This is a genomic window from Achromobacter pestifer, assembly GCF_902859625.1.
GTDB classification, from domain to species: domain Bacteria; phylum Pseudomonadota; class Gammaproteobacteria; order Burkholderiales; family Burkholderiaceae_B; genus Achromobacter; species Achromobacter pestifer.
In genome coordinates this window covers 115,343-346,028 of the sequence record NZ_CADIJX010000005.1, presented here as the reverse complement: position 1 = coordinate 346,028, position 230,686 = coordinate 115,343, and the positions used below count along the sequence as shown (strand labels likewise).

The 230,686-nt window shown below is 63.7% G+C and carries 206 protein-coding genes (2 of these 206 cut by a window edge); 109 read left to right on the top strand and 97 right to left on the bottom strand.

What is annotated here, in order from left to right:
- The 3 genes in view from smc to ligA are tightly spaced (at most 46 nt apart) and all read left to right on the top strand, a layout consistent with a single transcriptional unit that may run on beyond the window.
- Positions 1-3,178: the 3' portion of a chromosome segregation protein SMC gene (smc, locus tag HV753_RS20760; protein ID WP_175176479.1), read on the top strand. The gene continues 356 nt to the left of window position 1, outside the view; 3,178 of the gene's 3,534 nt are visible here — the last part of the coding sequence; its start codon lies beyond the left edge, outside the window; the stop codon is at positions 3,176-3,178.
- A gap of 46 nt (positions 3,179-3,224) precedes the next feature.
- On the top strand, positions 3,225-4,304 hold the full coding sequence (locus HV753_RS20755) for a cell division protein ZipA C-terminal FtsZ-binding domain-containing protein (protein WP_175176478.1): 1,080 nt from the start codon (positions 3,225-3,227) through the stop codon (positions 4,302-4,304).
- On the top strand, positions 4,304-6,406 hold the full coding sequence (gene ligA / locus HV753_RS20750) for an NAD-dependent DNA ligase LigA (protein ID WP_175176477.1): 2,103 nt from the start codon (positions 4,304-4,306) through the stop codon (positions 6,404-6,406). The genes HV753_RS20755 and ligA overlap by 1 nt, the downstream gene beginning before the upstream one ends.
- Before the next feature lie 59 nt (positions 6,407-6,465).
- Here ligA and HV753_RS20745 read toward each other — a convergent pair whose 3' ends face one another.
- From HV753_RS20745 to msrB, 7 genes are all read right to left on the bottom strand, one after another.
- Positions 6,466-8,904, bottom strand: coding sequence for a TonB-dependent siderophore receptor (locus HV753_RS20745; protein ID WP_175176476.1), 2,439 nt, complete (start codon positions 8,902-8,904; stop codon positions 6,466-6,468).
- Positions 8,905-8,990: 86 nt separating this feature from the next.
- A complete protein-coding gene (locus tag HV753_RS20740; protein WP_175176475.1) occupies positions 8,991-9,989 on the bottom strand; it encodes a FecR family protein in 999 nt (332 codons plus the stop codon).
- Positions 9,986-10,525: a sigma-70 family RNA polymerase sigma factor gene (locus HV753_RS20735; RefSeq protein ID WP_175176474.1), complete on the bottom strand. Its 540-nt coding sequence runs from the start codon at positions 10,523-10,525 to the stop codon at positions 9,986-9,988. Before HV753_RS20735 ends, HV753_RS20740 begins: the two co-directional genes overlap by 4 nt.
- Positions 10,526-10,660: 135 nt before the next feature.
- On the bottom strand, positions 10,661-11,437 hold the full coding sequence (locus HV753_RS20730) for a peptidylprolyl isomerase (protein WP_175176473.1): 777 nt from the start codon (positions 11,435-11,437) through the stop codon (positions 10,661-10,663).
- 17 nt (positions 11,438-11,454) lie between these two features.
- Positions 11,455-11,724, bottom strand: coding sequence for a BolA family protein (locus HV753_RS20725; RefSeq protein ID WP_054424111.1), 270 nt, complete (start codon positions 11,722-11,724; stop codon positions 11,455-11,457).
- Positions 11,725-11,795: 71 nt separating this feature from the next.
- A complete protein-coding gene (locus HV753_RS20720) occupies positions 11,796-12,371 on the bottom strand; it encodes a septation protein A (protein ID WP_175176472.1) in 576 nt (191 codons plus the stop codon).
- Positions 12,371-12,769, bottom strand: a complete 399-nt coding sequence (msrB, locus tag HV753_RS20715) for a peptide-methionine (R)-S-oxide reductase MsrB (RefSeq protein WP_175176471.1) — start codon at positions 12,767-12,769, stop codon at positions 12,371-12,373. The genes HV753_RS20720 and msrB overlap by 1 nt, the downstream gene beginning before the upstream one ends.
- A 52-nt stretch (positions 12,770-12,821) precedes the next feature.
- Between msrB and HV753_RS20710 the strand changes: the two genes are divergently transcribed.
- The 7 genes from HV753_RS20710 to HV753_RS20680 all read left to right on the top strand — a co-directional run bounded on the left by HV753_RS20710 (position 12,822) and on the right by HV753_RS20680 (position 19,890).
- Positions 12,822-13,499 carry an energy-coupling factor ABC transporter ATP-binding protein gene (locus HV753_RS20710; protein ID WP_175176470.1) on the top strand — a complete coding sequence of 226 codons (678 nt, stop codon included), beginning with the start codon at positions 12,822-12,824 and terminating at the stop codon, positions 13,497-13,499.
- Positions 13,496-14,092: an energy-coupling factor transporter transmembrane component T family protein gene (locus tag HV753_RS20705; RefSeq protein ID WP_175176469.1), complete on the top strand. Its 597-nt coding sequence runs from the start codon at positions 13,496-13,498 to the stop codon at positions 14,090-14,092. The genes HV753_RS20710 and HV753_RS20705 overlap by 4 nt, the downstream gene beginning before the upstream one ends.
- 39 nt (positions 14,093-14,131) lie before the next feature.
- Positions 14,132-14,689 (top strand): biotin transporter BioY, encoded by a 558-nt coding sequence (locus HV753_RS20700; protein WP_175176468.1) that lies wholly within the window; start codon positions 14,132-14,134, stop codon positions 14,687-14,689.
- Positions 14,690-14,941: 252 nt separating this feature from the next.
- Positions 14,942-16,105 carry an ABC transporter substrate-binding protein gene (locus HV753_RS20695; protein ID WP_175176467.1) on the top strand — a complete coding sequence of 388 codons (1,164 nt, stop codon included), beginning with the start codon at positions 14,942-14,944 and terminating at the stop codon, positions 16,103-16,105.
- 145 nt (positions 16,106-16,250) lie between these two features.
- Positions 16,251-17,288 carry a branched-chain amino acid ABC transporter permease gene (locus tag HV753_RS20690; RefSeq protein WP_175176466.1) on the top strand — a complete coding sequence of 346 codons (1,038 nt, stop codon included), beginning with the start codon at positions 16,251-16,253 and terminating at the stop codon, positions 17,286-17,288.
- Positions 17,289-17,293: 5 nt separating this feature from the next.
- Positions 17,294-19,132, top strand: a complete 1,839-nt coding sequence (locus tag HV753_RS20685) for a branched-chain amino acid ABC transporter ATP-binding protein/permease (protein ID WP_175176465.1) — start codon at positions 17,294-17,296, stop codon at positions 19,130-19,132.
- The gene (locus HV753_RS20680; RefSeq protein WP_175176464.1) at positions 19,129-19,890 is read left to right on the top strand and encodes an ABC transporter ATP-binding protein; all 762 of its coding nucleotides are present in this window, start codon (positions 19,129-19,131) and stop codon (positions 19,888-19,890) included. Before HV753_RS20685 ends, HV753_RS20680 begins: the two co-directional genes overlap by 4 nt.
- Positions 19,891-19,968: 78 nt before the next feature.
- On the opposite strand, the gene HV753_RS20675 is transcribed toward HV753_RS20680, so the two are convergent.
- The 16 genes from HV753_RS20675 to fdxA all read right to left on the bottom strand — a co-directional run bounded on the left by HV753_RS20675 (position 19,969) and on the right by fdxA (position 35,153).
- Positions 19,969-20,556 (bottom strand): TetR/AcrR family transcriptional regulator, encoded by a 588-nt coding sequence (locus HV753_RS20675; RefSeq protein ID WP_175176463.1) that lies wholly within the window; start codon positions 20,554-20,556, stop codon positions 19,969-19,971.
- A gap of 30 nt (positions 20,557-20,586) precedes the next feature.
- Positions 20,587-21,057, bottom strand: a complete 471-nt coding sequence (locus HV753_RS20670) for a Rid family hydrolase (RefSeq protein WP_175176462.1) — start codon at positions 21,055-21,057, stop codon at positions 20,587-20,589.
- A 78-nt stretch (positions 21,058-21,135) separates the two neighbouring features.
- Positions 21,136-21,531: an ASCH domain-containing protein gene (locus HV753_RS20665; protein WP_246288335.1), complete on the bottom strand. Its 396-nt coding sequence runs from the start codon at positions 21,529-21,531 to the stop codon at positions 21,136-21,138.
- Positions 21,528-23,681, bottom strand: coding sequence for a phosphocholine-specific phospholipase C (locus tag HV753_RS20660; protein ID WP_175176460.1), 2,154 nt, complete (start codon positions 23,679-23,681; stop codon positions 21,528-21,530). Before HV753_RS20660 ends, HV753_RS20665 begins: the two co-directional genes overlap by 4 nt.
- Before the next feature lie 77 nt (positions 23,682-23,758).
- The gene (locus HV753_RS20655; protein WP_175176459.1) at positions 23,759-24,604 is read right to left on the bottom strand and encodes a branched-chain amino acid aminotransferase; all 846 of its coding nucleotides are present in this window, start codon (positions 24,602-24,604) and stop codon (positions 23,759-23,761) included.
- 85 nt (positions 24,605-24,689) lie between these two features.
- Positions 24,690-25,715: an ABC transporter substrate-binding protein gene (locus HV753_RS20650; RefSeq protein ID WP_175176458.1), complete on the bottom strand. Its 1,026-nt coding sequence runs from the start codon at positions 25,713-25,715 to the stop codon at positions 24,690-24,692.
- A 112-nt stretch (positions 25,716-25,827) separates the two neighbouring features.
- Entirely contained in the window at positions 25,828-26,811 is a 984-nt protein-coding gene (locus HV753_RS20645; RefSeq protein ID WP_175176457.1) for a branched-chain amino acid ABC transporter permease, read from the bottom strand.
- A complete protein-coding gene (locus HV753_RS20640) occupies positions 26,808-27,695 on the bottom strand; it encodes a branched-chain amino acid ABC transporter permease (RefSeq protein WP_175176456.1) in 888 nt (295 codons plus the stop codon). The genes HV753_RS20645 and HV753_RS20640 overlap by 4 nt, the downstream gene beginning before the upstream one ends.
- Positions 27,696-27,794: 99 nt before the next feature.
- A complete protein-coding gene (locus HV753_RS20635; RefSeq protein ID WP_175176455.1) occupies positions 27,795-29,009 on the bottom strand; it encodes an ABC transporter substrate-binding protein in 1,215 nt (404 codons plus the stop codon).
- Between the two features lie 61 nt (positions 29,010-29,070).
- Positions 29,071-29,781, bottom strand: coding sequence for an ABC transporter ATP-binding protein (locus HV753_RS20630; RefSeq protein ID WP_169273737.1), 711 nt, complete (start codon positions 29,779-29,781; stop codon positions 29,071-29,073).
- On the bottom strand, positions 29,778-30,551 hold the full coding sequence (locus HV753_RS20625) for an ABC transporter ATP-binding protein (protein WP_175176454.1): 774 nt from the start codon (positions 30,549-30,551) through the stop codon (positions 29,778-29,780). The genes HV753_RS20630 and HV753_RS20625 overlap by 4 nt, the downstream gene beginning before the upstream one ends.
- A gap of 518 nt (positions 30,552-31,069) precedes the next feature.
- Positions 31,070-31,705 carry an endonuclease III gene (gene nth, locus HV753_RS20620; RefSeq protein WP_175176453.1) on the bottom strand — a complete coding sequence of 212 codons (636 nt, stop codon included), beginning with the start codon at positions 31,703-31,705 and terminating at the stop codon, positions 31,070-31,072.
- A complete protein-coding gene (gene rsxB, locus HV753_RS20615) occupies positions 31,702-32,409 on the bottom strand; it encodes an electron transport complex subunit RsxB (protein WP_281370982.1) in 708 nt (235 codons plus the stop codon). The genes nth and rsxB overlap by 4 nt, the downstream gene beginning before the upstream one ends.
- Before the next feature lie 131 nt (positions 32,410-32,540).
- Positions 32,541-33,767: a polyhydroxyalkanoate depolymerase gene (locus tag HV753_RS20610; RefSeq protein ID WP_175176451.1), complete on the bottom strand. Its 1,227-nt coding sequence runs from the start codon at positions 33,765-33,767 to the stop codon at positions 32,541-32,543.
- A gap of 212 nt (positions 33,768-33,979) precedes the next feature.
- Complete coding sequence (locus tag HV753_RS20605; RefSeq protein WP_175176450.1) at positions 33,980-34,780, bottom strand: ferredoxin--NADP reductase; 801 nt, start codon at positions 34,778-34,780, stop codon at positions 33,980-33,982.
- Positions 34,781-34,829: 49 nt separating this feature from the next.
- Entirely contained in the window at positions 34,830-35,153 is a 324-nt protein-coding gene (fdxA, locus tag HV753_RS20600; RefSeq protein ID WP_043543338.1) for a ferredoxin FdxA, read from the bottom strand.
- A 156-nt stretch (positions 35,154-35,309) separates the two neighbouring features.
- Here fdxA and pncB point away from each other — a divergent pair, with 156 nt between their 5' ends.
- Together pncB and HV753_RS20590 are read left to right on the top strand one after the other, a co-directional pair.
- The gene (gene pncB, locus HV753_RS20595; protein ID WP_175176449.1) at positions 35,310-36,485 is read left to right on the top strand and encodes a nicotinate phosphoribosyltransferase; all 1,176 of its coding nucleotides are present in this window, start codon (positions 35,310-35,312) and stop codon (positions 36,483-36,485) included.
- A gap of 71 nt (positions 36,486-36,556) precedes the next feature.
- Positions 36,557-36,907: a RidA family protein gene (locus HV753_RS20590; protein ID WP_175176448.1), complete on the top strand. Its 351-nt coding sequence runs from the start codon at positions 36,557-36,559 to the stop codon at positions 36,905-36,907.
- A gap of 392 nt (positions 36,908-37,299) precedes the next feature.
- On the opposite strand, the gene HV753_RS20585 is transcribed toward HV753_RS20590, so the two are convergent.
- Positions 37,300-37,809, bottom strand: a complete 510-nt coding sequence (locus HV753_RS20585) for a flavodoxin family protein (RefSeq protein ID WP_175176447.1) — start codon at positions 37,807-37,809, stop codon at positions 37,300-37,302.
- Entirely contained in the window at positions 37,806-38,639 is an 834-nt protein-coding gene (locus HV753_RS20580) for a M90 family metallopeptidase (protein WP_175176446.1), read from the bottom strand. Before HV753_RS20580 ends, HV753_RS20585 begins: the two co-directional genes overlap by 4 nt.
- A gap of 105 nt (positions 38,640-38,744) precedes the next feature.
- Here HV753_RS20580 and HV753_RS20575 point away from each other — a divergent pair, with 105 nt between their 5' ends.
- The gene (locus HV753_RS20575) at positions 38,745-41,039 is read left to right on the top strand and encodes a RelA/SpoT family protein (RefSeq protein ID WP_175176445.1); all 2,295 of its coding nucleotides are present in this window, start codon (positions 38,745-38,747) and stop codon (positions 41,037-41,039) included.
- A 45-nt stretch (positions 41,040-41,084) separates the two neighbouring features.
- Here HV753_RS20575 and HV753_RS20570 read toward each other — a convergent pair whose 3' ends face one another.
- The gene (locus HV753_RS20570; protein ID WP_175176444.1) at positions 41,085-42,395 is read right to left on the bottom strand and encodes an MFS transporter; all 1,311 of its coding nucleotides are present in this window, start codon (positions 42,393-42,395) and stop codon (positions 41,085-41,087) included.
- Between the two features lie 134 nt (positions 42,396-42,529).
- Here HV753_RS20570 and argE point away from each other — a divergent pair, with 134 nt between their 5' ends.
- The 5 genes from argE (at position 42,530) to HV753_RS20545 (ending at position 47,609) form a co-directional block, all read left to right on the top strand.
- On the top strand, positions 42,530-43,681 hold the full coding sequence (gene argE, locus HV753_RS20565; RefSeq protein WP_175176443.1) for an acetylornithine deacetylase: 1,152 nt from the start codon (positions 42,530-42,532) through the stop codon (positions 43,679-43,681).
- A gap of 129 nt (positions 43,682-43,810) precedes the next feature.
- Positions 43,811-45,010, top strand: a complete 1,200-nt coding sequence (trpB, locus tag HV753_RS20560; protein WP_175176442.1) for a tryptophan synthase subunit beta — start codon at positions 43,811-43,813, stop codon at positions 45,008-45,010.
- Positions 45,011-45,013: 3 nt separating this feature from the next.
- The gene (trpA, locus tag HV753_RS20555) at positions 45,014-45,877 is read left to right on the top strand and encodes a tryptophan synthase subunit alpha (protein ID WP_175176441.1); all 864 of its coding nucleotides are present in this window, start codon (positions 45,014-45,016) and stop codon (positions 45,875-45,877) included.
- Positions 45,878-45,912: 35 nt separating this feature from the next.
- Positions 45,913-46,788: an acetyl-CoA carboxylase, carboxyltransferase subunit beta gene (accD, locus tag HV753_RS20550; protein ID WP_175176440.1), complete on the top strand. Its 876-nt coding sequence runs from the start codon at positions 45,913-45,915 to the stop codon at positions 46,786-46,788.
- Between the two features lie 272 nt (positions 46,789-47,060).
- Complete coding sequence (locus HV753_RS20545) at positions 47,061-47,609, top strand: acyloxyacyl hydrolase (RefSeq protein WP_175176439.1); 549 nt, start codon at positions 47,061-47,063, stop codon at positions 47,607-47,609.
- Between the two features lie 143 nt (positions 47,610-47,752).
- On the opposite strand, the gene HV753_RS20540 is transcribed toward HV753_RS20545, so the two are convergent.
- The gene (locus HV753_RS20540) at positions 47,753-50,875 is read right to left on the bottom strand and encodes an Rne/Rng family ribonuclease (protein ID WP_175176438.1); all 3,123 of its coding nucleotides are present in this window, start codon (positions 50,873-50,875) and stop codon (positions 47,753-47,755) included.
- A 524-nt stretch (positions 50,876-51,399) separates the two neighbouring features.
- On the opposite strand from HV753_RS20540, the gene HV753_RS20535 reads away from it, so the two are divergent.
- From HV753_RS20535 to msrQ, 4 genes are all read left to right on the top strand, one after another.
- Positions 51,400-52,362: an RluA family pseudouridine synthase gene (locus tag HV753_RS20535; protein ID WP_175176437.1), complete on the top strand. Its 963-nt coding sequence runs from the start codon at positions 51,400-51,402 to the stop codon at positions 52,360-52,362.
- A 2-nt stretch (positions 52,363-52,364) separates the two neighbouring features.
- Positions 52,365-53,030 (top strand): HAD family hydrolase, encoded by a 666-nt coding sequence (locus tag HV753_RS20530; protein WP_175176682.1) that lies wholly within the window; start codon positions 52,365-52,367, stop codon positions 53,028-53,030.
- 177 nt (positions 53,031-53,207) lie between these two features.
- The gene (gene msrP / locus HV753_RS20525) at positions 53,208-54,170 is read left to right on the top strand and encodes a protein-methionine-sulfoxide reductase catalytic subunit MsrP (protein WP_175176436.1); all 963 of its coding nucleotides are present in this window, start codon (positions 53,208-53,210) and stop codon (positions 54,168-54,170) included.
- A 7-nt stretch (positions 54,171-54,177) separates the two neighbouring features.
- Entirely contained in the window at positions 54,178-54,828 is a 651-nt protein-coding gene (msrQ, locus tag HV753_RS20520) for a protein-methionine-sulfoxide reductase heme-binding subunit MsrQ (RefSeq protein ID WP_175176435.1), read from the top strand.
- A 28-nt stretch (positions 54,829-54,856) separates the two neighbouring features.
- On the opposite strand, the gene HV753_RS20515 is transcribed toward msrQ, so the two are convergent.
- Genes HV753_RS20515 through HV753_RS20505 form a run of 3 tightly spaced genes read right to left on the bottom strand, consistent with a single transcriptional unit; the run spans position 54,857 to position 56,955 of the window.
- A complete protein-coding gene (locus HV753_RS20515; RefSeq protein ID WP_175176434.1) occupies positions 54,857-55,642 on the bottom strand; it encodes an N-acetylmuramoyl-L-alanine amidase in 786 nt (261 codons plus the stop codon).
- Between the two features lie 3 nt (positions 55,643-55,645).
- Entirely contained in the window at positions 55,646-56,356 is a 711-nt protein-coding gene (locus tag HV753_RS20510) for an SAM-dependent methyltransferase (RefSeq protein ID WP_175176433.1), read from the bottom strand.
- Positions 56,353-56,955, bottom strand: a complete 603-nt coding sequence (locus tag HV753_RS20505) for a Maf-like protein (protein WP_175176432.1) — start codon at positions 56,953-56,955, stop codon at positions 56,353-56,355. Before HV753_RS20505 ends, HV753_RS20510 begins: the two co-directional genes overlap by 4 nt.
- Positions 56,956-57,218: 263 nt before the next feature.
- Here HV753_RS20505 and HV753_RS20500 point away from each other — a divergent pair, with 263 nt between their 5' ends.
- The 18 genes from HV753_RS20500 to HV753_RS20415 all read left to right on the top strand — a co-directional run bounded on the left by HV753_RS20500 (position 57,219) and on the right by HV753_RS20415 (position 74,074).
- On the top strand, positions 57,219-57,776 hold the full coding sequence (locus HV753_RS20500) for a YceD family protein (RefSeq protein ID WP_175176431.1): 558 nt from the start codon (positions 57,219-57,221) through the stop codon (positions 57,774-57,776).
- 52 nt (positions 57,777-57,828) lie between these two features.
- On the top strand, positions 57,829-58,011 hold the full coding sequence (rpmF, locus tag HV753_RS20495; RefSeq protein ID WP_006218037.1) for a 50S ribosomal protein L32: 183 nt from the start codon (positions 57,829-57,831) through the stop codon (positions 58,009-58,011).
- A gap of 59 nt (positions 58,012-58,070) precedes the next feature.
- Positions 58,071-59,138 (top strand): phosphate acyltransferase PlsX, encoded by a 1,068-nt coding sequence (plsX, locus tag HV753_RS20490; protein WP_175176430.1) that lies wholly within the window; start codon positions 58,071-58,073, stop codon positions 59,136-59,138.
- On the top strand, positions 59,138-60,124 hold the full coding sequence (locus HV753_RS20485) for a beta-ketoacyl-ACP synthase III (RefSeq protein WP_175176429.1): 987 nt from the start codon (positions 59,138-59,140) through the stop codon (positions 60,122-60,124). The genes plsX and HV753_RS20485 overlap by 1 nt, the downstream gene beginning before the upstream one ends.
- 92 nt (positions 60,125-60,216) lie before the next feature.
- The gene (gene fabD / locus HV753_RS20480; protein ID WP_175176428.1) at positions 60,217-61,152 is read left to right on the top strand and encodes an ACP S-malonyltransferase; all 936 of its coding nucleotides are present in this window, start codon (positions 60,217-60,219) and stop codon (positions 61,150-61,152) included.
- 4 nt (positions 61,153-61,156) lie between these two features.
- Positions 61,157-61,906, top strand: a complete 750-nt coding sequence (fabG, locus tag HV753_RS20475; protein ID WP_006223826.1) for a 3-oxoacyl-ACP reductase FabG — start codon at positions 61,157-61,159, stop codon at positions 61,904-61,906.
- 214 nt (positions 61,907-62,120) lie between these two features.
- Positions 62,121-62,360, top strand: coding sequence for an acyl carrier protein (acpP, locus tag HV753_RS20470; RefSeq protein ID WP_003813816.1), 240 nt, complete (start codon positions 62,121-62,123; stop codon positions 62,358-62,360).
- A 185-nt stretch (positions 62,361-62,545) separates the two neighbouring features.
- Positions 62,546-63,775, top strand: a complete 1,230-nt coding sequence (gene fabF / locus HV753_RS20465; RefSeq protein ID WP_175176427.1) for a beta-ketoacyl-ACP synthase II — start codon at positions 62,546-62,548, stop codon at positions 63,773-63,775.
- A gap of 492 nt (positions 63,776-64,267) precedes the next feature.
- Positions 64,268-64,867, top strand: a complete 600-nt coding sequence (gene rpoE, locus HV753_RS20460) for an RNA polymerase sigma factor RpoE (protein WP_006218045.1) — start codon at positions 64,268-64,270, stop codon at positions 64,865-64,867.
- Positions 64,868-64,879: 12 nt separating this feature from the next.
- A complete protein-coding gene (locus HV753_RS20455) occupies positions 64,880-65,386 on the top strand; it encodes a sigma-E factor negative regulatory protein (protein WP_175176426.1) in 507 nt (168 codons plus the stop codon).
- On the top strand, positions 65,386-66,465 hold the full coding sequence (locus tag HV753_RS20450) for a MucB/RseB C-terminal domain-containing protein (RefSeq protein ID WP_175176425.1): 1,080 nt from the start codon (positions 65,386-65,388) through the stop codon (positions 66,463-66,465). The genes HV753_RS20455 and HV753_RS20450 overlap by 1 nt, the downstream gene beginning before the upstream one ends.
- A gap of 107 nt (positions 66,466-66,572) precedes the next feature.
- Positions 66,573-67,994, top strand: a complete 1,422-nt coding sequence (locus HV753_RS20445; RefSeq protein ID WP_425485917.1) for a DegQ family serine endoprotease — start codon at positions 66,573-66,575, stop codon at positions 67,992-67,994.
- A 222-nt stretch (positions 67,995-68,216) separates the two neighbouring features.
- A complete protein-coding gene (lepA, locus tag HV753_RS20440) occupies positions 68,217-70,010 on the top strand; it encodes a translation elongation factor 4 (protein WP_175176423.1) in 1,794 nt (597 codons plus the stop codon).
- A 23-nt stretch (positions 70,011-70,033) separates the two neighbouring features.
- A complete protein-coding gene (gene lepB / locus HV753_RS20435; protein WP_175176422.1) occupies positions 70,034-70,918 on the top strand; it encodes a signal peptidase I in 885 nt (294 codons plus the stop codon).
- Between the two features lie 2 nt (positions 70,919-70,920).
- The gene (gene rnc, locus HV753_RS20430; protein WP_175176421.1) at positions 70,921-71,682 is read left to right on the top strand and encodes a ribonuclease III; all 762 of its coding nucleotides are present in this window, start codon (positions 70,921-70,923) and stop codon (positions 71,680-71,682) included.
- A complete protein-coding gene (gene era / locus HV753_RS20425) occupies positions 71,679-72,569 on the top strand; it encodes a GTPase Era (protein ID WP_175176420.1) in 891 nt (296 codons plus the stop codon). The genes rnc and era overlap by 4 nt, the downstream gene beginning before the upstream one ends.
- On the top strand, positions 72,562-73,149 hold the full coding sequence (gene recO / locus HV753_RS20420) for a DNA repair protein RecO (protein ID WP_175176419.1): 588 nt from the start codon (positions 72,562-72,564) through the stop codon (positions 73,147-73,149). The genes era and recO overlap by 8 nt, the downstream gene beginning before the upstream one ends.
- Before the next feature lie 16 nt (positions 73,150-73,165).
- Complete coding sequence (locus HV753_RS20415) at positions 73,166-74,074, top strand: LysR family transcriptional regulator (protein WP_175176418.1); 909 nt, start codon at positions 73,166-73,168, stop codon at positions 74,072-74,074.
- 48 nt (positions 74,075-74,122) lie between these two features.
- Here the strand turns inward: HV753_RS20415 and HV753_RS20410 are convergent, their stop codons facing one another.
- From HV753_RS20410 to HV753_RS20370, 9 genes are all read right to left on the bottom strand, one after another.
- Positions 74,123-75,223, bottom strand: a complete 1,101-nt coding sequence (locus HV753_RS20410) for a pyridoxal-phosphate dependent enzyme (RefSeq protein WP_175176417.1) — start codon at positions 75,221-75,223, stop codon at positions 74,123-74,125.
- Positions 75,224-75,226: 3 nt separating this feature from the next.
- Positions 75,227-76,207, bottom strand: a complete 981-nt coding sequence (locus HV753_RS20405; protein WP_175176416.1) for a M14 family metallopeptidase — start codon at positions 76,205-76,207, stop codon at positions 75,227-75,229.
- A 31-nt stretch (positions 76,208-76,238) separates the two neighbouring features.
- On the bottom strand, positions 76,239-77,195 hold the full coding sequence (locus HV753_RS20400) for a Bug family tripartite tricarboxylate transporter substrate binding protein (RefSeq protein WP_175176415.1): 957 nt from the start codon (positions 77,193-77,195) through the stop codon (positions 76,239-76,241).
- 90 nt (positions 77,196-77,285) lie between these two features.
- Positions 77,286-78,575, bottom strand: a complete 1,290-nt coding sequence (locus HV753_RS20395; RefSeq protein WP_175176414.1) for an NTP/NDP exchange transporter — start codon at positions 78,573-78,575, stop codon at positions 77,286-77,288.
- 6 nt (positions 78,576-78,581) lie between these two features.
- Positions 78,582-79,499: an aldo/keto reductase gene (locus HV753_RS20390; RefSeq protein WP_175176413.1), complete on the bottom strand. Its 918-nt coding sequence runs from the start codon at positions 79,497-79,499 to the stop codon at positions 78,582-78,584.
- 74 nt (positions 79,500-79,573) lie between these two features.
- Complete coding sequence (locus HV753_RS20385) at positions 79,574-80,284, bottom strand: Bax inhibitor-1/YccA family protein (protein ID WP_175176412.1); 711 nt, start codon at positions 80,282-80,284, stop codon at positions 79,574-79,576.
- A gap of 132 nt (positions 80,285-80,416) precedes the next feature.
- Positions 80,417-80,803 (bottom strand): hypothetical protein, encoded by a 387-nt coding sequence (locus HV753_RS20380; protein ID WP_175176411.1) that lies wholly within the window; start codon positions 80,801-80,803, stop codon positions 80,417-80,419.
- Between the two features lie 60 nt (positions 80,804-80,863).
- Positions 80,864-81,334: a DNA polymerase III subunit chi gene (locus HV753_RS20375; protein WP_175176410.1), complete on the bottom strand. Its 471-nt coding sequence runs from the start codon at positions 81,332-81,334 to the stop codon at positions 80,864-80,866.
- A gap of 22 nt (positions 81,335-81,356) precedes the next feature.
- A complete protein-coding gene (locus HV753_RS20370) occupies positions 81,357-82,868 on the bottom strand; it encodes a leucyl aminopeptidase (protein ID WP_175176409.1) in 1,512 nt (503 codons plus the stop codon).
- Between the two features lie 57 nt (positions 82,869-82,925).
- Between HV753_RS20370 and lptF the strand changes: the two genes are divergently transcribed.
- Complete coding sequence (gene lptF, locus HV753_RS20365) at positions 82,926-84,041, top strand: LPS export ABC transporter permease LptF (protein WP_175176408.1); 1,116 nt, start codon at positions 82,926-82,928, stop codon at positions 84,039-84,041.
- 45 nt (positions 84,042-84,086) lie between these two features.
- On the opposite strand, the gene HV753_RS20360 is transcribed toward lptF, so the two are convergent.
- Entirely contained in the window at positions 84,087-85,007 is a 921-nt protein-coding gene (locus tag HV753_RS20360; protein WP_175176407.1) for a LysR family transcriptional regulator, read from the bottom strand.
- Positions 85,008-85,211: 204 nt separating this feature from the next.
- Between HV753_RS20360 and HV753_RS20355 the strand changes: the two genes are divergently transcribed.
- The 4 genes from HV753_RS20355 (at position 85,212) to HV753_RS20340 (ending at position 89,641) form a co-directional block, all read left to right on the top strand.
- The gene (locus HV753_RS20355) at positions 85,212-86,429 is read left to right on the top strand and encodes an ABC transporter substrate-binding protein (protein WP_175176406.1); all 1,218 of its coding nucleotides are present in this window, start codon (positions 85,212-85,214) and stop codon (positions 86,427-86,429) included.
- Positions 86,430-86,525: 96 nt separating this feature from the next.
- On the top strand, positions 86,526-88,019 hold the full coding sequence (locus HV753_RS20350) for a CoA-acylating methylmalonate-semialdehyde dehydrogenase (protein ID WP_175176405.1): 1,494 nt from the start codon (positions 86,526-86,528) through the stop codon (positions 88,017-88,019).
- 95 nt (positions 88,020-88,114) lie between these two features.
- Entirely contained in the window at positions 88,115-89,059 is a 945-nt protein-coding gene (locus HV753_RS20345; RefSeq protein WP_175176404.1) for a CysB family HTH-type transcriptional regulator, read from the top strand.
- A gap of 258 nt (positions 89,060-89,317) precedes the next feature.
- Complete coding sequence (locus HV753_RS20340) at positions 89,318-89,641, top strand: DUF2325 domain-containing protein (RefSeq protein WP_035212827.1); 324 nt, start codon at positions 89,318-89,320, stop codon at positions 89,639-89,641.
- Positions 89,642-89,809: 168 nt separating this feature from the next.
- On the opposite strand, the gene HV753_RS20335 is transcribed toward HV753_RS20340, so the two are convergent.
- The gene (locus tag HV753_RS20335) at positions 89,810-90,469 is read right to left on the bottom strand and encodes a C40 family peptidase (RefSeq protein WP_175176403.1); all 660 of its coding nucleotides are present in this window, start codon (positions 90,467-90,469) and stop codon (positions 89,810-89,812) included.
- Positions 90,470-90,756: 287 nt separating this feature from the next.
- Here HV753_RS20335 and HV753_RS20330 point away from each other — a divergent pair, with 287 nt between their 5' ends.
- From HV753_RS20330 to ltaE, 6 genes are all read left to right on the top strand, one after another.
- Positions 90,757-92,646, top strand: a complete 1,890-nt coding sequence (locus HV753_RS20330) for a propionate--CoA ligase (protein ID WP_175176402.1) — start codon at positions 90,757-90,759, stop codon at positions 92,644-92,646.
- Positions 92,643-93,050, top strand: a complete 408-nt coding sequence (locus HV753_RS20325; protein ID WP_006218075.1) for a heme-binding protein — start codon at positions 92,643-92,645, stop codon at positions 93,048-93,050. Before HV753_RS20330 ends, HV753_RS20325 begins: the two co-directional genes overlap by 4 nt.
- Entirely contained in the window at positions 93,047-94,390 is a 1,344-nt protein-coding gene (locus HV753_RS20320; RefSeq protein WP_425485909.1) for an MFS transporter, read from the top strand. Before HV753_RS20325 ends, HV753_RS20320 begins: the two co-directional genes overlap by 4 nt.
- Positions 94,391-94,721: 331 nt before the next feature.
- On the top strand, positions 94,722-96,701 hold the full coding sequence (acs, locus tag HV753_RS20315; protein WP_175176400.1) for an acetate--CoA ligase: 1,980 nt from the start codon (positions 94,722-94,724) through the stop codon (positions 96,699-96,701).
- A 127-nt stretch (positions 96,702-96,828) separates the two neighbouring features.
- Positions 96,829-97,716 (top strand): DMT family transporter, encoded by an 888-nt coding sequence (locus tag HV753_RS20310; protein WP_175176399.1) that lies wholly within the window; start codon positions 96,829-96,831, stop codon positions 97,714-97,716.
- Positions 97,717-97,755: 39 nt separating this feature from the next.
- A complete protein-coding gene (gene ltaE, locus HV753_RS20305) occupies positions 97,756-98,766 on the top strand; it encodes a low-specificity L-threonine aldolase (protein ID WP_175176398.1) in 1,011 nt (336 codons plus the stop codon).
- A gap of 15 nt (positions 98,767-98,781) precedes the next feature.
- Here ltaE and aptA read toward each other — a convergent pair whose 3' ends face one another.
- The 6 genes from aptA to HV753_RS20275 all read right to left on the bottom strand — a co-directional run bounded on the left by aptA (position 98,782) and on the right by HV753_RS20275 (position 105,290).
- Positions 98,782-100,107, bottom strand: a complete 1,326-nt coding sequence (aptA, locus tag HV753_RS20300) for an omega-aminotransferase AptA (protein ID WP_175176397.1) — start codon at positions 100,105-100,107, stop codon at positions 98,782-98,784.
- Positions 100,108-100,212: 105 nt separating this feature from the next.
- Positions 100,213-101,091 carry a GntR family transcriptional regulator gene (locus tag HV753_RS20295; protein ID WP_175176396.1) on the bottom strand — a complete coding sequence of 293 codons (879 nt, stop codon included), beginning with the start codon at positions 101,089-101,091 and terminating at the stop codon, positions 100,213-100,215.
- 109 nt (positions 101,092-101,200) lie between these two features.
- Positions 101,201-101,545, bottom strand: a complete 345-nt coding sequence (locus HV753_RS20290; RefSeq protein WP_175176395.1) for an antibiotic biosynthesis monooxygenase family protein — start codon at positions 101,543-101,545, stop codon at positions 101,201-101,203.
- Positions 101,542-102,645: a cytochrome P450 gene (locus HV753_RS20285; protein ID WP_175176394.1), complete on the bottom strand. Its 1,104-nt coding sequence runs from the start codon at positions 102,643-102,645 to the stop codon at positions 101,542-101,544. Before HV753_RS20285 ends, HV753_RS20290 begins: the two co-directional genes overlap by 4 nt.
- Before the next feature lie 82 nt (positions 102,646-102,727).
- Positions 102,728-103,579, bottom strand: a complete 852-nt coding sequence (locus tag HV753_RS20280; protein ID WP_175176393.1) for an NAD-dependent epimerase/dehydratase family protein — start codon at positions 103,577-103,579, stop codon at positions 102,728-102,730.
- A 64-nt stretch (positions 103,580-103,643) separates the two neighbouring features.
- The gene (locus tag HV753_RS20275) at positions 103,644-105,290 is read right to left on the bottom strand and encodes an electron transfer flavoprotein-ubiquinone oxidoreductase (protein ID WP_175176392.1); all 1,647 of its coding nucleotides are present in this window, start codon (positions 105,288-105,290) and stop codon (positions 103,644-103,646) included.
- Between the two features lie 113 nt (positions 105,291-105,403).
- Here HV753_RS20275 and HV753_RS20270 point away from each other — a divergent pair, with 113 nt between their 5' ends.
- The 3 genes from HV753_RS20270 (at position 105,404) to HV753_RS20260 (ending at position 107,502) form a co-directional block, all read left to right on the top strand.
- Positions 105,404-105,853, top strand: coding sequence for an acyl-CoA thioesterase (locus HV753_RS20270; protein ID WP_175176391.1), 450 nt, complete (start codon positions 105,404-105,406; stop codon positions 105,851-105,853).
- A gap of 287 nt (positions 105,854-106,140) precedes the next feature.
- On the top strand, positions 106,141-106,839 hold the full coding sequence (locus tag HV753_RS20265; protein WP_054423951.1) for a CoA transferase subunit A: 699 nt from the start codon (positions 106,141-106,143) through the stop codon (positions 106,837-106,839).
- A 12-nt stretch (positions 106,840-106,851) separates the two neighbouring features.
- Positions 106,852-107,502 carry a CoA transferase subunit B gene (locus HV753_RS20260; RefSeq protein WP_175176390.1) on the top strand — a complete coding sequence of 217 codons (651 nt, stop codon included), beginning with the start codon at positions 106,852-106,854 and terminating at the stop codon, positions 107,500-107,502.
- Between the two features lie 171 nt (positions 107,503-107,673).
- On the opposite strand, the gene HV753_RS20255 is transcribed toward HV753_RS20260, so the two are convergent.
- Positions 107,674-108,132, bottom strand: coding sequence for a GNAT family N-acetyltransferase (locus HV753_RS20255; RefSeq protein ID WP_175176389.1), 459 nt, complete (start codon positions 108,130-108,132; stop codon positions 107,674-107,676).
- A 187-nt stretch (positions 108,133-108,319) separates the two neighbouring features.
- Between HV753_RS20255 and HV753_RS20250 the strand changes: the two genes are divergently transcribed.
- The 9 genes from HV753_RS20250 to HV753_RS20210 all read left to right on the top strand — a co-directional run bounded on the left by HV753_RS20250 (position 108,320) and on the right by HV753_RS20210 (position 119,543).
- Positions 108,320-109,195, top strand: coding sequence for a MurR/RpiR family transcriptional regulator (locus tag HV753_RS20250; protein ID WP_175176388.1), 876 nt, complete (start codon positions 108,320-108,322; stop codon positions 109,193-109,195).
- The gene (locus HV753_RS20245; protein WP_175176387.1) at positions 109,192-110,172 is read left to right on the top strand and encodes an isoaspartyl peptidase/L-asparaginase family protein; all 981 of its coding nucleotides are present in this window, start codon (positions 109,192-109,194) and stop codon (positions 110,170-110,172) included. The genes HV753_RS20250 and HV753_RS20245 overlap by 4 nt, the downstream gene beginning before the upstream one ends.
- Positions 110,173-110,212: 40 nt before the next feature.
- Positions 110,213-112,099 carry a dipeptide ABC transporter ATP-binding protein gene (locus HV753_RS20240; RefSeq protein WP_175176386.1) on the top strand — a complete coding sequence of 629 codons (1,887 nt, stop codon included), beginning with the start codon at positions 110,213-110,215 and terminating at the stop codon, positions 112,097-112,099.
- Positions 112,100-112,166: 67 nt separating this feature from the next.
- Entirely contained in the window at positions 112,167-113,720 is a 1,554-nt protein-coding gene (gene gsiB / locus HV753_RS20235) for a glutathione ABC transporter substrate-binding protein GsiB (protein WP_175176385.1), read from the top strand.
- A gap of 89 nt (positions 113,721-113,809) precedes the next feature.
- Positions 113,810-114,730, top strand: coding sequence for a glutathione ABC transporter permease GsiC (gene gsiC, locus HV753_RS20230; protein ID WP_175176384.1), 921 nt, complete (start codon positions 113,810-113,812; stop codon positions 114,728-114,730).
- Positions 114,731-114,737: 7 nt separating this feature from the next.
- Entirely contained in the window at positions 114,738-115,637 is a 900-nt protein-coding gene (gene gsiD, locus HV753_RS20225) for a glutathione ABC transporter permease GsiD (protein ID WP_175176383.1), read from the top strand.
- 135 nt (positions 115,638-115,772) lie between these two features.
- Entirely contained in the window at positions 115,773-116,864 is a 1,092-nt protein-coding gene (locus tag HV753_RS20220; protein WP_175176382.1) for a DmpA family aminopeptidase, read from the top strand.
- A 19-nt stretch (positions 116,865-116,883) separates the two neighbouring features.
- A complete protein-coding gene (locus HV753_RS20215) occupies positions 116,884-117,738 on the top strand; it encodes a M55 family metallopeptidase (RefSeq protein ID WP_175176381.1) in 855 nt (284 codons plus the stop codon).
- A 14-nt stretch (positions 117,739-117,752) separates the two neighbouring features.
- Positions 117,753-119,543 carry an aminopeptidase P family protein gene (locus HV753_RS20210; protein WP_175176380.1) on the top strand — a complete coding sequence of 597 codons (1,791 nt, stop codon included), beginning with the start codon at positions 117,753-117,755 and terminating at the stop codon, positions 119,541-119,543.
- 71 nt (positions 119,544-119,614) lie between these two features.
- Here HV753_RS20210 and HV753_RS20205 read toward each other — a convergent pair whose 3' ends face one another.
- Positions 119,615-120,616: a hypothetical protein gene (locus tag HV753_RS20205; RefSeq protein ID WP_175176379.1), complete on the bottom strand. Its 1,002-nt coding sequence runs from the start codon at positions 120,614-120,616 to the stop codon at positions 119,615-119,617.
- 222 nt (positions 120,617-120,838) lie between these two features.
- Between HV753_RS20205 and pyrG the strand changes: the two genes are divergently transcribed.
- From pyrG to ftsB, 4 genes are all read left to right on the top strand, one after another.
- Complete coding sequence (pyrG, locus tag HV753_RS20200; protein ID WP_175176378.1) at positions 120,839-122,491, top strand: CTP synthase; 1,653 nt, start codon at positions 120,839-120,841, stop codon at positions 122,489-122,491.
- Between the two features lie 219 nt (positions 122,492-122,710).
- Positions 122,711-122,995, top strand: coding sequence for a DUF1330 domain-containing protein (locus HV753_RS20195; RefSeq protein ID WP_175176377.1), 285 nt, complete (start codon positions 122,711-122,713; stop codon positions 122,993-122,995).
- 4 nt (positions 122,996-122,999) lie between these two features.
- Complete coding sequence (gene eno / locus HV753_RS20190) at positions 123,000-124,286, top strand: phosphopyruvate hydratase (protein WP_175176376.1); 1,287 nt, start codon at positions 123,000-123,002, stop codon at positions 124,284-124,286.
- A 71-nt stretch (positions 124,287-124,357) separates the two neighbouring features.
- Positions 124,358-124,789 (top strand): cell division protein FtsB, encoded by a 432-nt coding sequence (ftsB, locus tag HV753_RS20185; RefSeq protein WP_175176375.1) that lies wholly within the window; start codon positions 124,358-124,360, stop codon positions 124,787-124,789.
- A 7-nt stretch (positions 124,790-124,796) separates the two neighbouring features.
- Here ftsB and HV753_RS20180 read toward each other — a convergent pair whose 3' ends face one another.
- The 14 genes from HV753_RS20180 to HV753_RS20115 form a co-directional block, all read right to left on the bottom strand.
- A complete protein-coding gene (locus tag HV753_RS20180) occupies positions 124,797-125,528 on the bottom strand; it encodes a TadE/TadG family type IV pilus assembly protein (protein WP_175176374.1) in 732 nt (243 codons plus the stop codon).
- An 89-nt stretch (positions 125,529-125,617) separates the two neighbouring features.
- Positions 125,618-126,547: an Hsp33 family molecular chaperone HslO gene (hslO, locus tag HV753_RS20175; protein WP_175176373.1), complete on the bottom strand. Its 930-nt coding sequence runs from the start codon at positions 126,545-126,547 to the stop codon at positions 125,618-125,620.
- Between the two features lie 73 nt (positions 126,548-126,620).
- Positions 126,621-127,142, bottom strand: coding sequence for a gamma carbonic anhydrase family protein (locus HV753_RS20170; RefSeq protein WP_175176372.1), 522 nt, complete (start codon positions 127,140-127,142; stop codon positions 126,621-126,623).
- Between the two features lie 4 nt (positions 127,143-127,146).
- Positions 127,147-128,886, bottom strand: a complete 1,740-nt coding sequence (locus tag HV753_RS20165; protein ID WP_175176371.1) for an acetate--CoA ligase — start codon at positions 128,884-128,886, stop codon at positions 127,147-127,149.
- A 129-nt stretch (positions 128,887-129,015) separates the two neighbouring features.
- Positions 129,016-129,888, bottom strand: a complete 873-nt coding sequence (locus HV753_RS20160; protein WP_175176370.1) for a UDP-2,3-diacylglucosamine diphosphatase — start codon at positions 129,886-129,888, stop codon at positions 129,016-129,018.
- Positions 129,889-129,992: 104 nt separating this feature from the next.
- Entirely contained in the window at positions 129,993-130,901 is a 909-nt protein-coding gene (locus tag HV753_RS20155; RefSeq protein ID WP_175176369.1) for a DUF2167 domain-containing protein, read from the bottom strand.
- A 129-nt stretch (positions 130,902-131,030) separates the two neighbouring features.
- Positions 131,031-131,546, bottom strand: a complete 516-nt coding sequence (locus HV753_RS20150) for an RDD family protein (protein WP_175176368.1) — start codon at positions 131,544-131,546, stop codon at positions 131,031-131,033.
- A 198-nt stretch (positions 131,547-131,744) separates the two neighbouring features.
- Positions 131,745-131,933 carry a hypothetical protein gene (locus HV753_RS20145; protein WP_035212795.1) on the bottom strand — a complete coding sequence of 63 codons (189 nt, stop codon included), beginning with the start codon at positions 131,931-131,933 and terminating at the stop codon, positions 131,745-131,747.
- A gap of 258 nt (positions 131,934-132,191) precedes the next feature.
- Entirely contained in the window at positions 132,192-133,883 is a 1,692-nt protein-coding gene (locus HV753_RS20140; protein WP_425485916.1) for a THUMP domain-containing class I SAM-dependent RNA methyltransferase, read from the bottom strand.
- Positions 133,884-134,064: 181 nt separating this feature from the next.
- Positions 134,065-134,493, bottom strand: a complete 429-nt coding sequence (locus tag HV753_RS20135) for a CopD family protein (protein WP_175176366.1) — start codon at positions 134,491-134,493, stop codon at positions 134,065-134,067.
- Positions 134,494-134,898: 405 nt separating this feature from the next.
- Positions 134,899-136,350, bottom strand: a complete 1,452-nt coding sequence (locus tag HV753_RS20130) for a bifunctional 2-methylcitrate dehydratase/aconitate hydratase (protein WP_175176365.1) — start codon at positions 136,348-136,350, stop codon at positions 134,899-134,901.
- A gap of 72 nt (positions 136,351-136,422) precedes the next feature.
- Positions 136,423-137,616 (bottom strand): bifunctional 2-methylcitrate synthase/citrate synthase, encoded by a 1,194-nt coding sequence (prpC, locus tag HV753_RS20125; RefSeq protein ID WP_175176364.1) that lies wholly within the window; start codon positions 137,614-137,616, stop codon positions 136,423-136,425.
- 94 nt (positions 137,617-137,710) lie between these two features.
- The gene (gene prpB, locus HV753_RS20120; protein WP_054423906.1) at positions 137,711-138,601 is read right to left on the bottom strand and encodes a methylisocitrate lyase; all 891 of its coding nucleotides are present in this window, start codon (positions 138,599-138,601) and stop codon (positions 137,711-137,713) included.
- A gap of 169 nt (positions 138,602-138,770) precedes the next feature.
- Positions 138,771-139,760, bottom strand: a complete 990-nt coding sequence (locus HV753_RS20115) for a malate dehydrogenase (protein ID WP_175176363.1) — start codon at positions 139,758-139,760, stop codon at positions 138,771-138,773.
- Between the two features lie 381 nt (positions 139,761-140,141).
- On the opposite strand from HV753_RS20115, the gene HV753_RS20110 reads away from it, so the two are divergent.
- The 9 genes from HV753_RS20110 to HV753_RS20070 all read left to right on the top strand — a co-directional run bounded on the left by HV753_RS20110 (position 140,142) and on the right by HV753_RS20070 (position 148,212).
- The gene (locus tag HV753_RS20110) at positions 140,142-140,921 is read left to right on the top strand and encodes a GntR family transcriptional regulator (protein ID WP_050449837.1); all 780 of its coding nucleotides are present in this window, start codon (positions 140,142-140,144) and stop codon (positions 140,919-140,921) included.
- 121 nt (positions 140,922-141,042) lie between these two features.
- A complete protein-coding gene (sdhC, locus tag HV753_RS20105) occupies positions 141,043-141,456 on the top strand; it encodes a succinate dehydrogenase, cytochrome b556 subunit (protein ID WP_175176362.1) in 414 nt (137 codons plus the stop codon).
- The gene (gene sdhD / locus HV753_RS20100) at positions 141,457-141,840 is read left to right on the top strand and encodes a succinate dehydrogenase, hydrophobic membrane anchor protein (RefSeq protein WP_175176361.1); all 384 of its coding nucleotides are present in this window, start codon (positions 141,457-141,459) and stop codon (positions 141,838-141,840) included. It begins immediately after the preceding gene.
- 3 nt (positions 141,841-141,843) lie between these two features.
- Positions 141,844-143,622, top strand: a complete 1,779-nt coding sequence (gene sdhA / locus HV753_RS20095) for a succinate dehydrogenase flavoprotein subunit (RefSeq protein ID WP_175176360.1) — start codon at positions 141,844-141,846, stop codon at positions 143,620-143,622.
- Positions 143,623-143,640: 18 nt separating this feature from the next.
- Positions 143,641-144,357 (top strand): succinate dehydrogenase iron-sulfur subunit, encoded by a 717-nt coding sequence (locus HV753_RS20090; protein WP_175176359.1) that lies wholly within the window; start codon positions 143,641-143,643, stop codon positions 144,355-144,357.
- A 37-nt stretch (positions 144,358-144,394) separates the two neighbouring features.
- Positions 144,395-144,655: a succinate dehydrogenase assembly factor 2 gene (locus HV753_RS20085; protein ID WP_046802661.1), complete on the top strand. Its 261-nt coding sequence runs from the start codon at positions 144,395-144,397 to the stop codon at positions 144,653-144,655.
- 20 nt (positions 144,656-144,675) lie between these two features.
- Positions 144,676-145,986: a citrate synthase gene (locus HV753_RS20080; protein ID WP_175176358.1), complete on the top strand. Its 1,311-nt coding sequence runs from the start codon at positions 144,676-144,678 to the stop codon at positions 145,984-145,986.
- 72 nt (positions 145,987-146,058) lie between these two features.
- The gene (locus HV753_RS20075) at positions 146,059-147,171 is read left to right on the top strand and encodes a hypothetical protein (RefSeq protein WP_175176357.1); all 1,113 of its coding nucleotides are present in this window, start codon (positions 146,059-146,061) and stop codon (positions 147,169-147,171) included.
- Between the two features lie 117 nt (positions 147,172-147,288).
- Complete coding sequence (locus tag HV753_RS20070; protein WP_246288334.1) at positions 147,289-148,212, top strand: LysR family transcriptional regulator; 924 nt, start codon at positions 147,289-147,291, stop codon at positions 148,210-148,212.
- Here the strand turns inward: HV753_RS20070 and HV753_RS20065 are convergent.
- The 4 genes from HV753_RS20065 to mdeB all read right to left on the bottom strand — a co-directional run bounded on the left by HV753_RS20065 (position 148,202) and on the right by mdeB (position 154,354).
- Positions 148,202-148,654, bottom strand: coding sequence for a DUF2214 family protein (locus tag HV753_RS20065; RefSeq protein WP_175176356.1), 453 nt, complete (start codon positions 148,652-148,654; stop codon positions 148,202-148,204). The two genes, HV753_RS20070 and HV753_RS20065, sit on opposite strands and share 11 nt — an antisense overlap.
- Positions 148,655-148,830: 176 nt before the next feature.
- Positions 148,831-151,128, bottom strand: a complete 2,298-nt coding sequence (locus HV753_RS20060) for an NADP-dependent malic enzyme (RefSeq protein ID WP_175176355.1) — start codon at positions 151,126-151,128, stop codon at positions 148,831-148,833.
- A gap of 21 nt (positions 151,129-151,149) precedes the next feature.
- Positions 151,150-151,368, bottom strand: a complete 219-nt coding sequence (locus tag HV753_RS20055) for a hypothetical protein (protein WP_175176354.1) — start codon at positions 151,366-151,368, stop codon at positions 151,150-151,152.
- Positions 151,369-151,666: 298 nt separating this feature from the next.
- Positions 151,667-154,354 carry an alpha-ketoglutarate dehydrogenase gene (gene mdeB, locus HV753_RS20050; RefSeq protein WP_175176353.1) on the bottom strand — a complete coding sequence of 896 codons (2,688 nt, stop codon included), beginning with the start codon at positions 154,352-154,354 and terminating at the stop codon, positions 151,667-151,669.
- A gap of 220 nt (positions 154,355-154,574) precedes the next feature.
- On the opposite strand from mdeB, the gene HV753_RS20045 reads away from it, so the two are divergent.
- Complete coding sequence (locus HV753_RS20045; RefSeq protein ID WP_175176352.1) at positions 154,575-156,650, top strand: OPT family oligopeptide transporter; 2,076 nt, start codon at positions 154,575-154,577, stop codon at positions 156,648-156,650.
- 53 nt (positions 156,651-156,703) lie between these two features.
- Here the strand turns inward: HV753_RS20045 and HV753_RS20040 are convergent, their stop codons facing one another.
- The 4 genes from HV753_RS20040 to puuE form a co-directional block, all read right to left on the bottom strand.
- Positions 156,704-158,209 carry a nucleobase:cation symporter-2 family protein gene (locus HV753_RS20040; protein ID WP_175176351.1) on the bottom strand — a complete coding sequence of 502 codons (1,506 nt, stop codon included), beginning with the start codon at positions 158,207-158,209 and terminating at the stop codon, positions 156,704-156,706.
- Positions 158,210-158,406: 197 nt separating this feature from the next.
- Complete coding sequence (locus tag HV753_RS20035; protein WP_175176680.1) at positions 158,407-159,636, bottom strand: M20 family metallopeptidase; 1,230 nt, start codon at positions 159,634-159,636, stop codon at positions 158,407-158,409.
- Between the two features lie 4 nt (positions 159,637-159,640).
- The gene (gene uraD / locus HV753_RS20030) at positions 159,641-161,419 is read right to left on the bottom strand and encodes a 2-oxo-4-hydroxy-4-carboxy-5-ureidoimidazoline decarboxylase (protein WP_175176350.1); all 1,779 of its coding nucleotides are present in this window, start codon (positions 161,417-161,419) and stop codon (positions 159,641-159,643) included.
- 11 nt (positions 161,420-161,430) lie between these two features.
- Entirely contained in the window at positions 161,431-162,375 is a 945-nt protein-coding gene (puuE, locus tag HV753_RS20025; RefSeq protein WP_175176349.1) for an allantoinase PuuE, read from the bottom strand.
- Between the two features lie 165 nt (positions 162,376-162,540).
- Here puuE and uraH point away from each other — a divergent pair, with 165 nt between their 5' ends.
- Together uraH and HV753_RS20015 are read left to right on the top strand one after the other, a co-directional pair.
- A complete protein-coding gene (gene uraH, locus HV753_RS20020; RefSeq protein ID WP_175176348.1) occupies positions 162,541-162,891 on the top strand; it encodes a hydroxyisourate hydrolase in 351 nt (116 codons plus the stop codon).
- A 220-nt stretch (positions 162,892-163,111) separates the two neighbouring features.
- Positions 163,112-164,317, top strand: a complete 1,206-nt coding sequence (locus HV753_RS20015) for a urate hydroxylase PuuD (protein ID WP_175176347.1) — start codon at positions 163,112-163,114, stop codon at positions 164,315-164,317.
- A gap of 76 nt (positions 164,318-164,393) precedes the next feature.
- On the opposite strand, the gene HV753_RS20010 is transcribed toward HV753_RS20015, so the two are convergent.
- Positions 164,394-165,410 (bottom strand): 1-aminocyclopropane-1-carboxylate deaminase, encoded by a 1,017-nt coding sequence (locus HV753_RS20010; protein WP_175176346.1) that lies wholly within the window; start codon positions 165,408-165,410, stop codon positions 164,394-164,396.
- 194 nt (positions 165,411-165,604) lie between these two features.
- On the opposite strand from HV753_RS20010, the gene HV753_RS20005 reads away from it, so the two are divergent.
- The 8 genes from HV753_RS20005 to HV753_RS19970 all read left to right on the top strand — a co-directional run bounded on the left by HV753_RS20005 (position 165,605) and on the right by HV753_RS19970 (position 177,535).
- Positions 165,605-166,075, top strand: coding sequence for an Lrp/AsnC family transcriptional regulator (locus HV753_RS20005; RefSeq protein ID WP_175176345.1), 471 nt, complete (start codon positions 165,605-165,607; stop codon positions 166,073-166,075).
- A gap of 326 nt (positions 166,076-166,401) precedes the next feature.
- Entirely contained in the window at positions 166,402-169,269 is a 2,868-nt protein-coding gene (locus tag HV753_RS20000; RefSeq protein WP_175176344.1) for a 2-oxoglutarate dehydrogenase E1 component, read from the top strand.
- A 103-nt stretch (positions 169,270-169,372) separates the two neighbouring features.
- Entirely contained in the window at positions 169,373-170,605 is a 1,233-nt protein-coding gene (odhB, locus tag HV753_RS19995) for a 2-oxoglutarate dehydrogenase complex dihydrolipoyllysine-residue succinyltransferase (RefSeq protein WP_175176343.1), read from the top strand.
- A gap of 132 nt (positions 170,606-170,737) precedes the next feature.
- A complete protein-coding gene (gene lpdA / locus HV753_RS19990; protein ID WP_175176342.1) occupies positions 170,738-172,165 on the top strand; it encodes a dihydrolipoyl dehydrogenase in 1,428 nt (475 codons plus the stop codon).
- 78 nt (positions 172,166-172,243) lie between these two features.
- Positions 172,244-173,335, top strand: a complete 1,092-nt coding sequence (zapE, locus tag HV753_RS19985; protein WP_175176341.1) for a cell division protein ZapE — start codon at positions 172,244-172,246, stop codon at positions 173,333-173,335.
- A gap of 110 nt (positions 173,336-173,445) precedes the next feature.
- Positions 173,446-173,979: a sigma-70 family RNA polymerase sigma factor gene (locus HV753_RS19980; protein WP_175176340.1), complete on the top strand. Its 534-nt coding sequence runs from the start codon at positions 173,446-173,448 to the stop codon at positions 173,977-173,979.
- Positions 173,972-174,931, top strand: a complete 960-nt coding sequence (locus HV753_RS19975) for a FecR domain-containing protein (RefSeq protein ID WP_175176339.1) — start codon at positions 173,972-173,974, stop codon at positions 174,929-174,931. Before HV753_RS19980 ends, HV753_RS19975 begins: the two co-directional genes overlap by 8 nt.
- A 147-nt stretch (positions 174,932-175,078) precedes the next feature.
- A complete protein-coding gene (locus HV753_RS19970) occupies positions 175,079-177,535 on the top strand; it encodes a TonB-dependent siderophore receptor (protein WP_425485915.1) in 2,457 nt (818 codons plus the stop codon).
- 64 nt (positions 177,536-177,599) lie between these two features.
- Here HV753_RS19970 and HV753_RS19965 read toward each other — a convergent pair whose 3' ends face one another.
- The 8 genes from HV753_RS19965 to HV753_RS19930 form a co-directional block, all read right to left on the bottom strand.
- Positions 177,600-178,619 carry an extracellular solute-binding protein gene (locus HV753_RS19965; RefSeq protein WP_175176337.1) on the bottom strand — a complete coding sequence of 340 codons (1,020 nt, stop codon included), beginning with the start codon at positions 178,617-178,619 and terminating at the stop codon, positions 177,600-177,602.
- Between the two features lie 36 nt (positions 178,620-178,655).
- Entirely contained in the window at positions 178,656-180,308 is a 1,653-nt protein-coding gene (locus HV753_RS19960; RefSeq protein WP_175176336.1) for an ABC transporter permease, read from the bottom strand.
- Positions 180,305-181,354 (bottom strand): ABC transporter ATP-binding protein, encoded by a 1,050-nt coding sequence (locus HV753_RS19955; protein ID WP_175176335.1) that lies wholly within the window; start codon positions 181,352-181,354, stop codon positions 180,305-180,307. The genes HV753_RS19960 and HV753_RS19955 overlap by 4 nt, the downstream gene beginning before the upstream one ends.
- 76 nt (positions 181,355-181,430) lie before the next feature.
- Positions 181,431-182,219: an inositol monophosphatase family protein gene (locus HV753_RS19950; protein ID WP_175176334.1), complete on the bottom strand. Its 789-nt coding sequence runs from the start codon at positions 182,217-182,219 to the stop codon at positions 181,431-181,433.
- Between the two features lie 9 nt (positions 182,220-182,228).
- Entirely contained in the window at positions 182,229-183,833 is a 1,605-nt protein-coding gene (locus HV753_RS19945) for an FAD-dependent oxidoreductase (RefSeq protein ID WP_175176333.1), read from the bottom strand.
- Positions 183,830-184,954, bottom strand: coding sequence for an NAD(P)/FAD-dependent oxidoreductase (locus HV753_RS19940; RefSeq protein WP_175176332.1), 1,125 nt, complete (start codon positions 184,952-184,954; stop codon positions 183,830-183,832). Before HV753_RS19940 ends, HV753_RS19945 begins: the two co-directional genes overlap by 4 nt.
- A 20-nt stretch (positions 184,955-184,974) precedes the next feature.
- A complete protein-coding gene (locus tag HV753_RS19935) occupies positions 184,975-185,907 on the bottom strand; it encodes a 4-hydroxyproline epimerase (protein ID WP_175176331.1) in 933 nt (310 codons plus the stop codon).
- A 191-nt stretch (positions 185,908-186,098) separates the two neighbouring features.
- A complete protein-coding gene (locus HV753_RS19930; RefSeq protein WP_175176330.1) occupies positions 186,099-187,013 on the bottom strand; it encodes a dihydrodipicolinate synthase family protein in 915 nt (304 codons plus the stop codon).
- 221 nt (positions 187,014-187,234) lie between these two features.
- Here HV753_RS19930 and HV753_RS19925 point away from each other — a divergent pair, with 221 nt between their 5' ends.
- The 5 genes from HV753_RS19925 (at position 187,235) to HV753_RS19905 (ending at position 191,663) form a co-directional block, all read left to right on the top strand.
- Complete coding sequence (locus HV753_RS19925; protein WP_175176329.1) at positions 187,235-187,867, top strand: DUF4198 domain-containing protein; 633 nt, start codon at positions 187,235-187,237, stop codon at positions 187,865-187,867.
- 23 nt (positions 187,868-187,890) lie between these two features.
- Complete coding sequence (locus tag HV753_RS19920; RefSeq protein ID WP_175176328.1) at positions 187,891-188,172, top strand: DUF3649 domain-containing protein; 282 nt, start codon at positions 187,891-187,893, stop codon at positions 188,170-188,172.
- The gene (locus HV753_RS19915; protein WP_175176327.1) at positions 188,169-189,860 is read left to right on the top strand and encodes a PepSY-associated TM helix domain-containing protein; all 1,692 of its coding nucleotides are present in this window, start codon (positions 188,169-188,171) and stop codon (positions 189,858-189,860) included. Before HV753_RS19920 ends, HV753_RS19915 begins: the two co-directional genes overlap by 4 nt.
- A complete protein-coding gene (locus HV753_RS19910) occupies positions 189,857-190,180 on the top strand; it encodes a DUF3325 domain-containing protein (protein ID WP_175176326.1) in 324 nt (107 codons plus the stop codon). The genes HV753_RS19915 and HV753_RS19910 overlap by 4 nt, the downstream gene beginning before the upstream one ends.
- A 130-nt stretch (positions 190,181-190,310) precedes the next feature.
- Entirely contained in the window at positions 190,311-191,663 is a 1,353-nt protein-coding gene (locus HV753_RS19905) for a tryptophan--tRNA ligase (protein WP_175176325.1), read from the top strand.
- An 87-nt stretch (positions 191,664-191,750) separates the two neighbouring features.
- Here the strand turns inward: HV753_RS19905 and HV753_RS19900 are convergent, their stop codons facing one another.
- Together HV753_RS19900 and tex are read right to left on the bottom strand one after the other, a co-directional pair.
- Positions 191,751-192,257, bottom strand: coding sequence for a hypothetical protein (locus tag HV753_RS19900; protein ID WP_175176324.1), 507 nt, complete (start codon positions 192,255-192,257; stop codon positions 191,751-191,753).
- A 305-nt stretch (positions 192,258-192,562) separates the two neighbouring features.
- Positions 192,563-194,938: an RNA-binding transcriptional accessory protein Tex gene (gene tex / locus HV753_RS19895; protein WP_175176323.1), complete on the bottom strand. Its 2,376-nt coding sequence runs from the start codon at positions 194,936-194,938 to the stop codon at positions 192,563-192,565.
- A gap of 214 nt (positions 194,939-195,152) precedes the next feature.
- Between tex and yoaA the strand changes: the two genes are divergently transcribed.
- A complete protein-coding gene (gene yoaA / locus HV753_RS19890; protein ID WP_175176322.1) occupies positions 195,153-197,261 on the top strand; it encodes a DNA repair helicase YoaA in 2,109 nt (702 codons plus the stop codon).
- Between the two features lie 106 nt (positions 197,262-197,367).
- Here the strand turns inward: yoaA and HV753_RS19885 are convergent, their stop codons facing one another.
- Positions 197,368-198,156: an outer membrane protein assembly factor BamD gene (locus HV753_RS19885; RefSeq protein ID WP_175176679.1), complete on the bottom strand. Its 789-nt coding sequence runs from the start codon at positions 198,154-198,156 to the stop codon at positions 197,368-197,370.
- Between the two features lie 107 nt (positions 198,157-198,263).
- Here HV753_RS19885 and HV753_RS19880 point away from each other — a divergent pair, with 107 nt between their 5' ends.
- The 10 genes from HV753_RS19880 to HV753_RS19835 all read left to right on the top strand — a co-directional run bounded on the left by HV753_RS19880 (position 198,264) and on the right by HV753_RS19835 (position 207,683).
- The gene (locus HV753_RS19880) at positions 198,264-199,283 is read left to right on the top strand and encodes an RluA family pseudouridine synthase (protein ID WP_175176321.1); all 1,020 of its coding nucleotides are present in this window, start codon (positions 198,264-198,266) and stop codon (positions 199,281-199,283) included.
- Positions 199,271-200,035 carry a peptidoglycan editing factor PgeF gene (gene pgeF, locus HV753_RS19875; protein ID WP_175176320.1) on the top strand — a complete coding sequence of 255 codons (765 nt, stop codon included), beginning with the start codon at positions 199,271-199,273 and terminating at the stop codon, positions 200,033-200,035. The genes HV753_RS19880 and pgeF overlap by 13 nt, the downstream gene beginning before the upstream one ends.
- A 123-nt stretch (positions 200,036-200,158) precedes the next feature.
- Positions 200,159-201,796, top strand: a complete 1,638-nt coding sequence (phaC, locus tag HV753_RS19870) for a class I poly(R)-hydroxyalkanoic acid synthase (RefSeq protein ID WP_175176319.1) — start codon at positions 200,159-200,161, stop codon at positions 201,794-201,796.
- A gap of 75 nt (positions 201,797-201,871) precedes the next feature.
- Entirely contained in the window at positions 201,872-202,609 is a 738-nt protein-coding gene (gene phbB, locus HV753_RS19865; protein ID WP_175176318.1) for an acetoacetyl-CoA reductase, read from the top strand.
- Between the two features lie 121 nt (positions 202,610-202,730).
- Positions 202,731-203,300, top strand: a complete 570-nt coding sequence (gene phaR / locus HV753_RS19860; RefSeq protein WP_175176317.1) for a polyhydroxyalkanoate synthesis repressor PhaR — start codon at positions 202,731-202,733, stop codon at positions 203,298-203,300.
- 228 nt (positions 203,301-203,528) lie between these two features.
- On the top strand, positions 203,529-204,065 hold the full coding sequence (locus tag HV753_RS19855) for an iron transporter (RefSeq protein ID WP_175176316.1): 537 nt from the start codon (positions 203,529-203,531) through the stop codon (positions 204,063-204,065).
- 2 nt (positions 204,066-204,067) lie between these two features.
- Complete coding sequence (locus HV753_RS19850) at positions 204,068-204,421, top strand: cupredoxin domain-containing protein (protein ID WP_175176315.1); 354 nt, start codon at positions 204,068-204,070, stop codon at positions 204,419-204,421.
- A 13-nt stretch (positions 204,422-204,434) separates the two neighbouring features.
- Entirely contained in the window at positions 204,435-205,286 is an 852-nt protein-coding gene (locus HV753_RS19845) for an FTR1 family iron permease (protein ID WP_175176314.1), read from the top strand.
- A gap of 39 nt (positions 205,287-205,325) precedes the next feature.
- A complete protein-coding gene (locus tag HV753_RS19840) occupies positions 205,326-206,723 on the top strand; it encodes a 4Fe-4S binding protein (protein ID WP_175176313.1) in 1,398 nt (465 codons plus the stop codon).
- An 87-nt stretch (positions 206,724-206,810) separates the two neighbouring features.
- Complete coding sequence (locus HV753_RS19835; protein WP_175176312.1) at positions 206,811-207,683, top strand: PhzF family phenazine biosynthesis protein; 873 nt, start codon at positions 206,811-206,813, stop codon at positions 207,681-207,683.
- 97 nt (positions 207,684-207,780) lie between these two features.
- Here the strand turns inward: HV753_RS19835 and HV753_RS19830 are convergent, their stop codons facing one another.
- From HV753_RS19830 to cphA (HV753_RS19810), 5 genes are all read right to left on the bottom strand, one after another.
- Complete coding sequence (locus HV753_RS19830) at positions 207,781-208,119, bottom strand: BON domain-containing protein (RefSeq protein ID WP_175176311.1); 339 nt, start codon at positions 208,117-208,119, stop codon at positions 207,781-207,783.
- An 88-nt stretch (positions 208,120-208,207) separates the two neighbouring features.
- On the bottom strand, positions 208,208-208,372 hold the full coding sequence (locus HV753_RS19825; RefSeq protein ID WP_006218179.1) for a DUF1328 domain-containing protein: 165 nt from the start codon (positions 208,370-208,372) through the stop codon (positions 208,208-208,210).
- A 45-nt stretch (positions 208,373-208,417) separates the two neighbouring features.
- Positions 208,418-208,618 (bottom strand): CsbD family protein, encoded by a 201-nt coding sequence (locus tag HV753_RS19820; RefSeq protein WP_175176310.1) that lies wholly within the window; start codon positions 208,616-208,618, stop codon positions 208,418-208,420.
- 588 nt (positions 208,619-209,206) lie between these two features.
- Entirely contained in the window at positions 209,207-211,777 is a 2,571-nt protein-coding gene (cphA, locus tag HV753_RS19815) for a cyanophycin synthetase (protein WP_175176309.1), read from the bottom strand.
- A 14-nt stretch (positions 211,778-211,791) separates the two neighbouring features.
- Positions 211,792-214,407: a cyanophycin synthetase gene (cphA, locus tag HV753_RS19810; protein WP_175176308.1), complete on the bottom strand. Its 2,616-nt coding sequence runs from the start codon at positions 214,405-214,407 to the stop codon at positions 211,792-211,794.
- Between the two features lie 271 nt (positions 214,408-214,678).
- On the opposite strand from cphA (HV753_RS19810), the gene HV753_RS19805 reads away from it, so the two are divergent.
- Positions 214,679-216,964, top strand: coding sequence for a cyanophycin metabolism-associated ABC transporter (locus HV753_RS19805; RefSeq protein WP_175176307.1), 2,286 nt, complete (start codon positions 214,679-214,681; stop codon positions 216,962-216,964).
- A 21-nt stretch (positions 216,965-216,985) separates the two neighbouring features.
- On the top strand, positions 216,986-217,456 hold the full coding sequence (locus HV753_RS19800) for a cyanophycin metabolism-associated DUF1854 family protein (protein WP_175176306.1): 471 nt from the start codon (positions 216,986-216,988) through the stop codon (positions 217,454-217,456).
- An 11-nt stretch (positions 217,457-217,467) separates the two neighbouring features.
- Here the strand turns inward: HV753_RS19800 and HV753_RS19795 are convergent, their stop codons facing one another.
- A complete protein-coding gene (locus HV753_RS19795) occupies positions 217,468-218,598 on the bottom strand; it encodes a GNAT family N-acetyltransferase (RefSeq protein ID WP_175176305.1) in 1,131 nt (376 codons plus the stop codon).
- Positions 218,599-218,694: 96 nt separating this feature from the next.
- Here HV753_RS19795 and HV753_RS19790 point away from each other — a divergent pair, with 96 nt between their 5' ends.
- The 4 genes from HV753_RS19790 to HV753_RS19775 all read left to right on the top strand — a co-directional run bounded on the left by HV753_RS19790 (position 218,695) and on the right by HV753_RS19775 (position 222,333).
- Positions 218,695-219,519, top strand: coding sequence for a ferritin-like domain-containing protein (locus HV753_RS19790; RefSeq protein WP_175176304.1), 825 nt, complete (start codon positions 218,695-218,697; stop codon positions 219,517-219,519).
- A 34-nt stretch (positions 219,520-219,553) separates the two neighbouring features.
- Positions 219,554-220,798 carry a lytic murein transglycosylase gene (locus tag HV753_RS19785; protein WP_425485913.1) on the top strand — a complete coding sequence of 415 codons (1,245 nt, stop codon included), beginning with the start codon at positions 219,554-219,556 and terminating at the stop codon, positions 220,796-220,798.
- A gap of 111 nt (positions 220,799-220,909) precedes the next feature.
- Positions 220,910-221,323 carry a YidB family protein gene (locus HV753_RS19780; RefSeq protein WP_175176302.1) on the top strand — a complete coding sequence of 138 codons (414 nt, stop codon included), beginning with the start codon at positions 220,910-220,912 and terminating at the stop codon, positions 221,321-221,323.
- Between the two features lie 95 nt (positions 221,324-221,418).
- On the top strand, positions 221,419-222,333 hold the full coding sequence (locus tag HV753_RS19775) for a DUF4434 domain-containing protein (RefSeq protein WP_246288333.1): 915 nt from the start codon (positions 221,419-221,421) through the stop codon (positions 222,331-222,333).
- A gap of 13 nt (positions 222,334-222,346) precedes the next feature.
- On the opposite strand, the gene HV753_RS19770 is transcribed toward HV753_RS19775, so the two are convergent.
- The 8 genes in view from HV753_RS19770 to HV753_RS19735 are tightly spaced (at most 39 nt apart) and all read right to left on the bottom strand, a layout consistent with a single transcriptional unit that may run on beyond the window.
- Positions 222,347-223,477: an acyl-CoA dehydrogenase family protein gene (locus tag HV753_RS19770; RefSeq protein WP_175176301.1), complete on the bottom strand. Its 1,131-nt coding sequence runs from the start codon at positions 223,475-223,477 to the stop codon at positions 222,347-222,349.
- An 8-nt stretch (positions 223,478-223,485) separates the two neighbouring features.
- Complete coding sequence (locus HV753_RS19765; RefSeq protein WP_175176300.1) at positions 223,486-224,160, bottom strand: alginate O-acetyltransferase AlgF; 675 nt, start codon at positions 224,158-224,160, stop codon at positions 223,486-223,488.
- 3 nt (positions 224,161-224,163) lie between these two features.
- Positions 224,164-225,633, bottom strand: a complete 1,470-nt coding sequence (locus tag HV753_RS19760; RefSeq protein WP_175176299.1) for an AMP-binding protein — start codon at positions 225,631-225,633, stop codon at positions 224,164-224,166.
- 33 nt (positions 225,634-225,666) lie between these two features.
- Positions 225,667-225,906, bottom strand: coding sequence for an acyl carrier protein (locus HV753_RS19755; protein ID WP_175176298.1), 240 nt, complete (start codon positions 225,904-225,906; stop codon positions 225,667-225,669).
- Positions 225,907-225,931: 25 nt separating this feature from the next.
- The gene (locus HV753_RS19750) at positions 225,932-227,512 is read right to left on the bottom strand and encodes an MBOAT family O-acyltransferase (protein WP_175176297.1); all 1,581 of its coding nucleotides are present in this window, start codon (positions 227,510-227,512) and stop codon (positions 225,932-225,934) included.
- A 10-nt stretch (positions 227,513-227,522) separates the two neighbouring features.
- Positions 227,523-228,632, bottom strand: a complete 1,110-nt coding sequence (locus HV753_RS19745; RefSeq protein ID WP_246288332.1) for an alginate O-acetyltransferase AlgX-related protein — start codon at positions 228,630-228,632, stop codon at positions 227,523-227,525.
- Positions 228,622-229,611, bottom strand: a complete 990-nt coding sequence (locus tag HV753_RS19740; RefSeq protein WP_175176296.1) for an alginate O-acetyltransferase AlgX-related protein — start codon at positions 229,609-229,611, stop codon at positions 228,622-228,624. The genes HV753_RS19745 and HV753_RS19740 overlap by 11 nt, the downstream gene beginning before the upstream one ends.
- Before the next feature lie 39 nt (positions 229,612-229,650).
- A protein-coding gene (locus tag HV753_RS19735) for an NfrA family protein (RefSeq protein WP_175176295.1) crosses the window boundary here: on the bottom strand, positions 229,651-230,686 show its end. Its footprint extends 1,700 nt past the window's final position; 1,036 of the gene's 2,736 nt are visible here — the last part of the coding sequence; its start codon lies beyond the right edge, outside the window; the stop codon is at positions 229,651-229,653.

Below are 230,686 nucleotides of genomic sequence, written 5' to 3'. Positions count from 1 at the left end.
CCAGCAAGTCCGCCGCCGCGACATCCACGACATCTTCCTGGGCACCGGCCTGGGCGCGCGTGGTTACGCCATCATCGGGCAGGGCATGATCAACCGCCTGATCGAGGCGCGTCCCGAAGAACTGCGGGTATTCCTGGAAGAAGCGGCCGGCGTGTCGCGCTACAAGGAACGCCGCCGCGAAACCGAAAACCGCTTGTCCGACACGCGCGAGAACCTGACCCGCGTCGAAGACATCCTGCGGGAATTGAACAGCCAGCTGGAAAAGCTGGAAGCGCAGGCCGAAGTGGCCACGCGCTACCGCGAACTTCAGGCTGACGGCGAAAAGAAGCAGCATGCGCTGTGGTTCCTGAAGGAAACCGGGGCGCGCGAAGAGCGCGCCAAGAAAGTCCAGGAAATGGCGCAGGCCCAGAATGAACTGGAAGCCGCCATTGCCGGGCTGCGAGCGGGCGAAGCCGCGCTGGAATCCCGGCGCCAGGCCCACTACGCCGCCAGCGATGCCGTCCACACCTCCCAGGGCGCGCTGTACGAAGCCAACGCCCAGGTCAGCCGCCTGGAAGCCGAAATCCGCCACGTGGTGGATTCCCGCAACCGCTTGCAGTCGCGCCGCGACCAGTTGCAGCAGCAGATCGCGGAATGGACGAGCCAGCGCGAACACTGCACCGAACAGATCGCCCAGGCCGAGGATGACCTGGCCACCGCTGCCGCCCGCACCGAAGAGGCGCGTGCCACCGCCGAGGATGCCCAGGCGGGCCTGCCCTCGGTTGAGCAACGTGTGCGCGAAGCCGCTTCGGGCCGCGACGAAATGCGCGCCGCCCTGGCTCGTGTTGAACAGAACCTGGCGCTGGTTGCCCAAACCCAGCGCGACGCCGATCGCCAGATGCAGGTCCTGGAGCAGCGCCGCGAGCGTTTGCAGCAGGAACTGCGCGAATTGCACGCGCCGGACCCGGTGCGCCTGGAGCAACTGGCCGGCGACCGTCTGGCGGGCGAAGACCAGCTGGAAGAAGCCCAGGAAGAACTGGCCACGCTGGAAGGCCGCGTGCCGGAAGCGGACGCCGAGCGCAGCCGCGCCCAGGCCGCCGCCCAGACCGATGCGCAGAACCTGGCACGCCTGGAAGCCCGCCTGTCGGCGCTCGTGAAGTTGCAGGAAGACGTGCAGAAGCAGGGCGCGCTTGAGCCCTGGCTGGCCAAGCATGAACTGGCCGGCCTGTCGCGCCTGTGGCAGAAGCTGCATGTGGAGCCGGGCTGGGAAACCGCCCTGGAATCCGCGCTGCGCGAGCGCATGGCGTCGATGGAAGTGCGCAACCTGGACTGGGCCCGCGCCTTCGCCGAAGATGCGCCGCCTGCCCGCCTGGCGTTCTACCAATTGCCGGTCGCGGCCCCGGTGCCTCCCGCGCCTGCCGGGCTGACGCCGCTGGCCAGCCTGCTGCGCATCACCGATCCCGACCTGCGCACGCTCTTGAACGAATGGCTGGCGGGCATCTATACCGCCACCGACGTGACGCAGGCCCTGGCCATGCGCGCCACCTTGCCCGCGGGCAGCGCCTGCGTGGTCAAGGCCGGCCATCTGATCGACGCGCACAGCGTGCGGTTTTACGCGCCGGACTCCGAGCAGGCTGGCCTGTTGGCCCGCCAGCAAGAAATTGAAAACCTGCAACGCGAGATCAAGGCGCAGCAACTGATCGCCGATCAGGCGCGCGCTGGCGTCGCCCGCGCCGAAGCTGCATGGCAGCAGGTGTCCCAGGCCATCGCCCCGGCGCGCACGCGCGTGGCCGAGGTCACGCGCCGGGTGCACGACATCCAGCTGGAACACTCGCGCTTGCAGCAGCAGGCGGAGCAATCCGGCGAACGCGCATCGCGCTTGCGCCAGGACCTGGAAGAAATCAAGGTCCAGGAAGAAGACCTGCGAGCCACCCGCGAAGAGGCTGAAGCCCGCTTCGAGACCCTGGACGAGGAACTGGCCGAGCATCAATCCCGCTTCGCCGACGCCGAGATCGATGGTGAAACGCTGGCCGCCCAGGCCGAGGCGGCCCGAACCCGCCTGCGCGAGCTGGAGCGCGCCGCCCAGGAAGCCGAGTTCGCTGAACGCGGCATCCAGGTCCGCATCACCGATTTGCAGCGCAACCAGCAACTGGCCGCCGACCAGAGCCAGCGCGGCTCGGTCGAGCTTGAGCAACTGATGGTGGACCTGGCCGAACTGGACGCCTCCGCCTCCCAGGCCGGCTTGCAGGACGCACTGGAATCGCGCGCCGAGCGTGAAGAAGCGCTGTCGCGCGCACGCCAGGAAATGGAAAATCTGGCCGCCTTGCTGCGCGGTGCCGACGAAGACCGGCAGCAGCAAGAGCAAACGCTGGAACCGCGCCGCGCGCGCATCATGGAACTACAGTTGCAGGAACAGGCTGCCCGCCTGGCCGAAGAACAATTCACCGAGCAATTGAATGCCCGGGAAGTCGACCGCGAGGCGCTGGCCCAGGATCTGGCCAACCAGCCGGACGAATGGCGCCGCGCCAGTTGGTTGCAGCAGGAAGTGGGTCGTATCTCGCGCCAGATCGAGTCTCTGGGCTCGGTCAACCTGGCCGCGCTGGACGAACTGAACACCTCGCGCGAACGCAAGGGGTTCCTGGATTCCCAGAACCAGGACTTGATGACCGCCATCGAAACCCTGGAAGACGCCATCCGCAAGATCGACCGCGAAACCCGCGAACTGCTGCAAGAGACGTTCAACATCGTGAACGGTCACTTTGGCGAACTCTTCCCCAAGCTTTTCGGTGGGGGCGAGGCCAAGCTCAGCATGACCGGCGAGGAAATCCTGGACGCTGGCGTGCAGGTGATGGCGCAGCCCCCGGGCAAGCGCAACAGCACGATTCACCTGCTGTCGGGGGGCGAAAAGGCACTGACCGCGACCGCGCTGGTGTTTGCGCTGTTCAAACTGAATCCGGCGCCGTTCTGCCTGCTGGACGAAGTGGACGCGCCGCTGGACGACGCCAACACGGAACGCTATGCGAACCTGGTCGCCAACATGAGCGAACAAACCCAATTCCTGTTCATCTCGCACAACAAGATCGCCATGCAGATGGCAAAGCAACTGATCGGGGTAACCATGCAAGAGCAAGGGGTTTCGCGTATCGTTGCGGTAGATATAGATTCGGCCGTGCAAATGATGGCCTCCGAAGCGGCATAAACCCAATATTTAGAAAGGCGCCGCCCTGTTGGCGCGGGATTTACACATGAGTGATTTGCAGATCGGGCTGATAGCCCTGGGCGTCTTGCTGATACTGCTGGTGCTGGGATTCAACTGGTGGCAGGATCGGCGCGTCCGGCGCAAGATGCAGAGCCATTTCCCCACGTCCGAGCAGGATCCCCTGCTGGGCGGCGCCGCCGCGGCCAGCGGCACGGCGGCAGCGACCGGCGCGGCGGCTTCCCGCCGCGAGCCCGGCATGGGTGGCGATGCGCCTCGCGCGCAGGGCCAGCCGGCGCCGGTGGATGCTGGCAGCGATGCCGACGATACCGAGGAACCGGATCCCGCTTGCGAAGTGGTCATCGAGATCAATTTCGCCGAGCCGGTACGCGGTGCCGACCTGCTGCCTTACATGCAAAGCCTGCGCCACGTGGGCCGCAAGCCCATGCGCGTGTTCGCCGAAACCGACCAGCGCCGCCATCGCGCTCGGGTGCATGCCGGCGAGTCCTATGCATCCATGCAATTGGCGGTGTTGCTGGCCAACCGCAGTGGCCCGCTGACCGCCATTGAATGGTCCCAGGCCTGGGCCCGGGCCCAGGACATGGCCGAACGCTTTGACGCCACGATCGAGGGCCCGGACCAGCAAGCCGTGCTGGAGCAGGGCGCCCGCCTGGATGACACCTGCGCCGCCCTGGATACCCAGGTTGGCCTGACCTTGATGCTGGGCGCCGCCCAGCCTGCCGCTGAAGTTCTGTCCGTGGCCCGTGATACGGGTTTCGTGGCGGACGGCAACCGGTTGGCCTGGCCTGCCGAGAACGGCGTGACCCGCTTCACCTTGTCGCGCGCTGACGGCGCGGCCTTCGATGCCGGCATGGGGGGCGTTGAACGCCTGTACCTGCTGCTGGACGTGCCATGCGCGCCGGCGGATGGCCGCGCCTTTGGCCGCATGGTCGATGTGGGCCGTGACTTGGCCGCCCGCCTGCGCGCCGAACTGGTCGATGACCAAGGCAAGCCGCTTGCCGATGGTTCGGAAACCGTCATCGACGAACGGCTGCAATTGCTGTTCGCTCAGCTCGAACAAGCGGGCTTGCCCGCCGGAAGCGAGCGCGCTCAACGGGTGTTTGCTTAATGAGCAGCGCGCCCGGAGGGGAATCCGCGGCCGAGGCCGCGGCGCGCTTGCGCGCAGAGCTTGAACAGCACAACGTCCGCTATTACGTCTACGACGAACCGTCGGTCTCGGATGCCGAGTACGACGGCTTGATGCGCCAGCTTGAAGCGCTTGAGGCCGAGCACCCCGAATTGGTCACGCCCGAGTCGCCCACGCAACGTGTGGGCGCTGCGCCGGTCTCGGCGTTTGGCAGCGTGCGCCATGCGGTGCCCATGCTGTCGCTGAACAATGCGTTCGACGAAGAAGAGGTTGCGGCGTTCGACCGCCGCGTGACGGACACGTTGCGGGGTGCCGGCCTGTTGGGCCCGGCGCAGCAGGCCGATTATTTCTGTGAACTGAAGCTGGACGGGCTGGCGATCAGCCTGCGCTACGAAGACGGTAGGCTGGTGCAGGCCGCCACGCGCGGCGATGGCCAGACGGGCGAGGACGTCACGTCCAACATCCGCACGATCAAGGCGATTCCCCTGCAACTCAAGGGCGCCGCCCCGAAGGTGCTGGAAGTGCGCGGTGAAGTGCTGATGAACCGCGCCGACTTTGAAAAACTGAACGTGGCTCAGGCCAAGCGCGACGAGAAAGTGTTCGTCAATCCGCGCAATGCTGCGGCCGGCAGCCTGCGCCAGCTGGATCCGCGCATCACGGCCAAGCGCCCGCTGCGCTTCTTCGCCTATGGTTGGGGCGAGGTGCAAGGCTTGCCCGGCAAGCAAAGCGGCCTGTTCGATGAAGCCTCGGCCGGTGCCGGGGAAGCGTCGCAACTGCCCGAAAAATCGCATGGTGCCATGCTCGCGTGGCTGCATGAGCTAGGCCTGCCGGTCAATCTGATGCATAACCATCGCGCGACCGGCGCCGAGGGCCTGATGGCTTTTTACGCCAAGGTCGGCCAGATGCGCGCGACCTTGCCCTACGACATCGACGGCGTGGTCTACAAGGTGGATTCGCTGCCGGCCCAGAAGGTGCTGGGCTTTGTGGCGCGTGCGCCGCGCTTTGCGCTGGCGCACAAGTTTGCCGCCGAAGAGGCCACCACGACCCTGCTGGATATCGAGGTGCAGGTCGGCCGCACCGGTGCAATTACTCCGGTTGCGCGCCTGAAGCCGGTATTCGTGGGCGGCGTGACCGTCACCAATGCCACCTTGCACAACGAAGACGAGATTCGTCGCAAGGACGTGCGCATCGGTGACACGGTCATTGTGCGCCGCGCGGGCGACGTCATTCCTGAAGTGCTGGGCCCCGTGCTGGAAAAACGGCCGGAAGACGCACAGGAATTCGTCATGCCGACGGCTTGTCCGGTCTGCGGGTCGGCCATTGAAAGGTTGGAAGACGAAACCATCGCGCGCTGCACGGGCGGCCTGTTCTGTGGCGCGCAGCGCAAGCAAACCCTATGGCACGCGGCCAGCCGCAAGGCGCTGGATATCGAAGGCCTGGGTGAAAAGCTGGTGGATCAACTGGTCGACAGCGGCCGCGTGAAGACGCTGGCCGATCTGTACAGCCTGCGTCCGCTGGAGTTGGTGGGCCTGGACCGCATGGGCCAGAAGTCTGCCGATAACCTGGTGGCGGCCATCGACAAGGCGCGCGCGCCAGCGCTGAACCGCTTGTTGTACGCGCTGGGCATCCGCCACGTGGGCGAGACCACGGCGCGCGACGTGGCGCGGCATTTCGGCAGCATCGACGCCATCATGGATGCCGATGAGGACGCGCTGTCGTCCGTGCCGGATGTGGGGCCGGTGGTGGCGGCCTCGATCCGCCGCTTCTTCGCCGAGCAGCACAACCGTGACGTGATTGAACAATTGAAGGCGCAGGGCGTGAATCCGGTGGCCGAAGCGGTACCGCAAGGCACGACCTTGGCCGGCAAGACGTTCGTGCTGACGGGCACCTTGCCCAACTGGACGCGCGAAGAGGCGTCAATGCACATCCAGGCGGCGGGCGGCAAGGTCAGCGGCTCGGTGTCGAAGAAGACGGCCTACCTGGTGGCCGGCGAAGAGGCCGGCAGCAAGCTCACCAAGGCCCAGGAACTGGGCGTGACGGTGCTGGACGAAGACGCGCTGAAGGCCTTGTTGGGCATGTCCTAGGCGTGTCCTACCTCCGCGGAAAAAGGTTGCGTGCCCTGAGGCCCGCAACCTTTTTTCGTCTACCAGTGGTAGCTCAGCTTGGCCATGATCGCGCGCTCGATGCCGTAATAGCAGTTCGTCACGCTGTCGCATGCCGCGACGTACTGGCGGTTGAACAGATTGCTGGCGTTCAGCGAAAGCCGGTAGCGGTTCCAGTCGTAGCGCAATGCCGCATCCACCAGCGTATATGCCGGCACCTTGAAGGTGTCGGGAATATCGTTGGTGGAACCCATGTAGCGCACCCCGGCGCCGAACCACAGATTGGCCAGCGGACCTGATCCACCAATACGGTAGTCGGCCCAGACCGAGGCCATATGATCGGCAAGATAGGCCGGCCGTTTGCCCAGATTGACGGCGGTCGCCGCAGCTTTCGTCACTTTGGCATCGTTGTAGGTGTAGGAGGCCATCAGGTTCAGATCGCGCGTGACGGCCCAGGTGCCTTCCAATTCGAGCCCGCGCGAACGGACCTCGCCCGTCTGTACGCTAAACCCGGGGTGCAGGATATCGGCGGTCAGCACATCGGTCTGGCGCAGATCGAAGACCGAGGCCTGCACGAAGCTGTTACCGCCCGCCGGCTGGTACTTCACGCCCAGTTCGACCTGTTTGCCGCGGGTGGGTTTGAAAGGCGAACCGCCAAAATCCGAGCCGCTGGCCGGTTCGAATGACTGGCTGTAGCTGACATAGGGAGCCAGGCCCGTGTCCGACAGGTACACCAAGCCCGCCTTGCCGCTGAATGCGCCGTCGTCGGTGGGCGTGCTTTTGACCGCACCCGTCGACAGGGTCGTTTCGTCGGTGCTGGAGCGCGCCCAGTCAAAACGGCCTGCCAGTTGCAGCACCCATTTTTCATGCAGCTTTAACTGGTCCTGGGCGTACAGGCCGAATTGCCGGCGAGTCTGATTGGTTTCGTTGGATGCCGTGGGCCGCGCTCCGGGGAATGGCGAACCGTAGACCGGGTCAAAGGCGTTGATGGGCGTGACCGCGGCGGTGCGCAGTCCGTACAGACGCTTGAAGCGGGACTCCTGGTAGTCGGCGCCGAACAGCAGGGTCTGCTTGAGGGCGCCATGGTCCAGATTGATCTGTGCCTGGTTATCCAGCGAGAACAACTGGAAACCCTCCTGGCTCAGCAACGAGATGCGCCTGAGGTTTTGCAGCGGCTCGCGCGGCTCTACCCAGCCGCCGTTGGCGCCCAGGCTTTTGTAATCAACCTCCAGGGTGGAATAGCGCAGGTTCTGACGCAGGGTCAGCATGTCGTTGGCACGATGCTCCAGCACATAACCGGCCTGCAGCTTGCGGCGGTCCGTCGCGTCGTAGGTCGGGTCGCCGCTGAAGAAATCGACCGGGATGCGGCCATTGTCAGTGGACCAGAGTGTGCCCTTGGCTGGCAGAAAGTTCGCGGTGTTGCCGGTGCGGTCTTTCTGGTATTGCGCCAGCAGGGTCAATGAGGTGTCCGCATTGGGTTTCCAGGTCAGCGATGGCGCGATCAGTACCCGGTCGTCGTCCACATGGCGGGTTTGCGTTCCGCTCTCGCGGCCCACGGCCGTCAGACGGTATAGCCACTTGCCTTGCGCGCCGATCGGGCCGGTGAAGTCACCCGCCAACTGAGCCCGGTCGAAACTGCCTCCTTGGACCGACAGCTCATGCGCCGCGGCATCCTGCGGGCGCTTGCTGACCTGGTTGACCAGACCGCCGGGCACGTTCTGTCCATACAGCACGGACGAGGGGCCTCGCAGAACTTCAAGGCGCTCCAGGGTGTAGGGGTCGACTTCCCACCCGGCATAGCCGCCCGGGTAGGCCAGTTTCATGCCGTCCAGGTACTGCCCGTTGTTTGACACGTTGAAGCCGCGGATGAAGAACGTGCCGCGCCGAGTGTCATAAATGGGTTCTGTACGCACGCCGGCCGAATATCGCAAGGCTTCGTCGACGCGATTGACGCCCTGGGCCTCCATGACGGCCTGCGAAATCACGCTGATGGATTGCGGGGTTTCGATCAAGGCCGTGTCGGTCTTGGTGGCGGTTGCGCTGCGGCGGGCCACGTAACCCTCGACGGGGCCCCAGGCGTTCTCCGGCCGCCCGGTGACCGTCACAGCGGGCAGGATGCTGACATCGCCCGTTGCGGGTTGCCGGCGCAGGGTGTAGCTATTATTGCCTTCGCCGCGTACGGCTTGCAGACCGGTGCCGGCCAGCAGCGCGCTGAACGCCTGCTCGGGTGTCGCGGCCCCGCGCAGGCCTTGCGTGGATTGACCTTGCGCGAGCGCCGGATCGAACGACAGGGCGAGTCCCGCATGTTGCGCATAGCGGTTCAGGGCTGGCGCAAGCGGGCCCGCAGGGATATCGGCCTGGAGGGCAGCGGCCTGCTGGGCATGGGCGGCGGGCATTGTCGCCGTAACCATCGCCGCGCCAAGCAGTGCGGCAAAAACATGGTGCGTCAGGGCGCGGGTGGAGGATTGCGGGTGACTCATGACGTAGGGTTCCTTTCCCGAAACTGGGCTTCTCATGAGTCATGACGAACCAAAACCAGGAATGGACAGTCGCGATTGAAAAATAATCAGCGCGGCTCGACTACTACCAGCAATGGGGTACAGCGCCGGATGGTCAGCGGCAGGCTCGAGAGCAGTGCTTGCAGGGCGCGGTCGGTATCGTCTAGCGGAAAGACGCCCGATACGCGCAGGCCGGCCAATGCACTGGCGTCATAGGAAATCCGCCCGTTGCGGTAGCGAGCCAATTCGTCCAGCACCGATGCCAGCGGCTGGTTGTCCACGGCCAGGCTCCGGTGTGTCCACGCCTGGGCGGCCTCGGGATCGACGTCTGGCAACCCCGCCACGCCGGCCGGCGACAGGCGCGCGCGCTGGCCGGAGGCAAGCTGCACGCAGGCCGCAGGCGCCGCGGCCGTGCAGGCGCGCACGATGGATTCGGTGACGCTGACATCGGTGTGGCCGGAAGCCAAACGCACGACATAACGTGTGCCCAAGGCCTGTGCGGTGCCGTCCGGCGTCTGTACGATGAAGGGGCGGCCGCTGGCTTCCTTGGCTACTTCCACCAGTATCTCGCCGCGGCGCAGCGCGATCAGGCGCTGGGCGCCGTCGTATTGCACGTCGATGGCGGAATCGGTATTGAGCGTGATGCGGCTGTGGTCGGGTAGTTCGACCACGCGCCATTCGCCCGTGCGGGTGCGATGGTCGGCCAGCAGCCAGGCGGGGGGCGCCACACGCAGGCCGGCCCAGACCGCCGCAGCGGTCACGATGGCGGCCAGCAAGGCGGCCGCTTTGGCGCGGGGGCGGCGTGTCTCGGGCGTTAACGATGCTGCAATGATCTGGCGCGCCGCTACGGGCGAGGTACAGGCAGCCGCCGTGTCGAAACCGCTCCAGACTGCTTCCAGGCGGCGCAAGGCCAGTTCGTGGTCGGGGTGTTCGGCCCGCCAGCGCCGACAGGCATCAAGTTCGGCGCTTGTAGCGTCGCCGCCATGGATCGTGGCGCACCATTGCGCGGCGCGTTCCACAATGGACTGCGCGGGATGCGGGCCGTCGGCGGGTACGGTGGCGGTCATGCGGAGCCCGAGCCGGTTGCCGGCGCGCCAAAGGTGGCGGTGTAGCAATGCACCAGCGCGCTGGCGATGTATTGCTTGACCATGCTGGCCGATATACCCAACTGTTCTGCGATCTGCGCGTGGGTTAGGCCATCGAGCCGGTGCAGCAAGAATGCCGTGCGCGGTTTTTCAGGCAGCGTGTGCAGCAGGGCAGCCAGCGCATCCAGGGCTTGCACGGCCTGGACCAGGGATTCAGAGGATGGCGTGCTGGCTTGCCCGTACAGCGTGGCCCAGCTTTCCAGGCACGCCACCTCGATCTTGCGGCGCCGCGCTCGGTCAACGATCAGGCGTGTCGCGACTGTCGTCAGATAGGCGCGCGGTGTCTGCAACTGCGCGAGTTCGTTGTTGCCCAGCAGGCGGAAGAAGGTATCGTGCGCGCAATCTGCCGCGTCGAAGGCGCAACCCAGTTTGCGCCGCAGCCAGCCCAGCAACCAGCCATGATGCGTGCGGTACAGGTCGCGCAGGGCGTCATGCTGGGCGCGATCAAGAGAGGGCATGGGTCAGTTTGGCTAATAGGTTTGAGAATGGTTCGCAATATTAACAAAAGCTAGCCTCGCCGCCGATCGCGGCAAAACGACAGGGCGAAAAAAAACTGCCCGCATTGGCGGGCAGTTTTCTGGTCTGGCGCAGGCTTACTGAATCTTGGCCTTGTCGCGCAGTTGCTTCTGGTAGTCGGCCAGGGTTTGCTGGCGCAGCATTTCTTCCAGTTGCGGACGCACTTGGTCCAGCGGGGGGAATTCCACCGGGCGGGTGTCGTCAACCATGATGATGTGCCAGCCGAACTGGGTTTGCACCGGCTTGTCGACCAATTGGCCCTTCTTCAGCTGGGTCACGGCTTGCGCGAACGGCTGGACGTAGTTGGTCGGGGGAGCCCAACCCAGATCGCCACCCTTTTCGGCGCTGCCGGGGTCCTTGGAATTCTTCTTGGCCAGGTCGTCGAACTTGCTCTTGTTGCTCTTGATCTGGGCCAGCAGGTCATTGGCCGTCTTCTCGTCTTCGACGAGGATGTGACGGACCTTGTATTCCATCTTGCCAGCCTGTTCCTTCTTGATCTTGTCGTATTCCGCCGTGACCTTGGCGTCCGACACCGGGTTCTTGGCCAGGTAGTCGGCCATCAGCGCGCGGACCAGGATGCCTTGGCGGGCCAGTTCGATTTCGGTCTGAACGTCGGCTTGCTTGGCGATGCCGGTGGATTCGGCGGCTTGCACGAAGATCTGGCGGTTGATCATTTCCTGCTTGACCTGTTCGCGCAGTTGCGGCGAATCGGTCGCGCCTTGGCTGACCAGCAGCTTGACGAATTGATCCAGGTTCTTTTGCGGAATGGCTTTACCGTTGACGGTTGCCACGTTTTGCGCGAAAGCAGGCACGGCGATGACGCAGGCCGCAGCCAGCATGACGATGCGTTTCATGAATATCCTTTGACTTTCTATTTGGGAGCCTGGGCATCTAGCGCAAGCGCATGAATCGGATAGGGGATCAAATCTTGCAAATGATGATACACCAGCCTATGTCGCGCTACGGCGGAGAGCCCTGCAAAGCAAGGCGCGACGATGTGCACGCGATAGTGGCCGGCGCCGTTTTTACTGCCTTCGTGGCCGGCATGCAAATGCGAGTCGTCCAGAATGTCCAAAGTAAGAGGTTCCAGGGCGGCTAGGCGCTCTCGGATCAGGGCGATGCGGTCGGTGGTGTCTGACATGGCGGCAATGTGAAAGTTCCGGCGCGTCCCGCCCGCGGGCGGACGCGCCGATGGTAGGGCCGTCTGGCGGATCAGGGCTTGGTCGGCGGCGTATCGGAGCCGGTGTTTTCGTCAGTTTGAATGTGCTTGCCCAGCCACACCGACTGGCCGATCACGAAGACGACCATCAGGCCCATCAGGCCAAAGGCCTTGAAGCTGACCCATTGCGATTCCGTGAAATGGCCGGAGAACGCCACGAACAGGTTCAGGGCGCCGGCAATCAGGAAGAACGCGGCCCAGACCAGATTCAGCTTGTCCCAGGCGGCATCTGGCAACTGGATCTGCTTGCCCATCAGGTTGCGGATCAGGTTGCGGCCAAGCAGGAAACGGGCAAACAGCAGTGCGCCGCCGAACAGCCAATACAGCACCGTGGGCTTCCATTTGATGAAAACGTCGCTGTGCAGCCAGATCGTGGCACCACCGAAAACCAGGATGACGGTCAGGTTGATCCAGTGCATCGCTTCGGTCGCGCGGCCCGTTGCCTTCAACCAGATGATTTGCAGCACGGCGGCCGCCATCGCGACACCCGTGGCGATGAAAATATCCGTGTACCGGTAGGCGATGAAGAATAGGAACAGCGGAAACAGGTCGAACAGAAACTTCTTCATCAGTCTTCTATGGGTTCAAACGTCATCGACAGGGAGTTGATGCAATAGCGCAGCCCGGTGGGCTCGGGGCCGTCGGGAAAAACGTGGCCCAAGTGCGAATCGCAGACGTTGCACAGCACTTCGGTGCGCACCATGCCGTGACTGACATCGCGCTCTTCGCGCACCAGTTCCGGGTCAAGCGCCTGGAAGTAACTGGGCCAGCCACAGCCGGCATCGAATTTGGTGTCGGATGCGAACAGGGCGGTGCCACAGCCCACGCAGCGGTAGATGCCAGGCGTGGTCGTATTCCAGTAACGCCCGGTGAATGCGCGTTCAGTACCCTTTTCGCGGGTGACCACGTATTCTTCGGGGGAAAGCTGTGCACGCCATTCGGCGTCGGATTTGCGTACTTTTTCCATATAAGCTCTTGGAGTCCCGATGCCCGAAATGGTTCGGGCATAATCCCGCCCCATGTTAATCGAGTTTGACCAGGCGGTAGTATCCACGCCCCAGGCGGAAGTGCTGCGCGGGGTGAGCGTGACCCTGGCTGAACGCCGCATCGGCATCGTCGGCCCCAATGGCGCAGGCAAGAGCACGTTGGCGCGCTTGGTCAACGGCCTGGTGCTGCCCTCCGCGGGGAGCGTGCGGGTGGATGGGCTGGATACCCGGAAAGACCTGAAGGCCGTCCGCCAGCGAGTTGGCTTTGTCTTCCAGAATCCCGAGAATCAGATCGTTTTCCCCATCGTGCGGGAAGACCTGGCGTTTGGCCTGAAGCGCCTGGAACCCGACAAGGCACTGCGCGAATCCCGCATCGAATCCCAATTGGGCGCGTTGGGAGTAGGCCATCTTGCCGACCGCACGAGCCACACCCTGTCGGGCGGCGAGCGTCAGTTGGTGGCCCTGGCCGCCGTGTTGGTGATGGAGCCGGCGCTGATCGTCTTTGACGAACCCACGACCCAACTTGACCTGCGCAATCGCAATCGCGTGCGCAGCGCGATCGCCGCATTGCCTCATGACGCCATTGTCGTCAGCCACGATCTGGAATTGCTGGAGGATTTCGACCGCGTGCTGGTCGTGCGCGATGGCGGCATCGCTGCCGACGACACGCCGGCCGCCGCGCTGCGCTGGTACCGGGAGCACTGCGCATGATGGAGCCGCTATACGTCGCCGGCCAGACGCCGTTGCATCGGCTGCCGGCATGGCTGAAGCTTGCGGCGCTGATCGCGGCGGGGGCGGGACTGTTCATGCTTCGCGACCCGCGCTGGCTGGCTTTGGCGTTCGCCGTGGCTGCGGGGCTGGTCTGGTCCACCGGCGTCGCCGCCGCCGCCGTCTGGCGGCAATTGCAGGGGCTGATCTGGGTGCTGTTGGCTGTCGCGCTGTTCACGGGCGGCTTTCAGGGCTGGGTCGAGGCGCTTGCCGTGGTGCTGCGCGTGGGGGCCATGGTGGGGCTGGCGCTGGCGGTCACGCTGTCGACCCGTACCTCGGACCTGATCGGCGTGTGCGAGCGCGCGCTGATACCGTTTGAACGCATCGGCTTGGTGGACGCCAGCAAGGTGGCGCTGGCGTTGGCGTTGGCCCTGCGCTTTATTCCAGAGATTTGGCGCAATTTCCAAGAGATCCGCGAAGCACAGGCTGCGCGTGGCCTGGGTGCCCATCCCATCGCCCTGATCGTGCCCTTGATCGTGCTGACGTTGAAGCGCGCCCAGGAAGTGGCCGAAGCCATCGACGCGCGCAGCCCCTGATGGCGGCGTGCACTGTCTTGATTCCGTAGAGGGGAAACCATGAAATCCAATAACACCGTGCTGATTGCACTGTTCGCGGCGCTGATTGTCGTTTTGAGCCTGATGCCGCCGATTCCGCTGCCCGGCATTCCCGTGCCGATCACCTTGCAGACGCTGGGCGCCATGCTGGCCGGCGCGATGCTGGGGCCAACGCGCGGCGCGCTGGCCTGCCTGCTGTATCTGGTGCTGGCGGCGATCGGTCTGCCCGTGCTGCCGGGCGGCCGGGGTGGCTTGGGTGCGTTCCTGGGCCCCACCGGTGGGTTCCTGGTCGGGCTGGTGGCGGGTGCCTTCGTGACGGGGTGGCTGGCTCGCCGTCTGGCGGGCCGCGCCACCAGTACCTGGATGGGCTTGGCGGGGTATGTGGCGGCGTGCGTCGTGGGCGGCATTGCCGTGGTTTACGCCTTCGGCGTGCCGTGGCTGGCGTCGGTGACCAAGATGGGGCTGCCCAAGGCGGCGATGGCGGTCGCGGTGTTCTTGCCTGGCGATCTGGTCAAGGCCGTGGTGGCTGCCTGGGTGGCGTCGCGGGTTGAACGTGTCTGGCCGATGCTGGGCCGATGAGCCCCCGCGGGCGCGGCAACTGGGCACAGGGAATCCCCCTACTGACGCGCCGAAAGCTTTTCAAGTACAAGTTCGCCATTAACGAATGCGTTTGCTAAATCAAGGTTTCGGTAGCACATCAGGGATTTACCGTAGTTGCGCGAAGTCATCTGATACGGTTTTGACCATATAATATTTTTTTCTGTATAACTTTAACTAGGCTCGCTTCGCCTCAATCGAGGCACATAAGAGCCACCACAGGAGACAAAAAATATGCGCAAGCACTTCGGCTTGTCTGCGGCCGCGGCCGCTGTAGCCCTGACTCTGCCGCTCCTGGCGAGCGCGCAGGTCAAGGTGGGCGTGACGGTATCCAGCACCGGCCCCGCCGCGTCGCTGGGCATCCCCGAGCGCAACACCGTGGCATTGCTGCCCAAGGAAGTGGCCGGCCAGAAGATTGAATGGATCGTCCTGGATGACGCCACCGACACGACGCAAGCCGTCAAGAACTCGCGCAAGCTGGCCTCGGACGACAAAGTTGATGTGCTGATCGGCACGTCCGTGACGCCGGGCTCGCTGGCCATGGTGGACGTGGCCGCCGAAGCCAAGGTGCCGATGATCAGCGTGGCCGCCAGCGCCAAGATCGTCGAACCCGTGGACGACAAGCGCCGCTGGGTGTTCAAGACCCCGCAGAACGACGCACTGATGGCGGGTGCGCTGGCCGACGCCATGGCCAAGTCCAAAGTCAAGACGCTGGGCTTCATCGGCTTTGCCGACGCCTACGGCGACGGTTGGCTGGACGTGATGCAGAAGGCCGCCAAGGCCAAGGGCATCGAGATCGTCGCCATCGAAAAATACAGCCGCACCGATACCAGCGTGACGGGTCAGGTCTTGAAGCTGGTCGGCGCAAAGCCGGACGCCATCCTGATCGCGGGCGCCGGCACCCCGTCGGCGCTGCCGCAAAAGGAACTGAAGGCCCGCAACTACGGCGGCACCATCTATCAGACCCACGGCGCCGCCAACAACGACGTGCTGCGCGTCTGCGGCAAGGATTGCGACGGCATGCTCCTGCCGGCCGGCCCGCTGCTGGTCGCGGCGCAGTTGCCTGATTCCAACCCGGTCAAGAAGTCGGCCCTGGCTTACGTCGAGACCTACGAGAAGGCCAATGGCGCCGGCTCGACCAACACCTTCGGCGGCCACATGTGGGACGCCGGCCAATTGGTCGTGGCCGCATTGCCCGTGGCACTGAAGACCGGTGCCAAGCCCGGCACGCCGGAGTTCCGGGCCGCCATGCGCGATGCGCTGGAAGGCGTGAAGGATCTGGCCGCGTCGCAAGGCGTGTTCAACATGTCGCCCACCGACCACGCCGGCTTTGACGAGCGTTCGCGCGTCATCGTCAAGGTCGAAGGCGGCAAGTGGGTCTATCAGCCCGGCTTGTAATTCCCCAGGATTGCCCGATCCACGGGTGTGTCACGCGGGGCGGCGCCAGTCTCTGACGTCCGCTCTGCGGCACCCGAGCAATGCTTCGCACCGGCCTCTCCGGCCGGTGTGTCGTATCAGCAAGAAATCACAAGGTAGTTGTTAGATGGATTCCTCAATTGCGCTGATCCTGCTGCAAGACGGTGTCGTCAACGGCGCTATCTATGCCCTTCTGGGCATGGCTCTGGTGCTGGTTTTCGCCGTTACGCGCGTCATTTTCATTCCCCAGGGCGAGTTCGTGGCGTTTGGCGCCTTGACCCTGGCCATGCTGGTGGATGGCAAGGTGCCCGGCACCGCCTATCTGCTGCCGCTGTTGGGCGCCGTCTGCCTGCTGCTTGAGCTGCTGCGCGCTGTGCGCACCCGCAGCTACGCCGCGCTGCCCAAATCACTGATTACCTGTGTCGTCCTGCCGCTGGCCCTGCTGTGGCTGACGAAGAGCTACATCGGCCCCGACAACTCGCTGTGGCTGAATATGCTGCTGACGCTGTTGCTGGTGATCCCGATGGGCCCGATGGTCTACCGCATCGTGTACCAACCCCTGGCTGAAGCGACCGTGCTGGTGCTGCTGATCGTGTCGGTTGCGGTGCACTTCGCGCTGACCGGCCTGGCGCTGGTGTTCTTCGGTGCGGAAGGCTGGCGCACGCCGCCGTTCGTCAGCGGTCAAGTCGACCTGGGTTTCATGACCTGGTCCGCGCAAAGCCTGTTCGTGGTCGCAACGTGCGCGCTGCTGATCGTTGCCCTGTGGCTGTTCTTCGGCAAGACGCTGTACGGCCGCGCATTGCGCGCCACCGCCGTCAACCGCCGCGGCGCGCGGCTGGTCGGCATCAGCACCACGATGTCCGGCAGCCTGACGTTCACGTTGGCCACTGCGATCGGCGCCATGTCCGGCATGTTGATCGCGCCGATCACCACCGTCTACTACGACACCGGCTTCCTGATCGGCCTGAAGGGCTTCGTGGGCGCCATCATCGGCGGCCTGGCCAGCTATCCCGTTGCCGCGGCAGGCTCGCTGCTGGTGGGCGTGCTGGAATCCTTTTCCTCCTTCTGGGCCAGCGCCTATAAGGAAGTGATCGTCTTCACCTTGATTATCCCGGTTCTGGTCTGGCGTTCGTTCAGCACCCATCACGTGGACGAAGAGGAATAAACGCCATGAACCGCATTCTGCTTGCCGTATTCATTGTTGTCCTGGCGGGCCTGCCCTTGGTGCCGGTCACGCCCGAGTTCTGGGTGACGCAACTCAACTACATCGGCTTGGCCAGCCTGGTCGTGCTGGGTCTGGTGCTGCTGACCGGCGTGGGCGGCCTGACCTCGTTTGGCCAGGCCGCGTTCGTGGGCCTGGGCGCCTACACCACGGCCTTCCTGACGACGCAGTACGACGTGTCGCCCTGGCTGGCGTTGCCCGTCGGCCTGGTCGTGACCGCCGTGATTGCCTATCTGCTGGGCGCGATCACCTTGCGCCTGTCGGGCCACTACCTGCCGCTGGGCACCATTGCCTGGGGCCTGTCGCTGTATTTCCTGTTCGGCAATATCGATTGGCTGGGCAAGCATGACGGCATTGCCGGCATTGAACCCATCAGCATCTTCGGCATGTCGCTGGCCAACGGCCGTCACATCTATTACCTGATCTGGGTATTCGTGCTGTTGGCGTTGTGGGCGACCCGAAATCTGCTGAATTCGCGTCCTGGCCGCGCCATCCGCGCCTTGAAGAGCGGCGCGGGCATGGCCGAATCCATGGGCGTGAATACCGCTGCCTACAAGGTCGTGATCTTCGTCTGGGCTGCCTTGCTGGCCTGCATGTCGGGCTGGCTCTACGCGCACATGCAACGTGCCGTCAGCCCCAGCCCCTTCGGCGTGAACTACGGTATTGAATACCTGTTCATGGCGGTGGTGGGCGGCGCGGGTTATGTCTGGGGCGCCTTGCTGGGCTCTGGCGTGATCCTGGTGCTGAAGGACCAGCTGCAAAACTGGTTGCCGAGGTTGCTGGACACCAACGCCAACTTCGAGATGATCGTCTTCGGGGTGCTGTTGATCCTGATGCTGCAATACGCACGCAACGGCCTGTGGCCGATCCTGGCGGGCTGGTGGGGCAGCATTACCGGCGCCGATGGTTCGCGCCGCAATCTGGCGCCGCCCGCGCCAGCGCCGGCCCTGCCAGCGCGCGCGCGTCCCCAGGCGGGTCAGGTGGTGCTGGAAGTGGATGCCATCCGCAAGGAATTCGGCGGCCTGGTCGCCGTCAACGACATCACCTTCAAGGTCAGTTCGGGCGAAATCATGGGCCTGATCGGCCCCAATGGCGCCGGCAAGAGCACGACCTTCAACCTGATCAGCGGCGTGCTGCCGGTGACGCGCGGCAAGGTCACGTTCATGGGCCAGCGCATTGACAACCGTTCGGCGCGCGAGATCGCCAAGCTGGGTGTCGGCCGTACCTTCCAGCATGTGCAGTTGCTGCCCGGCATGACCGTGCTGGAAAACGTGGCGCTGGGTGCGCACTTGCGCTCCGACGTTGGCGTGCTGGCGGGCGCCTTGCACACGGATCGCGCGCGTGAAGCGCAGCTGCTGCACGAGGCCGCCGAGCAAATCAAGCGCGTGGGCCTGGGCGAATACCTGTATGAACAAGCCGGCAACCTGGCGCTTGGCCAGCAACGCATCCTGGAAATCGCGCGCGCCTTGGCGTCCGATCCCGTGCTGCTGCTGCTGGACGAACCCGCCGCGGGTCTTCGCTACAAGGAAAAGCAGGATCTGGCGCGAGTGCTGGAACAACTTCGCGCAGAAGGCATGAGCATTCTGCTGGTCGAACACGATATGGATTTTGTGATGCGCCTGACCAACCACCTCGTGGTGATGGACTTCGGCACGAAGCTGGCCGAAGGTGTGCCGGCAGACGTGCAAAAGAATCCGGCGGTGCTGGAGGCCTATCTGGGCGGCATCGACGACGACCTGCCCGAAGCGGATCAGGCCAAGGCCGTGTCGGCTGGAGGTGTGCAATGAGCGCGACGCAAAAGCCCGTGCTGGAAGTCAGTAATCTGTCGGCCCGTTATGGCAAGGTTGGCGCGCTGATGGGCGCCACCCTGACCGTGCCCGCTGGCAGCATCGTGACCGTGATCGGCGCCAACGGCGCCGGCAAATCCACCATGCTGAACGCCGTGATGGGTTCCTTGCCGCAGACCGGCCATTCGGCCGGCACCGTGCAATATGCAGGCGCCGATGTGTCCAGCTGGCAGGTGGAACGCCGGGTGGCGGCTGGCATGTCGCTGGTGCCTGAGCGCCGCGAACTGTTTGGCACCATGTCCGTGGAAGACAACCTGCTGCTGGGCGGCTTTCGCCGTTATCGCGCACGTGAAAGCGGCTGGCGCGATACGCTGAACGAAGTGTTCGACCTGTTCCCGCGCTTGCGCGAACGTCGTGGCCAGCAGGCCGGAACCTTGTCCGGCGGTGAACGCCAGATGCTGGCGGTTGGCCGCGCGCTGATGGCCAAACCCACGCTGCTGATGTTGGACGAGCCCAGCCTGGGCCTGGCGCCGCGCATCGTGCGCGAGATCTTCCACATCATTGCGCGTCTGCGCGAGACCGGCGTGGCGATTCTGCTGGTCGAACAGAATGCCCGCGCGGCCCTGCAAGTGGCCGATTACGGCTACGTGTTGGAAACGGGTGAAGTCATCCTGCATGGCCCGGCACGTGAACTGGCCGGTGACCCCAAGGTCATTGAAAGCTATCTGGGCCTGGGCAAGGGCGCGGAACAAGGCTGAACGGTTTCGTGTTCGTTCAAAGAAAACCGGGCACTGAAAAGTGCCCGGTTTTTTATTGCTGGATAAAGAAGTGCGGTATCACTTGAGAGCCGCCAGGGCGGGCGCCACCAAACCTTCAAGCGCACGTTTTGAGGCGCCGTCCCGCGCCTGGAACGAGATGGCCTGCATCAGCCCGCAATAGAAGGCGGCCAGTGCATTGACGTTGGCATCTTTGGCCAGCTCACCGTCGTGGACGCCGCGTTCAAGGCGCTTGCGCACCAAGATCGACGTCGCCCTCCGCGCGGCTTTCAGGCGGTCCTCGGCCTGCTGATGTTCAGGCGGGCAACCGATGGCGCCAAGAATCAGCAGGCATCCGCCCCATGGCGATTGCAGCGCTACGCCGATGCTCCGTTCAAGCATCAGCCGGATCGCGGATGCCAGCGGCAGGGTTTCTTCAAGCGCTTGCATCGGACTGGCGCCGACGGTGGATACATAGAGGTCCACGACTTCCTGGAACGCGGCCGCTTTCGAGCCGAAGGCGGCATAAAAGCTGGGGGGATTGATTCCCATGGCGACGGTCAGATCGCTGACCTGCGCGCCCTGGTAGCCTTTCTCCCAGAACACATCCAACGCCTGGCGGAGCGCGGCGTCTCGGTCAAAGGCGCGTGGCCTTCCTCGCACGGCCATTCTTTTTCCTCTTTCTGCTGGGTGGGCGAGTTAGCGCGTCGGGGAAAACGCGAGCGCCTTGATTTCGACCAGCCCGCCCGGCGGATTCAGATCCGCAACGGCCAACTCAACCGCGGCGGGGTAGGGGGCGGCAAAGAACTCGTCCCGAACGGCGGCAATGGCTTGCAGCTGTGCGGCTTTGTCGAGCGTGGTGTGATCGCTGCCGAAGACATGGAACATCTGCAATTCGACCACATCCGATAGCTCGGCCTGGCAGGCCGCGAGTAGTTGTTCGATGTTGCGAAAAACCTGGCGCAACGCCTGTTTGAACGCTTCGCCCTCCATGGGCTCGGGCGATGGATTGGCGACAACCACGCCCGACACGAAGACGAAATCACCGGCTCGGCGGGCCGGCGCATAGTGATATTGCTGGACGTCGGCCGCGAGGAATCCAGGTATGGCGACCATTCCTGTTCGGGTCGGAACGATCGTTGTTGCTTCCGGGTAAGCATGTTCAGTCATGATGCGCTCTAGCTAGTGTCGAGGGGGCGAGATAGCTTAGCGCATTTATGTAGTCGATATTACATAAATAATGAAGGGTTATTCAAAGACCTCGATCACGCGGAAGCGTTCGCAGACCAGCATCATCTCGGGCGCATAGCCGCCGTTACGCTCGAAGTAGGCGATGTGTGCCTCGCGCCAGACGTCGTAGGGTCCTTCGCCTTCGGCCAGCGCGAAGGCCTCGTCCACCTGGTCAAAGCGCTGGATCAGCACGCTGGTGGTTTCGATGACGCAGGCGGGCCGGCCTTGCCCGTCCAGCACCACGTCGCGCCGGCCGGCCTCGGGCACGGGCTCTTTGTCGTTGAAGTGGTGCAGTGCGCCGCAGGTCGCCGTCTTGGTGCCGGCCAGTACCAGGGCCAGCAATTCGTTGGCCAGCTCGGGGCTATCGCCAAACTGGAATGTCACTGCGTTTTCATAAGGGGCGGGTGGTTTCATGCCGGGGAAGTCCATCGCAGGTGTAGCGCCTGCCCCATTTCGGGGTCGGAAGTAGAAGCATTGCCGGTCTCGATGCGGCCAGCCAGCCGGCGCGTGCAGGCCGGGTCATCCAAATCTTGCACGGTCACGTCATACCAACCGCCCGTACGGGTCATATCCCACGATAGATCGACGGATTCGCCAGGCGCCAACGCAGTGCTGGCTTGCTGCGGGTAGCCGTAGGCATTGGCGTCCACACGGAACGATCGTAATTGCGGGCCTGGGTTGTGCACCGATAGCCGCAAAGCGGCGCCAGGCCCGTCATACGAGGCGGTGACGGTCAAGGGCGGCGTGGCCCCGGCTGCGGCGCGTCCCGTGCAATGCCGGTGGAATCCGTTGGGGCCCAGCACCCAGAGGTCGTAGTGGCCGTCATTCTCAGACGCCATCCATTCGTCTTCCAGTCGCTTGCCCGCTTCCACGGTGTACCGGCGGGGCCCAGCATCCAAGCGCAGCCGGTCATAGACATGCAGCACCGCGCCCGCCGCGCCGGCATTCTCAAATTGCAGCCTCACGCGGTCGCCGTCCACTTTGGCGTGGACATGCAGCGCATAGGGCAAGGCGCGCGACGGGCGCGTGCCGGATTGCTGACGGGCCATGTCCGGGTGGATGGGCGCGGGCGGTATGACGGTACCGGGCAACGCGGATGCCTGTGCTGCGCGTTCTGCCGTGGCGGGCAAACCGCGCAGCAGGTCGACGCCGTTCGGATTGGCGAAGTCGAAGATCGACGTCAGATCGCCGCAGACCGCGCGGCGCCAGGGTGAGATGTTCGGTTCGGCCACGCCGAAACGCTGCTCGACGAAACGCAGGACGGACGTATGGTCGAACACTTGCGAATTGACCCAGCCCCCCTTGGTCCAGGGCGACAGCACATACATGGGCACGCGCGGCCCCAGTCCGTAGACGCCGTGCAAGTGCGCAGGCGTGTCGTCTTTTTCCACGCCGGTGATGATCTCGTGGTATTCGCCTCGCGTATCCACGGTGGACGCGCCGGCCAAGGCACCCGACGCATCACGCGAAGGCGGCGCGGGCGGCGGCATGTGATCGAAGAATCCATCGTTTTCGTCGAACATCAGCAGCAAGACCGTCTTGCTCCAGACATCGGGATTGGCGGTCAGCGCGTCCAGCACGCGGGCCGTGTAGTCCGCGCCTTGCGCGGGGCTGGAGGGGCTGGGGTGCTCGGACCCGGCCTTGGTTGCGCAAATCCACGACACTTGCGGCAGCGTGCCGTCCAGCACGTCCTGGCGCAGCAGGTCCAGGCCGCGGGTGGTCAGCGCCTTTTCCTTCAGCACGGCGGCCGATCCCGGCAAGCCATGGTAGGCGTCGCGATAGGCTTTGAATCCTGCCGTGGGGTTCAGCGAATAGTTGTCCGCCATGTCCTGGTAGATGCGCCAGCTGATGCCGGCGGCCTCCAGCCGTTCCGGATAAGTCGTCCACGTATAGGCGCGGGCGGGGTCGCCGGCCTTGAGCTTGTTGTAGACGTTGCCCAGCGCCGGGCCGTTGCCGCGTCCCTCGCCGTCGTTCGTGCCGCTCCAGACGAACAGCCTGTTCGTATTGGTGCCGCCGGTGAACGAGCAGTGATAGGCATCGCAGACCGTGAAGGCGCGTGCCATGGCGTACTGGAAAGGCATGTCTGCCTCGGTGTAGTACGCCATCGAATGGTTTTTCTTGGCCGCCGGCCATCGGCCCATGCGGCCCGCTTCCCAGGCGTCCTGTGCGTTGGACCAAGTGTGGGGCGTGCTGGCGATGCGCAAGGTTTCAAAGTCCTCTTGCGTATCCAGGTGGTAAGGCAGCACGGTACGCGGGCCGCCTTCATCGGGCTTGTCGTTGTACTGCGCCCAGACGGTGCGATGGCGGGCGTCGGGGCTGTCGGGCACGGGAATGGGGAAGCGGTCGCCGAAACCGCGCACGCCCGCCAGTCCGCCAAAGTAATGATCGAACGAGCGGTTTTCCTGCATGAAGATCACGATGTGTTCCACATCGCGGATCGTGCCGGTGCGCTGGTTGGCGGGGATGGCAAGCGCGCGGCGAATGGACGCCGGCAGCAGCGCGAGCGCGCTGGTGGCGCCGGCCAGAGTTGCGCTGTTGCGCAGGAAATCGCGTCTGCTGTGCATGGGTCAGGCATCCTTGAATACAACACTGCCCGCGGAAAGGCGGGCAGCGTGAGTTTGGTTGCAGCGGGGCTGGCAGCCTAGCGGCGGCCCGTGCTTTCCGCGTAGTCCATGTACAGCTTATGCGCACGGCGGGCCAGCGGGCCGTATTCCAGCGCGCGGCCTTCCACGCGGTTCACGTGAACCACTTTGCCGTAGTTGCCGGACGAGAACACTTCGTCGGCGTCTTCGATGTCGGCGCGGGTCAGGCTGCGCTCTTGGACTTCCACGCCGTCGGCCTTCAGCAGCGCCAGCACGCGGCGGCGCGTGATGCCGTTCAGGAACGTGCCGTTGTCCACGGGCGTGGACACCACGCCGTTCTTGGCGATCCACAGGTTGCTGGTGGCGAACTCCGCGATGTTGTCCGCGCCGTCCAGCATGATGGCGTTGTCAAAGCCCTTTTCCGCCGCTTCACGGATGGCGCGCTGGCCATTGGGGTACAGGCAGGACGCCTTGGCATCGGTGGGCGCCATATTGGGCCAGGAACGCGCAAAGCTGGAGAAGCAGGCCGAGAAGCCTTGCTCGCCCGGCATCGGCACCTTGAACACGTGCAGCACGAACAGGGTCTTGTCGGCATCGGGCAGCAGGAAGCCGTCGGCGCAATAGAACATCGGCTTGATGTAGAGCTCGGTGCCAGCCGGGAACTTGGCCACGGCTTCCAGGCACAGCTTCTGGATCGCTTCCCAAGTGATCTGCGGCTTCATCAGCATCTTTTCGGCCGAGCGCACGACACGCTGGCAATGCAGGTCCAGGTCAGGCGTCAGGCCGCGGAATGCGCGCGCGCCGTCGAAGACCATGCTGGCCATCCAGAAGGCGTGGTCGGCGGGGCCGAGCAGTTTGGGGTTATCGGTGGTCCAGTGACCGTCATGCCAATACAGGGCATCCATTTCATCTTCCTTTGCTTGAATCGGGTTGGCGCTTCTGCGGCGCCGAAACGTCAGGATACATGAGGCGGCGGGTGTCTTCGGCTCATCATTCGCGCGACAGCGCGGCTTGCACACGATCCGCCGTGTCCACGGGCATCCATTGCCGCCAGACGGGGCCGTACTGTTTCAGGAAATAACGCGCCGCGTCCTCGGGCTCCTTGCCTTCGTTCTCCAGCCAGCCCAGCGTCGCGTTGATGGCGTCGTCCGGCACGGTCAGCTTGCCCAGGAACTCGGCGATCTTTGGCGCCTGCTTGGCGAATGCGGCGTTCACGCCTGTGACCACGGGATTGGGCTTGAACTCGGTAGCCACCGGATTGGCACACTTGGGGTCGGTCATGCAGGTGTAGGCCGCCTGGTCAAAGGCGGGGAGTTCCAGCTTCACCAGATCCAGCGCGCCCACCAACGACGTGGGAGTCCAGTAATAAAAGACGATGTCGCGTTTGCGCTTATAGGCCGACACGATGGCGGCCTTCTGCGCGGCGCCCGAACCGGGCGCGAACAGGGAATAGTCTTTGTCCAGCTTCAAGGCGCGCAGCAGATTGTCGTTCAGGGTGCCGCAGGCCCAGCCGGCAGGGCAGCCGTAGATGCGGCCGCGCCCGGGTTCCTCGGGGTCGGCGAACACGCTCTTGAAGCGCGCCAGATCGGATGCGGACTTCAGCTCGGGATGACGTTCGACGGTGTAGCGCGGCACGTACCAGCCTTCGCCTGCGTCGTACACGTGCCCCACGCCCAGCACCTTGCCGCTGGCCAGCGCCTTCTTCCAGGCGCCTTCGATCTGGCCGGGCCAGACTTCCGGCGTCACGTCCACGTCGCCGCGCTGTAGCGCGGCCAGCATGGGCAGCGTTTCGCCGATCTCGACCGTGGTCTTGCAACCGTAGCCGTGCTCCAGCACATAGCGTTCGATGCCGGCCAGTACCAGGTTGGATTCCCAGTTCAGGCCGCTGAATCGGATGGGGCGGTCGATCTCGCAGGTGGGGGCGGCAGAGGGGGCCGCGTGGGCCGCCGGGGCCAGGAGGGCCGCGGCCAGCGCCAGGGCACCAGGGATGAGGGCGAACGGATGCGGGTTGCGCATGGTCAGGCACCTGTTTGGTTAGGTGCGTTTCATTGTACGGGCGTCAGCCGTCGTGCCAAATGCAAACGAGGCCGCATGATGCGGCCTCGTCAGTGTGGCAAAGGTGTGCCGGTCAGGCGCGGGCGGTGCGACGTCGCTCAATGAAGGCGCCGACTTCGCCCACGATGCCGCGACGGAAGGCCAGCACGCAGATCACGAAGATCAGGCCAATCACAATCGTGACCGACTCACCCAGGCGCAGGAACCAATCCACGCCAGTCAGGTTGGCCATCATCTGGCCGAAATCGCCCACCTTGTTTTCCAGCAGCACCACGATGAAGGCGCCCAGGATCGGGCCGGTCAGGGTGCCCAACCCGCCAATCAGCGTCATCAGGATGACCAGCCCCGACATCTGCCAGGTGGCATCCGACAAGGTGGCGGACACGAACACCAGCGTCTTGGTGGCTCCCGCCAGGCCGGCCAGCGCCGCCGACAGCACGAAGGCCAGCAGCTTGAAGCGGTCGACGTCGTAGCCCAGCGAAACGGCGCGCGGTTCGTTCTCACGCAGCGCTTGCAGCACTTGCCCGAAGGGCGAGTTCACCGTGCGCCAGATGATGAAGTAGCCGATGATGAAGATACCCATCACCAGGTAGTACAGGTTGATGTCCTTGGACAGGTCGACCAGCCCCAGCAAGGTGCCGCGCGGCACGCTTTGCAGGCCGTCTTCACCGCCCGTGAAGCTGGCTTGCAGGAAGAAGAAGAACACCATCTGCGCCAGCGCCAGGGTGATCATGGCGAAGTAGATGCCGCTGCGCCGGATGGCGATGGCGCCCATCGCCAAACCCAGCAACGCTGCCACGCCCACGCCAAACAGCAGACCGATTTCCGTCGGGAAACCCCAGACCTTCATGGCGTGGCCAGCCGCATAGGCTGCGCTACCCAGGAAGGCGGCGTGCCCGAAGGACAGCAGCCCCGTGAAGCCCAGCAGCAGGTTGAATGCGCAGGCGAAAAGCGCGTAGCACATGATCTTCATGGCGAAGATCGGATACACCCCAAGAAAGGGTAGAGCGGCCACCACGACGGCCAGGACCGCATAGCCCAGGAGTTGACGATTCATTTTTCTTTTCCGAACAGCCCGGCCGGGCGGATCAACAGAACGATGGCCATGATGATGAACACGACGGTGCTGGAGGCTTCGGGCCAGAACACCTTGGTCAGTCCTTCAATCACGCCCAGCCCCAACCCGGTGACGATGGCGCCCATGATGGACCCCATGCCCCCGATCACGACCACGGCGAACACGACGATGATGAGGTTGGACCCCATCAGCGGAGAAATCTGCAAGACGGGGGCGGCAAGCACGCCCGCAAAGCCGGCCAATGCCACGCCGAAACCATAGGTCAGCGTGATCATGCGGGGCACGTTCACGCCAAAGGCTTCGACCAGGCGCGGGTTCTCGGTGCCGGCGCGCAAGAGGGCGCCCAGGCGGGTGCGTTCGATCACGAACCAGGTCGCCAGGCACACGACCACCGATGCCGCCACGACCCAGCCACGGTAGTTCGGCAGAATCATGAAGCCCAGATTGGTCGCGCCGCGCAAGGCTTCGGGCGTGGGATACGGTTGGCCAGACACGCCGTAGAAGCTGCGGAACAACCCTTCGATCAACAGCGTCAGCCCGAAGGTCAGCAGCAGGCCGTACAGATGGTCGAGTTTGTACAGATGCTTGAGCAGCAGCTTTTCAATGAGGATGCCGAAGAGTCCGACGACCAGCGGCGCCAGGACCAGCATGACCCAGTAGTTCAACCCCAGGTACGACAGCCCCATCCAGGCAACGAATGCACCCAGCATGTAAAGCGCGCCGTGCGCGAAGTTAATGACGTTCAGCAGCCCGAAAATAACGGCAAGCCCGAGCGACAGCATGGCATAGAAGGAACCGTTGACCAGGCCCAATAACAGTTGGCCCAGCAGGGCTTGTATAGGGATGCCGAAAATATCAGTCATCTTGTGAAAATCCTGCGCGTGCGGATGGAAGCGAACTATCCAGAATGAGACCGTGGCGCACGAGGCTGCCCGGTCGCATTCTGGATTACAAGGGCCGGTTTACTTCTTGACCAGCTTGCAGGTGGACTCGGACAGCTTGGTGTAGACCTCGTCGCCAGGCAGCGTCGCCACGACCTTGTAGTAGTCCCAAGGTGCCTTGGACTCAGCCGGGGTCTTCACTTGCATCAGGTACATGTCGTGGATCATGCGGCCGTCTTCGCGCACATACCCGCCCTGGGCGAAGAAGTCGTTGATCTTGTTGGACTTCATCCACTTCATCACGGCATCGCCGTCGTCAGTGCCAGTGGCTTTGACCGCGTTCAGATAGAAGGTAAGGGCGGAATAGTCGCCCGCCTGAAGCATCGACGGCTTGCGGCCGACCTTGGCTTCAAACTTCTTGGACCAGGCGCGCGAAGCGTCGGATTGGTCCCAGTACCAGCCATCGGTCAAGTACATGCCCTGCGTGGCCTGGAGGCCCAGCGCGTGCACATCGTTGATGAAGACCAGCAGACCCGCCATCTTCATGGTCTTGGTCACGCCGAATTCATTGGCGGCCTTGATCGAGTTGATGGTGTCGCCGCCTGCGTTGGCCAGACCCAGGATCTGTGCCTTGGAGGCTTGCGCTTGCAGCAAGAAGGACGAGAAGTCCGAGGCGCCCAGCGGCGCCCGCACCTGGCCTCTCACTTCGCCGCCCGCGGCCTTGACCACGGCCATGGTGTCACGCTCCAGCGCATGGCCGAAGGCATAGTCGGCAGTCAGGAAGAACCAGCTCTTGCCGCCGTCCTTCACGACGGCGGAACCAGTGCCGCGCGCCAGGGCCACGGTGTCGTAGGCGTAGTGCACGGTGTAGGGCGAGCATTGCGCGTTGGTCAGGTCAGAAGCGCCCGCGCCGATTGCCATGAAGGGCTTCTTCTTGGCTGCGGCCACGCCGGCCATGGCCAGGCTGGTCGACGAGTTCGTGCCGGCGATGATGACGTCCACCTTCTGTTCGTCGAACCATTCGCGCACGCGCGCCGACGCGACGTCGGCCTTGTTCTGGTGGTCCGCCGAGACGACTTCGATCTTCTTGCCGTTGATCGAACCGCCGGCGTCTTCGATCGCCATGCGGATTGCGTCCAGCCCGGCCTTGCCGTCGATGTCAGAATACACGCCCGACATATCGGTGATGAAGCCGATGCGGATGACATCGTCGGAGATACCTTGTGCGTGGGCGGTTGCCCCTGCAAATCCCAGGCCCGCCATGGCCAGTGCAGCAGTGATGGTGTGCAGCTTCATGGGATGACTCCTCTTCCCTACGGTGTAGTTTTGCCGGGGTTCCGGCGGGTGACAGGTTGTTTTACACACCCAACAATTCGTTGAGCGTGTCCTGTTTTTCTGAAAGTTCGGCCGCTTCAAAGTGCTCGACGATCTGGCCGTGCTCCATGACATAGAAGCGGTCGGCCAAGGGAGCCGCGAAGCGGAAATTCTGTTCCACCATGACAATGGTGTAGCCGCGCTGTTTCAAGGTCGTGATCATGCGGGCAAGCGCCTGCACGATGACAGGCGCCAGGCCTTCGGAGATTTCGTCCAGCAGCAGCAGGTTGGCGCCGGTGCGCAAGATGCGCGCCACCGCCAGCATTTGTTGTTCGCCGCCCGACAAGCGCGTGCCAGGCGAATGCCGGCGCTCTTGCAGGTTGGGGAACATGTCGTAGATCTCGGCCAGCGACATGCCGCCGCCCAGCGAGCCCACGACGGGGGGCAGCAGCAGGTTTTCTTCGCAAGACAGGCTGGCGAAGATGCCGCGTTCCTCGGGGCAATAGCCCACGCCCAGATGGGCGATCTTGTAGGTCGGCAGGTCGATGGCTTCGGTGCCATGGATACGCACCGATCCTTTGCGCGATCCCGTCAGGCCAAGAATGGCTCGCAGCGTCGTGGTGCGGCCAGCGCCGTTGCGGCCCAGCAGCGTGACGACCTCGCCTTGCCCCACGCGCATATCCACGCCATGCAGGATATGCGATTCCCCGTACCAGGCTTGCAAGCCTGAAATTTCGAGTGCCGGGGTGCTCATGCATGCGCTCCTTGAAGTTCGCCGTCGGTGGTGCCCATGTACGCTTCCATCACGGCCGGATGGCGCGAGACTTCTGCGTATGTGCCCTCGGCCAGCACCGATCCGCGCGCGAGCACGGTGATGGTGTTGGCGATGGAGGACACGACGTTCATGTTGTGTTCCACCATCAGGATGGTGCGCCCGGCGCTGACGCGCTTGATCAACTGCGTGACGCGGTCCACGTCTTCGTGGCCCATGCCCTGGGTGGGCTCGTCCAGCAGCATCAGTTCGGGTTCCATCGCCAAGGTCGTTGCGATTTCCAACGCGCGCTTGCGGCCATACGGCAAGTTCACCGTGGTCTCGTCCGCGAAAGCGCCCAGATCCACTTGTTCCAGCAGTGCACGCGCAGGTTCGTTCAGCGATGCCAGGCGCTTGTCGCTTTGCCAGAAATGAAACGACAGGCCGGTCTTGCGTTGCAAGCCGATCCGCACGTTTTCAAGCACGGTCAGGTGGGGAAACACCGCCGATATCTGAAATGAGCGAATGACGCCGCGACGCGCGATTTGCGCAGGGCGCTCACCGGTAATGTCGATGCCGTTGAACTTGATCGTTCCCGATGTGGGAGATAAGAACTTGGTAAGCAGATTGAAGCATGTAGTCTTGCCCGCGCCGTTAGGCCCGATCAAGGCATGAATCTCGCCCCGCTTGATACGCAAATCGACCCCATTGACCGCGACGAATCCGCGGAATTCCTTGGTGAGGCCTTTTGTCTCCAGGATTGTGTCATCCATGTCCGCTGCACCAGCGTTGTATTTATATGGTCTCCACCTGCCGTTATCTCGCCAGGCCCCCGCAGGGTCGGAAAATGGATCGATTGATCGTAGTTTTCCGATGAGTTGCCGGCGAGTATGCGGACCTCTTTATCAAAATTCCATGAGGGTTTTACATAGGTTTTGCAGTGCGGCAAGGTGAATTGTCGGCACGCCGACAATGCGTGCCCCGCAAGGCGGGAAAACCCTTTTCAACATTCAATGCGTTGCAGCAATTGCGCATTGATTGTTATCAACATGTCATGCAATCGTAGGATGGGTGTAGCGCGAGAAACCCGAAGCAAGAACCCCACCCCCCAGCGCGCGCAACCCATCAAGCAACGATTGAGTTCTAAAAATCCCCCCCCACAAAGTCCGCCAAGCAAGTACCCCGTCAAGCAAGAGCCCGGCTAAATAAGCAAGACCCCCGTCAAGCAAGAACCCCGTTGATTAAGCAAGAACCCTGACACCTCACCCCATCCCCCGCAAGCGTCAGCACTTCACGCAGGCGTCTTCTGTTTGAATTCACACAGATCAGAAATACCGCATTGCGGGCATTTCGGTTTGCGCGCCACGCAGATATAGCGCCCCAGCAGAATCAGCCAGTGATGGGCATCCTGCATGTATTCGCGCGGCACGAACTTCACCAGTTTTTCTTCGACTTCCAGCACGTTCTTGCCGGGCGCGATGCCAGTGCGGTTGGACACGCGGAAGATGTGCGTGTCCACCGCCATCGTCGGTTGCCCGAAGGCGGTGTTCAGCACCACGTTGGCCGTCTTGCGGCCCACGCCAGGCAGCGATTCCAGGGCCTCGCGCGTTTGCGGCACTTCACCCCCGTGGTGTTCGATCAGTATGCGGCACGTGGCGATCGTGTTCTTGGCCTTGGTGCGGAACAGGCCGATCGTCTTGATGTAATCGGACAGACCTTCTTCGCCCAGGGCCAGCAGAGCCTGAGGCGTGCCGTATTGGGGGAAGAACTTGCGCGTGGCGATGTTCACCGACTTGTCGGTCGCCTGGGCAGACAGCAGCACCGCGATCAGCAATTGGAACGGGGTGTCGTATTCCAGTTCGGTGGTGGGGTGGGGGTTGGCCGCCTGGAGGCGGGCGAAGATCTCACGGCGTTTGGCTGCGTTCATGACTGCGTCGGATTGCTGCGGCGGGCCCGGGCGCGGGCCAGCGCGGATTCAATGGCGGAGCGCTTGCGGTCTTCCTGCTGCGCGTCGTCGGAAGGGGGCGGGGCGGCGATGCTTGCCTGAGGCGTCTCGGGCTCCATCAGGCGCGCGTTGTCGGCGGCCAGGCGTTCCGCCCGGACCAGGTGACTGCGGTGGCGCTGGCGGCTGATGGTGGCGTCTTGCTCACTCCAGACGCGCCCGGCGGGCACCATCTGGATGCAATCGACCGGACAGGGCGCCACGCAGAGGTCGCAGCCCGTGCACCAGTCGCTCAGCACGGTGTGCATGTGCTTGTTGGCGCCCACGATCGCATCGACCGGACAGGCCTGGATGCACAGCGTACAGCCGATGCAATGGGATTCGTCGATGCGTGCGACCAACAGCGGGCCGGGCACGCCGCGTTCCAGATCCAATGGCAGGGCCGGGGTCTGCAACAGGGCGGCAAGCGCGGCGATGCCTTCATCGCCGCCGGGCGGGCAGCGATTGATTGGGGCTGCGCCCTCGGCGATGGCGTCGGCATAGGGCCGGCAGCCGTCATAGCCGCACTTGGTGCATTGCGTCTGAGGCAGCAAGGCGTCGATGCGGTCGGCAAGTGAGCGACAGGACATGGTATGGAACAGAGAACGGTAGGATGGGTGAAGCGCGAGAGTCCTCTGACAAGGACTCAACAGCGCAATGCGCGCAACCCATCAAGCAGCGCTGGCAACATGGCTGCTTTTGCCATGAGACCAGCGCTGCTTGATGGGTTGCGCGCTAAACGTCCGGGTTCTAGTTCAGGCTTGCTCGCGCTTCACCCATCCTACGCCGATTGCCGGATGAATTCGGCAATTTTAGGACAGATCATTTCGCGCCAGCGGCGACCCGAGAAAATCCCATAGTGGCCGCAGTTGGGGGCGGTGTAGTGCGTCTTGCGCTCCGCCGGGATGTTCTTGCACAGCTTGATGGCCGCGCGCGTCTGGCCCTGGCCCGAGATATCGTCCAATTCGCCTTCAATAGTGAACAGGGCGACTTGCTTGATGTCCGCGGGGCGCACGATCTGGCCGTCGACTTCCCACGTGCCGCTGGGCAACGCGAAGTCCTGGAAGACCATGCGGATCGTGTCCAGATAGAACTCGGCCGGCATGTCCAGCACGGCGTTGTATTCGTCGTAGAAGCGGCGATGGGCTTCAGCGTCGCTATCGTCCCCACTGACCAGGTCCAGATAGAACTCGTAGTGCGACTTCATGTGGCGATCCGGGTTCATGGCCATGAACCCGGCATGTTGCAGGAAGCCCGGGTAAACCTTGCGGCCCGCGCCCGGATAGCGTGGCGGCACCGGGTGGATCACCTGGCTTTCAAACCATGAATAAGGTTTGGTCGTGGCCAGGCGGTTCACTTGCGTGGGCGACTGGCGGGGGTCGATGGGGCCGCCCATCATGACCATGCTGCGCGGCTGGCAGGGATCGTTGGCGGTTGCCATCAGCGACACGGCGGCCAGCACCGGCACCGTGGGTTGGCAAACGGAAATGACATGCACGTCCGGGCCCAGGTGCCGGATGAAATCCTGCACGTAGCGGACATAGTCATTCAGGTGGAACGGGCCGGCGGCCAAGGGCACCATGCGGGCGTCCACCCAATCCGTGACGTACACGTCATGGGCGGGGAGCAGGGCGCGCACCGTATCGCGCAACAGTGTGGCGTGGTGGCCCGACAGCGGCGCGACCAGCAGCACCTTCGGGTCGTCGCGGCCGGCGGCGCGCACGTCGCGGTGGAAGTGCACCAGGCGGCAGAAAGGCTTGTCCAGCGCGACCGCTTCGGTCACCCGGACAGATTTGCCATTGATGTCGGTGGTGGGAAGGTTCCAGGCGGGCTTCTGGTATTCCTTGCCGATGCGCGTCATCAGCTCATACCCGGCGGCCATCTGGCGGGAAATCGGGGTGTAAGCGAGGGGACTGTAGGGACTGGAGAACAGCTGGGAACCAGCATCCGTGAATGCAGCGAACGGAGTCAGGAAGGCGCGCTGCATTTCGTGCAATTGGTACAGCATTTGGGGGAAGTCCTTCTGGGTCGTGCGTGTGCCCCGATTATTGCGCCGAGGACTAAAGATATATCCAATCAGCCTGAAGAAACTGCGGCAAAAGCCGCGATTCTGTTGCTAAAAAGAGACCAGTCACCCTGTTAAGCACCAGTTTAGGGCGTTTTTTTGCCCTGCCCAGAGGCCAAACGGAGGATTTATGCACTACGCCGGACAGTGCCGGATCACCAGTAGTTTTCAACGGCCAGGTTACCGGGGATGCCCCGGCGGCCGGTTTTGAAGCCGCGTTCGCCCAGCAGCTTGCGGGCGTCGGTCAGCATGTCGGGGTTGCCGCAAAGCATGATCTTCGCGTGCTCGGGATCCAGCGGCAGCCCAGCCAGTTGTTCTAGCCGGCCATCGGCGATCAGCGTGGTCAGGCGTGCTTGCGGCATGCCCGGCAGAGCTTCGCGGGTGGCGATGGGCAGGTAGGTGAGTTTTTGCGGGTCGGCCGCGAACAGTTCGGCCAGCTCGGGCCGCTTGCCCCAGGATTCGATTTCCTCGCGGTAGGCCAGCTCCGCCGCAGTGCGCACGCCATGCACCAGAATGATGCGGCGGTAGGCGTGCCACGTCGCCGGGTCGCGCAGGATGGACAGGTAGGCAGACAGGCCGGTGCCGGAGGCCAGCAGCCAGAGGTCGCCGCCGGGGGCGAAGCGCTCCAGCGTCAGGAAACCGTAGGGCGCTTTTTCCACGTACAGCGAATCGCCCGGGCGCAGCTGCGCCATGCGCGGGCTGAACAGGCCCTCGGGGACCACGATGGAATAGAACTCCAGGCCCGACTCCTGCGGTGCGGAGACCATGGAATAGGCACGCCACAGGGTCGGGGGGCCGTCGGGGTCATCTGCCCCGGGTAAACCGACCCGGGCAAACTGGCCCGGTAGAAACGTATAAGCGTCGTCGCGCGTGACACGCAAAGAGAACAGCTTATCGGGCACCCAGGTATGGATCTGAGTTACGGTCTGGCGCGTGTATTTGGAGTCGTCGGTCATCGGGCCATCGCGCGATGCCGGCCGCCAGGCGGCAGCCGGCCGTCGCGGACTATTTTTCCAGGTATTGCAGCTTGTCCTGCTTGCCGTTCCAGTCGTCGGCGTCCGGCAGGGGCTTCTTGGCGCGGCTGATGCTGGCGAACTCAGGCGAGAGCTCGGCGTTCAGCGCGATGAAATTCATTTGGTCCTGCGGTACGTCTTCTTCGGCGTAGATCGCGTTGGCCGGGCATTCCGGGATGCAGACGGCGCAGTCGATGCACTCGTCCGGATCAATCACGAGAAAGTTCGGACCCTCACGAAAACAGTCCACCGGGCACACATCAACGCAATCGGTGTACTTGCACTTAATACAGTTTTCAGTGACAACGTGGGTCATTCAGGAACTCCGGGAGCGGCGGCTTTTTTGTCTAGTTGAGCCGATTTTACCCAATGCGGGCCAGATGTGCCGGTAATACCCGTATTGACATCGTGGCCCATCCCCCTGAACCCTGGGTTCTCTATGCTATGGTGTCGCGAAACGATACGCGCAATCATGATAATCACTTCGCTGCTCGACACCGATCTGTACAAATTCAGCATGATGCAAGTGGTGCTGCATCAATTCCCCGCTGCACAGGTCGAGTACCGTTACAAGTGCCGCACCGCCGGGGCCGACTTGCGTCCCTATCTGGATGAAATCCGCGAAGAAGTCCACCAGCTTTGCCAGTTGCGCTTCACGCAGGAAGAACTGGATTATCTGGGCGGCTTGCGTTTCATCAAAAGCGATTTTGTTGATTTCCTGGGCCTGTTCCACCTGCCCGAGCGCTGCATCCACATCACCGAAGGCGACGCGCCTGGCGAAATCTCGATCGAGGTCAAGGGGCCGTGGTTGCACACGATCCTGTTCGAGATCCCGGTGCTGGCCATCGTGAACGAAGTCTATTTCCGCAACACGCGCAAGAACCCGGATTGGGAAGAAGGCCGCCAGCGTTTGCAGTCCAAGATGCACCTGGTGCTGGACGACCCCGCGCTGGCCGATTTCCGCGTGGCCGAATACGGCACGCGCCGCCGCTTCTCCAAGGTCTGGCACCAGGAAGTCGTGTCCACCATGAAGGCGCAAATGGGGCCGCATTTTGCCGGCACCAGCAACGTGCTGCTGGCCAAGCAGCACGAAGTGCTGCCGCTGGGCACGATGGGCCATGAATATTTGCAGGCCTGCCAGGCGCTGGGGCCGCGCCTGCGGGATTCGCAGGTGTTTGCGCTGGAAGTCTGGGCCAAGGAATACCGGGGTGACCTGGGCATCGCGCTGTCGGACGTTTACGGCATGGATGCCTTCCTGCGCGACTTCGACATGTATTTCTGCAAGCTGTTCGACGGTGCGCGCCATGATTCCGGCGATCCCTTTGTCTGGGGCGAGCGCCTGTTGGAACACTATCGCAAGAACCGCGTGGATCCCCGCGCCAAGACCCTGGTGTTCTCGGATTCGCTGACTTTTCCGCGCGCCATCGAACTGGCCCGTCAATTTTCGGGGCGCTGCAAGGTGTCGTTCGGCATCGGCACCAACCTGACCAACGACCTGGGCCATGAACCGCTACAGATCGTCATGAAGATGGTCCGCTGCAATGGCCAGCCCGTGGCCAAGGTTTCCGATGCGCCGGAAAAGACGATGTGCGACGATCCCGCCTACCTGGCGTATCTGCGCCAGGTGTTCCAGTTGCCCCCCGCCTGAGGGCGGCTCGGGTAAATTGCTGTTTTCCTTGTATTGATCCACCCAACCCACTCGAATCTAGGGGAATATTCATGAGCAGCATCAAGCGCTTCCACGTCGCCAAGCGCCTGTCGGACATGGCCGTGTACAACGGCGTCGCCTACCTGGCAGGCCAGGTGCCGGACGACGCCACGCTGGACATCACCGGCCAGACCGAACAAGTGCTGGCAACGATCGATCGCCTGCTGGCTGAAGCCGGCACCGACAAGACCAAGATCCTGATGGCCCAGATCTACGTGGCCAACATGAAGGAATTCGATGGCATGAACAAGGCATGGGACGCCTGGGTCGCTGACGGCAATTCGCCTCCGCGCGCCACGGTCGAAGCCCGCCTGGCCAACCCGGACTTCAAGGTCGAAATCGTCGTGACGGCCGCCGTCTAAGCGATATCCGCCTGCCAAAGAAAAAGCCCTTCGGCATGCCGAAGGGCTTTTTCTTTGGCAGGGGATGGTCTTGGCTTGCGTCGATGATGGGTTACGTGCGGCGTGCGGTTGCGTGCTTGGGGAGGGCGGGACGCACTTCACCCATCCTACGGGTGCGGTCGATGGCAATCGTCACGGCGTAGCCGCGTTGGCGGGGCCTTGTAGGATGGGTGTAGCGCGGCAAATCCGTCATGAAAGCGACGGTACTCAACGCGCGCAACCCATCATCGCACCGTCATCGAACCGTCCATCGCACCCTCATCTCACCCTCATCGCACCATCATTGCACCCTCATTTCACCCTCATCGCACCGTCCATCGCACCATCACCCCATCACCCCCCATCACCCCCCATCATCCCCCCATCAACACAATCCCCGCCAACAGCCCCCCCAATTCCTCGCACCGGGTCAAATCCTCTGCGGGCACGGTCTTCTCCGCCTGAATCTCTTCCGCTGTCTGCGCACCCAGCCTGACGATCAGGGCCGGCGCGACGGCGCTCAGGCGCCAGCCGGTGCAAATGCGTTCGACCTGCCGCGCCGCGCCCGCGCCGTCGCTGCCAGCGCTGATCGCGCAGGCGTACGGCAGGCCCTGGATTCTGTCCAATACGGCGTAGTAATTGCGGTCGAAACACTCTTTCATTTCGCCGCTCAAGCTGGCCAGGTTTTCCGGTGCGCAGAACAGGTAGCCCTGGCTGGCCAGCAGGACGCCGGCATCGACGTCCGACGCGCGCCGCAACACAATGCGTAGCTCATCCGCCTGTTCCAGCTGCACGGCGGCGGCCGCGGCGCCCCGGGCGGCGGCGTCGGCCATCTGTCGTGCCGCGCCGGTGCGCGAATGCCAGGTGATCAGCAGTTGCTTCATGCATAGCGCTCCAGCGTGTCCTGCCGGTAATACGCCCGCAGCAAGCCATACCATTCGGGGAGGGCCTGCTGCATTGGAGCCGGGTCCACGAAAAAGTGTTCGGAACTGACGGCGAAGAATTCTGCTTCATCCGTGGCGGCGTACGGGTCCATCGGCAACTGGCCGTACCAGGCGTCCGCCTCCTCGCTTTCGGGGTCCACATCCGGCGGGATGGCTGCTTCCACCGCGTCCAGCGCGGCGATGAAACGGTCCAGGCTGTCGTCCAGAATGCGACGCCAGGCTTGGGGTTTCAGGTCCGGGTGGGCCGCCAGCGACGGCATGCCGTCCGCAAAGCCCGAGCGCAGGTCCAGCTTGTGGGCGAATTCATGGATGACCACATTGAAGCCGCCTTCGGACAATTGCGTGTCTTCCCAGGACAGCACCAGCGGCCCGCCTTCCCAGGCTTCGCCCGCGGCGTCCTCGATGTACTCGTGGACCACGCCATCATCGTCCTCGCGCGTGCGGGGAATGCGGAAGCTGGCGGGATACACGATGATCTCGTCCCAGCCTTCATAGAGTTCCGGCGCCAGGTTCAAGACGGGCAGGCAGGCCTGTGCCGCGATGGACAGGCGCATGAAGTCCGAGACCTCCAGACCTTGTGCGCCATTGATGTTCTTGCTGGCCAGCAGCCAGGCCGACCGCGCCAGCAACTGGGCGGTTTCGTCGGCGTTCAATGCCGCCAGGAAGGGGTAGGCATCCAGCACCTGCCGCCAAAGTTCCGGGGAGATCCGGGCTTGCATCTCGGCCACTTCGGACGGGCGGGCGCCCCGGCCCTTGAGCCAGCGCAACATAAGCTTGGGTTCCTTCTATATATCGGGAGTTGGTGGGGGATTCAGGGTGATCAAACCCTAGTGTAGAGTGTCGGCATATCAACCAACACACGCACGACGCCTGTCATGTCCGCCCCGCCTGTTATCGACGCGCCTTCGCCTTTCGACGCTTCCTGGCGGCAGGAGGTTGGCGTCGGCCTGGACGCCGATGGCGTGGCACTGATCGACCAGGCCGTCGCCTGGGCCATCCCCCGCTTTGAGGGGCAGCAGGCGCTCACGGGTGAGCCGCTTGCCGGTCATGGTGCCGGCGTGGTCCGCATCCTGGCGGCCCTGCATACCGATGCCGCCACGCGCGCCTCGGCGCTGCTGGCCGCCTTGCCCACTGACTTGATGGCGCCTGCGCCGGCCCTGCGCAATGACCCTGTCGCCGCGGCGTTCGGCGCCGAGGTCGCGCGGCTGGTTCAGGGCACGCGGGCGCTGCTGCGCCTGGGCGTCGTGGCTCGCCAGGCAAGTGACGCCGAAGCCGAAAGCGGTTCGCAGAAGGAAATGCAGCGCAAGATGCTGCTGGCGATGGCGGCTGACCTGCGCATCGTGCTGATGCGGCTGGCCTCGCGGTTGCGCACCTTGCGTTGGCATGCGGAAAGCAAGACCCCGTGCTCCATCGCATTCGCGCGGGAAACGCTGGATCTGTACGCGCCGCTGGCGAACCGCCTGGGCATCTGGCAGATCAAATGGGAAATGGAAGACTTGGCCTTCCGCTTCCTGGAGCCCGACCGCTACAAGCAGATTGCCAAGTTGCTGGAAGAAAAGCGGGTAGAGCGCGAGGCCTTCATCGCCGGCGCCATCGACCGTTTGCAGACCGCCTTGTCCAAGTCTGGCATCGAAGCCGAGGTCAGCGGTCGGCCCAAGCATATCTACAGCATCTGGAACAAGATGCGCGTCAAGCGCCTTGATTTCGCCCAGATGTATGACCTGCGCGCGCTGCGCATCATCGTGGATGACGTGCGCGCCTGTTATACGGCGTTGGGGCTGGTGCACGAGATGTGGACACCGCTGTCCGACGAGTTCGATGACTACATCTCGCGGCCCAAACCCAACGGCTACCGTTCGCTGCATACGGTCGTGGCCGACGACGACGGCCGCCCGTTTGAAGTGCAAATCCGCACGCGCGAAATGCACCAGTTCGCTGAATACGGCATGGCCGCGCACTGGCGCTACAAGGAAGCGGGCGCCAAGGGCGGCCAAGTGGCGGCCTCCAGCGAATACGACCGTCAACTGGCCTGGATGCGCCAATTGCTGGCCTGGAACAGCGATGTCGAGGGCGGGGATGAATCCGTCGCCGAATCAGCGAAGCCGGAATCCTCCAAACCCGCCTCTGGTAAGTCGGGGCCGGGCAAGAACCGCAATGCGGTCACGGCGCCCGCGCATACGGATGAGCGCATCTATGTGCTGACGCCGCAGGCCCGTGTGATCGAACTGCCCACGGGCGCCACGCCGGTGGACTTCGCGTATCACCTGCATACCGACTTGGGCCATCGTTGCCGTGGCGCGCGCGTCGACGGCCAGATGGTGCCGTTGCAGACGCGGCTGTCCACGGGGCAGACCATCGAGATCATCTCCGCCAAGTCCGGCGGCCCGTCGCGTGACTGGCTCAACCCCCAGTTGGGGTTCCTGGCCAGTCCGCGTGCCCGGGCCAAGGTGCGCATGTGGTTCAACGCGATTGAATTGCAGCAGCGCATCACCCAGGGGCAGACCTTGGTGGAAAAAGAGTTGCAGCGCCTGGGCAAGACCGCCGTCAATCTTGAGCAGCTGGCCCAGAACCTGGGTTTTGCCCGCGCCGACGATCTGTACGTGGCCGCCGCCAAGGAAGAGTTCAGCCTGCGTCAGATCGACAGCGTGTTTCAGCAACCGGCGCCCGCCACCGAGCCGCAGCCGGCCGCGTTACGCCACATCAGCGCGGGCAGCGCCGAGAAAAGCGGCAAAAGCGGGGTGCTGGTCGTGGGCGTGGGTTCGCTGCTGACGCAGCTTGCACGCTGCTGCCGTCCGGCCCCGCCAGACGCCATCGCCGGCTTCGTGACGCGGGGGCGCGGCGTGTCCATCCACCGCAGCGATTGCCATAGTTATCTGGCACTGGCGGCGCGCGAACCCGAGCGCGTGATTGAAGTGGCCTGGGGAGAAACCTCGGACACCTTCTATCCTGTGGACATCAGCGTGCGCGCTCACGACCGGCCGGGTCTGTTGCGCGACCTGTCCGAAGTCTTTGCACGATTGCGTCTGAATGTGGTGGGTGTGAACACGCAGAGCAAGCAGTCGCTGGCTCACATGGTGTTCACGGTGGAAGTGCGCGGGGGCGAACCGCTTGCCCGCGCGCTGGATGCCCTGGCCGAAGTGGCGGGCGTATCCTCGGCCGTGCGCCGATAGGACCTAAGCCCCCAAGGCCGCTTGGCCAAGGGGGCAACCACTGTCTTAGTTCAGGTCCTCGTGCGCGCGATCGCGCATGTAGAACGACGCGATCAGGCCCAACGCCACGCCAAACATCACGTAGTAGGCGGGGGCCATCGGCGATCCCGTGGTCTTGATCAGCCAGGTCACGATGAACTGCGCAAAGCCGCCGAAGATCATCACGGCCACGTTATACGCCAGCGACAGGCCCACCGAACGCACGCGCGCGGGGAACAGTTCCGCCATCACCGTGCTGAATACGCCAAAGAACGCCGACACGAAGAAGCACACGACGATCTGCACGGTCAGCAGGCGGCCAATCGACGGCGCGTCCGACAACCAGTAATACAGCGGGTACAGCACGATCAGGTAGCCGATCAGCGAACCGATCACGAGAGGGCGGCGGCCGACACGATCCGACCAGGCACCCATGAACGGCGTCAGCAGCACCATCAGCGCGGCGCCCGCCATCTGCACCAGGAACGTTTCCTTGATCGGCAGCTTCAGGATTTGCGTGGAGTACGTCACCAGGTAGGTGAAGGTGATGTAGATGGAGACCGTGGCGGTCACGACCAGACCCACGCCGATCAGCGTCTCGCGGGTGTGGGCCTTGACCATCTGGGTCAGGCTCAGGCGCTGCACTTCGCCGCGGGCGGCGGCCTGGCGTTCCTCTTCCTTCATCTGCTTGAAGACTTCGGTTTCGTCGATGTTCCTGCGGATATAGATCGCGATGGGAACAATCACCAGGCCGAAGGCGAAGGGCAGGCGCCACGCCCAGTCGGCGATCTGCTGCTGCGTGAAGAATTCCGTGATCAGCGTGCCGCAGGCCGCGCCGATCAGCAGCGCCAGCATCTGGCCGGCCATCTGCCACGAACCGTAGAAGCCGCGCTTGCCTTTGGGGGCCATTTCAATCAGCAGCGCCGTCGACGTGCCGAATTCGCCACCGGCCGAGAAGCCTTGCAGCAAGCGTGCGATCAGGATGAAGATCGGGGCCAGGATGCCGGCGGCGTGGTACGTCGGGGCCACGGTGATCAGTGCGATGGATACGGCCATCAGCGACGTCACCATCACCATGGCGGCCTTGCGGCCCTTCTTGTCGCCGTAGAGCCCCAGGATGATGCCGCCGACGGGCCGCATGAAGAAGCCGACGCCGAAGATCGCCGTCGTCATCAGGATGGCGTTCAGTTCACTGCCGGGAAGATTGGGATCCGTGGGGAAGAACAGCTTCGCAATGATCGGCGTCATGAACGCGAACACCAGGAAGTCATACCATTCGAGGGCGTTGCCTATCACTGCGGCCACGATGTTGCGTGTGGGGACTGCTTTGTGCTGCACGGTTTCTCCTTGGGGGCGTTTTTTCAATCCGGGCGACATTCTAGGCGCTTAACTCGTGAACGGTGTCCGGCGTCGCCCGAGACGTGCGCGCTTCCTGGCTTTACACTTGTCGCTTTCCCCAAAAGAGAAGTGACATGAACGCGCGCACCTGGCTGGAAACGCTGGTGGGTTTCGACACCACCAGCCGCAATTCCAATCTTGCCCTGATCGAAACCGTCCGCGATTGGCTCCACGGCCAGGGCGTCGATGCGTGGTTGGCGCACAACCCCGAGCGCACCAAGGCGAATCTGTTCGCGACGTTGCCGGCGCAGGATGGCAACCAGCAGGGCGGCATCGTCCTGTCGGGCCACACCGACGTGGTGCCCGTGGATGGCCAGGACTGGAGCACGGACCCGTTCAAGCTCGTCGAGAAAGACGGGCTGCTCTATGGGCGCGGCAGTTGCGACATGAAGGGGTTCATCGCCGGATCGCTGGCGCTGGTGCCGGAATTCCTGGCCATGCCGCGCAAGAAGCCGATCCACCTGGCGTTCTCCTATGACGAAGAAGTCGGTTGCGCCGGTGCGCCCTACATGCTGGCCGATCTGCTTGAGCGCGGCATCCGTCCCGAAGGCTGCGTGGTGGGCGAACCCACCGGCATGCAGGTGGTCGTCGCCCACAAGGGCATCAATCTTTTCCGTTGCAAAGTGCACGGCAAGGCCGCGCATTCGTCCCTGACGCCGCGCGGTTGCAACGCCATCGAATACGCCGCCCGCCTGATCTGCCGCATTCGCGACCTGGCCGACAGCTTCAAGGCCAACGGGCCGTACGACCAGTTCTACGATGTGCCGTTCTCGACGATGACCACTAATCAGATCCGTGGCGGCATCGCAGTCAACACCATTCCCGAACTGTGCGAGTTCACCTACGAATTCCGCAATCTGCCGGGCATGCAGCCCGATGAGATCCAGGCGGAAGTCGAAAAATACGTGCGTGATGAGCTCTTGCCGCGCATGCAGGCCGAATTCGCCGATGCCCGCATCGACATCGAGACCGGCGCCGCGGCCCCCGCCCTGGAGGCCTCCGAAGAGGCCGCCATCACTCAGCTGGTGCGCGCGCTGACCGAAGACCGCACCACCCGCAAGGTGGCCTACGGCACCGAAGCCGGCCTGTTCCAGGGCATCGGCATTCCCACGGTGGTGTGCGGCCCTGGCCATATCGAACAGGCCCATAAGCCCAACGAGTATGTCGCCTTGGACCAGATGGCCTCGTGCGAGACATTCTTGCGCCGACTGGGCCAATCGCTCTAGGCGCCATCCGGGGACGCAACCGGACGGGGACATCCCGTTCCGGCCGCGCCCCGGGTCAGGTAAAATGACGGGTTGCAAACCGGATTTGCGGCCGGCAGTGGTCTGTCGCGATGCCGGGGGAGATGCTTGGTGAAACCTTACGACTTTCCGGATGCCAAGGGCCATTTCGGCCCCTATGGCGGTGTTTTCGTGGCGGAAACGCTGATGCACGCGCTCGACGAGCTGCGCGCGGCCTATGACCATTACCGTGTCGATCCCGCCTTTCTGGAAGAGTTCAACTACGAGCTCAAGCACTTCGTAGGCCGGCCCAGCCCGGTCTACCACGCCCGCCGCTGGTCGGACATGCTGGGTGGTGCGCAGATCTGGTTCAAGCGCGAAGACCTGAACCACACCGGCGCCCACAAGGTCAACAATTGCATTGGTCAGGCCCTGCTTGCCAAGCGCATGGGCAAGCCCCGCGTCATCGCCGAAACCGGCGCTGGCCAGCACGGCGTGGCTACCGCCACGGTGGCGGCCCGTTACGGCATGGAATGCGTGGTCTACATGGGCAGCGAAGACATCCGCCGCCAGGCGTCGAATGTCTACCGCATGAAGCTGCTGGGCGCCACGGTGGTGCCGGTGACTTCCGGTTCGCGCACCCTGAAAGACGCGCTGAACGAAGCCATGCGTGATTGGGTCACCAACATCGAAAACACGTTCTACATCATCGGCACGGTAGCGGGTCCCGACCCCTATCCCCGCATGGTGCGCGACTTCCAGACCGTCATTGGCAACGAATGCCTGACGCAAATGCCCGAGGTCATCGGCCGCCAGCCCGACTATGTCGTGGCGGCGGTGGGCGGCGGTTCCAATGCCATGGGCATCTTCCATCCCTACATCCCCTACGAAAACGTGCGCCTGATTGGCGTCGAAGCGGCGGGCGAGGGCATGGACAGCGGCAAGCACGCCGCATCGCTGGCCGCCGGCCAGGTAGGCGTGCTGCATGGCAACCGCACCTACGTCATACAGGATGCCGATGGTCAGGTTCAGGAAACGCATTCCGTCTCCGCCGGCCTGGACTATCCCGGCGTTGGCCCCGAACACGCCTGGCTGAAAGACATTGGCCGCGCGGAATACGCGGGGATCACCGACGATGAGGCGCTGAAGGCGTTCCATGACTGCTGCCGCATCGAAGGCATCATGCCTGCCCTGGAGTCGTCGCATGCCATTGCGCAAGCCGTGAAGATGGCCCCCACGCTGTCGCGCGACGCCGTGATCCTGGTCAATTTGTCGGGCCGTGGCGACAAAGACATGCATACCGTCGCCGAACGTGCCGGTATCGAGCTCTAACCCATGACAACTCGCACTGATCGTATCGCCGCCGCGTTTGCGCGCACTGCTGAATCCGGCCGAGCCGCGGCGCTGATCCCCTACATTGCCGCAGGCGATCCTTCGCCCGCCGCCACCGTTCCCCTGATGCATGCGCTGGTCGAGGCCGGCGCCGACGTGATCGAACTTGGCGTGCCGTTTTCGGATCCCATGGCCGACGGCCCGGTGATCCAGCGCGCAGCTGATCGCGCCATCGCGCAGGGCGTGGGCCTGGCCCGCGTACTGGAACTGGTGGCTGAATTCCGCCAGCGCGACACCGTCACCCCTGTGGTCCTGATGGGGTACGCCAACCCGATCGAACGCATGGGCCAGACCCAATTCGCCATCAATGCCGAAAAGGCTGGCGTGGACGGTGTGCTGGTGGTGGACTATCCGCCCGAAGAAGTCATCGAGTTCGCCGCAACCTTGGGTGAACACGGTATTGCGCCCATCTTCCTGCTGGCGCCCACCTCCACCGAGGCCCGGATCCAGGCCGTGGCGGAGGTGGCGCGCGGCTACGTGTATTACGTGTCGCTCAAGGGCGTCACGGGTTCGGGCTCCCTGAATACCGATGACGTGGCCGAGCGCGTTGGCGTCATCCGCCGCCATCTGCGCGACATCCCTGTCGGGGTCGGCTTTGGCATCCGGGATGCGGAAGGCGCTCAGCGCGTGGCGCGCGTGGCCGATGCCGTGGTCATTGGCAGCAAACTGATTGAAACCATGGAGCAGGCGGTGGCTGACGCCCCGGCTGCCCAGAAAACCGATGCCGCAGTCACCGCCGCCAGCGGCTGGCTGCGCACCATCCGGCAAGCGCTGGATCAAGTAAAACGAGAAAGCGCGTCGGCCTGAGTGGCGGGCGCGACCTCAAACGGGATGAAAAATCAATGAGCTGGATCGAAAAACTCCTGCCTCCTCGCATCAATAAAACCAGCGACAGCGGCGCTCGCCGCGTCCCCGAAGGCCTTTGGGTGAAATGCCCGTCGTGCGAATCGGTGCTGTACAGCGAAGACTTGGCGGCCAATCTGCACGTGTGCCCCAAGTGCGACCATCACATGCGCATTGGCGCTCGCGCCCGCATCGATTCGCTGCTGGACATGGAAGGCCGGGTTGAAATCGGCCAGACCACGCGCTCCGTCGACACGCTGAAGTTCAAGGACACCCGCAAGTACCCGGAACGCCTGCAAGAGGCCGTCAAGCAAACCGGTGAAACCGATGCGCTGGTGGTCATGAGCGGCTCCATTCGTGGTGTGCCGGCGACCTTGGCCTGCTTTGAATTTGAATTCATGGGCGGTTCGATGGGTTCGGTGGTGGGTGAGCGCTTCGCGCGTGGCGCCCAGGCCGCCTTGGACAACAAGACGCCGTTCATCTGCGTGGCCGCTTCCGGCGGAGCCCGCATGCAGGAAAGCCTGCTGTCGCTGATGCAGATGGCCAAGACGAACGCCATGCTGACCCGCCTGTCGGCGGCCGGCCTGCCGTTCATCAGCGTCCTGACCGACCCCACCATGGGCGGGGTATCGGCCAGCTTTGCCTTCATGGGCGACGTGGTCATTGCCGAACCCAAGGCGCTGATCGGCTTTGCCGGCCCGCGCGTGATCGAACAGACCGTCCGCGAGAAGCTTCCCGAAGGCTTCCAGCGCGCCGAATTCCTGATGCAGAAGGGCGCAATCGATATGGTCGTGGACCGCCGTCAGCTGCGCGAGGAAATCGCCCGTTTGCTGGCATTGCTGACCAACCAGCCCGCGGACGTGGTTACCGCCTGACCCTTGTGTATTCAGGTTGGCTCGCCATCGATGGCAGGCCGGCCGGCACGCAAGAAAATGCCGTCGCCGGGCTTGTGCTCGCGACGGCATTTTTTCGTGCATGCACCGTGGGTGTCGGTGTCGCGGTGAATCGTGTTTTGTATCGAATGTGAATGAGTTTTTCGGAACAGTGTTTTCCACTGCTGATTGTTGCCATATAACGACAAAGGTCAAGCCATATGGCCCGGATTTTGCTATGTTGCCGGTTAGACGAAAAATCTATGGAGTTATCTATGCTGTCGACCAAGAAGAAAATGCTTACGCGCCTTGTCGGTTTGGCTCTGGCCGGTGCTGCCACGCTGGCAAGCGCGCAGTCCTCCGAGGGCACGCAAGGCGGCGTCAGCATGCATTACGGCATTGGCGATCACTATCAGCGCGTGACGCTGAGCTACGAAACCCCGTCCATCTGGACGCATCAATTCGGTGGCAACTGGGGCCGTCTGGACCTGACGCCTGAGCTGGGCGCATCGTACTGGTGGGCAGACGGTTCGCGTTCGCCGGGCCATGTCTGGCAGTTGAACGCCATTCCGATGTTCCGCTGGTGGACGGGTGAACGCTTCTACCTTGAGGCCGGCATCGGCGCCACCGTGTTTTCCAGCACGCGCTTTGCTGACGAGAACATCAGCACCGCTTTCCAGTTCGGCGATCACATTGGCATGGGTTTCCTGGTGACCCCGAACAACCGGATCGGTGTGCGCTATTCGCACTTCTCCAATGCCAGCATCAAGCGCCCCAATCCGGGTCTGGACCTGGTCCAGCTGACCTACACGTACCAGTTCTGACGGCAAGCCCATCAGGATCTGAAAACCCTCGATTGCGAGGGTTTTTTTTTGGCCTGGCCAGGGGCGTAGCCGGCGACGGCACCGTCAAGCTGGCGAAAAAAAGCCCCCATCGTGCGATGGGGGCTTTTTTGCAGCCTGGTGGCTTAGTGGTGCGTTTCGACTTGAACCAGCGGTTCGTTCGAGACGGCCATCACCGGCTTGCGTTCACGGCCAAGACGAACCGGCGTGTGCGCGGCGGCGATGCGCAGCTGGGTCTGGGCGTGGCGATCCGGATCGGTTTCCACCCACTTCAGGCCAGCGGCATTGACCACCTCGTGCAGGGCTTGCGCCTTGGCCGACGGAGCCGTTGCCGGCACCACGATCGGTTGCTGCGTAGTCGCCGCGGCAACGACCGGAGCGGGAGCGGGAGCCGGGGCCGGGGCAGCAGCCACCGGAGCAGCAGCTTCCACCACCGGAGCGGGGGCCGTCACGACGGGTTCCACGGCAGCGGTTTCGACGGGCGCTTCGACCGGGGCGGCAGGCGCCGAGACCTGGCTGGCAGGTTCCACGGCGACCGGCTGCGTCACCACGGGGGCAGCCGTTTGCACGGGCTGAGCCACGGGTTCGGCGGCGGCTTGCACCGGTTCAGCCTTGGCAGGTTCAACCTGTTGAGCTTCGACCGGCTTGGCTTCGATGACCTGAGCTTCCGTCACCTTCGTCTCGACGACTTGGGTCGGGGCCGGGGCAGCGGGGGCAGCGGGGGCCACCTCAACGGCCGGGGCCGGTGCGGCTTCAGCCACTTGAACCGGCGCGGCAGGCGCGGCCTGAACCGGGGCGGCTTGCGTCTCGGCGCCTTCGGCTTGTTCGCCGATGTCGTCGTCCGAACCGTCGTCCAGTTGGTCGTCGCTACCCGCCAGGCCTGCTTCTTCCTGGCTACGGCGGCCACGACGGCTGCGGCGGCGACGGCGCTTGCGTTCCGGATCAGCAGCGCCTTCGGCGCCTTCAGCGGTCGGGATGCCGTCGGCGGTCTGCTCGGCGGCGTCGGCGGCTTCCAGCGAGGCTTCAGCGGCCGGCTTGGTGTCGGGCAGGGCGGTCGCCATGGTTTGCGCCAGGGCGGCCACCATGCTTTCCTGTTCGCTCATCGGCGCGTCGGACTGACCTTCTTCACGGCGGTTGCGGCCACGGCCACGGCGACGGTTGCGGCCGGCGCCGGTGTCTTCGCCATTGACCTGCTCGGCGTTGTCGGGGCGGTTGGACGCCAGTGCCGCTTGTGCGGCCTGGTTGTCACGGTCACCACGGGCTTCATTGCGGTTGCCGCGGTCGCCACGTTCTTGACGTTCGCCACGCTCGCCTTCGGGGCGGCGGTTGCCACGAACGTGATGACGGCCGCCTTCGCTGCCTTCAGCACCTTCGCCACGCCCTTCGCCGCGACGATTGCGGTTGCGATCCGAACCATGGCGTTCGCCACGGCGTTCCTGGCCATCATGGCCGCTACGGCCCTTGCCACGGCCCGAGGAGGCGGCGCGCTTGGCGCTGTCTTCCTGAGCAGCGGGAGCGGGCTTGGCGCTGTCGGCATTGCCGGTCAGCCAGCCCACCAGGCGCTTGAACAGGCCACCCAGGCCACCCGACGAGGCAGATGCCGCAGGAGCGGCGATCGGCGCGGCGGGCGTCGACACGGGAGCGGGCTGCGAGGGCGTGATGCCTTTGACCAGCGCTTCCGGACGAGCCTTGATTTCGCTTTCGCGCGGCTGCCAGGGAGCGTTCGTGGCCGGGGCTTCAACCAGTTCAAAACTGGTCTTCAGCTCTTCCAGGCGCGGATCGTCATGGCGCAGGCGTTCGATGTGGTGGTGCGGCGTTTCCAGATGCTTGTTGGGGATCAGCATCAGGTTGACCTTCAGGCGGGCTTCCATCTTGGTGATGTCGGCGCGCTTTTCGTTCAGAAGGTAGGTGGCCACGTCGACCGGCACCTGGGCGTGGACCGCCGCGGTGTTTTCCTTCATCGCTTCTTCTTGCAGCAGGCGCAGCACGTGCAGGGCGCTGGATTCCGCATCGCGGATCACGCCGGTGCCGTTGCAGCGCGGGCAAGTGATGTGCGAGCCTTCGTTCAGGGCCGGACGCAGGCGCTGGCGCGACAGTTCCATCAGGCCAAAGCGCGAGATCTTGCCCATTTGCACACGGGCACGGTCGAAATGGAGTGCATCACGCAGGCGCTGTTCGACGGCGCGCTGGTTCTTGCTGTCTTCCATGTCGATGAAGTCGATGACGATCAGGCCGCCCAAGTCGCGCAAGCGCAACTGGCGGGCCACTTCGTCGGCCGCTTCGGAGTTGGTGCGCAGCGCGGTTTCCTCGATGTCGGCACCGCGAGTGGAGCGGGCCGAGTTCACGTCGACGGAGACCAGCGCTTCGGTGTGGTCGATCACGATGGCGCCGCCGGAGGGCAACGTCACGGTGCGCGAATACGCCGTTTCAATCTGGTGTTCGATCTGGAAACGCGAGAACAGCGGGATGTCGTCACGGTAGCGCTTGACGCGCTGGACGTTGTCCGGCATCACCACGCTCATGAAGGCGGTGGCCTGGTCGGCGATCTCGTCGGTATCGATCAGGATCTCGCCGATTTCGGGCGAGAAGTAATCGCGGATGGCCCGGATGACCAGGCTGGATTCCAGGTAGATCAGGATCGGCGCGGAGTTGTCGCGGGCGGCGCCGTCGATGGCGGTCCACAACTGCAACAGATAGGACAAGTCCCACTGGAGTTCTTCGACGTTGCGGCCGATGCCTGCGGTGCGGGCGATGATGCTCATGCCCTGGGGCAGGTCTAGCTGCTCCATCGTGTCGCGCAGTTCCTGGCGATCCTCACCCTCGACGCGGCGCGAAACGCCACCGCCACGGGGGTTGTTGGGCATCAGGACCAGGTAGCGGCCGGCCAGCGAGATGAACGTGGTCAGGGCAGCGCCCTTGTTGCCGCGTTCTTCTTTTTCGACCTGAACGATCAGTTCCTGACCTTCGCGCAGCGCATCCTGGATGCGGGCGCTACGGACATCCACGCCTTCCTTGAAGAAGCTGCGAGCAACTTCCTTGAAAGGCAGAAAGCCGTGACGGTCTTCACCGTAGTTGACGAAGCAAGCTTCTAGGCCGGGTTCGATCCGGGTAATGACACCTTTGTAGATGTTGCCTTTGCGTTGTTCGCGGCCGGCAGTCTCGATGTCGAGGTCGATGAGTTTTTGCCCATCAACGATTGCGACGCGTAATTCTTCTTGATGCGTCGCATTGAACAGCATGCGCTTCATGAGAGGGTTTCTCCGTTGTCATGACGCGCCGATATCGGCGCGTGACCTCGGGTCACTCGGGCTGCGGCTGAAGCGGGCAAGAAATGCGGACCGTACCTGGGCGGCGCCCAGGCGTATCCGCCGCGGGTCAGGCGGGCACGTCGTGCCGTGGGGCACGGGGTTCTGTCAGCAGGAGGGTCAGCTTCACTGAATGTGGTTTGACGGAAAAAATGCTGTGAACGGCAGTTGCGGTCGGATTGGTTGCCTACACGCAGCTGGTGCTTTAAATATGCGACGATTCTTGCAGTGCTTCAGAGCCGCTTGCGGCATGCAACGGACCTGCTGGGACAGCGGGCAAAGTGAATGCCACACCACTATCCGGCAGGGCGCGGTTGCGCCGGCGACCAAGAGACCCAGGGGTTGAATAAGCAGGCAGTACAATGGCGGCCCACGCGCTCGACGGAGTTGCGTACTTGTTTGCATCTCTACGCCAGGCGGCTAGTTCAGCCCCTTAAGGCTGTCCCGATTATATGTCGCTTTCCGCAATGCGCAAAGAAACTTCCTCCCCTCTATCCTCCTCTAAAGCCCCCCCCGCCGTCCGCATGGTGGAGGTCGATGCCGAGCATGCCGGCCAGCGTCTGGATAACTACCTGATGCGGCTGTGCAAGGGCGTCCCCAAAACGCATATCTACAAAGCCATCCGTGGCGGCGAAGTTCGCGTGAATAAGGGACGCATTTCGGTCGACTACCGCATCGTCGAAGGCGACATCGTGCGAATTCCGCCGCTGCGGCTGCCCGACCCGGGCAAGCCCCGCCCCGTGCCCGGCGCGGAATTCCCGATCGTGTTTGAAGACGACGCGCTGCTGGTCGTGGACAAGCCGGCCGGCGTGGCGGTGCACGGCGGCAGCGGCGTGTCGTTCGGCGTGATCGAGCAATTGCGTGCCGCCCGGCCCGACGCCAAGTTCCTGGAATTGGTGCACCGGCTGGACCGCGAGACCTCGGGCCTGCTCATGGTGGCCAAGAAGCGCAGCGCGCTGTTGGCCCTGCATGCCATGCTGCGTGAAGGCAAGGGCGATAAGCACTATCTGGCCCTGGTTGAAGGCGATTGGGTGAACGACCGGCAGCACATCAAGCTGGGCCTGTCCAAATGGACCACGCAATCCGGCGAGCGCCGGGTCAAGGTGGATCCGGACGGGCAAACGGCGCACACCATCATCACCCTGAAGCAACGTTTTGGTGGTTACAGTCTGGTCGATGCCGAACTGCGCACGGGGCGCACCCACCAGATCCGGGTGCACTTGGCCGCCAGCGGCTTTCCGATCGTGGGCGATGACAAGTACGGCCACGACGACGTGCGGGCAGAATTCGCCCGGATGGGCTTTGGCCGGATGTTCCTGCATGCTCACCAACTGACCCTGGCGCATCCGGCAACGGGCGAACCCATGACCCTTACTGCCGAGCTGCCCCCCGCATGCCGGCAACTACTGAAACAATTGGAGTCGGTCTGATGATGTCGTCGTATTCGCTGGTCGTTTTTGACTGGGATGGCACCCTGATGGATTCCACGCATAGCATCGTGGCGGCCATCCAGGGCGCGTGCCGCGACCTGGATCTGGCCGTGCCGTCTGCGTCTGAAGCCAGCTGGGTGATTGGTCTGTCCCTGGAAAGCGCCTTGCGCCGCGCCGTTCCGGAACTGACCCAAGCGATGATGCCGCGCTTCCTGGAGCGCTACCGCACGCATTATTTGCTGCGCGATCCTGAGCTGCGCCTGTTCGACGGCATTCCTGAATTGCTGGCCGAGCTGGCCGGGCAGAACGTGCGCCTGGCCGTCGCCACGGGCAAGAGCCGGGTAGGCCTGACGCGCGCATTGGCTGCGACCGGCCTGGGCCCCTTGTTCGACGCCACTCGCACTGCCGACGAAACCTTCAGCAAGCCGCATCCGGCGATGCTGCACGAGCTGATGCAAGAGCTGGACGTCGATCCCGCGCGCGTCGTCATGATTGGCGATACCTCTCACGATCTTCAGATGGCGACCAATGCCGGTGTGCACGGCCTGGGCGTGACCTATGGCGCCCATACCTTGAAGGAACTTCAAGGTTGTGCGCCGCAGGCGGTGCTGGATAGCGTGCCGCTGGTGCGTGAATGGCTGCTGCCCCGAGTGGCGGCAAGCGCCTGAATCGACCGCGTATCCGGGGACTGATCGTCAGGCGGGAACGTCTGGAGTCACCAGGGGTCAATCTGAAAGTTCCTGGCCGCTTTTGTACGGCTGCGGAATATCATGGGGTCGCGCAGCGTCTATGGCTTGCGCAGCGCGCGCCCGTGAATTTGGCACACGCCACTCAGGAGCTCCCCGATGTTAATACGCAAGCCCGACGATATTCTTCCGTCTGAAATCACCGACGAAGCGGTCTGGCGCTCGCGCCGTGAGCTGATGCTGCGCGCCGGGCTGACCGCCGCCGCCGTGGGATTGCCGGGCTGGGCAACGCGCAATGCCTTCGCGCAGGACGCGGGCGCGTTGCCGGGCAAGCCGAATGCCGCCTTGAGCGTCATGGAAAAACAGACTTCGCTGTCTGATGTGACGTCCTACAACAACTACTACGAGTTTGGCGTCGACAAGGGCGATCCCGCTGCCAACGCCGGCAAGTTACAGACGCGGCCGTGGACGATCAGCGTCGAGGGCGAGGTGGCAAAGCCGCGCACCTTCTCCATCGAGGAACTGCTCAAGTTGGCGCCGATGGAAGAGCGCGTTTACCGCCTGCGCTGTGTCGAAGGCTGGTCCATGGTGATTCCGTGGGTGGGCTATTCGGTGTCTGAATTGCTGAAACAGGTCGAGCCCACGGGCAATGCCAAGTACGTGGAATTCGTCACTGCCGTGCAACGCGAGAACATGCCCGGCGTGCGGGCCGCAATTCTTGACTGGCCGTACGTGGAAGGGCTGCGCCTGGACGAAGCGATGAATCCGCTGGCCATGCTGGTGTTCGGCGTTTACGGCAAGATCCTGCCGAATCAGAATGGGGCGCCGGTGCGCCTGGCGGTGCCGTGGAAATACGGCTTCAAGTCGGCCAAGTCCCTGGTGAAGATCCGGCTGGTGGAAAAGCTGCCGGTGTCGTCCTGGATCAAGGCGGCGCCACAGGAATACGGCTTCTACGCCAATGTGAACCCCAATGTCGCGCATCCGCGCTGGAGCCAGGCCACCGAACGCCGTATCGGCGAAGACGGTCTGTTCAGTCCCAAGCGCAAGACCTTGATGTTCAACGGCTATGGTGAGCAGGTGGCGTCGCTCTATCAGGGCATGGACCTGAAAGCGAACTACTGAGGCCCGCATGCCGGATGGCACTCCGCAGTCGGCTCCGGCCGCGCCGCCGCGCAAGATGTCCCTGTCCGCCAAGATGGTGGGGCGGTTCAAGCCCGTCCTTTTCCTGCTGGGTCTGACCCCGTTTGCGCGCTGGATCTGGCTGGGATTCAACAACGGCTTGACCGCGAATCCAGTTGAATTCCTGACGCGATCGTCAGGCACCTGGACGCTGGTATGCCTGTTGGTCACGCTGGCAATCACGCCTTTGCGCCGCCTGACCGGCCAGCCTGCGCTGGTGCGGTTGCGCCGCATGTGCGGCCTGTTCGCGTTTTTCTATGGCGCCATGCATTTCATGGCCTGGGTCTGGTGGGATCGCGGGTTTGATCCGGCGGCCATGCTGCAAGATATTGGCGAACGTCCCTTTATCACCGTGGGGTTCGCGGCCTTCCTGCTGATGTCGGCGCTGGCAGCCACGTCCACCCAATGGGCCATGCGCAAGCTGGGGCGCCGCTGGCAGCAACTGCACCGGGCTATCTACGCGATTGGCCTGTTGGCGGTGCTGCATTATTGGTGGCACAAGGCCGGCAAGAATGACCTGACGCAACCCGTCTTGTATGCGGCGGTGCTGGCCCTGTTGCTGGGCTGGCGCGTGGCGGTCTGGTGGCGGCGCAAGCCCTAGTGTGCCGGGCCTGCGCCGCCGCCGGACGTTAAAGCATTGCCAGCATGATCGCCGCGGTCTCGGCGTCTGGCTGGCCGTCAAACAGGGCGGGACGATAGTGCATCTGGAAGGCGGCCAAGGCGCCGACGGTAACGCGATCCAGCGTGCCATCCTGCGGGCAGGCGTAGCCTAGCCGCAGCAGCTGTTTCTGGAACCAGGCGACGTCCGGGGTGCCTTGCGCCTGCAAGCGCGCCAGATGCTCAGCAGCCCCCGTTTCGTCGTACCAGCGCCCGATGCCGGCCTGAGCCAGCGCCTTCCACGGGAACAGCGGGCCGGGATCAACCTTGCGTTGCGGGGCAATGTCACTGTGGCCGACCACGTTTTCAGGGGCGATGCCATGGCGCTGGATGATGTCGCGCAGCAGGATCGTCAGCGCGCGCACCTGGCGGTCGTCATAGGCGTGCCACAGGGGCTTGCCGTCCGGGCCGTCCGTCCAGCCAGCGTTCACGACCTCAATGCCGATGGACGTGCTGTTCATGGCGATGTTGCCGTACCAGGAGCTGGCGCCGGCATGCCATGCGGCCCGGTTTTCGTCGACCAGCCGGTAGGTGCGGCCCGTCTCGTTCACCAGGTAGTGGGCGCTGACCTTGCCATGCGCCAGTATTTTCATCGACGTGGCGTCGTCAACAGAGGTGTAGTGCAGGACAACCGTGCGTACGCGGCTGCTCTGGCTGACAGCGGTGATGGAGGTGTCCAGGTCCAGGCCGGCAGGCCCGCGCGACGCGCAGCCGGCCAGCACTGCCGTGGCCAGCAGGGTGGTGATCAGGCGAAACATGGGTCAGCGAGCCAGATAGAGGAACAGCGTGGGCAGCTTGTCCAGTTGCGGGGCGGGCCGCTTTTTCCAGTCGGCCACCGTGTGCGTCACGACCCATTCGTCAGCCGTGGTGACCGAGCGCGCCACGCATAGCTTGGTGTCGGGTTTCAGGCTGGCCAGCAGCGTGGCGAACATGGCGGCGTTGCGATAGGGGGTTTCAATCAGCAGTTGGGTCTGGTTGTGCTTGGATGAGTGCTGCTCCCAGGCTCTGAGTTGCTTGGCGCGTTCAGCCGGGTCGACGGGGGCGTAGCCGTGGAAGGCGAAGCGCTGCCCGTCCAGGCCGCTGGCCATCAGGCCCAGCAGAATGGACGAGGGGCCGACCCAAGGCTTGACCGTCAGCCCCAGATAGTGCGCCGCGTCCACGACCTTGGCGCCCGGATCGGCCACGGCTGGGCATCCGGCTTCCGAGACGAGTCCGATTTCCGCGCCTTGCCTGATCGGGTCCAGCCAGGCTTTGATCTGGCCGGCGTTGACCTTGTCAGTCAGCGTGTGGATGGTGATTTCCTGCAAGGGGCGGGTCGTGCCGATCAATTTCAGAAAAGCGCGCGCCGTCTTGGCGTTTTCGGCGATATAGGTGTCCAGCCGCCCCGCCAGCGCGCGGACCTCGGCGGGTAGCCAGCGCTCGGGCGGCGCGTCACCCAGGCTGACCGGGATCAGGTGCAATGCGCCGCTCATGCCATCACCCCGGGGGCGTCCAGGGGGTCCAGGCCGAACGTTGTCAGCATGCGCGTCAGTTCGATCAGCGGCAGGCCGATAATGGCGGTCGGGTCGTCGCTCTGGATGCTTTGCATCAGTGCAATGCCCAGGCTTTCCGCCTTGGCGCTGCCTGCGGTATCGTAGGGTTCTTCAGCGCGCAAGTAGGTGTCGATCGCGTGGTCCGACAATTCGCGGAAGCGGCAACGGGTGATGATGTCGGCTTTTTCCACTCGCAGGCCATCTGTTACCGCCAGCGCGCTGTGGAATTCCACGATTTGCCCTGAAAGGGTGCGCAATTGGGCTTGGGCGCGCGGGAAATCCCCCGGCTTGCCGATCGGCTGCCCATTGATCGTGGCCACTTGGTCCGAGCCAATGATGATGCTGCCCGGGTGGTTGACGGCCACCGCCATGGCCTTGGCGACCGACAGGCGCAACGCCAGCGCAGCGGGGGTTTCGCCCGGGTGTGGCGTTTCGTCTACATCGGGGGAAATGGCCGTAAAGGGCAGGCGCAGGCGCGACAGCAGTTCTTTGCGGTAACGCGAGCTGGACGCGAGGATCAGGCTAGGCTTTGAAGGCATGCGATATTTGACGTTAAGGCGTAAGTCGCAGTATTATCTAACGTTTTGCGGGATTTTTGCAGTGAACCCTTGCCGACTTTTGCCCGAGCCTGGAACGAAAGGCAAAGCCAAAAGACGAAACGAAAGACGAAGCCATGTTTTTTGAATAAAACTGGTCAGGGGTGATCAAAAGCGTGACGTCATCAAAAACGTGACCCAAAGCAAAGACCCGCGAATGCAAAGGACAGAACATTAAGCGCATCGATGCATTCGCATTTGCCCACATGGGCAAGGAAGCGCAAGGCACCATACCTCTTGTGCGGTTTTCGCGCGCGGTTGAAGGGTTACCCGAACAACCGCTGGGCGATGCTGGGCTTGTGACGTGGTCCGTGCGCGGTGAGATGGGCAAGTCTGGTCTGTTGCTTGGCCGGCCTCTCTTGCATGTTCACGTGCAGGCGAACCCGGTGCTGGTGTGCCAGCGGTGCAATGCGCCGTTTGTGTATCCGGTCGACAGCGAAGTCCTCTTGCAGCTAGTCAAGTCCGAAGCCGATCTCGACGATGGTTTTACCAATGGTGATGTCACCGATGGTTTTGCCGGCGGGGACGATGAAGACGAAGAAGGAAATGGTTTTGTGTCCAACCAGCCTGAAAAGGTGGTCGGTTCGCATCATTTTGATCTGCTGGCCCAGGTCGAAGATGAGCTCATTCTGAGCGTTCCGTATGTGCCCAAGCATGATGTATGCCCGGGCGCGCAGGCCAAAGTCAGCGAAGCTCTTGATGAGCCCGCTGTCAAGCGTCCGTCGCCGTTTGCGGTGCTGGAACAACTGAAGCACAAAGATTGAGATCAACATCGGGCCGCATCGCGTACAATGCGCCCCGTTTCTAGGAGTCATCATGGCCGTTCAACAAAACAAGAAGTCCCCCTCCAAGCGCGGTATGCACCGTTCGCATGATTTTCTGGTTGCTCCGTCGACCGCCATCGAGCCGAACACCGGTGAAACGCACCTGCGTCACCACATCAGCCCCAACGGCTTCTATCGTGGCCGCAAGGTCCTGAAGACCAAGGCCGACGAATAAGGCCCCCGGGCCGAACTCGTACCCGGACCAATTCGGCCGAGCGCTGATACCTGGCACCCGTGATACGCATCGCCATAGACTGTATGGGCGGAGACTTCGGTCTACCCGTCACAATTCCGGCTGCGATCGAGTTCGCCCGGCAATTTCCGGATACCCGGCTATTGCTGGTCGGGCTTCCCGACGCGATCGAAGCGGCGCTCTCTGAGCACCGCGACGTCGCGCGTGATCGCATGGAAATCGTGGCGGCATCCGAAGTCGTCACCATGGACGACCCGGTCGAGGTCGCCTTGCGCCGCAAAAAAGACTCCTCCATGCGCCTGGCCGCCCAGTCCGTCAAGGACGGGCGCGCTGACGCCTGCGTTTCCGCAGGCAACACGGGCGCGTGGATGGCCATTTCACGCTACGTGCTCAAAACGCTGGACGGCATTGACCGCCCCGCGATCGCCACGTCCATTCCGAACCAGACGGGCCGCGCCACCACGGTGCTGGACCTGGGTGCGAATGTGGACTGCACGGCCGAGCACCTATTGCAATTCGCCATCATGGGCGCCGCGCTGTCGCAGGCCGTCGACCATCGTGAGAATCCCTCCGTGGGCTTGCTCAACATCGGCGAAGAGGTCATCAAGGGCAATGAGGTCGTCAAGGAAGCCGCCGAGCTTCTGCGCGGCAGCCCCTTGAATTTCTACGGCAACGTGGAAGGCAATGACATCTTCAAGGGCACGGTCGACGTCGTCGTTTGCGACGGTTTCGTCGGCAACGTCGTGCTCAAGTCCGTTGAAGGGCTGGCGAAGATGCTGTCCAGCATCATTCGCGAAGAGTTCAAACGCAACATCGTCACCTTGCTGGCTGGCGCCATCGCCAAGCCGGTGCTCAACCGTCTGCGCAACCGCGTCGACAACCGTCGCTATAACGGCGCCGCGTTGTTGGGCCTGCGTGGCGTGGTCATCAAGAGCCACGGTTCCGCGGATGTCTACGCCTACGGTTTTGCGTTGCAACGAGCCCGCGAAGCCGTAGTGAGTAAACTGCTGGAGCGCACCGCTCAGACGGTCGCTCAGATTACCAAGCGCGTTCAATCGGGCGAGGGCGCCTCGACGCCTTCGCGGAACGTCGCTGGGGACACCGCTTGATGGATACCGCAATGAAATATTCCGCAATCGCGGGCACTGGCAGCTTCTTGCCGGAACGCGTGGTTTCGAATGACGAATTGGCAGCGGAACTGGCGACGCGCGACATCGCCACGTCCGATGAATGGATCGTTGAGCGCACGGGCATCCGTCAGCGCCATCTGGCCGAGCGTGGCGTCACCACCAGCCAGCTCGCCACCGAGGCTTCGCGCCGCGCGCTGGCCGATGCCGGCGTCGACGCTGCCGACGTGGACCTGATCATCGTGGCGACGTCCACGCCGGATTTCGTGTTTCCCAGCACGGCTTGCCTGGTGCAAGCCAACCTGGGCGCCAAGGGTTCGGCGGCATTCGATGTGCAGGCCGTGTGCAGCGGCTTTGTCTATGCCCTGACCACTGCCGACAGCTTCATCCGCGCGGGCCGTGCCCGTTGTGCGCTGGTGATCGGCGCGGAAGTGTTCTCGCGCATTCTTGACTGGAACGACCGCAGCACTTGCGTGCTGTTCGGCGACGGCGCGGGCGCCGTTATCCTGAAAGCGTCCGATGAGCCTGGCATCCTGGCTGCTCAACTGCACGCCGACGGCAGCCAGATGAAGATCCTGAGCGCAGCGGGCAACGTGGCCTATGGCGATGTGACGGGTGATCCGTTCCTGCGCATGGACGGTCAAGCCGTGTTCAAGCAGGCCGTCACGGTGCTGGACCGATCGGCGCGTGACACCTGCGCGGAAGCAGGCATTGAATTGGGCGATGTCGATTGGCTGATCCCGCATCAGGCCAACGTCCGCATCCTGAATTTCCTGGCACGCAAGCTTGCCGTGCCGGTCGAAAAAGTGGTCATTACCGTTGATAGCCACGCCAATACCTCTGCGGCCAGCGTGCCGCTGGCTCTGGATGCCGCGCGCCGCGATGGCCGCGTCAAGCCGGGCCAGCTCATTCTGATGCAGGGCGTGGGCGGCGGATTCACCTGGGGCTCGGTACTCGCCCGCATGTAAGGGCGTGCCCGGGCAGGATGGCGCTTGCGCCGCCGCCTGGAGAGCGCGCCTGACATTCCACACAGACACTGAATCAATCCAACCGGTCAATCATGAAAATCGCTTTTGTCTTCCCTGGCCAAGGTTCGCAAGCTGTCGGCATGCTGGATGCCTGGTCTGGCGTTGCCGCCGTCACGGACACCGTGGCCCAGGCCTCTCAAGCCCTCGGCCAGGATCTGGCCGCGCTGATCGCCCAAGGTCCGGCTGAAAAGCTCAACCTGACCACCAACACCCAGCCGGCAATGCTGACGGCTGGTGTCGCGTTCTACGCCGCCTGGTGCGCCGCGGGCGGGCGCAAGCCTGATGTCGTGGCTGGCCACAGCCTGGGCGAATACGCCGCGCTGACCGCCGCCGGTTCGCTGGCGCTGGAAGATGCCGTGCGCCTGGTGCGCGTGCGCGCCGACGCCATGCAGGCCGCCGTTCCGGTGGGTACGGGCGCGATGGCCGCCATCCTGGGCCTGGACGATGACGCCGTGCGTGCCGCGTGTACGCAGGCCGCCCAAGGCGAAATCGTCGAAGCCGTGAATTTCAACGCGCCTGCCCAGGTCGTGATCGCGGGGCACAAGGCCGCCGTTGAGCGCGCCTGCGAATTGGCCAAGGCAGCAGGCGCCAAGCGTGCGCTGCTGCTGCCGGTGTCCGCGCCGTTCCACTCCAGCCTGCTCAAGCCGGCCGCCGATGTGCTGGCCGATGCGTTGGCCGGCGTGACGGTCTCGGCGCCGCTGATCCAGGTCATCAACAACGTCGACGTGGCTTCGCCCACGGAACCCGGGGCAATCCGGGATGCGCTGGTACGTCAAGCATGGCATCCTGTGCGCTGGGTCGAAACCCTGCGCGCGATGAAGGCGCAAGGCGTCACGCATATCATCGAGTGCGGCCCCGGCAAGGTGCTGGCTGGCTTGACCAAGCGCATCGATCCCGAACTTACCGGCATGGCCATTACCGATCCTGCTTCGCTTGAAGCTGCGTTGGCCGCCGTTAACGGAAATTAAAGACATGGACAACTCCATCGAACTGCAAGGCAAGATTGCGCTGGTGACGGGCGCCACGCGCGGCATCGGCCGCGCCATCGCTCAGGAATTGGCTGCGCGCGGCGCAACCGTCGTCGGCACCGCTACGTCCGAATCGGGCGCGGCTGCCATCACGGAAGCGCTGGCGCCCTCTGGCGGCCGTGGCGTGGTGCTGAACGTGACCGATGCCGAAGCTTGCGATGCGCTGATCGACGCGCTGGGCAAGGAAGGTGGCGGCCCGCACATCCTCGTCAATAATGCTGGCATCACCCGCGATACGCTGGCAATGCGCATGAAAGACGACGACTGGTCGGCCGTTCTCGATACGAACCTGACTTCCGTGTTCCGCCTGTCGCGCGCCGTGCTGCGCAGCATGATGAAGGCCCGTTGGGGACGCATCATCAATGTGACGTCCGTGGTGGGTTCCAGCGGCAATGCCGGTCAAGCCAATTACGCCGCCGCGAAGGCGGGCGTGTCTGGCATGTCGCGTGCTCTGGCCCGAGAGTTGGGTAGCCGCAACATCACCGTGAATTGCGTGGCGCCTGGCTTCATCGACACCGACATGACGCGCGCGCTGGCTGAAAGCCAAACCACCGCGTTGCTGCAACAGATTCCGCTGGGCCGTTTGGGTTCGCCCGAGGACATCGCCCACGCCGTGGCCTTTTTGTCTGGGCCGCAGGCGGGTTACATTACCGGCACCACCCTGCACGTAAACGGCGGGATGTACATGCAATAAGTCATGAATTGCGCGTTGGCGGCCCTGGCCGCCGCGCCTTGGCCGGGCAACCGGCACGGCAGCGCGCAGTTCAACCGGAAACGCCGCATACCGGTATTCCTGCGCCCTGAAGGGCGACAGATCAGGTGCGCGGTGTTATTTTTCTCACGGCCAGGCGTTGCTTTCCTCTACGCTTGGCTATAATTCGCGGGATTTTTCCCAATTGGAGATCTGCATGGAAAGCATCGAACAGCGCGTCAAGAAGATCGTCGCTGAACAACTTGGCGTCAACGAAGCCGAGATCAAGAACGAATCCTCCTTCCTTGACGACCTCGGTGCCGATTCGCTCGACATGGTCGAACTGGTCATGGCGCTCGAAGACGAATTCGAGACCGAGATCCCCGACGAAGAGGCCGAAAAGATCACGACCGTGCAACAAGCGATTGACTACATCAATTCGCACGGTAAGCAGTAAGCTCAGCCTATATCCTTCCGGTTGCCCGAATTTCGGGGCCAACCGGGAAACGGGGCGGTTTCAGGAATTTGCCGTGTGGTCCGCGTGCGGGAAGGGCATAGTCATGCCCGACCCGCTTTCGCGTGGGCCACACGCGCAGCGCATCCCGAAAACCGCCTTTCTTTTGTCTGTTTGAGGAGTCATCCGTGAAGCGACGTGTCGTCATCACCGGCCTTGGTATCGTTTCTCCCGTGGGGAACGACCTGACCACCGCTTGGGACAATATCGTCAACGGACGTTCTGGCATCAGCCGCATCAGCCGTTTCGATCCCTCGGCCATCACCACGCACATAGCTGGCGAAGTCAAAGACTTCGACATCAGCACCTATGTCTCGAGCAAAGAAGCCCGTCAGATGGATACGTTCATCCATTACGGACTGGCCGCCGGGATGCAGGCATGGCGCGATTCCGGCCTGGAAGTCACCGAAGCCAATGCCGAGCGCATTGGCGTGATCGTGGGTTCCGGTATCGGTGGTTTGCCGCGCATTGAAGAAACCCAGGTCGAATATCTGGCCAAGGGTCCGCGACGGATTTCGCCGTTCTTCGTGCCAGGCTCGCTGATCAACCTGATCTCCGGTCATTTGTCCATTGCCTATGGCTTGAAGGGCCCGAGCTACGCCGTCGTGTCGGCCTGCACCACCGGTCTGCATTGCATCGGCGACGCTGCGCGCCTGATCGAGTATGGCGATGCGGACGTCATGGTTGCGGGTGGCGCCGAATCGACGGTGTCCCCGCTGGGCGTTGGCGGTTTTGCCGCCATGCGTGCCTTGTCGACCCGCAACGATGATCCTCAGACGGCTTCGCGTCCCTGGGACCGTGACCGCGATGGTTTCGTGCTGGGCGAGGGCGCTGGCGTTCTCGTGCTGGAAGAGTACGAGCATGCCAAGAAGCGCGGCGCGCGCATTTATGGCGAGCTTGCCGGTTACGGCATGAGCTCGGACGCGCACCACATCACGGCGCCCGACAAGGACGGCCCGCGCCGCGGCGTTCTGAACGCGCTGCGCAACGGCGGCCTGAACGCGGATGACATCCAGTATGTCAACGCGCACGGCACGTCCACGCCGCTGGGCGACAAGAACGAAACCGATGCGCTGAAGCTGGCGTTCGGCGATCACGCCAAGAAGCTGGTGGTCAATTCGACCAAGTCCATGACCGGGCACTTGCTCGGCGCAGCGGGCGGCATCGAGGCCGTGTTCACCACCTTGGCCGTGTACAACCAGGTTTCGCCTCCCACGATCAACATCTTCAATCAAGATCCGGAATGCGATCTGGATTACTGCGCCAACGAAGCGCGGCAGATGAAGATCGAAGTCGGCCTGTCCAATTCGTTCGGCTTTGGCGGCACCAACGGCTCGATGGCCGTTCGCCGGGTCTGATTTGGAAGGCTCGGACGCAGGGCGCTGGTCGTTTCAGGTGCCTGCCGGGCGGCCGCGCAGCGTCAGCGCCCTTTGGGGGCTGGCATGCGCCGTCGCCGTGGCTTGCACGCTGACGGCGGCGTCCTGGAGCGGCACGGCATGGGTGGCGGGCGCGGTGATCGCGCTGCTGCTTGTGCTGGCCGGGCTGTTACACTCGGCACGGAGCAGCCTGTCCCCGGTATCGGCAATACGCACCGCGACGGGGGCTGGGCGCTGGCAGGTACGCCAACCGCAAGGTTGGCAGGACGCGATGCTGTTGGATCAGCAGCGCGGTCCCCGCTGGCTGACGCTCACTTTGCAGCTCTTGCCCACCGGGAGTACGGTCTTTACAAATAGCACAATCACCCTCACCGTCTGGCAGCGGACACTGCGACCCGAGTCCTGGCGGCGCCTTTGCCTGCTAGCGGGCACGGCGCGGCGCGCTTGGCCGGCGGCACGCCCGCAGGAGGCGTCATGAGCGAGCGCGAAGTCGACGCCGAGCTTGTCGCGCGCGTTCAACGGGGCGACAAAAAGGCTTTCGATCTGCTGGTGCTGAAGTACCAGCGCAAGATTCTCCGCCTGCTGGCCCGGATGATCCGCGACCCCTCGGAAATCGAGGACGTCGCCCAGGAAGCCTTCATCAAGGCTTACCGGGCGCTGCCCCAGTTCCGGGGCGACAGCGCGTTCTACACCTGGTTGTATCGTATCGCCATCAATACGGCGCGCAACTGGCTGGCCTCTCAAGGCCGGCGTCCGAGCGCGCCCAATGCGATAGAAACGGAAGACGGTGAAACTTTTAACGAAACCGACAACCTAACCGATATAAGCACGCCGGAATCCATGGTTGCCAGCCGCGAAATCGCCGAAACGGTGAACGCGGCCATCGAGGAATTGCCCGAAGAGTTGCGCACCGCAATTGTCCTGCGTGAAATCGAAGGTATGAGTTACGAAGACATCGCCCAGAGCATGGATTGCCCGATCGGTACGGTGCGCTCCCGCATTTTTCGTGCGCGCGAGGCCATCGCGACCAAATTGCGTCCATTGCTTGGCACCGATGCCGAGCGTCGCTGGTAAGGAGTGGCAGTCATGCAAACAGCAGCCAAGTCCGTTGAGATCGCCGAAACCTCCTGGGAGGAATCGGTTTCCGCCTGGATGGACGGAGAAGATTCCGACGATATTCTTCCCAGTCTGTTGTCCAAGGAAGGACGTCAGACCTGGGACACCTATCATTTGATCGGTGATTCCCTCCGTAATGCCGATCTGGCGTTGACGCCCAGCGCTGCCTTCCAGTCGCGACTGGCGCGGGCGCTGGATGCGGAACTGCCGATCGTGGCGGCGCCCCGGCGCCGTTCACCGTTGCGCTACGGCCTGTCCGGCCTGGCGGTCGCGGCCGCCGTGGCGACCGTCGCCTGGGTGGCGCAGCCGTATCTCACGGGCACGCCGGCGACAGAAGTGCGCGTGCTGGCCGATGCCAGCGGCACGCCAGCCTCCGCCGATGATGCGGGCTTGCGCGACTACCTTGAGGCCCATCGCCAGATGGCCGGCCCCAGCGCAGTGCGACAAGTTTCGTTCGACGTCGGAGCGGGGCGTTGATGGCGCTGGTGTTACCGACACGTTGGCCGCGCGCAGCCTCCTGGCACGCGCACCGCGCTGGCTGGTTCGCCGCCACGCTTTTGACCGCATTCCTGGCCGCGCATGAACCCGCGCGTGCCGCCGACGCAGCGCCCGCGACCGACGACGTGGTTCAGTTGTTGTCGCGCATCCAGCAGGCTGCTCGCAAGCAGGATTACGCCGGCGTCTTCATGTATCAGCAGGGCGAGATGATCCAGTCCTCGCGTCTGGTGCACGTCCTGGACGGCACGGGCGAGCGCGAACGCCTGGAGATCCTGGACGGCCAGCCGCGCGAATATCTGCGCCATAACGATGATGTGCAGTGCCTGATCCCCGAACGCAAGACCGTGCTGGTCGAGCGCCGTCGCGGCGACCGCTTCCCTGGCTTGTTGCTGGGTGATCCGGCCAGTCTGGCCGAGCACTACAAGATCAGCACCGAACCCACGATGCACCGTGTAGCGGGTCGGGAATGCAGGCTGATCACGATCGAACCGCTGGACAAGCTGCGCTATGGTTACCGCCTGTGCGCCGACGTTGAAACCAATCTGCTGTTGAAGGCCCAGACCCTGAACGCCGCGCGTGGCGTGGTCGAGCAGGTGTCGTTCACCTCGCTGCGGCTGGGCTCGGAAGTGGATCCCCAATTGCTGACCTCGCGCTGGAGCACGCGCGACTGGAAGGTGCTTGAGCCGTCGATGACGCCCGTGGACCTGACGGCCCAGGGTTGGCGGATTCCGGCTCCCAAGGGCTTCAAGGTGATCATGCAGGTGGCGCGCTCAATGGGGCGCGGGGCAACGGTCAATCAGATGGTGCTGTCCGACGGACTGGCGGCCATTTCAGTCTTCATCGAGCCCTATGATGCCCAGCGTGGGCACCGTCCCCCGCATGGCGCCGCGCAACGCGGTTCGATTACCGTCTATGGAACGCGCATTGCGGACTTCTGGCTGACGGCCGTGGGTGAAGTGCCCGTGGCGACGCTGGAACAGCTGGCGGAAGCGACTGAGTATGTGCCCGCCGCACCTGCGGCAGCAGCGCCAGCAACCGGAACGGCCGGATCCAAGTGATCCGCGCCCCGGGGTGGCAAGCAGCAATTTCGGAGTAACTTATGAAAGCAATGACGGTGTCGAACGCTTTTTTCCGGCGCTTTCTGGTGGTCGTGGCGGCAGGCGTGATGATGTCCGCCGCGTATGTTCCCGCTTCGGTGGCGCAGACGCCCACCGTGGCGTTGCCCGACTTTACGAGCATTGTTGAAAAGACCGACCCCGCGGTCGTGAACATCCGCACCACGGCCACCGTGCCGGTGCGTGGTCCAGGCGGCGGTGGCGGTAGCGGCGATCCCTACGAATTGTTCCGTTGGTTCTTCGGTCCTGAATTCCAGCCCCCGGGCCCGGGTGGCGGCCAGGGCCCGACACCGCGTCAGCGTCCGCAGCCCTCGCAGCCTGAAGAGCGCACCGTGCCGCGCGGCGTGGGTTCGGGCTTCTTCATTTCGACCGACGGCTACATCCTGACCAACAACCACGTGGTGGTTGATGCGACCGATATCTATGTGACGCTGACTGACGGCCGCGAGTTCAAGGCCAAGGTCATCGGCACGGACGAACGCACGGACGTGGCGCTGATCAAGGTCGAGGCCAAGGACATGATTCCGCTGGTCATCGGTGATCCCAAGAAGCTGAAGAAGGGACAGTGGGTGCTGGCCATCGGTTCGCCGTTTGGCCTGGATTCCACGGTAACGTCCGGCATCGTCAGCGCCATTGGCCGCGACACTGGCGAATACCTGCCGTTCATTCAGACTGACGTGGCCGTGAACCCTGGCAACTCGGGTGGCCCGCTGATCAATCTGGACGGCGAGGTGGTGGGGATCAATTCCCAGATCATCTCGCGCAGCGGCGGCTTCATGGGCATTTCGTTGGCGATCCCGATCGACGAAGCCATGCGCGTGGTGGACCAGTTGCGCGCGACGGGCAAGGTGACGCGCGGCCGTGTCGGCGTGCAGATTGGCGAAGTGGGCAAGGACGTGGCCGAAGCCATTGGCCTGCCCAAGGCCGAGGGCGCGCTGGTCAGCAGCGTGGAAGCCGAAGGCCCCGCCGAACAGGCTGGCGTGCAACCGGGCGACGTGATCCTGAAGTTCAACAATGAGCCGATCAAGCGCTGGTCGGATCTGCCGCGCATTGTCGGTGAAACCAAGCCGGGCACGCGCGCCGACATGGAAGTGTGGCGCAAGGGCAAGAGCATGACGCTGTCGGTCAAGGTCGGCGAAATCCCGACCGAAAAGGCCGCCGCGGCAGGCAAGAAGCCGGCTCCGGCGCCTGAAGTCACCAATGCGCTGGGCCTGGGCGTGGTGGATGTGCCCGCCGATGTGCAGAAGAAGCTGCGTATCAAGGGCGGCGTGCAGGTGAAGGTTGCCGAAGGCTCCGCTGCCAAGGCTGGCTTGCAGGAAGGCGATATTGTGTTGGCCTTGAACGACACTGACGTCACGGGCGCCAAGCAATTCGCCGAACTCGTGGGCAAGCTGGACAAGGCGCGCGCCGTGGGTTTGCTGGTGCGCCGCGGTGATCAGACGCAGTGGGTGGCGGTTCCGGCCTCGAAGTAAAGTCCTGGCGAGAGGCGCTTTTTGCCCCGGGGCGGCCCGACGGCAGAAAAAAAACTCCAAGACCAGCTAAAATGGCTGGTTGCCGCAAGAGGGGGCGCCTGGCGCCCCCTCGTTCTTGCCCGGGCATTGTGCCCGCCAGCGCCCCTCTCGTCAGCCGTGCGTACTCCGGCGGCGGTGTCTTCCGGCCATGTGCCGAGTGTTCCGTCCCTTATAATTTCAAGCATGCAGCATATTCGCAACTTCTCCATCATTGCCCACATCGATCATGGCAAATCGACTTTGGCCGATCGCTTGATCCAGCGCTGCGGCGGATTGGCGGATCGCGAAATGTCGGCGCAAGTGCTCGACTCCATGGAGATCGAGCGCGAGCGCGGCATCACCATCAAGGCCCAGACCGCCGCTCTGCATTACAAGGCGAAGGACGGCAAGACCTACAACCTGAACCTGATCGACACTCCGGGGCACGTGGACTTCTCGTATGAAGTCAGCCGTTCGCTGTCCGCGTGCGAAGGCGCGCTGTTGGTGGTCGACGCATCCCAGGGCGTGGAAGCGCAGACGGTGGCCAACTGCTACACCGCGATTGAACTGGGTGTGGAAGTGGTGCCGGTGCTGAACAAGATGGATCTGCCGCAGGCCGATCCCGAAGGCGCGCGCCAGGAAGTCGAAGACGTGATCGGCATCGACGCCTCGGAGGCCGTGCTGGCCAGCGCCAAGACGGGCATGGGTATCGACGAGATCCTGGAAACCATCGTGGCTCGCGTGCCGGAGCCCAAGGGCGATCCCACCGCGCCGCTGCAAGCGCTGGTCATCGACTCGTGGTTCGACAACTACGTGGGCGTGGTCATGCTGGTGCGCATCATCAATGGCGTGCTCAAGCCCAAGGACAAGATCCTGCTGATGGCCTCTGGCGCCACCCACCTGTGCGAGCAGACCGGCGTATTCACGCCGAAGTCGCAGCAGCGTCCGCATCTGTCGGCGGGCGAAGTGGGCTTCATCATCGCCGGCATCAAGCAGTTGGAAGACGCCAAGGTGGGCGACACGGTCACGCTGGCGAACAAACCCGCCAGCGAGGCCTTGCCCGGCTTCAAGGAAGTGAAGCCGCAGGTGTTCGCGGGCCTGTATCCCGTGGAAAGTTCTGAATACGACCAGCTGCGTGATTCGCTCGACAAGCTGAAGCTGAACGACGCCGCGCTGATGTTTGAACCGGAAGTCTCGCAGGCCTTGGGCTTCGGCTTCCGTTGCGGTTTCCTGGGGCTGTTGCACATGGAAATCGTGCAAGAGCGCCTGGAGCGCGAGTTCGACATGGACATCATCACCACCGCGCCGTCGGTGGTGTACGAGGTCCAGCAGCGCGATGGCTCCGTGATTACAGTGGAAAGCCCGTCGCGCATGCCCGAAGTGGGCAAGATCGAGGACATCCGCGAACCCATCGTGAAGGTCACGCTGTTCATGCCGCAGGACTACGTGGGTCCGGTCATGACGCTGTGCAACAACAAGCGTGGTTCGCAAATCAACATGAGCTATCACGGCCGCCAGGTGCACCTGGTGTACGAGATTCCGCTGGCCGAAATCGTGCTGGACTTCTTCGACAAGCTGAAGTCGGTGTCGCGCGGTTATGCGTCGATGGACTATGAATTCCTGGAGTACCGGTCGGCTGACGTGGTGCGGGTGGACTTGTTGATCAACAACGACCGCGTGGATGCGCTGGCCGTGATCGTTCACCGCAGCAATGCGCGCCATCGGGCGCGCGACGTCGTGACCCGCATGCGCGGCCTGATTCCGCGCCAGATGTTCGATGTGGTCATCCAGGCCGCCATCGGCGCCGAAATCATCGCGCGTGAGAACGTGAAGGCATTGCGCAAGAACGTGCTGGCCAAGTGCTACGGCGGTGATATCTCGCGCAAGAAGAAGCTGCTGGAAAAGCAGAAGGCCGGCAAGAAGCGCATGAAGCAGGTGGGTAGCGTGGAAATTCCGCAGGAGGCGTTCCTGGCCATCCTGCAAGTGGAAGACAAGTAGAACCAAAAGAAGGCGGTTAGCTGATGAGTTGGAACTTTGCCCTGATCCTGTTTGTTCTGCTGGTACTGACCGGCATTATCTGGGTGCTTGATCTGGCGGTACTGCGGCGTGGCCGCGAAGCCCGAGCGCAAGCGGCAATGGCGCAGTACGACGCGGCCCTGGTCGGAGACGCTCAGGAAGCCGAGCGCCTGCGCCGCGAAGCCGGTGATGCCGCGCGCCGCGTGCCGTGGTGGATCGAGTACGCGGTCAGCTTCTTCCCCGTCATCCTGTTCGTTTTCATGCTGCGCTCGTTCGTGGTGGAACCGTTCCGGATTCCGTCAGGTTCGATGCTGCCGACGCTACAGTCCGGCGACCTGATCCTGGTGAACAAGTTCAGCTACGGCTTGCGCCTGCCGGTGATCGACAAGAAGGTCGTTGAGATTGGCAAGCCCAAGCGCGGCGATGTGTTCGTGTTCCGCTACCCGGTGGATCCGGACGTGGACTACATCAAGCGCGTGGTTGGCCTGCCGGGTGACGAAATCGCCTATCTGGACAAAAAGCTGTACGTCAACGGCGAATTGGTGCCGCATGTACGCGATGGCGACTACTTCGAGCCGGATCGTGTCTCCTATATCGCACAATATAAAGAGAAATTGGGCGACGTTGAACACAAGATCCTGCTAGATGAAGGAAAGCCGCAAGATTATTCGGCGATATGGCAATTTCCCTCCCGGGAAAACTGCCAATACAGCCGCAATGGGGTACGCTGCAAAGTACCTGAAGGCAGTTATTTCGCCATGGGCGATAATCGGGATAACAGCGCAGACAGCCGATACTGGGGCTTCGTACCTGAATCCAATATCGTCGGACGCGCGTTTTTCATCTGGATGAATTTCAGCGATCTCAGCCGCATCGGCCGGTTCAACTGATTATGTCGCTAGCCACGCTAGAAAACCGCCTGGATCACCACTTCGGTGATCCAGCCTTGCTTGAACAGGCACTAACGCATCGCAGTCACGGTGCGCGCCATAACGAGCGGCTGGAATTCCTTGGGGATTCCGTGCTGAACTTCGTCGTCGCGGCCATGTTGTTCGAGCGTTATTCGAAAATCGACGAAGGCGATCTGTCGCGGCTGCGGGCCAATCTGGTCAAGCAAGCCTCGCTGGCGGATATCGCGCAGCGCCTGGAACTCTCGCAGTATCTGCGCCTGGGTGAAGGTGAATTGAAGAGCGGCGGATTCCGCCGGCCGTCCATCCTTGCGGACACGGTCGAGGCGTTGTTCGGCGCCGTCTTCCTGGATGCGGGCTTCGATGCCGCGCGTCACGTGATCGTGCGCCAGTACCAGCCGGTGCTGGCGTCGGTGGATCCCAAAACGCTGGGCAAGGACGCCAAGACCTTGTTGCAGGAATTCCTGCAAGGCCGCAAGTTGGCGCTGCCGTTGTATACGGTGGTGGCCACCCATGGCGCGGCCCACAGTCAGCAGTTCGAAGTCGAGTGCGCCATCCCGGCGCTCGAGATCAAGGTTACGGCGCCTGGCGCCAGCCGCCGCGCCGCCGAGCAATCAGCGGCCAAGCTGGCGTTGGAGGCCGCGTTGGCCATCAGCCCCGCGACCAAGGCTGCCCGCAAGTCGGGCAAGGCGCGCAAAACCGCGCAATTGTCGCTGCCCGTGGCAGTGGCTCAAGAGACTAAATGAGCGATACCCCTTTTCGTACTGGCTTTGTCGCCATCGTTGGCCGTCCCAATGTGGGCAAGTCCACGCTGACGAACGCCCTGATCGGTTCCAAGATCTCCATCGTGTCGCGCAAGGCGCAGACCACGCGCCACCGCATTCACGGTGTGCTGACGCGCGAGCACGAGCAGTTCGTGTTTGTGGATACCCCGGGCTTCCAAACGCGCCATGGCGGCGCCATGAACCGGATGATGAACCGCGTGGTGACGCAGGCGCTGGCCGACGTCGACGTCGTGGTGCATGTGGTCGAGGCCGGCAAGTGGTCTGAAGGCGATGCCAAGTTGCTGCCGCTGCTGCCCAACCCGGAACGCACGATCCTGGTCGTGTCCAAGATCGACGCACTGAAAAACCGCGACGATCTGTTCGCCTTCGTGTCCAAGATCATGGCGCTGCATCCGTTCGGTGCCGTGGTGCCGGTCAGCGCCACCAAGAACCAGCAACTGGATCAGCTGCTGCAAGAGATCTCGACGCGCTTGCCGGAAGGCGAAGCGATGTTCGAGGAAGACACGCTGACCGACCGTCCCATGCGCTTCATCGCCGCCGAGCTGGTGCGCGAGAAGATCTTCCGCCTGGTGGGTGACGAACTGCCGTATGGCTGTACGGTTGTCATCGAGCAATGGGAAGAGACCAACAAGGGCGCGCATATCAACGCCTGCGTGGTGGTCGAGCGCGACAGCCACAAGCCCATCCTGTTGGGCACGGGTGGCATGCACATGAAGCGTATTGCCTCCGAGGCGCGGCAGGACATCGCCAAGCTGCTGGACAAACCCGTGCACCTTGAGGTCTACATCAAGGTGCGCAAGGGCTGGTCCGACCGCGAGGGTGCGCTCCGCGATCTGGGCTATGAGTAGACGGGCGCCTCGCGTCCAGGATCGCCCGGGATTTATGTTGCACGCCACTGCGTGGCGTGAGACATCCCTTATTGTTCAGACGTTCTCGCGCGATCATGGCTGTGTAGCCATGGTCGCCAAGGGCGCCAAGCGCCCTTATTCCGTTTTGCGCCCCGTATTGTCGGCCTTTCAGCCCCTGCTGCTGTCCTGGACCGGCAATGGCGAGGTCAAGACCCTGACCCGTGCCGAGATTGCCGGCATTCGCCCATTGACGGGCACCGCCCTGATGTCCGCCTGGTACATGAACGAGCTGCTGCTGCGCTTGTTGCCGCGCGAAGACGCCCACCCCTTGCTGTTCGATGCCTATGACATGGCCTTGCAGCAGCTGTCCAACGGTACCCGCGCCGCAGGGGCGCTGCGCCGGTTTGAATGGACCTTGCTGCGCGAAACCGGCTATGGCGTGGATGAAGACGCCCCGGACTTTGACGACCCGGTGATCGAACCGGCATTGCGCCGCGACTTGCGCGAACGCTTGGCCGAGATCCTGGCTGGCCGTCCGCTGTCCACCCGTCGCGTACTGATGGACCTACAGCGCATCTAGGCGCGGCGAGTGGCCCATGACCTTCACGCTGAAACAGGTCGAGACCTTTCGCACTGTCTACGAAACGGAAAGCGTGACTGCCGCCGCCCGGCGCCTGGACGTGTCGCCCGCCACCGTCAGCGCCACCTTGGCCGCGTTGGAGGCAAGCATCGAGTTGCGCCTGTTCGAGCGCGTGCGCCAGCGTATGCAGCGCACGCCCGAGGCCACCCTGTTGTATGAGGAAATCCGCCGTTTGAATGTTGGCTTGGAAAGCCTCGGCCGCAAGATTCGTGCAATCCGCGGGGCGGCGCAACCGCGCCTGCGTATCGGCTGCATTCATGCGTACAGTGGCGCCGTCGTCAGCGATGCGATATCGCGTTTTCGCGAGCGCTATCCAGACACCCCTCTGTATTTGCAGATCCGCGATTCCAATACCTTGCGCGACATGGTGGTGTCGGGCGAACTTGACCTGGCCGTGGTGGCCGACGAATCAGAGCTGGAAGGGCTGCGCGGTCACCGGCTGGCCAGCTTGCGGGCCGTGGCTGTTTTCCCGGCGACGCATGGACTTGCGCGCCTTGAGCGCGTGGGTTTTTCGCATCTGGCCGATTTGGATGTGATTGCCCTGAATGCAGAGGACGGTTCGCGCAAACGGCTGGATTCCCTTTTGCGTAAAGCAGGCCAGGGTTTGCGGGTCGCGATCGAGACTCCGTACTCGAATACGGTTTGCCAATTGGCGCTGGCGGGCCACGGGGTCGGCATTGCCAACCCGGCGACGGCGGTGGGCATGGAGGCCGCGGGACTTTGCTATCGCCCGCTTGCGGCCGCCGTGCATTTTGAATGCCACATGATCCTGCACGGTAGCCGGCCGCTGTCCGAAGCCGGCAAATTCTGGGCTACCTGCCTACGCGGCGCGCTGGCCCCGTTGGTGGACCGTTTCGGGGTCTAGGGCGTCATAGCCCCATTGCAGATTGGCAAGCCCAGGTCCATGCCAGGTTCAGCCCCGCCGTCCGTCGGACGTCACGATCAGTACGACCGAGGATTCCGCATCCAGCACGCCCGCGCGCCTGAGCCGGGACACGGCGGCCAGCGCGGCGGCGGAAGACAGCTCGGTGCTGAGGCCCCTGCGTTCCAGCCGCTGTTGTGCCTGCGCGGCGCCGGCATCGGAGATCTCCACGGGTACTCCGTCAGAACGAGACAAGGCTTCCAGGGATTGCAAGGTGCAGGTGCCGCCCGCGATGGAGTACTGGTCCGTCACGCCTTCCCACTGGCCGCGCGCATCGCCCGCGGCGCGGGCCCGGGACAAGCGGGCGTAGGGCTCGACCGCGTGCAGGCGGGGCAGGCGGGTGATCCGCCCGCTTTGCAGCAGGTGCTGCCAGCCCAGGAAAATTCCCCACAGCAGATCGCCGCGTGCCGTGGGCACGATGATGTCGGTCGGCGTGCCGCAGTCGTCCAGGATCTCTTGGGCGATGGGCTTGTAGCCTTCAACGCCGTAAGGATGCGTGCCGACAGGCGGATTCAGGTAGTTCGTGCCGGCGAACGCCCCCTGGTTGCGGCACAGATCCGACACGTGCGGCCAGCGGGCCAAGCTGTCCTCAAAGGCGGTGAGCTTGGCTCCGAAACGCTGCATGGCTTCTCGTTGCAAGGGCGGACAGTTGCGGGTGATGGCGATATCCGCCTGCAACCCAGCTGCCGCGCAATAGGCCGCCAGCGAGACGCCGGCATTGCCGCTGGAGGCCGCGGCCACCCGGGTTGCGCCGGCCAGGCGCGCGCGTGACACCAATTGGGCAGCCATGCGGTCCTTGTGGCTGCCCGTGGGATTGGCGCTTTCGCATTTGAGCCATAGCTGGCCGATGCCTTCGGACGCTGCCAGATCCATTGCTTCCAGCTGGGGGGTGGCGCCTTCACCCAGCGTGACGGGCGCCAGCACAGGCAAGGGAATGTCGTTGTCCGCCGCAGCGGCGTCGTAGCAGCATTCCAGGGTGGCGGGGTGCCCTATCGCCAGGCAGGTCGGGCAGCCTTCGGGATAGTCATCTGGCAACCACAGGTTTGCGCAGCGGATGCAACGCAGGCCGGACAAGCTGGGGTTCATCTTCATGGGTCAATACTTGGATACGAGAGAGTCCAGGGGGAGGGCGGGGGCGACTTGCAGCAGGCAGTCGCCGTCGTCGCTGCGCGCGATGGCGCGCAGGCAGACGATCGTGCCGGCTTGAGGGCTGGACAGGGGGCGCATCGGCATATCAGGACGTGCCGGTTCCATCAGGCGGCCGATGCGTTGGCCTGCCGAGACCGACTGTCCCAATTCAACATCGGGCACGAATACGCCGGGTTCGCGCGTGCGCAGCGTGGCGGCGGGCGCATCCAGGTCATGCAGCGAGATGTCCGCATTGCCGGACGAGGCGCGCTCGGACAGAAGGCCCAGTGCGCCCAGGCAGCCCAGCAGGCCATCGCGGCATTGGTCTACCAGCGTGCTGCTGGTTTCTCTTCCGCCGCCAATCTCCGCGCTTAGCCGCAGGACGCCGTGGCGGCTGGCTGCGGCAGGCATGGAGCCAGCTTCGTTGCCGCGGAAGAACATGCAATGCGGCATGCCGAAGGCGCGCGCCAGGGCAGGCAGGCGCTCATCATAGGCATCGTCGCCATAGCGCGTGATTACGGACGACGGCAGATAGCGTAGGGAGGCGCCGCCGCTGTGCACATCCACCATGGCCTGTATGCGAGGTAGCAGCCGCGCTTCCAGTGCGGCGGCGATACTTTCGGTGTAGCCGCGCGCGGGTGCACCGAAGAACGCGCGGTTCAGATTGCCGCCGTCGGCCGGCGATAGCCGGGTGCCGGCCAGCGAAGCCTCTGCGTTGACGGCGGGCAGCAGATAGACGGTGCCGCGTTGCAGATTGGCTGGCAGGTGGTGCCACAAGTCCAGGATGGCCGCCTGGCCTTCCCATTCGTCGCCGTGCACACCGGCGAGCAAGGCAACGGCGGGGCCAGGCCCTGCCTCGATCCGCAGCACGGGTATCGTGATGCGGCGGTAGGCCGATGCGTTGGTTGCCGCGGCAACGGAGAAATCCTCCCGGCTTACCTGGACCATGCTGCGGCTCCGGCAAGGGCGTGTTCGCCGTTCAATCCAATGTGGCGGCCTTGATGATGCTGTCCCATTTGGGCAGCTCCTTGCGAATCTGGGTCTGTACGTCCTGGGGCGTGCCGCCCAGGGGCTCTTGGGAACGGCTGCGCAGCTCTTGCTCGACCTTGTCCGACCGCAGAGCCTGATTCAGCGCAGCATTCAGACGAGCGATGGCGGCCGGCGGCGTGCCAGCAGGCGCGATCAGCGCGCTCCAGGCGGATTGTTCGTAGTCGGGGTAGCCCTGTTCGGCCACCGTGGGCACATCGGGGTTGGAGGCGGCGCGGGCTTTGGTTGTGACGGCGAGCGCGCGCAGGCGCCCGTCCTTCAGATTGCCGATCAGCGGCGGCAGATTCTCCATCATGGCGTCGACGTGGCCGCCGAGCAGGTCGGAGAGCTGCGCGGCCGTCGCCTTGTAGGGGATCTGGCGCACGGCGGCGCCGGTCTGGGCGATGAAGAGCTTCACGCCGACCTCGCTGGTCGTGCCCGGGTCTGCCGACGTCATGGTCAGACGGTCAGGCTGGGCGCGGCTGGCTTCGATGAAAGCCTTCAGGTCGTGATAGGGCGAGTTCGCGTTGACGACGATGACGTTCGGGGTTTCGGCCACCAAGCCGATGGGTGTCACGTCGCGGTCCAGGTCATAGAGCTGCTGTTTGAACAGGAACCGGTGCAGCACCAGCGTGCCCACATGCGCATAGCCGATGGTGTAGCCGTCGGCTGCGGCGCGCACCACGGCCTGCGTGCCGATGCGGCCGCCTGCGCCGACGCGGTTTTCCACCACGACCGGCTGGCCCAGCTGGCGGCTCATTTCTTGGCCGATCAGGCGAGCCGTGATGTCTGCGTTGCCCCCTGCGGCGGCGGGCACGATCAATGTGATCGCACGTTCGGGATAGTCGGCTTGCGCGGAGGCAGCGGCAAGGCAAAGCAGCAGGGCGGCAAAGCAGACGGTGCGTTTCATGACGATTCCCGAGGCGTTGAGAGCTGCGCCATTGTGCGGTCGCGGCCGAGAGAATACGTTTGGTTTTATAAGATGGTTATTCAGTAAAACCTAATGATTGTCGGTCTTGCGTGCGTCGGCGTGCTTACCCAGGCGGTCGCCCACGGCGGCCGCACACAGGGCGACCACTGCGCCCAGCAGCGCGATCAGCGCCGCGCCATGTCCCAGCATGTCCACGCCTGCCTTGACCCAGCCGCTGGCCGCGTCGCCGCCGCGGTAGACCACGGTGTCGATCACGTTCTTGGTCTTGTACTTGTCCTCGGGCGGGACGGCGGTGAAGAGCATTTCGCGGCCCGGCCGGATCAACGCATATTCGCCGGCGCGGCGCAGGATCATCGCGGCCGCCAGCACACCGAATACGGGAAATGCGGCCAGCACCAGGAACGCCACGCAGATCGCAAGCGGCACGGCGGTCAGCAGAAAGCGCAGGCCCAGCTTTGCCGCCACCCGGCCCGTGATGAAGACTTGCGACAACAGTGCCAATGCTTGCACGGTGAAGTCCAGCGCGCTGAAGACGCGCAGGCGCTGGGCCGTTTCCGGGAACGCGCTCGCGACCAGCCGCGCCTGTTCCATGTAGAGAAAGGTATTGAGCGTGGCCAGCAGCACGACCAGCAACGAGATGCCCAGCAGGAAAGGCGATCGGAAGATCCGCGACAGGCCTGTCAGAACGCCGCCTTCAATGGGCCGTTGCATGTCGTCGGCCTGAGCGTCTTGGCGATGCGTGGCACGCCAGCGCAACAGCCATTGCTTGAGCGGCAGGGTGGCCGTCAGCAACAGGGCGGACAGCAACAGCAAGCCTGCGGGTCCCAACGTCCCCGCCAGCAGGCCGCCCAGCAGAGGGCCGCACAAGCCGCCCGCGCTGGCGCCGGCTGCGATCAGCGCGAAAAGGCGTTTGGCGGATTCCAGGCGGAACACGTCAGCCATCAGGCTCCAGGCGATGGATACAACAAACAGATTGAAGACCGACAGCCACACGTAGAAGCTGCGTGCCACCCATGCGCTGTCTGGGCGCAGCGTCAGCAGGGCGGCAAAGCCTGCCATCGTCAATGCGAAAAGGCTGTAGACCCAGGTCACCAGCGCGTTGCGGGGCACTCTGGCAGAAAGCCAGCCAAACAGGGGCACCACCGCCAGCGTGGCGATGAAGGTGGCCGTGAACAGCCATTGCAACTGATTCACGCCAGCCTGGATGCCCAGCGTTTCGCGGATGGGCCGAAGCATGAAATAGCCACAGAACAGGAAGAAGAAGAACGCGAAGCCGCAGGCGGCGGGCGCGACTTCTTCGTCATGGATGCCCAGCGCCTGCGCCGCACGTGCGCGCAGGGAGGCAAGGGCGGCATCCATGGCGCTCTACGCCAACAGGGCGGCGATGCGTTCACGCAGGGCGGCATTGGGCTGACGCCCGAACCCCGCCTGTACGTTGTCGGCCATGTTGGCCGGTTTCGAGGTGGCGGGGATGACCGCGGTGACAGCAGGATGGCCGATGATGAATTTCAGGAAAATCTGCGCCCAGCTTGTGCAGGATATCTCGGCAGCCAGGCCGGGCAGGGGGCGGCCTTTGACCTGACGGAACAGCGCACCGTCCTGGAATGGCCGGTTGATCAGCACCGCGACGCCGTTGGCCTGGCAAGCGGGCAGCAGGCGCTTTTCGGCGCTGCGGTCGCCGACGGACAAATTGACCTGAAGGAAATCGGGCTTTTCTCGTTCGACCAGTTCGGTCAGTTCGTCGTGCGCATGGTCGGTGTAGTGCGTGATGCCGATATAGCGGGTGACGCCTTGCTGCTTCAGTTCGCGCAGCAGCGCCAACTGGTTGCGCGTGTCGATCAGGTTGTGCACCTGGATCAGGTCGAGTTTGTCGGTGCCAAGCCGCTTTTGCGACTGCCGTACCTGGTCCATGGCGGACTCGCGGCCTTGGGCGCCGATCTTGGTGGCCAGGAAATACTGATTGCGCATGCCGCCGTGACGCGCCAGCAGCGCACCGACAACCGCTTCGGCTTGGCCGTAGCTGGGCGCGGTATCGATCAGGTAGCCGCCTTCTCGGTTGAAGGTGTCCAGTACCTGGCCCAGCGGTTCCATGGCAGCAGCGTCGCCGGGTGAAACGTTGAAGGTGTCGGCCGTGCCCAGGCCGATGACGGGGATCGAATCGCCCGAGGCGGGGATGGGGCGGCTTAGCATGGCCGGTTTGACGCTGAGCGCGCGTGCGGCGCCCGTGGCGCCCAGCAGAGCGGCGCAGGTGGCGGTCTGAAGAAAGCGGCGGCGATCTTGCATGGCGTGGAGGCGCTCCAAAGAAAAAAGGCCTACACGTGAATGTAGGCCTTTTGGATGGGTCTAGCGACCAGCGGTTACTCGCGGTTGCCGCCGAAAATGCCCAACAGCATCAGCAGGTTCGAGAAGACGTTGTAGACGTCCAGGTAGATCGCCAGCGTGGCGGACACGTAGTTGGTCTCACCGCCGTTCACCACCCGTTGCAGGTCAACCAGCATGAAGGCCGAGAAGACTACGATGGCCATGACCGAGATGGTCAGCATCAGCGCGGGCAGTTGCAGGAAGATGTTGGCCAGGGCCGCTACCAGGATCACCACGGCGCCGATGAACAGGAACTTCTGCATTCCCGACAGATCGCGCTTGATGGTCGTGGCCAGCGTGGCCATCGTGCCGAACACGATCGCCGTGCCGCCGAAGGCCATCATGACCAGTTGCGAACCGTTGCTCATGCCCATCACGAAGCCGAGCAGGCGTGACAGCATGACGCCCATGAAAAACGTGAAGGCCAGCAGCAGCACCACGCCCATCGAGTTGTTCTTGTTCTTCTCGATGGCGAACATCAGGCCGAACGCGCCCACCAGGAACACGATCGCGGACAGGCCAGGGCTGGCGCCCATGACACGGTTGATGCCGGTGTAGAGGCCGACCGCGGCGCCCAGCACCGTGGGGATCAGCGACAGGGCCAAGAGCCAGTAGGTGTTGCGCAGGACCTGGTTGCGAGCGACCTCGCCCGGCGCACCGGCAGCAGCGCCGGAACGGTTAAAAGGGGACGGACGATATTCGTTCATGGAGAACTCCTGTGTACGGCAAAAATAATGATTGCCTAGAAGGCTTAGAGGGGAAGGATACCTTACAGTTCCCTGAAGAATCCAGTTTTTGGAAGATTTAGGCCTGTTGCCGGAACCCTGCCGCCGGCGGGTTCAACCCGGCCGGACATCTTTCAGCACACGAGCAACGATACCCGGTAATTCCGCATCCATGCGGGTTTGGATCTGCTCGATGGCATCGGCCAGCGTCCGGCGCATCAGTTGCTCCACTTCGGCTTGCAGGCGGGCCGTCAGCACCGTCGGGTCGGGCAGGGCCGCGATGGCGGCTTGTGCCTCGGCTTCTGCCTCCGCCTCGGCTTCCTGCTCGTGGGCGACTTCCGTCAACAGGGGAAAGGCATCGTCGGCAAAGGCCGGTTCGACATCATCGGCCAATTGCGTCAGCAAAGGCGCCTCTGCGTCGTCGGCAGACAGGGCGTGAAACGTGGGCTCGGCCCGCTGAGTCAACGTGGGGATGCCGGGATCGTTGGGGCGAGTGGGCATGGGGGTGTCCAAATCTTGATGAGCGGGGCGGCTGAGCGTCCGCTGGGGCAGGTAGGGCGGTCAGTCGCCGGTCGGCTGGCGGCTAAGGTCATGGCTTTGCGGCGTATGGCCGGCGTTCTGGTAGACACGCCAGCGTTGGCGCGCGGCCTGCTTGTCGTCCGGGTCATCCGACACGATTTCAAGCAGGCGCTCGAAGGTGTCGAAGCCCGGCGGGCAGTCATTGTCCAGATTCAGCAGCCACAGCGGGGACGGATCGCTACCGTCCTTCGCTTGGGCCGCCTGCGCGGCTTGTTGCGGGTCTCCCGCCGTCAGCACCACCGGGGTCTCGGACGCCAGCGGGTCATTGGCCAGCACATGCGGCACGAACGACGTGTCGTCGAACGCCCACAGCATGCGGTCAAATGCGTTCAGGCGCGAACCGTCTTTACAGTACACCACCAGCCGTTGGCCGGCCAGGAAACGCTTGCGCACGACCTGGCAGGCCATGCGCAAGCGGTCAGGCGCACCGAAGGCGAAGTCGATGCGTGTCATGCCCGGTTCCGTCGCAAGCAGTTCAAACCTGATCCAGCAGGTATTGCATCAGCAGGGGCACGGGACGGCCGGTAGCCCCCTTGTCCTTGCCGCCGCGCCAGGCGGTGCCGGCGATGTCCAGGTGGGCCCAGCGGTACGCCTTCGTGAAGCGCGACAGGAAGCATGCCGCCGTGACCGCGCCGGCCGGGGGGCCGCCGATGTTGGCCAAATCGGCGAAGTTGGACTTCAGCTGATCCTGGTAGGCGTCGTCCATCGGCATGCGCCATGCGGTGTCCAGCGACTGGCGGCCGGCGGCGGCCAGCGCGTCGGCCAGGGCATCGTCCTTGGAGAACAGGCCGCTGTTGACGTTGCCCAGCGCCACGACGCAAGCGCCGGTCAGCGTGGCGATGTCGATGACGGCGGACGGCTTGAAGCGTTCGGCGTAGGTCAGGGCGTCGCACAGGACCAGGCGGCCTTCGGCGTCGGTGTTCAGGATCTCGATGGTCAGGCCGGCCATGCTGGTGACGACGTCACCCGGCTTGTTGGCCGTGCCGCTGGGCAGGTTCTCGCAAGCCGGGATCAGGCCCACGACGTCCAGCGGCAGTTCCAGTTCGGCCAGGGCGCGGAACGAACCCAGCACGCTGGCGGCGCCGCACATGTCGTACTTCATTTCGTCCATGGTGGCGGCGGGCTTGAGCGAGATGCCGCCGGCGTCGAACGTGATGCCCTTGCCGACCAGCACGATCGGGCCCTGGGCGGACTTGGCGCCCTTCTTGGCGGTGGCCTTGGCACCGGCGTGACGCAGCACGATGAAGCGCAGCGCCTCGGCGGAGCCGCGCGCGACTGACAGGAACGAACCCATGCCCAGGGCTTCGACCTGCTTCCTGTCCAGCACTTCCACTTTCAGCGACTTGAATTCGCGGGCCAGGCGCTTGGCGGTGTCGCCCAGGTAGGTGGGGGTGCAGATGTTGCCGGGCAGGTTGCCCAGGGTGCGGGTCAGATCCATGCCGTTGGCGATGGCGCCGCCTTCGCGCAAGCCCTTCTGGGCCTGGGCGGCATCGGCGCGCTCGACGATCTGGGTGATCTTCTTGAGCTTGGGGCGGGCGTCGCGGTCGGGTTTGCCGAAGCTGGCGTCGTAGTGATAGGTCGCGTTGCCGGCTGCGATGGCGGCGCTGCGGGCGCGGGCGATGACGGCCACGTCCGTGATGGGGTTGGCGACCAGCGTGGAAACGCCTTCGGCCAGTTGGGCGGCAACGCAGACCGAGGCGAATGCCTGTTCGGCGGAAGCGTGGGCGCGCGCCGAATATTCTTCCTGCTTGCCCAGGCCCACCAACACCACCCGCTGTGCGGTCACGCCAGGCAGCGCGCGCAAAGTCAGGGTGGAACCGGCGCGTCCGCGGAACTCGGACTTGACCACCACGCGCACGGCGCCGTTGGAGGCGCGGTCGATGATGTCGGCGGCGGGGCTCAACACGCCGTCCGTGTACACCCCGACAGCCAAGGCGGCGGTTTTAACCTGGTGCAGGGAAGCAGTGGTCTGTGTGCTAAATTCCATGAGGGTTTCCCGTGTGCGTCTGTGTATGATGCGGTCGATTATCCCGCATATTCTCCCATGTCTCTATTTAAACGCTCTGTCGTCAGCGAGATCACCAGTCACGCTGGCGTTGTCTTTTCCACGTTGCTCGTCGTGTGGCTCAGCGTGCTTCTTGTGCGCCTGCTCGGTGAAGCTGCGGGCGGCAACATCGGAGCCGACGTCGTCCTGGTGCTGGCCGCGCTGTCGACCATCACCGCGCTGCCGACCATTCTTGCCGTTTCCGTGTTCATCGCGGTGCTGACGACCGTTACGCGCAATTACCGTGAATCCGAAATGGTGGTCTGGTTTGCCAGCGGCCTGTCGCTGGCCGATTGGTTCAAGCCCGTGCTGCGCGTGGCCATTCCCGTGGCTTTGTCGGTGGCAGGGCTGACGCTGGTGGCCGCGCCCTGGGCGTACCGCCAGATCGGCGAATACCACGAACGTTTCGAGCAGCGCTCTGATTTGTCCAAGGTCACTGCGGGGCAGTTCGCGGAATCGTCCGGTGGCAACCGGGTGTTCTTTTCGGAAGACCCCGTCAAGCCCACCGACGAACTGGGCAACGTGTTCGCGCGTGAAATCGGGCCTGAATGGCTGAGCGTGCTGACCGCAAGCAGCGCGCATAGCGAAACGCTGCCCAATGGGGACCGCTTCCTGGTGCTGGGCGAGGGCCATCGCTATGACCTGAAACCGGGTACGCCCGAAATCCGGCTGGTCCATTTTGACAAGTACGGATTGCGGCTGGAAAGCAAGGCCGGCGTCGATCCTGTCGGTGAAGCGCGGGCAGCGGCCGAGCGCTCGGCCAAGGCGCGCACCACCATGCAACTGGTGGCAGACAATACCGACAGCAGCTGGTCGCAAGTGATGTGGCGCGTGTCGTTGCCTCTGGCGGCGCTGAACCTGGCACTGCTGGCCATTCCATTGGGCGCCGTGAACCCCCGCCTGGGCCGTTCAGGGGATCTATTGATCGCCGGTCTGGTCGGGTTGCTCTACATGAACCTGATCAACCTGTCGCGCGCCTGGATTTCCAACGGCAAACTCAGCTTTGGCGTCGGGGTATGGGCCATTCACGGCGTCGTGGCTTTGCTGACCGTGTTCTTGCTGATGCGCCGTCTGCGGGTGAAGGCGCCCAAGAACGCCGGGCCGGCACAGGCATAGAGCATTTTGCCAAGGGGGCTGCGCGCCCTCCTTGGCATCCGCCCGTCAGGGTAGATATTTCATCGTGCCGCGTTTGCCGGCCAGCAGGTCGGCATTCCTCAGTACCGACTTGCGGATGAATTCCCACAGAACCGTCACGCGCTTCAGCTTGCGCAGGTCTTCGTGGCAATACATCCAGAACGAGCGCGTGATCTCCACCTCGTTCTCCAGCACCGGCTTCAACCGTGGATCCTGAGCGGCGATGAAGCAGGGCAGGATTGCCAGCGATTGGCCCTGCAAGGCGGCGTGGTACTGCGCGACCACGCTGGTGCTGCGCAGCACCACCTTGCTGGCCGGCAGCAGGTCTTCCAGGTAGCGCAGGCGCTCACTGAACAATAATTCGTCGACATAGCCGATGAAGGTGTGGTCCGCCAGGTCCGCGCGCGTCGCAATTGGCGCATGGCGGGCCAGGTAGCCGGGCGTGCCGTACAGGCGCAAGGTGTAGTCGCACAGCTTGCTGCATACGTAGGGGCCGCGCTGGGGGCGTTCGATGGTGATGGCCAGGTCGGCCTCGCGCTTGGACAGGCTGACAAAGCGCGGCACCGGCAGGATGTCCAGCGTGATGTGCGGGTAGCGGCGCTGGAAGTCGGCGGCCAAGGGGGTCAGCACATAGCTGCCAAAGCCCTCGGTGGCGCCGATCCTCAGGTGGCCCGACAGCGCCTGGCCGATGCCTGACAGGTTCTCGCGGGCGCTGTGCACCGTGCTTTCCATCTGCTCGGCGTGGACAAACAGCTTCTGGCCGTCGTCGGTCAATACGAAGCCCGCGCTGCGCGACTTGTCGAACAGCAGCGTACCCAGCTCGGCTTCCAATGCGCGAACGCGGCGTGACACGGTGGTGTGTTCCACGCCAAGCTTGCGCGCGGCCGCGCTGACCCGCTGGGTGCGGGCCACCTCCAGAAAATACCGCAGGCTGTCCCAATCAAGCACGTTCCCGCTCCCCAGATGCCCGGCGCACAAGGCGGCGCAGGGCCAAATTTTGATTGTGCATGAATGCACAAGGAATGTGCATTTCTAGTGTTGCTTGTTGATTTTCACACATCTACACTGGGTCGGCAGGCCTTGGGGCATTGCCCTGGGAGTCGCAGGCCGCAAAGACGGCGCCATAACGCATAAAACTCAGGAGACAAATCCATGAAATTGCACGCACGCGGGCTGGCCGCAGGCTTATGTCTGGGCGCATTGCTGGTAAGCCAGGCGCAAGCGGCGGATAAGCCGCCCGTGAAAATCGGCATTCTGACGGACATGTCCGGCACCTACGCCGGCATGGGGGGCGCGGGTTCGGTGGCGGCGGCGCAATTGGCCATCGACGACTGCCTGGCGGCCGAATGCAAGGGCATGAAGATTGAACTGGTGTCCGCCGACAATCAGAACAAGGCGGATGTGGGCGCTGCGAAAGCCCGTGAGTGGTTTGATCGCGACGGCGTGACCGCTATCGCCGACCTGACGAATTCCGCCGTGGCGCTTGCCGTGCAGGGCATCGCACGCGAGAAGAACAAGGTCGTGATGTTCTCCGGCCCGGCCACGACGGCGCTGACCAACAAGGAATGCTCGCCCGTCGGTTTCCACTGGATGTTCGACACCTATTCGCAATCCGCGGGCGGCGCCAAGGCCACGGTGCGGGCGGGCGGCAAGTCCTGGTACTTCATCACCGTGGATTACGCCTTTGGCCATTCGCTGGAAGCCGACACCGTCAAGGCGGTGAAGGCATTGGGCGGCACGGTGGTGGGCAGTGTGCGCCATCCCTTGAACGCGCCCGATTTCGCGTCCTACCTGCTGCAAGCACAAAGCTCCAAGGCCCAGGTCGTGGCGCTGGCCAACGGCGGGCAGGATACGGTCAATGCGGTCAAGCAGGCGCGCGAATTCGGCATCGTGGCGGGCGGCCAGCGCTTGGTGTCGCTGTTGATCTTCCTGTCGGACCTGCGAGCGCTGGGTCTGGAAAGCGCGCAAGGCCTGTCCTACGTGGACGGTTTTTATTGGGATTACGATGATGCCTCGCGCCAGTGGTCCTCGCGCTTCGAGAAGGCCTTCCGCGGCCTGAAGCCGACGATGACGCAGGCGGGCGTGTATTCCAGCGTGCTGCATTACCTGCGTTCGGCAGCGGCGGCCGGCAGCACCGACGGCAAAGTGGTGGCCGACAAGATGCGTGAACTGCCCATCAAGGATCCGATCATGCGCAATGCCTCGATCCGCCCCGATGGCCGCGTGATTCACGACATGTACCTGTACGAAGTGAAGAAGCCTGCGGATTCCAAGGGCGGTTGGGACTATTCCAAACTGGTGGCCACCATCCCGGCCGCGGAAGCGTTCCAGCCCCTGGCCGATTCGAGCTGCCCGCTGGTGAAGAAATAGCCCGACGCGCCGGCCGGACCTCTGTCCGGTGGCGCGCGGCAAGCATCATGAACGCGGATTCCATCCGCATCGACTACGCAGTGTGAGGAGCATCAAATGAGTGAAGTCCCCCGCGTTCCGCTATTGATCGGCGGCAAGCTTGTGCAGTCCAAAACCACCGAATGGCGAGACGTGATCAACCCCGCCACTCAGGAGGTCGTGGCCAAGGTGCCTTTCGCAACGCGCGAAGAGCTGGACCTGGCCGTCTCCAACGCCAAGGAAGCTTTCAAGACCTGGCGCAATAGCGGGCAGGGCGCGCGGATGCGCGTCATGCTGAAGTTCCAGGAACTGCTGCGCGCCAATAGCGGCAAGCTGGCCGAGATGATCACGCGCGAACACGGCAAGACGCTGCCGGACGCCGAAGGCGAGATCGGGCGCGGCTTGGAAGTCGTCGAGCACGCTTGCTCGATCGCCAACCTGCAATTGGGTGAATACGCCGAGAATGCCGCCTCCGGCATCGACGTCTACACGCTGATCCAGCCGCTGGGCGTGTGCGCGGGCATCACCGCGTTCAACTTCCCGGTGATGCTGCCGTGCTTCATGTTCCCGATCGCCGTGGCCTGCGGCAACAGCTTCGTGCTGAAACCGTCCGAGCAAGATCCGACCGCATCGCTGTACCTGGCCCAACTGGCGCTGGAAGCGGGTTTGCCGCCGGGCGTGCTGAACGTGGTGCACGGCGGCCCGGATACCGCCAACGGCCTGTGCGAACACCCCGATATCAAGGCGGTGTCGTTCATCGGTTCGACCCGCGTGGGCACCGAGATCTACAACCGCGCGTCGGCGGCGGGCAAGCGTTGCCAGTCGATGATGGGCGCCAAGAACCACTGCGTGATCCTGCCGGACGCCGATCCGGAAGTCGCGCTGAACCAACTGGTTGGCGCCGCTTTCGGCGCGGCTGGCCAGCGCTGCATGGCCTCGTCCGTGGCGGTGCTGGTGGGCGAAGCCCGCAACTGGCTGCCCGACTTCGTTGAGCGTTCCAAGAAGCTGAAGGTCAATTCCGGCACCGACCGCGAGGCGGATCTGGGCCCGCTGGTGTCGCCGAACGCCAAGAAGCGCGTGGAAAGCCTGATCCAGAAGGGTGTGGACGAAGGCGCCAAGCTGTTGCTGGACGGCCGTAATGTGAAGGTGTCGGGCTTTGAGCAGGGCAACTTCGTGGGCCCGACGATTTTCGACGGCGTGAACGAAGACATGACCATCTACACCGAAGAAATCTTCGGGCCGGTCCTGTGCTGCGTTGGCGTGGAAACGCTGGAAGACGCGGTGGCCTTCATCAACCGCAATCCGAACGGCAACGGCGTGGCCTTGTTCACCCAGGACGGCGGCGCGGCGCGCTACTTCCAGAACAATATCGACGTCGGCCAAGTGGGCATCAACGTGCCGATTCCCGTGCCGGTGGCATGGTTCAGTTTCACGGGCTCGCGCGGTTCCAAGCTGGGTGACCTGGGCCCCAACGGCAAGCAGGCGGTTCAGTTCTGGACGCAGACCAAGACGGTCACGGCCCGCTGGTCCGCGCATGCCAAGACCGTGAACACCACGATCTCGATGCGCTGAAAGGGGGACGTCTTGCTCCTAAGCTTATATAAATAAGTCATATAACAAGGCGTCCTTATTACTTATAATTGGTCCCTCTAACAGGGGCCAATTATATGAACCTCCAGCAATTTCGTTTTGTGCGTGAAACCATCCGGCGCGACTTCAACCTGACCGAAGCCGCCCGGATGCTCTATACCTCGCAGCCTGGAGTGTCCAAGGCCATCATCGAATTTGAAGATGAGCTGGGCATCAAGATCTTTGAACGCCACGGCAAGCGCATCAAGGGCCTGACCAAACCCGGCCTGGCGGTGTCGCAAGTGATCGATCGCATCATGCGCGAAGTCGACAACCTGAAAAAAGTCAGCGATGAGTTCGCGCGTCGGGACGAAGGCGGTCTGGTGATTGCCTGCACCCACACGCAGGCACGCTACCTGTTGCCGCGCGTGATTCCTGCGTTCCGCAAACAATTCCCCAAGGTACACCTGTCGCTCGCCGAAGGCAGCCCGGCCCAGTTGGCGGAAATGGTGCTGCACGAACAGGCCGATCTGGCGCTGGCGACGGAATCCCTGGCCCTGACGCCAGGCCTGGCCACGTTGCCGGTGTACGCCTGGGAGCACACCGTCGTCGTGCGGCCCGACCATCCCCTGGCGGAACTGACCTCCAGCGCCGCCAAGCGGCTGTCGTTGGCGCAATTAGCGGAATTTCCGATCGTGACCTATGACCGTGCGTTCACGGGCCGCAGCACGATCGATGAAGTGTTCGCCAACCAGGGCATCCACCCCGACATCGTGCTGGAAGCCATCGATGCGGACGTGATCAAGACCTACGTGGACGTGGGCCTGGGCATCGGCATCATCGCCGGGGTGGCCTATGACCCGCGCCGCGACTCCAATCTGGTGGGATTGCCGGTCGGCCATCTGTTCGGCACGCATACGACGCGCGTGGGCGTGAAGTCGGGCGTGTTCCTGCGCGACTACGTCTACACGTTCCTGGAAATGCTGGCGCCATCGCTGACCCGCGCGGTCGTGTCCGAAGCGGTGCAGGGCGCTCCGAAGTAGCCCGGCCAGACGAATTTCGTCCGAATCCGTTGGGATGAAAAAGCGCGGCGCCTGAGAAGGCGCCGCGCTTTTTCATTGGGGCTTTCCCCTGGGGCGACAGGCTGGAAAGGCCCGAGTTCCCTGGCTGATAGCAAATCTCACTATCCCTTTTGATAAGCTCATAAAAATAATTAAATAAGAACCGATCTCATTTAAGTTGACTAAAAAATAGGAATCATTATCATTACATCCAGGCTCAACGACCCAGTGAGGTTCGACATGACGGCAGGACTAAGTGCAGTGGTAGTGGGTGCCGATCGTCTCGGCAATATTCCTGATCTGCTTAAAGGTCACAACATCTCGATTACGCACCACATCAGTGGCCGTGATCCTTCGCATCAAAAAAAGACGCTTCAACTTCCCTCGGGCACGCAGCTGGTTATCTTGCTGACCGACTTCCTGGGCCACAACGTGATGAAGACTTTCCGTAATGCCGCGCAGCGCGGTGGCATCCGGGTCGTGGCTTGTCGCCGTTCGGTGTGCAGCATGCAGCAAGCCTTGCAGCAATGCGGCCTGTGCCCGCGCGCTGGCACCGTGCACTGATATTTGCCGCTTGCCGGCTGGATCACAAACTGGGGAGGCCGAAACGGCCTGCGGCCCCTAGAGGCTGCGAAGAGCAATGAAAAACGCCGTCAGACTGAAGTCTGACGGCGTTTTGCTTTTTTTGGCGGGGCGCCTGGCTAGCGCAGGCAAGGCTGCCAGGGCGAAAGATCAGTTTGCGGCGCGGGCGGAAGCCATCAGGCTGTTGTCCAGGCGGCGGGCGCCGTTATAGCGCTTGGTCCAGTACGCCATGGTCATGCTTTCAACGCGCACGACGCCGCCGGCGCTGGGCGAGTGCACGAAGCGGTCGTCGCCCAGGTAGATGCCTACGTGCGAATAGCGGCGGCCCATCGTGTTGAAGAAGACCAGATCGCCGGCCTTGAGTTCGTTCTTGGCGACGGAGACGCCTTGCTGGGCCATCTCGGCGGCGTTGCGGGGCAGCTTCAGGCCCAGCGAACGTTCGGCCGAATAAGTGACCAGGCCGCTGCAATCAAATCCGGTATCGGGGGAACTGCCGCCGAAGCGGTAGCGGATACCCAGGTAGTTCAGGGCTTCGCTGACCATGGCGTTGTCGCTGCTGACGCCTGTGTGGGTCTGCTGGCGTTCGCGCTTGAATTTATGCACCACCAGCATGCCGATGGGATCATCGGAGGTGGCTACCCATTCCATTTCGTACGGATCAATCTCGGACGAATGGGCAGTTGACTTCTGGCCAGTGCCAGCACAACCTGCCAAACCCGCTACGCAAGCCAATAGCGCGAACGTACGCAGACCCCGGTACGCTTGGCCAGTGGATGAATTGAATCGCGCGAGTATGGAGTGTCGATGCATTCGCCTGGGATGACTTGCCGGATGACAGCAAAAACCACGGGATTAGCCGTGGATCGAGCCGAGATGTCAGCAAAATCAACATTTATCTACAACTTCGCGGGGATTCTACCAAAACTTTTAAGACCGGTCTGTGACAGATCGGCTATTTATCCATGAGGCTTGGATATTTGGCAGAACTTTTTTGACTTGCGGCAAGCCTCGTGCAAGGTTTGCCTACCAGAATGACTAAATGATTCGCAAAGAAATCAATCAGCCAAAAGGCGTATGAACAATACCAGGAGACACAAATGCAAAAAACCCGGGATTTCCATTACAGATCATTGCATGACCGTGATGCGTTCTGGCGCGAGGAGGCCAGCCGCATTCATTGGGAAACCCCTTTCGATTCTGTCCTGGATTTTTCACGTCCGCCATTCGCCAAGTGGTTCGTAGGCGGCAAGACCAATCTTTGCTACAACGCGGTTGATCGCTGGCTGCCCACCCAGGCTGACAAGCCTGCCTTGATCTGGGTGTCCACCGAGGTCGAGCGCGAACAGGTCTACACCCGCCAGGACGTCTATGAAGAGGTCAACGCCGCGGCCGCCATGCTGAAAGAGTTGGGCGTGGGGCGCGGCGACCGGGTGCTGCTGTACATGCCGATGGTGCCGGAGGCGGTATTCACGATGCTGGCCTGCGCCCGGATCGGCGCGGTGCATTCCGTGGTGTTCGGCGGCTTTGCGTCGGTCAATCTGGCCCAGCGGATCGATGATGCGGCGCCGAAAGTGGTGGTATGCACCGACGGCGGGTCGCGTGGCGGCAAGGTCGTGCCCTACAAGCCGTTGCTGGACCGGGCGCTGGGGTTGGCGAAGACGCCGCCGGCCTCTGTAGTGGTGTTCGACCGCGGCCTGGCGCCCTTCGAGCCGGTGGCCGGGCGCGACCTGGACTACGCGACCCTGCGCGCGCGCCACAACGGGGCACGGGTGCCGGTGCAATGGCTGGAATCGTCCGAGCCCAGCTACATCCTTTATACGTCCGGCACGACCGGCAAGCCCAAGGGCGTGCAGCGCGATACCGGCGGCTATGCCGTGGCGCTGGCCTCGTCGATGGAATACCTGTTCAACGGGCGGGCGGGGGACACCTTTTTCTGCACCAGCGATATCGGCTGGGTGGTCGGGCATTCCTACATCATCTACGGCCCCTTGATCGGGGGGCAGGCGACGGTGCTTTACGAGGGCACGCCCGTGCGCCCGGACGGCGCCATTCTCTGGAAGCTGGTCGAGCAGTTCGGCGTCAATACGCTGTTTTCGGCGCCGACGGCGGTGCGCGTTCTGAAGCGGCAGGATCCGGCGCTGCTCAAGCGGCATGACCTGTCCAGCCTGCGGGCCGTCTATCTGGCGGGTGAACCGTTGGACGAGCCAACCGCGCATTGGATTTCGGACGGTCTGGGCAAGCCCATCATCGACAACTATTGGCAGACCGAGTCCGGCTGGCCCATTCTGTCGGCCCAGCCGGGCGTGGAGCGCGTGCCTACCCGTTTCGGCAGCCCGTCCTTCCCGGTCTATGGGTTTGACGCGCGCATCGTCAGCGAATCCACCGGCGAAGACCTGGGGCCGGACGAGAAAGGCGTGGTGGGCATCGTGCCGCCATTGCCGCCGGGCGCGATGTCCACCATCTGGGGCGACGATGCGCGTTTCGTGCAGACCTACTTCACGTCCATTCCCGGACGGCAGGTGTATTCGACCTTTGATTGGGGGCGGGTGGACGCCGACGGCTATTGGTTCATCCTGGGCCGCACCGACGACGTGATCAACGTGGCGGGCCACCGCCTGGGCACGCGAGAGATCGAGGAATCGGTCAACAGCCACAACGGCATCGCGGAATGCGCGGTGGTGGGCGTGGCCGATGCGCTCAAGGGGCAGGTCGCCATGGCGTTCGCGGTTTTGAAGGATCCTGCCAGCGCCGAGACCCAGGAAGGGGCAAAGCTGCTGGAAGCGGATATCATGCGGCTAGTGGAAGATCAGCTGGGAGCGGTGGCAAGACCCGCCCGGATCCGGTTTGTGGGCGCATTGCCCAAGACCCGATCCGGCAAGGTGTTGCGCCGGGCGATCGTCGCGGTATGCGAAGGACGCGATCCCGGAGACCTGACAACCATTGAAGACCCAACCGCCCTGGAACAGATAAAGGAGTCGTTGCAATGAATACCAAACCCGTGCTGAGCGCCGAAGACGTCAAGAAGATCCTCGCCGCGGCCGAAGCACACGCCGTGCAGAACAAATGGGCCGTGACCATTTCGGTGGTCGATGACGGTGGCCATCTGTTGGGCATGCTGCGTTTGGACGACGCAGCTCCCATCTCGGCGCACATCGCGCCCGCCAAGGCCAAGACGGCCGCGCTGGGCCGTCGTGAATCGCGCATCTACGAAGAGATGATCAACAACGGCCGCGTGTCCTTCCTGTCGGCGCCGCTGATCGAAGGCATGCTGGAAGGCGGCGTGCCGGTCACGGTCAACGGCCACGTGGTGGGCGCGGTTGGCGTGTCGGGCGTGAAGTCGACCGAAGACGTGCTGATCGCACAAGCAGGCATCGCCGCGCTGGGCCTGTGAGTCAGCCGCAACCGCCGGGGCCGTCCATGGACGGTTCCACGCCGGACGCCGGGGCAGGGGGCACCAGTCCCCTGAATCCCGGCGTGGCCAAACGCGAAGTCTGGGCCTGGGCCATGTACGACTTCGCGAATTCCGGCTACACCACCGTGATTCTCACGGCGGTGTTCAGCACCTATTTTGTCGGCGTGGTTGGCGGGCGTGCCCCGTGGGCCACGCTGGCCTGGACCGCGGCGCTGTCGCTGTCCTATCTGCTCATCATGTTGACGATGCCCACACTGGGGGCTCGCGCCGATGCCAACGGCAGCAAGCGCCGCTTGCTCTACACCAGCACGGTCGGTTGCGTGGCCGCCACCCTGGTGTTGACACAAGCCGGGCCGGGCGACGTCTGGCTGGCGCTGGCCGCCATCGTCGTGTCCAACTATTGCTATTGCGTGGGCGAGTCCGTGGTGGCCGCGTTCCTGCCGGAACTGGCCAAGCCCGTGGCGCTGGGGCGCGTGTCGGGTTGGGGCTGGAGCTTCGGCTATTGCGGCGGCATGCTGACGCTGGGCTTGTCGCTGTTGGTCGTGACGCAGGCCGAAGGGCGCGGCATGACGGCTGAACATTTTGTGCCTTGGGTGATTGTCGTCACCTGCGCGGTGTTTGCGCTGGCGGCGTTGCCGTCCTTCTTCATGCTGAAAGAACGCACGAAGCCGCAGGCAAGCAAGCCGCAAGCGTTGCACATGCTCAAGCGCCTGGCCTACGCCTGGCGCGAGACCGGCCAGCATTTTCCCGAGTTTCGCCGGCTGCTGATGTGCATCGCGTGCTATCAGGCGGGCATTTCGGTCGTGATCACGCTGGCGGCGGTGTATGCGTCCGAGGTCATGGGCTTCACCACGCCGCAGATCATGCTGCTGGTGTTCACGGTGAACATCGGCGCGGCGCTGGGCGCGTTTTCGTTCGGCTATGTGCAGGACCGCATCGGCCACAAGCCTGCGTTGGCGATTACGTTGTGCGGCTGGATCGTGATGGTGCTGGTGGCCTATGCGGCAACAACGGCGCCGGTGTTCTGGGTGGCCGCCACGTTGGCCGGCCTGTGCATGGGCACCACGCAAAGCGCGGGCCGCGCGATGACGGGGGCGTTGGCGCCCGCCGGCCGCCTGGCCGAGTTCTTCTCCCTGTGGACCTTCGCCGTGCAACTGGCCGCGGTGATCGGCCCGCTGACCTACGGCCTGGTGACGTGGGGCACGCACGGCGACCATCGCCTGGCGATCCTGGTGACGGGTTTGTTCTTCGTGGGCGGCCTGATCCTGTTGTCGCGCGTGGACATGAAGCGCGGCCTGGCTCGCCGTCCCGCGCTCTGATCTTCCGCAATGCCGCGAGCTGCCGCGGCAGCGTTCGGGCTGCTATCCTTATGAACTGCCTTCGGGGCATCGCGCGGCATGTGCGATGCCCCAAGCTGATTGCTTTGCACTGCTATGCAGGTGCGTTGTTTGCTTGTTCGTGTCGCTAGGGTCGACGCTCATCCGGCGTTTCCCGTCCTTGGCCGGCGCTGTCAGGTCTCTGCGTTCACGTGCGTATGCGGGCTCCGGCCCGCATTTTGCGTAAGGTGCCCGTAAGAGCGCGGCGATACGGTGGCGGGTGGGCAATAAAAAAGCAGCACTAACAACAGAATCACCGATTGGAGACAAGATCATGTCGAATGCTATTGAGTCCGTACTGGTAGAAACCCGCGTCTTTCCGCCGCCCGAGCGCGCGTCGCAGGGCGCGGCGATTCCCAGCATGGACGCTTACAACGCGCTGTGCGCTCAGGTCGAAAAGGATTTCGACGGATTCTGGGCTGGGCAGGCGCGTGACAACCTGAAGTGGACCAAGCCGTTCACGCAGGTGCTGGATGAATCCGACGCTCCGTTCTACCGCTGGTTCGGCGATGGCGAGCTGAACGTGTCGGCCAACTGCCTGGACGTGCACCTGACCAATGGCAATGCCGACAAGACCGCCATCATCTTTGAAGGTGACGATGGCACGGTGAACACGGTCAGCTACCGCGAACTGCTCGCGCGCGTGTGCCGTTTTGCCAATGGCTTGACCGCGCTGGGCTACAAGAAGGGCGAGCGCGCCATCATCTACATGCCGATGTCGATCGAAGCCGTGGTGGCCATGCAGGCCTGCGCGCGCCTGGGCGTGACGCACTCGGTGGTGTTTGGCGGCTTTTCGGCCAAGAGCCTGCAAGAACGCATCGTGGACGTGGGCGCGACGCTGGTCATCACCGCCGACGAGCAGGTGCGCGGCGGCAAGACCATTCCGCTGAAGCCCGCCGTGGACGACGCCATCGCGATGGGCGGCTGCGAAGCCATTTCCAAGGTCATCGTGTACCGCCGCACGGGCGGCAAGGTGCAATGGAAAGACGGGCGCGACCTGTGGATGCATGACGTCGAGGCGGGCCAGCCCGACACCTGCGAGCCGGTGCCGGTCAACGCCGAGCATCCGCTCTTCATTCTCTATACGTCTGGTTCGACCGGCAAGCCCAAGGGCGTGCAGCATTCATCGGCGGGCTATCTGCTGTGGGCGCTGCTGACCGTGAAGTGGACGTTCGACGCCCGCAAGGACGACGTCTACTGGTGCACGGCCGATGTGGGCTGGGTCACCGGCCACACCTACATCACCTACGGCCCGCTGGCGGCCGGCTTGACCCAGGTCGTGTTTGAAGGCGTGCCGACCTACCCGAACGCTGGCCGTTTCTGGGACATGATCGCGCGCCACAAGGTCACGACGTTCTACACGGCGCCCACCGCCATCCGTTCGCTGATCAAGGCGGCCGAGGCGACGCCCGAGGCGCATCCCAAGCATTACGATCTGGACAGCCTGCGCATCATCGGCACGGTCGGTGAACCGATCAACCCTGAAGCCTGGATCTGGTATCACAAGAACATCGGCCGTGAACGCTGCCCGATCGTGGATACCTGGTGGCAGACTGAAACCGGGGGCCACATGATCACCCCGCTGCCGGGCGCCACGCCGACCAAGCCGGGTTCGTGCACGCTGCCGCTGCCGGGCATCGCCGCCGCCATCGTCGACGAGACGGGGGGCGACGTCGAAAAGGGCAATGGTGGCTTCCTGGTCATCAAGCGTCCGTGGCCCGCGATGATCCGCAACATCTGGGGCGACCCGGAACGCTTCAAGAAGAGCTACTTCCCGTCGGAACTGCGTGGCTACTACCTGGCGGGCGACGGCGCGCAACGCGATGCCGACGGCTATTTCTGGATCATGGGCCGCATCGACGACGTGCTGAACGTGTCGGGCCACCGCCTGGGCACGATGGAAGTCGAATCGGCGCTGGTGGCGCACGAACTGGTGGCGGAAGCCGCCGTGGTGGGCCGCCCGGACGACACGACGGGTGAAGCCGTGGTGGCGTTCGTGGTGCTGAAACAGGCGCGTCCGGAAGGGGAGCAGGCGCTGGCCATCGCCAAGCAACTGCGCGACTGGGTGGCCAAGGAAATCGGCCCCATTGCCAAGCCCAAGGACATCCGGTTTGGCGACAACCTGCCCAAGACCCGTTCGGGCAAGATCATGCGCCGCTTGCTGCGCGTGGTGGCCAAGGGCGAGGAAGTGACGCAGGACGTGTCCACGTTGGAAAATCCGGCCATCCTGGAACAACTGTCCAAACCTCTGTAACCGTTCCGGCCGTGACGGGCCGGAGACTTGCAGCGTGACGGGAGCATAATGTCAGGCGCCCGCACCGGTAATTGCCGGTGCGGGCGTCTTTCCTTTTTCTGAACCCTCACAAAACGGAGCCATGGAAGTGAGCCGCAGCAGTTTCGATCGCGCAGGGCTAGCCCTGATGTTCAGCACCATCGTGGTCTGGGCAGGTAGTTGGATAGCGATGAAACTGATCGTGCCCTACATTGGTCCGTTTGACTTCGTGGCGCTGCGCTATGTGACGGGTGCCCTGGTGTTGTTCGCGCTGGCCATCATCACGCGGCGGCCGCTGGCCATGCCGCCATGGAAATTGACCTTGCTGATCGGGCTGACGCAGACCGCCGGATTCCAGGGCTTCGTGCAGACGGCGCTGGTGTCGGGCGGCGTGGGCAAGGTGTCGTTGATGGCCTACACCATGCCGTTCTGGGTCGTGCTGTTCGCGTGGTGGCTGCTGGGCGAGCGCCCGTCCATCCGGCACGGACTGGGCATCGGCCTGGCGGCGATCGGGCTGGTCTGTTTCGTGGAGCCCTGGAATGGCCTGGGCGATATCCGCCCCGTGCTGCTGGGGCTGGGCAGTGGCCTGTGCTGGGGCGTGGGCACGGTGTTGTCCAAGCGCATGTTTGAACGCCATGCCCCTGACGTGATGACGTTCACGGCCTGGCAGATGCTGTTTGGCGGATTGGTCATGGTGCCCGTGGCCTTTCTGGTGCCGCAGATGACGGCGCAGTGGGACTGGCCGCTCTGGACGGGCATGACCTACATCGTCTTGATTGCCACGGCGGCAGGCTGGCTGCTTTGGCTACAGGTGGTGCGCCGTGTGCCGGCATCGATCGCTGGCCTGTCCAGCCTGGGCGTGCCGGTGGTTGCCATGCTGTTGGCCTGGGTGATCCTGTCAGAACGCCCGTCGTTGGGCGAACTGGGCGGCATGGTCTTGATCCTGGCCGGCATCTTCGTCGTCAGCCGCGCGGCGCCCACGGCGCGCGCCTCGTGATTCCGCATCCGATTTTCATTTTCCATACAAGGACTTCCCATGATCGATCTGCGTAGCGACACTGTCACACGGCCGTCGGCGGCCATGTTGCAGGCGATGGTTTCCGCCCCGTTGGGCGACGATGTGATGGGAGACGATCCGACCGTGATCCAGTTGCAGGCGGCCTTGGCCGAGCGCGCGGGCAAGGCGGCAGGCCTGTTCTTTCCGTCCGGCACGCAAAGCAATCTGGCCGCGTTGATGGCGCATTGCGATCGGGGTGACGAATATCTGGTGGGGCAACTGGCCCACACCTACAAGTACGAAGGGGGTGGCGCGGCGGTGTTGGGCAGTATCCAGCCGCAACCCATCGAGCACGCGGAAGACGGTTCGTTGCCGCTGGAAAAGCTGGCCGCGGCGCTGAAACCCCTGGGCGATCCGCACTTTGCCCGCACCCGTCTATTGGCGCTGGAGAACACGTTCCACGGCAAGCTGATCCCGGCCAATTACATACAGGCCGCGACGTCGTGGGCGCGTGAGCATGGCCTGGGTACACACCTGGACGGCGCGCGCGTGTTCAATGCGGCGGTGGCCAGCGGCAAGCCCTTGGCGGATATGTGCCAGCCGTTCGATTCCGTGTCCGTGTGCTTCTCGAAGGGGCTGGGTGCGCCGGTGGGGTCCGTGCTGGTGGGCAGCCAGGAATTGATTGCCCGCGCGCGCCGTTGGCGCAAGATGTTGGGCGGTGGCTTGCGGCAGTCGGGCGTGCTGGCGGCGGCTTGCCTGTATGCGTTGGAGCACAACGTCGAACGCCTGGCGGATGACCATGAAAACGCCCGCGCGCTGGCCGAGGGGCTGCGCGGCATTGCGGGCGTGAAGGTCTTGAGCCAGGACACCAATATGCTGTTCGTGGAATTCGAGCCCTCGCGTTGCGACGCGCTGACGGCCGCGCTGGCCCAGGAAGATATCCAGATGCGCGCGGTCTACGAAGGCCCCACGCGCCTGGTGACGCACCTGGACGTGTCTGCCGATGACGTGCGGCGTGTTGTCCAGGCCGTGGCACGCCATCTGGCCTGAGTCGCGCCGATCGGGTCAGGCGCTGGCGCGCAAGACGTCCGCCAGCACCGTGAACAGCTCATCAATCTGGGCACGCTCGATGACGAGTGGGGGCGACAGCAGCATCGTGTCGCCCGCCGATCGGATCAGACATCCACGCTCCAGGCAGGCGTTGTGCACGGCATAGGCGCGCTGACCAGGTTGTCCATCCAGGGGCGCCAGTTCAATCGCGGCCAGCAGGCCGATATTGCGGATGTCGACCACATGCGGCAAACCTTTCAGGCTGTGCGCCGCGTCTTCCCAGTAGCGTGACAGTTCCTGGCTGCGTTGGAACAGGCCTTCGCGGCGGCAGATATCCAGCATCGCCAAGCCGGCGGCGCACGCGACCGGATGGCCTGAATACGTGTAGCCGTGCGAGAACTCGATGGCGTTTTCGGGCCCCTGCATGAAGGCGTCGTACACGTGCTGCTGCACCAGCGTTGCACCCATCGGGATGGCGCCGTTGGTCAATCCCTTGGCGCTGGTGATGATGTCTGGCTTGACGCCGAAGTAGGACGACGCGAATGCGCCGTCAATACGCCCGAAGGCGCAGATCACCTCATCGAAAATCAGCAAGATGCCATGCGCGTCGCAGATCTCGCGCAGGCGTTGGAGATAGCCCCTGGGCGGCACGATCACACCGGTGGAACCGGCCACCGGTTCGACGATGACGGCGGCGATGGTGGAGGCGTCGTGCAGTGCCACGATGCGTTCCAGCGTGTCGGCCAGATGGGCTCCCCAATCCGGCTGACCGCGCGTGTAGGCCATCTGCTGGCGGTCATAGGTGTGCGGCAGGTGGTCCACATATGGCAGCAGATTGCCGAAGGGCTTGCGGTGGCCGCCGATGCCCGACACCGACAAACCGCCGAACCCCACGCCGTGATACGAGCGTTCGCGCCCGATCAAGCGTACGCGCTGGCCCTGGCCGCGCGCCCGGTGGTAGCCCAGCGCGATCTTCAGCGCGGTGTCGACGGCTTCCGAGCCGGAGTTCGAGAAAAACACATTGGAAAAGCCGGCAGGCGCTTCCGCGCATAGGGCATCGGCCAGCTCGAAGGCCAGTGGGTGGCTCATTTGGAACGATGGCGCGTAGTCCAGTTCATAAGCCGTGCGGGCGATGGCATCCACGATTTCCGGCCGGCGGTGGCCTGCATTCACACACCACAGCCCGGCGATGCCGTCCAGCACGCGGCGGCCGTCGGGGCGGATGTAGTGCATGCCCTCGGCGGCGGTGAACAAGACCGGGTCGCGCTTGACGCGCCGGTTGGCGGTAAAGGGCATCCAATAGGCTTCGGGATGGACGGCGGGGGTGGGCGATGACGGCATGAGCGATCCTGCTTCGAGTGAGTTCAGGTTCGCTTATTTTGTATTAAACAAATAAAAAATACAATTCGGTGGGAGCTCCAGCCGGGAGAGTAGACAACCGCAGGGTCAGGAGGCGTGCAGCGACGTGGTGAGGTGGTGGCGCATGAGCTGGGCTGCCCGTTCCTGGTCGCCCGCTTCCAACGCTTCGATGATTCGCAGATGCTCGCTGCTGGAGTTGACGAAGCGCGCATCGCGATAGAACGCGGCGTGTTCTTCCAGCCGTCGTAGCTGATTCTGTTGTTGCACCGCCTGCAAGATGTAGCGATTGCCCGAGAAACGGGCCAGCAATTCATGAAACGAAGCGTTCAGGCCGAAAAACTCGGTGGCCGAGATGTCGGCGTCATCGCGTTGGATCAGCGCTTCGTGGGCAGCGCGCATGCGTGCCAGCGCCGGCTTGTCCACCCGGAACGACGGTTCCAGCAACCCGGCGCATTCGATGGCCATGCGGAAACGGTAGCTTTCGCCGAGCGCTTCGGCATTCTCAAGCGAAGGGGCGAATTGCCAGCCATGGCCCTTGCGCTTTTCGATCAGGCCGTCGGCGGACAACTGCAAGAGCGTCTTGGCCAGCACGCTGCGCGGTGCGTCATAGCGTAGGCGCAGGTCACGTTCCGTGAAGGTGTCGGGCAGGCTACGCTGCGCGCGATCGTCAATCAAGCGGCGGTAGAGCTCGTTCTGGGTAGGGCTGGCGCCTTCGATCGCAGGGGCCGTGGCGGCATTGTCCGCAACGGTGTATCCGCTGTTGGGGCGATGCGTGATCAGGCCCTTGGCGGCCAGCAGGCGCAGCGCGCCGCGCACCGGCGTGCGCGATACCTCGTAAGCCGCCGCCAGGGCTTCTTCCGACAGGTGATCGCCTGGGCGGTGCCGCCGTGCCACGATGTCTTCAGCGATATGGCGTGCCAGATCGACTTGCAGTGGGGTGGGGCGAGCTGGGGCGGCGGTGGTCATGGCGCGTTGGCATGGCGGAAAAGGCGGCGTAGAGGGAATGGTACCGGAGAGCCGCCGGCTGTTGCGCGATGTGTCCCATTGGCGCTTCGTGAGCGCCCACCGCCAACCATCAGCCGTGTCGGTTGCGGCTATCGGCGGGTGCCTCGTCGCGTTCTGTCATGCCATAGTCGCGCAGCACCTGGGCGACCCGCAGGCGATAGTTCTGGAATACGCCGCCACGCCCGGCTTCTTGCGCGCGGCGGTGCGATTCCAGCGACCTCCAGTGCTTGACCGCGTCTTCATCGCGCCAGAACGACAGTGACAGCAACTTGCCCGGCGTGCTCAGGCTCTGGAAGCGCTCGACGGAAATGAATCCATCAATGGCCTTGAGCTCGTCGATCAGGCCGGCGGCAATATGCAGATAGGGATCGGGGTTGCCGTTGGCAGGCTCGACTTCAAATATCACGGCGATCATCGCGTGTGCTCCTTGGGAAATGCAAACAGCGGCACGCGCGCATTGGGCAGCGGCCGGTAACGGAAATCAGAGGCCAGGGCGGCAGGCGAGATACCGGCTTGCAGCAGGTGCGACAGCGCGTCGGCGGCATGGTCGCGCGCCAGGTCTTGGCCAGGGCAGGCGTGACCCAGCGCACCAAATGTCCAGCCGGCATCGGGTTGGACCGTGGCGGCGGCGGCCAGCACCAGCAACACGGTCTGGCCGGCCTCGATCCGTTGCCCGGCAATCGTGATGGCGTCGGCCAGGAATCGCCGCGTGTTGTGCAGCGGTGGGTCGTGACGGATCACATGGTCAATGACGGCTCTTGTCGCGGCTCGGGGGGCGTCCTTGCGCAAGCCATGCCGGCCGGCATGCACCAGCGCATTGCCCAGCAATCCGGCGCCGGCTTCGCAGGACTGAAACAACAGGCCCGCCAGGTTCGCCGCGATCAGGGCGACGGGGATATCGGCGCGCGCGCCGTCCTGGCGCAGCCTGCACAACGCGGGAGCGGCGTCTTCCGCAAGCAGCAGGCATTCCAGGCAGTCTTGAAGCGCCTGGGCCGCGGCATGGCCGGCGGCGATCTGGTCCGCGTTCGCGGTGGCGGGCAAGGCGGACAGGAACGCGGCAATGTGCATCGCGCAATCGGCTTGCACGACCGGGGCCAATCCCAGAAAGGCCGCTTGCGCATGCACGGGCGCGGCGGTCAGGTAGCCGTCCACGGCGGCGGCATCCAGGGTCGGCAACCCGGGCCACTGCGGGGTACAGGGCTGCGTGCCCTGCTCGCGAATGAATGCGGCCAGCAGCGTCTTGATCCGCGTGTGCAGGCCGCTATCGTTCATGCGCACGAAACGGCCGAACAGCGCGCCTGCCGGGCCAGGGAACAGGCCTGGCGGCACGGGTTCAGACGGCGGGCGGACACGGGCGGCCGGGTGGCGCATGACGGCCTGGATCGTGTCCGGATGGCTGGCGACCCAAAGGCCCAGCGCGTCGTCTCGATACAGCGGCGTCTCGCGCGCCAGCGCGGCGTAATAGGGATAAGGGTCGGCGTGGGTGACCGCAAGCAGGGGATGGACGGGAAGCATGGCGTCGCGGGCAGTGGATCTGGCTGACAGTATCCATCGCCCGCGCACACAACGATTCGGCGTTGGGCGAACTATGCCTGCGTCAAACCGGAGGAACGTCGGCGTCGGCCAGCAGCGCGGCGTAGCCCGGCCGCGAATCCGGCCATTGCAGTGTGAACCCGCTGGCCCGCAGCCGGGCATTGCTGAGTTTCTTGCTGCCGACGTTCGCGGGGGCGGGCGCCGTGCGCGGCGCGGGTGCACCGATCATCGCCGCCAGGTCGGCGTAGAGCGCATGCAGCGGCAATGGCGTGTCATCGCAGCCGATGTACACGGGATCGACAGCAGGCAACAGCGACAGGTGCACGACCGCGGCGGCAGCGTCATCGATATGGATGCGGTTGGCCCAATGCTCGGGTTGGATGGGGGCGCCGGCCGCGCCGCTGCGCAGCCGTTCGATCAATTGCAGCCGGCCTGGCCCATACAGGCCGGCCAAGCGCAGCGCCGTTGACGACAGGCCACGCGCAGCCAGCGCCGCCTCGGCCTCCAGCAGTACCTGGCCGTTGAATCCCTGCGGGGCGGGCGGGGTGTCTTCGTTGACCCAGCCGCCATGGTGTTCCCCATAGACGGCGCTGGAGGACACAAACACGACGCGCTTGAGCCGCGATGTGTCCAGCGCGTCCAGCACGGCCCGCAGGCCGTCGATGAATACGCCACGGTAGACCGACGCATCGCGCGCCCCGGGGGCAGGCAGGTGGATCAACCGCGTCACGCCCAAGGGCAGGGCGGGCAGGCCGCCGGGCTGGGCGATGTCGCCTTGCAGCCATTGGATGCCGCTTGCATCATCCACGGGCGGATGGCGGCGCAGCGCGTGAACCTCGTCACCACGCGCCAGGAAGCGCCGGGCAACGCGCTGGCCCAGGTCGCCGCAGCCAATGAGAAGGACGCGCTCAGTCATAAGTCACCTGAAAATGAAAAAGCGCCCCAAGGGCGCCTTGTGGCAGGAGCAAGCCCTGGCCGGATCACATGCCGCTGTACACCGGTCCTTCACCGCCTTGCGGCGCCACCCAAACGATGTTCTGAGTGGGGTCCTTGATGTCGCAGGTCTTGCAGTGCACGCAGTTTTGCGCGTTGATCTGCAAGCGGTCGTCGCCGTGGTCGTCCTTGGTGAATTCGTACACGCCGGCCGGGCAATAGCGCGTTTCCGGGCCGCCGTACTTCGCCAGGTTGACCTTCACCGGCACCGACGCATCCTTCAGCGTCAGGTGGATGGGCTCGTTTTCCTCATGGTTGGTGTTCGAGATGAACACCGAGCTGAGCTTGTCGAACGTGAGCTTGCCGTCGGGCTTGGGGTAGTCGATACGGGCGCATTCCGACGCCGGTTGCAGACAGGCGTGGTCGGGCTTGCTGTGACGCAAGGTCCACGGCATCTTGCCCTTGAGCAGCAGTTGTTCGATACCGGTCATCACCGTGGCGATGGTGCGACCCTTCTTGAACCATTGCTTGAAATTACGCGCCTTGTTCAGTTCAGCGTGCAGCCACGACGCCTCGAATGCCTTCGGATAGGCGGTGAGCTCGTCTTGGCGGCGGTCGGCCAGGAGCGCGTCGAACGCGGCTTCGGCGGCCAGCTTGCCGGACTTGATGGCGGCGTGGCTGCCCTTGATGCGGGACGCATTCAGGAAGCCGGCTTCGCAGCCGACGAGCGCGCCGCCGGGGAAGGTCAGCTTGGGCAGCGACAGCAGGCCGCCCGCCGTGATGGCGCGGGCGCCATAGGCGATGCGCTTGCCGCCTTCAAACGTGCCGCGAATGGCGGGGTGCGTCTTGTAGCGTTGGAATTCGTCGAACGGCGACAACCAGGGGTTGGCGTAGTCCAGGCCGACGATCATGCCGACGGCGACCAGGTTGTTGTCCAGGTGGTACAGGAACGAACCGCCGTAGGTGTCGGAATCCAGCGGCCATCCTGCGGTGTGGATGACCAGACCGGGCTTGGATTGCGCCGGGTCGACTTCCCACATTTCCTTGATGCCGATGCCGTAGGCTTGCGGATCGCGGCCGTCGTCGAGCTTGAAGCGTTCGATCAGTTGGCGGCCCAGCTGGCCGCGCGCGCCTTCGCCAAACACCGTGTAGCGGGCATGCAGTTCCATGCCGGGCTGGTAGTGATCGGTGTGGGAGCCGTCGCGGGCCACGCCCATGTCGCCCGTGGCCACGCCGCGCACGGCGCCATTTTCGTCGTACAACACTTCGACCGCGGCAAAACCGGGGAAGATGTCCACGCCCAGCGCTTCGGCCTGTTCGCCCATCCACTTGACCACATCGCCCAAGCGGACGATGTAGTTTCCTTCATTGTGGAAACAGGGCGGCAGCAGCCAATTCGGCGTGGCGCGCGCACCGGTCTGGGACAGGAACAGGAACTTGTCCTGGGTGACGGGCACGGTCAGCGGTGCGCCTTTTTCCTTCCAGTCGGGGATGAGCTCGGTCAGTGCCAGCGGGTCCATGACAGCACCGGACAGGATGTGTGCACCCAGTTCCGCGCCTTTCTCAAGCACGCAGACACCGATCTCCTGATTCTTTTCAGCGGCCAGCTGCTTTAGACGGATTGCGGTAGCCAGGCCAGCGGGTCCACCGCCAACCACGACCACGTCATATTCCATCGACTCGCGTTCAGACATTTGCAAAGCTCCCCGTATGTATTCCATATTTGGCTGGAAGTATTATCGGCGATTGTATTGCAGGCGGAGGCCATGCATGCCTTCGTATTTCTTTTAGCCTTCAGGAGTAATCGGTGAACCCGGACAATCTGTCTGCGCGGATTCTGGCGGTGGGCGATACCCATCAGGTGGAATTGCCTTTGCGTTGGGGCGATTCAGACGCCTTGAATCATCTGAACAACACGCTGTATTTCCGCCTCATGGAAGAGGCCCGCATGCAGATCCTGTACGACGCGGGCTTTGAACTGCCCGCCGACAATGGCGCCATCCTGGCGCATGCCTCGTGCGATTTCCTGCGTCCGCTGACCTATCCGGCCACCGTCCGCGTCACGCACAAGGTGACTCGGATTGGACGTTCCAGCGCGGAATTCGAGCTGCTGCTGGACAAGGTTGGCGACGATGGGGGCCCCTATGCGCGCGGGCGCAACGTGCTAGTCTGGATGGACTACGTGGCCAATACGTCCGCACCGTGGCCGCCTGAAGTGCTGGCGCAGATGGCGACGCAATTCAAGGCTGCCGCCTGATGCCGGGGAATTCCCGCAGGGCCCGTCCTGCGAAAGCCTGCGCGGAATTGCCCGTCATGCCGTTAAAATCAAGCGCAAAACCAGAATAGAAATAAAGGGGCGCGCCACCCTCGGCGCCGTGACCCAGAGACATCGGGCAATGTCGCGATGCCGTCTGGGCCGACGCCGGCAGCCGCGCTCCAAGGAAAAACAGGGCCTACCCCGAATTTCTTGATCCCCCAATGGGACGGCCGCGCAAGCGGCGGGGCAGGCACTCTTCAGTTCGACCTTAACTAGGAGTTGGAGCGATGGACAAGGTTTTTGCAAGCGCCCAGGAGGCGCTGGCAGGCATCGTCAAGGACGGTCAGATGATCGCCGTGGGCGGTTTCGGCCTTTGCGGTATTCCTGAAGCCCTGATCGCCGCGCTGCGCGATTCGGGCGTCAAGGATTTGACTTGCATCAGCAACAATGCGGGCGTCGATGGTTTCGGTTTGGGCCAACTGCTCAATACCCGCCAGGTTCGCAAGATGATTGCGTCCTACGTGGGCGAGAACAAGGAATTCGAGCGTCAGTTCCTGTCGGGCGAACTTGAGCTTGAGTTCACCCCCCAAGGCACGCTGGCCGAGAAGCTGCGCGCCGGCGGCGCTGGCATCCCCGCGTTCTTCACCCGTACGGGCGTGGGCACCATCGTGGCCGATGGCAAGGAAATTCGCGAATTCGACGGCCAGCAATACGTGATGGAGCGTTCGCTGGTACCGGATGTGTCGCTGGTCAAGGCGCACATCGCCGATCGCAGCGGCAACCTGGTGTTCCGCAAGACGGCCCGCAACTTCAATCCGAACGTCGCCATGGCCGGCAAGTTCACGGTGGTCGAGGTTGAAGAGATCGTTGATACCGGCAGCCTGGATCCCGATCAGATCCATCTGCCCGGCATCTATGTGCAACGGATCGTGCTGAACACGACGCCGGAAAAGCGCATCGAACAACGCACCACTCGCCCGGCCTAAGGAGAAGACGACATGGCATGGTCCCGCGATGAAATGGCGGCGCGCGCCGCGCGCGAGCTGCAAGACGGTTTTTATGTGAACCTGGGTATCGGCTTGCCGACCCTGGTGGCCAACCACGTGCCCAAGGGCGTGGAAGTGTGGCTGCAATCCGAAAATGGCCTGTTGGGCATTGGCCCGTTCCCCACCGATGACGAAGTTGACGCTGACCTGATCAACGCCGGCAAGCAGACGGTGACGACGTTGCCGGGTTCGTCGATCTTCTCGTCGGCCGATTCGTTCGCGATGATCCGCGGCGGCAAGATCAACCTGGCCATCCTGGGCGCGATGCAGGTGTCCGAAAAGGGCGATCTGGCCAACTGGATGATCCCGGGCAAGATGGTCAAGGGCATGGGCGGCGCAATGGATCTGGTGGCAGGCGTCGGCCGCGTCGTCGTCTTGATGGAACACGTGGCCAAGAAGAAAGACGGCACCGAAGACATCAAGCTGCTGCCCGAATGCAACCTGCCGCTGACCGGCGTGGGGGTGGTCGATCTGATCATCACCGACCTGGGCGTGATGGAAGTCACCGAAAACGGCTTGAAGCTGCTGGAAACGGCACCCGGCGTGACAGTGGACGAAATCCAGTCCAAAACACTCGCCAAGCTGGACGTATCAGCGTTGTAATCAACGTTGTAGGATGGGTGTAGCGCTGTAGGATGGGTGTAGCGCGAGAGCCTGGGCAAAAGAAAACGAGTGCCGAGCGCGCGCAACCCATCATCCCTTCCTGGCTGAAAAAAACCCCCGAATAGTGAACCGTTCGGGGGTTTTTACTTGAGCCGCTACGCCGCTACGCCGCTACGCCGCTTCGTTCAGGCGCATCCCCACATGCGGGATGCCGTCCTCGATGTATTCCTCGGTGACCTGCACGAAACCGTGGCCGCCGTAGTAGCCGCGCAAACGGGCCTGAGCGCCCAAATATATGGCGCGTCCAGGCCAGCGCTGGCGCACTTCTTCCTTGGCATGGCGGATCAATTCATGGCCCAGGCCCTGGCCGCGTGTCCAGGGCGCGGTGATGACCCGCCCGACCTCGATCTGGCCGTCTTTCAGCGACGGGTCCAGCATTCGGCAATAGGCGGCCAGTTGGCCGTCCTGCCACGCCATCAAGTGGGACGTCTGGCCGACAAGGTCCTTGCCATCGATGTCCTGAAAGATGCAATTCTGTTCAATGACGAAGACTTCCGTGCGCAGTTGGAGGATCGCGTAGATCTCCTGCACGGTCAGGTCCTGGTGGTGTTTACAGCTCCAATCGGGCATCGCGTCAATCCAAGGCAAACAGTGGGGTAGGGGCGGGGGTAGCGTACCTCAAACCGGCCCCGATTCTTTTCGCATGACTGTTACATAAATTCACGGGTATACCCTGAGTATGAAAATGAATTTTCTTATTTAAAATTTGTGTGTAAACAGATTTACACAATCCTCCGCTAAGACCATCCCCCAATCGATGAACAAGGCCGTACTTACGATCGCTGATCGGATCGCCCGGGCTCAGCCCGCGCTGAGCCGGACGCAGCACAGGATGGCCGAGTACGTGCTGGCGCATCAGTTTCGCGTCGCCACCATGACCATCGATGAATTCGCGGTGGCGGTGGAGGTCTCGGTGGCGACGGCGAATCGCTTCGCCCGTGCCTTGGATCTACCGGGCTATCCGCAATTTCGCGCCGAATTGGCGCGTGGTTTTGAAGCCGCGCTGGAGCCGGTGGAAAAGCTGCGCACCGAACTCGCGCATTCCGCCAGCGCCGTGCAGATCTTCGCCGCCACGCTGGAAGAAGACATCCGCAACGCGCAGCGCAACCTGCAATCGCTGGATTCGGCAGCCTGTGAGCAGGCCGTTGAAGCCATTCTGGCCGCCGATCGCGTGTTCATCATCGGTTTCGGCGCCAGTGGCTTCCTGGCGGGCCTGCTGCAACGTGGCTTGTGCATGCACCTGCACTCGGTCGAATCGCTGGCAGGTCCGGGCGGCGTATCGCACGCGGCACGCCAGATGTCGCGCATGACCAGCAAGGATCTGGTGATCGCGATTGGCTTTCCCCGCTATCTGGCCGACACCGTGACGCTGGCCGCCGCGGCCAAGCAGGCCGGCGTGCCCGTGCTGGTGCTGACCGACAAGCCCACATCCCCCCTGGCGCCCACGGCATCCGTCGTGCTGTATGCGTTTTCCGCGCGCCAGTTGATTCCCAATTCCGAAACCGCCGCGCTGGGGCTGATTGAAGCCCTGTCCGCCGCGGTGGCCTATCGGGCCAAGAATTCCGTCGCGGCCGCCGCTGGGGTCACCCAGTCCGTGATGCCGTGGCTTATCCATGGAGTAGGTAAACGATGATTCAACCCGTGATTGCCATTCACGGTGGCGCCGGCGCGATGTCCCGCGCGGCCATGTCGCCCGAGAAAGAACAGGAATACCTGGCCGCCCTGGAGTCCATCCTGACCGCCGGCCAAGCCGTGCTGGCCAAGGGTGGCAGCGCATTGGACGCCGTCACTGAAGCGGTCCGCCTGCTGGAAGATTGCCCGCTGTTCAACGCCGGCCATGGCGCGGTGTTCACCAGCGCCGGCACCCACGAGCTGGACGCCGCCATCATGGACGGCGCCACGCTGCGCTCGGGCGCCATCGCCAACGTGAACTGCATCCGCAATCCGATCTTTGCCGCGCGCAAGGTCATGGAAAACAGCAAGCACGTTTTCTTTGTGGGCGAGGGCGCTGAAGCCTTCGCCAAAGAGGAAGGCCTGGACATCGTTGACCCGTCGTATTTCTCGACCGAGGCCCGTCGTGAACAACTGCTGCGCGTGCAGCGTGAAACGCCGGACGCCGCCGTGCTGGATCACGACGGCCAAGCCATGGTCGCGCGCGGCCAGCCGGCCCCGGCCGACCCGCTGGACGCCGACAAGAAGTTCGGCACGGTGGGCGCGGTCGCCGTGGATGCGCAGGGCAACCTGGCCGCTGCGACCTCCACCGGCGGTATCACCAACAAGCAAGTGGGCCGCGTCGGCGATGCGCCGATGATTGGCGCGGGCACCTACGCCAGCAACAAGACGTGCGCGGTTTCCACGACGGGCACGGGCGAAATGTTCATCCGCATGGTCGCCGCGTACGACGTGGCGGCGCAAATGGAATATTGCGGCGCGTCGCTGGAAACGGCGGCGGATCGCGTGGTGATGGAAAAACTGCCCACCATCGGCGGCAAGGGCGGCCTGGTGGCCGTTGATGCCCAGGGCAATGTGGCCTTGCCGTTCAACACGGAAGGCATGTATCGCGGTTACGCCCGCGTCGGCGAAAAGCCGGTTACCGCCATCTATCGATGAGCGGCAACGGGTTCTGTTTTGATTTTGGGGATTATTAAGAATGGTTGATCGCGCAAACAGCCTGGCGCTGCCGGAAAACCGCGTGGTCCAGGTCGACGACCTGACGGTGCGCTTCGTGGGCTCGGAGCGCACGGTTGAAGCCGTGCGCAACCTGTCGTTCCATGTGGACCGGGGCGAAACCCTGGCCATCGTGGGCGAATCGGGTTCGGGCAAGTCGGTGACGTCGCTGGCACTCATGCGTCTGGTGGAACATGGCGGTGGCCGCATCGCCCAGGGCAGCATGGCCCTGCGCCGGCGCAATGGCGCCGTGATCGATCTGGTCGGTTCCAGCCAGCGCGTCATGCGCAATGTGCGCGGCGCCGACATGGCCATGATCTTCCAGGAGCCCATGACCTCGTTGAACCCCGTGTTCACGGCGGGCGACCAGATCGCTGAATCGATTCGCCAGCACCAGGGCAAGGACGCTGCGGCGGCCCGTGCTGAAGCGCTGCGCATGCTGGAGCAGGTGCGCATCCCGGAAGCCAAGTCGGTTCTGGACCGCTACCCGCACCAGTTGTCGGGCGGCATGCGCCAGCGCGTCATGATCGCCATGGCGCTGGCCTGCAAGCCGGCGCTGCTGATCGCCGACGAACCCACGACCGCACTGGACGTGACCATTCAGGCGCAGATCCTGCAACTGATCCGTCAGTTGCAGGAAGAAATGCACATGGGCGTGGTGTTCATCACCCACGACATGGGCGTGGTGGCCGAAGTGGCTGACCGTGTGCTGGTCATGTATCGCGGCGACAAGGTTGAGGAAGGCGCGTCGAACCAGGTGTTCACCGCACCTCAGCATAGCTACACCAAGGCGTTGCTTTCGGCGGTGCCGAAGCTGGGCGCCATGGAAGGCACGGACCTGCCCGCGCGCTTCCCGCTGTTGCAGGTGGAAGGCTCGGCGCAACCCGTGGCCGAACCGGGCGCGACCAGCACGCAGGAAGTCCCTGCGGCCAAGCGCGAACCGATCCTGAGCGTGCGCAATCTGGTGACCCGCTTTGATCTGCGCGGCGGCATTCTCAGCCGCGTGCAGCGCCGCGTGCATGCCGTTGAACAGGTCAGCTTCGACCTGTACCCGGGCGAAACGCTGTCGCTGGTGGGCGAATCCGGTTGCGGCAAGTCCACGACGGGCCGTTCGCTGCTGCGCCTGGTGGACAGCCAGGGGGGCGAGATCAAGTTCGGCGGCCGCGACATCGTGCGTCTGAAGAACAGTGAACTGCAATCCCTGCGCCGCGACATCCAGTTCGTGTTCCAGGACCCGTTTGCCTCGCTGGACCCGCGCGTCACCGTCGGCTTCTCCATCATGGAACCGTTGCTGGTGCACGGCGTGGCCAAGGGTCGCGATGCCGAGCGCCGCGTGGCCGATCTGCTGGAGCGCGTGGGCATGCCGCCGGAAATGGCGCAGCGCTATCCGCATGAATTCTCGGGTGGCCAGCGCCAGCGCATCTGCATCGCGCGCGCGCTTGCCCTGAACCCGAAGGTCGTGATCGCGGATGAATCCGTGTCGGCGCTGGACGTGTCGATTCAGGCTCAGATCGTGAACTTGCTGATCGATCTACAGCGCGACATGGGCATCTCGTTCCTGTTCATCTCGCATGACATGGCCGTGGTTGAGCGCGTGAGCCATCGCGTGGCCGTGATGTACCTGGGCCAGATCGTCGAGATCGGCCCGCGCCGCGCAATTTTCGAGAACCCGCAGCACCCGTACACCAAGAAGCTGATGTCTGCCGTGCCGATCGCCGATCCGGCTCGCCGTCATCTGAAGCGCACCTTGTTGTCCGATGAAATCCCCAGCCCCATCCGCAAGCTCGGCGACGAGCCGGTGGTGCAACCGCTGGTGCAGGTAGGAACCGATCACTTCGTTGCCCGCCATCCGGTCGGCGGCGCGTATTGAGTCCGTTGTTGTACTTGTTTTTCTTCCACCAAACCCCCTAATTCCATTTTCGGAACCAGGAGTTGCAATGATGAAAGTTCTGCGCCCCACCAAGCTGATGGCCGCTGCCGCGGTGGCCTTCGGTGTGCTCACTTCGCCGTTGGCGTTTGCTGCCAAGGACGTGACGTTTGCCGTCTCCATCGCACTGGAAACGCTTGATCCGTACAACACCAACAGCACGCTGAACCAGGCAGCCGGCAAGGCCTACTACGAAGGCCTGTTTGAATTCGACAAGGATCTGAAGATCCAGAAGGTGCTGGCCACCGACTACACCGTCAGCGAAGACGGCCTGGTCTACACGTTCAAGCTGCGTCCCGGCGTGAAATTCCACGACGGCACCGACTTCAACGCCGAAGCGGTCAAGATCAACTTCGATCGTCCGGCCAATCCGGAAAACCGCCTGTCGCGCTACATCCAGTTCAGCGTCATCGACAAGACTGAAGTGGTTGACCCGATGACCATCAAGATCACGTTGAAGAAGCCGTTCTCGGCCTTCATCAACGCGCTGGCCCACCCGGCCGCCATGATGATCTCGCCCGCTGCCCTGGCCAAGTACGGCAAGGAAATCGGTTTCCACCCGGTGGGCACTGGCCCGTTCGAGTTCGTCGAATGGAAGCCGGCCGAATACCTGAAGGTCAAGAAGTTCGACGGCTACTGGAAGAAGGGCTACCCGAAGGTCGACACGCTGACCTTCCGTACCGTGACGGACAACAACACGCGCGCCGCCGTGGTGCAAACGGGTGAGGCGCAGTTCGCCTTCCCGGTGCCGTTCGAACAAGCCGCCGTGCTGTCCAAGAACGACAAGCTGGATGTGGTCGATCACAAGAACTCGATCATGGCCCGCTACCTGTCGATGAACACGCAGCAAAAGCCGTTCGACAACGTCAAGGTGCGTGAGGCGATCAACTACGCCATCAACAAGGAAGCCCTGGCCAAGGTCGCTTTCTCGGGCTACGCCACCATTGTCGACGGCGTTGTGCCGACCGGCGTGGACTTCGCGCACAAGACCGGCCCGTGGCCGTACGACATCAAGAAGGCCAAGGCGCTGCTGGCTGAAGCTGGCTACCCCAACGGCTTTGAAAGCCAGCTGTGGTCCGCCTATAACGACGGCACCTCGGTGAAGGTCGTTCAGTTCCTGCAACAGCAATTGGCACAAGTCGGCATCAAGGTGTCGGTGGAAGTGCTGGAATCGGGTCAGCGCGTGCAGCGCGTTCAACAGGTGCAGAAGCCTGAAGACGCCAAGGTCCGCATGTACTACGCCGGCTGGTCGTCCTCGACGGGTGAAGCCGACTGGGGCCTGCGTCCGTTGCTGACCACCGCCGCGTTCCCGCCGGTGCTGAACAACGTGTCGTACTACTCGAACAAGTCGGTGGATGACGGCATTCAAGAAGCGCTGGCCACGACCGACCGCGCCAAGAAGACCGAGATCTACAAGAACGTTCAGGAAACCATCTGGAAGGATGCCCCGTGGGCCTTCCTGGTGACCCAGAACAATCTGTACGTGAAGTCGAAGAACCTGTCGGGCGTGTACGTGGAACCGGACACCTCGTTCTGGTTCGGCGACATCGACCTGAAGCAGTAAACCTAGCAGTCACTCTCGGGGCCTTCGGGCCCTTGTAAGGCCACATACGGCGGGGGCACGGTGTCCCCGCCGATGTTGCAGGAATTTCAATGCTGACCTACATCGTCAAACGTCTTTTGGGCATGATCCCCACGCTGCTGCTGGTAGCCGTGGTCGTGTTCCTGTTTGTGCACATGCTTCCGGGCGACCCGGCGCGACTGGCCGCGGGCCAGGAAGCCGACCAGCAAACGGTTGAGCTGGTGCGCAAGGAACTTGGGCTGGATCTGCCCCTGCCGCAGCAGTTCGTGCGCTACTTCAGCAACATGCTGCAAGGCGACCTGGGTACCTCGTTGCGTACCAAGCGCCCTGTCTCGACCGAGATTTCCGATCGTTTCATGCCCACCTTGTGGCTGACGCTCGCCAGCATGGTGTGGTCAGTGGGCTTCGGCATGATCATCGGGATCGTGTCGGCCGTCTGGCGCAACCGTTGGCCTGACCGCCTTGGCATGACGCTGGCGGTGTCAGGCATCTCTTTCCCCGCGTTCGCGCTGGGCATGATGCTGATGCAGGTGTTCTCCGTGAACCTGGGCTGGTTGCCGACCGTCGGCGCGTCCAGTTGGAAACACTACATCCTGCCGTCGATCACGCTGGGCGCCGCGGTGGCCGCCGTGATGGCGCGCTTTACCCGCGCGTCGTTCGTGGAAGTCATCCAGGAAGACTTCGTGCGGACTGCCCGCGCCAAGGGCCTGACCGAGCGCCGCGTCGTGATCAAGCACGCGCTGCGCAACGCGCTGATCCCCGTCGTCACCATGATGGGCTTGCAGTTCGGCTTCTTGCTGGGCGGCTCGATCGTGGTCGAGACCGTGTTCAACTGGCCCGGCCTTGGCCGTCTGCTGGTTGACGCCGTGACCCAGCGCGACTATCCGGTGATTCAGGGCCTGGTGCTGCTGTTCTCGCTGGAATTCATCCTGATCAACCTGATTGTCGACGTGCTCTATGGCGTCATCAATCCCAGCATCCGTTACAAGTGAGGCGGCCATGAGCAATACGACACCCGCCACGACCATCGCCGCCGCTCCCAAGAACGACGTGCGCACGCCCGCCACCGAGTTCTGGCGCAAATTCAAGAAGCAGAAGCTGGGCGTGGGCGCCGGCATCTTTGTGCTGTTGCTGGTCGTGATCGCGGTCTTTGCACCGTGGATCGTGCCGTTCGACGCCGAGAACTTCTTCGACTATGACGCGCTGAACGCCAGCCCCTCGCTGACCCATTGGCTGGGCGTGGATTCGCTGGGCCGCGACATCTTCAGCCGGATCCTGATGGGCGCGCGGATCTCGCTGGCCGCGGGCTTCTTGTCTGTGGCCATGGGCGCCGTCGTCGGCACCTTCATGGGCTTGATGGCAGGCTATTACGAAGGTTGGTGGGAGCGCATCACGATGCGTATCTCCGACGTGCTGCTGGCGTTCCCCGGCATGTTGCTGGCCATTGGCGTGGTTGCCATCCTGGGCTCCAGCATGATCAACGTGATCGTCGCCGTGGCCGTGTTCAGCGTGCCGGCGTTTGCGCGGCTGGTGCGGGGCAACACCCTGTCGATCAAGCAAATGACCTACGTTGAAGCGGTCAAGAGCGTGGGCGCGTCCGACTGGACCATCATCATGCGCCACATCCTGCCGGGCACGATCTCGCCGATCGTGGTGTATGGCACGATGCGCATCGGCACGTCGATCATCACCGCCGCCAGCCTGTCGTTCCTGGGCATGGGCGCCTCGCCTCCCACGCCGGAGTGGGGCGCGATGCTGAACGAGGCGCGCGCTGACATGGTGATCGCGCCGCACGTGGCGATCTTCCCGGCATTGGCGATTTTCCTGACTGTTTTGGCGTTCAACCTGCTGGGCGACGGCCTGCGCGACGCGCTCGATCCCAAGATCGATCGCAAGTAACCCTGCAAGGGGCATGACGTGGGGGCATATTGCCCAGCCGCCGTCCTTGTTCGTCACGTGTGCCGGTTGCCGCACGTGTTCCGAACGAAGGGCGGCGGCGTTTTGCATTAAGGAGCGTGGCGACACGCGGAGAGCATGGACAAACAAGCGCTGGACTTTCCCCGCATCGGCGTGCTGCCGGCTGGCCCCCTGGACTCGATCTGCGACGTGGGCGATGTGACGGTGGGGCACTGCACCCTGGCGGACGGCCCGCAGCAAACGGGCGTGACCGTCGTGCGCCCGCATGGCGGCGATCCCTTTCTGGACAAGGTGCCTGCCGCCGCCACGGTGCTGAACGGTTTCGGCAAAAGCACGGGCCTGATCCAGGTGCAGGAACTGGGCGTGCTGGAAACCCCCATCGCGCTGACCAACACCTTCGGCGTGGGCACGGTAGCCAACGCGCAGATCCGCCACGCGGTGGCGGCCAATCCCGGCATCGGCCGAGGCATGGCTACCGTGAATCCGCTGGTGTTTGAATGCAATGACGGTTATCTGAACGACATCCAGGCGCTGGCCGTGCAGGAAGCGCATTACGCCGACGCGCTGGCCCGGGCCGGCAAGACCTTGGCGCTGGGCGCCGTGGGCGCGGGCCGCGGCATGTCCTGCTTTTCGTTCAAGGGCGGCATCGGCTCGGCGTCCCGCGTGGCGTCCATCCAGCCGGGCTTGTGCTACACCGTCGGCGCGCTGGTATTGTCCAATTTTGGCCGCCTGCCCAATCTGACCGTGGCGGGCCGGCCGTTTGGCCGCCGCTTGGCGGATCAGGTGGGCGGCGGATTGCCCGGCGGCGAAAACGCCGTCATCGTGCCCGAGAAAGGGTCCATCATCTTGTTGCTGGCCACGGATGCGCCGCTGGATTCACGCCAACTGCGGCGCTTGTCCCTGCGTGCCGGCGCGGGCCTGGCTCGCACGGGGTCGGTGTTCGGTCACGGCAGCGGTGACATCGCGCTGGCCTTTTCCACGGCCTACACCGTCCCGCAACTTCCCGAGCAGCCCATGCCGGCGGTGGCGATGCTGCACGAAACCCGTATCGATCCCCTGTTCGAGGCGGCCGCCGAGGCCTGCGAACAGGCCATTATTTCCGCGCTCTGGCACGCCGAAGGCGTGACCGGCCGTGACGGCCACCACCGCGCCGCGATTCGTGACGCAGCGCCCCAATGGCGTCAATGGCTGTCCGATACCGCATTCTGAATTTCTTGAGGCTGATCCCATGAAGATCCTGATTTCCACCGATATCGAAGGCGTCGCCGGCGTCTTCCATGCTGAACAAGTCCGCGCCGGCAACGGCGAATACGAGCGCGCCCGCGCCTGGATGACCGCTGAGGCCAACGCGGCCGTGCAAGGGGCCATCGCCGGCGGCGCCGAAGAGATCCTCGTGAACGATTCACACGGGGGCTTTCGCAACCTGCTGCCCGACGGTCTGGACGAGCGTGCCCGCCTGGTGCTGGGCAAGCCGCGCTACCTGGGCATGATGGGCGGCCTGGAAGAGGGCTGCGACGCCGTCTTCATGATCGGCTACCACTCGCGTTCGCAAGGCCGTGGCATCCTGGCCCACACCATCAACAGCTTCGCGTTCTCGCGCGTGTTCATCAACGGCATGGAGCTGGGCGAAGCCGGCCTGTACGGCGCGCTGGCTGGTGAAATGGGGGTGCCTGTCATCCTGGGCACGGGCGATGACGTATTCATCGCGGAAACCCGCGATACCTTCCCGGGCGCCGAATGGGTGCAGACCAAAGTTGCCCATGGCCAGGGCAGCGGCATCACCTTGTCGCCCGCCGCCTCGCGCCGCGCCATCACCGCCGCCGCTGAAACCGCCGTGCGCAACTTGAAAGGGGGTGTTTCTGTCTTGGGACGGCCCAGCGACAGAAAACCCATTCCTTTCCGCATTCCCGCCCCTATAGAATGCCGGTTGCAGACGCAGAGCGCGGCGCTGGCCGACCTCTTCTGCATGTGGCCCACGCTTGAGCGCGTGGATGGCGTGACCTTGCGATTCACCGTGGATAGCATGCAGTCCGCCGTCCGCACGCTGAACAGCCTGGCCGCCATGTCTTTCATGTTGCGCTAAGGATTCCATCCCCCATGTCTAGCACTGACACCCGTATCGCCCAATTGCGGCAGGCCATGCGCCGCCGCGGCCTGTCCGCCTACATCGTTCCGTCTTCGGACCCCCATCTGTCCGAGTATCTGCCGGCGCGCTGGCAAGGGCGGCGCTGGCTGTCGGGCTTCACTGGGTCGGTGGGCACCCTGGTGGTCACGGCTGATTTCGCCGGCCTGTGGGTGGATAGCCGCTATTGGGTGCAGGCCGAGGCGCAACTGGCCGGCACGGGCGTGCAACTGATGAAGATTGCCCTGGCCTCCACGCCCGGCCACGTGGATTGGCTGGCCGCCAACACCCGCGCGGGCGATGTCATTGGCGTGGACGGTCAAGTGCTGGGTCTGGGTGCGTTCCGCGCCTTGTCGGCGGCTGCCGCGAAGTCGGGCGCCGCCTTGGAGATCCGCGAAGACCTGCTGGACGAGGTATGGACCGATCGTGCGGGACTGCCCGACGCCAAGATCTACGAACACGCGGCGCCCGAAGCCTGCGTCACCCGAGCCGACAAACTGGCGCAAGTGCGCAGCGCGATGCGGGAGCAGGGCGCCGACGTGCATTTCATCTGCACGGTGGACGACATCGCCTGGCTGTTGAATCTGCGCGGCGCGGATGTGGACTACAACCCCGTTTTCGTGGGCCATGCGCTGATTGGCCTGGACCATGCCACGCTGTTCGTGGCCGATGGCAAGATTGACGACGCCTTGCGCGCCACCTTGGCCGGCGATGGCGTTGAAGTGGCCGGCTACGCACAGGCCGCGGATGCGCTGGCATCGCTGGAACTGGACCAGAAACTGCTGATTGACCCAGCCCGGGTGACCTGCGGCGTATTCCACGCCATGAATCCCGACGTGCCGCGTATCGAAGCCATCAACCCGTCCACCTTGCTGAAGTCGCGCAAGACCGACGCCGAACTGGCCCATGTGCGCCAGGCGATGGCGCAGGATGGCGCGGCGCTCTGTGAGTTCTTTTCCTGGTTCGAAGGTGCGCTGGGCAGCGAAACCATTACCGAGCTGACCATCGACGAGCAGATCACCGCGGCTCGCGCGCGCCGGCCCGCCTACGTTTGCCCCAGCTTTGCCACCATTGCCGGCTTCAACGCCAACGGCGCCATGCCGCACTACCGGGCCACCGAGGAATCGCATGCCACCATCGAAGGTGACGGCTTGTTGCTGATCGACTCCGGCGGCCAGTATCTGGGCGGCACCACCGACATTACCCGCGTGGTCGCGGTAGGCACGCCCAGCGCCGACCAGAAGGTGGATTTCACGTTGGTGCTAAAGGGCATGATCGCGCTGTCGCGCGCCTCGTTCCCGCGTGGCACGCCGTCGCCCATGCTGGACGCCATCGCCCGCGCGCCCATCTGGGAAGGTGGCGCGGAATATGGCCATGGCACGGGCCACGGCGTGGGTTACTTCCTGAACGTGCACGAGGGCCCGCAGGTCATCTCGTACCGCGCCATGCCGGGCCCGCACACCGCGATGGAGCCGGGCATGATCACGTCCAACGAACCTGGCATCTACCGCCCGGGCCGCTGGGGCGTGCGCATCGAGAACCTGGTGGCCAACCGCAGCTGGCTGACGTCCGAACTGGGTGAATTCCTGTGCTTTGAAACGCTGACGCTGTGCCCGATCGACACGCGCTGCATCGAGCCTTCGCTGATGCGTGCCGATGAGATCGCGTGGCTGAACGACTATCACAAGACGGTGTTCGACCGCCTGTCGCCGTTGGTCGAGGGTGCCGCGCTGGCCTGGCTGGAGCGCCGTACCGTGGCAATCTGATCCGCCGCGCGTAGGCATGAAAAAGGCCGCGGGCATGTTGCCTGCGGCCTTGTTGTTTTTGGACGGCGTTCTCAGCTTTCCGACGTCGCAGCCCTTGCTCGGGGATACAGCGCCAGCCTGCCGATCACGCAGCCCACCGCCAGTAGCAGGGCATACGCCAGCAGCGTCGCGACGGCGGCCACTTGGGACTCGGCGATGCGCAGCCATTGGCTCCACGTCATCGTCCGGACAGCCAGGTATCCCAAGCCGACGCCCAGCGCCTGCGCCAGCCAGAATGCAAGGGTGCCATGGGTGACGGCCCGTCCCAGCCGTGCCGTGCCGATTTGGCGCGGCAGAATATTCAGGCAGACCAGGGCGCACATCGCGAGCAGGATCGCGGGCAGGGCCAGATAGCCCAGCGCGAACTCCATCCAGCCCGCTTTGAGGGACTGCATTTGCAGATAGGCTCCCAGCGCGATCGAGACGTTCAGTTGCCAGATCAGCATGGTCAGCGCGGCAATCCAGGCGGCATGACGCCGGCCATATGCGGGACCACCGGACTGACCGGCAGGCTGCACGGTCCAGGCCGCAATGCGCACGATGATGCAGATGCCGATGATCTCCAGCGCAATGGTCAGGACCCTGATGATGAAGCTCAGGGCAATGAACCGGCCGACCATGCCGATGTTGAACCAGGCGGCCAGCGTGTCCGGGTTCTCCATGATGAACTGCAACCCGATGCTTTGCAGGAAAGCCATGCCTGCTGCCACGGCCAGCGTGTAGAGCAGTTGCAGGGCGATGAAGGTGCCGAACAGCTTGCGGGGCTCGTCCACGGCCGTGGCGTGGTTGCGTGCCAGCCAGCGGTGCATGGCGCCCCACGTGGTCAACCCGGCGATTGCCACCGCCGCGAAGATATGCGCCAGCATCGGTGCCAGGAACTGGGGCTCGGTGAAGGTTTCGCGCATATGCGCGAACTGGGGCACGCCGATCAGCGTATAGGTCTGGACAATGGCGGCATAGGCCAGCCGCACAACCACGGCGGTCAATGCCAGGCGCCAGGCGAGTGAATAAGGGGATTGGGGAGAATCGTTCATCGGCGGCGGGCGGGGAGTGTTGAGAAAAAACCGCAGTCAAAAAAATAGGGATCGAACATAGCACGGCGCCGCGCCGCGCCGCGCAATGCGCTTGCCGTCAAGGCGTTTCGAGTGCTGCCAAATGTTACTCGTCATCGCTAGGGGAAAACCCAAATAACTTCCGCCTCCCGGCTATAATCCAAATTTCCCGCACGCGCCCGCTCGTCCCGGGTGCTCATTACGATGACCAAATACGTATTTGTCACCGGCGGAGTGGTGTCTTCCCTGGGCAAGGGCATCGCCGCTGCGTCGCTCGCCGCCATTCTTGAGTCGCGTGGTTTGCAGGTAACCATGCTGAAACTCGACCCGTACATCAACGTCGATCCGGGCACGATGAGCCCCTTCCAGCACGGTGAAGTGTTCGTCACGGAAGACGGCGCCGAAACCGATCTGGACTTGGGCCACTACGAGCGCTTCATCTCCGCCCGCATGCACAAGGTGAACAACTTCACCACGGGCCAGATCTACGAATCGGTGCTGCGCAAGGAGCGTCGTGGCGACTACCTGGGCAAGACTGTCCAGGTCATTCCGCACATCACCAACGAAATCCAGGACTTCATCGCCCGTGGCGCTGAAGCTGGCTGGAACGGCAACACCGATGTCGCCATCGTCGAAATCGGCGGTACCGTGGGTGACATCGAATCGCTGCCCTTCCTTGAAGCGGCTCGCCAGATGAGCCTGCGCATGGGCCGCAACAATGCCGCCTTCGTGCATCTGACGCTGGTGCCCTTCATCGCCTCCGCCGGCGAACTGAAGACCAAGCCCACGCAGCACTCGGTGCAGAAACTGCGCGAAATCGGCATCTACCCGAACGCGCTGCTGTGCCGCGCCGACCGTCCCATCCCGGACGACGAGCGCGCCAAGATCTCGATGTTCTCGAACGTCCCCCTGGATGCGGTCATTTCCGTCTGGGACGCCGATTCCATCTACAAGATCCCCGCCATGCTGCACAAGCAAGGCGTGGACAACATCGTCTGCGAAGCGTTGGGCCTGACCCCGCCGCCGGCCGACCTGTCCATGTGGGACAGCCTGGTCGACGCGCTGGAGCATCCGCAGCACCAGCTGACGATCGGCATGGTCGGCAAGTACGTCGATCTGACCGAATCGTACAAGTCGCTGACGGAAGCGCTGGTCCACGCCGGCATCCACACGCGCTCGAAGATCAACATCGAGTACATCGACTCGGAAGACATCGAAACCCGCGGCACCGATCAGTTGAAGCACCTGGACGCCATTCTGGTTCCTGGCGGCTTCGGCAAGCGCGGCACCGAAGGCAAGATCGCCGCCATCCGTTACGCCCGTGAAAACGGCGTGCCTTACCTGGGCATCTGCCTGGGGATGCAGCTGGCCGTCATTGAATTCGCGCGCCACGTCGCCGGTCTGGGCGGCGCCAACAGCACGGAATTCGATCCGTCCGCCCCGCACCCCGTGGTGGCCTTGATCACCGAGTGGATGGACCGCGAAGGCAAGGTCGAAAAGCGCGACAACTCGTCCGACCTGGGCGGCACCATGCGCAAGGGCGCGCAGCGCGTGCCGATCAAGGCGGGCACCCGCGCACAGACCATCTATGGCGACGAAGTGAACGAGCGTCACCGTCATCGCTACGAGGTCAACAACGTCTACGTGCCGCGCCTGGAAGAGGCCGGCATGGTGATCAGCGCCCGCACGCCGTCCGAGAATCTGCCGGAAATGATGGAATTGCCCGACCACCCGTGGTTCGTGGGCGTGCAGTTCCACCCGGAGTTCACCTCCACGCCGCGTGATGGCCACCCGTTGTTCTCCAGCTATATCCGCGCCGCCATCGAGCAAAAGTCTCGCCGCGGTCAGGGGGCCTGATGCGCGTCCGTGGTCTCGAGTTCCGTAAGCGGATCCTCGGGGCCGCGGGCCTGTCCCCCAGCTGCGCCGGCCTGTACGGCGGCGCTGCTTTCGGATACAACCAATTAGCATCGGATATGCGTCGCCATGCCGCCTTGCGCGACACTGGCGGCGTTGCCGTATCCGGCGCCATGTGTCCGGCATAGATACCAACCAACGCAACTGCTCCGAAGGAACCCCATGAGTGCTTACCTCATCGCCGACGTCACCGTGACCAAGCCCGCGCAATACGAGGATTACAAGCGTCTGTCCACGCTCGCCATGCGCGCGTATGACGCCAAGATCCTGGTGCGTGGCGGCGAATCCAAGCACCTTGAGGGCCGTGAACCTGGCCGCACCGTCGTCATGGAGTTTCCGTCCTTGACCGCCGCCCAGGCCTTCTACGACTCCTGGCAGTACCGCCGTGCCCGCAACGCCCGTGAGGGCGCGGCCGTCATGAATATGTTTATCGTTCAGGGAATGTAAAGTCATGAGTGCAATCGTCGATATCATCGGCCGCGAGATTCTGGATTCGCGCGGCAACCCGACCGTGGAATGCGATGTGCTGCTGGAGTCCGGCGCCATGGGTCGCGCATCCGTGCCGTCCGGCGCCTCCACCGGCGCCCGCGAAGCCATCGAGCTGCGCGACGGCGACAAGAGCCGTTACTTGGGCAAGGGCGTGCTGCGCGCCGTTGAGAACCTGAATACGGAAATCTCCGAAGCCTTGATGGGCCTGGATGCCCAGGAACAGACCTTCGTCGATCGCACCCTGATCGAACTGGACGGCACCGAATCCAAGGAACGCCTGGGCGCCAACGCGATCCTGGCGGCCAGCATGGCCGTGGCTCGCGCCGCCGCCGACGAATCGGGCCTGTCGCTCTACCGCTATTTCGGCGGCAGCGGCCCCATGAGCATGCCCGTGCCGATGATGAACGTCATCAACGGCGGCGCGCACGCCAACAACACCCTCGACCTGCAAGAATTGATGATTCTGCCGGTTGGCGCAGGCAGCTTCCGCGAAGCCATGCGTTGGGGCGCTGAAGTCTTCCACATGCTGAAGAAGCTGATCCACGGCCAGGGCATGTCCACGGCTGTGGGCGACGAGGGCGGCTTTGCCCCCAACGTGCCCAGCCATGAAGCCGCCATCCAATTGATCCTGAAGGCCATCACCGAAGCCGGCTACGAGCCGGGCACGCAGATCGCCCTGGGTCTGGATTGCGCCAGCTCGGAGTTCTACCGCGACGGCAAGTACACGCTGGCCGGCGAAGGCGGCATCTCGCTGTCCTCGCAGGAATTCACCAATCTGCTGGCCACCTGGTGCGACAAGTACCCGATCATCTCCATCGAAGACGGCATGGCCGAAAACGACTGGGACGGTTGGAAGCTCTTGACCGACCAATTGGGCAAGAAGGTGCAACTGGTGGGCGACGACCTGTTCGTCACCAACACCAAGATCCTGCGTGAAGGCATCCAGAAGGGCGTCGCCAACTCGATCCTGATCAAGATCAACCAGATCGGCACGCTGACCGAAACCTTCGCCGCCATCGAAATGGCCAAGCGCGCCGGCTACACCGCCGTCGTGTCGCACCGTTCGGGCGAAACCGAGGATTCGACCATCGCCGACATCGCCGTGGCGACCAACGCGATGCAGATCAAGACGGGTTCGCTGTCCCGTTCGGATCGCATGGCCAAGTACAACCAGCTCCTGCGTATCGAGGAAGAGCTGGCCGAAGTGGCGTCGTATCCTGGCCTGGAAGCTTTCTACAACCTGCGTTGATGGGAAGCGCGGCCACGGCGCTTGGCGCCGTGGCCGCATCCGCGCCACGACTGCTCTGAGGGTTCTCGCGTATGCGCCTGTTGTTCCTGGTGCTGTTCGTGCTGGTAGGCTTGATCCAATACCCGCTGTGGCTGGGTAAGGGCGGCTGGTTCAAGGTCTGGGATCTGCAACGCCAAGTGGCGGAGCAACGCGAGACCAATGAAGGCCTGCGCGCGCGCAATGCGGCGCTGGAGGCTGAAGTGCGCGATCTTGAAGGTGGCACTGGCGCCATCGAAGAGCGCGCTCGCGGTGAACTTGGCATGATGCGCGAGGGTGAAGTGTTCGTTCACATTCTGCCGCAGAACACGCAACCGCCCGCTGCGGGTGCGTCGTTGACAACCGACCCCGCACCGGCAATTTCCACGCGCGCCAGCGCACCGGCTGCCAAGCCTCCCGCCAACCGGGCCGCCACGCCCGCGCCCAAGCCCGCCAATCCGGCAGGCAACGCCACGCCCCGGCACTGAGGTTTTCTCAGCCGCAGTGGGCGTCACGGCATGCGCCGTACACCACGCCCGCCGGGTAGGGCCTCTTGGCCGCCCAATCGGCCGGGTGCGAGTGCATCTCCATTTCCAGTTCCACCCGAATCGGCAGCAAGCCTTGCGTCCGGGCCACGCCCGCGTAGCTGGCGTCGTCGCGTCCCAGTAGCGACAGCAGCGCGCGCATGGGCGGCCAGAGCGGTTCATGCAGGTAGGTCAGGCGCAATTGCAATGTATTGGCATCGAAGATGCTTGATCCCCCTGGTGGGGCGGGCCGGCGCGCATGCTGCAAATCCTGATAGTCATTGTCGATCAGGCGCAAGCCCGGCGCGGCCGCTACCGTCAGGCCGGGGCGGGCGTGTTCGCGGAACGCACGGGCGTCAGGCCGCAGCACCTCGATGCGCCATGGGGTCAGGCCTGTCAGCGTGGTCACCTTGTCCTGAACCTGCAACTGCCGGCGCCGAGCAGCGGCTTCGCCTCCTGCGCCTGCATGCAGCGGTAGCAAGCCCTGCTGAAAAGCCTGCCGCATGCGGGTGGGATTGCCATGACTGGTCGCGCCTGCACGGGCGGCTTCGATCAGCGCCAAATGCGTCATCTGGCGCACGGCCTGCCAGCGGGCGGCTTCAATTCCCAGCATGCCCAGCAGCATCACAAAGGCGCCCGCCACGGCAAATTCGATGGCGGCAGCGCCATGCTGTCGGGGCAGGGCAAAGAAAAAGGCGGTCATGGCTGCGCAGTGTGGCGCGGGCATGCCCGCCTGTCGATGCGGACAATCCGAAGGGATGAAAGCGTCCCGGCGCGCGGGACGCCAGGAAATCAGTGCACCGTCGGAGGGGTGTCGTCCGCGGGGGGCTGGTTCGGTGCGAACAGCGACGCGCAGTCCACGGCATCGAACTTGTAGGGCTTGCCGCAGAAATCGCAGGACACGTCCACCTGGCCGCGTTCGGCCAGGACGCTGTTGACTTCCTCTTCACCCAACGACCGCAGCATGCTGGCTACGCGCTCGCGGGTGCAAGGGCAATGCCAGCTCACCGTCACCGGATCAAACGCTATCAGGGTGTCTTCCCAGAACAGGCGGTGGATCAGGGTGTCGATCTCGGCTTCCAGCAGTTCCTCACGCTTGAGGGTGCTGGCCAGCGCGTTGGTGCGGTCCCAGGTCTCGGCGGCGGTCTGCTCGGTCAGCAGCGGCGCGTCCGTGCCGCCATGGAACGGCAGGCGCTGGATCAGCATGCCGGCGGCGCGGTCTGCATCGGCTGCCAGCCACAGGCGGGTGTCCAGTTGTTCGGACGCTTTCATGTAGTGTTGCAAGGCTTCGGCCACCGTTTCGCCTTCCAGCGGCACGATGCCCTGGTAGGCTTGCTGGCCCGGCAGCTTGCGCTGCGGATCCAGCACCACGATGAAACGGCCGTTGCCGCCCGGGTTCAACAGGCTTTGCATGGTGCCGTCGGTGGGCACCTCATGGTCTTCGCGCACTTTGACGGTGGCACGCAGGCTCAGGTCGGAACGGCATTCCACCACCAGCAGGGCGATGGGGCCGTCGCCCTGGATCTGCAACACCAGCGAACCCTCGAACTTGATGTTGGCGGCAAGCAGGGTGGACGCGGCCACCAGTTCGCCCAACAGGTGGGTGATGGCGGGCGGGTAGTCATGGTTGGCCTGGACGGCCTTCCAGGTCGAATCCAGGCGCACCGACTGAATGCGGACGCTGCGGTCTTCGGTAAGGTATTTTTTGAGCTGATCGGTCATAGCGGAATGTTAGCCGATCAGGCGCCAGATTCCCCCTGCTGGCAGCAGGGGGTTCGGCGGCTCCCGGGGGCGCTCAGGCCAGCCGTTTCAGGGCTGTCTTGTAATGTTGGCCCCGCGCCACGTAATGGGCGGTATTTTTGTGCAGATTGGCGATTTCCTCTTCCGAGAGTTCGCGCACGATCTTGCCGATGCCGATCACGAGCGAGTTGTCGGGAATGACCCGATCCTCGGGGATGATCGCGCCCGCGCCGATCAGGCAATTGCGCCCGATGACCGCGTTGTTCAGCACGATGGCCTGCATGCCGACCAAGGCGCCTTCATGGATGGTACAGCCGTGCAGCATGGCCTGATGGCCAACCGTCACGTTCGGGCCGATCGTCATGGGACAGCCGCTGTCCACGTGCAGCACGCTGGATTCCTGGATGTTGGTGCCACGGCGGATCAGAATCGCGTCGTTATCGCCCCGGATCGACACGTGCGACCAAATGCTGACACCTGCCTCCAGCGTGACATTGCCGATGATGTCGGCGCTGTCGGCCACGTAGGCGGCAGGGTCGATGTGGGGGATCAGGTCGTCCAGCTGGTAAATGGGCATTGCCTCAGGTCTCCGGTTGTTTTTCGGGGTCGCCGTGGGCCTCGTCCACCACCACGGTCACCACGGGGGCGATGTCGGCTGGCGGGGCGATGGCCCGGGCGCGCTCCTCTTCACGCAGGCGCAGGATGCGGCGCTGGATCTTACCGGTCGTGGTCATGGGCAATTCATCGACGAATTCGATCTCCTTCGGGTATTCGTAGGGCGCCAGGCGCTCGCGGACATGTTCCTGGAGATTCTCGATGACGTCCGAGCGGTCGCGATGGGCGAACTCCGGCGTCAGCACCACATAGGCCTTGACCAGCGCGCCGCGTTCGGCGTCCGGCTTGGGCACCACTGCGGCGTTGGCCACGGCAGGATGCCCGATCAGGCAGCTTTCGATTTCCCCGGGACCAATCCGGTAGCCCGCCGATTTGAATACGTCATCGGCACGGCCGGCATACCAAAGGTAGCCGTCGGCGTCCAACCTGGCCAAGTCACCCGTCAAGCACCAGTCACCCTTGAATTTGGCCTGGGTGGCGGCTTCGTTGCGCCAATAACCCAGGAACATCACGGGGTCGGGGAAGCCGTGGATATCCAGGCGGTTGACGGCGATCTCGCCGGTTTCGCCGGCGGCGACAGGCTGGCCGTCGTCGTTCAGCACCGCGACCTGATGGCCGGGGTAGGGGCGGCCCATGCTACCGGGCCGGGCGGGCCAGCGCTTTTGGCTGTTGCCCACGACATAATTCATTTCCGTCTGGCCGAACATTTCGTTGGGCGTCACGCCCAGCGCTGTCTGGCACCATTCAAAGACGGTTTCGCCCACGCTTTCGCCTGCACTCATGAGGGAGCGCAGGGCCAGTTGATAGCGATGGCGGGGTTCGGGTACCGCCTTCATCATCATCTTCAGGGCGGTGGGGAACAGGAAGGTGTTGGTGACCTGATAGCGCTCCAGCAGTTCGAACGCACGCTCGACGGAAAAGCGCCCGCGCGTGCCCACGATGGGATGCCCGAAATACAGGGTAGGTAGCAGCGCGTCCATGATGCCGCCGGTCCAGGCCCAGTCGGCCGGTGACCAGAAGACGTCGGCGGGCTTGGGGAACCAGTCCTGCGAAGCCACGAAGCCCGGCAAGTTGCCAATCAACACGCTGTGCGGCAGCAACGCGCCCTTGGGCGCACCGGTGGTGCCGGAGGTATACAGCAGGATGGCGGGGTCGGACGAGCGCGTCGGGATGGCCTTGAATTCGCTGGGTTGGCGGGCCAGCAGGCTGCGCCAGGGCAGCACGCGCTCATCGGCAAAACCGATGCCGATGATCTGCTGTAGGTTGGGGCAGTTGTCGCTGACGGCCAGCAGATTGGCGCTGGAGGCGTGGTCCACGATGGCGACTCGGGTTTCGGAGTCGCGCAGACGGCTTTCCAGGGCCTCGGGGCCGAATAAGGCGGACAGGGGCAGCACCACGCCGCCAACCGTGTAGATGGCCATGTGGGCGACGACGGTTTCGGGGCGTTGCCCCAAAACGACACCGACCCGATCGCCGCGGCCCACACCCATTTTCACCAGCCCGTTGGCTAGCTGATTGACGGCCTCAGCCAGTCGGGCGTAGGTCCAGACCTCGCGGTTGCCGGACTCATCTTCGTAGTAGATGGCAATGCGCCGCGCATCCGGACTACTGGATGCCCAGCGATGGCAGCACGCATCCGCAATGTTGAACTGAGTGGGTACCAGCCAGCGGAAGGATTGGTAGAGCGCCTGATATTGGTCGTTCATGGCCCTATGTTGTAAGCATGTTGCAGCTGCGTGAACGGGCCAACTCGCCCGTTGCCTCAGATGCAAGCATGACCTAGAGGGCCGTGAACTGCAATATCCCCGTTGCGTAATGGGGACGCATACGGGTTATCACGGGTGTTTGCTTTGACGGCGCAACGCGGACGGCAGGGCGGGCAAGGACAGCGAACGCGGGGGGCGGGCAGCGGGGTCCGCCTGCCTTTCGGCCTGGATGGCGGCCCAGTCCAGCAGCTGGAGCTGGCCGTCATGGGTTTCCGCCAGGGCGGACAGGCTTTCCACCCAATCGCCATCGTTGCAGTAGAGGATGCCGCCCACGTCGCGCAGTTCGGCCTTGTGGATATGGCCGCAGACCACGCCGTCCAGACCGCGGCGGCGAGCCTCGCCCGCCAGCGCCTCTTCAAAGTCCGTAATGAAGGACACCGCGTTCTTGACCTTGTGCTTCAGGTATTGCGACAGCGACCAGTAGTGCATCCCCAAGCGGTGGCGCAGCCGGTTGAAGTGGTGGTTGATCCAGAGCGCCAACTGGTACAGCCCGTCGCCCAGGTGGGCGAGCCATCGGCTGTGCTGGATCACGCCATCGAATTGGTCGCCGTGCAGCACCAGCAGGCGCAGGCCCTTGGCCGTGACGTGGACGTCTTCATCCAGGATTTCAATATCGCCGAACGCATAGCCCGCGAATTCGCGGGCGAATTCGTCATGGTTGCCGGGGATGAAGACCACCCGCGTGCCATTGCGCGCCTTGCGCAGGATGCGCTGGATGACGTCGTTGTGTGCCCGGGGCCAGTGCCAATGCTTGCGCAGCTGCCAGCCGTCCACGATATCGCCCACCAAGTACAAGGTGTCCGAATCGTTATGGTCCAGGAAATCGAGCAGGAATTCCGCTTTGCACCCGGCAGTGCCCAGGTGAATATCGGAAATCCAGAGAGCACGCCAGTGCGCGGGTCGGATTTCGTTCACGGTCGCTTCCCTATGGGCTGTCGTCATGCCTCAGAATGAAATCATTCGGCGATGACGGGCGTATGAAGAATCCGTGACGCTGTTGTGACGGTCAGGCGGCGCCGTGTGGCGCCGCCGTCACGAGGAGTGCTTCAGGGTTGTTGCGGGTCGGCCTTCTTGCCGCGCAGGCGCTTCCACAATCCACCCCCCAGGGCGGCCGCGGCCAGGATGCCGACCTTGGCAAACTTGGCCAGGAAGGCGGCGATGACGGCGAACAGCCCCAACTTCTTGGCGGCCACGCCGGCCACCAGCGCGGCCAATCCGTATTCCGCCACCTTGTCGGTCGACGAGTTGAAGTCCGCGTAGCGCTTGCCGTCCACGTAGTTCAGGTTGTCCAGCAGCGCCAGCACGGCGGTCTTGTCCTTGGGCACCAGGCTTTGCTGGGTGATCAGGTCCAGCGTGATGTAGCCGTCACGGCCCAGCGCGTAGGTGTTGTAGTTGACGGTGGGGTCTTCTTCCGCGCCGGCGCCTTTATGCTTGGCCGCCACCGACCAGACCAGGCGCTGCGAGTTGCTGTCGTACTTGGGCGCCTCGACCCAGCTGTCCACGGTCAGTTCAGGAAAGCCGCGCTTCTTGCGTTCCTCATTGGACTGTTCGGTGCCTTCGCGCAGGCTGTCCAGCAGTTCCTTGACGTCCCAGTTCTTGGCGTCGTCGTCCTTGATGTAGCCGGCTTTGTCGAAGTTGACGGTGATGACCCAGTCTTCCTCGTCGCTCTTGGGCATCACGACACCCAGCAGCGAGGAGTCCTTGCCGTTGCCATAGGCTTGCATCAGCCGTTCGGCCTGGAAGCGCGGGACGAAGAACATGTTCTGAGGCAGATGCACGACCGCCTGCTCGCCCAGTTTCACATCGGCCGGCCCCTGCTGGGCGGCGGCAAAAGCGGCTTTCGTTGCGGATTCGATTTCCTGCTGAGCCGATGCATTTTGGGCCGAAGCGCCCATGGGCAGGAAGAACAGCGCGCTGGCGGTAGCCAGCGACAGTCGGGAAAGGAAAGCGCGCATGATGAGTCCGGAGGCGTCTGTTTAAAGGGGCCTCATTGTCTTTGCGGGCGACTTTCAACTTTCTGAAAGCATGCGGCTAATTCGCCGCATGGTTTTGCTGGTTGTAATTGTTTGTGTGGGGCGGCGGCCTTATCGCGCTTTTTGACGCTGCGGCGCATTGCGCAGCCGAGTTCCCAGGATGCGGTCATGCAGGAATTGACCGTCGGCGTCGAACCAGGACCAGATGAAGATCGTGAAGGGCGCGGCGACGATGAACATGTCCATTGAGGGCCAGCCGGTCAGGCTGGCGGCGCCCCACACCACGGCGGCACCGGCCAGCACCAGGGGCCAGACCAGCACGTAGCGCAGGATCAGGCGGAAGGTTGCTGGGGTGTTGCCGTCGCGATCGACCAGCCGGATGTTCCAGGTCTTCATGGGTAGCGTCTGGCCGCGGCGGCGCCAGCACAACACGAAATACGCCCCGATCGCGATAAACAGCCAGGCTTGCCGGGCCGGCCGAAGTTCCAGCGCATTCTTGCTCTGGGTCAGCGTATCCAGCAGATAGCCCGCCAGGAACACCACGCCGAACAGCAGCACGGCTTCGTACATCATGCAGGCGAACCGGCGTAGCCGATTGGGGGTCTGGTCTAGGGAGGGCGAGTTCATGGGTCGCTATTATCCGATAAAGGCGCCCGTTGGCGAGGGGGTATCCTCCCGGCGTTCTGATGGATCCGCCGGTTCCGTTGCGATGCATTAAGTCCGGACGAAAAAAAACCCGCCGGTAAGGGCGGGTCTATAAAAGGGGCTATGCAGCCCCCAAGGGGAAAATCGTTCGGGCCTTAGCGCTTAAGGCCCAGCCTGTCTTTAGGCAGCGGAGTGCGCGTTCTTGGCGCTCGTCTTGCCAGCCAGGGCCTTCACGCCGTGGGCCAGCTTACGCAGGCCGGCGGCCAACGCCCGCATCGGGTGCGGACGGAATTGTTCTTCAATAGCCTGGAGCATCAGTTGGCGCTCGAGTTCGTCGGTCAGGCGGATGGTGTTGTTCGGGTTGATCACAATAGCCTCCACGGGCTTGCACAGTTGTTTGCTACTAGGGATAACCCGAATTATAGGGTTTACCCTGAAACTGTGCAAGAGGGAGGTGCAAGCAAGTGCAACTTGGCAACACCTTGGTGCTGATAATGCCCCAAAACCGCGCGCCGGGGCACCATAAGCAAAGATACGCACGCCATGTTGCGGCGCTTTTACAACGCGCCAAGCGGTGCAGAAAGGGGCGGGCGCCCGGGGCGGAAACGTCGCCCGGGCGCCGTGCGATCAGGCGTCGCGATAGCCAGCGGCGACCAGTTCAAAGCCGAACAGGCGGCAGTCCAGTGCGCCGTTGTACAGGGGCACACGGCGTTTGGGCTTCAGGCGCATCTGGTTGGGCAAGGTCATGTCGCTGGTGATGACGTGCAACTGCCAGCCGGCGAAATTGTGCTTCAGGCAAGTGGCCCAATCGCGCCATAGGTCCGCGTCCTGCTCGGTCAGCATGCGCTCACCGTAGGGCGGGTTGGTGACGATCCAGCCATGGTCGGCGGGCGCCGAGATCTGGCGGGCGTCGCCCACTTCAAAGCGAATGGAATCGGCCGTCAACCAAGCGCGCTCGGCGTTGTTCTGGGCGAATTCAATCGCTTGCGGGTCCAGGTCGTAGCCGATCAGCGGCGCGTCCAGTTGCGGCAGGATGCGCGAACGGGCGTCGTCCTTCAGGTCGCGCCAACGATAGGCGTCATGGTCACGCAGTCGCTCGAATCCGAACGGGCGCGAGATGCCCGGAGGCACGCCCAAGGCGATCCAGGCCGCCTCGATCAGGATCGTGCCCGAACCGCAGAACGGATCCAGCAAGGGCGCCGCCGGGTCCCAGCCCGCCAGGGCCAGCATACCGGCCGCCAGATTCTCGCGCAGCGGGGCTTCCCCCTTGTCCAGGCGCCAGCCGCGCTTGAACAGCGATTCGCCCGACGTGTCCAGATACAGGGTGGCGGTATGGCCCGTCAGGAACAGGTGGACGCGCGCGTCCGGCCGCACCGTGTCAATGCTGGGGCGTTCGCCTTCCAGTTCGCGCAGGCGGTCACAAATGCCGTCCTTGGCGCGCAGGTTGCAATACTGAAGGCTTTGCACCGGGCTCTTGATGGCCGAGGTGTCCACGCGCAGCGTTTGCTCGGCGCCGAACCAGCGTTCCCAGGGGGTGTCGCGGGCCAGGTCCAGGATGTCGTCTTCGTGCGAGATCTCGGCATGCGCCACTTGCACCAGGATGCGGGTGGCCAGACGCGAATACAGGTTGGCGCGCTGCACGCCGGCCCAATCGGCCGTGAACGAGCAGCCGGCGCGGCCAGCCTTGGCGTCGTCATAGCCCAGGGCCTGCATTTCCGCCGTCAGGGCCTCTTCCAGGCCTTGCGGGCAGGGGGCGAATACCGTGAACACTTCCGCCTGCCGTGGCTCACGCGGACGGCGGCCATGCGTTTCGACGTGGTGCGTGCGTTCGCGGGAATAGTGGCGTTCTTCCGCCGCGTGCGGTTCGGGCTGCTGAGCGTGTTCCGGCTCGGTCATGAACTCGGGCGCGGGGCCGTCGTCCTCGAACGGATCGTAGAAGCGGCCCGCCGGCGTGGCCGGGGCGATGTACTGGTCGTCACGCAGGCGCGGGGCGCGTTGCGCTGGACGTCCCGGGCGCGAGCTCGGCGCGGCATCGCGACGGGAGTCGTCGGAACGGCTGCGAGCGGGGGCGCCACGGTTGGAGGGGCCGCGGTCGGAAGGGCTGCGATCAGTCGGGCTGCGTCCACCCGCGCTGCGATCAGCCGGGCTGCGGTCAGCCGCGCCACGACTCGGGCCTCGGCTGGGCTGGCCGCGATCATACTGGCCACGCTCCGGCGAGCCGCCGCGAGGCGCCTGGCCGCGTGCGCCCGCACCGGGCTTGCGGCGTGCCTCTTCTTCTTGGCGGCGTTGATAGCCTTCCGGGTCTTTCTGGCGTTCCACGCTGTCTTTGGTGCGTGAAATCTGGGCGACCAGCCGGGCGCGGGCGCCCGTGCGGGTGCGCTTGGGCGCTTCTTCGGCGTGGGCGTCACGCGCCGTTTTTTTGATCGTCAGCGTCTTGCGCGGACGGTCCTGTTCATCAGAGGACATACGAATCCTGGCGAATGTGCAAAGGTAGGGGGAATCAGAAGGGTTTGACGACGACCAGCGCCACCACCACCAAGAGCAGCAAGACGGGAACTTCGTTGAACCAGCGATAGAACTTGTGCGAACGGGTATTTTTGCCCTGTTCAAATTTGCGCAGCATCAAGCCACAGGCGTGATGGTAGCCGATGACGAGCAGGACGAAAAAGAGTTTGGCGTGCATCCAGCCATTGCCCGGGCCCACGCCGATGCCATAACCCAGGTACAGCCACATGCCGAACACGATGGCGACCACGGCCAGGATGGTGGTGAAACGGTACAGCCGGCGAGCCATGCCCAGCAGCGTCGCCTGAACCGAAGCGTCCGTTTGCTGCGCCAGGTTCACGAAAATGCGCGGCAGATAGAACAAGCCGGCAAACCAGGAAGCGATAAAGACAATATGAAAGGTCTTGACCCAAAGCATGGCCATGATGGCACGATCCGATCGAGGAAAGCCGCATTGTAAGGCCGGCGTTGGGGGACGGATTGGATGGATGGGTTGAGGCGGGGTTGGAACGGACTGAATTGGGGCGGGATGATCGTAGGATGGGTGTAGCGCGAGAGATTGGAGCCAAGAACACCGGAACTGAACGCGCGCAACCCATCATGCCGCGCTAGCACCACGCCACGCTCCCATCACGCCACGCTCCCATCACGCCGCGCTCCCATCATGCCGCGCTAGCATTATGCCGTGCTCGCACCACGCTGCGCTCGCATCATGGCTGCTTTCGTTAAGAAATCACCGCTGCTTGATGGGTTGCGCGCGCTTGAGATTGGCGTTCTTGGCTCCAATCTCTCGCGCTACACCCATCCTACGGGTCCGCGTGGTCCAGCGTCAGATCACGTACATGTCCATGTATTCGTGTACCGGCATGGCTTCCAGCGTCTTCTGGTCCAGCGACACCGCCAGGATGCGGCGCTGTTGCTTGGCCGGGAACATGCGGGCCAGGTTGGTGCGGAATTTGGCTTCCAGCAGCGGGATGCCTTCCTGGCGGCGGCGCTTGTGGCCGATGGGGTATTCGCACACGATCTCGTCCAGCCGCGAGCCGTCGTTGAACTCCACGGTCAGCGCGTTGGCGATGGAACGCTTGTCCGGGTCGTGATAGTCCCGGGTGTAGGCCGGGTCTTCCACGCAGACGATCTTGTCGCGCAGTACATCGATGCGCGGATCGCGGGCAATCTCGTCCTCGTAATCGCCCGCCGTCAGCCGGCCAAACAGCACGGGCACGGCCACCATGTACTGGATGCAGTGATCGCGGTCGGCCGGGTTGTTCAGCGGGCCCTTCTTGTCGATGATGCGGATGCAGGCCTCGTGCGTGCGGATCGTGATGGCCTTGATGTCGTCCGCGCTCTTGCCCAGGCCGCGTAGGCGGTCGTGAATCTCCATGGCGCATTCCACGGCGGTCTGCGAATGGAATTCGGCCGGGAACGAAATCTTGAACAGCACGTTCTCCATCACATAGCTGCCATAAGGCCGCTGGAACGTGAACGGCTTGCCCTTGAAGAGCACGTCGTAAAAGCCCCAGGTCTTGGCGGTCAGCACGGACGGATAGCCCATTTCACCCGTCTTTGCGATCAGCGCCAGGCGCACGGCGCGGCTGGTGGCATCGCCCGCGGCCCAGCTCTTCCGGCTGCCGGTATTGGGGGCGTGGCGATAGGTGCGCAGGCTCTGGCCGTCCACCCAGGCCAGGGAGACGGCGTTGATCACTTCATCGCGGTCCAGACCCAGCATCTGCGCCACGACGGCGGTCGACGCCACCTTGACCAGCACGACGTGATCCAGGCCAACCTTGTTGAAGGAGTTCTCCAGCGCGATGCAGCCCTGGATCTCATGCGCCTTGATCATGCCGGTCAGCACGTCGCGCATGGTCAGTGGCGGCTTGCCGGCCGCAACCGCGGTACGCGAAAGCCAGTCGGCGGTGGCAAGGATGCCGCCCAGGTTGTCGGACGGGTGGCCCCATTCGGCGGCCAGCCACGTATCGTTGAAATCCAGCCAGCGGATGATCGTGCCGATGTTGAACGCGGCCTGGACAGGGTCCAGCTGGAACGACGTGCCGGGCACCTTGGCGCCGTTGGGCACCACCGTGCCCGGCACGACCGGCCCCAGCAATTTCCTGCACGCCGGGTACTCCAGCGCTTCCAGGCCGCAGCCCAGTGTGTCGATCAGGCAGTTGCGGGCGGTTTCATACGCCAGGCCGCTCTTGATTTCATAGTTCAGAACGTAGTCCGCGATATCGACCAGTACCTGGTCGGGATCGGGACGCACGTTGGAGATCGGGGCAGACATAGCGGTACCTCTCCATAAAATGAATACAGGTGGCCATGCTGCGCCCTTGCTCTCGGTTGACGTGTGCGTGGCTTACTTGCGCTTCTCGATCGGCACGAACTTCTGATCTTCCGGACCCACGTAGTTGGCGGTGGGGCGAATGATCTTGTTGTCGATGCGTTGCTCGATGACGTGGGCCGACCAGCCCGCGGTGCGCGCAATGACGAACAGCGGGGTGAACATGGCGGTGGGCACGCCCATCATGTGATAGCTGACCGCCGAGAACCAGTCCAGGTTGGGGAACATCTTCTTGATGTCCCACATGACCGTTTCCAGACGCTCGGCAATGTCGAACATCTTGGTGGTGCCGGCCTTCTTGGACAGCTTCTTGGCCACGTCCTTGATGACCTTGTTGCGCGGGTCGGACACGGTGTAGACCGGGTGGCCAAAGCCAATGATGACTTCCTTGGCCTCGACGCGGCGGCGGATGTCGGCTTCGGCTTCGTCCGGCGTGTCATAGCGCTTCTGCACTTCAAACGCCACTTCGTTGGCGCCGCCGTGCTTGGGGCCGCGCAGCGCGCCGATGCCGCCAGCGATGGACGAGTACATGTCCGAACCCGTGCCGGCAATGACGCGGGCGGTGAACGTGGACGCATTGAATTCATGCTCGGCGTACAGGTTCAAGGAGATATGCATCGCCTTGACCCATTCGTCGCTGGGCTTCTCGCCGTGCAGCAGGTGCAGGAAGTGCCCGCCGATGCTGTCGTCGTCCGTCTGCACGTCGATGACGCGGCCGTTGTGGCTGAAGTGATACCAATACAGCAGCGCCGAGCCCAGGTTGGCCATCAGGCGGTCGGCGATATCGCGGGCGCCCGGGGTGTTGTGGTCGTCTTTCTCGGGCAGCACGCAGCCCAGCACGGACACGGCAGTGCGCATCACGTCCATCGGGTGGCTGGCGGCGGGCAGAGCTTCCAGCGCGATTTGCAACTGGGCCGGCAGGCCGCGCAGGCCACGCAGCTTCTGCTTGTAGGCGGCCAGTTCGGCTTTGGTGGGCAGCTTGCCATGGACCAGCAGGTGGGCGATTTCCTCGAACTCGCTGGTGTGGGCGATGTCCAGGATGTCGTAGCCGCGGTAGTGCAGGTCGTTGCCGCTGCGGCCGACCGTGCATAGCGCGGTGTTGCCCGCGACCACGCCCGACAGGGCAACGGATTTCTTCGGCTTGAAACCGGCTTTCTCTTCCGGCTTGGCGTCTGGTGTGGCTGCTTGCTTCTTGGGAGCCGTGCTCATGTCTCTACTCCTTTCCTTTCGCGATTGACGATATGGGGGGAAGCTTGGCGCCCCGGGGATGGCCGTGGCGCCGGATACAAAAGGCGTTGCGGTCTTACGCTTTGCCCTTTTGGAAGAGCGCATCCAGTTTGGATTCAAATTCGTGGTAACCGATGCGGTCGTACAGTTCTTCGCGCGTCTGCATCAGGTCCACCACGTTTTTCTGGTGGCCATCGCGGCGGATGGCGGTATAGACGGCCTCGGCGGCCTTGTTCATGGCGCGGAAGGCTGACAGCGGATAGAGCACCATGCCCACGCCCACGCTCTTGAGTTCCTCGACCGTGAACAGCGGCGTCTTGCCGAATTCGGTGATGTTGGCCAGGACGGGCACCTTGACGGCCTTGACGAAGCGGTCGTAGGTGGGCAGGTCGTAGGCGGCCTCGGCGAAGATGGCGTCGGCGCCAGCTTCCACGCAGGCCAGTGCGCGCTCGATGGCGGCGTCCACGCCGTGCGAGGCGATGGCATCGGTACGGGCGATCAGGTAGAAATCGCTGTCGGTGCGTGCATCAGCCGCGGCCTTCACGCGGTCGGCCATTTCCTCGGTGGTGACGATTTCCTTGCCGGGGCGATGGCCACAACGCTTGGCGCCAACCTGGTCTTCGATATGGCAGGCGGCAGCGCCGAACTTGATCAGGCTCTTGACGGTGCGGCCGATGTTGAACGCCGACGGGCCGAAGCCGGTGTCGATATCCACCACCAGCGGCACGTCGCACACGTCGGTGATGCGGCGCACGTCGGTCAGGACGTCGTCCATCGTGTTGATGCCCAGGTCGGGCAGGCCCAGGGAGCCAGCCGCGACGCCGCCGCCTGACAGGTAGATGGCGCGGTAGCCGGCACGCTTGGCCAGCAAGGCGTGGTTTGCGTTGATGGCGCCAATGATCTGTAGCGGGCTTTCTTCAGCGAGGGCGCGACGGAAGAGGGCGCCGGGCGATTCGGGTCTGGACATGGAAGTCTCCGTTTTTATGGCTAGCCCACGACCTTAGCGCGGGTCCGGAATATAAATCTGTCCCCTACGCGACAATCGCGGCGGCAGGGCACAAGAGACAGGTTTATGTTTCGGTGTTGCTTAGGAATTGGGCCCGCGTCAGCGGGCCCAATTCTGATTCAAGCGCTGCTTACTTCAGCAGGTCCTTGACGCCGTCGCGCTCTTCCAGGAGCTCTTTCAGCGTGAAGTCCAGGCGCTCGCGCGAGAAGGCGTCGATTTCCAGGCCTTCGATGCGCTTGTATTCGCCGTTTTCGGTCGTGACCGGCACGCCGTAGATGATGCCTTCCGGGATGCCATAGGAGCCGTCCGACGGGATGCCCATCGTGACCCACTTGCCATTGCTGCCCAGGACCCAGTCACGGACGTGGTCGATGGCGGCGTTGGCGGCCGAAGCGGCCGAGGACAGGCCACGGGCTTCAATGATGGCGGCGCCGCGCTTGCCCACGGTCGGGATGAACGTGTCGCGGTTCCAGGCGTCGTCGTTGATCAGCTTGGCGAGCGATTCGCCGCCGACGGTGGCGAAGCGGAAGTCGGGGTACATCGTGGGCGAGTGGTTGCCCCACACGACCAGCTTTTCAATCGCGGCGACCGGCTTGCCCGACTTGGCGGACAGTTGCGACAGGGCACGGTTGTGATCCAGGCGCAGCATGGCGGTGAAGTTCTTGGCCGGCAGATCCGGCGCCGACTTCATGGCGATGTAGGCATTGGTGTTGGCGGGGTTGCCGACGACCAGGACCTTGACGTTGCGGCTGGCCACGTCGTTCAGGGCCTTGCCCTGCGCGGTGAAGATCTGGGCGTTGACGGACAGCAGGTCCTTGCGCTCCATGCCGGGGCCGCGCGGACGGGCGCCAACCAGCAGGGCCACGTCGGCGTCCTTGAAGGCGGTGCGCGGATCGCTGTGAGCGGTCACTTCCTGCAGCAGCGGGAAGGCGCAGTCATCCAATTCCATGATGACGCCCTTCAGGGCCTTTTGCGCTTTCTCGTCGGGAATTTCCAGCAGTTGCAGGATGACGGGTTGATCTTTACCCAGCATTTCGCCGGAGGCGATGCGGAATAGCAGTGCGTAACCGATTTGGCCGGCGGCGCCGGTGACGGCGACACGCAAGGCAGGCTTGGACATGGACGTTCTCCGTAATGGTTTGGCGAGAAAAATCTCACCAATCAGTGTAATCGTTGGGCGTCAAAACAAAGGCCCCCATGCCGCGCCCGCTATCGCGGGTTTGCTGCCCTCCCGAGGGGGCTTTTTTGACTGGGGGCGCGGGGCCCTGACAGCCGTGAATCCTAGAACGATTTCGGGGGTGCGTCAAACGCTCTTCTATCTTATATAAGACATAAGACGTTGGACAGCTTTCCTCTCAATATGCCACAATAGAGTGTTTATTCCGAATGCGTTGCAGCACAGTCCGCTGTGCCTTTGCCGGCGCATTTTGGATATGGGTCTGCATCCTTTTTGCGTTGCCCTCCCATCATCCGGATGAACATGACACTTTCAAGAAGATCCATGGCAGAGCCTCGGCCCGAAACCTCCTTACGCACTCGCGCCGCCCGTTCAACGGGCGAGGGGGCCGCTTTCAGTCCGCTCTACCGCCAAATCAAGGATCTGCTTGTCCAAAGCCTTGAACGCGGCGAATGGAAGCCCGGTGAACTCATCCCCAGCGAAATCGATCTGGCCGCCCGTTTTCAGGTGAGCCAGGGCACGGTGCGCAAGGCGGTTGACGAGTTGGCCGCCGAGCACATGCTGCTGCGTCGCCAAGGCAAGGGCACCTTTGTTGCCACCCACCACGAAGCCCGCGTGCGTTACCGCTTCCTGCGCCTGGCCGCCGACGAAGAAGGCGAAGCCGGCCGCGCGGAAAGCCGCATCCTGGAATGCCGGCGCCTGCGAGCCCCCGCCGAGATCGCGCGCGCCCTGGATCTCCGGGCGGGCGAAACCGTCGTGATGATCCGGCGCCTGCTGTCCATGGGGCAGACACCCACCGTCGTGGACGACATCTGGCTGCCCGGTTCCATTTTCCGCGGACTGACCCTGGAGCTGCTGACCGCCAACAAGGCGCCGCTCTATGGTCTGTTTGAATCCGAGTTCGGCGTCAGCATGGTGCGCGCGGACGAAAAGCTGCGCGCGGTGATCGCGCCGGCCGAAGTCTGTCCGCTGCTTAATGTTCCCGCCGGCACGCCGTTGTTGCAGGTGGATCGGGTGTCTTACACCTATGGTGACCGCCCCATGGAAATTCGCCGGGGTTTGTACTTGACCGATCGATACCACTACCGCAATAGTCTGAATTGATGAGCTTTTTAACTACGATTTGATACCAACCCAATCTCTGGGCGAAAATAGCGTGTTTGCCCGAAAGGGCCACGGCACTTTCGCCGTCACGATTCCCTAGTTCTGAAACACCGAGGCCGTCATGTCCGACACCGCTGCCAAGCCACGTCCGCAGTTTCGCAATATTGGCATTGCGCAACTTGCCAGCTACCGCCTGCCCCTGGCCGGCAAGCTGTCCATCCTGCACCGCGTTAGCGGCATCTTGCTGTTCTTCTGTTTGCCCTTGGTCATCCTGCCGCTGTTCGCAGCCAGCGTGGCCGCGCCGCAAACGTTCGCAGCCGTTGCCGCCTACGCGGGTAATCCGATCGTCAAGCTTGTCTTCCTGGTCCTGATCTGGGGCTACCTGCATCACTTCTGTGCCGGCATCCGCTATCTGCTGCTGGACCTGCACATTGGTATCGACAAGCTGTCGGCCAAGAAAAGCGCCGGCGTGGTGTTCGGTGTCAGCCTGGCGCTGACGCTGGTGTTTGCCCTGAAACTGTTCGGAGTGCTGTAAATGGCCGCCGCTAAAAACTACGGACCCAAGCGCCTGGTCGTCGGCGCCCATTATGGCGTCATGGATTTCATCATTCAGCGCATCACCGCCGTCATCATGGCCGTGTACACGCTGGTGCTGCTTATCGGCATCCTGATGATGCCTGCCTTCACGTACGAACATTGGACCTCGCTGTTCAATTTCTACGTGGGCGTTCTTCCGGTTGGCCAGATCCTGGCCACCCTTGCATTCATTGCGTTGGCCTGGCATGCCTGGATTGGCGTGCGCGACATCTGGATGGACTACGTCAAGTCGGTGGGCCTGCGCCTGCTGCTGCAAGTGCTGACGATCCTCTGGCTGGTCGGTTCGGTCGTTTACTTCGCGCAAATCCTCTGGAGCATCTAAGCCGTGGTCTCTGTCATGAAATCCTTGCCGCGCCGCCAGTTTGATGTGGTGGTCGTTGGCGCCGGCGGAGCCGGCATGCGTTGTTCGCTGCAACTGTCCCAAGCGGGCCTGTCGGTTGCCGTGTTGTCCAAGGTGTTCCCCACGCGCTCGCACACCGTTGCCGCGCAAGGCGGCGTGAGCGCCTCCCTGGGCAACATGAGTGAAGACAACTGGTACTGGCACATGTACGACACCGTCAAGGGGTCGGATTGGCTGGGCGACCAGGACGCCATCGAATTCATGTGCCGTGAAGCGCCGAACGCCGTGTACGAGCTCGAGCACTTCGGCATGCCGTTTGACCGCAACCCCGACGGCACGATCTACCAGCGTCCGTTTGGCGGCCACACCGCCAACTTCGGTGAAAAGCCGGTGCAGCGCGCCTGTGCCGCTGCTGACCGTACGGGCCATGCGCTGCTGCATACCCTGTACCAGCGCAACGTTGCCGCACGCACCCAGTTCTTCGTCGAATGGATGGCGCTGGACTTGCTGCGCAACGAAGCTGGCGACGTCGTTGGCGTGACCGCCCTGGAAATGGAAACGGGCGAGATCTACATCCTGGAAGCCAAGACCACGGTGCTGGCCACCGGTGGCGCGGGCCGCATCTGGGCCGCTTCCACCAACGCCTTCATCAACACCGGTGACGGCCTGGGCATGGCGGCGCGCGCGGGCATCCCGCTGCAAGACATGGAATTCTGGCAATTCCACCCGACCGGCGTGGCCGGCGCCGGCGTGCTGATCACGGAAGGCGTGCGTGGCGAAGGCGGCATCCTGCTGAACAAGGATGGCGAACGCTTCATGGAGCGCTATGCGCCCACGCTGAAGGATCTGGCCCCGCGTGACTTCGTGTCCCGTTCGATGGACCAGGAAATCAAGGAAGGCCGCGGTTGTGGCCCGGACGGCAGCTATGTCGTTCTGAAGCTGGACCACCTGGGCGCCGACGTCATCAACAAGCGTCTGCCCTCGATTCGCGAAATCGCGATCAAGTTCGGCAACGTCGACCCGATCAAGGAACCGATCCCCGTCGTTCCGACCATCCACTATCAGATGGGCGGCATTCCGGCCAACTACCACGGTCAAGTGCTGTCGCGCGTGAACGGCGAGAACCAGGTCGTCAACGGCCTGTACGCCATCGGCGAATGCGCCGCGGTGTCGGTGCACGGCGCCAACCGCCTGGGCACGAACTCGCTGCTGGACCTGATTGTGTTCGGCCGCGCCACGGGCAACCACATCGTCAATTCGCACCCGGAGCGCCAGCGCGCGCACCAGGACCTGCCGCAGCAGGCTGTCGAGTTCTCGCTGGATCGCGTGAACAAGCTGGAATCGCGCACCTCGGGCGAAAAGACGCAAGACATCGGCAATGCCATCCGCTTCTCGATGCAGCGCCATTGCGGTGTGTTCCGCACGCTGGAACTGCTGAACGAAGGCGTGACGCAGATCGAGGATATTGCCAAGCAAGCCGACAATATCTACTTCAAGGACAAGTCCAAGGTGTTCAACACCGCGCGCGTCGAAGCGCTGGAATTGGCCAACATGACCGAAGTGGCCCGTGCCACGATCAAGTCGGCCGCCGCCCGCACGGAAAGCCGCGGCGCGCATGCGTTGGATGACCATCCGACCCGTGACGACGAAAATTGGCTGAAGCACACGCTGTGGTACTCCGAAGGCAGCCGCCTGGATTACAAGCCTGTGCAGATGAAGCCTTTGACGGTTGATTCCTTCCCGCCCAAGGCGCGTACCTTCTAAGTCCGGATAGAGCCCATTATGAGCACCAAGAGAATCGTCAAGTTCGAAATCTACCGCTACGATCCGGACAAGGACGAGCGCCCGTACATGCAGAAGCTGGACGTCGAACTCCAGCCCACCGACAAGATGCTGCTTGATGCGCTGGTGCGCATCAAGAATGACGTCGATGACAGCCTGGCCCTGCGCCGCTCGTGCCGTGAAGGCGTGTGCGGTTCGGACGCCATGAACATCAACGGCAAGAACGGTCTGGCCTGCACGACGAACCTGCGCGAATTGAAGCAACCCATCGTTCTGCGTCCGCTGCCGGGCCTGCCCGTCATCCGCGACCTGATCGTGGACATGACGCACTTCTTCAACCAGTACCACTCGATCCGTCCGTACCTCATCAACGATACGCCGCCGCCCGAAAAAGAGCGTCTGCAATCGCCCGAGGCGCGCGAAGAGCTGGATGGTCTGTACGAGTGCATCCTGTGCGCGTGCTGTTCCACTTCCTGCCCGTCGTTCTGGTGGAATCCGGACAAGTTCGTCGGCCCGGCCGGCCTGCTGCAAGCCTACCGCTTCATCGCCGACAGCCGCGACGAAGCCACGGGCGAGCGTCTGGATAACCTGGATGATCCGTACCGTCTGTTCCGTTGCCACACCATCATGAATTGCGTCGACGTCTGTCCCAAGGGATTGAACCCGACCAAGGCGATCGGCAAGATCAAGGAACTGATGGTTCGCCGCACGGTCTAGTTTCTAGTGTGAGTATTTTTGTATTTATGGTGTAACGATGAGCAGGCTAACTGAACTGGAGCGGGCGCGTCTGCGTTGGCGGGCGCGCCGCGGCCTGCTCGAAAACGACTTGATCATCACTCGGTATCTTGACGCCTACGAGGCTGAACTTACCGATGATGATGTGGCCGCATTGACCCAGCTGTTCGAGATGGGAGACAACGACCTTCTCGACCTGCTGCTGGCCCGCAAGGAACTCGAAGGTGAGCTGGATACACCCAGGCTTCGGGGCATTATTGGCCAGATGCGCGCACTCTGATTAATGTGAGAGGAATGAACATGAACCTGTCTGACAAAAAAGCCACTCTATCCTTCTCGGATGGCAGCGCACCCATTGAGTTCCCTGTCTACAAGGGCACGGTCGGTCCGGATGTGATCGACATCCGCAAGCTGTATGGCCAGACGGGCATGTTTACGTTTGACCCGGGCTTCATGTCCACCGCGGCTTGCGAGTCGGCCATCACGTACATCGACGGCGACAAGGGCGAACTGCTGTATCGCGGCTTCCCCATCGAGCAGTTGGCCGTCAATTGCGACTTCATGGACATCTGCTACCTGATCCTGAACGGCGATCTGCCGAACCAGGAACAGAAGGCCGATTTCGATTCGCAAGTGACCCATCACACGATGGTCAACGAGCAACTGCACTTCTTCCTGCGTGGCTTCCGCCGCGACGCCCACCCGATGGCCGTGCTGACGGGTCTGGTTGGCGCGCTGTCCGCCTTCTATCACGACTCCACCGACATCACGAACCCGCAGCATCGCCACATTTCGGCGATCCGCCTGATCGCCAAGATGCCGACGCTGGTCGCGATGGCGTACAAGTACTCGCAAGGCCAACCGTTCATCTATCCGCAGAACGATCTGTCCTACACGGGCAACTTCCTGCGCATGATGTTCGCCACGCCGTGCGAAGACTACAAGGTCAATGAAGTCGTCGAGCGCGCGCTTGACCGCATCTTCATCCTGCATGCCGACCACGAGCAAAATGCGTCGACGTCGACGGTTCGCCTGTGCGGCTCGTCGGGCACCAACCCGTTTGCCGCCATTTCGGCTGGCGTGGCTTGCCTGTGGGGTCCGGCTCACGGCGGCGCCAACGAAGCTTGCCTGCAAATGCTGGAAGAGCTGCAAGCCAACGGCGGCATCGACAAGGTCGGTGAGTTCATGGAGAAGGTCAAGGACAAGAACTCGGGCGTGCGCCTGATGGGCTTTGGCCACCGCGTCTACAAGAACTACGACCCGCGCGCCAAGCTGATGCAAGAAACGTGCAAGGAAGTGCTCTCGGCCCTGGGCCTGGAAAACGACCCGCTGTTCAAGCTGGCCATGGAACTGGAACGCATCGCCTTGTCGGATCCGTACTTCGTCCAGCGCAAGCTGTACCCGAACGTGGACTTCTACTCGGGTATCGTCCAGCGCGCCATTGGCATCCCGACCTCGCTGTTCACGGCCATCTTCGCGCTGGCCCGCACGGTGGGCTGGATCGCCCAGTGGAACGAAATGCTGTCGGACCCCGATTACAAGATCGGCCGCCCGCGCCAGCTGTTCACGGGTTCGGTCACCCGCGACGTGCCCCCGATGGACAAGCGTTAATCCGCTTTCCGCTTCGGCCAGGAACCGCCTTCGGGCGGTTTTTTATTGCCTGCCGCGGATATCATTACTGGCATGATTCCCGTCTCGTTTCCATCCCCCAGTTTCTTCATCCTGCTGACCATCGGCTTTTTCGCCGGCCTTGCGTTGCTCGGCTGGGCCGTGGTGCTGGTCGCAAGCGCCGGGCATCGGCGTACGGTGCGCAAGCACTGGAAGAAATCCGCCGCGCTGTTCGTGGTGCTGGCCATTCCGTGCGCGTTCTATGTATTTGTGCATACCGCCATCTGGCAGATCGAACGCGAAAGCGAACGAGTCCAGGCGGCGCGCCGCGTCACGCTGGAGGCGCCGCAGACGGTGGCCGGCACCTTGATGCCGGCCGGCACGCGCCTGGAACTTCAGGTTGAGGGGGATCTGGACACCTATGTCGCGGCGGAATTTCCGCAGCCGGTGCCTATCTTCGATGTTCCGGCCTTGCGGGTGCGCCGGTTTCTGGGCATCGATTACGACACCGAAACGTACACGCTGATCGGCCGGTATCCGCGCGACGTGACCGTGACCGGGCAGGGCGATCAAGCGGTGCTGGGCTGGCAGTGCGACGCCACCCATGACATCGAGTTCGACATGAACCGTGACGGCACCATGAAGGGCCTGAGTCAATGCCGTCTGGGCAGCGGCAACCGGGCTGCGGGGCTGGACATCCCGCGCGGGTCGATCCTGTATGGATCGGATGGCACGGTGTACACGGACGGCGCAACCGACCCGGACCGCTGGCGAGTGGAAGTGAAAGCCCCCGTTGCGATCAAGGTGCTGGGCCTGATGGTGAGCGAACCGCGCCTCTATCTGGATGCCGAGCGCCAGTTGGTGCGCGTCAGCGACACCGAATTGGCCTGCGCGCTACGGCTGGGCGGCCTGCACTATCCCGCCGGCACGCATTTGCAGACCATGCGTCGAGGGCAGGGCGCGCAGCGGGAAGCGATTCCGGGTGTTTATGTGTTCAGCCCCTGGAACGGCCTGGCGGCCCGGCGCGACGGCCACGAGGACGTGCCCGAGGGCATGTCGGTGATCCAGGCGTTCGATGGCACGGTGGATCGCATCGTGAAGAATGAAGCCGTGGGCGTGTTCCATTTCGCCACCTTCACCGTCGACGACAAGGAGCCAGAGCCGCCCACGCGGGCGAGCTGCCCTTAGCGGCCGGCCTCATGGCGGGGCATTAATGAATTCTTAAAGCCTGGGCCCGACAATGCGCCGTGCCGGTGGTGTTTGACGCCGGCCGAATTGTTTGGGAGTGACCGGCATGAGATGTCCATGAGAAGCCTGCACAGCATGGAGCTGTTTGCAGAGGTGGCCAAGGCGCGCAGCTTCAGCCGCGCCGCCGATGTGCTGGGCTTGCCGAAATCGACGCTGTCGCGTCGCGTGGCGGAGCTGGAGCGCTCGGTGGGCCTGAGTCTGTTGAATCGCAGCACCCGCAAGGTCGAGCTGACCGGCGCGGGCGAGCTGTACCTGGAGCGCTGCCTGCGCATCGTCGAAGAGGCGCAGGTTGCGCACGAGGAGTTGCAGGCGCTGACCGCCAAGCCCTCGGGCTTGCTGCGCGTCAACATGCCGGCCACGTTTGCGACGGATGTGATGGCCGAGATATTCCTGGGATTCGCGCGGCGTCATCCGGATGTGGCCTTTCATGTGAATCTGGCCAGCCTGGCGCACGCCGACCAGGTTGCCGAACCGTGCGATCTGACGATCAAGATCGGCGATATGCCGGATTCGTCCCTGATCGCCCGATGCCTGGGCTCGCTGAGCGTGCATCTGTATGCGTCGCAAGCCTATCTCGCGGCCCATGGCTCGCCTTTGCTGCCCGCGGATCTGACGAAGCACGAATGCATTGGCTTTCGGACGCTGGCCAGCGCAGCGCCCGCACGCTGGCCCATGGTGCGTGGCACGGAGCAGATCACCATCGCGCCCGCCAGCCGCTTTTCCGTGAATGATGCCAGCATGGCGCGACGCCTGGCCATGCTGGGGGCGGGGATTGCCGCGCTGGGCGGCGACCACACCGAGCTCGAGCACGCGGGGTGCCTGCGTCGCGTGTTGCCTGAATGGAGCCTGGGCCCGTTTCCCGTTCACGTGGTGACGGAAACGCGGCTGCTGCCCGCGCGGGCCCGCTTGTTTGTTGACTACCTGGTCGCGCACCTGGCGCAGGGCTGGCCCGCGCCGGCCATTGATCGCCTTACATGCTGATGTGGCGCGCCATCAGGACGGCGAACAGGGGCAGGAAGATGAACAGGTGCGACTCGATCATGACCCAGCGGCGCACGCGCTTGATCTCGGCCGCGGCCGGTACGAAGCCCGCCTGCTGACGCGACTGCTTCGCCCAGCGCAGGATGGTGAGCGTGGGCGGGATCGAACAGAGCGCGATGATGACGAACAGCGTGATCTTGGCGTGGAACCACGGCGTGCTCATGTAGAAGGCGGCGCCCTTGACGCCGAGCGTCAGGCGCAGCACGCCGGTGATCAGCACCAGGATGGCGCTGAGGCCATAGAGACGGTCATAGATGATCAGCCGTTTCACGCCGTTGGCGGTGAGGTCGGGGCGCAGCAGCACGGCTTGGGCGGTCATGATCACCACCATGACAAAGATGGCCAGGTAGTGGAACCAGGCGTAGAGGGCATCTGCCAGCATGTCGTCTCCAGGGAAAAGTTCAAGCTCGGTTGTACCATCAGCGCCACGGCTGCGGGGTGTCGCGAAATGACGCAGGCGCCCCTGGGATGCAGGGCGTGGCCAGAGACGCGGCTTGATGCCGCCAAAAGAAAACGGGCGCCCCGCAAGGCGCCCGTCGTGTTACAGCGGGACGGCGATCAACGGCGCTGCTTGGCGGCGTCGGCGGCTTCCTGCTGTGCGTCCACGACGGCCAGGGCCGTCATGTTGACGATGCGGCGCACGGTGGCGCTGGTGGTCAGGATGTGCACGGGACGCGCGGCGCCCAGCAGGATCGGACCCATCGCGACGCCATTGCTGCCCGTCATCTTCAGCATGTTGTACGTGATGTTGCCGGTGTCCAGGTTCGGCATGACCAGCAGGTTGGCGCGACCCTTGAGCGTGCTGTCCGGGTAGGCCAGTACACGGATCTTTTCCGACAAGGCGGCGTCGGCGTGCATTTCGCCGTCCACTTCCAGGTCAGGGGCACGATCCTGCACCAGCTTGCTGGCAGCGGCCATCTTGCGCGACGATTCCGTCACGCGGCTGCCGAAGTTGGAGTGCGACAGCAGCGCAATTTTCGGCACCACGCCAAAGCGCAGCATTTCGTCCGCGGCCTGGATGGTGATGTTGGCCACTTCTTCCGCCGTCGGGTTTTCATTGACGTGGGTGTCGGTGACGAACAGCGTCTGGTCGGGCAGCATCAGCACGTTCAGGGCGGCGTACGTCTGGCCTTCCTTCTTGCCAATGATCTCGTCGACGTACTTGAGCTGGTTGTCGTACTTGCTGGCCACGCCGCACAGCAGCGCGTCGGCATCGCCGCGACGCAGCAGCATCGCGCCGATCAGCGTGTTGTGCTTGCGGATCATCGCCTTGGCGATGGCCGGCGTCACGCCTTCGCGGCCCTTCAACTGGTAGTAGGCGGTCCAGGTTTCGTTGAAGCGGTTGTCGTCTTCCGGGTCCACGATCTCGAAGTGCTCGCCAGCGACCAGGCGCAGGCCGGCCTTGGTGATGCGCATTTCGATCACGGACGGGCGGCCGATCAGGATCGGGCGAGCCAGCTTTTCGTCAACCACCGTTTGCACGGCGCGCAGGACGCGCTCGTCTTCGCCGTCAGCGTAGATGACGCGCTTGGGCGCCTTCTTGGCCTGGGCGAACAACGGACGCATCAGTTGGCCCGAGTGGTACACGAAGCCCATCAGCTTCTGGCGGTAGGCCTCGATGTCCTCGATGGGGCGGGCGGCCACGCCGGAGTCGGCGGCGGCTTGCGCCACGGCCGGCGCGATCTGGAAGATCAGGCGCGGGTCGAACGGCTTCGGGATGATGTAGTCAGGGCCGAACGACAGTTCCTGGCCAGCGTAGGCGCGGGCCACTTCATCGTTTTGCTCGGCTTGCGCCAGATCGGCAATGGCTTTCACGCAGGCCAGCTTCATTTCTTCCGTGATGCGCGAAGCGCCGGCATCCATGGCGCCGCGGAAAATGAAGGGGAAGCACAGCACGTTGTTGACCTGGTTCGGGTAGTCCGAACGGCCGGTGGCGATGATGCAATCCGGGCGGGCTGCCTTGGCGACTTCCGGACGGATTTCCGGTTCCGGGTTGGCCAGCGCCAGGATCAGCGGGCGGTCGGCCATGGTCTTGACCATGTCGCCGGTCATGACGCCGGCGGTGGAGCAACCCAGGAACACGTCGGCGCCATTGACCACGTCGGCCAGCGTGCGCGCGTCGGTCTTCTGCGCGTAGCGCTTCTTGTTGGCTTCCATGTTTTCATCGCGGCCGTCCCAGATCACGCCACGGGAGTCCACCACGAAGATGTTCTCGCGCTTGACGCCCAGGTGAACCAGCAAGTCCAGGCAAGCGATGGCGGCGGCGCCTGCGCCCGAGCAAGCCAGCTTGACCGAGCCGATGTCCTTGTTCACGACCTTCAGGCCGTTCAGGATGGCGGCCGACGAGATGATGGCGGTGCCGTGCTGGTCGTCATGGAAGACGGGGATCTTCATGCGCTCGCGCAGCTTCTTCTCGATGTAGAAGCACTCGGGCGCCTTGATGTCTTCCAGATTGACGCCGCCCAGCGTGGGTTCCAGCGCCGCGATGATGTCAACCAGCTTGTCGGGATCGTTCTCGGCCAGTTCGATGTCGAACACGTCGATGCCCGCGAACTTCTTGAACAGGCAGCCCTTGCCTTCCATGACCGGCTTGGCGGCCAGCGGGCCGATGTTGCCCAGCCCCAGGACGGCGGTGCCGTTGGTGATCACACCCACCAGGTTGCCACGCGACGTGTACTTCGACGCGGCGTCCTCGCCCTGGTCGAAAATGGCCATGCAAGCAGCGGCCACGCCGGGGGAGTAGGCCAGGGACAGGTCGTCCTGGTTGGCCAACGTCTTGGTCGGGACGACCGAGATTTTGCCGGGGGTGGGATAGGCGTGGTAATCCAACGCCATTTTGGTAAGAGTTTCGTCCATGGGATCGGGGCCTCTGAGGCACTAACTGAAAAAGAAAACGGGATGGCAAACGGCGGGCTCGCGGCCCGCCGGTTTCTTTGCGAAATGCTTAGGGAACACCCGTATTTCACCAGAAAGCGCGGGCGCTTGGTTGTTGCGGTGCAGCGAATACTCGGTTTTGATCAAAAACCAGCTGAAATCGCCGATCCCCGACGGCGGGCATGACGGGAACGTAGATCGCCGATCCTCGACGGCGGGCATGACGGGAACGTAAATCGCCGATCCTCGACGGCGAGCATGACGGGAACGTAAATCGCCGATCCCCGACGGCGGGCATGATGGGTACGTAGATCGCCGATCCTCGAACACGAGCATGGTTGGAACGTAGGATGGGTGTAGCGCGAGAGATCGATGCCAAGAAACCCGATCTCAAGCGCGCGCAACCCATCAAGCAGCGGTGATTTCCTGGCGGATTCAGCCACAACGCAACCGCTGCTTGATGGGTTGCGCGCGCTGGGGGCCGGCGTTCTTGCTTTAGGACTCTCGCGCTACACCCATCCTACAGTTCCCAGGGTGGGGTTTGTCTGGTGCGGGTGTTCAGGGATTGGCGCAGCGTGTCGGCGTCGGCTTGGCGGCCCAGGCTGTCCAGCGCGTACAGCGTGATCCAGTCGGCGCTGACTTCAAAGAAGTCGCGCAACTGGGCGCGGGTGTCGCTGCGTCCGAAGCCATCGGTGCCCAAGGTGCGGTAGGGGGCGGGCACCCAGGCGCGGATCTGCTCGGGCACGGCGCGCACGTAGTCGGTGGCGGCAATGACGGGCGCGTTGCTGTCGCCCAGGCAGGTGCGGACCCAGTCTTCGCCGCCGCCTGCCGTCAAGCCCAGCACGCGGGCGCGTTCGGCTTCGCGGCCGTCGCGGGCCAGCTCGGAAAAGCTGGTGACGCTCCAGACCTCGGCGTCCACCCCGTACCGATCGCGCAGGCGGTCGGCCGCCATTTCCGCTTCGCGCAGCATCGGGCCTGCGCCCAGCAGGCGCACCTGGGCTTGCCCGTGGGCCGCGCGCAATCGGTACATCCCGCGCAGGATGCCGTCGCGCACGCCCGCGTGGGTGGGCATGTCGGGTTGCGCCAGGTTTTCGTTGGTGACCGTCAGATAGAAGAATTCGTCGCGCTGTTCGTCCAGCATGCGGCGCATGCCGTGTTCAACCAGGACGGCAACCTCGAAGGCGTACGCCGGGTCGTAGGCGCGGCAGTTGGGCACGGCGGCGGCCATGATGTGGCTGGAGCCATCCTGGTGTTGCAGCCCTTCGCCGCCCAGCGTGGTGCGGCCGGACGTGGCGCCGATCAGGAAGCCCCGGGTGCGTTGGTCCGCGGCGGCCCAGATCAGGTCGCCGATGCGCTGGAAGCCGAACATCGAGTAATAGATATAGAAGGGCAGCATCGGCAGGCCGTTGACCGAATAGCTGGTGCCGGCCGCGGTCCAAGACGAAATCGCGCCCGCCTCGGTGATGCCTTCCTCCAGGATCTGGCCGTCGCGGGCTTCGCGGTAGTACAGCACCGAGCCGATATCCTCGGGTTCGTACAGTTGGCCTTGCGCCGAATAGATGCCGATCTGACGGAACAGATTGGCCATGCCGAATGTGCGCGCTTCGTCCGCCACGATGGGAACAATGCGTGAACCAATGGTGGCGTCCTTGAGCAGCGCGGTCAGCATGCGCACGATAGCCATCGTCGACGACATTTCCTTGCCGTCGGCGGCCAGCGCGAAGCGCGCCCAATGTTCGGCGTCCGGCGGCGTCAGGCGCGGAGCCTGCATGTTGCGGCGAGGGATGTGGCCGCCCAGCGCCGCGCGGCGCGCTTGCAGATGACGCAGCTCGGCACTGTCTTCGGCGGGCCGGTAGAACTTGAGCGCCAGGCAGTCGGCGTCCGAGATCGGCAGCGCGAAGCGGTCGCGGAAGGCCAGCAAGGCCTCGTCGTCCAGCTTCTTCTGCTGGTGCGTCGTCATCTTGCCTTGGCCGGCCGTGCCCATGCCGAAGCCTTTCTTGGTCTGCGCCAGAATCACCGTGGGCTGGCCCTGATGCCGCGCCGCCCGATGGTAGGCGGCGTGGATCTTCACCATATCGTGGCCGCCGCGATGCAGGCGGTCGATGGCTTCGTCTGTCCAATCGGCCACCAGCGCGGCCAGTTCGGGATTCTGGTTGAAGAAGTGGGCGCGGTTGAAGGCGCCGTCATTGGCGGCGAAGGTCTGGAATTGCCCGTCCACGGTATTGGCGAAGGCGCGGGCCAGCGCGCCGCCCGTGTCGCGACGAAGCAGGGCGTCCCAATCGCTGCCCCAGACCAGCTTGATCACGTTCCAGCCGGCGCCCGCGTACAGGGTTTCCAGTTCGTCGATGATGCGGCCATTGCCGCGCACGGGGCCGTCCAGCCGTTGCAGGTTGCAGTTGACGACGAAGACCAGGTTGTCGAGCTTCTCGCGTGCGGCCAGCGTCAGCGCGGCGATGGATTCGGGCTCATCCATTTCACCATCGCCGAAAATGCCCCAGACCTTGCGGTCGCCGCCGGGCACCAGGGAACGATGTTCCAGGTAACGCATGAAGCGCGCCTGATAGATGGCATTGATGGGACCGATGCCCATCGAGCCGGTGGGGAACTGCCAGAAGTCCGGCATCAGCCACGGGTGGGGGTAGGACGACAAGCCACGCAGTCCGGCCGCCGTTGCCGTGATTTCCTGCCGGAAGTGCGCCAGGTCGTTTTCGCCCAGGAAGCCTTCCAGATAGGCGCGCGCATACACGCCGGGCGCCGAGTGGGGCTGCATGTAGACCAGGTCGCCCGGGCCGTCGGCCGACTGCGCACGGAAAAAATGGTTGAAGCCCACTTCAAACAGGTCGGCCGCTGAGGCGTAGCTGGCGATGTGTCCGCCCAGTTCGCCATGCGCCTGGTTGGCGCGCACCACCATGGCCAGCGCGTTCCAGCGGTTGATGCGCGCGATGCGCTCTTCCACCGCCAGGTTGCCGGGAAAGGGGGGCTCCTGGTCGGTCGGGATTGTGTTCAGGTAGGCGGTGCGGGTCTGGCTGTTGGCGCGCAGGCCCAGGGACGCGGCATGCCCCAGCAGGTTGTCCAGCACATAGCCAGCGCGGCCGGCGCCTTCAGCCTCGATCAACGACTGCAAGGCATCGCGCCACTCGGCGGTTTCCGAAGGATCGGCGTCATGCCTGTCGTCTTTTCCGGGGGTGGGGTGGCTGGCGTCGCGCATAGTGGGGTTGTCTCCTGTTATCGCTCAATGCTAGACCTGTGTCGAAGGCATGAGTGATCAAAATATAGGGAGGATGCACCGGGTTTCAGCATAATATTTTGCAGGGGTTTCCATTGTCGGCAGCATCTGCCGTCTGGCGGCATTTACGGGTGGTGACCACTGGGTGGACGGCGAAGCGCTAGAATGCGCGGTTTAGCAAAATTCACAACGGGAGACTTCAATGACTCAACCCGTCAGCGTCCCGGCAAACGTTACCCTTCCGGAACTTACCTTCCGCGGCGTCTTGCTCGGCGCACTGATCACCGTGATCTTCACGGCTTCCAACGTCTTCCTGGGGCTGAAAGTCGGCCTGACGTTTTCATCCGCGATTCCGGCTGCGGTGATTTCGATGTCGGTGCTGCGTCTGTTCAAGGACGCGAACATTCTTGAAAACAATATGGTGCAGACGCAGGCTTCCGCAGCCGGCACGCTGTCGTCCATCATCTTCATCTTGCCCGCGCTGGTCATGATGGGGCACTGGCAGGGCTTTCCGTTCTGGCAGACGCTGGGCATCTGCGCGGCCGGCGGGATGTTGGGCGTGATGTTCACCATTCCGCTGCGTCACGTGATGGTGGTGCAAAGCGATCTGCCGTATCCGGAAGGCGTGGCGGCAGCCGAGATTCTGCGGGTGGGCAGCGCCGAACGCGCGCAGGACGCCGCGGAAGACGAGACGGCAGAAAACGCGGCACAGGGTACGGCACGCGGCTCGGCCAAGCCGGCGACCGGCATGGGCGACATTGTGACGGGCGGCGTGATTGCCGCGGTGGTCAGCTTTGCGGCCAGCGGCCTGCGGGTGCTGGGTGACAGCGTCAGCGGCTGGTTCGCGTTGGGCGGCGCGGTGTTCCGCCTGCCAATGGGATTTTCGCTGGCGCTGCTTGGTGCGGGCTACTTGATCGGTATTGTCGCGGGCCTGGCCATGCTGATCGGCCTGATCATTTCCTGGGGCATCGCGGTGCCCATCCTGACCGCAATGGGCGATATGCCCACTGGCCAGTCCCTGGCGCAATACGCCACCGGCTTGTGGTCGTCGCAGGTGCGATTCATTGGCGCTGGCGTGATCGGCGTGGGAGCGATCTGGACGCTGGCGACCTTGTTCATGCCGATGGCGCGTGGCGTCAAGGCGTCGTTCTCGGCGCTGACCAAGGCGGGCGCCGCCCGGGCCGGACAGGCACCGCGCACCGAGCGGGATCTGTCCGCCGGCTGGATTTCCATTGTCACGCTGATCTTGGTGGTGATCCTGGTGATCACCTTCCAGGTGTTTCTGTCGGGTGCGCCACTGTCGGCCAGCGGCATTTGGAAGCTGGTGGCCTACGCTGTGCTGTTCGCTTTCGTGTTCGGCTTCCTGGTGGCTGCGGCTTGCGGCTACATGGCGGGGCTGGTGGGGTCGTCGACCAGCCCGATCTCGGGCGTGGGTATCGTGGCCATCGTGCTGGTGTCGTTGTTGATGCTGACCTTGGGCGGTGAATTGCTGGGGGCGCAGAACGGCGTGCAGATGGCAATCGCGCTGTCGATCTTCAGCACGTCGGCGGTGGTGGCTGTGGCCTCGATTTCCAACGACAACCTGCAAGACCTGAAGACGGGTTGGCTGGTGGGCGCCACGCCGTGGCGCCAGCAGGTAGCCTTGCTGATCGGTTGCGTGGTGGGTGCGGCAGTGATTTCGCCGGTGCTGGAACTGCTGTACAACGCCTACGGCTTCGCGGATGCGATGCCGCGCGAAGGCATGGACCCGGGCCAGGCCCTGTCCGCCCCGCAGGCCACGCTCATGCTGGCAATCGCCCGCGGCATTTTCACGCATCAGTTGAACTGGACCATGATCCTGATCGGCATGGCCGTGGGCGTGGGCCTGATCGTGGTGGATGAAATCCTGAAGCGTACCTGCCAGGTGGCTCGGATTCCGGTGCTGGCCGTGGGGATCGGCATCTACCTGCCGCCCACCGTGGCCGCGCCCATCGTGGCCGGCGCGCTGTTGGCATGGCTGCTTGAGCGGGCCTTGCGCCGCCGCGCGGCCGCCGCTGGCAAACCTTACGAACAATACGCGGATGCGCCGAACCGCCGTGGCGTGTTGATCGCGTCCGGCCTGATCGTGGGCGAAAGCCTGGTGGGCGTGCTGATGGCCGCCATCATCGGCGGAGCGGGCACGGATGCGCCCCTGGCAATCGCGGGGGAGGCTTTCGCGTCCACCGCGTCGTACCTGGGGCTGGCGGTCTTTGTGTTGGTGGCGGTGCTGTTCTGGCGCCGCGTGATGCGGTTGGCGTAATGGCTGAGCCATGGGCGGGCCCGCGCGTTGGCGGCCCGGCCGTGGCGGACATCCTAATGCTCTTCGGCCTGTAGTGCTGCCGTGATGATGGCGCGCTTGTCGTGCTTGGCTCCATTCAGGAACAAATTGAGCAGCACGGCCGTTAGCGAGGCCAGCAAAATCCCCGATTCGATCAGGGTATGTAGTGATTGCGGCATCCACTGCTTGAAGTGGGGCGCGATCAGCGGCACCATGCCGACCCCGATCGACACGGCTACGATCATCGAATTGTGGCGATTGCCCTTGAAATCCACGCCGGACAGAATGCGGATGCCGGTTGCCGTGACCATGCCGAACATCACGATGCCTGCACCGCCCAGCACCACGGTGGGCAGGGACTCCACCAGCGCGGCCATTTTGGGCAGCAGGCCCAGCACCAGCAGGATGAGGCCACCTGCCACACAGACGTAGCGGCTCTTGACGCCGGTCACCGCGACCAGGCCGACGTTTTGCGAAAAACTGGTGTACGGAAAAGTGTTGAAAATGCCGCCGAGCAAGGTGCCCAGGCCATCGGTGCGCAAGCCGCGCGCCAAGTTCTCCTGCTTGATCTCACGGCCGGTCATTTCACCAAGAGCCAGGAACATGCCGGTGGATTCGATCATCACCACCACCATGATCAGCGACATGCTCAAGATCATCATGGGATCGAATTTCGGCATGCCGAAGTGGAACGGCAGCACGATATCGAACCAGTCGGCTTGGCCGATCTTCTCGAACGTCATGATGCCGGTCGCGGACGCCACGATGGCCCCGATCACGATGCCTAGCAGCACGGAAATGTTGGCGATGAAGCCGCGGGTGTACTTGACCATCAGCAAGATGGATGCGAGGACCAGCGCCGCGATGCCGAGGCCGGACAAATCCGCGTACCTGGGGTTCGGCACCGACGGCATGATGGCAAAGCCCTGGGGCACGGGCGGGATGGCGCTGCCCGGCGAGGTGACATCCGCCAGCCACTGGGCATAGGCCGGGTCGACGATGGCGGGAGCGGTGGGGCCGAAAGGATTGCCGAAGATCCAGTTGATGCCCACGCGCATCAGCGTGATGCCGATGACGGTAATGATGGTGCCCGTCACGACGGGCGGAAAGAAGCGCAGCATCCGGCTGATCATCGGGGCGATCAGGATGGAGACCATGCCGGCGCCGATGATGGTGCCGAACAGCAACTGCGCCCCCGCCGCGCCGGGGTTGGCGTTGGCGATCGCCACCATGGGGGCGACCGACGCGAACGTGACGCCCATCATGACGGGCAGCTTGATGCCGAACCACTGCGTGGCGCCCAAGGTCTGGATGAGCGTCACGATGCCGCAACAAAACAAATCCGCCGAGATCAGCATGGCCACTTCGTCGGGCGACAGATTCAGCGCGCGGCCAACGATCAGGGGCACCGCGACCGCGCCGGCATACATCACGAGCACATGCTGCAGGCCCAAGGCCGCTAGCTTGCCGGAAGGCAGGCGCTGGTCGACGGGATGAGTATCTTGCGGCGCGCGAGAGGGCGCGGACGATGCTGCCTGCATGGCGAAAGTCTCCTGGCGGAGTGAGATGTCGGTCGGGGAAATCCTGAAAAGCGTTTTGTGTACGAGGAATGTATACAGACGGATCGGGTATTCGGAATAGAGGAAAACCCGGGCTAAATGTTGTCGGGTTCGCGCGAATTAGGGGCGGCCGGGCCGCCAGGCATGGCGCGCGGTGGCTGCGCCATGCCTCGCCGTCATCAGACTGGCTTGAGCAGATCAGCCAGCGTGCGCGCGATAACCTTGGTGGCGCGGCGCAGGTCTTCCAGCACGACCCGTTCGTCGTTGCGCTTGGCATGGGATTCCAGCACGGTGCGCGGACCCGCGCCGTAAATCACGCCAGGGATGCCCGCTTCGCCGTACAGCCGCACGTCGGTGTAAAGCGGGGTGCCCATGGCGGGGATGGGTTCTCCGAAGAGCTCCTCGCCATGTTTCTGGATGGCGCTGACCAGCGGTTGGTTGCCGGCCAGCGGGCGCATCGAATTGGCCAGCAGCAGGCGTTTGATCTCGATGGTGATGCCGGGCGTGGCCGCCGCCGCGTCCTGGATGATCTGGCGGATATTGGCTTCGACTTCGGTGGCGTTTTCCTCGGGGATCATGCGGCGGTCCAGCTTGAAGCTGACCTTGCCCGGCACGACGTTGGTATTGGTGCCGCCTTCAATGCGGCCGACATTCAGGTACGGGTGCGTGATGCCCGGCACGTCGGACGTCACCTGCTGGTACAGGGCGTTTTGCGCGTACAGCGCATTCAGGATCTTGACCGCGCCTTGCAGCGCATCCACGCCGGTGGACGGAATGGCGGCGTGCGCCATCTTGCCGTGTACCGTCACTTCCATTTGCAGGCAGCCGTTGTGGGCGGTCACGACCTCATAGCTGAAGCCGGCGGCGATCATCAGGTCGGGCTTGGTCAGGCCCTGGGACAGCAGCCAGCCGGGGCCGAGTAGTCCGCCGAATTCCTCGTCGTAGGTGAAATGCAGTTCGACGGCGCCATGAGTGGGGCGGGCCACGGCTTCCAGTGCGCGCACGGCGAAGGTGAAACTGGCGAAGTCGCTCTTGCTGACGGCGGCGGCGCGGCCGTACAGGCTGCCGTCTTCGATCTCGGCGCCATAAGGGTCATGTTGCCAGCCGTCGCCGGGCGGCACCACGTCGCCGTGAGCATTGAGGGCAATGCGGCGGCCTGGGCCGTATTCGCGCCGGACGATCAGGTTGGTGATGGATTCCAGGCCGTAGTCCTTGACCTGTTGCGCGGGCACCGCGTGGGCTTCGGCATTGAAACCGAAGTCTTGCAGCAGTTCCGCGGTGCGCACGGCGTGCGGGGCGTTGTTGCCGGGGGGCGTGTCCGTGGGGACGCGCACCAGCGATTGCAGGAAGCGGACTTCCTCGTCAAAGTGGGCGTCCACCCAGGCGTCGAGTCGAGCGTAATCGGTCATGGTGTCAGCGGGTAAGGTCATTGGCAAGGTCGTCCAGCAGGCGTTGCATGGCAAGCGCCGCCAGCTGGATGTCGTCACGGGTGGTGGATTCGCGGGGGTTATGGCTGATGCCGGCGTTCTGGCCACGAACGAACAGCATGGCTTGCGGCATCACTTCGTGCAGCTTCATTGCGTCGTGGCCGGCGCCGCTGGGCATGCGATGCACGGGCACGCCCAACGCATCGACGGCGTCTTCCCACCGTTGTTGCCAGGCGGGATCGCTGGGGGCCGCGGCGGCGCGCATGGTTTCCTCCAGTGCGTAGCGCAGGCCGCGCCGCTGGCAGATGGCGTCCAGCTCGGCCAGCACATCATTCACCAGCGCGTCGCGCTGCGGGTCGCTGGGGGCGCGCAAGTCCAGGCTGAAGCGGCATTCGCCCGGCACGACGTTGATCGAGCCGTTTGGCACTTCAAGCATACCGATCGTGCCGACGGAATCGCCGTCGCGGGCCGCGCGCTGTTCCAGGTACAAGGCCAGCTCGGCCGTGGCTGTGGCGGCATCGCGGCGCCGATTCATCGGGGTGGTACCGGCATGGCAGGCCATGCCGAAGATCTGCGCCTGATAGCGCACGCTGCCGTTGATGGATGTCACGATGCCCAGCGGCAGGCCCATTTCGAACAGCACGGGACCTTGCTCGATATGCACTTCCACAAAGCCGAGATAGCGTGCTGGATCGCGGCGTAGTTTCGGGATGTCGTCGATGCATAGCCCGGCATGGAGCATGGCGTCGCGCATGGTGACGCCTTGGGCGTCTTTCTGGTCCAGCCATTCCGGCTTGAAGTCGCCGATCAGTGCGCCGGAGCCCAGGAACGTGGCGCGATAGCGCTGGCCTTCCTCTTCTGCGAAGCCGATCACTTCCAGGTGATAGGGCAGGCGTCGTCCTTGGCGATGCAATTCGCGCACGCAGGCCATTGGCACGAAGATGCCCAGCCGGCCGTCGTATTTGCCGCCGTTGCGCACCGTGTCGTAATGGCTGCCCGTCATCAGCGTGGGCGCGTCGGGACGATCGGCGCGGTAGCGTCCCACCACGTTGCCGACCGCGTCGATCTCGACTTCGTCAAAGCCGCAGTCCCGCATCCAATGCGAGATGCGTTGCGCGCACGCGCGGTGCGCCTCCGTCAGGTAGGTGACGGTCAATTGGCCCTTTTCAGCGTAGCCTGGGTCACTGTGGATGCTGAGCCGTTCCTGCCAGTCCCAGATATCGTTGCCTAGCGTCAGGTCGGTGTTGAACTTGTCGGCCAGGCGGATTTCGACGATGCGGTGAATGTTGCGCAACGCCTCGTCAAGCTCGACGTCGGGTGGATTGTCCAGTCGGCGCGCGAACGCATCGATGATCTGCTGGCGTTCAAGGCCGATGCCGCGCGTACCGCGCACGGCCAGGATGAAGGGGAAACCGAAGCGGGTGCCGTAGTCGGCGTTCAGCGCCTGCAAGCGCTCCAGCTCCTCGGGCGAACAATGGGTGAGCCCCGCTTGATCCTGTTCGCTGGTGGATTCCGCGGTCAGGCTGTTGCGCAGCATCGCGCGGCCGGCCAGCTCCGGGTGGGCGCGGATCAGTGCCAGCCGGGCTTCGATGTCGGCCTCGTCCAGTACCCGCCGCATCTGGTCTTGCAAATGCGCCAGTGATCGAAAGGGCCGCGCTTGGAGCGCCTGCCGGGCGATCCAGGGTGAGTGTTCGTACAGGCCATCAAGCATGGCCACGGCCTCGTCGGGCGTGGCCGCATTGAGTTGTTCCAGGGTATAGGCCATGGTCGTCGGGCTCAGCGGTTGGGAAGATAAGGGTGGGTGGCTTTCCAGTGCCGGGCGATATCCAGCCGGCGGCACACCCAGACGCGATCGTGGCTGGCGATGTGGTCCAGGAAGCGTTGCAGCGCGGTGATGCGTCCCGGCCGGCCAAGCAGCCGGCAATGCATGCCGATGCTGAGCATCTTGGGGGCGTCGTCGCCTTCGGCGTAAAGCACGTCGAAACTGTCTTTCAGGTATTGGAAGAAAGGGTCGGCGTGCGAATAGCCTTGCGGCAGCGCGAAGCGCATGTCGTTGCAATCCAGCGTGTAGGGCACGATCAGTTGCGGCACGACGGCGCCATCGCTTTTTTGTACCTGCATCCAGAAGGGCAGGTCATCGCCGTAGTAGTCGCTGTCGTATTCGAAGCCGCCGTCGTCCGCCACCAGCCGGCGGGTGCGGGGGCTGTCTCGGCCGGTGTACCAGCCCAGCGGGCGGGTGCCCGTCAATTGCGTGATTGCCTCCAGCCCCAAGCGCATGTGTTCGCGCTCGGTGGCTTCGTCCACGTTCTGGTAATGCACCCAGCGCCAGCCGTGGCAGGCGATCTCGTGGCCCAGTTCAGCGAACGCCGCCGTCAATTCGGGGTGGCGCTGCAAGGCCATTCCCACACCGAAGACCGTCAGCGGAAGTTGCCGCTTTTCAAATTCGCGCAGAATGCGCCAGACCCCCACGCGCGACCCGTATTCATAAATGCCTTCCATGCTGAGGTGGCGATCCGGATAGCTGGCCGGGTTGAACATTTCAGACAGGAACTGCTCGGATCCCGCGTCGCCATGCAGCACGGAGTTTTCGCCGCCTTCTTCGTAATTCAACACGAATTGCACGGCGATGCGGGCGCGTCCGGGCCATTGCGCGTGCGGCGGATTGCGGCCATAGCCGATCAGATCGCGGGGGTACGGTTGCGTGGAATCGTAGGTGTTCATGAATAGGCGGGCGCAAAGCCGGGAGGCGCGAAGGGGCGCAGGTTGTCGGACGGTTTCATGATGGGCTAAACAATAGCTGGAAAGCAATTAGCTGTATACAATTTATGTACATCATTAAGGATAACCATGACACCGCCCGTCCCCGGCCGGGCATGAGGAGACACGATGGGCCTGACCACGCACGTACTCGACACCATGCACGGTTGTCCCGCCGAGGGCATGGCTGTGACGTTGTATGCCACGCGGGGCGACGACGCGACGCTGCTCAGCCAATTCACGTTGAACGCTGATGGCCGCAGCGCCAAACCGCTATTCACCGACCAAGACCTTGAAGTCGGCACCTACCGGCTGGTGTTCGACGTGGCGGGCTATTTCAAGGCACGGGGCGTGGCCTTGCCCGAGCCCAATTTCCTGAACCGGGTCAGCCTGGATTTCGGCGTGGCGCATGCGAATCAGCACTACCACGTGCCGTTGCTGGTCAGCCCCTGGAGCTACTCCACCTACCGAGGCTCCTGATGCGGCGCCCGGCATCGCGGCATCAGGGTATTCCTGATGCCGATACGGGGTATTGGTGATAGCTTCGTAAACATAATTTGCATACAATTTTTCGGATCTTGATCGCAGCGGTGCGGGGCCTGCCGGGCCTTGTGCGCGATCTGTCTTCTGCTTACAGCGCCCGCGGTGGTAGGCAGTGCGGCGGCGCCCATGAACGGGCCCGTCCACTGCGGGAGCGTGAATGGAAAGCTATTACCTGGATTGGGTCAATCTGCTGCTGCGCTGGGCCCACGTCATCACCGGCATTGCCTGGATCGGCACGTCGTTCTACTTCGTGATGCTGGACAACAGCCTGGAGAAGCCTCGTGACGCGGAGTCGGTCGCCAAGGGCGTGGGCGGCGAGCAATGGGCCGTGCATGGCGGGGGCTTCTACAACATGCAGAAGTACGCCGTGCAGCCCAAGAAGCTGCCCGAACACTTGCATTGGTCATTCTGGGAAAGCTACAGCACCTGGTTGACCGGATTTGCGCTGTTTACCGTGTCGTACTTGTGGAATGCCAGCACGTACCTGATCGACCGTTCCAAGATGGACTGGCAGCCCGGCACCGCCGTGGCGGTGGCACTGGCGTTCTTCGTGGTGTTCTGGGTGGTCTACGACGGTATCTGTCGCTGGTTCGGCCGTGGCAAGCATGGCGACACCATCGTTGGCGTGCTGGTGGCGGTATTCATCGCGGTGGCGTCGTGGCTGGCCTGCCACTGGTTCGCGGGGCGTGCGGCGTTCCTGCTGGTGGGCGCCATGATGGCCACCACCATGAGCGGCAACGTGTTCTTCTGGATCATCCCGGGGCAGCGCAAGAACGTGGCAGCGATGCGGGCGGGCCAGCCGGTTGATCCGGTGCACGGCCAGCGCGGCAAGCAGCGCAGTGTCCACAACACCTACTTCACGCTGCCTGTGTTGTTCGCCATGATGAGCAACCACTACAGCTTTACCTACACCCATCAATACAACTGGATCGTGCTGTTGCTGATCATGCTGGGCGGCGCGGCGATCCGGCAATTCTTCGTGGTGCGCCACCGTTTCAAGCTGGGCAATGCGCGCCATCCGCTGCCCTACGCGGTGTTGGGCGTGGCAGTGCTTGGCCTGACCATCCTCTGGATGCAGCCCGCACCGGTGGCGGCGCCGGTGGCGGCCGCCCCGCCCGTCGCGGTGGGGTTCGCGCAGGTGCGTCAGGTGCTTGATCAACGTTGCCTGCTGTGCCATGGGGCGCAAGTGCAGATGAAGAACGTGCGGCTGGATTCTATCGAGCAGATCTCCACCCACGCGCAAGCCGTATATCAGCAGGTGGTGGTGTCGAGAATCATGCCGATGGCCAATTCCACCGGCATGACGGACGATGAACGCGCGTTGATCGCCGCGTGGTTCCAGGAGGGCGCCAAGACGAAGTAGGGCGGCGGGGCCGGCTTAGCGTAGGTCGCCAGCCGGCCACCCCATTGATCCGAAGCCGGCCGCGCCAAATCCGTGCTTAGCCATTCCGGTACAGAAAGCTGTAGGCGTTGATCGCCGGCACCCCTCCCAGGTGCGCATACAGGACTTTTGACCCTGCCGGGATTTCGCCGCGCTGGATGATGTCCATCATTGCCTGCATGGATTTACCTTCGTAGACAGGGTCGGTCATCATGCCTTCCAGGCGTGCGCAGGTGCGGATGGCTTCATTGGTCTCGGCTGATGGCAAACCGTAGGCCGGATAAGCGTAGCGCGTGTCCAGCACCACGTCGCTGTCGGCGATGGGTTGCGCAAGCCCCACCAGATCGGCCGTGCGGCGCGCGATGCGCAGGATCTGTGCGCGAGTCTGGTCCGGCGTGGCCGATGCGTCGATGCCGATGACGCGGTCAGCGCGTCCGTCGGCCGCAAAGCCCACCACCATGCCGGCCTGCGTGCTGCCGGTGACGGCGCATACGACGATGTAGTCGAATTTGAAACCCAGTTCGGCCTCTTGCCGCCGCACTTCCTCGGCGAAACCCACATAGCCCAACCCGCCCAATTCATGGTCGGATGCGCCCGCCGGAATCGCGTAGGGCTTGCCGCCGCGCTTGCGCACGTCCTCCAGCGCTTCTTCCCAGCTGCGCCGGAAACCGATGTCGAAGCCCTGGTCCACCAGGCGCACGTCGGCGCCCATCAGGCGGCTCATCATGATGTTGCCAACCCGGTCATAGACCGCGTCTGAATAGTCCACCCAGTTTTCCTGCACCAACACGCAGGCCAGCCCCAATTTGGCGGCCACCGCCGCCACCATGCGGGTGTGGTTGGATTGGATGCCACCGATCGTCACCAAGGTGTCGCAGCCTTGCTCAAGCGCCTGCGGGATCAGGTATTCCAGCTTGCGCAGCTTGTTCCCGCCGAACGCCAGGCCGCTGTTGCAGTCTTCGCGCTTGGCGTAGATCTCGACTTTGCCGCCAAGATGCGCGGACAGGCGGTCAAGCTTTTCGATGGGGGTGTCGCCGAACGTCAGGCGATGGCGGGGAAATCGTTGCAGATCCATGGGGGCTCCTAGGGATAAGGTCCTGACCGCGGCGGGGTGGGCGCGGATGGAAAATCATAGGAATCACCGGGATTTGCGGTCAATTGCGTTATTTTTATATTTTCTGTCCTTGGTATTAGTTGAAATCGCTTTTTGGAATTTTAAATTTCTTATATAAAACCAATAACGAAATAAAATTTTCAGGGACATATCAAATGGCTGCCCTGTCTGACCTGGACCGCATTGACCGCCACATCCTGCGCGTGTTGCAGGAGGACGCGCAGATCACGAACCTGGACTTGAGCACGCGCGTGCATCTGAGCCCTGCCGCCTGTCTGCGCAGAGTGGAAAAGCTGAAGCAGGAAGGCGTCATCAAGAAGACCGTGGCGTTGGTGGAGCCGACGGACGTCGACATGGCCACGCTGGTCATCGTGGGGGTGGTGCTGGATCGATCCACACCCGAGTCCTTCACGGATTTCGAGGAAGCGGCGCGCGGTATCAGCGGCTGCCTGGAATGCCACCTGGTGGCGGGCGAATTCGACTACTTCCTGATGCTGCGCATACGTGATCTGGAACGCTTCAACAAGCTGCATGCGGGCGAGATCATCAAGCTGCCCGGCGTACGCCAGATTCGTACTTTTTTTGTGCTGAAAGAGATCCTGTCCACGACCGCGTTGCCGGTGTGACGCGGCAAATGCACAACACTCGCATTTTCATGGTCAAAAAATGACGCGCTGCGGCATTTTGGATTAGCGGAACTTGATGGCGTGTAGACGGCGAAATGTCAGGGGTTCGCCGGACATTCCAATGCCGCATGCAGGCATTCCGAATCGGCTTTTGCGTCACAGAAACGCAAGAAGACGTCCGTAAACTCAAAGGGTTATACTCTTCCTCATACGGCTTTCAAGGCTTGTACGCGCCTTCTGCCCCTGCTATCCGCTAACGGGAAGCCCGTGTCGCGGAAGGTTTTCCTGCATCGTGTCGAGTGAAGCACTCGTAAAGGTGAAGCGATATGTCTTCGGAATTAGAATCTCTATCCACGTCTTATCTCTTTGGGGGTAACGCCCCGTATGTTGAGGAGCTTTACGAAGCCTACCTCGACAATCCCGGTTCGGTTCCTGACAATTGGCGCGAATATTTCGACCAATTGCAGCACGGCCCCGCAACCGACGGCCAGGAATCCACTCGCGACCAGGCCCACGCTCCCATCGTCGAATCGTTCGCTCAACGTGCCCGCGCCAACGCCTTCGTGCAACGTTCGGCCGAACCCGATCTGAGCGTCGCCAGCAAGCAGGTTTCGGTGCAATCCCTGATTGCCGCCTACCGTTCGCTGGGTTCGCGCTGGGCCGACCTGGATCCGCTCAAGCGCCAGGAACGTCCCCCGATTCCGGAACTCGATCCCGCCTTCTACGGCCTGACCGAAGCCGATCTGGACCAGACCTACTCGGCCACCAACACCTACTTCACGACCGCCAGCACCATGACGCTGCGCGACATCCTGAAGGCGCTGCGCGATACGTATTGCCGCAGCATCGGTGCTGAATTCACGCACATCTCCGACCCCGCCGCCAAGCGCTGGATCCAGGAACGCCTGGAAACCACCCTGGGCGCACCCGCCTATTCGGTCGAAGAAAAGCGCCACATCCTGCAGCAGCTGACCGAGTCCGAAGGGCTTGAGCGCTTCCTGCACACCAAGTACGTCGGCCAGAAGCGTTTCTCGCTGGAAGGCGGCGAAAGCTTCATCGCCTCGATGGACGAAGTGGTGAACCACGCCGGTGAAAACGGCGTTCAGGAAATCGTGGTCGGCATGGCCCACCGCGGCCGCCTGAACCTGCTCGTGAACATCATGGGCAAGATGCCCGGCGACCTGTTCGCCGAGTTTGAAGGCAAGCACGCCGAAGGCCTGACCGACGGCGACGTGAAGTACCACAACGGCTTCTCCAGCGATCTGTCCACCCGTGGTGGTCCGGTTCACTTGTCGTTGGCGTTCAACCCGTCCCACCTGGAAATCGTCAACCCCGTGGTCGAAGGCAGCGTGCGCGCTCGCCAGGAACGCCGCGGCGACGCCGAAGGCAAGCAAGTGTTGCCGGTGCTGGTGCACGGCGACGCGGCTTTCGCCGGCCAGGGCGTGGTCATGGAAACGCTGAACTTGGCGCAAACCCGCGGCTACGGCACGGGCGGCACGCTGCACATCGTCATCAACAACCAGATCGGCTTCACCACGTCCGACCCGCGCGACTCGCGTTCGACGCTGTATTGCACCGACGTGGTCAAGATGATCGAAGCCCCGGTGTTCCACGTGAACGGCGACGATCCCGAAGCCGTGGTGTTCGTCACCAAGCTGGCCCTGGACTACCGTCTGCAATTCCGTCACGACATCGTCGTGGACATCGTTTGCTTCCGCAAGCTGGGCCACAACGAACAAGACACCCCGTCGCTGACGCAGCCCTTGATGTACAAGCGCATCGGCCATCACCCCGGCACGCGCAAGCTGTATGCCGACAAGCTGACCACGCAAGGCGTGCTGGCTGAGGGCGAAGCCGATCAACTGGTCAAGGACTACCGTCAACTGATGGAAGACGGCCAGCGCACGATCGAACCGGTGCTGACCGACTACAAGAGCAAGTACGCCATCGACTGGTCGCCGTTCCTGGGCGCCAAGTGGACCGACCAGGCCGACACCGCGGTGCCGCTGGCCGAGCTCAAGCGCATCGGCGAACGCATCACCACGGTTCCGGAAGGCTTCACGGTGCACCCGCTGGTCGCCAAGCTGCTGAACGACCGCCGCAACATGGCCAAGGGCGAACTGAACCTGGACTGGGGCATGGGCGAACACCTTGCCTTCGCGACCCTGGTGTCCTCGGGCTACGCCATCCGCATCACCGGCCAGGACTCGGGCCGTGGCACGTTCACGCACCGCCACGCCGTGCTGCACGACCAGAACCGCGAACGCTGGAACGACGGCACCTTCATTCCGCTGCAAAACGTATCGGAAGGCCAGGCTCCGTTCACCGTCATCGACTCGGTGCTGTCCGAAGAGGCCGTGCTGGCCTTTGAATACGGCTACTCCAGCGCTGAACCGAACACCCTGACCATCTGGGAAGGCCAATTCGGCGACTTCGTCAACGGTGCACAGGTCGTGATCGACCAGTTCATCAGCTCCGGCGAAGCCAAGTGGGGCCGCCAGTCGGGCCTGACCTTGATGCTGCCGCACGGCTACGAAGGCCAAGGCCCCGAGCACTCCTCGGGCCGTATCGAGCGCTTCCTGCAACTGTGCGCCGACAACAACATGCAAGTGGTCCAGCCGACCTCTGCCTCGCAGATCTTCCACGTTCTGCGCCGCCAGATGATCCGCCCGTTCCGCAAGCCGCTGGTGTTGTTCACGCCGAAGTCGCTGCTGCGCAACAAGGACGCCGGTTCGCCGCTGACCGATCTGGCTGGCGGCAGCTTCCGCCCGGTGATCGGCGAAGTGGACGACACGATCGACGCCAGCAAGGTCAAGCGCGTGCTGGCTTGCTCGGGCAAGGTGTATTACGACCTGGTCAACGCCCGTCGCGAACGTGGCGCCGACAATGTCGCAATCGTCCGTGTCGAGCAGCTGTATCCGTTTGCGCACAAGTCGTTTGAAACGGAACTGCGCAAGTACCCGAAGGCAACCGAAGTGATCTGGGTTCAAGACGAACCGCAGAACCAAGGCGCCTGGTTCTACGTGCAGCATCACGTGTACGAGAACATGGTCGAAGGCCAGAAGCTGGGCTACGCGGGTCGCGCCGCGTCGGCATCGCCGGCAGTGGGCTACTTGGCCAAGCACCAAGAGCAGCAGAAGGCCCTGATCGAAACGGCTTTCTCGCCCAAGTTCAAGGTCATGTTGACGAAGTAACCCTGGCTTGATGCACGCGCCGCGGGCGGCAAGCGTTCTGGAACCCCGTTTCAAACCTTGCCGCGCCGCGTGACCAGAACACAAACTTTACGGAACAAACAAAATGGCTATTACCGACGTCGTCGTCCCCCAACTTTCCGAATCCGTTTCCGAAGCAACCCTGCTGACCTGGAAGAAGCAGCCGGGCGCAGCCGTTGAAGCGGACGAAATCCTGATCGAAGTCGAAACCGACAAGGTTGTGCTGGAAGTGCCGGCTCCCGCCTCGGGCGTGCTGGCCGAAATCGTCAAGGGCGATGGCAGCACCGTGACTTCGGGCGAAGTGCTGGCCCGCATCGACACCGCTGGCAAGGCCGCCGCCGCCGCGACCGCACCCGCTGCCACCCCGAAGGCTGCTGAGCAAGCCGCTGCCGCACCGGCCGCCGCTGCTCCGGCTTCGTCCGCTGCTGCTGGCGTGGCTTCGCCTGCTGCCGCCAAGATCCTGGCCGAGAAGGGCGTTGACGCCGCTTCCGTGGCCGGCTCGGGCCGTGATGGCCGCGTGACCAAGGGCGACGCCCTGGCCGCCAGTGCTCCCGCTGCCGCCGCTGCTCCCGCCAAAGCGCCGGCTGCTCCCGCCCCGACCACGCTGTCGCTCGACGGCCGTCCGGAACAGCGCGTGCCGATGAGCCGCCTGCGCGCCCGCATCGCCGAGCGCCTGCTGCAATCGCAGCAAGAAAACGCGATCCTGACCACGTTCAACGAAGTGAACATGCAAGCGGTCATCGATCTGCGCAGCAAGTACAAGGACAAGTTCGAGAAGGAACACGGCATCAAGCTGGGCTTCATGTCGTTCTTCGTCAAGGCCGCCGTGGCCGCCCTGAAGAAGTACCCGCTGATCAACGCATCGATCGACGGCAAGGACATCATCTATCACGGCTACTTCGACATCGGTATCGCTGTCGGCAGCCCGCGTGGCCTGGTGGTGCCGATCCTGCGCAACGCCGACCAGCTGACCATCGCTGAAATCGAAAAGACCATCGCTGACTTCGGCCGCCGCGCTGCTGACGGCAAGCTGGGCATTGAAGAAATGACCGGCGGTACGTTCTCGATCTCCAACGGTGGCGTGTTCGGTTCGATGCTGTCGACCCCGATCATCAACCCGCCGCAATCGGCCATCCTGGGCGTGCACGCCACGAAGGATCGCGCCGTGGTTGAAAACGGCCAGATCGTCATCCGCCCGATGAACTACCTGGCGCTGTCCTACGACCACCGCATCATCGACGGCCGCGAAGCCGTCCTGGGCCTGGTTGCCATGAAGGACGCTCTGGAAGATCCGCAGCGCATGTTGCTGGACCTGTAATCTCGACGCTCCGCGCGCGGCGCCGCATCAGGCTTTCGGGCCTGCGGCGCCCCGGCCGGCTCTCAGCCGGCCTCCGGCAACACCGCGTCGGGCGGGGCGTGTTCCACCCCACATCTCACACGCGAGAACACTATGTCCAAACAATTTGACGTCGTCGTGATCGGCGCAGGTCCTGGCGGCTACATCGCCGCCATCCGCGCAGCCCAACTCGGCATGTCGGTCGCTTGCATCGACGCTTGGCAGAACGGCCAAGGCGGCCCGGCTCCCGGCGGCACGTGCACCAACGTCGGTTGCATCCCGTCCAAGGCGCTGTTGCAATCGTCCGAGCATTTTGAACAAGCCAACCACCACTTCGCCGAGCATGGCATCGAAGTCAAGGGCGTCAGCCTGAAGCTCGACACGCTGATCGGCCGCAAGAACACGGTGGTCAAGCAGAACAACGACGGCATCCTGTACCTGTTCAAGAAGAACAAGGTCACGTTCTTCCACGGCATGGGCGCGTTCAGCGGCCAAGTGGAAGGCGGTTGGGCCATCAAGGTCACCGGCACTACCGAAGAAGACCTGGTTGCCAAGCACGTTGTGGTGGCGACGGGTTCGTCGGCGCGTGAACTGCCCGGCCTGCCGTTCGACGAAAAGGTTGTGCTGTCCAACGACGGCGCCCTGAACATCGGTGCGGTGCCGAAGACGCTGGGCGTGATCGGCGCTGGCGTGATCGGCCTGGAAATGGGCAGCGTGTGGCGCCGCCTGGGTTCCGAAGTCACCATCCTGGAAGCAATGCCTGAATTCCTGGCTGCCGCTGACGGACAAGTGGCCAAGGAAGCCTTGAAGGCATTCACCAAGCAAGGCCTGAACATCCAGATGGGTGTGAAGATCGGCGAGATCAAGGCCACCGCCAAGTCGGTGACCGTGCCTTACGTCGATGCCAAGGGCGCCGAGCAGAAGCTGGTGGTGGACAAGCTGATCGTCTCGATCGGCCGCGTGCCTTACACCGGCGGCTTGAACGCCGATGCCGTGGGCCTGAAGTTGGACGAACGCGGCTTTGTCGCCGTCGACGGCGACTGCAAGACCAACCTGCCGAACGTCTGGGCAGTGGGCGACGTCGTGCGCGGCCCGATGCTGGCGCACAAGGCCGAGGAAGAAGGCGTGGCGGTTGCCGAGCGCATCTCCGGCCAGCATGGCCACGTGAATTTCGACACCGTGCCGTGGGTCATCTACACGTCGCCGGAAATCGCCTGGGTGGGCAAGACCGAACAGCAGCTCAAGGCCGAAGGCCGCGAGTACAAGGCTGGTAGCTTCCCGTTCCTGGCCAACGGCCGTGCCCGCGCACTGGGCGACACGACCGGCTTCGCCAAGGTCATCGCCGATGCCAAGACCGACGAAGTCCTGGGCGTGCACATCGTGGGCCCGATGGCCTCGGAACTGATCTCGGAAGCCGTGACCATCATGGAATTCCGTGGCGCCGCCGAAGACATCGCCCGCATCTGCCACGCGCACCCGACCTTGTCGGAAGCCGTGAAGGAAGCCGCTCTGGCCGTCGACAAGCGTGCGTTGAACTTCTAATCAACGCATCGCGTTTGTGATGCCAAGGGGGCGGGTTCACGGACCCGCCCTTTTTTTATTTTGAGTTCCAGCCACGACATGAACGTCCGCGAATACTACGAACAAGCCCTTGCCGAACGCGGCTACGAGCCCGATGCGGCCCAGAAGCTGGCCATCGACCGCTTGCAGCGCTACTACGACGAATGGGTGAAGTTCAAGTCGATGCGCTCGAACGCGCTGAAGAAATTGCTGAACCGGCCCGACGTGCCGCGCGGCGTGTATCTGTGGGGCGGAGTGGGCCGTGGCAAGAGCTTCCTGATGGATGCCTTCTACGCGACCGTGCCCGTTGTGCGCAAGACGCGCCTGCATTTTCACGAATTCATGCGTGGCGTGCATCGCGAACTGGAAGATGTGAAGGGCATGCAGGATCCCTTGGACGAAGTGGCCAAGCGGGTCGCCAAGCGCTATCGCCTGATCTGCTTTGATGAATTCCACGTGTCGGATGTGGCCGACGCGATGATCCTGCACCGCTTGTTGTTCAAGCTGTTCGAGTACGGCACATCGTTCGTGATGACGTCCAACTACGAACCGTCCACGCTGTACACCGACGGCCTGCACCGCGACCGCGTGCTGCCCGCGATTGCGCTGATCCAGGCGCGCATGGATGTGCTGAACGTGGATGCCGGCATCGATTACCGCCGCCGTTCGCTGGAGCAGGTGCAGTGCTATCACACGCCGCTGGACGAGCACGCGCAGCAGGCATTGCAGAAGGCCTTCGACAGCCTGGCCGATACGCCGCCGCAGGAACCCGTGCTGCATATCGAACACCGCGAGATTCGCGCGCTGGCGTTGGCGGGTTCGGTCGTATGGTTCGACTTCGCCACGCTTTGTGGCGGCCCGCGTTCGCAGAACGACTATCTGGAACTGGCCAATCGCTTCCATGCCGTGATCTTGTCCGGCGTGCCGAAGATGGGTCCGCGCCAAGCGTCCGAGGCACGCCGCTTCACGTGGCTGATCGACGTGTTCTATGACCACCGTGTGAAGCTCATCATGTCGGCCGAATGCGAGCCGGAAGAGATCTATACGGAAGGGGCGCTGGCCAATGAATTCCATCGCACGGTGTCGCGCATTCTTGAAATGCAGTCGCGTGAATACCTGGAATCGGAACGCCGGCTGACCGTGACGTTGTAGTTATGCCGCATCCGGCCCCTGTTATGGGGTCGGACGGATATAGGATTGGTAACGCAAGTCATTATCAATTAAGATTTTGAGACTTCTGGTCCCGCACCGCAGTCTCAATCGTGTCTTCCCCTTATCTCCCTGCATCGGCCCCGTGCGCAGACGTCGCCGTCGCGCCTGTCGATGGCCTGTATCGTGATCATCGTCCCTGGCTGTTCGGGTGGCTGCGCCGCAAGCTAGGGTGCGCACATCACGCCGAGGACTTGGCGCAGGATGTCTTCGTGCGGGTGATTCAGGGGCGCAAGGCAGTACGTGTGAACGAGGCCCGCGCCTTGCTGACCACGATCGCCAAGGGGCTGGTGGTGGACTACCGCCGTCATGCCGCGCTGGAGCATGCGTATCTGGCCTATCTGGCGACGGTGCCAGACGCCTACGCGCCATCACCCGAGACACAGGCTGAGCAGTTGCAATCGTTGATGCAGCTGGACCGTTTGCTGGAAGGCCTGCCGCCCAAGGCGCGTTCGGCTTTCTTGCTGTCGCAGCTGGATGGCCTGACCTATCCCCAAATCGCCCAGCGCCTGGGTGTGTCCCTGAGTTCCGTTCAACAGTACATGGTGCGCGCGATGTCCGCGTGCTATGCGGCGTTTCATGAGTAACTCCGTGCACGGCATGCCGCCGGACCCGGTCGTGCGCCAGGCCATCGCCTGGTGGGCCAAGCTGCAATCCGGCTTGGCCGACGCGCACGACCGGGAATCCTGTCGTGCCTGGCTGGAAGCGGACACGACGCACCAGCAGGCATGGGACCGCTTGCAGGCGATTGGCCGCGACGCACGCCGGGTGCCGGCCGCGTTGGCGCATGCCGCGCTGGCCTCACCGCCGTCGCGCGGACGCCGCGACGCACTGCGCGGGCTGCTGGCGTTCACGGGCCTTGCCGCTACCGGCTGGGCGGGCTATTGGCATACGCCGTGGCAACGGTTGGCCGCGGACCTGAGCACAAGCGTGGGAGAGCGGCGCAGCGTGGCGCTGGCCGACGGCTTGCTCATCACCTTGAACAGCGACAGCGCGGTGCGTCTGCACTTGACCGGCAAGGCGCGCGGCATCGATTTGCTGCGCGGTGAAGTCCTGGTGAATACCGAATTGCGTTCGGGCGTCGACGCCTTGCGCGTGGATACGGGATACGGCGAGCTGCGCGCCGAGCGCGCCCGGTTCGATTTGCGCCGTACCGGCGAAGGCTCACGGCTGGACGTCTACGAAGGTAGCGTCGCGTTATTGCGTGATGGGGTATGGACGCATGCGTCAGCTGGCGAGCGGCTGGGCTTTGGCGATGGTGGCGGCGTCAGCCGCAATGCGTCGGACCCGGATCGCCTGGCCTGGGTGGACGGCCTGGTGGTGGCCAAGGATTGGCGCCTGGATTATTTCGCCCAGTATCTGGCGCGTCAGCGCGTGGGCGTGATCCGCGTGGATCCGACCGTGGCCGACCTGAGGCTGTCCGGTGTCTTTCCGTTGGATGACGCCGAACGCGCGCTCAGGGCGCTGGAACCCGCGTTGCCCATCTCCGTCACGCGGCACACGCAGTATTGGCTACAGGTCGGCCCTCGCGAGGTCTGACAGCGACCACGTTGGAAATTTTTTTCCTGGCGCGTTGCAGGTTTTCGATTCCCATACGGAAAGGCAGAGATAGACCACCGTATAGGGAGAGTTTTTGTGTCTGCTTCATCTCACGCGCGTTTGCGCACTACGCTGACCGCCGGCCGCATGGCCGTGCTGGCGGCCACCTGCGCGAGCGCGCTTGCCGCCGGCATGCCTGCTGCCTGGGCGCAACCTGTGCCCGCCGCCGCCAACGCGCAGCGTAGCTACCAGATTCCCGCTGGCCAGTTGGCCGATGCGCTGACGCAGTTCGCGCGCAGCGCCGGTGTGATCCTGTCGTTCGATCCTGCCTTGGTGCGTGGCCGTCGCTCTGAAGGGCTGAATGGCGCGTACTCGGTAGGGGCCGGCTTTGCCCGCATCCTGGCCGGCAGCGGTTTGCAGGCACGCGCGCAATCGGGCAATACCTGGACGCTGGTGCCTGCGCCGGCGGCGTCGGGCGATACGCATGTGCTGGCGCCGGTAACGGTGTCAGGTATGTCGGACAGCGCCTTGGCGCCCACGGTGGGCTATGTGGCCCGCGCCAGCGTCAGCGCCACCAAGACGGATACGCCGCTGATCGAGACGCCGCAATCGGTGTCCGTCATCACGCGCGAACAGATTACCGAACAGGGCGCGCAGACCTTGAACCAGGTGCTGCGATACACGGCCGGCGTGGCCACTGAATCGCGCGGCGCCACCGCCACGCGCCTGGACCAGTTCAGCGTGCGAGGTTTCTCGGCATCTACCTATCTGGACGGCCTGCGCGTCTTTGGCGGACGTGACGCCTTGCCGCAAGTGGACGCCTATCGCCTGGAGCGCGTGGATGTGCTGAAGGGGCCGGCATCGGTCATGTATGGCCAGGGCGGCCCCGGCGGCGTGGTGAACCAGGTCAGCAAACGTCCGCTGGAAGAGACGCTGCGTGAAGTGGAAGTGCAGGTGGGCAACTATGACTACGGCCGCGCCAACTTCGATTTCGGCGGCCCGATGGACGAAGAGGGCAAGTACCTCTATCGCCTGGTGGGCTCGGGCTATATGTCGGACGGCCAGGTCAAGGACACCAAGGAACGCCGCTACTTCGTCGCACCGGCATTCACGTGGAAACCCAATGGGGATACCTCGCTGACCGTGCTGACGAATTTCCAGCGCGATCCCGACATGGGTTCGTACGGTACCGTGTCGTCGATGCGCACGCTGCAATCAGCGCCCGACGGCATTCGCCTGCCCGCGAATTACTACGATGGCGACGCCAACTTTGAAAAGAGCGATCGCAAGAGCTATTCGCTGGGTTATGTACTGGATCACCGCTTCAACGATACGTTCAAGGCGACGCAAAGCGTGCGCTGGACGCGCTCTGAAGCGAAGTACCGCAGCATCTACGGTGCGTCGACGCCCAACTATGGCTACACGGACAAGACGTATCTGTACCAGCAGCGCGCGTCGATTGCCACCGATGTCGATGTGGGCGCATTGACCATCGACAACAACATGCAGGCGCGCTTCAACACCGGGGTCTTCGGCCATACGGTGCTGCTGGGTTTTGACTATCAACACGTGAAGACGGACACCTTGTCGGGCTTTGGCACGGCGCCTGCGCTGTACGTGCTGAACCCGGACAACCATCAGAACATTCCGACGCCGGCTTTCTCGACCGACGCGACGTCCAGGCAATACCAGACGGGCCTGTATTTCCAGGACCAGATCAAGATCGATCGGCTGTCGGTACTGTTGGGCGGGCGCTACGATTGGTCACGCACGGTGGGTGAGACCACCACCATCGCGACGGGCCGCGTTGCGCCGTCATCCCTGAGCGCGGAGGCGTTCACGGGCCGATTGGGCGTGATCTACAACTTTGACAACGGCGTGGCGCCTTACTTCAGCTATTCCGAATCGTTCGAGCCGCAGTCGGGTACGGGCTGGCAAAATGTGCCGTTCAAGCCGATCGAAGGCAACCAGTACGAAGTCGGCATCAAGTACCAGCCTCCGGGCAGCGCCACGATGCTGTCGTTCGCGGCCTTCGACATCCGCCGCGAAAACATGACGACCACCGATCCCGATCCGACTCACATCTGCGGCACGGCAGGCGGCCGGTGCTCGATTCAGGCAGGCGAGTTGCGCACCCAGGGGATCGAACTGGAAGCCAAGACGGAACCCATGCGTGGGCTGACGCTGGTGGCAGCGTATTCGTTGATGAACAACGAATACTCCAAGGCCAATCCCAGCCTGGCCGGCCTGGACCTGAAGGGTAAGTCCCCGCCGGGCGTGCCGTCGCAACAGGCGTCGGCGTGGGCGCGCTATCAGTTGCAGGAGGGGCCGCTGGCGGGCATGGGTGTGGGCGGCGGTGTGCGCTATATCGGCTCGTCATATGTGAATGACACCAACACCATGAAGGTGCCTTCCGTCACGTTGTTCGACCTGATGCTGGACTACGACCTGGGCCGGGTGTCGCCGTCGTTGAAGGGCATGCAGGTGGCACTGAACGTGCAGAACCTGTTTGACAAGGAATACATCGCGTCTTGCACCAGTGAGGCCTGGTGCTGGTATGGCTATCAGCGTTCGGTCAAGGCCAGCTTGCGGTATCGCTGGTAAATGCAAAGGAAAAGCGGCCTTCGGGCCGCTTTTCTGTGGGGGCGGCAGCCCCCGGGGCTTCGCGTCAGGCTCCGCGCGTGGCAGCGACGTGCGCACGCCAGCGGCGCAGGAAGGCATCGCGGTCGGCAGCCGCCTCGGCTTCGTCCGCCGCGATGATCTTGATGTCGGCAAGCGATGGCATGTCCAGATACTTGCTGACGTCGATATCGTTCCGGCTGGGGCGTCGGAATGCGTTTTGCAGCAGCGCCAGTTGCATCTGGTGTGACAGCAGCAAGTCATACATGCGCTTGGCGGCGCTCAGGTTCGGCGCGTTCTTCACCAGGGCCATGTTGTCGGCCACGATGAAGGTGCCGTCCTGGGGGTAGAGGATACTGATCTCTTTCTGGCCACCGGCCACGTAAGGGTAGGCAGTGGACTCGAAGGTGATGCCCACCGCGTACTCGCCTTGCCCCACGCTGCGCACCACATGCGAGGCCGAGCTGGAGATGCTGACGTTGCGGGCCAGCGCTTTCAGGCCATCGGCGCCCAGCACGCGCTCGATGCCCCACAACGCGGAGTAGGCGGTGGAGCTATTGCCAGGGTCGCCGATGATGACCTTGCCCTTGAAGCGGCGGTCGGTCAGGTCGGCCCAGGAGGCAGGCGCGGCGCCGGGCAACTGACGCGCATTGACCATGCCCACGACGATATGGACATTGGCGGCTGTCCAGAGGTTGTCGGGGCCATGCAACGCGTCCGGAATCGCCGCGGCTTCGGGCGACAGGTAGGATTCAAACAATGCCCGGTAGCCATGCATGACGTTGGCGCTGGATGTCCAGAACAGGTCGCTCTTGGGTCGGGCGGCCTCAGCCTCGATCCGTTTGAGCAACTGGCTGCTGCCACCCACCACGGCGCTGGGACGGATGTTGGGCAGTACGTCGCGGGCGATGTCGCTGGCGGTTTCCACCGATTGCGAGTTCAGGGTCGTGTACAGCACGACCTGCTCGGCGCGTTGGGCCCAGGTGCGGGCAGGGAGCGCGCATGCGCCGCCGCTGGCGGCCAGCAGCTTGAGCCATTGGCGGCGGGTGAACGAAGGAGTGTGGATCATGGGATGCCTCTTGCGCTAGGGTTGAATGCACTTGGCTCAGGCGAAGAGCCGAAGTTTGAATATCCGCGTCGCCAGCAACACGGGCGCCAGGATCACGGTGATCAGCACCAGCCCATAGGCGGACGCTTGGGCCATGAGACCGCTGTCAATCAGCCGGAATATCTGGATGGGTAGCGTTTCGTGCCCGGGTGAATACACGATGACCGACGCACTGAGCTCCGACACCGTGGTGGTCCATGTCAGCACGGCTGCGGCAGCGATGGCCGGCACCATCAACGGCAGCACGACTTTCAGGAAGGACGCCAGCGGTGGCACGCCAAGGCTGACGGAGGCTTCCTCGATCGAGTCAGGCAAGTTGAAGAGCGTGGACGAGGCATTGCGCACGCCAAACGGCAGGCGTCGGACGATGTACGCCAGCACGATCAGCGAAGCCGTGCCCGACAGGTCGAATGCGCCGTGGCCGAAGGTCATCAGCAGGCCGATGCCGATGACGGTGCCGGACAACGCCAGCGGGATTGAGCTCAGGTAGTCCAGCCAGGGCGTCAGCAGGTTGCGCTTCTTGACGATCAGGTAGCTGGCAAGGGTGCTGAAGGCGATGGCGATCAGCGTGGCGATGCCTGCATAGACGATGGAGTTCAAGACGGGCGCTGGCGCGCTGATCAGCACGCGCTCAAGGTTCGCGACCGTCCATTCCCCCCAGCGCATCACCGGGCCATGCGCCCGCGTGAAGGCGCCCACGGCCAGGGTGCCCAGCGGCAGCATGGACAGCATCATGACGGTCATGGCGGCGCCCGCCATCATCAGTGCGCGGGGGCCGCGCATCGAGGTCACGGGTGCGCCGCGCCCCTGCGTGATCTCATAGCGTCCTCGCGAGACGATCCAGCGTTGGACGAACAGCACCAGCATCACCAGCGAGATCGACGTGGTTGCCAGCGTGCTCTGCATGACCGGATCGCTGCCGGTCTCGGACACCGAGGCCTGGTAGGTCAGCACTGACAGCAGTTCGATTTGATGACCCAGGATCATCGAGGTGGCGAAGTTTCCCACCACCATCGTGAACACCAGCAGGGCGCTGGCCAGGACGGCGGGCATGACGACGGGCACCATGATCTTCAGCCGCGACAGGGGGGGCGATGTGCCCAGGCTTTGTGCGGCTTCCTCCAGCTGCACGTCGAAACCCCGAATCGCCGCCAGCGTGCCGATGTAGATATAGGCGTAATAGGTGAAGGTCATGACCGTCAGCAGTCCGGGCCAGCCATAGAACGACGGAGGGGTAAGGCCCAGGCCGTCGCGCAGGGCTCGCGTCAGCACGCCGTTGTTGCCCAGGATCATCAGCCAGGTCTGCGCGCCGATCACCTCGGGGATGACGAGCGTGATCAGGGGCAGGATCGATACCAGCGTCTTGCCGGGGTAGCGGTGGCGGGCAGTCAGATAGGCCAGCGGCACACCGATGCAGGTGGCCAGCAGGGTCACGCCTGCGCCCAGCATCAACGTGTTGCCGATGGCGCGCAGGTAACGCGGGTCCGCCATCAGCAGTTGCCATCCCGATTGGCCGTCGTCGTTGCGAGCCAGCACGCTGGACGACAAGATGTTCAGCACGGGCCAGACCAGGAAGACGGCCAGTACCGCCAAAACTGCCAGGGATAGCCAGGTCCAGGGCGACCGGAGCGAGTGGATCAGCCGCTTCATGATGTCAGCACCAGCGTTTTGCTCGGATCGAATACCAGGCTGACCGCCATGCCCCGGGCCAGCGGCGAGGCCTGTCCGCCGTGCACGTCCACATTCATGAGGCGGCCGCCGGGCAATTGCACACGGTAGTGCATCTTGATGCCCAGGTACTGTTCCGCAACGATGCGCGCGGGTATGCCGACGCTCGATGCTGCGGTCAGGCGGATGTCTTCTGGCCGCGCGATCAGCATCGCGGGGCCGTTCAGCGGCCCAGGCGCATGCGCGGCAACGGCGTGCCCGTCCACGTCCAGCCGCACCGCGCCGGCCGCGGGGGCGATGCATTCCACCGGCAGCAGGTTGGCCGAGCCAATGAAGTCGGCGACATATCCGCTGGCGGGGTTTCCGTAGATCTCGCGCGGCGTTCCCAACTGCGCGACGCGCCCCTTTTCCATGACCGCGATCTGATCGGACAGCGCAAGCGCTTCTTCCTGGTCATGGGTGACGAAGACGGTGGTGATGCCCGCTTCACGCTGCAATTCCGCGATGGTCTGTCTGACTTGGATGCGCAGTTTGGCATCCAGGTTCGACAGAGGCTCGTCCATCAGCAAGACCTGGGGTTGGATGACCAGGGCGCGGGCCAGCGCCACACGTTGGCGTTGGCCACCGGAAAGTTCGGCGGGCAGACGCTTGCCGTATTGGGCCAGGCCCACGCGGTCCAACGCGGCCTCCACTCTTTGTTTGATCAGGGCCGGGGCGACTTTCCGGGCGCGCAGGCCGTAGGCCGCATTGTCGAAGACACTGCGGTTGGGAAAGAGCGCGTAGTCCTGGAACACCATGCCGATGTTGCGTTGGTGCGCAGGCACGTGCGTGACGTCTTTGCCGCCAAACAGCAGGCGGCCAGACTCGATCGGAATGAAGCCGGCGATTGTGCGCAGCAGGGTTGTCTTGCCGCAACCGCTAGGGCCCAGCAAGGTGAAGAAACACCCCGGAGCAATGTCCAGGTTCAGCCCGTCGATGACGCGCTGGCTGCTATACGAGATGCAAAGATTTTGAATGCGGATATCCATGGCAGGAGGCTCCTGGCCCAAGAGGAAACACGTCGGTGCGAGGGGATTGACCGCCGTCGGCGGTCCAGGGCTGGGTTCAGCCCATGGCGTGGCGCAATAGATCCAGCGCTTCGCGGTGCCGTTCGGCATCGCCGGCGGCAAGAATGCGCGAGCTGGGGTTGTCCAGGCTTAACGCGCGGCCGTCCCAGTCGGTGATGACGCCGCCCGCGCCCTGGATGACGGGAATGAAAGGGGCGTAGTCGTACAGGGCCAGCTTGGCGTCGATGGCGACATCCGTGCGGCCAGAGGCCAACAGCCCATAAGCCAGGCAGCAGCCGCCGTAAATGCGCCAGCGGGTGCGTTCGCGTAGTGCCTGGAAGGCGGGGAGTTCTTCGGGAGCGTAGAAATCGGGGTTGCTGGTGCTGAGCATGGCATCACCCAGATGGCCGCAGGCGCGCGTGTGGCAAGTCTGGCCTTGATGCTGGGTGGCGCGGCCTTGCGCGCCGATCCAGCGGTCGCGAGTGGCAGGGAAGTCCATCACGCCCAGCACGGGAGTGCCACGCCGCAGCAGCGCGATGAGCGTGCCGAATACTGGCACACCGGCGATGAAGGGCGCGGTGCCGTCGATCGGGTCCAGCACCCAGACGTACTCCGCGTCCAGCCGGACGGTCCCGCCTTCTTCGCCATAGATGCCGTGGTAGGGGTAGGCGTCTTCGATGCGCGTCCGCAAATGCGCCTCGATGGCGTGGTCCAACGCGGTGACAAGGCTGCGATCCGGCTTGAGGTCGGTGCGCGGCGCAGTGTTCAAGTACGGCGCGTACAGCTCACGGGCTTCTTCGGCCAAGCGTTCGGCGAAGACGATGCAGTCGTCCAGTGTGTCAGTCATGGTGGCTCCTTATTCGGGGGATCCGCCGCGTGGGCGCAGCGTGTTGTCGTGCGGGGCGTCGGGCGGGCCGAAGCCGGCAAGCGTGTCGATGCGCGTGGGCGTCAGCAGGTGCTTTGGCGGCGCGGGCTGCCAGCCGTACAGGGCTTGCACGGCGGCGCCGCATACGCGGCCCTGGCAGGCGCCCATGCCGCAGCGTGTGTGCAGCTTGGCGTCGATCCAGCTGGTGTGGCCAGCCAGGGCGGCCTGCGGCACGTCTTCGCAACGGCAGATCAGCGTGTCGGGGCGCGCGAGCGTAAGCAGCGGTGCACCCAACGTGAAATGGCGGTGCAAGGCGTTGGCGAACGCTTGCCATCGGGCCAGACCGGGTAGCAGGCGCGTGGCAAGCGCCAGTTCGCCGACGGCCGCGTGGCCCGCGATCGCGCCCTGGATCTGCGCCCGTTCGCTGCCGCCCACGCCGGTGCATTCTCCGGCGGCGAAGATGCCCGGCGCGCTGGTCTGAAGCAGTTCGTTTACCTTCAGGCCCTTGTGCGAATTCAATTCGCAGCCCAGCATCTGACCCAGTTGGGTATTGGGTACCAGACCGAAGCCGCAGGCCAGTCGGTGGCAGGCGATTCGCTCTTCTCCTTCTGCGCGGCGCAACCTGACCTGCTGCAAGCGGCCGTCACCGGTGGCATCGAGCACATGGCTGGCGGTACGGAATCGCGGGCTGAAGAGGGTAGCGGCCTGCAAGGCTTTGCCGGGCCAACGGGTCAGGCCCCGGGAAAATCGCAGCAGCGCTCGCCAATCGGCTTGTTCCGCGATACGGACCACCTTCGCGCCTGCCTGGCTTGCGCTGCGTGCGGCCGCCAGCAATAGCGGCCCTGAGCCTGCGATGACGATGCGTTGGCCTCGTACCGGCACGCCGGCCTTGATCAGCGCTTGCAGGCCGCCCGCGCCGGTCACGCCGGGCAGCGTCCAGCCGGGAAACGGCAGCAGCAGTTCGCGCGCGCCCGTGCACAGGATCAGTGAACGGTAGTGTTGGACCCAGCCGTGGTGCGCGTCTTCCAGCAGCAACGCGGGGTGGTTGGGCGAACCGGCCATGCCGGCGACGCGGGTGCCGCAGAGCAGCCGGATGTTGGTGTGACGCGCCAGTCGTTCACGCTGGCGCCGGGCCTGGACGGGCAGCTTCGCACCCGGGCCGTCGCGCCAGATCTGTCCGCCGGTGGCGGGGTTGTCATCCACCAGCACGATCGCCCGTCCGCTGGGCGCGGCGGCCAGTGCCGCTGCCATGCCCGCAGGGCCCGCTCCAATGATGAGCAAGTCACACGTGCTGTTATGGCCGTTGAATGACGCGGGAGGGGCAGAGGACGCGGCGCGTTCCAGAACCGTGTCGATGCGCATGCCTTCCTCGCAAGGAGTTTGGCAGGCCAGACGCAGATGCCCGTTGATCAGGACGCGGCATTCATGGCAGACACCCATGCCGCAAACGGCAGCGCGTTTTTCTCCAGTGACCGAAATGCGCGAATTGCCCGGCGCTCGAGCCGCCAGCGCAGCGGCGACGCTGCTGCCGGTGGCGATGCTCATGGGGCGGCCGTCCAGTTGGACGTGCAGACGTGTGGACGGGGTAGGCGTCATGGCGCTGCCTTGTGGAAGGGGCGGGTTGCGGCAAGCGGCGCGGGATCCAGGGGCGGTGTTGTGCCAGTCATCAAGGCGGTGAGCAAGCGGGCGGTGGCGGGAGCCGTGGTGACGCCCAGGCCTTCGTGGCCCACGGCCAGCCAAAGCGCTTCGTGCGCCGGGTGTGGGCCAATGAGGGGCAGGCCGTCTGGCGTGGCGGCACGCACACCGGTCCAGGTGCGAATAATGTTGTGGCTGGAGAGCCCCGGCAGGTAGTCGATGGCGCGCTTGAGCATGCGCGACAGCACGGCGGGCTCCACGGCGGTGCCGGCTTCGCCGACCTGGCGAGACGAGCCGATCAGCAGTTGGCCAGTGGGGCGGGGCTGAACGTTGAACGCGACGGCGGCTCCCTCGCGCTGCTGCGTGCTGGCCATGTAGCCGAGTTCGACCAATTGATGGCGGATAGCGAAGGGGTAGCGATCCGTGATCGCCAGGTGGCCCTTTTTCGGATACAGAGGCAAGTCCGCACACAACTGCGTTGCTTGCATGCCGGCGGCCAATACCACGGCATTGGCGTAGCGCCGGGAGCCATCGGTCAGGATCGCGCCTTGCGCATCGATCCGTTGAACCTGGGCGGCCTCGAACGACAGCGCGGGAGGCGCGTGCGTCAGCAACCACCGCGCGGCGCCCGGGGCATAGATCAGGCCATCGCCGGGCACGCGCAATGCCCCGGCCAGGCCGGGACGCAAGACGGGTTCGGCATCGGCCAACTGGCGTGCATTGAGCAGCGTGGCCGGCACGCCGCAGTCCTGTAGACGGATGCGCTTGCGTTCGGCCTCGGCCATTTCCTCGTCGTTGGCGGCGATCCACATCGTGCCGCAGCCGGTATAGGCGCAGCTTGGGTCTGTTGCGTTCATGCGGGCCCCCCAGTCGCGCCAGATATCCAGCGATGCACTGCTAAGCGCTAGCTCGGCGGCGTTGTCGTCCATGGCGACCAGATGCCCCATGCCGGCTTGCGTGGCGCCAGCCAACCGGGCGTCGACCACATGCACCGATAGGCCAGCCAGCGCCAGTTCGTGGGCGCAAGCGGCGCCGACGATGCCGCCGCCTATCACCAGGACGTCCGTATGACGGTGTGGCATGGGAGCGCGTCCGTGGGGAGTTACAGCCTGATGCCCCAGCCGAACGGATCATCCGGCTGGATCAGCAGTGTGGCGTCGGCGCAGACGTGGGCATGCCCGCGGATGGTGGGCAGGATCTGGTCGCCGTCCCGGGCATAGCTGGCTTCAAACAGGCTTCCGATCACGCTGGCTTGGCGCCAGACCTGCCCGGGAGCGAGTTTGCCGTCGGCGGCCAGGCAGGCCAGCTTGGCACTGGTGCCGGTGCCGCAGGGGGAGCGGTCGTAGGCCTTGCCGGGACACAGCACGAAATTGCGGCTGTCGGCGTCAGGGTCCGGTGCGAACAGTTCGATATGGTCGATCACTGCGCCGTCGGCGCCCGTGATGTTCGCGTGTTGCAGTGCCTGGCGGATGGCCCAGGTGTAATCGGTCAAGGCGTCCAGGTTGTCGGGCGCGATGCGCTGGCCATGTTCGCCAACCAGGAAAAACCAGTTGCCGCCCCAGGCCACGTCGCCCTGAACGTCGCCGTACCCCGGCACGTTGAGCTGCACGGCATGATGCAGGCGGTAGGCGGGCACGTTGTGCACGCTGACGGATCCGTCTTCATGCAAGGTGGCGCGCACGGTGCCGACTGGGGTTTCGATGCCATGTTCGCCGGGCGCAATGCGCTTCAGATAGGCCAGCGTCGCGACCAGACCCATGGTGCCGTGGCCGCACATGCCCAGATAGCCTGCATTGTTGAAGAAGATCACGCCGGCGGCGTTGGCCGGATCGGCAGGAGCGCACAGCAAGGCGCCCACCATGACGTCGCTGCCGCGGGGCTCCAGCACGGTGGCGGCACGCCAGGCATCGTGCGTCGCGGCTAGCCGCTGCTGCCGTTCAGCCATGCTGCCGGTGCCCAGATCGGGGAAGCCCGAGATGACCAGCCGGGTGGGTTCACCACCCGTGTGGGAATCGATGACACGGATCTGCTTCATGGATGCGCCTTTTTCTTGGGTAACTCTTGGGTAAGGGCCAACATCGGAACGGCCTAGTCTAGGCAATTAAAAGAGTGACGTCGCGCTGCCTGGCAGCGTGACGTCACGCCGAAAGCCTGCGTGGCGTTAGCGAGATAACTTGGAGTTATCTAAGGGCTATCACCACATGGCATCGGCGAGTTGGCAACGTTTCAGGGCACGGACTGGTATTGCGCCGGACGGGTGGCCAGGGCCGCTGCCACCACCCGTTCGATCAGTGCGCGTTCCTCGCCGATCACGGGCAGGCGGGGGCGGCGCACGTGTTCCGTGCCCACGCCGACCAGCACGTCAATGAGCTTCAGGTTTTGCACCAGCTTCGTGGAGACGTCCAGGTGCAGCAGCGGCGTCATCCACTGATAAAGCGCCAGTGCTTCCGCGTGCTTGCCTGCTTTCACCAGGTTGTAGAGCGCGACGGTTTCACGCGGGAAGGCGCAGCCCACGCCGGCAAGCAGGCCGTCGCAACCCAGTGCCAATCCTTCGTACGCCAGGTCGTCCACGCCCAGGAAGATCTGGTAGCGGTCGCCTACGGCGTTGCGCAGGTCGGTGACTCGGCGCGTGTCGCCTGAGCTGTCCTTGACGGCGGCGATCCATTTGCAATCGGCCAGTTCGGCCATGTGTTCCGGCTTCAGGTCCACGCGGTACGCCAGCGGATTGTTGTAGACCATGATGGGCTGTTGGGCGGCTTCAGCCATGGTGCGCACGTTCAGCATGGCTTCGCGCGCATCCGCCACGTAGATCAGCGAGGGCATGACCATGAATCCGGCTACGCCCAGCTTGTTGGCGCCTTCGATAAAGCGCAGTGCTTCGCGGGTGCTGGTTTCAGACACGTTGGCCAGCACGGGTACGCGGCCGCCCGAGGCATCCAGCGCGATCTTGGTGACGTCCAGTTTTTCTTCCAGCGTCAAGGTGCTGGCCTCGCCTAGCGAGCCGCAGGTGACCATGCCATGGACGCCGTTGCGGATTTGAAAGTCGATGTGCTTTGCGGTGCCTTCGGCATCGATCCGCTCATCGGCGTGAAACTTGGTGGTGATGGCGGGAAAGATGCCAGTCCAGCGAGGATGGGTCATGAGGGACTCCTGGTTGAAGATCATTCGGTGAATCAAATATACGGTAAATATATTTAAAGAAAGAATAAGGGTTAACCAGTGCGATCTATCAGTGAGATCTATCCATCCCCAATTTCTTGATGCCACCCGTAGTGAGAATGGTTATAATTTAGACCCTGCCAAACAGGCATCAGCCGCGGGGCATGCCTGATTTGGTTATCGGACTAAAGGAAAAATCCAACATGAAATTCGCTAGGACTTTGGCCGCTATTGCCCTGCTGGGCAGCGCGGGCGCCGCGCAGGCGCACTTTGTTTGGCTGGAACGCAGCGCCGAAGGTCCGGCCAAGGCGTACTTTGGCGAGTGGGCTGACGACCTGCGTGAAAAGCGCGACGGCCTGTTGGGCAAGGTCCTGATTTCGCCGGTCGTGACGGGCGCAGATGGCAAGGCGTTGAAAGCGTCGGCCGAAGGCGCTGATTTCATGGAATTCGCCGCGGTGGGCAAGGGCGATGTGCGCCTGGCCCAGCCAATTCAGTTCAAGGACACGCTGGTGAAGTACGGCGCCAAGGCTGGCCGTGCGGATACGCAAGGCAAGCTGGACCTGGAGCTTGTGCCGACCGCAGCGGGCGCCAATACGTTCGTCCTGCAATTCCAAGGCAAGCCGCTGGCCAAGACCGAAGTCACCGTGTTTGGTCCGCCCAAGTGGGAAAAGCGCTTCCATAGCGATGAAAATGGCCGCATCGAAATCACGACGCCGTGGCCCGGCCAGTATGTGCTGGAAGCCGCGCACGTCGAGGAAAAGGCGGGTGAGGCTGACGGCAAGTCCTACGCCAAGATCCGCTATGTCTCAACCCTGACCTTCAACGTGTCCAAGTGAAAGCTCCCGCAGCCGGCGCAGGCATGATGCGCTATCGAATGGCCGTATTTTCCAGGGCGGCCGCGGCCATCCTGGGCGGCTATGTCCTGGCTTCGGCGGCTGCGGCGTGCCTGGCGGTATGGCTGCCCATGGGGCGGGCGGATGCCGTCACCACGGCGCAGATGCTGTCGTTTGTGGTCTACGCCTGTGGCGTGATCTGGGTGTTTGCCACGCGCAATGCCTGGCGTGCCTGGGTGGGCATCTTGTTGCCGTCGGCCGTGCTAGGAGCCCTGTTCCTGGCCGGGCGCGCAATGGGGGTGGCATGAAGGCAGGGAAAGCCAAGGCGCAGGGTGAAGAGGGCCTGCGCCAGTCCATGTCTTGGCTCCACACCTGGGCCGGTCTGATTTTCGGCTGGGTGTTGTTCGCGATGTTCCTGACGGGCTCGTTGGCGTTCTTCCGGCCTGAAATCACGCGCTGGATGCAGCCCGAGATCCAGGTGCAACCCGCGCCCATCGTGCAATCCGTGCAGATGGCGCAGCGTTATTTGACCGAACATGCGCCGGACGCCAAACGCTGGTTCATCACGCCACCGTCGAACCGCGAGCCGCTGATCCAGATGCTGTACCAGGTGCCCAAGCCCAAACCGGGTGAACGCGGGTTTGTGCGGGTGAAGCTGGATCCCTCCACGGGACAGGCCGTCAGCGGCCGCGAGACGCGCGGCGGCGATTTCTTCTACCGCTTCCACTTTGAATTGGAAACCGCGTTCCCGTGGGGACGATGGCTGGCAAGCATCGCGGGCATGTTCATGCTGCTGGCGATCATCAGCGGCATCATCACGCACAAGAAGATATTCACCGATTTCTTTACCTTCCGTCCCAAAAAAGGCGGGCAACGCGCCTGGATGGATGGGCACAACGTATTGTCCGTGCTGGGATTGCCATTCCACTTGATGATCACATTCAGTGGCCTGGTGTTGTTCATGGTGATGTTGATGCCCGCGGGCATTCACGCCGTGTACGAAAACCCACGCCAGTACACGGATGACGTCTTCAAATCGTTCAAGGTCACGCCACCGCTGAACCAACCCGCGCCGCTGATCCAGATCGCCCCATTGGTGGAACAGGCCCAGCAGCACTGGCATGGCCGGGTCGGCCGCGTCACGGTCAACAACCCGGGCGATGCGGGCGCCACCATCACTCTGGTTCGCGATGCCGCCGATGGCGTGTCTTATGGCCGGCTGGCGCCCTATATGCGCTTCGATGGCGTGACGGGTGCCTTCCAGGAAGGCGAGGATGACCTGAGCGCCACCGTGAAGACGGCTGGCGTCATCACGGGCCTGCACTTGGGGCTGTTCGCCGAACCGCTGCTGCGCTGGTTCTATTTCCTGGTCAGCCTGGCGGGCACCGGCATGGTCGGTACGGGGCTGGTGCTGTGGATTGCCAAGCGCCGTCAAAAGGCACGGCCCGGGGATGCGCGCGAGGCCTTTTCGCTGCGCTTGGTGGATGGCCTGAACGCCGGCACCATCGCGGGCGTGGTCTTCGGCGTGGCGGCGTTTTTCCTGGTCAATCGTCTGTTGCCGGCGGACATGCCTGGTCGTCAGCTCTGGGAAGTACGGGCTTTCTTCTCAGCCTGGGCGCTGTCGCTGGTCTACGCCTTCTTGTTCCAGCGCCGCAAATGGCAGGATCTGTTGGCCGTTGCCGCTGCGGCCCTGGCCTTGGTGCCCGTCGTCAATGCGTTCACCACGTCGCGCCACCTGGGTGTGTCATTGCCCCAAGGCGATTGGGTCATGGCCGGATTCGACCTGACTTGCCTGGCCAGCGCGTTGCTGTTCGCGTGGATGGCGCGCAAGGCGTCACGGGTTCGCAAGGCCCCGGCGAAGGTTCCGGCGAAAGCCGCGGCCAAGTCGCGCGCCGAACAGCCTGCCGCCCAGATGGTTTCCCCCCGAGTTGCCGATCCCGAGGCGCGAAGCGCCGCGAGCCCCGTTGTTTATGAAGCGCGAGGTGATACCCCATGACGCTTGCCGCCTTCTGCCTGGCCTATGCGGGGTTTTCCGCTTTGTGTTTGGGCATGGATCGTCACTACGAAGACCTGTTCGACCGCGCCTTGCCTCGGCGTCACCGGGTGCCGTTGCGGGCATTCGGCTGGATCGCGTTGGCGCTCTCGCTATGCGCCTCCGCGGCCGTGTGGGGATGGAGTTACGGCACGGTTGAATGGATCGGCATCCTCAGCATCGCAGGCCTGTTGCTGATCTGGTTCCTGACATTCCGTCCACGTGCCGCATTGACCGCGGGCGGGTTGTGCGCGTTGGCTGCGCCGCTGCTGGCCGTTCTGTAATCAGGCGGTCGTCCGGCTGTCGTCAGGCAGTGGTTCGGCGATTTCACTTGAGGGCGGCGCGACGGCCCGGCGGACGCGCTCGCCGGCACGTTACACTGCTCGTTTCCCCACGCAAACGCCTCTTCGCCCCATGAATACCCGCGTCCTTACCGGCATTACCACGACTGGAACCCCCCACCTTGGCAACTACGCGGGCGCAATCCGTCCTGCGGTCCAGGCCAGTACGCAGCCCGGCGTGGACGCATTCTTCTTTCTGGCGGACTATCACGCACTGATCAAGTGCGATGATCCGGCCCGTGTCGCGCGTTCCCGCCTGGAAATCGCAGCCACCTGGCTGGCAGTGGGGTTGGACCCTGACCGCGTGACGTTCTACCGCCAGTCCGACATTCCCGAAATCCCCGAACTGAGCTGGCTGCTGACCTGCGTCACGGCCAAGGGCCTGATGAACCGCGCGCACGCCTACAAGGCGTCGGTGGACCAGAACGTCGCCAAGGGCGTGGATCCCGACGACGGCGTCACGATGGGACTGTTCTCGTATCCGGTCTTGATGGCGGCCGACATCCTCATGTTCAACGCGAACAAGGTGCCGGTGGGACGTGACCAGATCCAGCATCTGGAAATGGCTCGCGATATTGCCCAGCGTTTCAACCACTTGTACGGCCATGACTACTTCACGCTGCCAGAAGTGACGATCGAGGAAGACGTGGCAACCTTGCCCGGCCTGGATGGCCGCAAGATGTCCAAGAGCTACAACAACACGATCCCGCTGTTCGAGGGCGGCGCCAACGCGCTGCGCGCGTCGGTGATGCGCATCGTGACCGATTCGCGTGCGCCGGGTGAACCCAAGGACGCCGAAAGCTCGCACCTGTACACCTTGTACCGCGCGTTCGCGACGCAGGCCGAATCGGCGGTGTTCCGCAAGCAGCTGGAAGAGGGAATGGGCTGGGGCGACGCCAAGCAGGCGCTTTACGAGCATCTGGAATCGCTGCTGGCGCCGATGCGCGAAAAGTATGTCGACCTGATCTCCAACCCGGGCCGCATCGAAGACATCCTGCAAGCCGGCGCTGCCCGTGCCCGCAAGCAAGCCGTGCCGCAGATGCAAGCGCTGCGCGAGGCCGTGGGCTTGCGCAACCTGAACGCCGGTGCGGCGGCGGGCAAGACGCAAGGCAAGAAGGAAAAAGGCAAGGGCGCGCGCTTCGTCAGCTTCCGTGACGAAGACGGCGGCTTCCGTTTCCGCCTGCTGGCGGCCGATGGCGAAGAACTGCTGTTGTCGCAACGCTTTGCCGACCCCAAGGAAGCAGGCGCCCTGATGCGCCGGCTGCAATCGGAGCCGGCAGACGGGGTGCTACAGGCCAATGCGGAAGGTTATGCGGCGATGATCGACGGCGTGGCGGTGGCCACGGCACCGTCGGGCGCGCAGGGCGATGCCGATGCGCGACTGGCACGTGCTCGGGACGCCTTGGCGTCGCTGTCTCAGGAATAAAGGGCAAACCGGCGGCGCGCTGCGCCGCCGATGCGCTGGATGTGTTCGGCCTTGGCCGGGCTACGGGACACCCGGGCTATCCGATCCTCAGGCCAACCGGGCGCTGGCAACGATGCGTCCGTCGCGTACCTGGAAGCGCTGCGCGCTGCCTTGGCCCGCGATCTCCAGCATGTCGCCATCCGAATAGCCCGTGACGTTCGGGCAATCCAACCATTCCGGGTTGATGAACGGAAAGTACTTCAATGTGCCGCTGCCTTGGCTGACGAAATCGAAAGTGGTGTTGGCGACCACTTCGGGATCCCATTGGCTGGCATCGAAAATCAGGGCGCAGCCCGCACCGATGCGGTAGATGATGCTGGCGCCCATGCTGGCGAAGCCCAGCGCGCCAACATGCAACTGCGCGCCATTGCGCAGTTCAATGATGCGGGTGCCCAGGCGTTCCAGCGTGATGTGCTTGAAGGTCACGTCTGCGCCATCGACGATCAGATGCGCGTACTGGCCCAGCGTGACTTCGTTGTAAGTGCCACTGTGGCCGGCTTCTTGCTCGGTAATGGTTGCCGCTTCATTGGCGGCAAGCGTAATGGTATTGCGCATGACGGGTGGCTCTCCGGGGACTGTCAGGATAGGGCGCGCTTGTTGTTGTGCTTCGTGCCTGATAGACGGTTCGCGCCGCTGTTCGCCTGATCATGGAATTTGTGTCTGCCGAGTTCCCCAACGCCTCCGGCTTTTATTATTTGGACACAATTCGATATTTTCCCTTATTTTTGTGTCTTTATGATTGAGGGAGCGCAAGGAAAATGCCCATCTACGGGAAAGTCCTAGGCTAAAGACCTTCAACCCAAAGTAAAAGCCCGGCGCGTAGTGCGCCGGGCTTTTAGCCGTGCGGTTCCGAAAAAGGATCAGCGCTTGAGTTTGGCGAATGCATCCGCCATGGCGCTGTTGCCTGCGGGGGCGCTGCCGGCGTTTCCGCGTCCGCCGTCGCCTTGCGGGCGGCGGGGGCGGTCACCGCCCTTGGGCGCGTCGCCGCTGCGGCGGGCAGGGGCGGCGGTGTCGTTCAGGCGCATGGTGAGTGCGACGCGCTTGCGTGCGGCGTCCACCTCCAGCACCTTCACGCTGACCGTCTGGCCCACGCGCACCACGTCACGGGGATCCTTCACGAACTTCTCGGCCAGGGCCGAAATGTGAACCAGGCCGTCCTGGTGGACGCCGATGTCGACAAACGCGCCGAAGTTGGCCACGTTGGTCACGACGCCTTCCAGCACCATGCCGGGGTACAGGTCGTTCAGCGTTTCCACGCCTTCCTTGAACTGCGCCGTCTTGAACTCGGGGCGCGGATCGCGGCCGGGTTTTTCCAGTTCGGCGAAGATGTCGCGCACGGTCGGCAGACCGAATCGTTCGTCGGTGAAGTCAGACGGCGATACGCCCTTCAGGGCCTCGCGCTGGCCAATGATCTGCTTTACTTCGGCCTTGATCTTGGCCACGATGCGCTCGACCACCGGGTACGCTTCCGGGTGGACCGACGAGGCGTCCAGCGGGTTGTCGCCGTTGGGAATGCGCAAGAAGCCTGCGGCCTGTTCAAAGGCCTTGTCGCCGAAGCGCGGCACTTTACGCAGGATCTCGCGGGTGGGGAAGGCGCCGTTTTCGTCGCGCCAGGCCACGATGTTCTTGGCCAGCAGCGAGTTCAGGCCCGACACGCGCGTCAGCAGCGCGGCCGATGCGGTGTTCACGTCCACGCCAACGGCGTTCACGCAATCCTCGACCACGGCGTCCAGCGACCGCGCCAGCTCGCGCTGGTTGACGTCGTGCTGGTACTGGCCCACGCCGATCGCCTTGGGATCGATCTTGACCAGTTCGGCCAGCGGATCTTGCAGGCGGCGCGCAATGGACACGGCGCCACGCAGGGTCACATCAAGGTCGGGGAATTCCAGCGCCGCGGTTTCCGATGCGGAATACACGGACGCGCCGGCTTCCGAGACCACCACGCGGGTGACTTTCAGATCGGGGAAGCGTTCCATCATGTCGCCCACCAGCTTTTCGCTTTCGCGCGAAGCGGTGCCGTTGCCGATGGCGATCAAGTCCACCTTGTGGCGCGCAACCAGCGCGGCCAGCGTGTTGATCGTGCCTTCGCGGTCACGGCGCGGCTCGAACGGATAGACGGTGGTGGTGTCGACGACCTTGCCGGTCTGGTCGATCACGGCAATCTTGCAACCCGTCCGGATGCCCGGATCCAGGCCCAGCACGGCCTTGGGGCCGGCGGGGGCCGCCAGCAGCAAGTCCTTCAGGTTGGCGGCAAACACGCGGATGGCTTCGGCTTCGCCGCTTTCGCGCAGGCGGCCGACCAGCTCGCTTTCAAACGCCGTCAGCAATTTCACGCGCCAGGTCCAGCGGCAGACTTCGCCCAGCCAGCGCGCGCGCGGCGTGGCGTCCAGCGCGAACAGGCCGTTGCCGAGCTTCAGGAAGTTGGCGATGCGCGCCACGCACGGGTGCGGCAGTTGCGCTTCCAGTTCGGCTTCCAGGCCCAGGCGCAGTTCCAGCACGCCTTGCTGGCGGCCGCGCAGCAACGCCAGGATGCGGTGCGAGGGCAGCGTGCGCAGCGGTTCGTTGAAGTCGAACCAATCGCGGAAGTTCGCGCCTTCGGTTTCCTTGCCGTCGATCATCTTGGAATAGATCAGGCCGGTGGACCACAGGTGCTCGCGCATGTCGGCCAGCAGGTCCGCGTTTTCAGCGTAGCGCTCGGCCAGGATGTCACGCGCGCCGTCCAGCGCCGCCTTGGCGTCGTTGATGGACGCCTCGGGGTTCAGGTACTGCGCGGCCAGCGCGGCGGGATCGCAAGCCAGGTCAGCCAGGATGGCGTCCGCAAGCGGCTCCAGACCTGCCTCGCGGGCGATCTGGGCACGGGTGCGGCGCTTGGGCTTGTACGGCGCGTACAAGTCCTCCAGACGCTGCTTGGTGTCGGCAGTGGCGATTTCCTGGTGCAGTTCGGGCGTGAGCTTGCCTTGCTGCGAAATCGATTCCAGGATGGAGCCGCGGCGCTCTTCGAGTTCGCGCAGATAACCCAGGCGGACTTCCAGATTGCGCAGCACGGTATCGTCCAGGCCGCCAGTGGCTTCCTTGCGATAACGCGAGATGAAGGGCACGGTGGCGCCGTCATCCAGCAGTTCCACCGCCGAAGCGATCTGGGAGGGGCGCGCACCAAGCTCGGTGGCAAGCTGCGCGACGATGCGGGCGTTGTCGACGCCGGCGGCGACGTTCGTGATAGCGGAAGTTTCAGACATCTCTATACGACGACAAAAAGGAAAAACAAGGGGCGGATTGTGCCATAAGCCACTGTTACAGAACGTGCCAGAGTGGACCGATCCGTCCCTGCTGCTGCCGAACGCAGTGCTGGCAACGGGTATCATTTGGTCCTTTCCCACATCAGTGTCTGGCGCCCGAACCGTAACCGGTACCGGTAACACCGTAGACTCCGACCGACACTAGGCTGCCGTAATGCTGGACCTGGATATTTCCGAATTCTTTGACGAGGACGGGCCGCTGGCTACGGCCATGCCCGGCTACAAGCCGCGCCCTTCGCAGGTAGAACTGTCGCAGGCCATCGGCGACGCCATCCAGGACCGCGCCACGTTGGTGGCCGAAGCAGGCACCGGCATTGGCAAGACCTGGGCCTATCTTGTACCCGCCTTCATCCAGGGCGGCAAGGTGCTGATTTCCACGGGCACCCGCACGCTGCAAGACCAGTTGTTCGCGCGCGACCTGCCGCGCGTGCGCGCCGCGCTGGCCGCGCCCGTGACCGCCGCCTTGCTCAAGGGGCGGGGCAACTACGTCTGCCACTATCACCTGGAACGTTTGCAGGGCGACGAACGCGCGTTGAAATCACGCACCGAGATCCAGCAGTTGCGCCAGATCCAGGTGTTCGCGGGCATCACCAAGACGGGCGACCGCAGTGATCTTGCGCAAGTGCCGGAAGACGCCGACATCTGGCAGCGCGTGACGTCCACGCGCGAGAACTGCCTGGGCCAGGAGTGCCCGCGCATCCGTGACTGTTTCGTCGTCAAGGCTCGCCGCCAGGCCCAGGAGGCCGATGTCGTGGTCGTCAACCACGCGCTGTTCATGGCCGACCTGGTACTGCGGGAAGAGGGCGTGACCGATCTGCTGCCCGAAGCCGATACCGTCATTTTCGACGAAGCGCACCAACTGCCCGACACGGCCACCCGTTTCCTGGGCAGCAGCGTGTCCACGCACCAACTGATGGATTTCGGCCGCGCGCTGGAAGTCGCGGGCCTGGCGTATGCGCGCGAAGCCGCCAAATGGAGCGACGTCAGCCGCCATCTTGAAACGGCCGCGCGCGAGCTGCGGTTGGTCTGTGCGCCGCTGGACCGGATGCCGGGCCGCAAAGCCACCTTCGAGGCCATTCCGAACCCCGAGGAATTCGACGAAGCGTTTGCCGCCTTGCGTGCGGCCGTGGACTTGGCCACCAACGCCTTGGGCGCGGTCGCTGAAAAGCATCCCGACCTGATGGCCGCAGCGCGCAGCGGCGCTGAAATTTCCGTGCGGCTCAAACGCTGGGCCACGCCCGGCCGCGCCGATGCAGGCGTTGCCGACGAAGGCTGGGGCCGCGACGACCAGGCACCGGAACCCACGGTCGAGGCTGCCCCCGCGCCGGGCGATGGCCCCGCCACGCCCACCGCGATTCTGGAGGGCGTCGCCGCGGCCGCGCAGCAATGGACGGGCCCGGCGGTGCGTTGGGTTGAGCATGGTCAGCACCATGTGCGCCTGCATTCGGCGCCGCTGTCGGTGGCCCAGGCGTTCTCCAAATACCGCAAGCCGGGCCAGGCCTGGATCATGACGTCGGCCACGCTGTCGGTGAACGGCGAGTTCACCCACTTCACGAGCCAGCTGGGGCTGGAGCGCGCCCGCACCGGCAAATGGGAATCGCCCTTCAATTATCCTGAGCAGGCGTTGCTCTTCGTGCCGCGCGGCATGCCCGAGCCGCAGTCGCCGCAGTTCCTGGACCGCTTTGTCGAAACCTTGATGCCTCTGCTGGAGGCCAGCCCCGGCGGCACGCTGGTGCTATGCACGACATTGCGCGCGGTCGATAAGGTCGCGACCTTGTTGGCGGACGCCTTTGACGACGCGGGGCATGATTGGCCCTTGCTGAAACAGGGGGAAGGTACGCGCCGCGATTTGCTGGATCGCTTCTGCAAGCTCACGCACCCGATACTGGTGGGCAGCGCCAGCTTCTGGGAAGGCATCGATTTGCCCGGTGATGTGCTGACCTTGGTCGCCATTGATAAGCTGCCGTTCGCGCCGCCTGACGACCCCGTCATCGAAGCGCGCCTGCGGGCCTGTCGGGCCCAGGGCGGCAACCCGTTTTCGGAATACCAGTTGCCCGAAGCCGCGATCTCGCTCAAGCAGGGGGCGGGCCGCCTGATCCGCACCGAGTCGGATTGGGGCGTGCTGATGGTGGGCGATGCGCGCCTGGTCGAGAAACCCTATGGCAAGCGCTTGTGGCGCGGTTTGCCGCCCTTTGCGCGGACGCGCGAATTGGAAGAGGTGCTGGCGTTCTACCGGCGCAAGCAAGAAGACCCGGGCGCGTAGCGACGACGCGCCTGAACCCCGGTTGGCAAAAAGAAAGCCCCTCGAACATCGAGGGGCTTTGCTTTTCCCATGCAGAGAGAACCGGCTGGCGAATCAGCCGGCGACATCAATCAAACGGGTTCCACCAGCTGCGGTCGGCCTTCAGGCCTTTGGTCTTGAAGTCGCTGTTGGGGAAGTTCTTGTCGTAGACGCGCTGCGCGTCGTTCTTCAGTTCCGCCATGCCCAGCTTGTCATAGGACTCGACCATCAGGTAGAGCGCCTCTTCAGTGGCGGGGGCGCCTTCAAAGTCGGTGATGACCGTTTGAGCACGATTGGCCGCCGCCACGTAGGCGCCGCGTTCGTAGTAATAACGGGCAACGTGGACTTCGTTCATGGCGATGGTGTTGACCAGCCATGCCACGCGCTTTTCGGCGTCTACCGTGTACTTGCTGTCCGGGTAGCGCTTGATCAGCTCGTTGAATGCGTCGTAGGACGCGCGCAGGCCCTTGGGATCGCGCTCGGCAGGGTCCTGGCCGGTCAGGTTGCTCATGAAGGCGCTGGCCGGCGTGAAGTTGATCAGGCCTTTCAGGTAGAGCGCGTAGTCGGTGCCGGGATGGTTGGGATACAGCTGCTGGAAGCGGTCGATGGCGGCCAGCGCTTGTTCGTTTTCGCCATCTTTCCAGTTGACGTAGGCCAGTTCAAGCAGCGCTTGCTGGGCGTACACGCCGAAGGGATAGCGGCTTTCAATGGCAGTCAGGCGTTCGCGTGCTTCCTTCCAGCCGCCGGAGGACATTTCGGCTTTGGCGTCGGCGTAGAGCTGTTCGGCGCTCCAGTTGGTGGTCTTGTCGTATTTGCTATTGGTCGAGCCGCAACCGGCGATGACGATGACGGCAAATAGCGCGATAACCACGCGCAAAACCGGCCCGCTTCGGGATGCGGGGTTCGAGGGAGCTGCGGAGTGGTGAATCACGAGAATCGTATCCTTGGTGTTAGCATGGCAGGCTGATTATATGATTTGTCTCCATGTCTGATACAGCCGCCGGCACAGATCTCGTTTCTGACGATGAACTCTTGGGCCTTCCTGACGAAAACTCCGACGAAAATCCTGGCGAAAACCGGGGTGAACCGCAACTTGTAACCGTGCCTTCCAGCACAAAAGCTGACCGGCTGGACAAGGTGCTTGCCGGGTTGTTGCCTGACCATTCCCGCAGCCGCCTGCAAGGCTGGATTGAATCCGGCAACGTGCACGTCAACGGCGCCCCCGGCAAGATTCGCCAGACGGTTGGCCCGGGCGACGAGTTGCTGGTGTGGGCCCAACCGGCGCCCGATGCGCGCGCCTTCACTCCCGAACCTGTTGAATTCGCCGTCGTGGATGAAAGCCCCGACTGGATCGTCGTGAACAAGCCCGCAGGGTTGGTCACCCATCCCGGCGCCGGCAACTGGAGCGGCACGCTGCTCAATGGACTGCTGCACCGGTACCCGGAATTGGCGTCCGTTGCACGTGCCGGCATCGTTCACAGGCTGGACAAAGACACTTCTGGATTGATGGTGGTGGCCCGCAACGAGCGCGCCCAGACGCATCTGGTGCGCCAGTTGCAGGCGCGCAGCATGGGCCGCGAATACGTGGCGTTGGCGCACGGCTGGATTGCCAGCGCCGGCAAGGTCAACCGTTCCATTGGCCGGGATCCGCGCGTGCCGGTGCGCATGAGCGTCGAGCGTCCGGTGGCGCCCAAGCCCGCCATCACCAATTATTCACCGGCCCGCCACGGGCTGGTCGATCCTGGCGGCCGCGTCACCGAAGTGGTGTGCCGCCTGGAAACCGGCCGTACCCACCAGATCCGCGTCCACATGGCCAGCCTTGGGCACCCGCTGTTGGCCGACACGATCTACGGCGGCAAGAACATCGCGGGGGCGCAGCGCCAGATGCTGCACGCCCGCGCCCTGCATTTTGATGATCCAGGCGGCAACGGCGAGGTCCAGTTCGCGGCCGCCGTGCCAGCCGACATGACCCTGGTCCAGGAAAGCATTGCATGGAATGCGTGATCGCCAGCCTGCCTGTCGTAACCGGCCCGGGATGGGCCAGCGTGAATTATTTCTGCACGACTCGCGCCGGCGGCGTGGGCGTGGCCCCGCATGACACCCTGAACCTGGGGCGGCGCGCGGGCGATGATCCAGACACCGTGACCGAGAATCGGCGCCGCGTGCGCGCTGCCGTGCCGGCCGAGCCGCTGTGGCTGCGCCAGGTGCACGGCAGTGAAGTGGTGGATGCCGATGCGCCGGACCTGCCGGACGAGCCCGCCGTGGACGCCAGCGTCACGGCGCAGCCTGGCCGGGTGCTGGCCATCATGGTGGCGGACTGCCTGCCGGTCGTCATCGCCGACGTCGATGGCCGCGTATTGGGTGCGGCGCATGCCGGCTGGCGCGGCCTGTCCAGCGGCGTGCTGGAGCACACGCTGGCGGCCATGCGCGCCAAGGCGCCCGCGGCTACCCATCTGCGTGCTTGGGTGGGGCCCGGCATTGGCCCGCAGGCGTTTGAAGTGGGCCAAGACGTGCTTGACGCTTTCATCCAGGACGATCCCGCCACGGAGCGCTACTTCACGCCGCGTGCCGGGCTCTCGGGAAAATGGCTGGCGGACCTCGCCGGATTGGCGGATTACCGCCTGCGCCGCGCCGGGGTACAAGAGGTGTCCTTGAGCGGGATGTGCACCGTGTCTGAATCGGATCGCTTCTTTTCGTACCGCCGCGATGGTGAAACCGGACGCATGGCGTTGCTGGCCTGGCTCGGCCCGGCTTGATCTGAGGCAAGGTTTGCGTTCAGGCTTGAGGCCTGCCCTGATAGCCTCATTGAATACCCGCATTGACAGTCCTGGGCCCGGAATGCAACATCAATCGAGCAGTCTCGATAACAAGGTGTCGAAGTGAACGCCAATCTCTCCGCCGCAGGGCCCATACCGGTGAGCGTGGCACCGGAAATCCTGGCCGACATCCAGGCCGAATTTTCTCGCGAATGGCAGCGCCTTTGTGACGACGCCCGGCGCGGCGCGCTTGCTCCCCTGACCGACCGCCGCTTTGCTGGCGATGCGTGGGCCGCCAATGGTTCGCATCTGCTGCTGGCGCATACCTATTTGCTGTCGGCCCGCGCCATGCAGCGCATGGTGGATGCGGCCCAGGTCAGCGAGCCCATGCGGGCCCGCCTGCGTTTTTCCATCATGCAGTGGGTCGACGCGCTGTCTCCGTCGAACTTCCTGGCGCTGAATCCCGATGCGCAGCAATCCATCGTGGAAAGCGCTGGCCGCGCCCTGAACGAAGGGCTGGCCAACCTGCTGGGCGACGTCAAGAAAGGCCGCATCACCCAGACCGACGAATCGCAGTTCGAGATCGGCCGCAACGTGGCGACGACGCCCGGTGAAGTGGTGTTCGAGAACCGGCTGTTCCAACTGATCCAGTACGCGCCGTCGACCGCCACCGTGCATGAATTGCCCTTGGTGATCGTGCCGCCGAACATCAACAAGTTCTACATCCTGGACCTGCAACCCGAGAATTCCTTCGTGCGTCATGCGGTGGAGCAGGGCTATACGGTATTCCTGATTTCCTGGCGCAATCCAGTGGCCAGCGACACCGATGGCGTGGATCATGCCACCTGGTCGGACTACCTGGACGATGCCGTCTTGCAGGCGTTGCGCGTGGCCAGCGACATCACCAAGCAGCCGAAAGTCAACGCCCTGGGATTCTGCGTGGGCGGCACGATGCTGGCGTCGGCGCTGGCGTTGGCCGAGGCCCGTGGCGAACAGCCCGTGGCGTCGCTGACGCTGCTGACCTCGCTGCTGGACTTCCACGACACCGGCATCCTGGATGTCTTCGTGGACGAAGCGCATGCGCTGCTGCGCGACCATCAACTGGGTAGCGGCGGGCTGATGCCCGGACGCGATCTGGCCACGACGTTCTCGTTCCTGCGGCCCAATGAATTGGTCTGGAACTACGTGGTGGGCAACTACTTGAAGGGTCAGAAGCCGCCCCCATTCGACTTGTTGTTCTGGAATGGCGACAGCACCAATCTGCCAGGACCATTCTTCTCCTGGTACTTCCGCAATACCTATCTTGAGAACAATTTGAAGGTGCCGGGCCGCGCGCAAGCCGCCGGCATGCCGCTGGACCTGACGCGCCTGACGATGCCGGCGTATATTTTTGGTTCGCGCGAAGACCACATCGTGCCTTGGGTATCCGCCTACGCCTCCACGCAACTGCTGCGTGGCCCGCAACGCTTCGTGCTGGGCGCTTCGGGACACATCGCGGGCGTGGTGAATCCGCCCGCCAAGAAGCGCCGCAGCTATTGGGTGGCTGACAAGCTGGGGCAGACAGGCCATGACATGCCAGGCGACCCCAATGCGTGGTTCGCGCAGTCCACCGAAAATCCGGGCAGTTGGTGGCCCGACTGGACGGCATGGCTATCGGGCCATTCAGGCAAGCAGGTCAAGGCACGCACGAAATTGGGCAATGCCAAGTATCGGCCGATCGAGCCGGCGCCTGGCAGGTATGTAAAGGTCCGGGCTGCCTGAACCGCCTTGCGCGGTTGGCCCAGGCCAATAAGAAGTTAATCAACGAGGCGTCCGTCGCACACAGGAGGAAGTCCAATGAGCGGAAAACTGGCTTACGTAACAGGCGGGATGGGCGGTATCGGCACCTCTATTTGCCAGCGCTTGGCCAAGGATGGCTTTCGCGTGGTGGCAGGTTGCGGCCCAAGCCGCAATTACCAGCAGTGGCTGGATGAGCAGGCGGCACAGGGCTACACGTTCTACGCTTCGGTGGGCAACGTGTCGGACTGGGAGTCAACGGTGGCGGCCTTTGAACGGGTCACGGCCGATCTGGGGCCCGTCGACGTGCTGGTCAACAACGCGGGCATCACCCGTGACGGTCTGTTCCGCAAGATGACCGCCGACGATTGGCGTGCGGTCATCGACACCAACTTGAACAGCCTGTTCAATGTGACCAAACAGGTCATCGAAGGCATGGTCGAACGCCAGTGGGGCCGCATCGTCAACATCAGCTCGGTGAACGGGCAGAAGGGCCAATTCGGCCAGACGAACTACTCCACGGCGAAGGCAGGCATTCACGGCTTCACCATGGCGCTGGCGCAGGAAGTCGCCAGCAAGGGTGTCACGGTCAATACGATTTCCCCCGGCTATATCGGCACGGACATGGTTCGCGCCATCCGTCCCGAAGTGCTGGAGAAAATCGTGGCCACGATTCCGGTGCGCCGCTTGGGCACGCCCGAGGAAATCGCGTCCATGACCTCGTGGCTGGCTTCTGATGAATCCGGCTTTTCAACCGGTGCGGACTTTTCGCTCAACGGCGGCCTGCACATGGGCTAATGATGATCAGCGGGCCGCCATCGGGCGGCTCCAGGCGCCGGGAGGCCTCGGGGAGAGGGCCTTCCGGCATTACACTCCACCTTATTCGAAGTCTTAGAGATCGCCCGATCCGGGGACACACATGACGCAAGCACAAACCGGCGCCAGCCTGCGCCTGATTAAAAAATACCCCAACCGTCGCCTATACGACACCCGGACCAGCACCTACATCACTCTGGCAGATGTCAAGCAACTGGTCCTGGCCAACGAAGAATTCCAGGTGGTCGACGCCAAGAGCGGCGAAGACCTGACACGCAGCATTCTCTTGCAGATCATCCTGGAAGAGGAAAGCGGCGGCATGCCCATGTTCTCGTCGAACATGTTGTCGCAGATCATCCGTTTCTACGGCCATGCCATGCAGGGCATCATGGGTTCTTACCTGGAGAAGAACATCCAGGCCTTCATGGAGATCCAGACGCGCATGGCCGAGCAGTCCAAGGGACTGTACGGCAGCCAGTTCGGGCCTGAAGCCTGGACTCAGTTCATGAATGTGCAGACGCCCATGCTGCAAAACATGATGAACAACTACATCGATCAGAGCAAAAACCTGTTCGTGCAGATGCAGGATCAAATGCAGGACCAGACGCGCGCGATGTTCTCGACGTTCCCGTTCACGCCCGGCAGCACGCCGCCGGGCACGGGCCGCAAGTAGTCGCCGCGGGCGGGCGGGGGCCAGGCCTTCGCCAATCCAGACAGCCGGTCGGGCAACAGCCTCGCCGGCTTTTTTGTGGCCGCCGGCCGCTTGAGCAAACGCAATGATCTGGCTCTTTTCTGCTCGTCGAGTTCAGGGATATGTCAGTTTTTTTCGTTACATTAATGAAAACGGTTCTTGTTTAGATTGTTTGAACCGCCATTCATTTGTGTCTCAAGGATTATGTACATGATCAAGAAAGCCTTGGCGCTGGCCATCGTCGCTCTGAGCGTGTCCGCTGCGCAAGCGGCCGAATACCCCATCGGCAAGCCGGTTGAAAAGGGCGGCATGGAAATCGGCGCGGTCTATTTGCAGCCGATCGAAATGGACCCGCCCGGGATGATGCGTCCCGCCAAGGATTCCGACGTGCACCTTGAGGCCGATATCCACGCCACGGCCGGCAACAAGACGGGCTTCCCCGAAGGCGAGTGGGTGCCCTATCTGGTCGTGAACTTCGAGATCCAGAAGGTGGGCAGCCAGAACGTGCAGAAGGGCAGCTTCATGCCCATGGTCGCCAATGACGGGCCGCACTATGGCGACAACGTCAAGCTGGAAGGGCCGGGCAAGTACAAGCTGAAGTACACGATTCTGCCGCCGTCCGAAAACAAGATGGCTCACTTTGGCCGCCACGTCGATAAGGAAACCGGCGTGGGTCCGTGGTTCGAGCCCTTTGAACTGGAATATGAATTCGTCTATGCCGGCACCGGCAAGAAGGGCGGATATTGATCGTGCGCCGGTTGCTTCGCGTTGTTGCCGCCCTGTTGATCGGCCTGGCCGGCGTTGCCGGCACGGCGCCTGCGCAGGCGGATGAATTGCCGACGTTCACCCTGAGGTTCAAGCCGGACGGCACGTTCGAGCCCGCGACCCTGGAAGTGCCCGCCGGCCGTTTCAAGATCGAACTCATCAACGAAAGCAACGAGCCGGTGGAATTCGAGAGCATTCCACTGCGCAAGGAAAAAGTGCTGGGCCCGGGGGTGAAGTCCTTCGTGGTGATCACCATTTCGCGCCCCGGCGAGTATCCCTTCTTTGATGACTTTCACCAGAGCGTGAAAGGCACCCTGGTCGTCAAGCCCAAGGAATAAGCGGTAGCAATACATGGAACAGGTTCTCTTTATCGTCTGGCGTGAAAGCGTCGAAGCCATGCTGGTGGTGGGCATTTTGTACACCTGGCTACGCTCCACGCCTGAAGGCAAGCGCGGGCTGAATTACCTGTGGGGTGGCGTTGCGGCGGGCTTGGCCTTGGCCGTGGCGCTGGCGCTGGTGCTGCTGGGCGTGTCGTCCTGGCTCAGCGATGAAGGCCAGGAATGGTTCCAGGCCATCATGTCGCTGGCGGCTTGCGCGCTGGTCGTGCAGATGGTCGTCTGGATGAAGAAGCATGGCCGCACGCTGAAGGGTGAATTGGAAAGCGGCGCGCGCAGTTCCATTGCCAACGACAATTGGTGGGGCCTGTTCGTGCTGGTGGCCATTGCCGTGGCCCGCGAAGGCAGCGAAACCGTGGTGTTCCTGTATGGCACCGTGTCGGCGGGCGAAGGCGGCGGCAACATGTTGATGCTGGCCCTGGCTGGCGTCGCGGGTTTCGCCGTGGCGTTGCTGACGTTCTGGCTGTTGCAGCTGGGCGGCAAGCTGATCACCTGGCGCCGATTCTTCCGCGTGACCGAAATCCTGTTGCTTTTGCTGGCCGGGTCGCTCCTGGTGGGCGGACTGGATCACCTGATTTCGCTGGACGTGTTGCCGACCATCATCGATCCGGTCTGGGACAGCTCGTGGCTCTTGAGCGATAGCACCGGCGTGGGCAAGATCCTGGCCGACTTCGCGGGTTACCGCGCCTTGCCGGCACTGATCTCGGTCTTGTTGTGGGTGGCTTATTGGATCGTGGTCTGGGCGCTGCTGCGCTGGGTGGGCAACAAGTCCGTCCGCGCGCCAGCCGCCGCCCGGAGCGCATCCTGATTCCGACGTGATGCCGGACTGAACAATGAAGGTTTGAACATGGCAGCTGTACTCGGGAGGGTGACTTCCCGGATCGCCGATTTTCTCCGTGACCATGCCCCGCTGTTGCGCAAGCTTCAGTGGGGCATTGTTGCGATATATGCGTTCCTTTTGATCGTGCCCGCGATCCTTCCTTTGCCCGGCAACGCGGCATCGGTCTTCAATAACCTGACGATCGTGGCGCAGTTTGCCTTCTGGGGCGTCTGGTGGCCGTTCGTGCTGATTTCCATGCCGATCCTGGGCCGCGCCTGGTGTGGCTGGCTCTGTCCGGAAGGCATGCTGACCGAATGGGCCAGCGAACGGGGGCAGGGCCGCGCGATTCCCAAATGGATGCGCTGGGGCGGCTGGCCGTTCGTGGCCTTTGCGCTGACGACGGTCTATGGCCAGCTTGTCAGCGTGTACCAGTATCCGCTGGCCGTGCTGGCCGTGCTGGGCGGGTCTACCGTGGCGGCGATGATCGTCGGCTGGCGCTATGGCCGCAGCAAGCGGGTGTGGTGCAAGTACCTGTGCCCGGTCAACGGCGTGTTCAATCTGCTGGCCAAGCTGGCGCCGTGGCACTTTAAAGTCGACGAAGAGAAATGGCGGCATCCGGTCATCCGGATTGAAGCCATCAACTGTGCGCCGCTGGTGCCGCTTCGCCATATGAAGGGTGCCGGCGATTGCCACGTTTGCGGTCGATGCAGCGGTTACCGCGGCGCGATCGAATTGACGCCGCGTTCGCCCGAGGAAGAGATCGTGCACGTCGCGGACGGCGACGCCTGGCAGACCGTTTTGCTGTGCTTCGGACTGATGGGCATCGCGATCGGCGCCTTCCTCTGGAGCGCCAGCCCCTGGTTCGTGACCGCCAAGCAGTGGGCCGCCACCTGGCTGGTCGAACACGACATCCTGTGGCCGCTGATGGACAATGCGCCCTGGTTCATCCTGACCCACTATCCGGATGTGAACGACAGCTTTTCATGGCTGGATGGGGCCGGCATCCTGATGTTCGTCATCGGTGCGACGATCATCGTGGGCGGCGCAAGCTTCCTGTCGTTGTGGATCGCCGACCGTCTGGCCCCGGCCGCGGCTCAGCCGGATGCACCGGCGACGCGCTGGATCCGCCCTGGCGTCCACAAACTGGCCCAGGGGCTGATTCCGGCCGCCGGCATTGGCGTGTTCCTGGGGCTGTCCGCCACCACCGTCAACCTGCTCAAGCATGAAGGCGTGCAAGCCGCCTGGGCGGGACCCGTGCGCTTCACGCTGCTGACGCTGGCTGTGTTGTGGACCTTGCGCCTGTTCGCCCGGTTGTTGAAGCCGCGTCTGGCCAGCGGGCTCCGCAAGCTTGCGGCCTGGCTTGTGTTGGCGGCCGGCCTGGCGCCGTTCTGTCTGGCCTGGGTGTTTTTCTTTGCGATCTGGTAAGCACTGCTTGATGGCTCGAAGCGTGGCGCTGCGATAAAGTGGAAGGCTCCGCCGGACTGACCGGCGCCTTCTTCCTGATGCATCTCCATGGCTTCCTACTCGTTCCGCCTGCTTAACGTTTTTGCGGCTTCCACCTTTAGCGGCAACCAGCTATGCGTGTTTGAAGACGCGCGCGGCATGGACGACGCGACGATGTTGAATCTGGCCGCGCAGTTCAACCTGTCCGAAACCACCTTCATCCTGCCATCCGATCGCGCGGATGCGCGCGTTCGCATCTTCACGCCAGGCTACGAAATGAAGTTCGCGGGCCATCCCACCATTGGCACGTCCCAAGTCGTGCGCGACCTGCGCAAGACGGGTGACGCGCTGACGCTGGAATTCAAGGCGGGCGTCGTGCCGGTTGAGGCGAACGGCGACGCCTGGACCTTCACGGCGCCATGTCCCGATGGCGTGCGCACGGCGCCGCCTGAGCTGGACCGTGCAGAGATCGCCGGCCTGGTGGGGCTGGAATCCGGTGACTTGCTGGGCGACCCGATTTGGGTGGACACCGGTGCGGACCAATTGCTGGTGCCCTTGGCCAGTGTTGACGCAGTGCGCCGCGCCGCGCCTGACGGTTCCAAGCTCAATCGCTGGCAGGCCAGCAGCCTGGGACGCAAGACGCTCTATGTGTTCGCTTTCGATGAAGGCAATGTGCAGGGCACGCGCCAGGTCGTGGTGGCCCGCTATTTCTTCGCCAAGGCGGGCGGGGGCGTGGATGAAGATGCGGGCACGGGATCGGCCTGCGCCAATCTGGGTGGCTGGCTGATTCACCAGAAGCGCCCCTTGCCGGCCAGTATCCTGGTCGAACAAGGCGACCAGATGGGCAGGCCCTGCCGCCTGTTGCTGGACGTGCTGACCGATGGCCGGATCCAGGTGGGTGGCCGCGCGTTGGAGATCGGCCGGGGCACGGTCAGCATTTAACGCTGGCGGATTCCAAACGCCCGACGTAAAAGCGGCGCCTGTGTCCGACACAGGCGCCGCTTTTTTCTCTAGGCTTCAGTAGGAAACGATTCCGACCTTACTTCCGGTTCTTGGCGGGATCGACCTTGATGTTGTTCATGACCTGCTTGACGCCTTCCACGCCTCGGGCGACGGTGGCGGCGTGATCGGCTTCGGCGGCGGTGCCTACCGAGCCCGTCAGCGTGGCAACCCCATTATTGGTTTCCACCGCGATTTCCAGGGCGCTCAGTTGCTTGTCGGCCACGAAGGCGGCCTTGACCTTGGTGGTCACGGTCGTATCGGATGCATATTCGCCCACGGATTGCTTGGGCTTGCCATCATCGGCCGCAAAGGCCATGGAAGTGAAGGCAGCGCCCGTTCCCAGTGCAGCGGCGGCGATCAGCTTACGAATTTCCATAGTCATGCTCCTTATTCCTGTTGATCGTTGCGTGCATGACGCAACGAGTATTCAAACGCTAGGGGGGTACGCTTTCTATCTGCGTGTTCTATTTTTTCCGGAGGGCGCCGCTCAGGATGGACAAGAGCGCCAGCACCAGGAAGACGAAGAACAGGATCTTGGCGATACCCGCGGCACCAGCGGCAATGCCGCCGAAGCCGAGAACCGCCGCGATGATCGCGATGACGAAGAAAACTACGGCGTAGTGCAACATGTCAGCTTCTCCAGTGGTTTCGACCGATCAAGGCGGTGATGGGGTTCAGGGATTGCGGTCGAAGAAATCCCGGACTTCCTTTTGCGCTTGTTCCTTGGTCTTGCCATAACGCTCCTGGATCAAGCCAGCCAAGCGTTCGGCGTTGCCTTCACTACGGGTCAACTCGTCGTCGGTGAGTTCACCCCAGGCTGCTTTCGCCTTTCCGGTCAGTTGCTTCCACTTGCCGGCGATGATGTCGTTATTCATGGTGACCTCTCTCTGTCTGCTTGCGACGCCTGGCCTATGGCCGATAAGCCTTGCAATCGCGGTTGAGTTGGACACTGATCAGCTAGCCCCTACCGTACGAGCCGGCGTTCGGGCCTGTCAAACCTGGCTGTGGGCAAATGTAACGGTGCCAGGTCGGGTATTCGCACCGATCTCCGACGGGCGGGACTGTCAGGCGTACTAGATCGCGGTGTTACATTTCCGCAATGTTTTGTCCCCTTTTGATTGGGGCTAGTAACGGGAGGTGCGGCACGGGTAGGGCCGGGCCGTGCTGGCCGCTGCCGAGGCGCCCCGGTATAGTCATGGCGGAACCCGCCGCGGTTCACCAACAGGAATGGGAGAAGGGCACGCATGACGCAACGACTTTGTAGCGCGATCTTGTTGACGCTGGCCGCCATGGCCGCTGTGGGATGCACCCACGTGACAGACCGATATCAGGCGACTGCGCCTGTGGAAGCCGCCCGCGGGTGACGTGGCGGGCAAGGGGCTGACAAGCCAACACCGCACATGCAAACGGGGCGCCAGAGCGCCCCGTTTGCATGACCGTCAAGGCGGAGAACCTTGGACGGGTCAGCCTTCGGCGATGCGGCGGGCGATATGGCCCAGCGCCTCTTCCACCTGATCGACCAGGATCAAGCACAGGTCGCCGGGTGAGAGGCGTGCCAGGGCGGTGTCGATCGCCAGGAACTCGCCGTGGATCTCTTCGATGTGCGTGGTGCGCGGGGCGCCGACCAGGCCCTCCTGCAACAGCGCCAGCACTTCGCCGTCGGCGCGGCCGCGTTGGCATTGGTCCTGATACAGCAGCACGTCGTCAAAAGCGGCGCCCAGGATTTCCGTCTGCATGCGGATGTCTTCATCGCGGCGGTCACCCGCCCCGCTGATGACGACCGACCGGCGCTTGGCGGGCATGGCGTCCACCGCACGCACCAGCGCCAGGATCGCGTCCGGATTGTGGCCGTAATCCGCGATCACCGTGGCGCCACGATGGTCGAACACATTGAAGCGGCCAGGCGCGGTCTGGGCGTCGTTCACGAAGGTGGCCAGGCCGCGACGGATAAGATCCCAGTCCAGGTTCAGCGCCCAGGCGGCAGCGATCGACGCCATGGCGTTTTCGACTTGGAACGTGATCGCGCCATTGCGGGTGAGCGGGATGTCGGCCAGCGGGAAGCGGGTTTCTTCCGCGCCCTGGGCCGCGACGATGGCGTCGCCATCGCGGTACACCGAACGCAAACCTTGCGCGCGATGCGTGGCCAGCACCGGGTGGTTGCGGTCTTCCGCGAAGTAGGTGATCGAGCCTGGGCAACTGGCCGCCATTTCCGCCACGATGGGGTCGGCGGCGTTCAGCACGGCGGTGCCCGAGGGATGCACGTGCTGCACGATCACGCGCTTGACCACGGCCAGGTCTTCCACGGTGCTGATGTAGCCCAGACCCAGGTGGTCGCCCATGCCGATGTTGGTGACGATGGCCACGTTGCAGCGATCAAACGCCAGGCCTTCGCGCAGGATGCCGCCACGTGCGGTTTCAAATACCGCGGCGTCCACATCGGGATGCATGAGCACGCTGCGGGCACTGCGCGGGCCGCTGCAATCACCGGTATCAATGCGCAGGTTGTCGACGTAAACGCCGTCGGAATTCGTCATGCCAACGCGGTTGCCGGCCACGCCCAGCAGATGGGCGGTCAGGCGCACGGTCGTCGTCTTGCCATTGGTGCCGGCAACGGCCACGACCGGAATGCGGCCGTCGTCGCCGTCCGCGTACATGTTGGCGATGATGGCGTCGCCCACCGCGCGGCCCTTGCCGAACGACGGGTTCAGGTGCATGCGCAGGCCGGGCGCGGCGTTCACTTCCACCACGCCGCCGTGCTGTTCTTCCAACGGGTAATGCACGCTTTCGGCCACCACGTCCACGCCGCAGATGTCCAGGCCGATCATGCGGGCCGCGGACACGGCGCGCGCCGCCATTTCGGGATGCACTTCGTCAGTCACGTCGGTGGCCGAGCCGCCGGTGCTGAGGTTGGCGTTGTTGCGCAGGAAGATCAGGGTGCCCGGGGGCGGCACGGAATCGGCATCGAAGCCCTGCTTTGCCAGCGTTGCCAACGCGATGTCGTCAAAGCGGATCTTGGTCAGCGAGGTGGCGTGGCCATCGCCGCGCAAGGGGTCGGCGTTGACCTGGTCCACCAGTTCGCGGATGGTGTGCTGCCCGTCGCCCGTGACCTGGGGCGGATCGCGGCGCGATGCCGCCACCAGTGCGCCACCCACGACCAGCAGACGGAAATCGTGGCCGGGGATATAGCGTTCGACGATGACTTCCGAACTGATCTCTTCGGCCACTTCAAAGGCCTGGATCACCCGTTCGCGCGTTTCGATGTTCACGGCCACGCCGCGCCCCTGGCTGCCGTCGCGCGGCTTGACGACCACGGGGCCACCCAGTTCCTCAGCCGCTTCCCAAGCCGCTTCGGCCGAGGTCACCGAACGGCCCATGGGCACGGGCACGCCGGCGGCGTCCAGCAGCATCTTGGTCAGGTCCTTGTCCTGCGCGATCGATTCCGAGATGGCGCTGGTCAGGTCGGTTTCAGCGGCCTGGATGCGGCGTTGCTTGCTGCCCCAGCCGAATTGCACCATGCTGCCTTGCGTCAGGCGGCGGTAGGGGATGTTGCGGGCGATGGCGGCGTTCACGATGGAGCCCGTGCTGGGTCCCAGACGCACGTCTTCGTCCAGTTCGCGCAGGCGCTTGAGCGCGTTGGCGAAGTCGAACGGGGTGTCATCCAGCGCCGCGCGCACCAGCGCCTGCGCCAGTTCCATCGCCAGAATGCCCACTTCTTCTTCGCTGTATTCGACCACCACCTGGAACACGCCAGGCTCAATGGTGGACGAGGTGCGGCCAAACGTGACGGGGCAGCCGGCATGCGCCTGCATCGTCAAGGCGACGATCTGCAAGACGTGGGCGATCGACACCGCGCCTTGATGGCCTTCAGGGCGCATCAGGCCGGTTTGCGGCAGCCGCGCGCGCAGGCGGGCTTCAAACTCGGGCAGGTTGTCGATGGAGCACTCGGCGTCGGCGCAGGACACGATGGCCTCGATCGCGGTGTTCTTCGACCATAGGTTGGGGCCGCGCAGGGCTCGGATACGGGAAACTTCCATGGCAGGTATTCCTGTCAGTATTGTTGAATCCAGCGGCGGACCAGATCGATGGTGGGGCCGGAGAACGCTTCGTCGGATTGCAGCAGGGCGAAGTCGCCATCCGCAATGCCGTTGAGCACGCTCTCGATGGCCTTGCCGTGGTCGGGCTCATCCTGGACGTCTTTCACGCGGCTGCCTTGCGCCAGGCCCTGGCGCAACAGGGCACGCGCCTGGCCTTCGGGACGCTTGCTGTTGACCGTCTTGTCGTCATAGAGCACGACGCGGTCGAAAGCGTCACCCAGCAGGCGGCCTTGCTCGATCAGGTCCTCGTCGCGGCGGTCGGCGCCGGCGGAATAGACCGCGGCGCGCGTTGTCGATGGGAACTGGTCGATGGCGGCGATCAATGGGCGCAGTGCCGAGGCGTTGTGCACGTCGTCCACCACGACGGTGCCGCCGTTGCGCTCGAACAGCGTGAATTGCCACGGCGCATCGGCCTGGTCGATATCGAAGGTTTCGATGCCGGCGCGAATGAGCTCGACAGGGATGTTCAGTGCCCAGGCGGAACCCACGGCAGCCAGCACGTTTTCAGTCTGGAAGGCCACGCGGCCCCCATGCGTCAACGGAATCGCGGCCACGGCGGCCAGGCGTTCTTCGTGGGCGCCTTGCGCCAGGATGATGTTGCCGTCGCGCACGAACACCGCGCGGCCATCCTGTTGCAGGTGCGCAGCGATGGCGGGCAGGGCGGGATCGATGCCGAAGAAGATCACGGCGCCGTCGCAAAGCTCGGCCATTTCCACCACGCGCGGATCGCGCGCATTGAGCACCGCGGCGCCGGTGGGCAGGACTACGTCGATCTGCGTGCGGAACACATTGAACATGCGTTCGGTTTCGTTGATGTCGAAGTCGCCCAGATGGTCGGCGTCGTCGATGTTGGTGACCACGCCCACCTGGCAGCGGTCATAGGCCAGCCCCTGGCCCAGGATGACACTGCTGTCATTTTCAATGACGGCGGCGTCCACATTGCGGTTCATCAGCAGGCGCGTGCCGGACGCGAAGTCGGCGCGGTCGCCCTTTTGCACCAGGCGGCGGTCCAGGTAGAGCCCTTCACTGCACGCCAGGCCGGTACGCTTGCCCGACAGGTGCAGCAGGCGGGCGACCAAGCGCGCGACGACGGTCTTGCCGTTGGTGCCGGTGACGCCCACGATGGGGATGCGGCCGGCGTCCCCGTCGGGGAACAGGTGGTCGACGATGGCGCGGCCCACTGGGCGCGGCGTGCCGTCGGCCGGCTTCAGGTGCATCAGCAGCCCGGGGCCGGCGTTGACTTCCACGATGGCGCCGCGCTGTTCTGCCAGCGGGCGGGTGATGTCTTCGGCCACCAGGTCGACACCCGCGATGTCCAGGCCCACCACACGGGCGGCCAGGGTCACGGTGGCGGCAATGCTGGGGTGCACGCGGTCGGTCACGTCGAAAGCGACGTTTCCGCTGCGTTGCACCAAAACGCGCTGGCCCTCAGGCGGCACGCTGTCTTCCGACAAGCCCTGGCGGGCGATTTCCAGCCGGGCGGCGGAATCCAGCCGAACCGGGTTCAACGGGTGGTTTTCCGTGCGGCCGCGGCGCGGGTCGGTGTTGATCTGGCTGTCGATCAGTTCGGTCACGGTGGACGTGCCGTCGCCCGTCACCCAGGCCGGTTCGCCAGCGGCGGCGGCCACCATGCGGTTGCCCACCACCAGCAGGCGGTGTTCATTGCCCAGCACGAAGCGCTCGACGATCACTCCGCTGCCTTCGTCCACGGCTACGCGGTAGGCGGAAACGACTTCGTCGCGGGTGGTCAGGTTGGTGAACACGCCCCGGCCGTGGTTGCCGTCATAAGGCTTGACCACGACGGGCAGGCCGATGTCTTCAGCGGCTTCCCAGGCGTCGTCCTCGCTACGCACCAGGCGGCCTTCCGGCACTGGCACGCCGCAGGTCGACAACAATTCCTTGGTCAGATCCTTGTCGCGCGAGATCCCTTCGGCGATGGCGCTGGTGCGGTCGGTTTCGGCAGTCCAGATCCGGCGCTGGGCCGAACCGTAGCCAAATTGCACAAGGTTGCCCTCGAACAGGCGGATATAAGGGATGTCACGGTCGTCGGCGGCATCCACGATGCAGGCCGTGCTGGGGCCCAGGCAATGCCTGTCCACCAGGCTGCGCAGCTTGGAGATCGAGGCCGGGACGTCGAACGGGCGGTCTTCGATAGCCGCCATCACCAGGTCGCGGGCTTCATTCAAGGCCGTGCGGGTGACTTGCTCCTGCCACGCGCGCACGACGACCTTATAGACGCCGCGAGTGGAGGTTTCCCGGGCCTTGCCGAAGCCGCCGCGCAAACCGGCCAGATTCTGCAATTCCAGGGTGACATGTTCAAGAATGTGGCCGGGCCAGGTCCCTTCCTTCAGGCGGGCCAGAAAGCCGCCGCGCACGCCGGGGCTGCAACGGTGCTCGATCAGGCTTGGCAGCCATTCAGACAGGCGCTCGTAAAACCCAGGAATGGTGTTGGACGGATAATCCTCCAATTCACCAATATCCACCCACGCTTCAAGGACCGGGCGATACGTCCAAATGTTCGGGCCGCGCAAAGCCACGACATCGAGAAATTCAATGTCTTTCTTTTTCATGTTTTAATTTACTTGAGAAGCAGGTTGGCACGCGCGGACTCCCCTATGTAAGACCGCGAATTCATTGACGAATTTATGGGGGATGCGCCTTAAGAATAATGCCAACGAGTGGGGGATCCCAGATATTCCTAATTAGAAAAATCGGCTGCTACTATACGACGCCTTCAAGGCGTGAACTCGTTGTGTTGTAAGGAAGGGACACGTTTGCCGCCGTGGGTGGTGAACCGGTTGCCGCCTAGTAGGGCAGAGTCCTGGCCCGGTATGCGTTCCAATGAAAAAACCACACCTGCTTTCCGGCCGTGCCGATGCCTTTCCTGCCCGCTGGCAGGATCAAATCCGCGCTGAACTGGCGGAGGGCGAAAGCCTGCTGGCCTGGGTTGAAATAGACCTGGATCAGCGGCTGAAGTTCCAGCCTGGATTGATTGCGGCGACTGATCGCCGCCTGCTGGCCCGCAATTCCTCCGATACCGGTTGGGAAACGTGGAGCTATGGCCCCCAATTAACACTGAATCTGACCGACCACGCCGGCGCCGCCGTGCTGGAACTACACGACGATTCCGCGCGCCTGGCGATCTGGCGGTTCACGCTGGCTCGGAATCCCGCCGCGTTGCGGCTGCTGGCTCAATTCGAGGCGCAGCAGGCGATCCGGCTGTCCGGTCATCAGCCGGAAGCGCCGGTGGAACGCACCTGCACTATCTGTAATGGCGTTATTCCCGCAGGCGATGAAGAATGCCCGACCTGCAACCAGGAACAGGCGGCGCCGTCCTCCACGTGGGCGCTGTTGCGCCTGTGGCGTTTCGCGCGCCCATACCGAGGCCCGTTGCTGGCCGGGTTCATCCTGACGCTGCTGGGCACCGCCGCCACGCTGGTGCCGCCGTATCTGACCATGCCGCTGATGGATGACGTGCTGATTCCGTTCCAGAATGGCGCACCGATCGACTACGGCAAGGTCCGCCTGTACCTGAGTGGCCTGTTGGGGTCCGCTTTCCTGGCCTGGGGGCTGGGCTGGGCCCGGACCTACATCCTGGCCTGGGTCAGCGAGCGCATTGGCGCCGACCTGCGCACCACCACTTATGAGCATTTGCAGCAGCTGTCGCTGGAGTATTTCGGTGGCAAGCGCACGGGCGACCTGATCTCGCGCATCGGTAGCGAAACCGACCGCATTTGCGTGTTCCTGTCGCTGCATTTGCTGGACTTCGCCACCGACATCCTGATGATCGTCATGACGGCGGTGATCCTGGTGACGATCAATCCGTGGCTGGCATTGGTCACGTTGGTGCCGCTGCCGTTCATCATCTGGATGATCCACGCGGTGCGTGACCGCTTGCGTCATGGCTTTGAAAAAGTCGACCGCATCTGGTCCGAGATCACCAACGTGCTGGCCGACACCATCCCGGGCATCCGCGTGGTCAAGGCGTTTGCCCAGGAAAAGCGCGAAGTCGCGCGTTTCCGCGAAGCCAACAACCGCAACCTGGAAGTCAACGACCGCGTGAACACGACCTGGTCGCTGTTTTCGCCCACCGTCACCTTGCTGACGGAAGTGGGCCTGCTGGTCGTGTGGATCTTCGGTATCTGGCAAGTCTCGCAAAAGCAGATCACGGTAGGCGTGCTGGCCGCATTCCTGGCGTATATCGGCCGCTTCTACCTGCGGCTGGATTCGATGAGCCGCATTGTCTCGGTCACGCAAAAGGCGGCAGCCGGCGCCAAGCGCATCTTTGACATCCTGGACCACGTGTCCAGCGTGCCGGAACCGCAGAATCCCGCCAAGCTGCCCCAGATCAACGGCCGCATTGAATTGCGCGACGTGGGTTTTCGCTATGGCAACCGCCAGGTCATCCGTGGGTTGGACCTGACCATCGCTCCGGGTGAAATGATTGGCCTGGTGGGCCACAGCGGTTCGGGCAAGAGCACGCTGATCAACCTGATCTGCCGCTTCTATGATGTGTCCGAAGGCGCGGTGCTGGTGGACGGCGCCGACATCCGTTCGGTGCGCGTGGCGGACTACCGCCGCAACATCGGGCTGGTGTTGCAAGAGCCTTTCCTGTTCTTTGGCACCATCGCCGAGAACATCGCTTACGGCAAACCGGATGCGACGCGCGACGAGATCGTGGCGGCTGCCCGTGCCGCGCATGCCCACGAATTCATCCTGCGCTTGCCGCACGGTTATGACTCGTTGGTGGGTGAACGCGGCCAGGCATTGTCGGGCGGTGAACGCCAGCGCATTTCGATTGCCCGCGCGTTGTTGATCGATCCGCGCATTCTGATCCTGGATGAAGCCACGTCGTCGGTGGACACCACGACGGAAAAGGAAATCCAGAAGGCGCTGGACAATCTGGTGCGCGGACGCACGACCATCGCCATTGCCCACCGTCTGAGCACGTTGCGCAAGGCCGACCGTCTGGTCGTGCTGGACCGTGGCCAGATCGTGGAGCAGGGCCCGCACGAAGAATTGATGGCCCGAGAGGGCGCCTACTATCGCCTCTACCAGGCGCAAGCGCGCCAGGCGGAAGCCGACGCGCAGTCGTCGGGCAGCGAAGACATGGCCGCAGTGGCCTGACGTGGAAACGGGATTATCGTCATGACGTTGCCGACCTTTCAGCTGCGCCGCAATGCCTTCGGGCGCCTGGAATATGAATCCGCCGATGGTGAAACGCACGAAGGGGTCATCCCCGTGCGCGCCTTCCCGATCAGCGAGGCGGGCCGAGGCCTGTCGCTGGTGACCAGTGATGGGCACGAGCTATTGTGGATTGAACACTTGTCCGATGTGCCGGACGGCCCTCGCGCGCTGATCGAGGAAGAACTGGCTGGCCGGGAATTCATGCCCGAGATCCGCAGGCTGGCCAGCGTGTCCACGTTCGCCACGCCCAGCACCTGGAAGGTGGAAACGGATCGCGGCCCGACGTCCTTCGTGCTGCGTGGCGAAGAAGACATCCGCCGGCTCAGCCCGCAGACGCTGCTGATCGCCGACAGCCATGGCATCTTCTATCTGGTGCGCGACATCCTGTCGCTGGACAAGCACAGCCGCAAGATGCTTGACCGCTTCCTGTAGCGGGTGGTGGGCTAGACGCGGTCCTTGAACGGCGTGTGGCCCTCAAGTTCTCCCAGATAGTCCGTCACCGCCGACGTCTCTTCGTCCAGGAAGTTCTGGATCGCCTCGGCGAAACCCGGGTGCGCCACCCAATGCGCCGACCACGTCGGGGTGGGCAGCAGCCCGCGCGCCATCTTGTGCTCACCCTGCGCGCCGCCCTCGAAACGGGCGATGCCGTGGGCAATGCAATACGCGATCGACTGCATGTAGCAGGTCTCGAAATGCAGCCCGGGCACATATTCCGTCGCCCCCCAGTAGCGGCCATACAAGGCGTCGCCGCCCGCCAGGTTCAGGGCTGCGGCCACCGGCACGCCATCGCGTTCGGCCAGGATCAGGACAAAGGCATCGGCTTGCTCGCGATGCGCCCGCTGGAAGAAGTCACGGTTCAGATATGGCGGATTGCCATGGCTGAAATAGGTGCGGCAATAGCAGTCGTAGAAGAAGTCCAGATCGGCCTCGCTGATCTGGGCGCCGCGCAACCACCGGAACGACAGGCCGGCGGCAGCGACCTTCTTTCTGTCTTGGCGAATCTTCTTGCGCTTGTCGTGGCTCATCAGCGCCAGGAAAGCGTCGAAATCCGCAAAACCGGCATTGGTCCAATGGAATTGCACGCTTTCCCGGATCATGAAGCCGGCATCGCGCAACGCTTGCAGGTCGGCATCTGACGGGAACAACAGATGCAGCGACGACACCTTGATTTCCTCGGCGAAGGCGACCAAGCCGCGCACCAGGGTGGCGCGGTCTTCGTCGTTGGACGCCAGCAGGCGCGGCCCCGTCACCGGCGTGAAGGGAATGGCCGACAACAGCTTCGGGTAATAACGCATGCCGTGGCGCTGAAAGGCGTCGGCCCAGGCGTAGTCGAATACATACTCGCCGCGCGAATGGGATTTCAGGTAGAGGGGCGTGGCCGCGGCCAGCCCGCCGTCGCGCCATAGCGCCAGGTAATGCGGGGCCCAACCCGTGCCCGGCGCCGCACAGCCCGTCTCGTGCAGGGCGCATAGAAAAGCGTGCCGCAAAAAGGGCTGGTCCCCGGCCAGGGCGTCCCAGGCTTGGGCGTCGATGCGGGACAGGTCGGTTTCAATGGTCAGGCGCAGGGAATCCATCCGTGAATGATAAAGTCTTCGTCCATGCACGGTATTGAAACCGTTGGTTTTTTCAGGTTTTCAGCGGCGCTGCGCCGCTTGAGGTTTGCACACATCATGGACCGCAATACGATCCTTGCCACGCCGCAAGGGCCGCGTCCGGACTGCCTGCGCGGGCAGGCGCTGGCGGCGCTGGCCGCGTTGGAATGGCCAGAAAAAATGGAGGCGGTGCGCGCCATCTCGGATTCCGCGCTGCTGGACCGGCAGCGGGAATTCGCGGCGCCCGCCGGCTTGCCGGGACGCCCGGCCCGGCCCGAACTGGTGGCGCCCGCGCAGGTCAAGCATCGTTCAATGGCCACACAAGAGGGGCGCGCGGCGCTCCTGCATGCGCTGGCCCACATCGAATTCAACGCCGTCAACCTGGCGTTGGACATTCTCTGGCGCTTTGCCGACATGCCCGACGCCTTTTACCGGGATTGGCTGCGCGTCGCCCGCGAAGAGGCCTATCACTTCGACCTGCTGCGCCAGCGGCTGGCCACGCTGGGCTTTGCCTACGGTGACTTCCCGGCGCATAACGGACTGTGGGACATGGCGGAACGAACACGGGACGATCTGCTGGCCCGCCTGGCGCTGGTGCCGCGTACGCTGGAGGCGCGCGGCCTGGATGCCTCGCCCATGATTCGCAACAAGCTTGCCGGCGCGGGGGACGCGGACAGCGCAGCCATCGTCGACATCATCCTGCGGGACGAGATCGGCCATGTCGCCATCGGCAACCACTGGTTCAAGCAACTGTGCGCGCAGGCAGGCAAGGCACCGGTTGCCTGCTATGCCGAGCTCGCGCAGCAGTACGACGCGCCCCGGCTGCGCGGCCCTTTCAACCTGGAGGCGCGTCGCGCCGCGGGTTTCGACGACGCCGAGCTTGCCGCGTTGCAAGCCGGTTGATGCAAGGGGTCTTGCAGTGCCCTGTATCCGCGCCATTATTTCCCAAGGACATCCAAGCATGAAGTTTCTACTGGCCACCGTGCTCACCGGCACCGCCATGACCTTGCTGACGGGCGCTGCCCAGACGGTGCAAGCCGCCGAGCCCTTTGCTGCGTGCCTGTCGCAGTTGCGCGGCCCCGCGCTCAAGGCGGGCGTATCGGGCGCCACCTTCGATACGCACACGGCGGGGCTCGTGCCCGACATGGCCGTCATCGACCTGTTGGATGCCCAGCCTGAATTCAAGACGCCGATCTGGGACTACATGGCCGGGCTGGTCGATGACGAACGGGTGGCGGACGGGCAGGCCGGCATGGCGCGCTGGCGTGCCGACCTGGACCGGGCTGCCGCGCGTTATGGCGTGGATCCGGCCACCATCGCCGCCGTATGGGGCGTGGAAAGCAATTTTGGCCGCACGCTGGGCGGCCGGCCGCTGCTGACCTCCTTGTCCACGCTGTCCTGCTTCGGCCGTCGGCAGGCCTATTTCCGGGGTGAGTTCTTCGCCACCTTGAAGATCATTCAGGACGAGCACATTGCGCCCGATCGGCTGGTCGGGTCCTGGGCCGGTGCGTTCGGGCAGACCCAGTTCATGCCGTCCACGTATCTGCGGCTGGCCGTGGACTTTGATGGCGACGGCCGTCGCGATCTGGTCGATAGCGTGCCTGATGCGCTGGCGTCCACCGCGAATTTCCTGAAGCGCGCCGGCTGGAATCCGTCGCTGGCGTGGGGCTACGAGGTGAAGCTTCCCGCCGGCGTGGACACTGCGGGCGCGGGCCGCAAGAACAAGCGTCCGATGTCGTCGTGGGCCAAACAGGGAGTCACGCGCGTCGATGGGCAGGCCTTGCCCGCAGGCGATACGCCGGCAGGCCTGCTGCTGCCTGCGGGCCGCAATGGCCCGGCCTTTCTGGTGACGCGGAACTTCGATGCTCTGTATTCGTACAACGCCGCGGAAAGCTACGCGCTGGCCATCGCCCATTTGTCCGACCGCCTGCGCGGCGGGGGGCCGTTGGTGCAGGCTTGGCCGACGGACGATCCGGGCTTGTCGCGGGCGGAGCGACGCGAATTGCAGCGTCTGCTGATTGCCAAAGGCTATGACATCGGTGAACCCGATGGAATGATCGGCGCCCGTACTCGTCAAGCCTTGCAGGCGGCACAGCGCGAACTTGGCCTGCCCGCCGACGGGCGCGCGGGGCAGAAGGCGCTGAAGGCATTGAAAGCATCGGCTGCCCAGCGTGCTGGTTGAACCGCTCGGATTTACAAGTTTTGCAAAGATCGGGGGTCTGGTAACGGTGATGACACCTGTTGCGCCGGACGCGGGCCTATACTGGTTTTCCGACTTTTCAGGAGCACTGCGATGAGTCTATTGGATACCTTGGCCTCGATGGCTGGTGGCGGTCAGCAAGGGGGCTCGGCGTCGATGCTGCCCGCGCTGATCGAGCAATTGAATAAGTACCCGGGCGGCCTGAGCGGCCTGATCGCCAGCTTCCAGAAGGGCGGCTTGAGCGAGATCGTCGCGTCATGGGTAGGCACCGGGCAGAACCTGCCCGTCAGCGCCGACCAGCTGGGTTCCGTGCTTGACCCCGGCGTCGTCAATGATTTGGCTGCCAAGACCGGTCAGGACACCGATTCCGTCTTGGGTTCGCTGTCGTCGCTGCTGCCGCAACTGGTGGACAAAGCCACGCCGGACGGCGCTGTGCAGCCTGGGCAGCAAGTCAACCCGGCCGATCTGCTGGCGTCATTGTCCGGCCTGTTCGGCAACCGCGGCTAAAGGCGGCACAGGATTTTCTCCTGATACGTCGGCCGCTGACTTCCCCTTTTCGCCGGCGCCTGCTTCAGGCGCTGGCGCTTGGCGCTCTGGCGCCGTTGGCCGCCTGCGCGCCACCGCTGTCGCTGAACGCCACCTTCCTGCAACTGTGGCGCAGCCATCTGGACTTAAGTCCAGAAGACTGGCGCTTGCGGCTGTCCGCCTACCGGCGACTGGGATGCCGCGAGATCTTCTTGCAATGGGTCGGGCTGGAAGGCGGGCGCCCCGATGACTGGATGGTTCCCGAGACCGTCCTGCGCCACATCTTCGATGAAGCCGAACGCCAGGGGCTGGGTGTGCATGTGGGCCTGCCCTACGACCAACGTTGGTGGGATGTGCTGGCCAGCAAAGACAAGGCGGCATTCGCGGGCTATCTCGATCAGACACGCACGCGCGGCGTAGCCTATATGGAGTCCGCGCCATGGCCCAAGCGCCGCGCGTTTCGCGGCTGGTACCTGCCTTACGAGCTGGAGCAGTACAACTGGGCGTCGGCCGAACGGCAGGCGCAGTTGATCCCATGGCTGGATGCGTTCTCGCGCACCGCGCAGGCCACCAGTCGCGGCGTGCCCTGCATCTCCACGTATCACAGCCGCCTGCCCGGCGAGGGCTCGCTGATGACGTTGTGGCGCGGCATTCTTGACCAGGTGCGCATCCATCCGATGATTCAGGACGGCGTGGGCGTGGCCGGGCTGGCCAACTACCAGGCGTTGGAGCCGTTGCATGACATGCTGCTGGCACGCCGGGCCTCGTTTGATCTGATCCTTGAATTGTTCGAGGAATTGCCCTCGGGCAGTACCGACGGGTCTACCTTCAAAGCGCGTTCGGCCGACTTCGGCCGGGTGAAGGCGCAGTGGGATGTGGCCAGCGGCTATGGCGCCAAACGGGTGGTCGCCTTTGCGTTGGACCCCTGGGTCATCGACAACACGCCCGAAGCGCGCGCCCTGATGCGCGCATGGCTGGCGGCGCGGGTATAAGCGGCGCAGTTCCTTAGTTGAAGCTGCGGCCGATGATCTCCAGCATGACTTCGCTGGTGCCCCCAAAAATACGCAATGCCCGGGCATCGACCCACGCGCGCCCGATGCCGTATTCCGCCATGTATCCGTAACCCCCATGCATCTGGAGCAGGTCGTCCAGCACGCGGCCTTGGATTTCGGTGGCGTTCAGTTTGGCGATGGCAGCCGTTGTCGGGTCCAGGCCGCCTTCCATCTGACGTGCCAGGCAATCGTCCAGGAACACGCGCAGCATGGTGGTCTGCGCGTGCGCGTTGGCCAATTTGAAACGGGTGTTCTGGTAGTCGATCACGCGCCGGCTGAAGACCTTGCGGTCTCGGGTGTACTGCGCGGCTTCGTCCAGCATGCCCTCCACCGAAGCGGCGGCGCGCAGGGCAATCGCCAGCCGTTCGCGCGCGAGTTCGCGGGTCATGTATTCGAAAGCGGCATGCTCCTGGCCCAGCAGGCAATCCACCGGCACGCGGACATCGTCGAAGTACAGCTCGCAGGTGTCCTGGGCGTGCTGGCCGATCTTGTCCAGCGCCGCCCCCTTGGTGTAGCCGGGCAGGTTTTCCTCGACGCAGAATAGCGACAGCCCGCGCGCGCCCAAGTCTGGGTCGGTGCTGGCCAACACGATGGCCAGGCCGGCGTTGACGCCATTGGTGATGAAGGTTTTCTGGCCATTGAGCACGTAATGGTCGCCGTCGCGGCGGGCCCGGGTGCGGATGGCTTTCAGGTCGCTGCCTGCTCCGGGCTCGGTCAGTGCGATGGCTCCGATGACTTCGCCGCGCGTCATGGCGGGCAGCCAGCGCTGCTTTTGCGCGTCCGTGCCGAAGTTCAACAGATACGGCGACACCATGTCGGAATGGATGGAAAAGCCAATGCCCAGGAAGTTGGCGTGAGCCAGTTCTTCGATCACGACGGCGGAATGGCCGAAGTCGCCGCCCAGGCCGTATGGGTCGGGCAGGGCGCAATTGAGCAGGCCTTCTTGTCCTGCGCGCCGCCACAGGGCGCGCGGTGTCACGCCGGCCTTTTCCCATTCGGCGTAGTGGGGAGCGATCTCGTTGGCGACAAAGCGCCGGACCTGATCGCGGAACAGTTCATGGTCATCCCGGAAAACGCGGCGCATGATGTCTCCTAGCGGCTATAGGGGTCCGTGGCGCTGACCTGGCCGCGCAGTACCGGCGCCGCCGCGGAGCCGGTCAGGAACAGGCTGTAGTGGTCGCCGGGTTGCAAGGCGGGCAGGGCCAGCGTTGGGGATGCGGCGGCGCCGCAGCCTGCCGCCAGCGTGGCGCTGACGGGGTTGATGGCGCGGGCGGCGGATGCCCCCGGTTTGACGTCCTGAAACAGCGCGGGGCCGGATGGACTGACGCCCAGTTGCCCGGCGGGGCAGTCGGTTGCCAGGTTGTAGAAGCGCAGTTCTGCCTTCAACGCATCCTGCGCGCCGTTGCTGTCGTCAACGACGTCGAATGACAGTTTGCCCCCATCACGGCGCGGCACCAACGTGCTGAAGGTATCGGGGGCCACTTGCAGGCTGGCGGCGGGCTTGCCGTCCACCAGCACCTGGAAGGGCTGGTTGCCCTTGACGATGGCATAGGTGGTGGCGGGTTTGGCCGAGCCAGGGGCCTGCGCGGGGCCACCGGCGATCTGCACGCGCAACGGGGTGGCGTCCGGGTTCACCACTCGCACGAAGGAAGACCCGGCGGGCGGACGGGCGGCATAAAGCTGCGCGAAGACGCCTTCGGCCGCGACGTTGCCGGCCAGGGTGGCAAGCACGATGGCAAGCGCTGCGTTGCGTGGGGGGATGAACATGGTTCAAGACTCCTTTTTCTTGCTGAGGCGGGCTTCCAGGTACAGGCGCTCCAGTTGCTTGCGATCCGCCTTGTCCGTGCTGGTCGTGGGAAAGCGGTGGCAGGCGACCAGTTCCGACGGGATCATATAGGGCGGCAGGCGGCGTCCCAGCAGGGTCTTCCAATCCTGTAGTTCCGCTGGCAGCGGTTGCAGGCCAGCGGGCCCCGAGGCCGCCGGTTCAACAAAGCCGATCAACCGGACGATGGCGCCATCGGGACGCCGCAAGGCCACTGTCGCCCCAGCACGTGCGCCGGACAACATGGCAATGGCGGCATCGATCTCGGCCAGTTCGATGCGATATCCGTGCAGTTTGATCTGATCGTCGACCCGGCCGCGAAAGGTCACCAGGCCGTCTGCATCGATATCGCCCAAGTCGCCGCTGCGGTAGCCGCGCTTGCCGTTGCGCGTGAACATGCGCGACGCATTCAGGTCCGGACGGTTCAGATAGCCGCGCATCACGTGGTCGCCCGCGATGCTGATTTCGCCGTTCTCGATGAAGACGTCCGCATAAGGCTTGGCGCGGCCGATGGGAAAGGGATTGGGTGCGGCGGCCCGGAGCGCCGGGTCGATCTCGACCCAGGTCGTGGAGCAGGTGGCTTCCGTCGGCCCGTAGGAATTGATGATGCGAACCTGCGGAAAGCGCTGCCAGAGTTCTTCGGCCATTGTTGGCGTCAACGATTCCGCGCCGAAGACGAAGACGCGCAGGTCAGGCAGATGGGCGTGATCGAAGTCGGGGTTGAACAGCTGTTGCCGCACGAACGATGGCGTCGACGCCCAGACGTTGATGCGGGTGCCCGCCAAGTATCCGATGAAGGCGTTTCGCTCGGCGATGGTTTCGCGCGGACACAGCACGCAGATGCCGCCCAGTTCCAGTGCGCCTACCCAGTTGAACAAGGAAAAGTCGAAACTGAATAGCATCTGGTCCATGAAGGCCGGCGCCGCGCCCAGATTCAGGCAGTCGCGTATCCAGCCGGCGAAAAGCGTGACGCTTTCTCGCCCGATCTGCACGCCTTTCGGGTCGCCCGTGCTGCCCGAGGTGAACATGATGTAAGCCAGCCCCGCTTCCGCCAGCGGCGCGGGGGCGTCACTGGCGGGCAGGAAGGCGTTGGCTTGCGCGTCGTAGCGCAGTCCGGCACGGACCAGTTGGCCGATGCGCGCGATGCGTTCAGGCGGGTTGATGACGTCCACCGGCACAAAGGGCACGCCCAGCCGCAGGCAGCCCAATATGGCCACCAGGAACGCGGTCTCTTTGTGGCCAGAGATTGCAAGGGGCACGCCCGCCGTGGCGCCCGCCTGGAGCGCGGCGCGTTGCCAGGCGTCTGTGGCGGCCTTCAATTCGCCCCAAGTCGTGGCGCCTTGCGCATCCACCACGGCCAAGACATCGGTGCCTGTCGCGGTGTCAACGAAATCGTAGGCGTTGAAATCGAAACGCATGGTTCAGTCCTCCAGGCTTTTCGCGGGGGGGCGTCAGGCGCGGGCGTTCTCCGCGATGAACGCGGCCAGCGTGTGCACGGATTCCAGATGCACGTCGATCTCGGTCGGCGGGATCTTGCAGCCGAACTCGCGCTCCACCGCCAGCGCCAGATCCACCGCGGCCAAGGAATCCACCAGGCCGGATTCGATCAGCAGGGTATCGGGATCGACTTTGGTCAGGATGATGCTTTCGATGATGTCGGAGACCTTGGTCTCGATTGTCTTGATGTCCATGGGATGCTCCTGGACCGCATCGCGGTCAGAATTGGAAATAGAGGAACCGGGTTTCCTTGTGCAGGTTGACCAGGCAGAGGAATAACAGCGCCAGCATCACGACCAGCCAGGCCATGTTGGGGCGCCACCGCATGAAGGCGCGCGGCGCTTCCTGCGGTTTGAAGAGCGCGGGCGAATAGCGGCCCAGGATCTGATGCGCATTGGGCGTGAACCAGGCAATGCCCAGCAGCACGACCGCGTAGATCAGTTGCAGGTGATGCCCCACGATGACGCGCCAGGCATCGCCCCAGGCCAGCCCCGCCACATGCGTGGACAGGTCCATGGATTCCACGCCGCGCAAGCCGATCATTCCCTTCATCAACAGCATCGCGTCGCCCACGCCGTGGGCGCGGAAGAAGGCTTGCGCCACCAGCACCGCCACGAATGTCAGCAGGATGCACAGCGCGCGCTGGGCGACGCCGATGTTGCGCGCCGCGGCCGGCTTGCGGCCTACCACGAAGATCCGCCAGGCATGGTTCACCGACAGGTACATGGCGTGCAGCAGGCCGAAGACAATGAACTGGAATCCCGCGCCGTGCCACACCCCCGCCAGCGTCATCGTGAACAGCGTCGGAAATACGATGCTGCTGGCGAATCCGCCCGGCGTGCGGATACCTGCGGAGCCTACCGGCAGATTGCGGTTCGTGCGCCATTTGGATACCGCCATCGCCACCGGGTAGTACAGGTAGGCGGTGATGTAGCGGGTCAGCGTCATATGCCACCGCGCCCAGAAATCAATGATGCTGCTGGCCTTGTAGGGTGAATTGAAGTTCAGCGGGAAGCGGATGCCGAACATCTTGGCCAAGCCCAGCGCCATGTCCGAATAGCCCGAGAAATCAAAGTACAGCTGTAGCGCGTAGCAGACGCTGGCGCCCCACGAGCCCCAGAACATCAGTTCCCCCGGGGCGGCGAAACCGGCATCGGCATAAGGGGCGATGCCATCGGCAAGCAATACTTTCTTGGCCAGCCCGATCACGAACAGCATGGCGCCGACCGACAGGTTTTCGGCCTTGAAGCGGTAGTTCTCGGGCTGCGCGAACTGCGGCATCATTTCTTTGTGATGCAGGATCGGGCCGGCGATCAGGTGCGGGAAAAACGTGACGAACAGCACATAGCTGAGCAGGCTGCGTTCCTTCACCACGCCCGCCTTGCAATCCAGCAGGTAGCCGATCTGCGTGAACGTGAAGAACGAAATCCCCAGCGGCAGGATGATGTCGTCCATCGTCGTGTGCGTCACGCCCAGATCCGTCATGAAGTTCAGCAGCGTCGCGAAGTACTTGTAGTGGAACAGCAGCACCAGGTCGGCGCCCACGCCCAGCCCGACGATCAGCCCTTGCAGCTTGGGGCGGCCGGTGTTGTGCAGGATAAGTTGGCTGATCACGTAATTGAACGCGATGGAGCCCGCCAGCAGCGCCACGAACTGCGGGTTCCACCAGCCATAGAAGACCAGCGACGTCAGGGACAGCCACAGTGCCGCCAGGCGCACGTTCAGCGGCCCCACCGCGTAATACACGGCCAGCGTGATCGGCAGGAAGATCAGCAGGAACAGGTAGGAATTGAATAGCATCTTGGTTCTGTTACGGCAGGCGGGCCAGCACGGCCTTTTCGTCCGGGGTCAGCGGCAGGGACAAGGCGTTTTCCGAGAATTCCCAGATCAGCAGCTTCAGGCTCTTGGGCCATTGCTCGCGTTGATTCAGCGCAATCTGCAAGGCGCCCGAAAACTGACCGCCGTCCAGACTCAGGTTCCAGATTTCACGCCCCAGGCCGATGCCCAGCCGTTCCGCGAATTGGCTGCGCCGGCCATTGGAACTACCCGCCAGCAGGACGTCGACCGCAGGCGCGTCGTCCAGCAACCCGCCGGCGCGAACCGGTTCGATCTTCTGCTCGGCCACCACATCCAGTGCTGGCCGCCAGCCTGGCCGCGCGTGTTCCAGTCCTGACAGCACGATCAGATCGCCCATCCGTGGCTCCGCGGGACCTGGCGGGTCGGTCTTGAAGGTTTGCGCGCCGGGGCCGGCAAGCAGGGGCAGGGCGGCTTGCGCCACGCGCTGGGCCGCCGCTTGTGCGCCTTGCGCGTTCATGTGGACGTCCGTGCGGAAGAAGCGCGGCGCGGGCGCGGCTTGCAGCGCGTCACGCAGATCCACGTAAGGCACCCCCTGCGCGCGCAAGGCGTCCTGCCATGCATCCAGCGTTTGCCGCATGGCCAGCGAGACTGGCAGGCCGCAAAGGCGGTCGGCCTCGACACGGGACTTGTCGGGCACGGCAACGATCAGCACCTGCACCTGCTTCTGGCGCAACTCGTCCACCCAGTGCCGCATCAGACGCAGGCGTTCGTCAAAGACATGCACGCCCGGCTGCGGGCGCAAACCGTCACGGTAGAACAGCCACTGAGGGCAGCCCATCGCGACCTGTTCTCCCAGATCGCCCAGCACGCGGTAGCGCACCGAGGCGTTCCAGGTATCCACATCGGCCTGCCGGGGCAGATGCAGCGCCTTGTTCAAGACCCCGCCCGCCGAACCGTCAGCCCAGGCGGACGGCGATACCTGCGCCGGGTTGATCTTGGCGTCGACCAGGCACCACGCGCCCCAGCCCAGTCCGATCGCCAGCAGCAAGGCGACCACGCAGGCCGTCAGCCGGTGGCTGGGCGCGGCGGGGGTGTCAGAGGGCGGCACGGTGTTACTGGCCAATGGCGGCCTTCATGCGGCTGCGCCACGTGTCGGTGCTCATGATGGAGGCGTTGTCCCACAGCCCCTTGGCGTCCGGCCCCTGCGCAAAGGTTGGCTCGAACATCTGCCAGACCAGCACTTGCGGTTTGTTCTGCTTGAAAGCCGGCGACTCCAGGTATTCCAGCAACATGATCCATTGGCCCACATTGCCGGGCTTCCAGTTCACGGAAACCGGACGGTCCAGCACGTTCGACAGTTTTTGCGGAAAGCCGAAATATGGCTGAACCATGCTGTGGCCGGTGACATGCACGGGGGCCGGCGCATCGTCCAGCAGACTCTGGTTTTCGGCCTGACGGCGCACGGTAAAGGTCTCGCGTCCGGCCTGCTTGCGTTGATCTGGCGTCAGGAACAGTTCGGCCAAGTCGCCGTAGCGGCGTTCATTGACCACGCTGCCCAGCGGCATGCCGGTGCCCGGCTTGCCTGCCAGCGTCTTCACGTCCTGCTTGATCCGTTGGGCCAGCGCTTCCGCGGTGGCGTCGGCCGCCGCTTGCGTCCAGTGCTGGTCGGTGCGGTAGAAGACATCCTTGCCCGCATCCTTGATGCGCTTGAGCACGGCTTCGTCGTCAAAGGTCGACACGCCAGCCTGCTTCAGCTTGTCTTGGATGGTCTGATAGCGCTTCTTCACGTCGGCGCTGAGCGATTTTCCGTCGGGCAGCTTGTCTTGATAGAAAAGCGTCTTATCCGGCAGCACCAGCACTTCCAGCTGGATCCCCTTGGCGGCCAGCGCATCGCGGGTTTCCCGCACCAGTTGGGTCGATGCGTCGATGCCGCGCATGTCGACCTGCGTCAGGCTGCCCCAGCCGGGGAACAGCCAGTTGTCCTTGCCTTGAATCACAATGGACGAGGCGTCCTGCGCGTGGACCGCCGCGCCGGCAATGGCCAGCAGGGCGGCGGACAGGGTGCAGGCCAGGCGGCGGGCGATGGGGGCAGTGGTTTGCATGAAGGCGGATTCCTTGGTCGGTGCGTATTGGCGTGTCGGTCAATACGATAGCGTCAGGTTGATGAACAGGCCCCGGGCCCGATCGGCGGCGCCGCCGCCGATGTTGAAGCGGTACTGTGTCGTCCAATCCAGGTAGGACCGGGGGGCGTTGTAGTGGTCTTCGCGGAACCAGTAGCGCACGTTGAAGCCCGGGCCGGCTCCCATGGACCACGATGACCCGTTGCCCAGCAGGTTGTACGAATCGGTGCCGTTGATGTCCAGGCCCGATACGCGATTGCGGTTCGACAGCCAGTCGGCGCCGATCACGGCGTAGGGGTAGAACACCAGGCGGTCGCTGATGGCGTCCATGCGGTAGCTGCGGCCCACGCGCAGTTCGCCTGCGCCAAAGACTTGATCGCGCTTCAGCCTGCCCGAGGATTTATCGCCATCCACGCCCGTGGCATTGTCGCGCAGCCAGAACTTCGCGGGCATGTCCTGCCAGGAATAGCCCGCCTGCACATAGCCTTCCATCGTGAACCAGTCGGGCCGGTCGATACGCAGCGTGGTGCCTTCGTACAGGCCGTACGTCACATAGGCCAGCCAGCCGCCGCTGCCGGCGTTGGTTTCGTAGTGAGCGGTCTGGTTGTCCTGGTTGAGCGCGCAGCGTAGCACCGACGGATCAGGGCTGAAGGTGCCGCGCCGTGTCGCACTGCCCAGGTTGAACTGGCGCTCCAGGCCGAACGTCACCCCCACTTCGGTGGAGGGTGTGAACCGGATTCCCAAAGAGCCGATCGTGGTGGGGATGCCGGCAAGGCCCTGGTTGTTGGTCTCGTTGACATTGATGCTGCCGCCGCACGGGTCGGATACGGTCTGACTGCTGGTCTTGCCACCCTTGTCGTACAGCGTGTTGGACAACCGCCCGTAGAGCTCGAAGGTCTGGGTCGACGAATTCAGGAAATCGGACGGCCGCCAGAAGATCTCGGTAGTGCTGAACACCGCGTCTCCGGGCACCGTGATGGCCGCGCCGCCCAGCCCCGAGGACGCAGGCCGCGCGCCGCGATAGCCGGCCGATACGTACGCGCCCCATTCGCGGTCC

Bases quoted from the DNA above. Each gene is read 5' to 3' on its own strand.
- HV753_RS20755 (WP_175176478.1), top strand. From the start codon at position 3,225: ATGAGTGATTTGCAGATCGGGCTGATAGCCCTGGGCGTCTTGCTGATA.
- ligA (WP_175176477.1), top strand. From the start codon at position 4,304: ATGAGCAGCGCGCCCGGAGGGGAATCCGCGGCCGAGGCCGCGGCGCGC.
- HV753_RS20745 (WP_175176476.1), bottom strand. From the start codon at position 8,904: ATGAGTCACCCGCAATCCTCCACCCGCGCCCTGACGCACCATGTTTTT.
- HV753_RS20740 (WP_175176475.1), bottom strand. From the start codon at position 9,989: ATGACCGCCACCGTACCCGCCGACGGCCCGCATCCCGCGCAGTCCATT.
- HV753_RS20735 (WP_175176474.1), bottom strand. From the start codon at position 10,525: ATGCCCTCTCTTGATCGCGCCCAGCATGACGCCCTGCGCGACCTGTAC.
- HV753_RS20730 (WP_175176473.1), bottom strand. From the start codon at position 11,437: ATGAAACGCATCGTCATGCTGGCTGCGGCCTGCGTCATCGCCGTGCCT.
- HV753_RS20725 (WP_054424111.1), bottom strand. From the start codon at position 11,724: ATGTCAGACACCACCGACCGCATCGCCCTGATCCGAGAGCGCCTAGCC.
- HV753_RS20720 (WP_175176472.1), bottom strand. From the start codon at position 12,371: ATGAAGAAGTTTCTGTTCGACCTGTTTCCGCTGTTCCTATTCTTCATC.
- msrB (WP_175176471.1), bottom strand. From the start codon at position 12,769: ATGGAAAAAGTACGCAAATCCGACGCCGAATGGCGTGCACAGCTTTCC.
- HV753_RS20710 (WP_175176470.1), top strand. From the start codon at position 12,822: ATGTTAATCGAGTTTGACCAGGCGGTAGTATCCACGCCCCAGGCGGAA.
- HV753_RS20705 (WP_175176469.1), top strand. From the start codon at position 13,496: ATGATGGAGCCGCTATACGTCGCCGGCCAGACGCCGTTGCATCGGCTG.
- HV753_RS20700 (WP_175176468.1), top strand. From the start codon at position 14,132: ATGAAATCCAATAACACCGTGCTGATTGCACTGTTCGCGGCGCTGATT.
- HV753_RS20695 (WP_175176467.1), top strand. From the start codon at position 14,942: ATGCGCAAGCACTTCGGCTTGTCTGCGGCCGCGGCCGCTGTAGCCCTG.
- HV753_RS20690 (WP_175176466.1), top strand. From the start codon at position 16,251: ATGGATTCCTCAATTGCGCTGATCCTGCTGCAAGACGGTGTCGTCAAC.
- HV753_RS20685 (WP_175176465.1), top strand. From the start codon at position 17,294: ATGAACCGCATTCTGCTTGCCGTATTCATTGTTGTCCTGGCGGGCCTG.
- HV753_RS20680 (WP_175176464.1), top strand. From the start codon at position 19,129: ATGAGCGCGACGCAAAAGCCCGTGCTGGAAGTCAGTAATCTGTCGGCC.
- HV753_RS20675 (WP_175176463.1), bottom strand. From the start codon at position 20,556: ATGGCCGTGCGAGGAAGGCCACGCGCCTTTGACCGAGACGCCGCGCTC.
- HV753_RS20670 (WP_175176462.1), bottom strand. From the start codon at position 21,057: ATGACTGAACATGCTTACCCGGAAGCAACAACGATCGTTCCGACCCGA.
- HV753_RS20665 (WP_246288335.1), bottom strand. From the start codon at position 21,531: ATGAAACCACCCGCCCCTTATGAAAACGCAGTGACATTCCAGTTTGGC.
- HV753_RS20660 (WP_175176460.1), bottom strand. From the start codon at position 23,681: ATGCACAGCAGACGCGATTTCCTGCGCAACAGCGCAACTCTGGCCGGC.
- HV753_RS20655 (WP_175176459.1), bottom strand. From the start codon at position 24,604: ATGGATGCCCTGTATTGGCATGACGGTCACTGGACCACCGATAACCCC.
- HV753_RS20650 (WP_175176458.1), bottom strand. From the start codon at position 25,715: ATGCGCAACCCGCATCCGTTCGCCCTCATCCCTGGTGCCCTGGCGCTG.
- HV753_RS20645 (WP_175176457.1), bottom strand. From the start codon at position 26,811: ATGAATCGTCAACTCCTGGGCTATGCGGTCCTGGCCGTCGTGGTGGCC.
- HV753_RS20640 (WP_175176456.1), bottom strand. From the start codon at position 27,695: ATGACTGATATTTTCGGCATCCCTATACAAGCCCTGCTGGGCCAACTG.
- HV753_RS20635 (WP_175176455.1), bottom strand. From the start codon at position 29,009: ATGAAGCTGCACACCATCACTGCTGCACTGGCCATGGCGGGCCTGGGA.
- HV753_RS20630 (WP_169273737.1), bottom strand. From the start codon at position 29,781: ATGAGCACCCCGGCACTCGAAATTTCAGGCTTGCAAGCCTGGTACGGG.
- HV753_RS20625 (WP_175176454.1), bottom strand. From the start codon at position 30,551: ATGGATGACACAATCCTGGAGACAAAAGGCCTCACCAAGGAATTCCGC.
- nth (WP_175176453.1), bottom strand. From the start codon at position 31,705: ATGAACGCAGCCAAACGCCGTGAGATCTTCGCCCGCCTCCAGGCGGCC.
- HV753_RS20610 (WP_175176451.1), bottom strand. From the start codon at position 33,767: ATGCTGTACCAATTGCACGAAATGCAGCGCGCCTTCCTGACTCCGTTC.
- HV753_RS20605 (WP_175176450.1), bottom strand. From the start codon at position 34,780: ATGACCGACGACTCCAAATACACGCGCCAGACCGTAACTCAGATCCAT.
- fdxA (WP_043543338.1), bottom strand. From the start codon at position 35,153: ATGACCCACGTTGTCACTGAAAACTGTATTAAGTGCAAGTACACCGAT.
- pncB (WP_175176449.1), top strand. From the start codon at position 35,310: ATGATAATCACTTCGCTGCTCGACACCGATCTGTACAAATTCAGCATG.
- HV753_RS20590 (WP_175176448.1), top strand. From the start codon at position 36,557: ATGAGCAGCATCAAGCGCTTCCACGTCGCCAAGCGCCTGTCGGACATG.
- HV753_RS20585 (WP_175176447.1), bottom strand. From the start codon at position 37,809: ATGAAGCAACTGCTGATCACCTGGCATTCGCGCACCGGCGCGGCACGA.
- HV753_RS20580 (WP_175176446.1), bottom strand. From the start codon at position 38,639: ATGTTGCGCTGGCTCAAGGGCCGGGGCGCCCGCCCGTCCGAAGTGGCC.
- HV753_RS20575 (WP_175176445.1), top strand. From the start codon at position 38,745: ATGTCCGCCCCGCCTGTTATCGACGCGCCTTCGCCTTTCGACGCTTCC.
- argE (WP_175176443.1), top strand. From the start codon at position 42,530: ATGAACGCGCGCACCTGGCTGGAAACGCTGGTGGGTTTCGACACCACC.
- trpA (WP_175176441.1), top strand. From the start codon at position 45,014: ATGACAACTCGCACTGATCGTATCGCCGCCGCGTTTGCGCGCACTGCT.
- accD (WP_175176440.1), top strand. From the start codon at position 45,913: ATGAGCTGGATCGAAAAACTCCTGCCTCCTCGCATCAATAAAACCAGC.
- HV753_RS20545 (WP_175176439.1), top strand. From the start codon at position 47,061: ATGCTGTCGACCAAGAAGAAAATGCTTACGCGCCTTGTCGGTTTGGCT.
- HV753_RS20540 (WP_175176438.1), bottom strand. From the start codon at position 50,875: ATGAAGCGCATGCTGTTCAATGCGACGCATCAAGAAGAATTACGCGTC.
- HV753_RS20535 (WP_175176437.1), top strand. From the start codon at position 51,400: ATGCGCAAAGAAACTTCCTCCCCTCTATCCTCCTCTAAAGCCCCCCCC.
- HV753_RS20530 (WP_175176682.1), top strand. From the start codon at position 52,365: ATGTCGTCGTATTCGCTGGTCGTTTTTGACTGGGATGGCACCCTGATG.
- msrP (WP_175176436.1), top strand. From the start codon at position 53,208: ATGTTAATACGCAAGCCCGACGATATTCTTCCGTCTGAAATCACCGAC.
- msrQ (WP_175176435.1), top strand. From the start codon at position 54,178: ATGCCGGATGGCACTCCGCAGTCGGCTCCGGCCGCGCCGCCGCGCAAG.
- HV753_RS20515 (WP_175176434.1), bottom strand. From the start codon at position 55,642: ATGTTTCGCCTGATCACCACCCTGCTGGCCACGGCAGTGCTGGCCGGC.
- HV753_RS20510 (WP_175176433.1), bottom strand. From the start codon at position 56,356: ATGAGCGGCGCATTGCACCTGATCCCGGTCAGCCTGGGTGACGCGCCG.
- HV753_RS20505 (WP_175176432.1), bottom strand. From the start codon at position 56,955: ATGCCTTCAAAGCCTAGCCTGATCCTCGCGTCCAGCTCGCGTTACCGC.
- HV753_RS20500 (WP_175176431.1), top strand. From the start codon at position 57,219: ATGGGCAAGGAAGCGCAAGGCACCATACCTCTTGTGCGGTTTTCGCGC.
- rpmF (WP_006218037.1), top strand. From the start codon at position 57,829: ATGGCCGTTCAACAAAACAAGAAGTCCCCCTCCAAGCGCGGTATGCAC.
- HV753_RS20485 (WP_175176429.1), top strand. From the start codon at position 59,138: ATGGATACCGCAATGAAATATTCCGCAATCGCGGGCACTGGCAGCTTC.
- fabD (WP_175176428.1), top strand. From the start codon at position 60,217: ATGAAAATCGCTTTTGTCTTCCCTGGCCAAGGTTCGCAAGCTGTCGGC.
- fabG (WP_006223826.1), top strand. From the start codon at position 61,157: ATGGACAACTCCATCGAACTGCAAGGCAAGATTGCGCTGGTGACGGGC.
- acpP (WP_003813816.1), top strand. From the start codon at position 62,121: ATGGAAAGCATCGAACAGCGCGTCAAGAAGATCGTCGCTGAACAACTT.
- rpoE (WP_006218045.1), top strand. From the start codon at position 64,268: ATGAGCGAGCGCGAAGTCGACGCCGAGCTTGTCGCGCGCGTTCAACGG.
- HV753_RS20455 (WP_175176426.1), top strand. From the start codon at position 64,880: ATGCAAACAGCAGCCAAGTCCGTTGAGATCGCCGAAACCTCCTGGGAG.
- HV753_RS20450 (WP_175176425.1), top strand. From the start codon at position 65,386: ATGGCGCTGGTGTTACCGACACGTTGGCCGCGCGCAGCCTCCTGGCAC.
- HV753_RS20445 (WP_425485917.1), top strand. From the start codon at position 66,573: ATGATGTCCGCCGCGTATGTTCCCGCTTCGGTGGCGCAGACGCCCACC.
- lepA (WP_175176423.1), top strand. From the start codon at position 68,217: ATGCAGCATATTCGCAACTTCTCCATCATTGCCCACATCGATCATGGC.
- lepB (WP_175176422.1), top strand. From the start codon at position 70,034: ATGAGTTGGAACTTTGCCCTGATCCTGTTTGTTCTGCTGGTACTGACC.
- rnc (WP_175176421.1), top strand. From the start codon at position 70,921: ATGTCGCTAGCCACGCTAGAAAACCGCCTGGATCACCACTTCGGTGAT.
- era (WP_175176420.1), top strand. From the start codon at position 71,679: ATGAGCGATACCCCTTTTCGTACTGGCTTTGTCGCCATCGTTGGCCGT.
- recO (WP_175176419.1), top strand. From the start codon at position 72,562: ATGAGTAGACGGGCGCCTCGCGTCCAGGATCGCCCGGGATTTATGTTG.
- HV753_RS20415 (WP_175176418.1), top strand. From the start codon at position 73,166: ATGACCTTCACGCTGAAACAGGTCGAGACCTTTCGCACTGTCTACGAA.
- HV753_RS20410 (WP_175176417.1), bottom strand. From the start codon at position 75,223: ATGAAGATGAACCCCAGCTTGTCCGGCCTGCGTTGCATCCGCTGCGCA.
- HV753_RS20405 (WP_175176416.1), bottom strand. From the start codon at position 76,207: ATGGTCCAGGTAAGCCGGGAGGATTTCTCCGTTGCCGCGGCAACCAAC.
- HV753_RS20400 (WP_175176415.1), bottom strand. From the start codon at position 77,195: ATGAAACGCACCGTCTGCTTTGCCGCCCTGCTGCTTTGCCTTGCCGCT.
- HV753_RS20395 (WP_175176414.1), bottom strand. From the start codon at position 78,575: ATGGATGCCGCCCTTGCCTCCCTGCGCGCACGTGCGGCGCAGGCGCTG.
- HV753_RS20390 (WP_175176413.1), bottom strand. From the start codon at position 79,499: ATGCAAGATCGCCGCCGCTTTCTTCAGACCGCCACCTGCGCCGCTCTG.
- HV753_RS20385 (WP_175176412.1), bottom strand. From the start codon at position 80,284: ATGAACGAATATCGTCCGTCCCCTTTTAACCGTTCCGGCGCTGCTGCC.
- HV753_RS20380 (WP_175176411.1), bottom strand. From the start codon at position 80,803: ATGCCCACTCGCCCCAACGATCCCGGCATCCCCACGTTGACTCAGCGG.
- HV753_RS20375 (WP_175176410.1), bottom strand. From the start codon at position 81,334: ATGACACGCATCGACTTCGCCTTCGGTGCGCCTGACCGCTTGCGCATG.
- HV753_RS20370 (WP_175176409.1), bottom strand. From the start codon at position 82,868: ATGGAATTTAGCACACAGACCACTGCTTCCCTGCACCAGGTTAAAACC.
- lptF (WP_175176408.1), top strand. From the start codon at position 82,926: ATGTCTCTATTTAAACGCTCTGTCGTCAGCGAGATCACCAGTCACGCT.
- HV753_RS20355 (WP_175176406.1), top strand. From the start codon at position 85,212: ATGAAATTGCACGCACGCGGGCTGGCCGCAGGCTTATGTCTGGGCGCA.
- HV753_RS20350 (WP_175176405.1), top strand. From the start codon at position 86,526: ATGAGTGAAGTCCCCCGCGTTCCGCTATTGATCGGCGGCAAGCTTGTG.
- HV753_RS20345 (WP_175176404.1), top strand. From the start codon at position 88,115: ATGAACCTCCAGCAATTTCGTTTTGTGCGTGAAACCATCCGGCGCGAC.
- HV753_RS20340 (WP_035212827.1), top strand. From the start codon at position 89,318: ATGACGGCAGGACTAAGTGCAGTGGTAGTGGGTGCCGATCGTCTCGGC.
- HV753_RS20335 (WP_175176403.1), bottom strand. From the start codon at position 90,469: ATGCATCGACACTCCATACTCGCGCGATTCAATTCATCCACTGGCCAA.
- HV753_RS20330 (WP_175176402.1), top strand. From the start codon at position 90,757: ATGCAAAAAACCCGGGATTTCCATTACAGATCATTGCATGACCGTGAT.
- HV753_RS20325 (WP_006218075.1), top strand. From the start codon at position 92,643: ATGAATACCAAACCCGTGCTGAGCGCCGAAGACGTCAAGAAGATCCTC.
- acs (WP_175176400.1), top strand. From the start codon at position 94,722: ATGTCGAATGCTATTGAGTCCGTACTGGTAGAAACCCGCGTCTTTCCG.
- ltaE (WP_175176398.1), top strand. From the start codon at position 97,756: ATGATCGATCTGCGTAGCGACACTGTCACACGGCCGTCGGCGGCCATG.
- aptA (WP_175176397.1), bottom strand. From the start codon at position 100,107: ATGCCGTCATCGCCCACCCCCGCCGTCCATCCCGAAGCCTATTGGATG.
- HV753_RS20295 (WP_175176396.1), bottom strand. From the start codon at position 101,091: ATGACCACCGCCGCCCCAGCTCGCCCCACCCCACTGCAAGTCGATCTG.
- HV753_RS20290 (WP_175176395.1), bottom strand. From the start codon at position 101,545: ATGATCGCCGTGATATTTGAAGTCGAGCCTGCCAACGGCAACCCCGAT.
- HV753_RS20285 (WP_175176394.1), bottom strand. From the start codon at position 102,645: ATGCTTCCCGTCCATCCCCTGCTTGCGGTCACCCACGCCGACCCTTAT.
- HV753_RS20280 (WP_175176393.1), bottom strand. From the start codon at position 103,579: ATGACTGAGCGCGTCCTTCTCATTGGCTGCGGCGACCTGGGCCAGCGC.
- HV753_RS20275 (WP_175176392.1), bottom strand. From the start codon at position 105,290: ATGTCTGAACGCGAGTCGATGGAATATGACGTGGTCGTGGTTGGCGGT.
- HV753_RS20265 (WP_054423951.1), top strand. From the start codon at position 106,141: ATGGACAAGGTTTTTGCAAGCGCCCAGGAGGCGCTGGCAGGCATCGTC.
- HV753_RS20260 (WP_175176390.1), top strand. From the start codon at position 106,852: ATGGCATGGTCCCGCGATGAAATGGCGGCGCGCGCCGCGCGCGAGCTG.
- HV753_RS20255 (WP_175176389.1), bottom strand. From the start codon at position 108,132: ATGCCCGATTGGAGCTGTAAACACCACCAGGACCTGACCGTGCAGGAG.
- HV753_RS20250 (WP_175176388.1), top strand. From the start codon at position 108,320: ATGAACAAGGCCGTACTTACGATCGCTGATCGGATCGCCCGGGCTCAG.
- HV753_RS20245 (WP_175176387.1), top strand. From the start codon at position 109,192: ATGATTCAACCCGTGATTGCCATTCACGGTGGCGCCGGCGCGATGTCC.
- HV753_RS20240 (WP_175176386.1), top strand. From the start codon at position 110,213: ATGGTTGATCGCGCAAACAGCCTGGCGCTGCCGGAAAACCGCGTGGTC.
- gsiB (WP_175176385.1), top strand. From the start codon at position 112,167: ATGATGAAAGTTCTGCGCCCCACCAAGCTGATGGCCGCTGCCGCGGTG.
- gsiC (WP_175176384.1), top strand. From the start codon at position 113,810: ATGCTGACCTACATCGTCAAACGTCTTTTGGGCATGATCCCCACGCTG.
- gsiD (WP_175176383.1), top strand. From the start codon at position 114,738: ATGAGCAATACGACACCCGCCACGACCATCGCCGCCGCTCCCAAGAAC.
- HV753_RS20220 (WP_175176382.1), top strand. From the start codon at position 115,773: ATGGACAAACAAGCGCTGGACTTTCCCCGCATCGGCGTGCTGCCGGCT.
- HV753_RS20215 (WP_175176381.1), top strand. From the start codon at position 116,884: ATGAAGATCCTGATTTCCACCGATATCGAAGGCGTCGCCGGCGTCTTC.
- HV753_RS20210 (WP_175176380.1), top strand. From the start codon at position 117,753: ATGTCTAGCACTGACACCCGTATCGCCCAATTGCGGCAGGCCATGCGC.
- HV753_RS20205 (WP_175176379.1), bottom strand. From the start codon at position 120,616: ATGAACGATTCTCCCCAATCCCCTTATTCACTCGCCTGGCGCCTGGCA.
- pyrG (WP_175176378.1), top strand. From the start codon at position 120,839: ATGACCAAATACGTATTTGTCACCGGCGGAGTGGTGTCTTCCCTGGGC.
- HV753_RS20195 (WP_175176377.1), top strand. From the start codon at position 122,711: ATGAGTGCTTACCTCATCGCCGACGTCACCGTGACCAAGCCCGCGCAA.
- eno (WP_175176376.1), top strand. From the start codon at position 123,000: ATGAGTGCAATCGTCGATATCATCGGCCGCGAGATTCTGGATTCGCGC.
- ftsB (WP_175176375.1), top strand. From the start codon at position 124,358: ATGCGCCTGTTGTTCCTGGTGCTGTTCGTGCTGGTAGGCTTGATCCAA.
- HV753_RS20180 (WP_175176374.1), bottom strand. From the start codon at position 125,528: ATGACCGCCTTTTTCTTTGCCCTGCCCCGACAGCATGGCGCTGCCGCC.
- hslO (WP_175176373.1), bottom strand. From the start codon at position 126,547: ATGACCGATCAGCTCAAAAAATACCTTACCGAAGACCGCAGCGTCCGC.
- HV753_RS20170 (WP_175176372.1), bottom strand. From the start codon at position 127,142: ATGCCCATTTACCAGCTGGACGACCTGATCCCCCACATCGACCCTGCC.
- HV753_RS20165 (WP_175176371.1), bottom strand. From the start codon at position 128,886: ATGAACGACCAATATCAGGCGCTCTACCAATCCTTCCGCTGGCTGGTA.
- HV753_RS20160 (WP_175176370.1), bottom strand. From the start codon at position 129,888: ATGACGACAGCCCATAGGGAAGCGACCGTGAACGAAATCCGACCCGCG.
- HV753_RS20155 (WP_175176369.1), bottom strand. From the start codon at position 130,901: ATGCGCGCTTTCCTTTCCCGACTGTCGCTGGCTACCGCCAGCGCGCTG.
- HV753_RS20150 (WP_175176368.1), bottom strand. From the start codon at position 131,546: ATGAACTCGCCCTCCCTAGACCAGACCCCCAATCGGCTACGCCGGTTC.
- HV753_RS20135 (WP_175176366.1), bottom strand. From the start codon at position 134,493: ATGGCCATGCTTTGGGTCAAGACCTTTCATATTGTCTTTATCGCTTCC.
- HV753_RS20130 (WP_175176365.1), bottom strand. From the start codon at position 136,350: ATGTCTGCCCCGATCTCCAACGTGCGTCCCGATCCCGACCAGGTACTG.
- prpC (WP_175176364.1), bottom strand. From the start codon at position 137,616: ATGAGCACGGCTCCCAAGAAGCAAGCAGCCACACCAGACGCCAAGCCG.
- prpB (WP_054423906.1), bottom strand. From the start codon at position 138,601: ATGTCCAGACCCGAATCGCCCGGCGCCCTCTTCCGTCGCGCCCTCGCT.
- HV753_RS20115 (WP_175176363.1), bottom strand. From the start codon at position 139,760: ATGTCCAAGCCTGCCTTGCGTGTCGCCGTCACCGGCGCCGCCGGCCAA.
- HV753_RS20110 (WP_050449837.1), top strand. From the start codon at position 140,142: ATGGCAGAGCCTCGGCCCGAAACCTCCTTACGCACTCGCGCCGCCCGT.
- sdhC (WP_175176362.1), top strand. From the start codon at position 141,043: ATGTCCGACACCGCTGCCAAGCCACGTCCGCAGTTTCGCAATATTGGC.
- sdhD (WP_175176361.1), top strand. From the start codon at position 141,457: ATGGCCGCCGCTAAAAACTACGGACCCAAGCGCCTGGTCGTCGGCGCC.
- HV753_RS20090 (WP_175176359.1), top strand. From the start codon at position 143,641: ATGAGCACCAAGAGAATCGTCAAGTTCGAAATCTACCGCTACGATCCG.
- HV753_RS20085 (WP_046802661.1), top strand. From the start codon at position 144,395: ATGAGCAGGCTAACTGAACTGGAGCGGGCGCGTCTGCGTTGGCGGGCG.
- HV753_RS20080 (WP_175176358.1), top strand. From the start codon at position 144,676: ATGAACCTGTCTGACAAAAAAGCCACTCTATCCTTCTCGGATGGCAGC.
- HV753_RS20075 (WP_175176357.1), top strand. From the start codon at position 146,059: ATGATTCCCGTCTCGTTTCCATCCCCCAGTTTCTTCATCCTGCTGACC.
- HV753_RS20070 (WP_246288334.1), top strand. From the start codon at position 147,289: ATGAGAAGCCTGCACAGCATGGAGCTGTTTGCAGAGGTGGCCAAGGCG.
- HV753_RS20065 (WP_175176356.1), bottom strand. From the start codon at position 148,654: ATGCTGGCAGATGCCCTCTACGCCTGGTTCCACTACCTGGCCATCTTT.
- HV753_RS20060 (WP_175176355.1), bottom strand. From the start codon at position 151,128: ATGGACGAAACTCTTACCAAAATGGCGTTGGATTACCACGCCTATCCC.
- HV753_RS20055 (WP_175176354.1), bottom strand. From the start codon at position 151,368: ATGCCCGCCGTCGAGGATCGGCGATCTACGTTCCCGTCATGCCCGCCG.
- mdeB (WP_175176353.1), bottom strand. From the start codon at position 154,354: ATGCGCGACGCCAGCCACCCCACCCCCGGAAAAGACGACAGGCATGAC.
- HV753_RS20045 (WP_175176352.1), top strand. From the start codon at position 154,575: ATGACTCAACCCGTCAGCGTCCCGGCAAACGTTACCCTTCCGGAACTT.
- HV753_RS20040 (WP_175176351.1), bottom strand. From the start codon at position 158,209: ATGCAGGCAGCATCGTCCGCGCCCTCTCGCGCGCCGCAAGATACTCAT.
- HV753_RS20035 (WP_175176680.1), bottom strand. From the start codon at position 159,636: ATGACCGATTACGCTCGACTCGACGCCTGGGTGGACGCCCACTTTGAC.
- uraD (WP_175176350.1), bottom strand. From the start codon at position 161,419: ATGGCCTATACCCTGGAACAACTCAATGCGGCCACGCCCGACGAGGCC.
- puuE (WP_175176349.1), bottom strand. From the start codon at position 162,375: ATGAACACCTACGATTCCACGCAACCGTACCCCCGCGATCTGATCGGC.
- uraH (WP_175176348.1), top strand. From the start codon at position 162,541: ATGGGCCTGACCACGCACGTACTCGACACCATGCACGGTTGTCCCGCC.
- HV753_RS20015 (WP_175176347.1), top strand. From the start codon at position 163,112: ATGGAAAGCTATTACCTGGATTGGGTCAATCTGCTGCTGCGCTGGGCC.
- HV753_RS20010 (WP_175176346.1), bottom strand. From the start codon at position 165,410: ATGGATCTGCAACGATTTCCCCGCCATCGCCTGACGTTCGGCGACACC.
- HV753_RS20005 (WP_175176345.1), top strand. From the start codon at position 165,605: ATGGCTGCCCTGTCTGACCTGGACCGCATTGACCGCCACATCCTGCGC.
- HV753_RS20000 (WP_175176344.1), top strand. From the start codon at position 166,402: ATGTCTTCGGAATTAGAATCTCTATCCACGTCTTATCTCTTTGGGGGT.
- odhB (WP_175176343.1), top strand. From the start codon at position 169,373: ATGGCTATTACCGACGTCGTCGTCCCCCAACTTTCCGAATCCGTTTCC.
- lpdA (WP_175176342.1), top strand. From the start codon at position 170,738: ATGTCCAAACAATTTGACGTCGTCGTGATCGGCGCAGGTCCTGGCGGC.
- zapE (WP_175176341.1), top strand. From the start codon at position 172,244: ATGAACGTCCGCGAATACTACGAACAAGCCCTTGCCGAACGCGGCTAC.
- HV753_RS19975 (WP_175176339.1), top strand. From the start codon at position 173,972: ATGAGTAACTCCGTGCACGGCATGCCGCCGGACCCGGTCGTGCGCCAG.
- HV753_RS19970 (WP_425485915.1), top strand. From the start codon at position 175,079: ATGGCCGTGCTGGCGGCCACCTGCGCGAGCGCGCTTGCCGCCGGCATG.
- HV753_RS19965 (WP_175176337.1), bottom strand. From the start codon at position 178,619: ATGATCCACACTCCTTCGTTCACCCGCCGCCAATGGCTCAAGCTGCTG.
- HV753_RS19960 (WP_175176336.1), bottom strand. From the start codon at position 180,308: ATGAAGCGGCTGATCCACTCGCTCCGGTCGCCCTGGACCTGGCTATCC.
- HV753_RS19955 (WP_175176335.1), bottom strand. From the start codon at position 181,354: ATGGATATCCGCATTCAAAATCTTTGCATCTCGTATAGCAGCCAGCGC.
- HV753_RS19950 (WP_175176334.1), bottom strand. From the start codon at position 182,219: ATGACTGACACACTGGACGACTGCATCGTCTTCGCCGAACGCTTGGCC.
- HV753_RS19945 (WP_175176333.1), bottom strand. From the start codon at position 183,833: ATGACGCCTACCCCGTCCACACGTCTGCACGTCCAACTGGACGGCCGC.
- HV753_RS19940 (WP_175176332.1), bottom strand. From the start codon at position 184,954: ATGCCACACCGTCATACGGACGTCCTGGTGATAGGCGGCGGCATCGTC.
- HV753_RS19935 (WP_175176331.1), bottom strand. From the start codon at position 185,907: ATGAAGCAGATCCGTGTCATCGATTCCCACACGGGTGGTGAACCCACC.
- HV753_RS19930 (WP_175176330.1), bottom strand. From the start codon at position 187,013: ATGACCCATCCTCGCTGGACTGGCATCTTTCCCGCCATCACCACCAAG.
- HV753_RS19925 (WP_175176329.1), top strand. From the start codon at position 187,235: ATGAAATTCGCTAGGACTTTGGCCGCTATTGCCCTGCTGGGCAGCGCG.
- HV753_RS19920 (WP_175176328.1), top strand. From the start codon at position 187,891: ATGATGCGCTATCGAATGGCCGTATTTTCCAGGGCGGCCGCGGCCATC.
- HV753_RS19915 (WP_175176327.1), top strand. From the start codon at position 188,169: ATGAAGGCAGGGAAAGCCAAGGCGCAGGGTGAAGAGGGCCTGCGCCAG.
- HV753_RS19910 (WP_175176326.1), top strand. From the start codon at position 189,857: ATGACGCTTGCCGCCTTCTGCCTGGCCTATGCGGGGTTTTCCGCTTTG.
- HV753_RS19905 (WP_175176325.1), top strand. From the start codon at position 190,311: ATGAATACCCGCGTCCTTACCGGCATTACCACGACTGGAACCCCCCAC.
- HV753_RS19900 (WP_175176324.1), bottom strand. From the start codon at position 192,257: ATGCGCAATACCATTACGCTTGCCGCCAATGAAGCGGCAACCATTACC.
- tex (WP_175176323.1), bottom strand. From the start codon at position 194,938: ATGTCTGAAACTTCCGCTATCACGAACGTCGCCGCCGGCGTCGACAAC.
- yoaA (WP_175176322.1), top strand. From the start codon at position 195,153: ATGCTGGACCTGGATATTTCCGAATTCTTTGACGAGGACGGGCCGCTG.
- HV753_RS19880 (WP_175176321.1), top strand. From the start codon at position 198,264: ATGTCTGATACAGCCGCCGGCACAGATCTCGTTTCTGACGATGAACTC.
- pgeF (WP_175176320.1), top strand. From the start codon at position 199,271: ATGGAATGCGTGATCGCCAGCCTGCCTGTCGTAACCGGCCCGGGATGG.
- phbB (WP_175176318.1), top strand. From the start codon at position 201,872: ATGAGCGGAAAACTGGCTTACGTAACAGGCGGGATGGGCGGTATCGGC.
- phaR (WP_175176317.1), top strand. From the start codon at position 202,731: ATGACGCAAGCACAAACCGGCGCCAGCCTGCGCCTGATTAAAAAATAC.
- HV753_RS19855 (WP_175176316.1), top strand. From the start codon at position 203,529: ATGATCAAGAAAGCCTTGGCGCTGGCCATCGTCGCTCTGAGCGTGTCC.
- HV753_RS19845 (WP_175176314.1), top strand. From the start codon at position 204,435: ATGGAACAGGTTCTCTTTATCGTCTGGCGTGAAAGCGTCGAAGCCATG.
- HV753_RS19840 (WP_175176313.1), top strand. From the start codon at position 205,326: ATGGCAGCTGTACTCGGGAGGGTGACTTCCCGGATCGCCGATTTTCTC.
- HV753_RS19835 (WP_175176312.1), top strand. From the start codon at position 206,811: ATGGCTTCCTACTCGTTCCGCCTGCTTAACGTTTTTGCGGCTTCCACC.
- HV753_RS19830 (WP_175176311.1), bottom strand. From the start codon at position 208,119: ATGGAAATTCGTAAGCTGATCGCCGCCGCTGCACTGGGAACGGGCGCT.
- HV753_RS19825 (WP_006218179.1), bottom strand. From the start codon at position 208,372: ATGTTGCACTACGCCGTAGTTTTCTTCGTCATCGCGATCATCGCGGCG.
- HV753_RS19820 (WP_175176310.1), bottom strand. From the start codon at position 208,618: ATGAATAACGACATCATCGCCGGCAAGTGGAAGCAACTGACCGGAAAG.
- cphA (WP_175176309.1), bottom strand. From the start codon at position 211,777: ATGGAAGTTTCCCGTATCCGAGCCCTGCGCGGCCCCAACCTATGGTCG.
- cphA (WP_175176308.1), bottom strand. From the start codon at position 214,407: ATGAAAAAGAAAGACATTGAATTTCTCGATGTCGTGGCTTTGCGCGGC.
- HV753_RS19805 (WP_175176307.1), top strand. From the start codon at position 214,679: ATGAAAAAACCACACCTGCTTTCCGGCCGTGCCGATGCCTTTCCTGCC.
- HV753_RS19800 (WP_175176306.1), top strand. From the start codon at position 216,986: ATGACGTTGCCGACCTTTCAGCTGCGCCGCAATGCCTTCGGGCGCCTG.
- HV753_RS19795 (WP_175176305.1), bottom strand. From the start codon at position 218,598: ATGGATTCCCTGCGCCTGACCATTGAAACCGACCTGTCCCGCATCGAC.
- HV753_RS19790 (WP_175176304.1), top strand. From the start codon at position 218,695: ATGGACCGCAATACGATCCTTGCCACGCCGCAAGGGCCGCGTCCGGAC.
- HV753_RS19780 (WP_175176302.1), top strand. From the start codon at position 220,910: ATGAGTCTATTGGATACCTTGGCCTCGATGGCTGGTGGCGGTCAGCAA.
- HV753_RS19770 (WP_175176301.1), bottom strand. From the start codon at position 223,477: ATGCGCCGCGTTTTCCGGGATGACCATGAACTGTTCCGCGATCAGGTC.
- HV753_RS19765 (WP_175176300.1), bottom strand. From the start codon at position 224,160: ATGTTCATCCCCCCACGCAACGCAGCGCTTGCCATCGTGCTTGCCACC.
- HV753_RS19760 (WP_175176299.1), bottom strand. From the start codon at position 225,633: ATGCGTTTCGATTTCAACGCCTACGATTTCGTTGACACCGCGACAGGC.
- HV753_RS19755 (WP_175176298.1), bottom strand. From the start codon at position 225,906: ATGGACATCAAGACAATCGAGACCAAGGTCTCCGACATCATCGAAAGC.
- HV753_RS19750 (WP_175176297.1), bottom strand. From the start codon at position 227,512: ATGCTATTCAATTCCTACCTGTTCCTGCTGATCTTCCTGCCGATCACG.
- HV753_RS19740 (WP_175176296.1), bottom strand. From the start codon at position 229,611: ATGCAAACCACTGCCCCCATCGCCCGCCGCCTGGCCTGCACCCTGTCC.